The following is a 230,686-nucleotide window of genomic DNA, read 5'->3' as shown; positions in this document are numbered from 1 at the left end:
CTGAGCGTCTCGTCGGTGGCAACTCGTGAGAACGAGTACTAGTCCAGCATCCGAGCAGGGCTCGGCAATGGTAGATCTGATTGGCTTCGGTGTCTTACTGCAGATACCAATTTTGATGTTTGCAACTTTTGCTGTTTCACTTCAGCAGCAAAGCTTTGCTGTCGAGTCAATTGCAAGGCACGCATTGCGAGCTCACTCTCTCTGGCCCGTAAACCAGAGCACTCAAGAAGTTGTTGCCACTATCGCAAAAGATTTTGGTCTCTTAGCCGATCAAGTCAGTTGGAATATCTCATGCACTCCAAATCCCAATTGTTTGGAACCAAACACCACAGCTCAAATCGAGGTTAGGTATGGGCAGTTAGTTGCCTACGCAAGTTCGAGATTTTGATTCCAATGAGCGTGGATCACTCGCACCGTTAGGAATTGGGTTAGCTATGCTTTCGCTAACACTGATTCTAGGAATCCTCGCCGCGGCAAGTCTGTACCTAACGGAGCGAAGGCTAACTACAGTTGCCGAGTCAACAGCCATCGCGGTACTGATCGATGCCAAAGGAAATCTTGCTCAACCACTTACCCCAATAGCTTCAAGGTGGCTTGCAACACAGTCACTTCGAGGTCTTTTCCAAGTTGAGCTAGTGGAAGTCAGTTCTATAGACCAAAGAAGCGTTCGAGTTAGGTTGTGCAGCAGTTCAAGACCGATATTTGAAAACTACATGTTTTCTGAAATTGGCAGAGTCTGCTCTGAGGCTTTGGCCCGGCGCGGAAGATAGCGGTGGGCCATGGCGGCCCCAATGATCCCGGCACCAGTAAGTGTGAACATCGCAGTCGCCAATCCAAATACTGCAGTGACTAGCGAAATCACAAGTGGTGTGGCGGCAACTCCAGCATCAACTAGAAGACGATATGAGGCAAGGAATTCATTTCTTTCACCCTTAGGCGCTAGATCAGAGCCGATAACCAGAATGATTCCACTTCCAACACCATTGGCAAGTGACATAACAAGGGCGACCGCAAGGAAAGTGGTCGCGTCTGTTGCAAACGTTAGTAGTGAAAAGGTAAAGGAAAGTCCAAGCAAAGTTGGGAGAGCTGACCATCTCCTTCCGAAGCGATCCATGATTTGTCCCGAGGTGTATGAGAGCGCAAGATCGAGAGCTCCTGCAATACCCATGTACAGCGCGGTAGCTGCTGGCGATAATCCAATGTGCAAGGCCCAAAGCGGAAGCCCAACAATCCGTGCAGTTCTGAGACCGCCCATAATCGCAGACACAACACCTAATGTGGCTAATTTTTTGGATTCTCTTTTTGCAACCATCCAGGTTGCCCCTGGTTTAGTTCCGGGAGTGTTTGGCATTAGATCTGGCTTCACGAAAACTAGAACAAGGGCAGCCAGAGCACAGAAGATAACGGCATTCCAATACACGGCCCTTACATCAAAAAGAGTAATAAGAAGTGCGCCAATCATCGGCCCAAAAAAGTGCCCTGCCCGAAACACTCCTCCAAGAATCGAAAGCGATCGTGCTCGATGCGAATAGGGGACGGCTTCTGTGAGAAATGAATGTCTAGCTAAGGCAAATACTGAAACGCTGGCACCGAGAAGAAACATTCCTAAACCCAGCATCCACAAACTGGTTGAGAGCAAAGAGACAAATACACCAACGCTTCCAACTGCAGCGGCGGAGAGCATTGCCTTGCGCTCCCCGATTGCGTTGATTAGTTTGGCTGCGGGAATATCCGCTACCAGTGTGCCAACCATGACTAGTCCAGTGATGATTCCTGCGGTTGGAAGGCTCGCTCCAAGCGCCTGAGCACTGGCAGGAATGATTGGGAGCAGGCTACCTTCGGCAATACCAAACAACAGTGATGGGGTGAATACCGGAAAGCTCAAGCTCGATATCTTGAAGTCCTTGGTGTTTGCGGGCACCTGACAATTATGCTCCTGACTTAGACTTGTGAAATCATGTCGGAACTAGATCTAGCAACTGAAATAAAGACGCTTCGGCAACTGTTTGCAACCATCAAAGAAGTCATAAACCCCGTTGCATTGCAGTTGGAAGTGAACTCGCTGCGAGAGCAGGCTTCAACTGGCAACCTCTGGGATGACCCAGATCGCGCCTCAAAAATCACGTCTTCATTGTCCAGATCTCAGGACAAACTCGACATGATTGTTTCGGTTGAGGCGCGAGTGAATGACCTAGAGGTATTGATTGAGATGGCTAACGATGCCTCTGATACTGCGACCAAGACCGAAGCAAAAAAGGAATTGTCGGATCTTCAAAAGTTAGTTGGAGAACTGGAGATTCAAACCCTGCTCAGCGGGGAATACGACTCTCGCTCAGCTGTGGTGACCATTCGAAGCGGCGCCGGAGGAGATGACGCAACCGATTTTGCTGAAATGCTTATGCGGATGTACATCCGCTACTGCGAACAAAAAAAGTATCCGGTGCAAGTTCTGGATATCTCTCATGCTGAGGGTGCAGGAATCAAATCCGCGACCTTTGAGATTGATGCACCTTATGCCTATGGTTCGCTATCGGTCGAAGCAGGAACTCATCGCCTAGTTCGAATGAGTCCTTTCAATGCGGCTGGAAAGCGCCAAACTTCTTTCGCCGCGGTTGAAATTGTCCCGTTGGTTGAGCAGACCGAAGCAATCGAGATTCCAGATGCTGACATTCGAGTTGATGTCTTTCGCTCATCCGGACCTGGGGGCCAGTCGGTGAACACGACCGACTCCGCTGTGCGCATTACTCACTTGCCTACTGGAACTGTTGTTAGTTGCCAGAACGAGAAGAGCCAGATTCAGAACAAGCAGGCTGCCATGAGAGTTTTGCAATCACGTCTTTTGGAAGTGCGCAGGCGTGAAGAAGAAGCTACCAAAAAGCAGTTAGCTGGAGATGTCAAAGCGTCCTGGGGAGAACAGATGCGAAGCTACGTGCTTGCTCCTTACCAAATGGTGAAAGATCTAAGAACTGATTACGAAGAGAACAACCCACAGTCGGTATTTGATGGGGGACTCGACGGATTTATAGCCGCGGGAATCCGTTGGAGAATGCGGTCTCCCGCTTAGGCTGGAGACACAATGATTAGCGTTCAAAACGTCACCAAAAAATACAAGGGCACCCCAAGACCCGCGCTTGACCAGGTGAGCCTGGAAATTGAAAAAGGCGACTTCGTATTTCTAGTTGGTGCCTCTGGCTCTGGTAAATCCAGCCTCATGAGACTGATGCTTCGTGAAGACATTCCAAACTCCGGATCTGTGCATGTCCTTGGAGAAAACCTTGTTGGCCTTCCTGCAAGACGAGTTCCCCTCTTTCGCCGCAAGCTCGGAGTGGTGTTTCAGGATTTTAGACTTCTGCCAAACAAAACCGTTGCCCAGAATGTTGCCTTCAGCCTTGAGGTAATTGGAAAATCCCAAGGCTTTATCCAAGAAGCCGTCCCAGATGTTTTGAGATTGGTTGGATTAGCCGAGAAAGCAGACCGGCTTCCGAGCGAACTATCCGGTGGTGAGCAGCAGCGTGTTGCTCTGGCCAGAGCGATTGTGAACAAACCTGCAATCTTGCTAGCGGATGAGCCAACTGGAAACTTGGACCCGACAACAAGCGAGGAAATCATGGCATTGATTAACTCAATCAATTTAGCCGGGACAACCGTCGTGATGGCAACTCACGATCGATCGATCGTGGACAAGATGCAACGTCGAGTTGTTGAGCTAAGTCAAGGTCAAATCATTCGCGATCAGACAAGCGGCGGCTACGGAGTGCGGGCTTAGTTATGCGTTTTGGATTTATGTTCTCTGAGGTAAGTCAAGGCCTTCGCAGAAACATCGCCATGGTCATCAGCATTATCTTGGTGACTTTTATTTCCCTAACTTTTGTCGGAACCGCTTCACTGCTACAGCTCCAAATTGGCCAGATGAAAAACTACTGGTACGACAAAGCACAAGTTGCAATTTATCTCTGCACCGATGTTTCTCCGGAGGCAACTTGCCCAAGGGGAGAAGCCTCTGAAGATGTAAAGACAGAAGTCCAGGAAAGACTTGATTCACCGACGCTGACCCCATTTATTGAAGAGTATTACTTCGAAGATCACGATCAGGCTTATGCAAACTTTCAAGAGCAATTTTCTGGAAACGCTGTAGCCCAGTACGTTCGGGCTGAACAATTGAATGAGACCTATTGGGTGAATCTGTTTGACCCAAACCAATCACAAATCATCACTGAGAGTTTTACAGGTCTTGCTGGAGTTGAAGAGGTTAGAGATCAACGCAGTTATCTTGATCAAATCTTCAACATTCTGAACATAGCTTCGCTCGCTGCGATTTCAATTGCATCGCTAATGCTGGTTTCAAGCGTGCTATTGATCTCAACGACAATTCGGCTTTCGGCTTTTTCTAGAAGGAGAGAGCTCGGAATCATGCGCCTTGTGGGCGCTAGCAATTTCTCGATTCAGTTGCCTTTTATTCTCGAGGGTGTGGTTGCCGCACTGATAGGAAGCCTGCTGGCGGCTGGAGCAGTTTTGGGGCTCGTTGCGTTCTTTGTTCAGGGGTTCCTGGCCGAAAGACTTCCTTTTACTAGCTTTGTGAGTATCACCGATGGCATGCTTGTAGTTCCGCTATTAATCGCAGCCGGCGTTGTGTTGGCTGCGGTGGCTTCGGGTCTTGCGATCCGTCGCTACTTAAAAATCTAGGAGTCGATCGTGCCGAGAGAGCGTGGCCAGCAGGTTGTGGCCACCAATCGTAAAGCCCGTCACGACTATCACATCGAAGATGTCTACGAAGCAGGCATTGTTCTAACCGGAACAGAAGTGAAGTCGTTGCGGGCCGGTCGCGCATCCCTGGTGGATGGATATGCAACCGTCGAGCGGGGCGAAGCATGGCTCGAGAATGTTCACATCCCCGAGTACTCGCAAGGCAACTGGACCAATCACTCAACCAGGCGTCGAAGGAAACTTTTACTGAACCGAGTTGAGATTGATAAGTTGACCGGAAAAATTAAGGAGTCTGGATTTACGCTCGTTCCAATCTCGATTTACTTCAAAGATGGCAAAGCAAAAGTTGAAATAGCTCTGGCCAAGGGTAAGAAGGATTACGACAAGAGGCATGCCTTGAAGGAGCAACAGGATAAGCGCGAAGCCGCTAGGGCGGTGTCAACCAAGGGCAAGGAATGGTAGTTCTTCCCTTTGTCTTATCTTCGGGTTAGACTGAGAGGCTGTTGAAAGACAGTTTGATAACTAAACATGGGGATGATCGGTTTCGACGGTACTTGCCGAAACTGAATGAAGCGGGTCGAGAATGCAGAGTTATCTCGTTAACGTCCTCTGCAAACTATAGGTGCCAAATCAAACCGCACCGACTTCGCCCTAGCTGCATAAGCTAGCCTCGAGGTCCGTCAGCCTAAATCTGATTTCGTTTTAGGTCCTGGCGTCATTTAGAAATCTTGCTGGGTAGCTACGCCTTAGGGCTACTTGGGACTTTTACTCAGGCTGGGCTCGTCGGTTAGGTCGCTTCAAGCTTTGACCGGAGTCGAGTAAAACAGCATTGAAGATACACCCGTAGAAGAGTCAGAATCCAAATATCGGACGGGGGTTCAATTCCCCCCATCTCCACCATGTTCAATAAAGCCCAGGGATTTCCTTGGGCTTTATTGCATTGCTAAAGGCAATGAACCTCTCTTTTCAAGTAAATTAACACCCAGAGCTTCATTTATCGAACTGGAAGTAAGCAAGATCTGACCATGGAACAATTCACCAGCAATTGCCTGAACTTGGGTTTCAAGCTTCCGATCGGAGACTTGCATGTCTAAGCCAGTTATAGCCGTAGTCGTACCTTCTTATAAGGTGACATCTCACGTTGTGCAGACCCTGTCAGAGATTGGCAAGGAAGTTTCATACATCTTCGTCGTTGACGACGCTTGCCCAGACGGTTCAGGAAAGCTTGTTCAAGAAAAAGTCTCTGACTCACGTGTGAAAGTCATCTTCCACGAGGAAAACCTCGGAGTGGGCGGTGCCATGGTTACCGGCTATAAAGCTGCTCTTGAAACCGACGCTGACATCATCGTCAAACTAGATGGCGATGGCCAGATGGATCCGGCTCTGATTAGTGAGCTAATCGCACCGATAGTAAATGGGCGCGCCGATTACACCAAAGGCGATCGACTCGACAGTCTTACCGGATTGAGCCAAATGCCAAGCATCCGTCTGTTTGGAAACGCCGGACTTTCACTGCTTACAAAGATCTCCACTGGCTACTGGAACATAACTGATCCGACAAATGGGTACACCGCAATCCACAGAGACGTTCTAAAGGTGCTACCGCTTGGAATGCTCAGCAAGCGATTCTTCTTTGAGTCGGATATGTTGTTCAGACTCAGTATTTACCGTGCAGTTGTTTGGGACGTACCAATGCAAGCCCGTTACGGAACAGAGAAGAGCAACTTGACCATTATCAAGACGCTCTGGGAATTTCCTTGGAAACACTTCAAGAATTTTCACAAGAGGCTTTTTTACAACTACTACCTACGCGACGTATCCGCAGCATCGATTGAACTGCCACTTGGTTTTGTTCTTTGGTGGTTCGGATTGATTTTTGGTATCGCCTCGTACGGCCAGTCTATGGATACAGGGGTGGCTGCTACAACTGGAACGGTAATGATTTCGGTTGTGCCGTTGATTCTTGGGTTCCAGCTTCTATTGGCTTTTGTAAGTCACGACGTATCGGCAGTTCCCACCAGACCTCGCCATAAAGGAGACCTACCTTGGTAGCAAAGCTCAGGGCTGAGCACGCGCTGATCTTTGTTCCTGTTGTCCTTGCTCTTTGGTCAATCAGTCGCGTTTGGACAGTACTTCCATCGATCATGCAGGACGAGTACATCTACACCAGCCAGGCTAAAAACCTTCCCTTCGCGGAGCAGTTCTACTCGAACTATCTTTTCTCTCTGATTATGGGAATTACTAACTCGTGTGGTGACGAGTTCTATTCCTGTACCAAGACGATCAACTCATTTTTCTTTATGGGCACAGTCCTGCTCACTTTCTTGATCGCGATTAGGTTCCTAACTTTCCGCTGGTCAGTATTTGTCGCATCGGTTACTGCACTTAGCCCGATTGCAATTCCTGTTTCGTACTTCATGCCAGAGACCATGTACTTCTCTATGATGACTCTTACAATCTGGCTAACTCTCGTGGTTTCAAAGCGGGACAATTGGCTGCTCTGGGTAGTTTCAGGTCTGAGTCTTGGGGCAACTGCCCTGGTCAAGCCCCACGCGGTATTCATGGTGCCTGCCTTTGTGATCTTTGCTTTCATTTATGCTTACAAAAAATCTGCTTCCAACTGGCTAAAGGCAATCGCAGCTGGGGTAGCCGTAGCCGCGGGCTTTTTGGTCACAAAGTTTGGTTTGGGTTTTGCCTTTGCCGGCACAGCGGGTCTTAAGTTATTCGGTGGCTACGGAACTCCTGTTGGAGCGCTAACCGGTGCAGCAGCAGCTGAAGGTGTAGTGGTTGGAACAGATTCAGTAGCGCGCTCGGGTCTAGAAGTACTGGTAACAGTTGCCTCAACCCATTTCCTTGCTCATGCTTCAGCAATGCTGCTATTGGCTGGCATTCCTCTTTTCCTTGCTCTTCGGGTGAGCTATTCCGTAGTAAAAACAAAGCAACCAATTGGAGAAGTTAGCGCGCTGTTTGTTCTGGTAGCTCTAATTGCAGTTTCCATGGTTGGCGTTGTGGCTTTGTTCGAGGCTTACGTCACAGCCAGCGGTGACGACCACAGCACCCGGCTGATTCTTCGCTACTACGAGTTTTTGATTCCTCAGTTTGTAGTAATGGGACTGTTGCTCCCAAGATTCACAGACTCAAAGCGCCTATTCAGAATCATTCAGGGCTCAATTGTTGTTGCCGCCTCGATGTTCTTCACCCTTTATTACCCTCCAACTTTTGACAAGCAGTACGCAGACGCCTCAACCTTGCCGGGAATCGGCGATAGCCAAGGCTTCTTTATCTTTGTAGGTATTTTTGTCAGCTGTGCGGTAATTTTCTGGATCGTGAATCCGGAGCGAGGAAACCTAGTAATCGGACGCTTCATAATGCCAGCGGTGTTGATCCTCGCGCTAGTTATGTCCCAAAACAAATTGATAGAGATCAATGGAACACCTGCTTACTTTGACCAGGCCGGTTGGGGAACAAGGGAGTTCCTCGAGGATGTTCCTGGGGATCGAATTATGGTCGTCGGACAAACTCGCACAGAGGTATTCACAGTGAAGTTCTGGATTGACGAAGCAAACATAAAGGATCTCTTGGTTGTTGAGGGGAGTGTAATTGCTGCCGGCAACGTTTCCGAGTCTGACTATGTTGTGACCCTTGGAAACATCGGAGTTGATTTTGCACACGAGGTAGTCACTGAGGGTGAAGGCTACAAGCTCGTAAAGGTACTCCGCTAGCAATGCTGGACACCAGCTGGCTACTTCTTAACGGCACAATCCTGTTTGAAGTTATCGGGACGCTTGCCTTTGCCTTATCTGGGCTTATTGAGGCAGCTCGAAAGAAACTCGATCTAGTCGGCATGGCTATGGTTTCTGGTTTAGCTGCCTTTGGCGGTGGAACGCTAAGGGACATACTTTTGGACCGCAGACCATTTTTCTGGTTTGAGAATGAAATCTGGGTGTGGATTTTGATTCTGATTTGCATCGGAGCTCTGCTGTTTATGAGATCGCGACACCTAGAACCCACTGAACGAGCAATGCAGTGGCCTGATGCTATTGGCCTTGGGGCTTTTACTGCGGGTGGAACTCAGTTGGCGTTGAATGCTGGAGTACCGGCCGTGATTTCAGTAATCATGGGTGTTTTGACCGCTATCTTCGGCGGTGTGCTTCGAGACATAGTGGTGAATGAAATCCCAAAGGCCTTTAGTGATCACATTCCGTACGCAGTTATCGCATTTACTGGGGGATGGGTTGTAGTGGGCTTGAATCTGCTAAACGCAGATGCCTTCGTTGCTGTGGCTATCGGAGCTATCTTCACAATCGTTCTTAGAGTTCTAGCTCTGCTTTTTGGGTGGCGCTTGCCGATTTGGAAGATTTAGTCTCTGGGCAAAAGGGCCTAGTTGCCAGCTAGATAGTTGTCTTGAATGCTGCACTCTTTAGTCCCACCGGGAAGTCGATGTCTGTTTCTAGCAATCCATCGATAGACAAACTTGGCTAGCCAAGAGATCGGCGGAGTTTTCATCAAAAACCCTGCCATGCGATAGAGCAAGTTTGATTGCATCTGAAGTATGTCAGCTGCAGCTAAGTGCCCACCTAACCTGAGGGTTTGATCGGGGCCTTTATCCACTAGCCAGATTTCGGAGCGCACCTGTTCTTCGGTTAGGCCAAAGGCCGATGGTTCAATTTTTTGGAATGCCACGTAAGAGGGGAAGACTTTCATGTGGCGAATTCCAAATTCTAGGCTTAGTTGACAGAATTTACAGTCCCCGTCGTAGATTAGGACTGGTTTCGATGACATGAATCCATCTTAATCCCAATAAATCATTGGGCTTTGTCTACAAACCTAGTAATGGAGCTAAACTCTAGTTACGGCCTTTGGGCAAGCAAATCTTGTTTGGCTTGGGTAGGGCAAAATCAAATTCGGATTGAAGCATTTGCGCTTTGGTGCGCACATATAAAGGAAGTTTTTTATGACTCTGGCAATCAGAGAAGACCTTAGAAACGTTGCAATCGTGGCTCACGTTGACCACGGAAAGACAACGCTGGTTGACGCCATGCTTCGCCAGACCGGAGCCTTCGGAGAGCACAGCAACCTCGGCGAGCGTTTGATGGACTCTGGGGATCTGGAAAAGGAAAAGGGAATCACCATCCTTGCCAAGAACACTGCCATTAGCTATTCCGGTAAAGCAGCCGAGGGCAAGACAATCACCATTAACGTAATTGACACCCCGGGCCACGCCGACTTCGGTGGCGAAGTTGAGCGAGGTATCTCAATGGTTGACGGCGTCGTACTTTTGGTTGATGCCAGCGAGGGACCTCTTCCTCAGACTCGCTTCGTACTTCGCAAGGCAATGGAGTCCAACTTGCCCGTGATCTTGCTAGTGAACAAAACTGACCGACCAGACGCACGAATCGACGAAGTAGTTGAGGAAACTCACGACTTGCTTTTGGGTCTTGCTAGCGACCTATCTGACGATGTTCCAGAACTCGATGTCGACGCAATTTTGAACTTGCCTGTTATCTACGCATCCGGTCGTGCCGGAGCCGCATCTCTAAACAAGCCAGAAAACGGATCTTTACCTGACAACGCAGATCTAGAGCCATTGTTTGCTGCAATCTTGAAATACATCCCAGCTCCAAAGTATGACGCTGATGCGCCACTTCAGGCCCACGTGACAAACCTCGACGCTTCCCCTTTTCTGGGTCGTCTTGCACTACTTCGTATCTTCAACGGAACAATCAAAAAAGGTCAGCAGGTAGCTTGGGTAAGACAAAACGGTGAAACTCAAACCGTGAAGATAACCGAGCTACTAATTACTCGGGCACTTGAGCGATTCCCGACTGATCAGGCAGGCCCTGGCGACATCGTGGCAGTTGCCGGTATCGAAGAAATCACTATCGGTGAAACTCTTGCCGATCCAGATGATATTCGACCACTTCCACTAATCACCGTGGATGATCCTGCAATCTCGATGACTATCGGTATCAATACTTCTCCTATGGCAGGTCGTGTTAAGGGTGCCAAGGTAACCGCACGTTTGGTCAAAGATCGCCTCGACCGCGAACTTATTGGAAACGTTTCCATTCGAGTGCTTCCAACTGAGCGACCAGACGCCTGGGAAGTTCAAGGTCGTGGGGAGTTGGCTCTTGCCATTCTGGTTGAGCAAATGCGACGCGAAGGCTACGAGCTAACCGTAGGTAAGCCACAGGTAGTTACAAAGAAGGTCGATGGAAAACTCCACGAGCCAGTTGAAGATTTGACCATTGACGTGCCAGAGGAGTTCCTAGGCTCAATCACTCAGTTGCTTGCTTCTCGCAAGGGCCGAATGAAGAACATGATCAACCACGGCACCGGTTGGGTTCGCATGGAGTTCATGGTTCCTTCTCGCGGGCTAATTGGTTTCCGTACTGAGTTTCTAACCACCACGCGTGGAACTGGAATTGCCAACGCCATCTCAGCAGGCTATGAGCCATGGTTTGGTGAGATTGTTACCCGCACAAATGGATCGCTGATTTCTGACCGCGCAGGAGCCGTTACTCCCTTTGCACTAATTGGTTTGCAAGAGCGAGGAACGTTCTTCGTTGAGCCAACCGATGAGGTTTATGCCGGTCAGGTTGTTGGCGAGAACGCTCGTGCTGATGACATGGAAGTTAACATCACAAAGGAAAAGAAGCTAACCAACATGAGAGCTTCTTCCAGCGAAGAGTTTGAGAAGCTGACTCCGCCAAGAAAGCTGTCTTTGGAAGAGTGTCTTGAATTTGCCCGCGAGGACGAGTGTGTTGAAGTAACTCCAGAAGGCACCCGTATTCGCAAGCTAGAACTGGACCCAAACATCAGAGCTCGCGCTGCCTCTGCCAGAAAACGAGCTAGCGAGAGCTAAAACACTTAGAGTTGTGGTTATGGCAAAAGCTGGTTTCAACCCCAAAAAAGTGCTCCTGGTGCATGCGCATCCAGACGATGAGTCGCTTTTTACCGGCCACGTAATCGCAGAGCGCGCTACAGCAGGAGCTGAAGTGATGGTTCTGACTCTTACTCGTGGCGAGCGAGGAAGAGTAAAACTCGAGGACCTAAAGCCACTCGAAGGAAATCTTGCCTCAATGGGAGAGTTTCGCTCGAACGAGTTGCGAAATGCACTTTCTCAACTTGGCAACATCAAACATAAATTTGCTGGAACTCGCGCTTACCTGGATTCAGGTATGAGACTCAACGCCTTTGGTAAGCCAATCAAAACTCGCAGGACCGATGAGATGTCCTTGTCCTCTGTCTCGACAGCGGTAATCGCAGATGATATTTTTCAGGAGCTCAAAAACTTCAAGCCGGATGCGGTAATCACTTACAACCGAAACGGTGGTTTTGGGCATCCTGATCACAAAAAGGCCCATGAGGCAACCGCCATGGCTCTTCGCCGTTTTGCTCGGGACACTAAATCTAGGCCGCCGCAGTTCTGGGTAATTGCTGAACCCGGGGAGAGATTTGATGTTGAAATCGGTGGCCCAAAGACCGCTCCAAAGAAGAAGGCTGCTTTGGAGCAGCACGCAAGTCAAGTAGCGGTAGCTTCAGAGACCTATTCTTTGGTCCCGGGAAGAGACATCCGCTACGACAAACCAGAGCGACTTCGCAAAGCATCAACCAGACCATGGATTTGGCTCAAGCCGGTTTTTATCGCTCTTTGGGCACTTCCACTCGGAATACTTCTGGGTTTTGCTGGAACTTTGCTTCACTCAGTTACTGCTTCAGATGAGGCCAGAACACCAATCGGGCTAGTGGTTGCCTTGGTAATGACATTCGCCCTTGCAGTGGCTCTCCGACTTCTTAGAAACTCTCGAGGCGCTTTGAATTTGATGAGCCTTACTCTTGCGGGCACTGTATTTTGGCTTTCTCGACCGAGTGCTGCTGGGGATGCACTGATCATGGACAACCAGGCTGGGAACTTCTGGGTTTATGGTTCGCTGATCATTTGTGCCGTAGTGATTTTGTTCCCGAAACTAAGACCCGGCACCTGGGCTAAAAACGCATCCGGACATCGCTAGTAAAATAGCTAAAGGAAGGATTCCTTAAAAATGACTTACATTATCGCTCTGCCATGTGTGGACCTGAAAGACAAGGCCTGCATCGAAGAATGCCCGGTGGATTGCATTTATGAGGGCGACCGCATGCTTTATATCCACCCTGATGAGTGCGTGGACTGCGGAGCTTGCGAGCCAGTTTGCCCAGTAGAGGCAATCTATTACGAGGATGACGTCCCTGAGCAGTGGGCCGATTACTACAAAGCCAATGTGGAATTTTTCGAGACCATCGGCTCTCCAGGTGGAGCCGCAAAAGTTGGCGCTATTGCAGGAGATCACCCAATCGTCGCAGCGCTTCCACCACAACCCCAACAGGCCTAATTGTTTACCGCCCTGCCAGAGTATCCCTGGCAATCACTCAAGCCATTTAGTGCAAAAGCAGCCCTTCACAAAGACGGCGCAATCGATTTATCGATTGGCTCACCAATTGATGAAACCCCAAAGGTAGTTCAAGACGCACTAAGAAACTTCTCGAACGCACCCGGATACCCTTCTACTGCTGGCTCGAAGCAGTTTCGCGAAACAGTTGTGTCCTGGTTTGCAGCTAGGCGAGGGGTAGTTGGACTAGATCCCGACCAAGTGATGCCAACAATTGGCTCCAAAGAATTAATCAGTTGGTTGCCAGTGCTACTTGGAATCGGTAAGGGCGATGTTGTTATCCAGCCAAAGGTTGCCTATACGGCTTACGCAGTTGGCGCTGCCTTTGCAGGCGCAACTTTGATTTCTGAAGATGATCCAGACAAGTGGCCACAAAACACAAAGTTGATTTGGATTAACTCCCCAGGAAACCCCGATGGAAAAGTCTTATCTGCTGAAGATTTTGCCAAGGCCGTCAAGCGCGCTCGTGAGCTTGGGGCTTTGTTGGCGTCGGATGAGTGCTACGCCGAACTTGGCTGGAGTGAGCCTTGGGATAAAGAGTTGATCCCAAGTGTGTTGGACCCAAGAGTTTGCGGAGATAGCCACGAGGGAATCTTGTGTGTGTACTCGCTTTCTAAGCAGTCCAACATGGCTGGGTACCGAGCTGCTTTTGCTGTGGGCTCCAAGGATTTGATTCGTGACCTAGTGAACCTTCGAATGCACGCCGGAATGATGATGCCACTTCCAACTCAGGCAGCTGTAATCGCGGCCCTCGGTGACTACCACCACGTCAAGAATGAAAAGGATATCTACCGGAAGCGCCGCGAGGTGCTGCTTGCGGCAGTAAAGAAGTATGGCTTTGAGCTTTCCGATAGTGAAGCAGGCCTGTATCTCTGGGCCACACTTGGGGAAGACTGCTGGGTGACCGTTGAGAAGATGGCCAATCTAGGAATTGTCGTTGTGCCCGGTAGCTTCTATGGGCAATACGCCACCAAGCACGTCCGTTTTTCTCTGACTGCCACCGACAATGATATTTCCAGGGCTGCTTCCAGGCTCGAAAATGCTTTAGGCTAAACAAGGAATTTGTCGGAAAACAAGGAGTGCTTTGACTGACAACGAAAAAGTAGTTATCAGCTACAAAGACAAAACTGCAGAATTTCCAGTGGTTTCATCAAGCGTTGGCTCTGACGCAATGGACATTAGCAAGCTGCATTCGACCCTAGGTCTGCACACTTTTGACCAGGGATTTGTAAACACAGCCTCCACTAAGTCCGGAATAACATTTATCGATGGCGACGCTGGAATCCTGCGCTATCGCGGATACCCAATTGAGCAGCTAGCTGCTAAAAAATCTTTTCTTGATGTTAGCTACCTCCTAATTTATGGAGAGCTACCCGACAAAGTGCAGCTCGAAGCCTTTGACCAGAGCATTCGTCGACACACTCTAATTCACGAAGACCTGAAGAGATTCTTTGATGCCTTCCCTCAGAACGCTCATCCGATGTCGGTTCTAGCATCTGGAGTATCAGCTCTTTCTACTTTCTATCAGGACTCACTTGATCCACACGATCCAGAGCATGTTGAACTCTCAACCAGAAGACTGCTTGCCAAACTTCCAGTGCTTGCTGCCTACGCGCACAAAAAGAGCCTGGGTCAGGCTTTGTTGTATCCGGATAACTCTTTGTCAATGGTTGAGAATTTCCTTCGATTGAATTTTGGTACACAGGCAGAGGACTACATCCAAAACCCAATCGTCACCAAAGCGCTAGATACGCTTTTGATTTTGCACGCGGACCACGAGCAGAACTGCTCAACCTCAGCTGTTCGCCTTGTTGGCTCCGCGCAAGCAAACCTATTCGCATCGGTTTCTGCTGGAATCAACGCACTGTTTGGCCCACTTCACGGTGGGGCAAACGAGGCTGTGCTGGACATGCTCAACTCAATTCGCGAATCCGGTGCGTCGGTACAGAGATTTGTTGAGCGAGTCAAGAACAAGGAAGATGGCATCCGTCTGATGGGCTTTGGCCACAGAATTTACAAGAACTTTGATCCTCGCGCCACAATCGTTAAGGCAACCGCTGACCGAGTTCTAGCTGACCTGGGAATTTCTGACCCACTGCTAGATATTGCAAAGGAACTTGAGGCAACTGCGCTAGCTGATCCTTACTTTGCCGAGCGCAAGCTGTATCCGAACGTTGATTTCTACACCGGTGTTATCTACAAGGCAATGGGATTCCCGCCTCGTATGTTCACGCCATTGTTTGCAATGGGAAGATTACCGGGTTGGATTTCTCACTGGCGCGAGATGATGCAGGACCCAAACAACCGAATCGGCAGACCTCAGCAGGTCTATCTAGGTGAGGGCGAAAGAAAGGTCTAGTTTGGCTTAAGCCAGTAGACCGCAGTGTCACCAAAATTCTTGGTCTCTAAAAGTTCGTATCCGCTCGCAGAAATTGGCTCCGCACGGGTAGATCTTTCAACCAGAACTAGCGAATTTTTGGAAAGCGATCCAGTAAGTGACTCGAGGTTTTTGACTACTTCATCGTTTGCAATTTCATAGGGTGGATCGATAAAAACCAGGTCAAAAATCTGAGTGTTTGAGTCTAGAAACTTTTGAACCGGTTGGATTTGCACTTTTGCAGAAACTTCATGGTCTTCTTCGGCTAGAGCGTCTTGGATCAACCTGGCGTTCCTAATGCACACGGCGGCTGCCTGCTTATTGCTTTCAACAAGCACCGCTGCGATTGCACCTCTACTTAGTGCTTCAAGCCCCAGTGCTCCTGTGCCGGCATAAAGATCCAATACCGAACGCTTTTGAAGAGCATCCTTGGATTCCAGAGAGCTAAAGATGCTCTCTCGAATGCGGTCCGAAGTTGGACGGGTGCTTTTGGCCGGAGATGTTAGTTTTCTTGAGCCAACTAGGCCACCAATAATTCTTGTCATGTCTGGCAAAGCCTAACCGTATTTGTCGGTGCACTAATGGAAGATTGAATAATGCTGCTTCCAACAACCGCTCTTGACCGAGTCCTTGGGGATAAAACCGCCAAGAGCTTTGCCAAGAATCTTGGTCTTTTCTCCGTTGCAGATCTTCTTCAGCACTATCCAAGACGCTATTCAAACCGCGGGGAGCTTACTCCAATTGCAAATCTGCCGATCGGGGAGAGCCTGTCTATCGTTGCCGAAGTTGTTGATGCCAGAGAGCGTCGCATGAAGGGGCGAGTAAGCCACATCTTGGAAGTTCGAATCACGGACGGAAGCGGATTCTTATCGCTTACTTTCTTCAATCAGGCCTGGAGGCAAAAAGATCTTAAGCCTGGGGTCCGAGGTCTGTTTGCCGGAAAAATAGGCGAGTATCAAGGAAAGCTTCAGCTGGCCCATCCCGATTACGAGCTGTTCCCTGAGGAGGTTTCCGAATTCGAGGCTAAGGCTTGGGCGGATCAGCCAATCCCTATTTACCCAGCATCGGCTAACGTGACCACCTGGATGATTCAAAGAGCGCTTGGAATCATCCTTGACACTCTGGAAGAAATTCCAGATGAGGTATCTGCGGAGCTTCAAAAAAAGCACAAGCTACTTTCGATAAACGATGCACTCGAGAAAATACACCGACCCACTACAAAAAGTGAGATTGCCTCCGCCAAGAAGACACTTGTGTACCGAGAAGCGTTCTTACTTCAGGCAAACCTCATCCAACGTCGTTTAGATAATGAGCAGGCCCCGGCAACAGCGCGCACCAGTAAATCCGGCGGCTACTTAGAGCGCTTTGATTCTGCCCTGCCGTTTACTCTCACCGATGGGCAGATAGAAGTGGGAAGTGAGATCACTTCCGACATCGCCAAAACATTTCCGATGAACCGTTTGCTGCAAGGTGAAGTGGGTTCTGGAAAAACTCTTGTTGCACTGCGCGCCATGTTGGCGGTAGCCGACAGTGACGGCCAGTCTGCGCTTCTAGCTCCAACCGAAGTTTTAGCTTCGCAACACTTTCGCTCGATTGAAAAAAGTCTTGGCGAAGAGCTTTCGAAAGAAGTGGGGCTTACTCTGCTAACCGGACAGCTTCCAACCGAAGCACGCAAAAAGGCAATGCTCCAGGTGGTTTCTGGCAAAGCCCGAATCGTTATTGGAACGCACGCTCTATTTTCAGAAAAAGTTCAATTCTATGATTTGGGTCTTGTGGTGATTGATGAGCAGCACCGCTTCGGTGTTGAGCAAAGAGAGAAGCTTCGCCTAAAAGGAAAGCTGTCACCGCATGTTTTGACTATGACCGCTACCCCCATACCGAGGACATTGGCTGTCACGGTCTTTGGAGACATGTCAGTTTCATCACTCACAGAGCTGCCGGCTGGGCGAAAAGAAATTGACTCTCACGTGGTTCGCGCAGGGGATCCTGCCTTGGTATCTCGGGTTTGGTCTCGGGTGGCTGAGGAAATAGCCAAGGGTCACCAGGCCTTCGTGGTTTGCCCCAAGATCGACGAAACGGAAAAAGAGCTTTCCGGTGCATCTGTTGAAAAAACTGTTGCCCAGCTTCGCAAGAATGCTGCCTTGAGTGGAGTTCGAATTCAGGAGCTTCACGGTCGAATGGACGCGGACCAAAAGAGTCAAATCATGCAGGCATTTAGCGCCAAGGAGATTGAACTGTTAGTTTCTACGACCGTGATTGAAGTTGGCGTCGATGTCCCAAACGCAACAACGATGGTGATTCTTGATGCAGACAACTTCGGAATCTCTCAGCTGCACCAGCTGCGTGGAAGAGTTGGACGAGGAAGCGCAAAGGGCCTGTGTTTGTTATTGACCGCGGCCGAGGATGACTCAATCGCTTTGCAGCGCATAGAAGCCGTTGCGGCAGAAAGTGATGGCTTCAAGCTCAGCGAGATTGACCTAGAACTAAGGCGCGAGGGCGATGTTTTGGGAGCTAGCCAATCCGGAGGCAGATCTAGCCTGAGACTGCTGCGTGTGATTCAGGATTCTGAGCTAATCCAAAAAGTACGTATAGAGCTCGAGGAATTGTTTGAGGCAGACCCACTGCTAGCCAATCACCCAACACTGAGGCTTGCTATAGATCAAGCCAATGCTGCAGAAAATCTAGCCAAGGGCTAAGCCTTCATTTCTTGCTAACCTTGTAGCTATGGCAAAACTCGCCGTCTACCCGGGTTCTTTTGACCCGATTACCCTTGGCCACGTCGATATCATCGAACGGGCTGCTTTGCTGTTTGACGAGCTTGAAGTTCTGGTAGTTCATAATCCGGATAAGGCTCCACGCTTCACAAGTGCCGAGCGTGTGCAGCTAATCAAGGACTCACTGTCAGAGGCTGGAATTAAAGGTTCAAACATTAAAGTCACCGAGCTTTCCTCAGGGCTTTTGGTTGATTACCTGAGACAAGTCGATGCCAGGGTTTTGCTAAAGGGCTTTAGAAACAACGTCGATCTTGACTACGAGCTTCCAATGGCAAAGGTCAATCGGGATTTGAGCGGTATCGAAACTGTTTTCATCGCTGCAGATCCCGCCTACGGACTAGTTGCCTCGTCTTTGGTGCGCCAAGTAGCCGAGCTTGGAGGCCCAGTTGAAAAATATGTATCGAAGGCGGTTGCCAAAGCGCTGAGGGGTTCTAAGTGAGCACCTTCGAAGTTCCAGTAAATGATCTGACCCGTCGTCCTGGACAAATGAAGGAACTAGAGCTTGATATTGAGCTAGCTATTCCAATGGGTCAAGGAGCTGCAACGGTTCCGGCTGGAGAAACTATCGAGCTGAATCTTCGCCTCGAGTCAGTCCACGATGGGATTTTGGCAACCGGCGAAGTTGATTCAACTGCAATGGCCGACTGCTCAAGATGCCTAGAGCCCTTGAAACTAGCGGTCGAGGTGGATTTTCAGGAGCTTTTCGCCTATTCTTTAGAGCAGGAAGATGATTTCCTGGTTCAGGACGAGAAAATCGACCTTGAGCAGGCCATCACCGATGCGGTAGTTTTAAGCCTTCCGTTCAAACCAGTTTGCAGCGAAGACTGTTTAGGTCTGTGCTCTGAATGTGGTGTGAAGTTGGCCGAAGACCCGGAACACGTTCACCAGGCGCAGAATGATTCTCGCTGGAGTGAGTTAGAAAGCTTTAGGAAAGAGTAAGAAATGCCAGTACCTAAAAGACGCATGTCGCGTTCCAACACTCGCGCTCGTCGCTCACAGTGGAAGGCCGCTCCAATCACTTTGGTAAAGAGCATTGAAAACGGCAAGACTGTTTACTCACTTCCTCACCGTGCCAAGCTGGTCGAAGACTCCGCAGGCAACGCTTTATTCATGGAGTACAAGGGCCGCAAGGTCGCTGACGCCTAAGTCATGAACTTAGCTGCGCTGGGTAAATCCCTTGGCGTTGAAATCGAACCTCAACTACTAGAGCTTGCACTTACTCACCGTTCCTTCGCTTACGAAAACGGACGAGGACCAAACAATGAACGCCTTGAGTTTCTCGGCGATGCAATACTCGGTTTCTTAGTCACCGCCCACATTCACGATCACTTTGTTGACCTTGACGAGGGTGAACTTACAAAACTCAAAAACGCCGTTGTTAGTGCACCAGCACTAGCCGAGGCTGCTGTTGCCTTGGATTTGGGTTCGCATCTTTTGCTGGGCAAAGGTGAAATCCAAACCGGCGGTCGCGAAAAGCAAAACCTTCTAGCAGATTGCTTTGAGGCAGTGCTGGGAGCAGCCTATGTCTCGAAGGGCATGCCAGCCGCCTCCCAGATTGTTGAGAGCTTTATTCTTCCAATGCTTTCCAACCCAGGTCAGGTTCTTGATTCGGCAGATCCCAAGACCACTCTTTTGGAATTACTTCAAGCAAAGGGCAAATCCCAACCGGTTTATGAGATCACACACGAAGGACCAGATCACGATCGAACCTTCTTTGCAAGCCTTTCGGTGGATGGCAAAATCCTTGCTGAAGCGGACGGTCGGTCCAGAAAACTTGCTGAAACCAATGCCGCCATCAAGGCGCTAGCTACTTTGAAGTAAATGCCTGAGCTACCAGAGGTCGAGACCGTCAGAGCTGGTCTTGCCAAATCTATGACCGGTGCCACAATCACTGGAATCAAAATTCACGATGCCAGATCACTCAAGCGCCACCTCAGCGGGCCGTTAGATTTTAAGAACAAACTTGTTGGCACCAAGGTGCTAGATGTAGTTCGGCGCGGAAAATTTCTCTGGTTACCCCTAAGCACCGGGCAGAGTGCTTTAGTCGGGCACCTCGGAATGAGCGGGCAAATGTTGATCAGAACCGCTGATTACCCAGCAGATAACCTGAATCGAATCACAATTGAGTTTGAATCAAAGAGCGGCAAACCACTGGAGCTTAGATTCGTTGATCAGCGAATTTTTGGCTCCTTGGCCATCGACGACTTAGTTGCAACGAGGGATGGTGGTGCTGGGGGCTTTAGCGCTGGCAAGAATCGATCAAAGCCTTGGCAGGATTTGATTCCGGTTTCTGCAGCCCACATTGCCCGTGACCCGCTGGATGAAACATTTGATCTTGAAGCGGTAGTTGCCAAGATGCGAGCCAAGAAAAGCGGTATCAAGCGAGTGATTCTCGATCAGAACCTGGTTAGTGGAATTGGCAATATTTATGCAGATGAATCCCTCTGGTTGGCCAAGCTTCACTTTGACCGTTCGGCCGATGGCATCTCTAAGGCCAAATTGACTGAACTTATTCAGATATCCAAGCAGGTGCTGGAAGCGGCCGTAAAGCAGGGCGGGACCTCCTTTGACCAGCAATACAAGAACGTCAACGGGGAAGCAGGCTACTTTTCCCAGCAGCTTTATGCCTACGGACAGACTGATAAACCCTGCCAAAGGTGCCAGACGCCTATCAGGCGCCAGGCCTGGGCTAACCGGGGATCGCACTTTTGCCCCAAGTGCCAGCGCCCAAGCTAGCGGTCTTAGGTACCCCAAAAATGGGGTAATTTTAGATACTGCTCGGCCAGTAGGCCAGTTTTGATAATTCTTGGAGGGGTTGACCCAGCTTGCATCTCAAGAGCCTCACCCTAAAGGGATTTAAGTCTTTCGCCCAGCCAACCACGTTCCAATTCGAACGAGGCGTGACTTGTGTGGTGGGACCAAACGGTTCAGGAAAATCCAACGTAGTTGATGCACTCGCCTGGGTAATGGGTGAGCAGGGAGCTAAGACTCTTCGCGGTGGAAAAATGGAAGACGTTATCTTCGCCGGTACCGCAACCAAGGGTCCTCTCGGTCGCGCCGAAGTATTACTCACTATCGATAACAACGATGGTGCTTTACCTATTGATTACACCGAAGTCACAATCTCGAGAACACTGTTTAGAAGCGGTGGGTCAGAATACGCAATCAATGGAGATCCCTGTCGACTACTTGATGTTCAAGAACTGCTCAGTGACTCAGGACTTGGCCGCGAGATGCACGTCATCGTGGGTCAGGGTCAGCTAGATAACGTTTTGCGGGCCACGCCTGAAGAAAGACGCGGCTTCATTGAAGAAGCCGCAGGTATCTTGAAGCACCGCCGTCGCAAGGAAAAAACCGAGCGCAAGATCGAAGCTATGCAGGCTAACCTTTCGAGACTTAGCGATCTAGCCGGTGAAGTTCGTCGACAGCTAAAGCCTCTCGGTGCTCAGGCCGAGATTGCTAGGGAAGCTCAGAACATCGCCTCTCAAGCCCGTGACGCCAAATCTAGAATTCTTGCCAACGACATTGTTGTTATCCAGCGATCACTAGAAACTACATCAACAAGCGAATCAGCGCGCCGCAGCGAGCGGAACATCCTTCAGGGGATGCTCGCCGAGAACACCAAGCGCTTGACCCAGCTCGAATCTCCTGAGCTAAACCAAAAGCTCGATCGCGCTCGCCAGGTCTCTTTCGATTTTGATTCCTTGCAGGAGCGAATTCGTTCGATCTCCAACATAGCCAGCGCTCGAGTTGCACTTCTTGAATCCAATGGCCAGGAGCCAGGCAAATTCGATATCTCATCGATAACTGTAGATATCGAAAAAGCTAGAACTGAAATGGTTCGACTGCAGAAAGAGGTTGTGCGCCTCAACCAAGATCTAGGACTTGCTGAGCAGAGTCGAAACGTGGCAAGAGATGCTCTAGATCAGTTTGATGCAAAGGCTCAGGAACAAAACTCACTTATCTCAAAGTTTGATCTTGAACTAGCAGAATTTGCCAACAACGTGAAAGTTGCCGAAAGCAAGCTTGAAGCATTCCGCAACGAAAAAACTCGTCACCAAGAAATTCTCTCCGCGGCCAGATTGCGCCACGAAGAGCAGTCCAGGCAGTACCGAGACCTCGAGTCGCTTCTGTCACAAAACCAACCAAGCGCAAGCAACTTAGAGTCAAACTACGAAGCCGCTCAGAAGGCTGTCTCAGACGCAGCTTCAAGAATTGAATCGCTTCGCGATCAGCTTCACGAAGCCGAGCGTGAAAAAGATGCACTGGCTGGAAAGCGTTCTGCGCTAAATCTGACCCTGGAACAAAAAGACGGAGCGTCTTCTCTAACTCAAGCTCAGCTTCGAGGAATTCGCGGACTGGTTGCAAACCACATGCGCATTGAGCCTGGTTTTGAGCAGGCTATTGCTGCAGCACTTGGTTCACTTGCCGATGCACTCGTGGCAGAGGATATGGAATCGGGTCTTTCGGCACTAGAGCACCTAAAGCGCACTGACGGCGGTCGAGTTGAGATCATCATCGCTGATGTTGACATTCGCTCTGAGATTTCACTAGGCAACCAAATCGCAGGAGCTAAGTTAGCTTCTGAAGTTGTCAGTGCCCCGGATGGCATCCTAAAACTTCTTTCAACTGTTGTAATTGTTGACGATCTAGATGCGGCAAGAAACTACTTCCGCTCATCTGGCGAAGATCGCCAAGTGATTACCAAACAGGGTGACGTTCTTACTCGTGCAGTACTTCGAGGAGGTTCATCGAGCAAACCTTCCAAGGTCGAATTAGTTGCCGAGCGTGATGCTGCCGAAGCAGCTTTGTCCAGACTCAGCGCACGCATTGAAACTATTTCTTCTGAGCTTGCTCAGGCAAAATCCAACGAACTTGCCTCCAAGAACTCAGCCAAGCAGGCACTTGCCGAACTCAACGAGCAAGATGCCAAGCTTGCATCCCAGGCGGAGCAGCTGGGACGTATTCGCGTTCAGGTTGAAGCCCTTCAGAGCGAGCTTGACCGTCTAACTACCGTGGCCGATGCAAACGAGCAAGCCATCTCCCTGGCACTTCAGGAATTGGAAGATGCTAAGTCGAGACTGCGTGATTTTGAAAACCTAGGTCGCCCAGAGCAAGAGCTATCTGATCGTGATCGTTTGGTTGAAGCCCTCGAGAAAGAGCGCTCCAAGGAGCTAGAAATCCGTGTTGAGCTGGGCGCAGCCACTGAGCGTCTCCGGGTTGAAACCGAGAGATCCGAGAACCTAACTAATCAGTTGGATTCATCCAGAGCAGCTGTTGAACAGGCCATTGCCTCGGCTAAGTCAAGAACCTCGCAGCTGCGCTCTGCTAAAGAAGTATTGAAGCTGCTGCCTGTACTGATTGAGAACGTTTCGCAAAGCTCCAACAAGGCCAAGAGCGAATACACTCGCTTGGATCAAGAGCGCACCGATCAGTTCCAGGAGCTAACCAAGGTTCGTGGTGATATCGCCTCCATCCAGCAGAAGCTTTCCGATCTAACTCAATCTGTTCACGACATCGAGCTTCAAAACCACGAGAAGCGCTTAAACCTAGCAAACCTCGTGACCCGCGCTCAGGAAGAACTGGGTCTGGACGAACCAACTCTTTTGTCTGAGTACGGACCGGATCAGCTAATTCCAAGCTCCGACGAAGAAAAAGAACCAGAAGTTTTCAACCGCGAGACACAGATGCAAAGACTCAAGGATGCTGAGAAGCTCCTTGAAAAACTCGGTCGAGTAAACCCATTGGCACTAGAAGAGTTTGCAGCCCTTGAGCAAAGGCACAAATTCCTAACCGACCAACTTCAGGACCTAACCGAAACCCGCAAGGACCTAATCAAGATCATCGGTGATCTTGACGAGAAGATGCAGGTTATTTTCAACGATGCTTTCCAGGACACCAAGAAGGCTTTCGAAAAGGTGTTCCCAGTATTGTTCCCAGGTGGAACCGGTTCAATCTTCCTTACCGATCCAGACAACCTTATGACCACGGGCCTTGAGGTCAACGTGAAGCCGGCTGGAAAGAAGATCGAGAGATTGTCTTTGCTTTCGGGTGGAGAGCGCTCCCTTGCAGCGGTGGCGCTGATGGTATCGATATTTAAGGCGCGCCCTTCGCCGTTCTACGTAATGGACGAGGTTGAGGCCGCTCTGGATGATGCCAACCTAGGACGACTACTTTCCTTATTCGAGGATTTGAGAATCAACTCGCAGCTGATAATCATCACCCACCAGAAACGCACCATGGAAATAGCCGATGCTCTCTACGGAGTTTCGATGAAGGCCGACGGTATTTCAGCCGTTGTTGGTCAGCGCCTGCGTGAGAAGGCCGACGTCTAATGTCTTCAATTTTCTTTTGGCGCAAAAAGCGCGAAGAGGAAACCACAACCAAGCCAGAAGTTAACACTCAAAACTCGGATCGACCTGGCTCTGATGAAAACCTCACGCCAGCCACCTTGCCACCTCGCAGCTCAAAAAGAGGCATCCGATCACTATTTGCAACAGCAAAGTTTGACTCGAGTGATCTTGAGAGTCTGGAAGAGATTTTGCTGCAGGCAGATTTTGGCTTAACGGCCTCCGAGAAAATTGTTGCCGAGGTTAGAAAGCAAGCCAAGGTAGAAGGCGCATCGACAGATACCGAACTAAGACTTATTCTTGCGCGAGTAATTGAGACCCAGCTTGCAACAGCTAGCCGCGAACTAAACCTTTCGAGCGGGAAGCTGCCCTACGTTTTTCTAGTCGTTGGAGTCAACGGTGCTGGCAAGACAACCACAATTGGAAAGCTATCCAAGTGGCTCACTGAAGGTTCCTGGTCAGTTGTTCTTGGAGCCGCCGATACCTTTAGAGCAGCAGCGGTGAATCAACTTGCAACCTGGGCAGAGCGTTCAGGAGCAAAACTGATTGGTCCTAAATCCGATGGACAAGATCCAGCATCGGTGGCATTCGAAGCGGTTGAGTCGGCAATTGCAGATAATGCTGACATCGTGATTATCGATACCGCCGGAAGACTGCAAAACAAAACTGACCTGATGGATGAGCTATCCAAGATTCGTCGGGTAATTGAAAAGCGTGCAGAGATTTCAGAAGTGCTTTTGGTAATTGATGCCACCACTGGGCAAAATGGACTGGCTCAAGCCAAGGCCTTTGCCGAGGTTGCCCAGGTCACCGGAATAGTGCTCTCCAAGCTTGATGGAACAGCCAAAGGCGGCATCGCATTTGCTATCCAAAGTGAGCTTGGAATCCCGATCAAGTTGGTTGGGGTCGGCGAGGGTATCAACGACTTCGCTTTCTTTGACCCCAAAGAATTCGCCAGTGGGCTAGTGGCTTAGCCTATTTACAGGAGATAAGAAAAAGTGTTTGGAAATCTATCGGATCGTCTCGCGGAGACTTTCAGAAACCTGCGCGGAAAAGGTCGGCTCTCACCGGCGGACATCGACGGTACCTTGCGGGAGATTCGCAAAGCACTTCTAGAAGCCGACGTTGCCCTTGAGGTAGTGAAGAATTTCATCCAATCCGTTCGCGACCGAGCCCTTGGCGATGAAGTCTCCAGTGCACTAAATCCTGCGCAACAGGTCGTTCAAATCGTGAACGATGAACTGATCAAGATTCTCGGTGGCGAGCCAAGAAAACTCCGTTACGGAAAAACCGCACCGACGGTGATCATGCTGGCGGGACTTCAAGGTTCAGGAAAGACCACGCTGGCTGGAAAGCTTGCCAAGTGGTTAGTTTCCGAAGGGGAAACGCCACTTCTTGTTGCAGCTGACCTACAAAGACCAAACGCCGTTGAACAGCTTCGCGTCTTGGGTGAAAAGATATCGGTCGAGGTATTCGCGCCAGAAGCTGGCTCCGGTTCCGGCGATCCGGTCAAAGTAGCCAAGGACTCAATTTCTCACGCCAAGTCCAAAGGCTTGAGTTTTGTAATCGTTGACACCGCAGGTCGCTTGGGTGTGGATCAAGAAATGATGCAGCAGGCAGCCAAGATACGCGATGCCGTTAAACCTGATGAGACGTTGTTTGTCATTGACTCGATGCTTGGTCAAGATGCGGTGAACGTAGCCAAGGCATTTGAAGACGGTGTTGGAATTTCAGCCGTTGTGTTATCCAAGCTCGATGGTGACGCCAGGGGTGGAGCTGCGCTGTCGGTAGCTTCCGTGACTGGAAAACCAATCATCTTTAGTTCAACTGGCGAAAGCCTTGATGCCTTCGAGCCGTTCTACCCAGACCGCATGGCTTCTCGAATTCTGGATATGGGAGATGTTCTAACTCTCATCGAGCAAGCCCAGAAGGCATTCGATGACGACACCGCTCAGGAAATGGCTCTAAAGCTTGCCAAGGAGACATTTACCCTTGAAGACTTTTTGGAGCAGATGCAGCAGCTTCGCAAAATGGGATCGCTGAAATCCATGTTGGCGATGATGCCCGGAGCCGGTCAAATGCGTCAGCAGCTCGACAACATCGATGAGAAAGAAATCGACCGCACCGAAGCCATCATCAAGTCAATGACCCCGGTCGAGCGCAACAACCCCAAGGTGCTAAACGGATCCAGAAGAACCCGAATTGCTAGGGGATCTGGAATGACCGTCCAGGATGTGAACTCGCTAGTTAACCGATTCGAACAAGCTGCCAAAATGATGAAAACCGTTGCCAAGGGCGGAACCCCTCAGGTTCCGGGCATGCCGGCAGGCATCGGCGGGGTAGTACCTCGCAAAAAAGCCAAGGACAAGAAAAAGGGTGGCTCCAAATCGGGAAACCCTGCCAAGCGGGCTGCCGAGCTAAACGCCAAGGAATTGGGCATCAAACCTGCTGGCTCTGGCGCTGGATCTGCCTTTGGAATAGGCAACTAGCTATCCTTGGCCATTTCTGGCAGAATAAGGAAGTTGTCTAGGTACCTGACCCTCTAACCAGGGACCAACAAAGACAAAACCATAGAGCTTGACTACCGAGTGTGCCCCCACGCTCACGGTTGATTGTTCGCCCCAATTCAAATAACAGGAGCATTGTGGCTGTAAAAATCCGCCTAAAGCGTCTCGGAAAACTCCGTACGCCGCACTACCGAATCGTTGTCGCTGACTCTAGAACTCACCGCGACGGTCGCGTGATTGAAGAAATTGGTCGTTACATTCCGACCGAGAACCCATCTTTCATTGAAGTCAACTCAGAGCGAGCTTTGTACTGGCTCGGCGTTGGCGCTCAGCCAACCGAGCAGGTTGCCGTTCTACTAAAGCTCACCGGAGATTTCCAGAAGTCAAAGGGTGACAAGGACGCAAAGAACACTGTTCAGGTTAAGCCTGCAAAACCAGTTTTCGAAAAAGACACCAAGAAGAAGGCTGTTCTACTTCCTAAGGAAGAACTTGCTGCCAAGAAGGCAAAGACCGAAGCTCCAGCAGAAGCTCCAGCAGCTGAAGCAGCAGTTGAAGCTACCGAAGCTGCAGCCGAAGCAGTTGCAGAAGTTGTAGAGACTCCAGCAGAAGCTCCAGCAGCTGAGGCTCCAGCCGAAGAAGCAGCTCCTGCTGCTGAAGAGGCACCGGCAGCTGAAGCTGAAGAAGCAAAGCCAGAGGCTTAGTCAAAAAGATGTTGGTCGCTGCGCTCGAGCACCTAGTGAAGGGCATCGTCGATAATCCCGACGATGCTTCAGTCACCGAACGTTCAACTTCAAGAGGAGATCTTCTTGAGATTCACGTTCACCCAGATGATCTGGGTCGGGTAATCGGGCGAAGCGGCAGAACAGCAAAGGCTCTTCGCACACTCGTCAACGCTCTTGCCGATGGCAAGAAGATTCGCGTTGATGTGGTGGACAGCGATTTCTAGCAAAACCAAACTGCGGGTTGGCCGACTGGTCAAAGCCCACGGTTTGAAAGGCGCCATCAAGCTCGAGTTATACACCGACAGCCCTGATCAGCGCTTCAAGCCAGGACAGATACTCGAACTGCAAGTTCCAGAAACTTCTGAGTGGTTTGGCAAAACAATCAAGGTCCTAGAGCTCCGCTTCTACAACCAATCTCCGGTTTTGTTTCTTGAGGGAATAGAGGATCGATCTCAGGCCGAAACTCTTATCAAGGCAATTTTGCTCATTGAAACCGATATTGATGCTCTGCCTGAAGAGCCTGAGGCCTGGTACGACCACCAGCTGGTTGGCTTGAAAGCTTTGGTGGGCACAGAGGTAGTTGGAATTGTAGCTCGAGTCGATCACCTACCGGCCCAGGACATCTTGGCAATTGACACTGCCAATGGAGAAGTGCTGGTTCCTTTCGTGAAGCAGATTGTTCCCGAAGTAAGTGTTGAATTAGGCCAGGTAACACTGACCCCGCCCGAGGGGTTGTTTGAAGTGAATCTGGAAGGAAGTGCCAAAGATGAGAATTGATGCCATCAGCATTTTCCCGCAGTTTTTTGACGTGCTCGACATATCTCTTCTCGGTAAAGCCAAAGCCCAAGATCTACTGGAAGTAAAAATCCATGATCTGCGTGATTTCACCGATGACAAGCACCGCACTGTAGACGACACACCTTTCGGCGGTGGAGCCGGAATGCTTATGAAGGCCGAGCCTTGGGGACAGGCTTTGGACTCGGTTATGACAGCTGAAACCATCGTGATTTTTCCTTCTCCTGCCGGAGAGCTATTCAAGCAGGCAACCGCGCAAGAGCTTTCCAAAGCTAAGCACTTAGTTTTTGCCTGCGGCAGATACGAAGGCATTGATCAGCGAGTGGTTGACTACGCAACATCAAAGGCCAAAGTTCGCCTCGTTAGCTTGGGCGATTATGTCTTGAACGGCGGTGAGGTTGCAGCCGTTGCCATGATCGAGGCAATTGCAAGATTGATTCCTGGAGTTATCGGCAACGCCGATTCATTGACCGAAGAATCACACTCTGATGGACTGCTTGAGTACCCGAGTTACACCAAACCTTCCACTTGGAGAGGACTCGAGGTCCCCGAGGTTCTTCTTGGTGGCAATCACGCTGAGATAGCAAAGTGGCGCAAAGCCAAGGCTCTAGAGCGCACCCAGCAGGTAAGGCCAGAGCTACTGGACTAAGCGGTTGCCACGAGGCACCAAACTGTGGCAATATAGGTACTTCGCCTCCAGTAATGGACTCTGCCGCAGGGGAGACAAGGCGAAAAGGAAAAACACCAATTTATGAAAATTATGTTTTTGACCTGCGTGCGAAAAACAGGAAGCGACACAAAATGCACATTCTAGATTCAGTAGACAGGCCTTCACTAAAGACCGACATTGTCGAGTTTCGCGCCGGTGACACCGTTAAGGTTCACGTAAACATCGTTGAGGGAAACCGTTCCCGTATCCAGGTTTTCCAGGGCATCGTAACTCGTCGTTCCGGCGAGGGCATCCGCGAGACCTTTACTGTTAGAAAAGTGACCTTCCAGGTTGGTGTTGAAAGAACTTTCCCACTTCACTCTCCAGTTATCGACAAGATCGAGCTAGTCTCACGCGGCCAGGTCCGCCGTGCGAAGCTTTACTTCTTGCGCGATCTTCGAGGCAAGAAGGCAAAGATTCGCGAAAAGCGCGAAAACGTTTAGATCCCCTAGCAAAGCGCACTGACACGTGAGCGACCAGCAGGATCCTAGAGCGAATCTTCGACCAAGAAGAAAAAACAGCGACAGAAGACGTAAGTTTCGTCGCGCCCGCAAGAACTTCTTTGTTGCTTTTATTATTGATCTCGTTGTAGTTCTCGGCGCTTCCCTTGTTTTATCGCTACTGATAAAAACCTTCCTGATTCGATCATTTTTTATTCCCTCAGGATCGATGCTTGAAACCCTCCAGATCGATGACCGCATCATCGTCAATCAGCTAACCCCAGCGCTTTATCCAATTGAGCGTGGCGACGTCGTTGTGTTCAAAGATCCAGGCGGCTGGCTTGGTCCAAATGTTGAGGAACCAACAGACCCAGTGGTTATGGCCGTGGACTGGTTCCTGTCTGCATTTGGAATTACCGCTCCTGATAGCAAGCAGCACCTCGTCAAGCGAGTAATTGGCGTGGAAGGTGACAAAGTTATCTGCTGCGACGCAAATGGCTTGATAACTGTTAACGGTCTCCCAATCACCGAACCGTACATCGCCCCAGGTCAAACACCATCAAGCGTTGAGTTTGATGTCACCGTTCCAGAAAACTCGCTATGGGTGCTCGGGGATAACCGAGGCAACAGTGAAGATTCTCGCTTCCACGCAGATTTGCCAAGCAAGGGCTTTGTCTCGAACGACTGGGTTGTTGGAAGAGCATTCATTATTAGCTGGCCAGTTGATAACTGGAAGTGGCTAGATAACTACCCTGATGTCTACAAAGACATACCCAACCCTACAAACTGAGTCGAGGCTATTCGAGCGGGGCAACCGGTTCGTAATTGGCATTGACGAAGTTGGGCGAGGGGCTATCGCAGGCCCGGTTGCGGTTGGACTCTCGCTGATCGACAAACTGAATCCAGCAATTACCTCCTGGCCCGAGAAGCTTCAAGATTCAAAGTTGATGACACCCAAATCCAGAGCTGAAATCACCGACCCGCTGGAGAATTGGGTCGACGGATTTGCAATCGGTTACTCTTCGAACGAAGAAATTGATAAGTCAGGAATCAGCGAAGCACTTCGCTCCGCTGCCTCCAGAGCCCTCACAGAGTTACTGGCTTCCGGTTCCATGCGCTCCAAGTTAGCCTCGGAAGGCGCTGTGATTTTGCTAGACGGTTCACAAAACTGGCTTGGGAAACAAGCCGCCGGTTTAGAAGTTGATCTTCAGGTCAAAGCTGATACCACTTGCGTTTCGGTTGCGGCTGCAGCGGTCTTGGCAAAAGTGAAAAGAGATGCGCTCATGGAAGCTTTCGATGGCAAATATCCAGAATATGGCTTTGCTGGACACAAGGGATATGCCTCGGCAGCCCACATTCAAGCCCTTAGAACCCACGGCCCTTCAGCTATCCACCGATTGACTTGGCTGACTAGGATTCTTGCCTAGAGCGGGAATAGACTAGACAAAGTTATGGAAGAGAACGAGTTCGAGGACTACGACAGACAAGCCGAAGTCGCGCTTTATCGCGAGTATCGGGACGTCGTTGGCACCTTCAAATATGTCATCGAGACTGAGCGCAGGTTCTACCTCGCGAATGAGGTCGAGCTTAAGCGCATTGACACTTCCACTGATTTCTACTTCGAGCTGAACATGTCAGATGTTTGGGTTTGGGATATCTACCGCACGGATCGATTCGTGCAGTCGGTTCGAGTGCTCACCTTCAAGGACGTCAACGTCGAAGAACTCTCGGGCAAGGCTTACGAACTTCCAAAAGAACTAGCCGTAGGCGAATAGGTTTTACACACATTTAGATTTCTTGCTCCAACCAATTCACATTCTTGACAGAGTTTTGGCATGGCCAAACCCCAAATCCTTACCGACCAAGAACTTGATTTTCTTACTCACCCTTTCCAAAAGTCCGAATACTCCAAAGATCGCGCCCTTGAACTTGCTTCAGCTGGCTGCATCGCCATGATTACTGAACCAGGCGATCGAATGGCCGGAGCGCTGGCTAGGAGCCTTGGGAAGCTTGCTCTAGTTGAGCTATTGATTGATGGACTAGAAACTAGATCGGTAGTGCAAGCCCTGCAACAGCGGGGCCAGCTAGATTCCTGCCGGCAGAGCTTTGGGGATTTGGAGGGCACACTCGCTGACTCAAGGCAAAGGTGGCTACCGCGATTATCAAAGTCTCGGTTGGAACATTTGTTTTTTCAAAGCGCTGCGCTGAAGCTAAAACTGGTGACTGCCGAGGATGCAAACTGGCCGGCTGGTTTGGATGACCTGCAAGATTCAGCTCCTTCCATACTTTTCGTCGAGGGGGACCCAGAAACGCTGACGAAGCTTTCTCAAGCCGTCTCGATTGTTGGCTCGAGGCTGGCTTCTTCTTATGGTTTGCAGGTCACTTCTTTCTTGGTTAGAGAGCTTGCACAAGTTGCCCGTCCAACAGTTTCTGGAGGCGCATTAGGAATTGATGCACAGGTTCATCTTTCGAGTATCGAGCAGAAACTTCCTTCTGTGGCGGTGATGGCCGGAGGAATGGATAGAAAGTACCCCAGTGCCAATTTCAAACTTTTCAAGCAGGTCACAGACCATGGCTTATTGCTAAGTGAAATGCCACCGGGGGTGGCTCCAACTCGTTGGAGATTCTTGCAGCGCAATCGACTTATTGCTGCACTGACACCAACGACGGTTGTGATTGAGGCGGGAATCAGATCAGGATCAATTCGAACTGCGAACAACGCTCTTGAACTATCTCGTGAACTCTATGCGGTGCCGGGTTCAGTGCTTTCTGGAACATCTCTTGGAACCAATGCACTAATTGCGGATAGCAAAGCTCAAATTCTGTGTGATCTGAAGTACTTTGCCACCGGTTCACTAAGGATTCCAAACCAACAAATTGAAAGTGCACTTGCCAAAAGGGCACAAGATGCCATCCGAGAAAGTGGTTTTCCTTCGCTACCGGAGGTTGCAAAGCTAGCAGGGCTTACATTCTCTGAATCTGAATTGGCACTTCGCGAACTGACTGCGCAAGACAAAGTGATTGAGAATCGCAGTTCCAAAGGAGAGGTACATTACGCTTTGAAATATGCCTTCTGAGCTTACCTACCTACTCGAAGAGTTTGCTGCTGAGCTAACCGTTGGGAAGGGCTTTTCTTCAAACACCGTGAAGGCATACCTCTCTGACGTTTCAGATCTGCAGGGCTTTATGGAAAGTAAAGCTCAAACCGAAGTTAGCGATTTGGATTTAGAGCTACTTCGCGATTGGCTCTGGAGAGCAAGTGAAAAGGGTCTGACAAAAACTACCCTCGCTAGAAAATCTGCTGCGGTTAGAGCCTTCACAGCCTGGCTACACAAAAATGGAAAACTTGACTTAGATCCAGGGCTCAAGCTTCGCTCACCAAAAGCTTCACGAACCTTGCCTAAGGTTGTATCTAGAGAGGCGATGTCTGGAATTTTTGACAAGCTCGAACCTCTTGCAACAGTTGATAATCCAGCCGCCATGCAAGACCTGCTCATAGTCGAGCTCCTGTACGGAAGCGGTATTCGAGTTAGTGAACTTGTTGGTCTAAATCTTGAAGATATTGACTACGGCAGAAAGATTCTTCGGGTGACCGGAAAAGGAAACAAGCAGCGCATGGTTCCCTACAGTGATCCTGCAAGCGACGCCCTTGCGCACTGGATTAGAACTGGCCGCATGCAGTTTGAGAATGAGGTAAGCCAAAGCGCACTACTTATCTCCTCGCGTGGCAAGAGAATCGGTGTTCGACAGGTATACGCGCTGGTTGCATCCTTGCTTAGTGAAACTGCGGTTGGTCAAGCAGGCCCTCATGCACTTAGGCACTCAGCAGCTACCCACTTACTTGATGGGGGAGCTGACCTAAGGGCAGTGCAAGAACTTCTTGGACATTCATCTTTGGCTACCACTCAGATTTACACCCACGTTTCTGTTGATCGCCTAAAGCAGGGTTATCTCAAAGCTCATCCGAGGGCGTAGTTGGTTCAATCCAAGGCAGAAGCCTGGAAGGGGTCAGCTCACCGGTAAACCAGAGCGGCGATAAGTATTCGCCGTTTTTTCTTACAGAAAAATGCAGGCAAATACTTGGCTGACAGTGCGGGTCGTAGGTTGCTTGCCCTTCACACACTTCTCCAATTAGCTGTCCCGAAACCACGGAATCCCCTTCGGTAAGTTGTGAGCAAACTGGTTCGAATGCGCTGAGAATTTCTTGGCCATGATCTAGTGAAATCAACTGTCGGTTTACAACTTCTCCAACGAAGTGAACTTTTCCATCCGCCGGGGCAAACACTGCCTGGCCCAAAGTTGCCTCGTAGTCGATTCCGCGATGACCAGCGGAGTAGGGAGTTTCCGATTGGCGGTATTCGCGAACTACAGTCGAGCCCACCAGTGGGCTATCCATGGTTTTTTCGGCACCAAGGCTTGGAGCTGGAAGTTCCCAGGAAAGGGCCACCGCTAAAAAACTAGCCAGTTGCAGAAGGCTTATTCGATCCGGTTCAATCACCTTTCAAATCTGCCCCGAATAGGCACTGTCTGGGCAATTCCGCATTAGGTTGTGGAAAATTCGGGGCTTTTGGGCACAGCTTGCTGCTGGTATGCTTTGTGTTAGCGGCATTCTCGCTAAAAATCATTGATTTTGAAAATGTCGACTTCGCGTGCCGACCAAGATGGTTTCCACTCAGTGGCCCTAACGGGCTTGTGGAAAAAATCCGGCACCAGGGGTTATTGGCAACCGCCAACAACCATTAACTGAGTGGGCGCACTTGTTGCGCCGAAAGGAAGTTCGACTCTATGTCAGTCGTAACCACCAGACAGCTGCTAGATAGCGGCGTTCACTTCGGACACCAGACCAGACGCTGGAACCCGAAGATGAAAAGATACATCCTTACCGACCGTTCTGGTATCTACATCATCGATCTGCAGCAATCACTTGCGATGATCGACAACGCCTACCAGTTCGTAAAGGACACCGTCGCAGCCGGCGGTTCAGTTCTTTTCGTTGGTACCAAGAAGCAGGCTCAGGAAGCAATCGCAACTGAAGCTCTTCGCGTTGGCCAGTCCTACATCAACCAGAGATGGCTTGGCGGACTACTAACTAACTTCCAGACTGTGAGCAAGCGTCTTGCCCGTCTCAAGGAACTTGAGACCATGGACTTCGCTGACTCAGCAAAGTCAGGCTTAACTAAGAAGGAACTTCTTATCCTTCGTCGCGAGAGAGACAAGCTAGAAAAGTCCCTCGGTGGAATCAGAAACGTCACCAAGACCCCTTCGATCATCTGGGTTGTTGACACCAACAAGGAGCACCTTGCAATCACAGAGGCAAGAAAGCTTGGAATCCCAGTAATTGGAATCTTGGACACCAACTGTGATCCAGACGACGTTCAGTTTGGTATCCCTGGAAACGACGACGCAATTCGTTCAATCCAGCTACTAACTCGCATCATTGCTGACGCGGTTGCAGAAGGTTTGATTGCTCGTCACTCAAAGCCAGAAGCTCAAGCAGAGCCACTTGCTGAATGGGAGCGCGAGCTTCTAGAGCAGGGCAAGGAAGCTACCGAAGAGAAGCAGGCGTAATTCATGGCTAACTACACAGCAGCAGACGTAAAGGCGCTTCGCGAGAAATCCGGCGCTGGAATGATGGACTGCAAGTCAGCACTGGATGAAGCCGATGGCAACGTCGAAAAGGCATTTGAGGTTTTGCGTCTCAAGGGCCTAAAAGGTGTTTCCAAGCGCGAGGGTCGCTCAACAAGCAACGGTCTAATCGTTGCTCGAGTATCCGGTGGAACCGGCTACCTGATCGAGCTTGCTTGCGAGACTGACTTTGTTGCAAAGGCCGAAAGATTCGTCGCTCTCGGCGAAGAAATTGCTGACGCAATTGTTGCCGCCGGTGCCAAGGATCTAGGCTCAGCTCTTGCTGCTCCACTAAAGGGCAAGACCGTTTCGGATGCAATCAACGACGAGGCAGCAGTGCTCGGCGAGAAGGCAGAACTTCGTCGCGTAGGAGTTATCTCCGATGTAGCAGTTGATGCTTACCTTCACCGCACCTCGAAGGATCTCCCTCCTCAGGTTGGAGTTTTGGTGGCATTCGATGGAAACGCTGAAACAGCTCACGATGTTGCAGTTCACATCGCAGCTTTTAGCCCATCAGTTCTAAGCCGCGACGAGATCTCAGCTGAGACAGTTGAGACCGAGCGTCGCATCGCTGAAGAAACCGCCAAGAACGAAGGCAAACCAGAAGCCGCACTTCCAAAGATTGTGGAAGGTCGCGTCAACGGCTACTTCAAGGAGAACGTTTTGCTCGAGCAGGACTTCGCCAAGGACAACAAGCTAAGCGTCCAGAAAGTCCTAGACCAAGCAAGCACCAAGGTTTCGGCCTTCGTGCGCTTCCGCGTTGGAGCTTAGAAAACTTGAAAGACAAAAAGACTCGGCCCTTTGGGGCCGGGTCTTTTTCTTTGCCCGCCTAGACTAGAGCTAAACCATTTGGAGGAAGTCCCGTGCCGCAAAAACGACGCAGAGTTTTGTTGAAACTATCGGGAGAAGCCTTTGGTGGTGGAACCGTTGGGGTAAATCCAGATGTGGTTGCCGAACTAGCAAAAGAAATTGCTGAAGGATCCAAATCAGCCGAAGTCGCAATCGTTGTTGGTGGAGGAAACTTCTTCCGCGGAGCGGAATTGTCCCAGCGCGGTATGGAGCGCAGTCGTGCCGACTACATGGGAATGCTCGGAACCGTTATGAATGCTCTAGCGCTTCAGGACTTTCTTGAACAAGCCGGAGTTAGTGTTCGAGTTCAGTCAGCAATCACCATGGCGCAAGTCACTGAGCCCTACATTCCTCTTCGTGCAATTCGCCACCTTGAAAAAGGAAGAGTTGTAATCTTCGGTGCTGGTGCTGGGCTACCTTATTTCTCAACTGACACCGTCGCCGCCCAGCGTGCACTCGAGATCAAGGCTGACGAAGTTCTGGTAGCTAAGAACGGTGTTGACGGTGTTTATTCCTCGGATCCAAAGAAGAACTCCGATGCCAAAAAGCTTGAAAAGCTCACCTACCAGGAAGCACTGGTCCAGGGTCTAAAGGTCGTGGACGCAACCGCTTTCTCGTTGTGCATGGACAACAAGATGCCGATGCGCGTATTCGGAATGCAGGGTAAAGGCAACGTAACCGACGCCATCAAGGGCAAGAAGATCGGCACCACGGTCACCGCCTAAAGTTTTTGATTGAAAGGAAAGTGAGCACCAAATGATTGACGAAATCCTAAAGACAGCAGCAGAAAAGATGGGCAAAGCCGTCGAATCTGCCAAGGAAGACTTCGCCACCGTTCGCACCGGACGCGCCAACCCGCAGATGTTTCAGAAGATCATGGTCGACTACTACGGCACGGGAACTCCACTCGCGCAGCTAGCATCACTTCAAAACCCAGAGGCCCGAACAATTGTCATTACTCCTTACGACAAAGGGGCCTTGGCAGCAATCGAAAAGGCCGTGAAGGATGTTCCAAACCTGGGTGCGACTCCAAATAACGATGGAACAATCATCCGCGTCACCCTTCCGGATCTGACTGAAGAGCGTCGCAAAGAGTACGTGAAGCTTGTTAAGACTAAAGCTGAGGACCACCGCGTTTCACTGCGCAACATCAGGCGCAAAGGAAACGAAGAGCTTGACGCACTGAAAAAAGACGGCCACGTCGGCGACGATGAGCTTGCCCGCGCAGAAAAAGACTTAGACACTTTGACCAAGAATCATGTAGATGCCATCGACGACGCCCTAAAGCGCAAAGAAGCCGAACTTCTAGAGGTGTAAGGCTAAATTGTCTGAGGTAAAAGCCCCTGGGGGCAGGTCGCTCTCGAAATCAATAGTTGTCGGTTTGTTGTTGGCCGCAATCTTTTTAGCTTCCCTCTTGGTTTACAAAGAGTTCTTCATTCTCTTCCTCGTAACCGCTACCGCAATTGGAGCATGGGAGCTTTCGACCGCGCTTCGAATTAAGGGCTGGTACGTTCCTCGAGTTCCGGCAGTGGTTGGATCCGCAATCATCATGCCTGCCACCTATTACGGTGGTCCAGTTGTGCAATGGCTAGTAAGCCTGGGTATCGTAGCGGCGCTAATTGTCTGGCGAACAGTTCACCTACTTTGGGAACGTCGAAAGGCAAACTTCCAGACCTTCCTTCGGACGATTAGAGATTTCGGAGCAGCTGCATTCCTGGTGATCTACCTACCTCTTTCTTTGAGTTTTTCGATGCTGCTTCTAAGGCGCCCCGATGATGGCGCATATTGGGTTCTAACCTTCGTGGCCACTGTCGCACTAATTGACTCTGCTGGATATCTGTTTGGTCGGGTATTTGGTAAACATAAATTAGCTCCAGGAGTTAGCCCCAAAAAAACATGGGAGGGATTGCTTGCCTCAATTGTTCTTGGTTCAGCCACAGCCATTACCTTGACGATGTTTTTGCTAAATGGTCCCTGGTGGGTTGGGCTTATCCTTGCTGCCGCAATCATTCTGGCAGCGGTATTTGGAGATCTTGCCGAGTCGCTTATAAAGCGCGATCTTGGAGTCAAAGACATGTCAAAACTTCTGCCTGGACACGGAGGAATGATGGATCGCCTAGATTCCATGCTCCCGGCTTCTTTGATGAGCTATTTGGTAATGGTGGTCTTCTTTGGTTGAGACCCCGGGATTTACAAAAGCAGCCGGTATGGGATACAACCCTGAGCAAGTTGACGCACTGCTAGAGCTGGCGAAGGCTCAGTACGAATCGCCAGATCAGATCCTGCTTCGCGCCTCCGACCTTCGCGGCCTTCGGTTGGATTTAGTTAGCGGAGGGTATTCGATTTCGCAGGTGGATGCAGCGCTGGATAACCTCGAGGATCACTTCATTAGGGCCGAAGTTAGTGCCTTTAGCGAGCGTTTTGGCGAAGCGGAACTTGCGAAACGATTTGAGGAGTTGCAGCAAGCAGTTCTTCCAAGGCTTCGTCGAGACAAGGGCAAGCGCTTCACAAAGGTATCTTGGTTAGCCCGCGGGTATGACAAGAAAAAAGTGGACGAGCTTTGTGACCAGCTGGTTTCCCATTTCAACGGTGGAACCAAAGTCCGAGTCGCTCAAGTAAGGCGAGCACAATTCACCGCCACTCGATCTGGATACTCCATGCCCCAGGTTGATAGCTTTCTAGATAAGGTCATTGAGGCGCTGCAACTTGAAATCTCAGACTAGCTACGGCTGTCTTGGCGTTGTCGCCATATTCTTTCTTATCTATGTCGCACTCTTTGGATCCGGTGGAGACTCATCTCCTACACCGTCACCAACGCCGAGTATCACTGAATCCATAGCTCCAACTCCTGAACCAACCGAGAGCACTGAAGCAATTCCAAAAATCAAGAGGGGCGAAGCTCTAAGGGCTCTTGCCAAGATGCCTATCAAGGGCCGCGCTCCGCAAACGGGATACTCGCGGGAAATGTTCTCTGACGACTGGGATTACTACAACGGTTGCGATGTTAGAAACAGAATTCTTGCTCGAGATCTAGTTCAGTACAACTACAGATACGATTCCTACTGCATTATCGAGAATGGAATTCTAGAGGATCCTTTCACTGGCCAGGTAATCGCTTTTCAGCGGGGAGTTAGAACCTCGCTAGATGTTCAAATTGACCACGTTGTTTCACTAAGTGACGCCTGGCAAAAAGGCGCTCAGCAACTTTCTGGCTATCAACGCTTCGCCCTTTACAACGATCCGCTGAACTTGTTAGCGGTCTGGGGTCCGGCCAACAGTTCAAAAAGTGACTCTGATGCAGCCAGTTGGCTGCCTTCAAATAAGAGCTTCAGATGCTCGTTTGTGGCAAGGCAGATTGCAGTCAAGGCAAAGTATCAGCTCTGGGTGACCCAGGCCGAGCACGATGCCATGGCTCGAGTACTGGCCACCTGCCCCAAGAAGGGCCTTCCTAACTAGCCTTACCTAGCCCTTGCGCAACACTCAAGGTAGAGTTGAAGGTCGCAGGTCATTTATTTGGGAAGGATTTTGTTATGGGCAAGTACGAAGCCATCAAACCAACCCTTGCCAAGCGTATTGTCTTCTCCTTTGATGAAGCCCTAGCCAAGCGCGGACTAGCCAGACCCCATCTTCCAAGAGTGACCAAGGCCAAATCACTTCCAGTTTTGGGCTTCATTTTTGTTGTCAGCTTGACCCTGGTTTACGTTGTGGATCCTTATTCGGGAAATCTTGCAAGTGCTTCCACAATTCAGGTTTATGACCCAGACGATGAAAAGAATCAGAGTTTTGTTTTTGCTGAGGAATACACCGTTAGCTTTGAGCGCGGTGGATACCGGATGATTTCTGGATCTGCTGCCAAGAGTTATTTCATTTTGGCCGCTCCTATGCCAGCACCAGGATCTTCTCAGGCGTACGCCCTTGAATACATCGCTAAGCGTGACTGGGGTATGGATCAGTTCTCATGTCTTGTAAATCTATGGAACAGAGAATCAAACTGGCGACACCTCGCAAAGAACTCTTCGAGTGGTGCCTATGGAATTCCTCAGTCCTTGCCTGGATCAAAGATGGCAACTGAAGGTGCGGACTGGATGACAAATCCCCAGACTCAGATTCGCTGGGGTGTGAAATACATCGCGGCTCGATACAAAAACCCTTGTGGCGCTTGGGCGCATTCTGAAGAGCACAACTGGTACTAATGAAATCTCGTCGCAACCGCGGTTCCAAGTGGGGCGCCGAATTTCAGCCCCTTGATTTAGAAAGAGTGCGCATTGGAGTCAAGCGCACCGAGCTAAAGCGCGGCGTTGAGTACTCTGTGCAAACCACAACCGGTGCTAAAGCAGAAGATGACAAGAGTTGGGTTTGCCCAAACTGCCATCTGGGTATTTCCAAGGGGCAAAGCCATACGGTTGCCTGGGACTCGGTTCGAGGCGTTGATACCAGAAGGCACTTTCATAACGCTTGTTGGAAGAGTTTTCAGGGCCCGCTGCTTTGATTGAAATCACTTCGTCCACCGAACTTCCCTCGAATCGGGAACCGCTTACCCTAATTACCTCTGACAATCTAAAACTGGTTGCCGAACTTGCTACCCCAGTTCAAAACAAGGCCAAAGCGGTGCTGTTGACTTTGCATCCGCTGCCAACCGGTGGCGGGTTTATGGACTCTCACATTCTGCGTAAGGCCGCCAATCGACTGCCGGCGCTTGCTGATCTGGCAGTGCTGAGATTCAACACTCGAGGAACCACCAGCCCGCAGGGCACCAGTGAGGGCAGTTTCGGCGAAGGTATCGATGAAAAGCGCGATCTCGAAGCCGCCCTGGAATTTCTCAAATCACGGGGCCTTGGACCAATTTGGCTAGTTGGCTGGTCATTTGGTACTGAACTGGCAATCAAGTATGGATTTGATAAGCAGATTGAAGGCGCCATTTTACTCTCGCCTCCGCTTCGAAGGGCTGGTGAGCAGGATTTAGTGAAGTGGGTAGGTAGCGGCAAGAAGTTGGTCGCTTTAGTTCCCGAGCACGATGAATACTTGGCTCCTGCTGCAGCCCTCGAACGATTTGCTGTTTTGCCCGAAGCTGAAGTGATTCCAATCGATGGCGCTAAACACCTATGGGTGGGCGAGCCTGCAACCAAAAGAGTTTTGAACGAGATTGTGCGAGCGGTAAATCCGGCAAAGTATCCGCTCCCGGATACTTTCTAGCGCTTGTTTTGACGAGGGACAAAAATCTCTCGCACGATGAAGATTATGGAAGCAGCTAGCGGAATCGCTACTAGCGCCCCAAGAACTCCAAGCAACGCTCCACCCGACAAGGCGGCAATAACCATTATCGGTGCAGGAACCGATACTGCAACCTTCATAACCCTTGGGCTAATTACATACGCCTCCAGCTGCAGGTAGATCAGGTAGTAGACCGCAAGAATTATTGCTGATGTTGGATCCACAGCTAGAGCAACTATTACCACCAATGCTGCACCTGTTACTGAACCAACCAGCGGAATGATTGCAAGAACGAAAACCACAAATGCCAGCACCAGAGCAAACTGCAAACCAAGGATTGTCATGACGATGAATCCAAAGAAGGCATTTAGTCCAGCAACCGAGACTTGACCGATCACATAACGGCCGACCGAGTTGGCAACCTGGTCTGAAATCAGTTTGTAGCGAGCTCGCTTGCTTTTTGGAAAAAGCTTGGATAAAGAATCCCTCAATCTATCAAGTGAAGCCAGAAAGAATACGGTCAACACAACAACGATGATGAATCCAAAAACTCCGTTGAACAAGTTGATTCCCACCTGAACAACACCTCCGACCATGGTCGGCCAGTTCGCAGAGTCGGCCAGGAAAGCGCCGGCATTCAAAAGAGCCGATCCGATTGCTCCTCCTAGCTGGTCATCCAGTCTTATGACTAATGGCAGCTGGGTGATGTCCTGCAAAAGCTCAGGGGCAGTCTCGAGGAATCGAGTGCTCTGGGTTATCAAGCTTGGAACCAGCGTCCAGATCAAAACCCCCAGCAGCCCCAAAAGTCCAACCAATACAGTTAGTACGGCTAGAGGTCTAGGGAAATTCAATCTCCCCAGAGCTGATACCAACGGGTCCAGACCAAGGGCTAAGAAGATGGCAGCAAAAATGTAAGTGATGACGTTAGCCAGTGTGGCTACGGCGCCTCCCAAAAGCAGTGCGGTTAGCACGCCGAGGCCACCAAATAATCCAATTAGGAATGGATTGGAAACCTTGAGGTCTTGAGCTGGCATTTAGAAACCGGCCTTTTCTATTCCAGTGATTTTCTTGATGCCTCAACAACTTTTTCTAAGTGCTCAAGGTATGAACCAACGGTGCGTCGTTCGATCTCTAACTTGGCAAGCTTTGAGTTAGCATCATCAAGCTCTCTGGCTGCGCGGTTTTTGGCATCCGCAACAATTTGACGCGACTCAGCTTCGGCCATAGCAATCATTTGTTCGGCTTGGTCTCTGGCGGCATCGGTGGTTGCTTTGTTTATTGAGCGCGCAGCCGACTCAATAGTCTCGGCTTCGAGTTGCGCAGCATTTGTTCTTGTGATGGCTGCCTGTAGTTGAGTTTTAGCATCATCAAGGTACTTCTGAGTCTGGTGAACGGCTTCCTGGTGTTTACGCAGATAGTCCGCTTCAGCTTCAGATCTTCGAGCGGTAAGTTCCAGCTCTAGATCGATTCGAGCTTGGTCACCGATGATCAAGGCAGCTTTTTCAGTATCAATTTCTCGAATCATTTCCTTTTGAAGCATTAGCTTCTTTTCTGCCAAGTTGCGCTCAACCATTGCCTTCAGGTTTTCGGTTTGGCGCTTGGTGTCTGCTCGAAGCTTTGCCACCTCGGTGGCAATTGCGCCTCGAATCGAGCCAGATTCTCTGGTCGCCTCTTCAATAAGACGCTTGCCTTCGCTTTGGGCTTTATCAAGAATTTCATTAGCCTCGCCCTTGGCGGAGTTGATTAGGCGCTCAACTCTTCGATCAGCCTCAGCAACCAGGGATTCATAGTAATCCTTTGCCTCGTTCTTTTTGGATTCAACTTCCTCGTTGATGCTTCCAAGAACCCGGCTTTTTTCACTTTCCGCATGAGCCAGCAATCTTGTTGCCTGATCTTCGGCAGAGGCGAGAATAATGGCAGCTTGATTTCCAAGTCCGGCGTAGGTAGGTGACTGGACCTCTTCTAACTTTGCGCTCAGTTCCTCGATTTGGGCTTTGGCTTGCCTGAGCTCATCGGCTAGTTGGGCATTCTGGGTCGATAGACGCAGTACGTCGCGATTGAGGTCCAAAAATGCGTCGTCGACGGCTGATTTTGAGTAGCCGCGCATCGCAGTTGGGAACGAGGTCGCATCGCCTGACAAATCGGGCCTCCAGCACGGTTTCGGTAGAATGGGCTTTGGCCCTTAGGCCAGATACCCAAGTTTAGCTGGAATGGATAATCATGCGCTTTTTGCTTGCCGCACTGCTGTTTATCCTCGCTATTTCGCTACTTTTGCTCGGTTTGGCCCAACGGACAATCTGGGCGCCACCGGATAACTTCTCGGTAAACCTCTCGGTTTCAGGCAATGAGCCCTACCTGGTGATTCCAGCTGAGGAGCTAGCTCTAATGCCCGGCGATCCAGTTGTTGGCGGCATCGGCGACGGCGAGGTCTTGGTTGCCTACGGTCGAGAAGCTGATGTGCTGGCCTGGGTTGGACAATCTCTGCACTCCGAAGCCGTCACCTCCGACGATGGAACAGCCATAGGAGTTCGCGACGTGGCAGGCACCACAGAGCTAGCAACCCCCAGTGGTTCTGACCTTTGGATTAACCAGAGCCTCGGAGAAGGATTTGCTGAACTGGCAATTCCAGCTGGTGGCAACAACGCAGTCATAGTTGCAAGTGATGGCTTTGAGCCGGCCCCAACTAGAGTCCGGGTGGCCTGGCCGATTGAAAACTCGACAGTTGTCTCGGATGTTTTCCTCGGTGTTGGTTTTGGCTTCTTGATAGCAGCAATTTTGTTGAACCTGTTGGCACTTCGAAAGATGCTGATCAATAGAGGTCCAAGACGAAAGCTACCAAAGGCTCCTCAGGGACCTAAGTACCGACCAAGGAAGTCAAACTTCGAAGTGCCTAAACGCGGAAGAAGAGCCGCTCGGTCAAAGATCGCACTAGTGCCAATTGGTATTGCTTTGACATTCGCTCTGTCTGGGTGTTCTGTAGCCACGGCTCCAGTTGCAACCCCAACTCCTAGCGCATCTGAAACCGAGGCAGCTGTTGAAACAATTCCTCCGGTTGTAAATATCACGCAGGTTAGGAATATTCTTCGTCAGCTCCAAGAGGTAGTGGCTGTAGCAGATGAGTCGGGAGATTCGAGCTTGCTCGAACCAAGAGTTGCAGGACCTGCTCTACTTTTTAGACAAGCGCACTACCTGCTGATGACCAAATCTCGCGAGATCCAGCCGCTGCCTCCAATTTCAGGATCGGCAATTTCGATTACCTTACCCGCCAGTACAAACAGCTGGCCAAGATCGTTCATGATCGTCACCGAGGGTGATGGCTCCGGAGAGCTTCCTCAGCTGCTGGTTTTGCAGCAGGCATCACCGCGTGAGAGCTACAAGCTCTGGTACAACATTCCGCTGCTACCGGGATCTGAAATTCCAGCGGTTGCAGCACCTGAGATTGGAGCCATTCCGGTAGCTACAGACTCTCTGTTCTTGAAAATCTCGCCTAATCAGCTACCAACTGCATTCGGTGATGTTATCGATAATGGCCCAACTAGCCTGTTTTATACCCTTTTCGATCTAGCCGAGGACGAGTACTACAACCAGATCTCAACCAGCCAGAAGGAGCAGATCGAAAAGCTGCGCAGAGCTGAGATCACCTTCACGCACGAACTCGGAAACGAGAACATCATTTCGCTTTCGACATCTGACTCGGGCGCATTGGTTGCTGTAATGATGACCGACAATTACCTAATTCGCCCTACCCGTGACAACGCTGCAGTAACTGTTTCAGGAAATGAAAAGCTGCTTCTTGGAGCCGAAGGAAGTGCCAAGGGAGTTAGGACTCAGTACGCAGGCATGCTGCTGTTCTACGTTCCTGCTGCTACTGCAGAGGGCAAGATTACTTTGCTGGGTGCCACTCAGTCACTGCTGAGTATTCGAGGTCTATAGATGACCATCGAATTTGGCAGCCCAAAAGCAAATTCTGAAGCAATAAACGTTCCAGCTTTAGTAATGCGCGTGGACGCAGCATCGATCAGGGATTACTTACCCCTGTCGGAGAAGATTCCAATTTTGATGCTTTTTGTTCAAGCCTCCGATCCAGCCTCAGAAGCGCTAGAAAAATCCGTGACCGCGTTGGTTCAAAAAACAGCCGGTGCCATGATTGCCTTGGTTGTCGATGCGGCCGCTTCTCCTGAGTTAGTGCAGGCATTTGAGCTCAACCAGATCCCGAGCGCTTACGGCTTGTTGAAGGGTCAGCCGGCACCGTTGTTTGTCGGCAATCAGCCCATGGAGCAAATCCAGTTGGTAATTACAAAAGTTCTTGCTGTGGCCAAAGAAAACGGACTCACCGGAAAAGCCGTTGTCAAAGAGATTGAAAAAGAACCAGAACTTAGCCCAACTCTTAGCGCAGCCTACGCGGCGATCGATTCTGGAGACTACAAAGGCGCGCTAGCTCTCTACGAGAAGGCACTTTTAGAAAATCCGAACGATGCCCTAGCCGATGCTGGACTTGCCCAGGTGAAATTACTACTTCGCCTCGAAGGTAAAGATCTCTCAGTGATTATCGATTCTGATGCAACAACTGATGAGTCAATTCTTGAAAAAGCCGATGCTCTGATAGCAACTGGCAATTCGGCTGAGGGATTTAGTCTTTTGTTGGCTCTATTTGAAAAAACGGCTAAGGACGCGCGCGAGCCAATCAGGCTTCGCTTAGTTGAGATGTTCATGGTTGCCGGAAACGACAACCCTGATGTGGTGGCTGCTCGAAAAGCCCTAAGTTTGCTGCTTTTCTAGCAACGAGCCAGAAGTAGTTGACCTGGCCGGAGTAGAGGCCAAAATTGCCCATGTATGGCCCGAGTAAAGCAGTTTTTGGTGTGGGTAGAGCAAACTAGGCTTAACTACATGCTTGTTTACTTGGATCACGCCGCTACTTCGCCGATTCGGCCAAGTGTCTTGGCTCACTACTCCAAGGCCCTAGAGCAGGTTGGAAACCCAGCCTCGGTGCATTCTTTCGGTCAAAGCTCAAGGCAAATGTTGGAAGAAGCTAGGGAGACAATCGCCGCAAGTATCGGTTGTGATCGCAATGAGGTCATCTTTACTTCCGGTGGAACTGAATCAGACAACCTTGCCGTTAAGGGTCTTTATTGGCAACGTCATGCGCAAGATCGCAATCGAACCCTAATTGTAACTTCCAGTGCGGAGCATGCTGCCGTGCTTGACTCCGTGAATTGGCTAGTTGCCGAGCAGGGCGCTGAGGCACATTTTGTTTCAATGAACGATGACGGCGTTCTTGATCTAGCAGAGCTTGCTGATGTGTTGGAAAAGCGATCTGATCAGATCGCCCTTGTCTCATTAATGTGGGCCAACAACGAAATTGGTGTAGTTCACCCAATTCAAAAAATCACTGCGCTAGCACGGAAATATGCAATACCGGTGCACTCCGACGCTATCGCAGCTCTTGGTCACATTCCAGTGAACTTTGCAGCTTCTGGTTTGTCGGCCATGACTATCACTGGCCATAAAGTGGGTTCCCCAGTTGGAGTCGGAGCACTTATTCTTGCTAGGTCCGAAAAGATAACTCCCGTGTCTCACGGCGGCGGCCAGGAAAGAAACTTGAGATCTGGAACACCGGATGCAGCTGCCGCATCAGCCATGGCCCTTGCAGTCAAAGAAGCCGTAGCTGAACAGGCTCAGGTAGAACTCCTGCACGCGAAGCTTTCGGCAAGATTAGTTGCTGGAGTTCGGGAAGTGGCACCGGATGTAAAGGTATCTTCCGAGCACGCTCCAAGACTTACAAACAACGTTCACTTTAGATTCCCCGGGTGTCTGGGGGATAGCTTGCTTTTTCTATTAGATGTAAATGGAGTTTCTGTTTCAACGGGCTCGGCTTGCGCAGCAGGTGTGAGTAGCCCCTCGCACGTTGTGCTTTCCCTTGGAGCCGGTTCAGATGAGGCGATGGGCACAATGAGAATCACCTTTGGCCACAACTCGTCTGATGCTGACGTTGACGCATTCCTTGATGCTTTTCCAAAAGCTTACGAAGGAGCCAAGAAGGCAGGGTTGACTAGGCGATGAAGATTCTGGCGGCAATGAGTGGTGGGGTTGATTCAGCGGTAGCTGCTGCTCGCGCTGTTGAGGCCGGCCACGAAGTGGTTGGAGTCCACCTTGCCCTGTCACGAATGCCCGGAACTTTGCGAACTGGTTCCAGGGGCTGCTGCACGGTTGAGGATTCTATGGACGCTCAGCGGGCTGCCAACAAAATTGGAATTCCCTTTTACGTGTGGGACTTCTCGGAGCGCTTCAAGCAAGACGTGGTGGATGATTTCATCGCGGAATATTCAGCTGGAAGAACTCCAAATCCCTGCATGAGATGCAACGAGCGCATCAAATTCGCAGCCCTTCTCGAAAAAGCCGTTGCTCTAGGTTTTGATGCACTTTGCACCGGGCATTACGCCAGCGTCGAAAAAGACGCTGAGGGAAACTTGGAACTTCATCGGTCGCTTGCCATGGCCAAGGATCAGTCCTATGTGTTGGGGGTTTTGACTGAAGATCAACTCAAGCATTCATACTTTCCAATTGGCAAAGCTGCCAACAAGGAAGACATCCGCAAAGAAGCTAAGGATCGAGAGCTTGCAGTTGCAAACAAACCCGACAGCTACGACATCTGCTTTATCCCAGAAGGGGACACCAGAGATTGGCTGTCGGACAAGATCGAGCTAACACCCGGATCAATTGTTGATAGCAGTGGAGCAGAACTTGGCAAGCACGATGGAGCCCTCGGATATACGGTGGGACAGCGTAAGGGTCTCAAGATTGGCCGTCCTGCCAAAGATCGCCAGCCCAGGTATGTGCTTGAGATTAGGCCAAAAGAAAATGTCGTGGTCGTTGGTCCAGAAGATGCACTGACAATCTCTGAGCTCTCGGGTGAAAAATTCTCTTGGTGTGGCAAGGCGCCAGATAATTCAAGTGATTGGTTTGAAGCCGAAGTTCAAGTACGCGCTCACGGCGAATCGCACCCTTGCAAACTTCGAGTGATAGCTGGCCAAATGGTGATTCGGCCAAACGTTCCCATTCGCGGAATCTCTCCTGGCCAAACAGCAGTTATTTACTTGGGCTCTAGAGTGCTTGGCCAAACCACAATCGACAAAACAGTCTCCGCAGTTTTAGAGCAGGTGTGAGCTTGGACAAGAAGATAGTTGAACGAGTTGCCGAACTGGTAGATACGATCAACAAACACCGCGCTGCCTATTACCAATCAAACACCTCTTTGATTTCGGACGCCGATTACGACAAGTTGATGCGCGAGCTCGAAGCGCTCGAATCAAAGTATCCAGAGCTAATAACGGGTGATTCACCTACGCAAACTGTCGGGGGAGAAGCCAGCCAAACCTTTTCTCCGGTTGAGCACCTTGAGCGCATGATGAGCTTAGACAATGTGTTCTCGAGCGAGGAGTTAGATAGCTGGCTTGAGAAAACTGGTGGCGGTCCTTTCTTGTGTGAGCTAAAAATTGACGGTCTGGCAATCAACTTGCGGTACGAAAAAGGTAAACTCGAATCTGCAGCAACCAGGGGCGACGGCTCCGTTGGCGAGGATGTCACACGAAATGTGATGACCGTGAAGGGAATCCCTCACACTCTCTCAGGGAAAAACCACCCGGATGTAGTCGAGATCCGTGGCGAGGTCTTTTACTCTCTAGCTGATTTTGCCAAGCTCAATCAGTCACTCATTGACGCAGGCAAAGCCCCCTTTGCTAACCCCAGGAATTCTGCCTCTGGTTCACTACGCCAGAAAGATTCCAGCGTCACAGCTTCAAGACCTCTGCAGATGATCGTTCACGGTATCGGCGCTTGGATCGATAAGAGAGTTGTAAGTCAATCTGAGCTCTATGCACATCTAAAGGATTGGGGACTTCCCACCTCCAGCAGGTATCAGGTGTTGGATAACGCTGCCCAAGTAAAGAAGTACATTGCTGACTTTGAGGCCAAACGCCACACCCTCGAGCATGAAATAGATGGTGTTGTTGTCAAAGTTGACGAATTATCTAGACAGCAAGTACTCGGGTTCACTTCTCGTGCACCGAGGTGGGCAATTGCCTACAAGTATCCGCCAGAACAGGTCAACACGAAGCTACTTGACATCAAAGTTTCTATCGGTAGAACTGGCCGAGCAACCCCGTATGCGGTTTTAGAGCCGATTCGTGTGGCCGGAAGTGAAGTTGAATTCGCCACCCTGCACAATCAAGAGGTCGTTGCCGTCAAGGGAATTCTCATCGGAGACACCGTGGTGCTTAGAAAAGCCGGGGATGTAATCCCTGAGATTTTGGGCCCGGTGGTAGCTCTTCGGGATGGCTCTGAGAAAAAGTTCGCCATGCCAAAAAACTGCCCAGACTGTGGCTCAAAACTGGCTCCAGCCCAAGATGGTGATGTTGACCTTCGATGCCTAAATGCCAAATCTTGCCCGGCGCAACTACGCGAGCGAATTGCCTACATCGGGTCTCGTTCTGCGCTGGATATCGAAGCATTGGGATTTGTCACGGCAGTCGCACTAACTCAGCCTCTCGAGCCGAAGGTTCCTCCGGTCAAATCTGAAGCGGACCTTTTCACTCTCAAGCTTGAGGACTTACTCCTAATCAAGTCGCAGGTAGTTGATGCCGATACTGGCGCAGTCAAGCTAGATTCCGATGGCAAGCAAAAGGTAGTTGAATACTTCAGGAAAAAAGATGGCTCACCGGCAACAGTTGCAACCAAACTTCTAGAGGAACTAGAAAAAGCCAAATCTCAACCTGCATGGCGGGTGCTAGTTTCGTTATCCATTCGACACGTGGGTCCAGTAGCAGCAAGATCGCTCATGAATTCCTTTGGGTCAATTGAGAAAATCTTCGCGGCCTCCGAGCAGGAGCTTGCGAGAGTGGATGGAGTCGGTGCGGTAGTTGCAGCAACCATCAAAGAGTGGATTTCACTGGATTGGCACAAAGACATTGTCCAAGCCTGGAAAAAAGCTGGGGTCAACTTCATTCAGGACATTTCCGCTTCCGGAACAGGTGCGTTCCAAGGAATGAGCATTGTCGTGACCGGAACTCTTGTAGACCTTACTCGCGAGCAGGCGGAAGAAGCCATAATTTCTCGCGGCGGCAAAGCAGCTTCTTCGGTTTCTAAAAACACCGCTTTTGTTGTTGCGGGCGCGGCTGCCGGGTCCAAATTAGTCAAGGCAGAAGCGCTTGGCGTAGAAGTGATTGATGAAGCTGAGTTTGCTAAGAGGCTAGCGAACTAGTATTTCTTGTCCTCGTAGGACTCAACTTCGATTGCATCGTAGGACTCAGCGCGAGGCTCAGAGTAGTCAACATTGGTCTCGAAGCCATCGGTGATTGAAGGCGAAGATCCCTCGAGCTGGGTCTGAGCTAGAGTTTCGTCGGCTGCCACCATGGACTCAGTAGACATCAAGGACTTCAAGGTGTTTAGGAAATCTTCAATTTCGTTGGCCTCTGACTCCCAGCGATTTAGTCGATCTTGTCCATCCACGATTACCGCGTTTGCAAATGCTTCTGCCTTGCGAGCAAGAAGTTCGGCACGACGACGTGACTGGTTGATCAAGTTTCCAGCGTTTCGCTGAGCGTCCTCGGTCAAATTCGCTGCGGTGACCTTGGCATCGCGAAGATTTCTTTCGGCTTCCGAGTTAAGTTCGGCAGCAAGTCTTGATGCTTCCGCAACTGCCTTGTTGGCATCTTCAGTTGCCTGCTGAGCCTGCTTGACGGCAGATTCGTATATTCTTAGAGCTTCCTGCTCACCCTCGTCGCGCTTAGCCTTAAGCTCTGCTTCGAGTTCGACGCGGGACTGTGCTGTGCGCTGAGAAAGTTCGGTAGCTAGAGCACGCGCTTCTTCAGTCTCGCGGTGAACAGAGGCACGAAGCTCTGCAGCGTATCTTTCACCCTCTGAGCGAATAGCTGATGCTTCGCGCTGAGCGTGAACAATCTTTTCGGTAGCTTCTGCTTCCTGAGTCTTGGCCTGCGCCAAGATCTCTGCTCTGGTTCGCTCTGCATCAAGACGAATCTCTTTAGCTTTTGATTCCGCATCTGAAAGAAGTTTCTGAACGGCAGCTTCGGCTTTACGAGTCAGTTGCTCAGCTTCGGCCTTTGCAGTCTCGCGAACGCGAAGTGCGTCTTGACCGGCGTCGGTCATAAGTTTTCTAGCCTGCTCTTCAGCAACGCGCAGGGTCTGCTCGAACTGAGCACCAAGTTCTGCGTAGCCAGTACCGGCATCACGCTTTAGTCGCTGCTTTAGGCTTGCGATCTCAGATTTGAGAAACTCAACCTCGCTGGCGGCTTTGTAGTTGTAGTCGCGAACGTGATCGAGCTCTTCTCGCATTGCGGAGATAGCTGCGTCTACCTCGCCTTTGTCGTAGCCTCTAAAGACGAGCTGAAATTCTGAATTATCCACGGGTATTGACCTTTTTATAGGGGGATAGGGGTTTACTACCTAGATACCTACTTTAGTAGGGTTTTTTGCCCCAGAATCAAGCAATTTCTTTGTTGCTAGAATGGGCCAGCTGGGGCCAAAACCCCTCCAATCCACAGTTTCTCTAAACCGAAGGTTTCCATGTCTGAGATCACCCCTGAGCTAGTTAGGCACCTAGCCGGCCTTGCCCGCATTGAGGTAAGCGAGGCTGAGGTGGCCCAATTTGCCAGTCAGCTGGCTTTGATCGTGGAATCGGTTGCCACTGTCAAGGCTGCCGTGAGTGATGAAATTGTCGCCACCAGCCACCCCATTCCTATGGCCAATGTTTTCCGTGAAGATGTTGTGAAGCCATCGCTCACTCAAGCCCAGGCTCTTTCCGGAGCCGCTGACAGCGAATCTGGTCGCTTCAAGGTCTCAGCCATTCTGGATGAGGACTAGATACAATAATGTCCCTTCTAAACAAGTCCGCCCATGAACTAGCTTCGATGCTGGCCTCCAAGGAAATCTCCTCGGTCGAGCTAACCAAAGCCCAGCTAGATAACATCGACAAGCTAAACCCCAAGCTCAACAGCTACCTAATCGTCACTCACGAACTGGCCCTGGCTCAAGCTCGCGAGGTTGACGAGCTTCGTGCCAAGGGTGAGAAGCTTTCGGCGCTCGCGGGTGTGCCAATTGCAGTCAAAGACAACCTCACCACAATCGGAATTGAAACTACCGCCGGATCAAAAATCTTGAAGGGCTGGGTACCTCCTTATAACGCCACAGTGGTCGAAAAGGTTCTTACCCACCGCATGCCAATTCTCGGAAAGACCAACCTGGATGAATTTGCTATGGGTTCTTCCACTGAGAACTCCGCCTACGGTCCATCGCTAAACCCATGGGACCTTGCTCGAACTCCTGGAGGTTCAGGAGGAGGATCTTCCTCAGCCGTTGCCTCCATGCAGGCACCACTTGCCTTGGGTTCTGACACCGGAGGATCCATTCGTTTTCCTGCGGCGGTCACTGGAACTGTTGGGGTAAAGCCAACCTACGGAGCGGTTTCTAGATACGGACTTATCGCACTGGGCTCTTCATTGGATCAAGTTGGTCCCGTCACAAGAAACGTGATGGATGCGGCCATGTTGCACGATGCCATCGCGGGCCACGATCAGATGGATGCGACCTCGCTGCCAGAATCCCTTGGTTCAATGACCGAAGCTGCCAAGAACGATTCGGTCAAGGGACTAAAAATTGGAATCATCAAGGAACTTACCGGTGAAGGTTTCCAGGCCGGGGTATCCGAGCGGTTCCAGGAAGCTCTTGATCTGCTGGTTGCCGCAGGGGCTGAAATCGTTGAAGTTTCCTGCCCAAGTTTTCAATACGCCATCGCTGCCTACTACTTAATTCAGCCAGCTGAGGCATCTTCAAACCTGGCTCGCTTCGACTCGGTTCGATTTGGATTACGTGTCATGCCAGAAGGTGCAGCAACCGTTGAAAAGGTAATGGCAGCAACCCGCGAAGAAGGTTTTGGTGCAGAAGTTAAGCGAAGAATCATCCTTGGTACCTATGCACTTTCTTCTGGCTACTACGACGCCTATTACGGAAGCGCTCAAAAGGTAAGAACTCTAATTCAGGCAGATCTTGCCAAGGCCTTTGAAAAAGCCGATGTGTTAGTTTCGCCAACTGCGCCAACCACAGCTTTTCTGCTTGGAGAAAAACAAGAAGATCCGCTGGCTATGTATCTAAACGACATCGCAACAATTCCGGCCAACCTTGCTGGCATTCCAGGAATGAGTCTTCCGGTAGGTCTTGCAAGCGAAGACAACCTTCCAGTTGGAGCTCAGTTCTTAGCCCCAGCAAGGCAAGACGCAAGACTCTACAAGGTCGGCGCGGTTTTAGAAAAACTACTTGAAAACAAGTGGTCAAAATCCATGCTGGATTTTGCACCGAAGCTTGAGGTGAACTAATGGCCAAAGATCAGCTAATGGATTACCAGAAGGCACTAGAAGCTTATGAAGTTGTTATTGGTTTAGAGGTACACGTCGAACTAAACACAAACACCAAGATGTTCTGTGGTTGCGCAAACGTGTTCGGTGATGAGCCAAACACCAATGTGTGCCCAAACTGTTTAGGATTTCCTGGAGCAATGCCTGCTGTAAACGGCAAGGCTATTGAGAATTCAATCAAGATTGGGCTAGCCCTCGACTGCGAAATAGCCGCAACCGGTCGCTTCGCAAGGAAGAACTACTTCTATCCGGATCTGGCCAAAAACTTCCAGACCTCCCAGTACGACGAGCCAATTGCCTTTGAGGGAACCATCGACATCGAGGTTCCATCGGGCAAGGTCTTTACTGTTGCAATTGAGCGAGCACACATGGAAGAAGACGCTGGAAAGCTAACCCACGTTGGAGGCTCAACTGGCCGGATCCAAGGAGCGGAATTTTCACTGGTTGATTTCAACCGCGCCGGTGTCCCACTGGTGGAAATTGTGACCAAGCCGATCTATGGCGCAGGCGATGAAGCACCTGAACTAGCTGCTGCCTATGTCCGCTCGATTCGCGAGATTGTTAAAAACCTTGGTGTGTCTGATGCTCGCATGGAGCGAGGAAACGTGCGCTGTGACGCCAACGTTTCTATTCGCCCTAAGGGTCAAGAAAAACTTGGCACTCGAACCGAGACCAAGAACGTGAACTCACTGCGCAGCATCGAGCGCGCGGTCAAATACGAAATTCAGCGCCAGGCCCATTTGCTATCTCAGGGCACTGCAATCATCCAAGAAACTCGTCACTGGCACGAAGACCGTGGGGCAACTTCTTCCGGACGACCAAAATCCGATGCAGATGACTACCGCTACTTCCCTGAGCCAGACCTTGTCCCAATCCAGCCTTCGAAGGAGTGGATTGAGCAGCTACGCGCAACACTTCCTGAGAAGCCTGCGATTAGACGCAAGCGACTTCAAGAGCTTTGGGGCTTTAGCGATCTAGAGTTCCGCGATGTTGTGAATTCAGATTTGCTAGATGAAATCGACGACACCGTTAAAGCTGGAGCCAAGCCACAAGCTGCCAGAAAGTGGTGGACCGGTGAGCTTGCTCGAATCGCTAACAGCGAAGATAAAGACATCGCAGAACTTGCGATAACCCCAACACAGGTCGCACAGATTGCAGCACTAGTTGAGAGTGGAAAACTCACCGACCGCCTAGCTCGTGAAGTTCTAACTGGAGTATTGGCAGGCGAGGGAGATCCTGAAGAAATTGTTGCCAAGCGTGGACTCGAAGTTGTTTCCGATGACGGTGCACTTCTTGCCGCTATCGACAAAGTACTTTCCGAACAGCCTGATGTGCTTGAAAAGATCCGTGAAGGAAAGCTTCAGGCTGCCGGAGCTGTTATTGGTGCGGTTATGAAGGCTATGGCCGGCTCGGCTGATGCTGCCAGGGTGAGGGAACTTGTTATTCAGAGGGCTACTGAAAAGTAACTAGTTCTTTAGAGGAACAATGTGCCTAGCAATGATTCCGGCAGCTTGTTCGATGCTGTATCGATCGGTGGCCAATCCCAGGACTAAATCGAATCCCTGGTCATCGTCCATGGTGTGGCCAACGCCGTTGATGTAGAGGAAGTAATAAAATAGCGACCAAGCTGTGCGCTTATTCCCGTCGACCAATGAGTGATTCTTGATCACCGAGTGCATCATGGCAGCTGCCTTTAGTTCAAATGCCGGGTAGGCATCTTCTCCAAACAAGCTGGTACGAGGACGCGCAATGGCAGAGCCCAGCAAGCCAGCGTCTTTGATGTAGAAGCCGTGGTACTGAACTATTTGCTGTGCAGCCTCGAAGCTGACAAACTTGGTCAAGCGTCAGCCAGCCGCTCCATCAGCTTCTTGTCCTGAACCATGAGGGCGTCCATGGCATCTAGTACCTGCTGGCGCTCGGCCATGGCGTCGATGTACATCTCGACTGCCCTGGTGACTGCCTGCTGCTTTGAAATACCCAAGCGCTCCGAAGTAGCCTCGAGCGTTTGATCTAGTTCTTGTGTCAATCTAAGTGTCATAGCCATACCATAATGCTACCAAAGTGATACCACAATACAAGTGTATAACTCTGTGGATAACTTGAAGTTTTCCTTGAAGGTTAGTGCTTTTGGCTGGGGAAAACTCTCAACCTACACTCCAGAGTTGAAGGAAGGCCTAGCTCCTACCAGCGAAACCGCCTTAGAACCGGCCTCTACGCCCGATTTCAGGGCCTTTTGGACTATTTCAGGCCTAAGGTCCTGGAAGCGCTCATTAGCGACCAAGGAAGCCAAGAACCCAGCGCAGAAGGCATCGCCGGCTCCAGTTGGGTCAATCGACTCGGTGGCCAGACCAGCAATTTCAATGCTTTGGCCGCTGGCCCAGTGAGCTTCAGCCCCGTTTTGACCCTTGGTCACAACACTTAGAGCCACAGCCCCTGATAGTCCAAGGAGTTGATCTTCTTCGAGGTTTGGAAAAATCAGATCGGCCTCGGAGATTAGATCTTTGAATTCCTCCAACCCGTGGTCCTTGATGTATCCATAGGAGCCTGGATCAATCGCCAAAAGGGCGCCTGCTTGTTTGACCCTTGCAGCAAAGTCCTTGATCTCCCCAAGAGCTCGACCAAAAAGTGAATACCCCGAGAGATAAACTGCTGCAAATCCTGTTGGATCAATCGATCGAAGATTTAGACCTAGGTTTGCACCACGGTCAGTGAGCATCGAACGCGAAGCTCCTTGAACCAGAACAACTAGTGAACCGGTTGGTTTGGCACTTGACTGAAGAGCGGCCTCTATTCCGATTTGGTCAAGCTCAGCTTCCAGTTTTCTAACATCGGTTAAACCCACGCAACCGACGAATCTCGTTTGAATTCCAAAAAAGGCAAGCCACGATGCAACGTTGGCAGCTTGGCCACCCATGGACTTGTGGATTGCTGAGTTGGTGTCTGTGTTGGGGCGTATCTCAGATTCTGGAATAACGATGACATCTTCGATGACATCTCCAATTACCAGAATCTTGCTCACTTGAGCTCCGCCCAAGCTTTCGCAATATCCGCAGCAACCGCAACGTTGTTGCGAGCTAGATCAAGGTTTACCTCCAGCGATTTACCCTTTGACTCTTCGACGATAAATCCAAGCAGGAATGGGGTGACAGCCTTGCCGGTGACGCCGGCTTTCTTAGCCGCTTCAAAAGCAATTGCGAGCACGCGATCGTGCTCAATCGGATCCCACTGCTTCTCGATTGGAATTGGGTTTGCAACAACCATTCCTTGACCATGGCCAAGATCATCCTGCGCCTTCATGGCGAGAGCAACCTGCTGCGCAGAATCCAAAGACCAGTCCAGGGTGTAGCCAGAGCGGGTTAGCCAAAACGCTGGAAACTCTTTGGTTTTGAAGCCAATCACTGGAACACTTAAGGTCTCAAGTCGCTCAAGAGTTGCTGGAATATCTAGAACCGATTTCACTCCGGCAGAAACCACCGTTATTGGAGTCACCGAAAGAGTTGAGAGGTCAGCGGATTCGTCAAATGTTTCAATTGCGCCTCTGTGAACTCCGCCCAGTCCGCCTGTTGCAAAGACTCTAATTCCGGCTAGCGAGGCTAGGTGGGCGGTTGCAGCAACGGTGGTTGCCCCCGACTCTTTTCTGGCGGCAAGAATAGGGATGTCTCGAACGCTGGCTTTAGCAAGGTCCTCGTTAGCGATGCGATTTATGCCAACTTCATCCAGACCAATTCTTGGCACGCCATCGAGAATTGCGATTGTTGCTGGGACAACCCCCTTGGAGCGAAGTATTTCCTCAAACTCTTTGGCAGCCTCTAGATTTCTTGGTCTTGGTAAACCATGCGAAATTATTGTGCTCTCGAGGGCAACAATGGGCTTGCCGGTTGCAAGAGCGTCGGCGACCTCGGGGGAGGCGATAAAGGAAGTCATTAGATAAGGGTAGCTAGTTTAGGAAGGGTGTTTGAGTCTCAACTTGGGGTGAGTAACGGGACTTGAACCCGCGACTTCCTGGACCACAACCAGGCGCTCTACCAGCTGAGCTATACCCACCATGTCTTGAAGCCTTTTGGCTTCAAAGCCTTTTTATTCTATTGCGTTTGATCGGCGCTTGTCTTGGCCTCAACGCTTGTTGGACCAGGGGCTTCCACCAGCACGGTCTTACGGTAGTAGACCAGCTCGGCGATTGATTCCCTGATGTCGGCAAGGGCGCGATGTCCGCCCGATTTTTTAGGCAGCTGGAAATAAACCTTTGGGTACCACCTGCGGACAAGTTCCTTGATTGATGAAACATCAACATTTCTGTAGTGCAGGTGAGCATCGAGAATTGGCATGTAGCGATTGATAAACATCCGATCGGTGCCGATGGAGTTTCCAGCTAACGGGGCAGTTCTTGCCTCCGGGGCAAATTTCTTGACGTACTCAAGAATCTGTGCCTCCGCTTCTTCAAGATTCAAGCCTTCTGGCAATAGTTCTAGCAGGCCCGATTCTTTGTGCATGTTGGTGACAAATTCACCCATTCCAGCAAGTGAGTCTTCCCGAGGCTTGATAACAACGCTTAGTCCATCATCCAGAATGTTTAGCTCGGAGTCGGTGATTAAAACTGCAATCTCGACCAAACAGTCTTTCTCGACATCGAGACCGGTCATCTCGCAGTCGATCCAGACTAGGTTCTCAGAGGACTTCATAACTAAGCAAGCTTAGCGGGCGGCTTCGGCCAGTCTTTTTGCCTTACCCCTTGGCTTCTTTGGTCCCTTGAGAGCTTTGCGCTCCTTGCGTCCTTCGATCAACCAGTAAAGAACCGGAACAATCACCAGAGTCAAGAGGGTCGAGGAAACTAGTCCACCGATAACAACAATCGCAAGCGGTTGGCTAATGAATCCACCACCGGTAATTCCAAACGCCAACGGCGACAGGGCGAAGATAGTTGCCAAAGCGGTCATCAAAATTGGACGAAGGCGCTGACGGGAACCATCCATGATTGATTGCTGAATTGTTCTACCTTGCTTGCGGTATTGGTTTATAAGGTCGATCAAAACGATTGCATTCGTCACCACAACACCAACCAGCAGCAGCATTCCAATAAGTGCTGGAACACCAAGGGGTGTGTCAGTAATCAATAGAAGACCAAGTGCACCGGTAGCGGCAAACGGAATTGAGATCAGCAAGATTAGCGGCTGAACCAGGCTCGAGAAGGTCGCAACCATAACAAGGTAAACGATCGCTACGGCAGCCAGCAGGGCTAGGCCCAGCTGCTGGAAGCTCTCGGTCTGCTCAGCTGAAACTCCACCGATGGTCGCGGTCGCGCCGACTGGAAGCTCAATCTCTGCAAGCTTGGCTGTGACGTCTCTTGTGACAGCGCCCAAGTCATCAGTGTCTGGGGTAAGGGCAACTGTTGCCACTCGCTCGCCCTTTTCGCTGGTGATGGAAACAGGTGCCTGAACCTCGCTTATGTCAGCAATCTTATTTAGCTCAATCACTCCGCGACGAGTTGGAATCTGAATTTCTTCGATCTCTTCCAAGGTCGCAGGAGTATCTTCCTGAACTAGGAAGATCGGAGTTGATTCGTTCTCAATGTTTACATCACCAATGGATGATGGGCGAAGAGTTGTTGAAACAAGTCCAGACACCTGGATTTCAGTCAGCCCATACTCGGCTGCCTTGACTCGGTCAACAGTGATTTTCAGTGTTCTTTGCTGTTCTGAAAGTGAAGAGGTTATCTCGGAAAGGTTTTCAACTTCGAGCATGCCGCTTCGAACCTTCTCAACGGCTGCAAAAAGTGCCTCGTCGTTGGTTCCTGAAATCTTTATGTCGATTGTTCCAGAACCGCCAACACCTGGACCTCCGCCGGCTGAGATCGAAGTCTCTCCGATGTCAGAGCGTGCGTCGATGCCTTTTTGAATGGCATCCTTGATGGCATCGCCATCTGCATCCTTAGCAAGTGAGACCTGAATGGTTGTGGCATTAGCGTTGCCACCAAAGTTGACTCGGCCATCAGCTCGGCCACCGAAGGTTGCCAAAACTGTTTCAACACCGTCTTGTTCGAGGATTAGTGATTCAACAACATTCGATGCTTCATCGCGCTGCTCAAAAGTGCTTCCAGCTGGAAGTTCTTGGCGAACCGAGAAAGTGTCTCCTCCGAAATCACCGATGAAGTCGGTCTTTAGTTGAGGAACTAGCGAGAAGGTAAAGCCCAACACGGCAGCCGATGCAATCAAGGTGATAACCGGGTGAGCCTGAGTGGTTTTCAAAACTGGGATGTAGCCTCGCTGCAGCCAGCTCTTTTTCTCTTTTTGCTCTTCTACTTCGCGAGCCTGCTCCATCTGTGAAGCAAGCTGGCTTTCGGACATCTGCTCCAGGGAGACTACATTTTTTGGCGTCTTCAGGAACCAGTAGGCCAGCACCGGAACAATTGTTAGAGAAACAATCAATGAGGCTAGAAGTGCGATTGTGAAGCTGAGGCTAAATGGCCTAAACAGCTCTCCGACCACTCCGCCAACTAGGGCTACTGGCAGGAATACGGCCACGGTTGTGATGGTGGCCGAGGTAATCGCTCCTGCCACTTCTTTCACGGCTTGTATAATTGCGCTCTTCTTTTCTTCTCCATATGAGAGGTGTCTATTGATGTTCTCAATAACAACAATCGAGTCATCCACCACTCGACCAACTGCAATAGTTAGCGCACTCAGGGTGAATAGGTTCAGGCTGTAATCAGAAACCAGCAAGCCAGCAAAGGTGACCAGCAGGGAAGTAGGAATCGAGATAGCAGTGACCAGAGTGGATCTGATCGAACCTAGGAACACCAAGATAATCAGGATCGCAAAGGTCAGCCCCAGAGATCCTTCAATGGTTAGGTTCTCAAGCTGCTTCTCAACGAAAGGTCCCTGGTCAAATACGGTGCTGATTTCGACGTTGCCACCAAGCTTGTCGGTGAGTTCTTCAATCTTGGCTTCCACGCCGTTGGAGATAGCAACAGTGTTTCCATCTTGAGTCTTGGTGACCTGAATACCGAGGGAGTCCAAACCGTTTGTGCGAGAAATGGAAGTTACCGGCTCGTAGTCGTATGTGACAACGGCAACCTCTTCGATAGTCAAAATCTCTGGCTCAGCAGGTGCAGCTGGAACACTCGGCGCAGCTGGAATACCTGGAGCACCCTGTCCTGCAGCGGCAGCCGCAGCAGCGGCTTGTGCTGCAGCCGCTTGGGCGGCAGCTGCTTGAGCAGCAGCCTGAGCGTTTTGGGTGTTCGATGAAATCAGCGGAAGCTTCTTGAAATCTTCTAGAGAGTTTACGTTTGTTCCAACTTCAATCTGTAGCTCACCTTGGGTATCGGTGATTGATCCGGCGGGAATGATGAAGCCATTGGCGCGAAGCGCCTCAACGATGGATTGCTGAGATAGTCCGTTATCGCGCAATACTTTGGCCTTGAGATCCAAGGTGATTTCTTTTTTCTTGCCTCCGGCAACGGTGATCTCCTGGATACCTGGGACCTGAGAAAGAATCGGGGTTGCAACATCTGCCAAGATTTCGGCGAGCTCGTTGTTATCTCCTGTGGTGGAGGCAACTGACAAAACAATAATTGGGACGCTATCAAACGAGCCCGAGATTACCCTGGGGCTCACATCGGAGGGGAGTGAGTCCTTTAGGTTTGCAATTACTCGGTTTAGCTCTTCTTCAACGGTGGCAGTAGTGGTTCCAAAATCAAACTCGACCCTTACAACCGAAAGGTTTGCACTGGATGTGGAGCGAACCGTTACGAGGTTGTTTAGGGTTCGAACCTCATCTTCGATAAGGGAAGAAATCTGGGCATCGACAATTTCAGGGGATGCGCCAGGATACGGCGTGACTATGGACGCCTGTGGCACTTCGAACGAGGGCAGCAGCTCCTGCTTCAAAGAGGTCAGGGACAGTAGTCCCGAGGCCACAATCAGTACGGTCAATAGACCGACAACGGAGCGGTTGGCAAGTGAGGCAGTGGCTAATCTGAACAAGGATGTCCCCTAAATAATGAAGTGCGGATTTTTAGTGCAACATCTAATCCAACCACCTAGAGCCTTCTCGCATAAGGCTAAACATTGAATCTCTCAGCTAGTTCCCAGACCTATTGGGGCAAGCGCGCCTTTAGGGTCAGCCCTTTAGGCTAGAGGAATGAAGATTTCAAGAATCCTTGCAGTAATTGGTGCGGTTGTGCTGGCGCTGATCCTGGTTGTTCCCTTTCTGATACCGGTTCAGACCTCAGGCACTGCCACCTATAAAGAGGTAGCGGGCGAGGGGGCAACCTTCGCAAGTGCCCAAGGAATCGATATCTACTACGAAAAAACAGATTTTGCTTGCCAGGAGGGCAAGGATTGCTCCAATCCTCCAGTCATTTTCCTTATGCACGGCTTCGGTGCCAACACCTTCTCATTCAGAGAAGTGACCGAACCTTTGAGCCAATTAGGCGATGTCATCGCCTATGACAGACCAGGTTTCGGACTTTCTGAAAGACCCACCAGCTGGGAAGGGGAGAACCCTTACGGATCGATAGGTCAGGATCTGATTCTTGATCAGCTCATCACTGAGTTTGCCAGCGGGCGCGATGTGATCTTGGTCGGGCATTCCGCAGGTGGAACACTTGCTGCTCAGTACGTGGTGGATAACAAAGACGCCATCCAAGGATTGATTCTGATATCACCAGCTATTTTGTCAACTGGTGGGTCACCTAGTTGGTTGAACTGGGTGTTTAGCATCCCGCAACTAGATCACCTAGGCCCGCTACTGGTTTCATCAATTGCCTCCAGCGGCATGGATCTACTAAACGAATCTTGGTACAACAAAGACTTGATCACTGAGGAAGTTAAAGCCGGCTACCGCGAACCACTTAGTGTCATCGGCTGGGAAGAGGGATTCTGGGAATTCAACCGTGCCCCCAGAGCCTTTGATGTCAAAGACCGTCTAGATGAGATCACTGTGCCAACGCTTTTGATAACAGGAGATGCCGACACCGTGGTTGCAACCGCTGATACTGAAGCGCTCGCAAACATGATCAAGGATTCGGTCCTGTTCGTGATTCCTCAGTCCGGACACTTAGCTCAGGAAGAAACCCCAGCAGACACCATGAAGGCAATCCAAGTGGTTTGGAGCATTCTCACAAGGTAGTTCGGGAACAAACTCGACAGCTTTAGAGTTGGCTTTAGTTATTCAATGGCAAGAAAGCTCTAGGAAAGTGAAGCAAATGGAGATCAAATTTGGTCTAGACACCTTTGGGGATATGACCCTAAAGGACGACGGCACGCCAGAAACTGCCGGCCAGGTGCTTCGAAACGTAGTTGCCGAGGCCGTTCACGCTGAGGCCGTTGGCCTAGATAGCTTTGATATTGGCGAGCACCACAGAGATGACTTTGCGGTTACTTCCCCTGACACCGTTCTTGCTGGAATCGCAACCCAGACCAAGCGCATCAAACTTGGCTCCGGAGTCACAGTTTTATCCTCAGAAGACCCAGTTAGGGTTTACCAAGCTTTCGCAACGGTAGATGCTTTATCCAATGGGCGAGCAGAAATCACTGCAGGTCGCGGATCATTCATTGAATCTTTCCCACTGTTTGGATATGAACTCGCAGACTACGGAGATCTATTCGAGCAGAAACTTGAACTGTTGGTCGAGCTGCTAAAGGAAAAGCCAGTGACTTGGTCGGGAAGCGTTCGCGCACCACTTGTCAACCAAGAGGTTTACCCAAAAACTGAATCTGGACGCATTCCTCTTCGCGTGGGGGTGGGAGGTTCCCCTGACTCTGTGATTCGTGCTGCCAGGTTAGATGCTGCACTTGCGCTTGCAATCATCGGAGGCGACCCGGCACGCTTTGCACCATTTGCAAAGTTGTATCGCGATTCGATGGAAAAATTCGGTCACGCACTAAGGCCAATCTCTATTCACTCACCAGGTCACATCGCAGAAACTGACGAGCAGGCCATCGAAGAACTTTGGCCAAGCTACCAGGCAAGTTTTGGTCGCATCGGTCAAGAGCGCGGCTGGGGTCCAATGACAAAAGGCCACTATCTGGATGAAGTTCATAACGGCAGTTTGTATGTCGGTTCTCCCGAGACCGTGGCACAGAAGATGGCCTACGCAATCAAGGCTGTTGGCGCCCAAAGATTTGACCTGAAATACTCAACAGGACCAATGCCTCACTCCAAGCTAATGAAGTCCATTGAGCTACTGGGAACCAAGGTTGCTCCAAGGGTCAAAGAGCTTTTGGCCGAGCAACTAGTTGGCTAGCTCTGGCTTTTTCGCTTTAGGTCATATTCTTCGGAAGTTCACTTAGTTTCTGGTCCAATCAACTAACCCCCAAACCTTAACGCTCCTAGACTGAAAAGCAATCAGCTGGCGTAAAGGAGCAACCAACGTGAACTACCGCGCACTGCTTAGTGAATACCTTGGAACCACCGTTCTGGTGGCAACTGTTGTTGGCTCTGGAATCATGGGCACCAACCTCTCCGATGACACTCTCGTTGCCCTTTTGGTCAACGGACTCTCAACGATCTTTGTCTTAGGGATCCTGATCCTCACTTTGGGTCCGGTTTCCGGAGCACACTTCAACCCACTGGTCACAATCGCTTTGGCGATTACCAAGCAGTTCCCAACCAAGCAGATTCTTCCCTACGTGTTGTCTCAAGTGCTCGGTGGCATCTACGGCGCCATTATTGCCAACGCCATGTTTGGTCAGGCCATCTTTCAGATCTCGACCACTGCGAGATTCAACGCCGGAACGGCAATCGGTGAGGTCATGGCCACAACCTTGTTGCTGTTTGTGATCTTGTCGCTGCTTAGAACCGACCGAGCCAACCTGATTGCCCTGGCAGTGCCCGGCGTGATTGGTGCTGCGTACTTCTTTACTTCATCAACTTCGTTTGCTAATCCTGCGGTCACCATCGGAAGAATCTTTAGCGACACTTTTGCAGGCATCGCTCCTGAAAGCGTGCTGGGGTTTATTGCATTCCAGATAGTTGGCGCAGCGATAGCTCTTGGTTTAGTAAATCTGATGTTTGCGAAGAAGCGCTAAAAAAGATTTAAGCGAAAGCCTCAATTGGCGGGCACGAGCAAACCAGATTTCGATCGCCGTGCACTGAATCCACGCGTCTAACCTTCGGCCAGAACTTGCCTTGGTGTTGAGAAGGTACCGGGTAAACGGCAAGCTTTCTCGAGTACGGGTGGTCCCAATCTTCGGCCAGCATTCTCGCGGTGTGTGGAGCTTGCCTCAACGGGTTATCGTCGGCACTCCATTCACCGTTTCCGAGCTGGTTGATTTCGCCCTTGATGGAAATCATCGCCGAAATGAAACGGTCAATTTCAACCTTTGGTTCAGATTCGGTTGGTTCAATCATTAGCGTTCCGGAGACCGGGAAGCTCATGGTTGGGGCGTGGAAACCGTAGTCAATCAATCTCTTAGCAATGTCATCTACCGATACTCCGGTGTCCTTGGTCATGCCCCGGATATCGATAATGCATTCGTGGGCAATTAGTCCTTCGTTGCCGGTATAAAGAAGCGGGAAGTGATCCTTTAGTTTCATGGCGATGTAGTTTGCTGACAACACTGCAACCGAAGTGGCATCGCGCAGACTTTGGTTTCCCATCATGCGAATGTAGGCCCAAGAAATTGGCAAAATCGAGGCCGAACCAAACGGAGCTCCTGAGATAGGTCCAAAGTTTGGAAGCTCAATTTGAGCTAGCGAGTGGCCAGGAAGGAATGGAGCAAGGTGAGATCTTGCTGCAACTGGACCAACACCAGGACCGCCACCACCGTGAGGGATGCAGAAAGTCTTGTGTAGGTTCAAGTGAGATACGTCTCCACCCAAAAGCCCAAACTTTGCATATCCAACAACTGCGTTGGTGTTGGCACCGTCGATGTAAACCTGACCACCGGCCTGGTGAACCATTTCACATATGTCGGCGATGGCTTCTTCGTAAACTCCGTGAGTCGAAGGGTAGGTGACCATTAGAGCAGAGAGCTTGTCACCGGCTTCACTAATTTTGGTCTTGATGTCCTCAAGATCTACGTTGCCAAGCTCGTCGCAGGCGACAACAACAACCTTCATACCGGCAAGAACTGCAGATGCTGCGTTGGTTCCGTGGGCGGACGATGGAATTAGGCAAATCTCTCGCTGAGAATCTCCGCGCGATAGGTGATAGCCGCGAATGGCCATAAGGCCCGCTAGCTCGCCTTGGCTTCCGGCATTTGGCTGAAGAGAAATCGCGTCATAACCGGTCACATCGCAGAGCCAGCCTTCAAGTTCAGAAATCAACGATAGGTAGCCCTGGATGTCTTCCTTAGGCGAGAACGGGTGCAGGTTGGAAAACTCAGGCCAGGTGACAGCTTCCATTTCGGTGGTGGAGTTGAGCTTCATGGTGCACGAGCCCAGTGGAATCATTCCGCGATCGAGAGCGTAATCAAAATCTGATAGGCGCTTTAGGTAGCGAAGCATCGCAGTTTCGGAATGGTGAGAGTTAAAGACCTTATGGGTCAAATACTCTGACTTTCGGTCGAGTCCTGCCACTCTGAGCAGGCCAGATGGGCGGTACCCGTAGGAAACTTTCTTGGCACCAAAGACCTCAGAAATTTGGCTGAGGGTTTCTGGACTAATCGTTTCATCAATCGAAATTCCGATTGTTGAGTCGTTGACAACTCGCATTGTCAGATTCTGCTGTCTACCCTTTTCAAAAATAGCTTTTGCGTCGACCCCGGTGACCTGGAAAGTATCAAAGAAGTCAGTTTCGGAAATCGTAAGTCCAGCTGCCCGAAGAGCGTCAGCCAGTGCGTGAGCTTTCTGGTGGACTTCTAGAGCAATTGAGCGCAAACCCTTTGGTCCGTGGTAGACCGCAAACATTCCAGCCATCACGGCAAGAAGTACCTGTGCGGTACAAATGTTGGACGTTGCTCGCTCGCGTCTAATGTGTTGCTCTCTGGTTTGAAGAGTTAATCGGTAAGCAGGCGCGCCATCGGCATCCAAAGAAACACCAACTAACCTTCCAGGCATAGATCTTTCTAGATCTTCGCGAACTGCTAGGTAACCGGCGTGAGGACCACCGAATCCCATCGGAACGCCAAAGCGCTGGGTAGTTCCAACCACGATGTCGGCACCGGCTTCTCCTGGAGGAGCGATCAAGCAAAGTGCTAGCAGATCAGCTACGGCAACGGCCATTGCGTTCACAGCGTGCGCTGCGTCGAAGATTGGCTTTAGTTGTGTCAATCTTCCAGAGGATCCTGGATACTGCACCATCACACCAAAGTATTCGCCTGCTAATTCGGCTGCACCCTTTGCTGCGTCGAAGTAGGCAATTGTGATTCCAACCGGCTGCGCTCTGTGCTCAATCAATGATTTGGTCTGCGGCATGGTGTCGGAGTCAACGTAAAAAACATTGCTCTCGTTTGTTGAAGACCTGCGTGAGAGCAACATGGCTTCGGCAGCCGCTGTTGACTCATCAAGCATCGACGCGTTGGCTGTTTTCATTCTGGTTAGGTCGTTGACCATTGTTTGGAAGTTGATAATTGCCTCGAGGCGACCCTGGGAGATCTCAGGCTGGTAAGGCGTATAAGCGGTGTACCAAGAAGGATTCTCTAGAACGTTTCGCTTAATGACTCCTGGTGTAAAGGTTCCGTAGTAGCCCTGGCCGATAAGTGATGTCGTAATTCTGTTGTTGTTAGCGTGCTCTCGAAGCGCATTCAAAGTTTCTTGTTCGGTAAGTGGGTCTGGAAGCTTTCCTTCACCCTCGAACTGGATTGCCTTGGGAAGAGCTGTGGCCATTAGTTGATCTAGGGAAGAGTAGCCAAGTTCTTTGAGCATGGCTGATTGCTCTTGCGCGGTTGGGCCAATGTGACGGTATTTGAAGTCTTTGTGCTCAGGAAGCAATTTTTGACTTAGCCCTCTCCGGTTAGCGCAGCGTATTCCTCATGGGTAAGCAGGGTAGGTAATTCAGTAAATCTGATCTTGATTAGCCAGCCAGCACCGAATGGGTCATGGTTTACAAGCTCTGGGTTTCCAGAGACGACATCGTTGACCTCAACGATTTCGCCATCAACTGGTGCGTAGAGCTCGCCGACGCTCTTGGTGGATTCAATCTCACCGCAGATCTTCATATAAGTAGTAGAGGAACCAACCTTTGGTAGGTCAACAAAAACAATGTCACCTAGCTTCTCGGCTGCGTACTCCGTGATACCAACGGTGGCAACATCGCCCTCGATTGATAGCCACTCGTGCTCTTTGGTGTATTTCAGACCTTCGCGGTTGATCATCCTGAATTGTTCCTTTAGGGGGTAGTTAGTTCTTAGCTCTTTTATAGAAGGGCAGTTTCACAACTGTAAACGGTGTCACAGCTCCTCTGATGTCTACGCTAATAGGCGTGTCGATTTGAGCAAAATCGGCACCAACGTAGGCCATCGCCACTGGAAAACCAAGGGTTGGCGACAGTGCCCCAGAGGTCACCGCCCCAATCGGTGCAGTGGAACCTTCAACAAAAACTTCATAGTCTGCGCGCGCTGCGCGCTTACCTTCGCCTGCGATTCCAACAAGCATCTTTGTTGGTGGGGTTTCAGACAATTTCGTTAGAGCGGCTTTGCCAACGAAATCCCCAGGCTTATCTAGCCTGACAACTTTGCCAAATCCTGCCTGGTAGGGATTGATATCCAGATTCATCTCGTGACCGTAGAGCGGCATTCCAGCTTCCAACCTCAAAGTATCCCGGCAAGCAAGCCCGGTAGGAAGCATGCCCTGGGTAGATCCCGCAGAGACTAGCTCGTCAAATACTTGACTAGCGGATTCCACGGGAATGTAGATCTCAAAGCCATCTTCTCCGGTGTATCCGGTGCGAGCCAGAAGGCACTTGACTCCAGCAATTTCGGATTCAGAGATTGCGTAGTACTTCAGATCATCTAGTGCGTCAGAAGTAAGTGTTGAAAGAATCGAAACCGAGTTTGGTCCTTGAATTGCCAAAAGTACCCAAGCATCGCTTTCGTCTTTGACTATTGCATCAAAGCCGGAACTACGCTGCTGCATAGCAACTACAACCGCCTCGCGGTTGGAGGCATTTGCAACAACTAGGTAAGCGTTTTGACCAAGTCGGTAAACAATCAAATCATCAATGATTCCGCCAGCTTCGTTGCAGATAAGCGAATACTTAGCGCGGCCAATTGCAATCTCCGAAGCAGCACCGACAAGTGCGAAATCTAGAAGTTCAGAAGCTTGCTTACCTTCAACGAAGATCTCACCCATGTGAGAAATATCGAAAAGGCCTGCGGCGTTTCGAACAGCGTGGTGTTCAGCTAGGTCTGAGCTGTAGCGAACCGGCATCTCCCAGCCGCCAAAGTCGGTAAAGCTCGCTCCAAGTGCCTCGTGTCTGCTCTTGAGTGGAATTGATTTCATGACACCTAATCTAGAGGTGAAACCAGACGTCGAAAAACACTGGCGATAGCCCCCTGCGGGCCAAAACTGTTCGCTCAGTTAGCCTTGAGACAGACTCGATAGAAAGAGGAGACACCATGGCCCGTTGGAACGAACACCCAGCAACTACAAAATTTGGGAAAGAGCAACTCAGTTTCGGTCAGCGAGCTGCGGATGTGCTCAGAAATGCCATGGGGTCCTGGCCGTTTGTCTTTGGCGCTTTAGCATTTCTTGCGGTTTGGATGTATTTCAACTCCGATGGCAAATTCGATCCGTTTCCATTTATCCTGCTGAACCTGATTCTTTCCTGCGTCGCTGCCCTTCAGGGAGCAATCCTTTTGATTGCTGCCAAGCGCGAAGACCAAATCAATTCGGAACTTGCAATCCACACCTACCAAATTGACCTGGAGAACCTGGCTTTGACTAAGCAGGTGCACGAGCTCAGCCTCAAAATAGAGGCGCTAACTGCCGAAATCCACAAGGCGGTCACCAAAGACCAGCAATAGATGTCAGAGGTTCCAATTAGCTTGGGGCCCATGAAGACAATCGAAGTAATGCTTTTTTGGCTCAACAAAATCTGGCCCTGGATTGTGATTCCGACTTTTATTGTCGGGGCCATGTTTGTGGCACTTATTTGGGGCGAGGCAAAAAAGGGATTCAGGAGCTAAACGTGGGATTCCTAAATTGGCTCAACCGAGTTCTCAGCTATGACCCATCGGTCTATAGGCCGCCAGAGGCTAAGAAAAAACCTGAGTCCATGAACCAGGGAGATATGCATTCGGGTCCTGTTGGCTATTCACCAAACACTGCGTATCCAGATACTTTCTATGGATCTGGTGAATCAGATGATCAAGGTCAAAACGAGGGCGATCTCAACAGGTAGCGCCGCATCAGGCTTCGGGTCTTAAGGACCGCGGTCGCAATAAGATTCGAGTATGGACGCAAAACCTAAAGACATATTTGGCAGCTTCGCTCGAATTGAAATGCTTACTTGGGCACTATTGATTGCCGCAATAGTGGCACGCGAAACTATTGGGTTATCACCGAACATATTCACAATCGCTGGTGCAACTCACGGTTTTGCTTTCATCGGGTATTCAGTTGCCGCAGTTTTGGTTGGGGTTAATCAGCGTTGGCCGGTTGCTCAAACCGCATTGGCAGTTGTGCTGGCTATTGTTCCTTTCGCTACCTATCCTTTTGATCGCTACCTCGACAAGCGCTCCGCCCTCGAGGGTGAGTGGCGCATTGAGGGCACTAAGGACCCGAGAGACAACACATGGTTTGACAAGCTCTTTCGCTGGTTTATCTTTCGCCCGGTCTTGCTAGTTCTGTCCCTGGCGGTTTTTGTGGTGTCACTCTTTGGTTTCTTGCTGTGGCTGGGCCCTCCCAACGAGTGGGGAAACTAAGTAGCTTCCAAGTAATTCATGGCGCACCCCTGCAGCTCTAGAAGAAAACCTTAATTAAACCGCAACTTTTTTGAGGCCCAGATTTGCCGAGTCTTTTTTAGCTCCGCGGGTAGGCTAGGGGATGTTCGGAAGCAGTGGGGATGCTTCAAGGGACAAAGCAGTCCAAACTGACTAGGTGATATTTTGAACAATAGCTATGCCCATAGTGCTCAAAGCTCGTCTCCAAAATCAGCGACTTCTGCTGTTAGCTTGAAAAATCTCAACAAGAGCTTTGGCGATGTCACTGCCGTTTCAAATCTTGACCTAGAGATTCCTCACGGCGAATTTTTCTCCATGCTGGGCCCCTCGGGCTCGGGCAAGACAACTGTTCTTCGCATTATCGCTGGCTTCGAAACAGCAAGTAGCGGCAAGGTTTTCCTAGAAGGGTCTGACGTCACGGAGCTGGCACCTTTTGACCGAGATGTAAACACCGTTTTCCAGGACTACGCACTCTTTCCTCACATGTCGATTCAGCTAAACGTTGAATACGGTCTTCGCGCTAGAAAGATGCCAAAGGCCGAACGTTCCAAGCTAGCTTCAGAGGCAATTGAATCCGTAAAGCTCACTCACTTGGCGGATCGCCTTCCTCACCAGCTTTCGGGTGGTCAAAGACAACGTATTGCTTTGGCACGTGCTCTAGTACTTCGCCCTAAAGTGCTGTTGTTGGATGAGCCACTCGGTGCACTAGATAAGCAGCTTCGCGAGGAGATGCAGGTTGAGCTCAAGCGAATCCAGCGTGAAGCTGGCATCACCTTTATCTTTGTCACTCACGACCAAGAAGAAGCCATGCGCATGAGCGACCGGATTGCAGTATTCAACCATGGAAAGATTGAGCAAATTGGAACCCCTCGTGAGGTTTACGAGAACCCGTCCTCAGCCTTCGTAGCTAGTTTCCTAGGTGTTTCGAATTTGATTTCGGGTTCGTCGGCAAAGGAACTGTTCGGTTCTGAGCAGATGGTCAATGTACGTCCCGAGCGGATCAAGCTTCAAAAAGATGGCTCGAAAAGCGCGTCGGACGAAATTGGTATCAAGGCAACAATTGTTGATGTTGCTTACACCGGAGCCAACACTTTGTATGTGTTGGAATCCGAAGCTGGTTTGCGCCTAGTGGCGACCAGACTAAATGAAGAGTTACCGGGGCAAGAACTAAGTCTTGAAGCGGGTGACAGGGTATTGGCCACATTCCGAAAGGAGCACGTCGCCAAGATTCCAAACAATAAATGAGAGGAAACAAATGAGAAGAAGCAAACTAGCTCTTCCTGCACTACTTGCAGCTAGCGCCCTGGTGCTATCTGGTTGTGCAACAACAAGTGGCGAACTGACCCTTACGGTTCCAGAAGTACCAATGAAGGCCGAACTCGGTGCCTTCGAAGGTGAACTGAACATCGTTAACTGGTCTGGTTTCGTTGATCCAAAGTGGGTTGACCCATTCACAGCTGAAACTGGTTGTGTTGTTAACTCCCGCGTAGCTGGTACCAGCGATGAGATGGTTACCTTGATGCGCACAGGCGAGTACGACATCGTTTCAGCATCTGGTGACGCAGCACTTCGCCTAATCGTTGGTGGAGACGTACAGCCTCTAAACATGGAGCTAATCCCTAACTTCAGCGATGAAATTGCTGAAGGTATGAAGGGTCAGATCTATGACGTGGTAAACGGTAAGCCATACGGTGTTCCAATCGGCCGTGGTGCAAACCTTCTTCAGTACAACGAGACCGTAACTGGTGGAGCACCAGAGAGCTGGGACGTTGTTTGGGAAGCTGACAGCCCATACGCCGGCAAGATCACCGCTTATGACGCACCAATTTACATCGCTGACGCAGCTGTGTACTTGATGTCAACCAAGCCAGAGCTTGGCATCACCAACCCTTACGCACTGGACGAGACTCAGCTTGCTGCTGCTGTTGAACTGCTAAAGCAGCAGAACGGCATCATCGGCGAGTACTGGTCCGACCCAGTGGCTCAGATCACTTCCTTCGTTGGTGGCAACACCGTAGTTGGAACTAGCTGGGAAATCTTGAAGAAGTTTGCGGCTCAGGACAACCTGAAGACCACACTTCCGAAGGAAGGTTCAACTGGATGGTATGACACTTGGTTGGTTTCAACTACCACACCAAACTCGAACTGTGCTTACGCATGGATCGACTACACCAGCCAGGCAAGCGTTAACGGAGCAATCGCCATGAACTTTGGTATGGCTCCTGCAAACATTGCCTTCTGTGCAACCAATGCCGAGACTCAGGCTCACTGTGACCAGTTCGCAGCTGAAGACGAGGCGTTCTGGGATCAGGTATGGCCTTGGACCACTCCAATTGAGGAGTGTGTTGATGGACGCACTGACGTTAAGTGCACCAGCTTCCAAGACTGGACCAATGCTTGGGTGACCGTAAAGGGTTAATTCCAAAGCTTTGCCGGGTGGGGTAAAACCCCACCCGGCAATACCAATCTTCAAGACAAATTCTTCAACTAAGTAGGTGAGAAATTGAGCGCAATTCAAAAGGTTCCTAACCGCCCGCTTTCTACTTACCTACACAAAAGACCTACCACCAGGCTTGTGGCCCTTCTGGCTTTGCCGATGACTTGGCTGGTCGGCGTTTACATAATCTCGCTTGCACTTTTGCTGGTGACGGCTTTTTGGTTTATTGATCCATTTACATCCAAGGTGATTCCTGGATTCACACTGCAGAACTTCGTAGACATCTTCTCGGTTCCTGCTTATCTTTCAACTTCTTTTAGGACACTGGCTATCGCACTTGCTGTCACCGTTGTCTGCATTGCATTTGCGATTCCTCTAGGGATCTTTATGGCAAAGATTGCTAGGCCATGGGTTAGAAACTTGCTTGCAGTCGCTATCACCTTGCCGCTCTGGGCTGGTTACCTAGTAAAACTACTGGCAATGAGACTTACCTTTACTGAGCAAGGATTGTTTAACTGGCTCATGGAACCATTCGGAATAAATGGACCTGGATTTGGAATTCCAGTCACAATTTTGACTTTGGCCTACCTTTGGTTTCCTTACATGGCTCTGCCGGTGTTTACAGCAATTAGGCAACTACCTATGAACCTTTTCGACGCCTCGGCGGATCTAGGTGCCAAGGGTTGGCCAACAGTGTTTCGAATGGTTCTACCTTTGATCACGCCGGCGATTATTGCTGGGAGCGTGTTCACTTTTTCCTTGAGCCTCGGGGACTACCTAGCTGCCAAGTTCGTGGGCGGTTCAACTCAAATGATTGGTTCAATCATTGCCTCAAACATTAACCTGAACCCTCCGGTTGCTGCAGCGTTTTCCATGGTGCCAATTGCCTTCGTCGTCATGTATTTGATGGTTGCAAGGCGCACCGGTTCACTGGAGAGGATGTAGCACAAGATGCTTAGATTCTCTCGCGCTTCCAGATGGTCACTCATGGCCATCGTCGGAGTGGTTTTGATTTTCATGTACGCACCGCTAACTGTCCTGATTCTGAACGCCTTTAACGAGCGTCAGATTTCTGCTTGGCCGATTCCAGAGTGGTCATTCAAGTGGTGGGTCGTGGCATTCGAATCTCAGGAGATTCGCTCTGCTTTATTGAACTCCGCCATTGTGGCATTCGGTGCGATGTGCATCGCTATGGTCCTGGGGTCATTGGTGGCATTTGCTTTGAGCCGGTATGAGTTTTTTGGTAAAGGCACAGTAAACCTTCTGGTTGTTTTGCCAATCGCGTTGCCAGGCGTTGTGACAGGTGTTGCATTTAGCAACACCTACAGCAACTTCTTGACCCCTGCTGGTTTCCAGATTGGATACTTCGGCATGATTGTGGCTCACGCGACATTTTGTATTGTCATGGTCTTCAATAACGTATTCGCAAGATTGAAACGCATGAACCCATCCTTACAGGAAGCCTCGATGGATCTAGGAGAGGGGCTCTGGGGAACTTTCAGGCTTGTGACCTTCCCTCAATTCAGAACTGCTTTTGCAGCGGGTGCCCTTCTTGCCTTTGCCCTTAGCTTTGACGAGGTTGTTGTGACGATCTTTACTGCTCCTCCGGGTGTTGACACCCTGCCGCTTTGGATTTTGAAAGAAATGGCAAGACCTAATCAAGCATCGGTTGTGAACGTGGTGGCAACTGTGGTAATCGCTCTTTCTCTAATCCCGGTTTACGTGTCTCAAAGGCTCTCAAGAACCGAGAACGAGAAGTAGGCCTAGGCCAAGTTTCATATCGCCGTACCCTCGAAGCTAGTTTGATAGAACTAGAGCCTGCTGGCTCCTTGGCATGCCAGATAAGAGGCCTATTCTGTCGGTGCTGCCAAAGCTGTGGTCCTGAATTCACGCAATAACCAGGCCAGGTGGATTTCTACTTTAGGTACAGAAGTTGGGTTAACCCCACAATATTCTCTTGAGAAGCGCTCTTAAACCCCCGAGGAACTTAGATTTTAGTCATTGCTTGTCAATTTCTTGAAGGGGCAAAAATGAGGAATAGCGCTAAAGTCGCAGCCGGAGTTGCCCTAATCTCGCTAGGGCTCCCCACCCTTGTCCTGGCCTTGAGTGCCGGCCCCGCATACGCTTCTGATGTAACTGCGACTGTCGAAACCGTCGGTACATGCAGCTGGGAACTTTCTGCTCCAGGGGAATTCTCTCTAGTTCCAGTTGACAACAACGCTCAAGCTCTTCCCGAAGGCGACGATAAGTATTTCGGTGAACAAATGTTACTGGGTGGAATTGAACCCCTCACCTTGGCCATGACGGGCAAGTACTTGGTCGATGGAGTTTTAGCTGAGAGTTCTGACTGCAGCGCCTACAACAACGTTAGGTTTCCAGTAGTTACAGCTACCCTTGATCCTGATGAGCCCGAAACTTTTACAGCAACCTACGTGGATTCAATTGGGGCGACTCAGACTGACCCTTCGCTCTCAGTTCAGCTTATGCCAGGTAACCCCCTCACTGCTTCCCTGTATAGCCCTGGTCTTGTCGGGCTTACCCAGGGGGACCCTAGCGGCCTTACAGCAGATGACAGGCAGTGCCTCAATTCGCACATGGGGTCTGCCAAGTCCATCATGAGAGGCCACGACCCTCTCGCTATGCACGCAAACACCAACAAAATGATTATGTGGGCAACCGATGTAAACGGAACATATGATTCAGTGGCGGAGTCAAGATGCGAAATAAGCACTTTGGTCATGTTCTTTATTCCTGAAGCCACAGGGACGCCGGACGCCGCTGGAAGAGTGTTTACTCTCTCAGGACCTGAACTAATCTACACTCTCTCCACAGCAGATGATGCACCAGCTACTCCGCGCGACACATCCGACGCGGAATACCAAGCGTTCACGGCGGCTCAACTTCTTCTTTTTCTTCCATAACTATGGAAAAAATTGATTTTCAGACACGCCACATTGAGAGCTATTAGCCTGTAGTGAGGCAAAAGCAAAACCCCCGGCCATTGTGCAGGGGGTTTTGCTTTATCCTGCATAGCAATTGACCTTTGGAGACAAGCCAAGTAGATGCCCAGGTCACAATCGCAAGGATTCAGGCAAAATTGAAAGCTGACATTTTTCAGGCCATAGAGCTAGGGCTAACCCCTTATTTTGACTGAAACTTCAGCCCCCACTGCCTGGAAAACACTGTAATTAGAACAAGTTTCATCAAGCCAAGGAGATTCAATGAACCGCAAGAAAATCGGAGCTGCACTAATCGCTCTATCGTTCCCTGTGATTGCTCTTTCAATGTCTGTTGGAAGCGCAAACGCAGCCTCGGTTGAGTCAACAGTAACTGCAATGGATGCATGCCAGTGGAAAGTGGCGGGAGTTCCCACCACAATCTCACTAAGTTCAGCATCGAAATATGTAGGTGAGGCTCTTGTTGTTTCTTCAGCAGCTACGGACACAGTCCAAGTACGCCTGAGCGGTTCGGTAGACCCCTGGGCAACACCAGATGCCGCTAGCACAGAATGCACCTTTTACAACAATCAGGCATCTGCTGCACTTAATGTAGCGATGAGCTCAACATCCGTGAGAGCCACTTACCCCGGAGTAGGCGGAGCAGCAACTGAAGATCCCTTGCTTTCGTTCACAGTGGGGGCACTGAAGCCATTCAAAATAAACACGACAAGCAATTGTGAAGCGTCATTTACCGTGTCCCCGTCAACGATTGATCTAATTGGTGGCCCGGCAACTACCATGGTTTCCAGAGCCCACGGTACCTTGACTAATGACTATGTAGCAGGAGCTGCGCCAAAGTGCTCAATCTCAACGGGTTATTCTCTAACAATTCCAGCAATATCTGGAGTGCCTGCTTCTCCTGGAGCGCTTTACTCGTTCTCGGGTGGATCAGTGGCATTTGTTTTTAGCTCAACTCCCAAGAATGGCTAACTAGAACATTTCAGACGGTCAAACAACTGTTGCAACAACCCAGGGGCCTAGCTCTTGGGTTGTTGCAATTTTCACTAGGTGTTCTCGAAATGGAGGGGCTTCTTGAAAAGGCATGCAAGAAATCTCGTCAGGGCTTTGCGGGACATGCCTTGAGAATGCAACTATCGGGTTCTATCAACTGGATTGTTAATGCGAATTTACACAAATAGAAAAAGCAAGTCTGTATTTGCTATCTTGCTTTCTATTGTTCTCGGTGCAGGGTTGCCTGCCATGGCTGCTCCCGGCTTGGGGATCAGCGTCTCCTTTGACAAGGCTGAACAAACTGATGCCGAGGTGACTGGCAGCATTTGGGCTGGAGGAGACCAAGGCTCGAAGCTTACGCGTACTATTTTGGTACGGAGCCTAAGCGACGACGTAACTCAGGCAATATCCTTCAACATTTATGATCAAATCCTGGTCAACGATCAAATAACAACGGATACCACCGTTCCATCGAGAATTTCTGACTGGGTAACTTTCTCACCGACACAGCCGATCGTGCGCCCGGGCGGTGAAGTCAGAATCACAATGACCATCGACATTCCGAACGACGCGCCTGACGAAGCGTTTGATGCGACCCTTCGCGTGATGGCAGGATCCGTAGAGAACATTGAGGAAATTGAAAATGATTCAACCGGAGTCAAGGCGGTTGTGGGCACGAGCCTGGCAATTGACTCCGGTATGTGGCTTGGTGTTGGAGACGCTTTAGAGCTAATGCCAAATTTTGAGATCATCGGTGTCGACGGAGTGCTCCTTGAAGGAACGAAGTATGTGCGCGTGTTCTTTGAAAACACTGGCCTAGTTCCGCTTCGCCTTAGCGGAAGACTGCAGCTCGCGGACGCAGCATTTGCTGAGCTCGTATACGATCCCGTAGATTTTCTTGTTCCCCAGATTCGCACAAATCAACAAGGTTACGTAGATGTTCCGGTTCAGCCAGGAATTGAAGATGGAAACTATCGCTCCTTTGTCATAGCCCAGCATGGGGGAGTCCGGAAGACGGAAATTTTTGAAGGGCAAATAGTCTTTGATGACCCCAATGCCCTCACTCTCCCTGATGCCCTCCTTCGTGGGGCGCTGTTTTTGGTCGCGCTTGGGGCCCTAGTTTTTGGCTACAGAATGATTCGCAGCTCCACTAAAGGTAGTAAAAAGTCATCATCGGCCAACCGCAAAAAGACCTCAACAGCCAACGGCAAAAAGACCTCAACAGCCAACGGCAAAAAGACCTCGAAGGCCAACAATAAAAAGACCTCGAAGGCCAACAATAAAAAGACCTCAAAGGCCACCAGTAAAAATGCCTCAAAGGCCACCAGTAAAAATGCCTCAAAGGCCACCAGTAAAAATGCCTCAAAGGCCAGTGGCAAATAGAAGCCAATTCCCCTGCTAGTTTCTCCAGGTGAGGTTGCCCTTGGCAGAGCCTTCATTAATAGTCAGAAGTAGGTGGACACCCTCGAGACGTGACAGCCCTCATCCCAGCCTTTTGTATCCCTATTAGTGCCGCGCAAAAAACTTAGATGGTCCTTGAGGATCAAAATCAGCTCAACTACCCTAAGGTCCTAACTAATCGGCAGAACTATCCTCAACTTAGAGCCTGATCCCGTTTCCTTAAGAACCCAGTCATTTGAAATTGCACTGAAAAAGGCAGAACCAATTCCGGGAGGGCCCTGTCTTGGGCCAGTACCGTCATCTCGAATTGAAACTATCAATTCGGAATCGGTGTAAACGACAGAAATCTTCACACTTGAAGCAAAACCATGTCTGACCGCATTCGCAATACCTTCTTCGACTACACCTGAAACCAGGGACCAGGAATCTTGTGTGAGCATCAATTCCTTGGGCAGAAATTCGAGATTGAGATCGACTAGTCCGCTCCATTGGGTCAGAATCGAATCTTCGAGTTCTTTTGCTGAGGTTATAGGGACATCGTATGGTTCAAGTGCGGACTGAAGAACAAGGTCAATGCTAGAAAGCAAATCTTCCTTATGTGCCTTTTCGCGAGGTTCTTCCACTCCGATTAAGGCGAGAAGTCGATTGTGTACTTGACCGTGAAGGTGCCGAGCCAATTTCCGACTTCGGAGCATTTCTGCGCCTGCAGCAGGTGAATGCTGCAAACCCCCTTCCCTGTCCACTTGATCAAGTTGTGCCTTAACATTGGCTCCTGATTCAAAAAGCGCCCAAGACATTCCCACCATAATTATGAGTTCAGTTATCCAAAGTAGGGCTGCAAGTATATTGCGAAGTTCAATAGTTTGGTCTTCAAAATCCAGTAAAGATCTCCCGACAACAATTTGCAAAAAGTCAAAGACAAAAACTGTTATGACAAGCTTGGCAATCTGCAGCGATGGAGAACTTGTCTTTATCTGACTCGCAACCAAAAGCACTCCAAGCAGCAATGCTGCTCGAATTAGCCCCATCTCTAGGCCAGTGGCTAGACCAAAATCACTCACGTATAGTGGCAAAGTTGTGAGAAACCAAATTGGAACTACTAGGTGAGGTCTATAAAAATGGTCGTTGCTGGCACGGAGAAAAATTGATTTAAGGCTAAAACTCTGAAGCTTCTTGTCTTCAAGTTCCCAAAGCTTGTGACTCATGGGACGCAGATCATTTGAGATTATCTGGTGGATGATCTTCTTAATGTCAGCCCAATTTGTTTCTTTAGGGAGTTGGGAGATTGTTGTTCGAGTTGCATCGACAAACTGCCGAACTTCATCCGGGATCACGCCCAGGTCTGATTTCTGAATCACATTGATTGCGAGGAGATTTTCTCTAGTTTGAGTAAATTTCTGTCTGGCTGTTCCCAAAATTGTAATTAGAAAAATGAGAATGGCGCACGAAATGATGCCACTTACTAATCTATCTGGGGAGAAAAACTGTAGGTTGGGCGAAATCCCTGTTGCTTGAGAGGTGACCCATCCCGCCGCTGCTCTCTCTACCCCTAAGAACAACCCAATAACAATTACCCAATAAAACTTGATTCTCCCGCTTGCAAGCCCTGGCTTTAGCAACTTTCCAAACAGTAAAAAAGTCAATAAAACCGCAGTGTGACTCACGAAAAAGACCGCGTACAACTTATAAGTGGTTTCGATGTCGGTAAATTCGGGTCCTAGTAGAATTTGGGCAATTGCGCTGGCAAAAATTATGGGTAGGGCTATCGCTGGATCAAAGGCACCAGGCCCAAAATACTTAGAGATGCGAGACCCCGAACTGCCTTTAGGCATCGGTTTTTGCTCCTATGGATCGAAAATAGACTCGTGCAATGTGGACTCGCTGGTTAGATTTCGAATCCGGAGTTATTCCTAGTGCTTTGGCGACTCGAGCTATAGTTTGCTCGATAGATTTTTGGCTGACAGACCTTTGTATTGCGATTTCAGAGTTTGATAGCCCTTCAGCAACTAACTTCAGAGTTTCAACCTGAACATTTGTGAGTGATCCAAAGGCTGGGTTTAGTGGAATTCTTGCCAGGTTCGAGTCAAAAACAAGAGATTCTGAGATTGCTGATTTTGGCTGGCTCATCTTTGTCACGCTTTGCTTTGTGATATAGACCGTTCCTCTTGGAACCGCTGGCAGACCAGAAGACAGAAGTCTGGGGTCCTCAAAGGACGTCAAAAGCACAATCCCAATTCGAGGGTTCATTCTTCTAAGTGCTTGAGCCACGTCAAGCCCAGTTGGACCAGCGCCTAGATGCAGATCCAACACTGCAACATCTGGTCGAGCTGTTTTCGCCCTCAGTAGGGCTTGTGACGCGGAAGCCTCTTCGACAACTACTTGGTACCCGTATTGCTGGAGAGCAGCGACCACGCTGATTCTCGAAAAGGGGTCGTCTTCTACAACCAGGGCTCTAATTGGCATAATATGGGAAGTTTATGTCGTTTAACGAAGGGTTATCCCAGCTTAGGTGGGGTTAACCCCACCTTCTCAATAAATTCATCTTCGAGAATCCAACTGATTTGCGTCCCCTGCGAACCTTCATTTTGCCCCTGGGGAGTGTCTTAGATGAGGAATTGCTATGCACTTACCAGCATTTTTAGTCACTTGGCATGTACCGGGATCAGCAGCCGATGCTCGCGGGGAAGTTCTGGGACCGAGAATGATTCTGCGAGCCAAGTACCTTTGGCCTTAATTCATCCCGAAAATTTTCTCGTTGACAATTTCCGAGCGGCAAAATGATCCCAAAAGTATTCTGCAGTTCCGCTATTCACTCACTGATATTCCAGTACTAATTGCGTGAAAATCAGCTCGGACTGGGCCAGTTAGGACCTCTGGGACCCCTCGCTAATGATCACTAGAGGAAGCGTTGGTCGCCTTGTGTAGAATGGAGAAGCCTACAATTCGGGCACGTTTGCCTTCGTAGCTCAGTGGATAGAGCAAGAGCCTTCTAATCTCTTGGTCGCAGGTTCGATTCCTGCCGAGGGCACCATCCTAGTTTCAAGGAAAGGCAAAGCATGAGAAATCAGATTCTCCCAGAAAATCCTAGAGTGTACCGAGGTTTTGGAGTTGTTCGGCTAATAACCCTTGCGTTCCTTTTGTTAGTCGTTGTTCGGAGCTTGATTCACTTGTTCACACCAGATGGTGGAGCAGAGTCTATCGCCGGCATTGACACGAGCGTCTCGGGCGGAAACAACATTATTGCCTTGTTCCACCAGTGGGGAGCCATCCAGCTGCTTCTTGTTGGTCTCATGCTCACATTGTTTTTCGCCTACAAGGGCTTCACACCACTGATTATTCTCTTTCTTGCACTAGACGCACCCATGAGAGCCTTGGCTGGCATGATGGGCCAAATCGAAAGCGCACACACTCCACCTGGCGAAGCCCTAAACTGGCCCGCGTTTTTCCTTCTGGCGACCCTGTTTATCTGTTCGCTTCTGCAAAATAATTCGAAGCCCAAGGTCTAAATCCTTCTAATCTCTTGGTCGCAGGTTCCTGCCGAGGGCACCAAACGACTAAACACAACCCTTAGACTCAACCGGTGATTGCTTTCTTGCCAGGGCTGCTTACAGGCCTTTCCTTGATCATTGCAATAGGTGCGCAGAACGCCTTCGTAATACGGCAAGGCCTAACAAAAAAACACGTTCTACTTGTGGTTGCAATCTGCGCATTCTCTGACGCGCTTTTGATCCTGTTAGGTGTGGCGGGCCTAGGGGCACTCATCTCTGGGTTGCCTTGGCTACTGGAGATAATCCGCTGGTTCGGGGTCGCCTATCTGACTTGGTTTGGAATCAGGTCTATTCGCTCGGCTTTCAAGACTCAAGCCCTCGATGCATCCGGGGTTCAAAGTGCCAGCGCTAAGACAGTGGTGCTTTCGGTGCTTGGCTTTACCTTTCTAAACCCACACGTCTACCTAGACACTGTTATTTTGCTTGGATCAATTGGCAATCAATTTGGTCCAGACAAATGGTGGTTTGCACTGGGCGGTGCGGTGGCTAGCATTTTATGGTTTAGCTCAATTGGCTTCGGGGCTAGGGCAGCCTCGAGGTTCATGGCCAAGCCAGTGTTCTGGAAAGTATTGGACTTGGTGATTGCTGCAGTGATGTTTGGAATCGCCATCCTGCTGGCTTTATACACCTTCTAATACCCACGGGCCTGCTAGTAGCATTGGGCCATGCGTAAATTACTAGGACTTACCCGCTACGCGGTTTTCGTTCCAGCTGTAGCTTCAGTTATTGGAGCCCTGCTTTTGATGGCGCAAGGGTCTATCTCAATTCTGATGATCGTGTGGGACGCAGTTTTGAACGACGCCTACTTGAAAGACACAATCGTCGAAGTGTTGACAGCCGTCGACGCAATTCTGCTTGGAACAGTACTTCTTGTAATTGGATATGGTCTATACGAACTCTTTGTTGACACCAAACTAGAGGTTCCCGAATGGCTTGAGGTTCGTGACTTAGATGATCTAAAGTCCAAGTTGATAGGTGTTGTCGTTGCCATCATCGCCGTAGTCTTCGTGGGTGTCTTTGTCGATGTGAACCGCGCTGCTGATGTTGTTGCATACGGTGTAGGGGCTGGAGCATTAGTTGCAGGACTCGCCCTATTTGCCCTTGCCACTCGCAAGGATGAGACTAAAGCTAAGGCAGCATTTGCCAAAGCAAAGTCATCAAAATAGCCTTGAGTTAAGCTCGAATTGACCTCCAGCAGCGCCAAACAAACCCCTATTCAAGGCAAAGTCACGCTTGTTGGTGGAAAAAAGAATAGATATAGTCGCACACCGACAATTTTTCTGCGATTATTGTCTTTCAACGTTCGCATAGCCATTGGGGTGAGTTAAACAGGTCTTTGGAAATAATCCTGCTGTTTTCTCTAATTCTCGTAAATGGTGTTCTTGCCATGTCGGAGGTTGCACTTTTAACCTCTAAGCGAGCCAAGCTCTCCGCCATGTCCGCCAAGGGCAAAAAATCTGCTGAAGCGGCCTTGCGTATCAGTGCCGATCCAACCCAGTTTCTCTCGGCTATCCAAATAGGTATCACCTCTATAGGTTTGCTCAGTGGAATTGTCGGAGAATCAATCTTTGCTAAACCTCTAGCTATCTGGTTGCAGAGCGTTGGAGTGCCGGATGGAATTGCTGACATCACTGCCACAGTTTCTGTGGTTCTTATCGTGACTTTCGTTGCCATCACTGTGGGCGAACTAGTGCCAAAGCGCATCGGACAATCAAACCCTGAGGCCATTGCCGCCGTTATGGCTCGGCCGATGCTAATTCTCTCGATTGCGACCAGGCCTTTTGTACTTATTCTCAGCATTACAACCAATGCACTCTTGAGGCTTTTCGGGGTCGGTAAACACAAGGAAGCCACCGTCACCGAGGATGAGATTGAAGCAATTCTCGACGAGGGTTCGGTAGCTGGATTGATTGAAGATCAGGAACGCGAGCTCGTCAAGAACGTCTTCCGTTTGGATGATCGAAAGCTTGGATCACTTATGGTCCCTCGCTCTGAAATCATCTTCGTTGACATCAACGCCCCAGAAGCTGAAAGCTTTGATCAGATTGCCCAGTCAGTTAGATCACGTATCCCTGTTTGCGACGGTGACCTGGATTCAATCATTGGAGTACTTAGCGCAAAGACCGCGCTATCAACTGTTGCTAGGGGAGAAAAGCTCAGCCTTCAGGACAATCTTGAAGATCCGCTTTACGTGCCAGAAACGCTCACCGGTATGGACCTACTGGAGCAGTTCAAGCAGTCTCGAACTCACATTGCCTTTGTAGTTGACGAGTATGGAAGCCTTGAGGGTCTTGTGACCATCCAGGATATTTTTGACACTCTAATCGGTGAAATTGTGACCGAAGGTGAAGAAGCTACCGATCCGGTTCAACGCGACGATGGTTCTTGGTTATTCGAAGGTGACACCTCGATTCACGAACTAAAGGACTGCCTAGTCATTGAAGATGTTCCAGAGCAAGACAAGGGTCGCTATCACACCGTCAGTGGACTTATATTGTTGTTGCTCGGCAAGATGCCAGTCTCCGGTGACAGTGTTGTAATTGAAGACTGGAAACTAGAAGTAGTTGACATGGATGGTCGTCGAATCGACAAGATCCTCGCCACTCGTATTCTTTAGCAGCGAGATTAGGCGTGCCTCTAAGAAGTAGCTAACTTCTTGCTTTGCTGGGTGGATTTTGACCAAGCAGCTGTAGCCCATAGCGCCCAAATGATCAGCAAAGGCTGAAACAGCAACCTGATTGCCCTTGCCTCATCGGTATTGAGACCAAATGCATCTGTTTGAGTTAGGTACTGAGATATGTTTCCCGGAAACACTGCAAGGAAAAACGCTGCCGTTAGCCAGCCAATTTGCTTCCGGTAACGGGCAACAAAGATAAGTCCTAGACCAAGGGCAATTTCCACAGCGCCCGAGGCCAACACGACAAAGTCCGGTTCTAGTGGCAACCACGGAGGAACCTGGGCTTGGAAGGCAAGTCTTGAAAAGGTGAAGTGGCCAACTCCTGCATAGATTAGAGCCGCTCCCAATAGGTAGCGAGCAATATGCCTAACTGCGCTTATGTACTTCACTATTTTGTCAACGACTTATCGAAGAAGTCAGCCAGCAGCGCTGCGTAGCGATTGGTCTCAGAGAGCATACCTTCGGTGTGGTCTGATCCTTCGAAAGTTTCTAGGGTGATGTTAGCTCCGACGCTCTTTGCGTAGTTATAGAAATCAACTGAAGACTGGTAGTCCAGCCGCTGATCAATATCCCCGTGGAGAATCAGCATTGGCCTTGCTTCAGCAGCCTCGATACCTTGTACCACTGAAGTCTCAGTTAAGTTCACTCCGTGGAATAGCTGAGCTGAGATCAAAGCCAGCTGCCACAAGAACCCGGGAAAGCCCTGAAACTCAACTTCACGGGTTGCCGCAGCATTGAAGTCAAAGATTGTTCCCTCCATGGCAAAAGCAGAAACGTTCTGCGTCTTGGCCGGTAGTAGTGAAGTAGCAACAGCCCCACCGGAAACTCCAAACATTCCAAGCGATTCAGGTTTGACGTCCTTGTTGGAAACTAGCCAATCTGCAACAGCTGCGAAGTCAGTTGATTCCTCTTGGCCGGCTGAGTGCCGTCCGTCGGTACAAGTGGACTCACCGGTATCGCGCGAGTCGACCAATAGAACATGGAAGCCATTTTTGACCAACATTGATGTGGGTAAAAGTGTGTTGAAATCGCGCCTGGAGGTTCCGATGCCGTGAGTGACAATCACATTCTTTCCGTTTGATTTAGTTGGAGTAATCCACCAGGCAGATAAAGTCACTTCATCGCTGACGGGGATTTCAACAGCTTGGTAGCTCGCGTCAGTCATCCACCAGGCACTCAGGTCATAACCTGCCCACTTGTCCCAGCCTTCGCCGGGGAAGGGGCCATTGCCTTTGGCGGGTGTGAAAAAAGATTCGGGTTTGTTAGCTAGATCGTCTTCATTAATTGCACAGGGAACAACAGTTCCTGATGTGTAGACGTAGTTGCCAGCTGCCAAGGCTCCGCCAGAAACGGTCAGAACCAAAACTCCAGCTGTGATTGCTATCCACTTTGATGCGCGCATCCCAATACAGTAGCACCGCAGGTGCGCTTGCGGACCAGCTCGTCTCTAGCGCAGCACAAGCCTTCTAAGCACTTGCTTGAGCCCAAGTACCGCTAGGCCAAGCACTAGAAAGAACCCTGTAATTGCCGCAATGTAGGTGAGCATCCCACCAAGGCCCGCTTCACCGTTTGGATTGATGAACCAGTAGGGCCACCAGTTAGTTGCGCTTCCGCGAACAATCGAAAACACCAGCCAGATCAGCGGGAAAATCGCAACCCAAACAAATGCTCGAAGTCTGATTCGAAAAGCCTTGACGGAAATCAGGTACTCGATCGCCGCAAGTATTGGGGCGTAGGTATGAATAATCTCGTTTGGAAGAACCGGCCAGGCGTAGTCGCCGTCACGAACATCATTGGCAGCATCTGCCAAAAGTGCGTGGTACACCACACCAACAACAATTAGGGCCACGGCCATGCTGAGCCTTGCAATCTCGACCCACTTAGTGTCTTCAATTTTTAGCATCAGACCAAAACTTGTAGTTATCAGGAATAAGCCTGCAACGATTGCGGTGACGATGGAGAAGTAGGCAAAGTACTCAAAGGGTCTAAAGAGATCATTTGCAATTCGATCAGTGACCTGCCAGATGACGCTGCAAATCAGCCCTACTCCGATCAGAAGTCGAAGAGTTGCAAGTGAGAAGTTATACATAAGTAGCTACCCTAGCAATTCAGCCAGGCAGTACTTTGATGGTGGCCAGAGTTGGGTCTGCTACGAAGGCAATTCTTACCCCAGACTCCTTGGCTCCCATAAGGGCATCAAATGCCTCTTGGGTAATTCGCTCTCCCGGCGACAACACTGGAACTCCTGGAGGGTAAGGGCAAATTAGCTCAGCACAAACCCGGCCAACTGAATCCTTGGCAGCTACCACTTCATAACTGCTGAAAAAGGCGTCCCTTGGGGAAACAACAACTTCCGGAATTACAGAAAATGCAGCTGCCGTGACAATTGCTCTTGGCGCACCACGGTTAGCATCAACCAACTTGATGATTCTTCTTATTAGGTCATCAATGCGCTCTGGAGTATCAGCCAGAGTGATCATCGGAATAATCACGTCCCTATTGGCCATCTCGAGGTCGATGTTGGCATTTAGCAGTTCCTGCTCGATGATGTTTCCATCGGCTCCGGTTTCAGGAAGCAAGATAACCATCTTGAGCGGATCGATGTATTCACCATCAATGACACCAATTCCCGCATCCCTAAGCGCTTTGCGACCGCGAGCGGTTGCTTCGATTACTGGGCTCAAAAGTTCTCTTCCGTGGCGGGCCATAAGCGCACGAGCTGCATCGATGGATGCAAGTATTCGCCCGGACATGGAAGTGGTTTGTGTGGAGTCAAAAGCTTTGTTGAAACGCGCCAGATCCACATATCCCTTGTTCACCAACACAAACGATGCCTGCGAGTAGCTCGGAAGGGTCTTGTGAGCTGAGGTGACGACAATGTCGGCACCTTCGAGAATTGGATTCAGGGGAAGTTCCTCATGGAAACCAAAGTGGGCAGCCCAGGCTGCATCAACTACCAGCGGAATTCCATACTCGTGTGAAACAGCAGCGAGCTTAGGAATGTTGCTCATTGTGCCTACATACGAAGGCTCTCCGATAAGAACCGCTTTAGCGTCGGGGTGTGCTTCAAGTGTTTCGCGAAGCACAGTCGAGCGAAGATACTCCGGCAATCCAGTTGCTGGATTAATCTCAGGCCGAACCCAAATAGGAATTACTCCCGAGTAGACCATGCCTATCAGAACTGATTTGTGCAGAGTTCTAGAGACGATTACTTTGTCACCTGGGCCAGCTACCGCCATAACGGCTGCGTGATTGGAACCTGATGAGCCATTGACCCCAAAGCGGCAGAGATCTGCCTTCCATAGTTCTGCAGCAACTGCCTCCGCTTCGACAATCAAGGAAGGGGAGATGCGAAGCGGGTGATTACCAGGAAGTACCGGAATATCTCCATCCACGATGGAACCGGTGAGGTCATTGCGGCCTTTGTGGCCTGGGATCTGAAACGGTGAACGTTCGGTGGTGATGTCCCTAATCCAAGCATCCAGTAACGGAGCATCGGATCTAAGGCCCATCGGGTCTTTCACATCAAGGAGTGTTGCAGCACCAAACGCGTGTTCGGACAATCCCACCTGCTTTCAGGAATCTTCAAAATTCGGACCTCGAAAAGTCTAATACCAAGAACTAGCCGAGTAGTCCTGTAGCTTGCCGAGTGCCAAAGAGGAAGCCTAAGTAAGCCCCGAAAATCCTCAGGCAGGTTGCTGCTGGGTAATGCAGTGAATACCGCCACCACGGGCGAATATCTGCGTTGCATCAACAAGAACTATCTCTCGACCGGGGTAAACCTTTTCGAGTATTGCCTTGGCAACTTTGTCGTTTGGATCGTTGAATGAGCACAAAATCACGGCACCGTTCACGATGTAGTGATTGATATAGCTGTAGTCGACGAAGTCTTCGTCATCTCGCAAAATAGTTGGAGCTGGAACACCAATAACCTCAAAATTTCCAGCTGCCTCAAGGGTTGCCTTGACTTCCCTCGATACTTCAAAGTCGGGGTGTGAGGGGTCTTGCTGGTCGTGATACAAGATCACGTTTTCGCTCGCAAAGCAAGCAACTATGTCAATGTGACCACGTGTTCCGAAGCCATCGTAGTCACGAGTGAGTCCACGCTTGATCCAAATGGCTTGGTTGGTGCCAAGCTTTTCGTGGATCTCGGCTTCTGCTTCTTGTTTGCTCCAGGAGGAGTTTCGACCTTCACCCAGCTGCACGGTTTCGGTAAGTAGCACAGCGCCCGCACCGTTCACGTGGATGCCACCGCCTTCATTGATCAGCGGTGAGTCAACAACAGCTTTTCCGGCAAGCTTCCCAATAAATCCTGCAACCAGCTTGTCTTTATCCCAGCTGGCCCAGCTTTGCGCTCCCCAGCCGTTGAAGATCCAATTCACGCCCACCAGATTCCCAGTTTCGTCTCTCACGAAAGTAGGGCCGGTGTCTCTCATCCAAGCATCATCAAGTTCGGCTTCAATCAATTCAATACTTGGGTGCAAATATGCCCTAGCTATTTCCAACTGATCGCTTGGAGCAAGCACTGATACTGGTTCGAAGCGCACGATGGCATTGGCAACATTGGCCCAGGAACTTCTGGCAGCTTCAGCTTCCGCATCGCTTTGTCCAAGTAGGTAGTTAGCCGGTGGCCACGCCATCCAGGTTCGCTCGTGAGCTTCCCACTCGGCGGGCATGGTTAGTTTCATTTCTGGCTCACTCCAGCGATGCCGCCTTGCTCGCTCTCACCTGAGTCAAGACGTTTGTTTTGAACAGGTGCAGTTAGTTTGTCGTAGGTGTCAGGTCTGCGGGTAGCAAGAAATGGAAACAGATCCAACCAGTCGCGTCTTTGGTCAAGATCTAGATCGGCAACCAGTACCTCATCGGCATCTCTTGATGCACGGGCTAAAACTCTGCCAAACGGATCGCTGATGAAACTGCTTCCATAGAAGTTCAGTGTTCCTTCGTTTCCGTATCGGTTCGGAACAACCATGAAAGTCCCATTTGCAATTCCGTGACCGACGATAACCTGACGCCATAGTGGCTCAGTGTCAAAATTAGGGTGATCTGGTTCAGAACCAATTGCTGTTGGGTAAGCCAGAATTTCTGCTCCGCGTATCGAATAGTTTCTTGCTACCTCCGGAAACCACTCATCCCAACAAGTTGGAAGACCAAAGCTGGCAGAAACCCCACCAAGCTCAAGAGTGTAAACCGGATACGGGTCATTCTCGGCAGGCCCTGGCTGGAAGTACTTGTCTTCGTAGTAGCCGGCAGTGACTGGAATGTGAAGCTTGGGGGTCCGAGCAATGATCTCACCTGCGGTGTTTACCAATATGGCGGTGTTTAGTCCTCGTCCATCGGGAAGATCAGCTTGCTCGTATAAAGAGGCGTGGATAACCACACCATATTCTTTTGCAGCTTTGGCTGCAAACAAATGAGTCTTGCCGCCCTCTAACTGCTCCGCAATCTTTGAAGGGATACCTTCAGGTTTTGCATCGGCCGGGTACCTCGAAAGAGTTAACTCCTGCAAAAACACAATCTTGGCTCCGGCTGTTGCGGCCTTAGAAATTCCATCCAGTAGAACTTTTTCGTGCTCCGCTGCATCTTGGTGCCACTTGGTTTGTACTAGAGCAACTCGTAAAGCAGGTCTTGTCGACTCTTTTACTCTAGATAAAGAAGCTGGAGCCTCGGCAATGGTTAGTTTCATCTGGATGCTCCTTACTTCATGCTCTCAAGGATCTGGGTTAGTAGCTTCACACTGGTTAGGGGATTGACAATAGCAAAACGGGTGTTGGGCTTGCCCTTGTGGCTTGAGGGAACCACAAAACCAATTTCATCTTTCAATAACTTGTCAGACCAAGTGTTGTACTGGTCAAGGCCCCAACCCTTGCGCTCAAATACCACAACCGACAGCTCTGGATCCCGAACTAGTTCAACGTGGTCCATGGACCTTATGACTTCTGCAATCTCGTGGGCAACATCGATGTTGTATTCAATTGCCTCGCGATACTTTGCCACTCCGTGAGTTGCTAATGAGAACCACAGCGGTAGTCCTCGAGTTCTCCTGGTTAGGCCAAATGAATAATCAGATGGGTTCCAGAGTCCAGACTCGGTTAGGGTTTCTAGATATTCACCGTGTTGAGTGTGAGTGGCTCGTGCGATTTCTGGATTCCGATATACCAAGGCACAAGCATCGTATGGAGCAAAGAGCCACTTGTGTGGGTCAACAATAAATGAATCTGCAAGCTCCGAACCATCAAACAGGTGTCGGTATTTGGGGCTCAGGATTCCAGCCAAACCATAGGCGCCATCGATGTGGAACCAAATATCATTCTTGTTTGCAAACTCACCAATTCCGCGCAGGTCATCAACAATTCCAAAGTTTGTTGTACCGCCGGTTGCAACGATTGCGAAAACGGAATTTACAGTCTGGCCTGCTAAAGCGTCGCTCACGGCTTTTGCGCTCAGATGACCATCAACTGAAGGTTCTGCCAGCACAATTTCGACATCCATAACCTTGGCAGCAGCCTTCAAAGAGGAGTGGGCCTCTTTGGAGGCAACAAAAGACAGTCTGCCTGGGATTTGAACGCCAGCAGCTTTGAGTTTTTCTCTGTGCGACTGCCTAGAGGTGACAAGGGCAGAAAGGTTTCCTATGGTTCCGCCTTGAACGAATGCGCCACCTGAACTTTTTGGCAATCCCACTTCGGAGGCGAACCAAGTCAATACTTGGTTTTCAGCAAAGATTGCCCCAGCACCTTCAAGCCAGGAACCGCCATAGATGGAGCTTGCCGAAACGACCAGGTCAAATATGCTGGCAGCTTCGGTTGGTGCATTAGGTATAAAGGAGACAAATCCTGGGTGATCGGTGGAGATGGTTGCCGGAGCAAGCACTTCCTCAAAAAGCTTCAGTGCGCGGTCCCCACCCAAACCTTTTTCAGTGAGGGTCAATCCAGCTTCGTCGAAGAGTTCTTGTTCCGTTTTTGGGTGGTCCAGCGGGATTGGGTCGTAGTCCATGCGAGTGCGAACATACTCAAAGATTTTTTCCCGAAGGGCCCTTGTTTCATCGCTATTTTGATGCATGGCTAGCGCCTCTTTTTGCGGGTGATAGAAACCAATAGACCGCCAACAAAAATGGCACCGAGAATCCAAGCTGCCCAGACTCGCTGATCTGCAATTTCTTGGCAGGAAATAAAGTTGTCGGCGTCTGGAACCACGCAAGTTCCGGTGTCAAAAAAACTCAGCAACAACGCCGCTAGCCCAACCAGGGCAACGGTTGCGAGCATGGCCGCTGAGTTGTTCTTCAATGTTCGCCTTCGAAAGGTTAGTTGTGACAGACGGGTTTGTTATTTAGCTTGTTGATTCTGTTTGGCAACTTCTGATCGAACTTCATCCATGTTTAGGGCCGCAACTGCACTAATTATTTCATCCAGGGCCTCGGCGGCTAATGCGCCTGGGTTGCTGTATAGAAGTATGCCGTCTCGAAACACCATAAGAGTGGGTATAGAGCTGATGCCGGCCTCGTCGGCAAGCTGTTGCTGTGCTTCGGTATCTACCTTGCCAAAGGTAATTTCTGGATACTTTTCGCTGGCAGCTTCGAAGATGGGCCCAAACATGCGGCAAGGTCCGCACCATTCAGCCCAGAAATCCACCAACGTGATACCGGTTTTATCAATCTGAGCGCCAAATGTTGAGTGTGTAAGTTCAACGCTAGCCATTTCCTGGTTCCTTATCTTTTTGCTTCACTCTCGAAGTTTGCGCCAGCACAATTCCAGCAATTACTAGCACTCCACCCAGTGCCTGTATGCCATCTATCATCTCATTGAGCCAAGCCCAAGCAAAAATAAATGCCATAACTGTTTCACCGGTGGAGATAACCCCGACCGAGGTAGCGCTCAGGTGAGCTAATGCCAGGAAGGAAAACAGCATCGGAAGGAACGAGCCGAACAATCCAATCCAGGCAAGTGTTGCCCAAAGCGGCAGCTGAACTTGCTCTAGGTTGCCTGTTAGCGAGATTTGCTCAAACAGAATTGATGTCTGGAAGTTCCACCACGGAGTCGCAATGAGCCAGAACACCCCAGATATAGTCATCGCGTAAAACAGGGTAGAAAGAGTGTCACGCTTTTTGAGCAGGTGTTCGCCCATAAGAAAGTAGAAGCTCAAAAACAGTGAAGCCATGACCGCGAACATCACACCAACTGGGTTTAGTCCACCGTCCCAAATCCTTGAGACCACAACTAGGCCACCGAGCACCATGACAATTGACAACCAAAGCCTTGGAAGGACCTTGGCCTTGAAAAGCCATAGAGATACCAGCGGGACAATCACGATAGCGGTGTACTCAATCAATAGGGCTATGCCGATTGGTAGGTTTTTCACCGCATTCGAGTAAGACCACTGCATTAGAGCCACTCCGAAGATGCCAAAAATAATTAGGCCGCGCCACTCGTGCTTTTGAACTCTAAACGCCTGACGGTTGGTAAGTACCAGTGCGATTCCCGCACCCAAGGCGGTGGCAAAAGAGCGGAAGATAACTATTTGCTCAGGAGTGATTCCAGAGGCCATTACAACTTTTGAAGTTGATGCGTTTAACCCAAACAGCACAACACTCGAAAGGGCAAAGATAACTCCAAGAAAGGGATTTCTAGTTCGCAATCGAGTTAGACCAGACCGTTTCTGGCCTGGAGATCAATTTCGGCTAGTTCCTCAAGAGATAGTGGGTTTCCTGAGATGGCGGCGTGGTTTTGTTCGAGCTGCTTGACACTCGATGCCCCAATCAGAGCACTGGTGATAGTAGGTTGTCTAAGAACCCAAGCGATGGCTAGCTGTGCTAAAGACTGTCCGCGATTTGCAGCAATTTCATTCAGGTGCTTTGCCGCAGTTAGATACTCGTCGCTCACTTTCTGCTTTGTGAGGGCCTTACCTTTGGCAGCTCTGGAACCACGAGGCACCTTGCCATCAAGATAACGATCGGTGAGAAGACCCTGTGCCAGGGGAGAGAAAACAATGGAACCAACACCTAGTCGACCGAGAGTATCGAGCAATGAAGTTTCTGGGGTTCGAACAAACATCGAGTACTTGGGCTGATGAATAAGTAGCGGCACACCCATCCGATCTAGGATTTGCTTGGCTTGCTCGGTTTGCTGAGCGTCGTAGTTAGAGATTCCAACGTAAAGCGCTTTGCCGGATCGAACTGCCGAAGCCAGAGCCCCCATAGTTTCTTCCAATGGAGTTTCGGGATCAAACCGGTGAGAGTAAAAGATGTCAACGTATTCCAAGCCCATGCGATCAAGAGATTGATCAAGTGAGGCAAGCAGGTACTTTCTAGAACCCCAATTGCCGTAGGGGCCATCCCACATGTCGTACCCGGCTTTGGTCGAGATAATCATTTCGTCGCGATAGGGACGAAAGTCCTTATGCAGGTGATCTCCGAAGTTTTCTTCGGCTTCGCCGTAGGGAGGCCCGTAGTTATTTGCTAAATCGAAGTGAGTAATTCCAAGATCAAAGGCGCGGCGCAGCACTTTCCTTTGGTTTGCAAAGCTGTGGTCTGCGCCGAAGTTGTGCCAGAGCCCAAGCGACAATTCGGGAAGTAGCAGGCCTGATTTTCCGGTGCGTCGATACTTCATTTGTGCGTAGCGGTCATTGCTGGCTCGGAAATTCATAAACACAAGCCTAAGCTAGGGTCATGATCTCTTTTGTTCTCGGCGGTGGCTGCTTCTGGTGCCTAGATTCAAGCTTTATGCAGTTTCGAGGCATCCAGGACGTTGAAGTTGGCTATTCCGGAGGCCACACCGGAAACCCTGACTATGAAACCGTTTGCTCAGAGGCTACCGGTCATGCTGAAGTAGCGAGGGTGATCTTTGATGAGGATCAAATCCCAGCCGAGACTGTGTTGGATATTTTCTTTACTCTGCACGACCCAACTCAACTAAACCGCCAGGGAAACGATGTGGGCTCCAGCTACCGCAGCTGCATGTTTTTCGAAGACGACAATCAGAAACACCTCTTTGTTGAGGCAATTGAGCGAGCCAAGAAGGTTTGGGGGGATGGGATTGTTACAACAATTCAGCCGCTAGATAAGTTTTGGATGGGTGAAGAATATCATCAGGACTTCTTTGCCAAAAACCCAAATCAGGGTTACTGCAACTTTGTGGTCAAGCCCAAGATGGACAAGACCGCCAAGGCCTTCACTTCTTACCTGAAATGACTTTTCCACAGATTTCATTTGAACCAACACAGCCATTTTGTTGACTGAGATTCTTTTTACCTGATTAGACCAATCAGGTTGAAAGAAGGTAAGTAATGTCAGAAAGCTTCACGGTATCGGGCCTAGTGGCAACCACACCCCGGCACCTAGTCACTCAAGAGGGTTTGCCAATCACCTCATTTCGATTAGCTTCCTCTAAGCGTCGCTTCGATAGAACAAAGAAGATCTGGGTAGACGGGGAAACCAACTGGTTCACCATTAACTCATTCAGGCAGCTAGCAATAAACAGCGCATCCTCCATCTCCAAGGGAGATCGAATTGTGGTTTCTGGACGACTAAAGGTCCGCGATTGGGATAACGGAGAGCGAAGCGGCACTTCTGTTGAGATCGAAGCCGATTGCCTGGGCCACGATCTTGTTTGGGGTACTTCAGAGTTTTCTCGAACTGTCTTAGTCCGCGAAGACCCGGAGGATGACGAGCCTGAGGAAAACGAGCTGGATTCTGAAAGCGCACTTGTTGGAGCAAAAAGTCGATAACTAAGACTCGGCTGGGCATCTTCCCCCTAAGCGCCTAGTCGTAAGAGACCCTCTCTGCTCAATGTGTATATGAGACGAGGCCTTCTAAGAAGGACCAATCATTGTCGGATAAACTTATCCACAGCACGCTTGAGCAGAGAGGGTGTCATTTTTTTGACACCGACGAATGAGGAAATCTAATGGCCGAGTTTATTTACCAAATGATTAAAGCCCGCAAGGCACATGGCGACAAGCTCATCCTCGACGACGTGACACTGGCGTTTCTTCCTGGAGCAAAAATTGGTGTAGTTGGCCCAAACGGTTCTGGTAAATCCTCAGTGCTCAAGATTATGGCCGGGCTTGATTCTCCATCTAACGGCGAGGCTCGATTGAGCGAGGGGTTCACAGTTGGCATCTTGATGCAGGAGCCAAAACTAAATGAGGAAAAAACTGTTCTTGGAAACGTTGAAGAAGCAGTCCATCAAACCAAGGCCAAGCTTGATCGATTCAATGAAATCTCCGCGGAGCTTGCCAACCCGGATGCTGACTACGACACTCTTTTAGAAGAGATGGGTGTTCTTCAGGAACAAATTGATCACCTTGATGCGTGGGATTTAGATTCGCAGCTCGAACAAGCCATGGATGCATTGCGTTGTCCTCCAGGTGATACGCCGGTAGCTAATCTTTCCGGTGGAGAAAAGCGCCGCGTTGCACTTTGTAAATTACTTCTTGAAAAACCTGACCTTCTTCTACTTGACGAGCCAACTAACCATTTGGACGCAGAGAGCGTGCTTTGGCTTGAGCAGCACTTGGCTAAGTATCCAGGTGCGGTGCTAGCCGTAACACACGATAGGTACTTCCTAGACAACGTGGCGCAGTGGATCCTCGAGCTCGATCGAGGCAGGGCTTACCCATACGAGGGTAACTACTCGACTTATCTTGAGAAAAAACAAGAACGTTTAGAAGTGGCTGGCAAAAAAGATGCCAAGTTGGCCAAGCGCCTCTCCGATGAACTCGAATGGGTCAGATCTTCCTCAAAGGCAAGACAGACCAAATCGAAGGCTCGTCTTGCAAGGTATGAAGAGATGGCATCGGAAGCTGACAAGACCAGAAAGCTAGATTTTGAAGAGATTCAAATTCCACCTGGCCCAAGACTTGGAAGCATTGTCTTGGAAGCTAAATCTCTTGTCAAGAAATTTGGTGACCGCACGCTAATTTCTGATCTTTCCTTCACGCTTCCTAGAAATGGAATTGTTGGAGTTATCGGACCCAACGGTGTCGGTAAGTCAACTTTGTTCAAGATGATCATGGATGAAGAAAAGCTTGACGGTGGCGAACTGAAAATTGGTGAGACCGTGAAGATCTCATACGTCGATCAGTCCCGCTCCGGAATTGATCCTGACAAGAGTCTTTGGGAAGTAGTTTCTGGAGGACTTGATTACATCCAGGTTGGTCAAGTAGAAATGCCATCTCGGGCGTATGTTGCAGCCTTTGGTTTCAAGGGACCAGATCAGCAAAAACCTGCTGGAGTGCTTTCCGGTGGTGAAAGAAACCGCTTGAATCTTGCTTTGACATTGAAGCAGGGTGGAAACCTTCTTCTACTGGATGAGCCAACTAACGATCTAGATGTTGAAACTCTTGGTTCTTTAGAGAATGCTCTGTTGGAATTTCCAGGCTGCGCCGTGGTGATCACACACGATCGTTGGTTCTTGGACCGAGTTGCAACTCACATCTTGGCTTACGAAGGCACCGATGCTGATCCAGATAATTGGTACTGGTTCGAAGGAAACTTCGATTCTTATGAGGCAAACAAGATTGAGCGTCTAGGCCCTGAGGCTGCCAAGCCTCATCGTTCTACCTACCGAAGACTGACAAGAGACTAGAAATCGGTCCATCAGGAACTCGGACCATACCTTCCTGAGCAACCGTTGCCAGTAGGACTCCGTCTCTGCTGAAAATCTTTCCAATTGCTAAGCCGCGGCTGTTTTGAGCGGCCGGGGATTCTTGAACGTAGAGCATCCAGTCATCTACTTTTGCTGGAGCATGAAACCACATCGCGTGATCTAGGCTTGCGGTTTTCAGTCCCGGTTTGGCCCAAGAGATTTTGTGCCGGCGGTAAATGCTTTCTAGAAGTGTGAAATCTGATGCGTAGGCAAGTGCTGCTTGGTGCAGGGTCTGAGACGCTGGCAAGGTTCCAATGGCCTTTAGCCAAACAGCTTGGTGGGCTACCGCTTCACCCTTTACTTCGAAGTAGATCGGCGATTGAACATGTCGTAAATCGAACGGTCTAGCTTTAGCCCAGTACTGTGCAACTGGATGTGGGATTGCTCCAAGAACTTCTGCAGCCGAGGGAAGATCTTCTGGCTGAGTCATTCCTGCCGGCATTTGTTCGTGGTGGGTGAGACCTGGGTTCTCAGACTGAAAAGAGGCAATCATTGAAAAGATCGGCTCACCTTTTTGGTAAGCCTGAACTCTTCTTGTTGAGAAAGATCTTCCGTCCCTTAGCCGATCCACTGAAAAGGTAATTGGAAGATCGATATCACCTGGTCGCAAGAAGTATCCGTGTAGTGAGTGAAGTACTCGCTCTGGGTCGACGGTTCTGGTTGCAGCCACGTGGCATTGCGCCAGCACTTGACCGCCGAAGACTCGTCCGTGTGGCATCCACTGTGATGGACCAATAAAGATATCCTCTTTAGTTCTTGCTCCGCCGGCATCTTTGATATCCAGCGCGAATATCAAATCGGCTAGTGGATCTTCGGGTGGCTGCACCTTGCTCACTGAAATCGGTGTCCTAACTTGAGGGGATAGCTTTCAGGGGTAAGTTTAGTTCTCTAATGAAAAACACCTTCCAGCTTCTTGATGAGCAAACTGCTCTGGACCTAAAGTCCTACCTAACCAGGGCTAAGAAGATGGACCAGAAGGGCACAGTTCGCCTGAGAGCATTTGGAACTTTGCTGACCGCCTACGTTGCGCCGCTGTTTCCAGCTGCAATTTTGGATGATGGACCCACAGTCTTAGGGCTTCGCACAATGGAGCTCAAGTCGGAAGCAGAGATCAACATCCTGGTTCCTATCCAGGCTGTTTTGGATCGAATCGCCTTTGAACTCGAGAAGCCAGTCAGTGACGAGCGCTTTGTTTTTGACATGGCTTCAACCGAGCGAGTTCCCTGGGCTGGAGTATCACCACCGAGAACCGGTTGGGTTGAAGCTGGAGTGCTTCGCGAAGAGCTTCTAACCAACACCGCCAAAAAGGGAATCACTGAAGTTGCCGAAACAATCCCGGAGTCAGTAGGGGGACCGATTGCCGCTCGAATTCGCGCAGAGGTTTGGGGCAGGGCTATCGATGTTGAATCCAAGGTTCCTGCAGGAGCGGCGTTTGCTGCGGCAGGACTTGGGTTTTTAGTCAAAGACCAAGACGTGCCAATTTTTCATTCCCAGGGTTGGGTCAGGCTTTCAACCGAGTTTGGTCATGTGCTTTCTAAGGAAGCAAAACACTTCTAATCTTCGAAGCTGTTTAGCATCGCGGTAGCAGCACGATCTAAGTATCCCCAGAGCTCAGCTTGGTGCATGGGGGCAAGCGCAAGAGAGTCAACCGCGGCCTTCATGTGAAAAAGCCAACGCTCCCTGGCCAAAGGATTGATTTTGATTGGGGAGTGCCTCATACGGAGTCTTGGGTGGCCACGAGTTTCTTGGTAGGTGGTTGGACCACCCCAATACTGCTCAAGAAACATCCTTAGTCTCTCGGCAGCCGGACCCAAGTCATCTTCTGGATACATCGGTCGCAAAACATCATCGGTTGCTACACCTTCATAGAACTTGTCAGTTAGTTTCTTGAAAGTAGCGCTACCGCCGATTAGTTCAAAGAAGTTTCCACCAACTCGTTCACCGGAAAGACCCTTAATGCGTACGGTCTCTACCCGTGCTGCGTCTTCAAACTCTTCAGTCATTTGCTTATTTGGCTAGCTTTTCTTGTCAGTGCTTTGGGCACTCAATGCTCGCTGCACGTTCGCGAGGTTTTCTACAATTATTCGCTTCAGCGCCGGCTTGGAAGCAAGCTCAGGATTTTTCAAGAACTGCTCGGTTTGATTGGCCAGGGCCTGGTTAACAATGGCAAGGGGGTAGAGATTTACCAGCAAGTACTCAGCCATGTGATAGCTCTTGTTTTCCCAGATTGAAAGCACCTTTGAGAAGTACTGATCCACAAATGGCTCGAGCACGGCAGTATCCAAAACTCGACCAAATGCCAAACTGGCGGAATTCACAAGTGCGTTGCTCATCTGATCGGTGTCAACAAGTTTGTGGAAGATATCTTGCTTGGATTTTAGATCCGGCATTGCAGCCACAGCTGCGGCGTGAGCTTTTTGGCCGTTGGCAGTATTGTCAGCTTCTAGCTCAACGTCGATGCGTTCCTTAGTGACCTTTCCTCCAACTGAAAGGGCGGTCAATAGCTCCCAGCGAAGATCGGTATCGATTTCCAGGCCATCCATTTGAGTTTTGCCACTTAGTAGATCGGCAACTGTTGTTAGCTGCTTATCACTTCTTGCAAACTGGGCAAAGAACTTCACAAACTGAAGCTGAGCATCGGATCCGGCCTGGGCGTTCTGAGCGAGCTTCCATAACCCGTCTGCAACTTTCAGCTGGGATTCCAGTCTGTACTCTGGTGCAACATACAAATTCGCAACCGTTAGCAGCTGCCTAAGGCACGTCATCATCGTGGTGGATTCGGTCTCATTTGCGATGTGCGCTAGAACTAAATCAATAAATGCGCGTCCTGATTTCTCGCCATCCCTAGTTGCATCCCAGGCTGATCCCCAAACCAGGGCCCGTGCTAGCGGATCTTCAATGGAGGATAGCTTCGCCAAAGCAGTTGCCCAGGAAGTTTCGTCAAGTCTGATTTTCGCGTAGGTCAGATCATCATCATTGAGCAAGATCAGGTCGGGGCGCTTTTTGCCCGCTAGTTCAGGAACTACGGTCTTTGCGCCTTGAACGTCTAGTTCCACTCTTTCAGTGCGGACTAGCTTGCCACCGACTTCGTTGTAAAATCCAACTGCGAGACGATGCGGTCTTAGGTACGGGTAGTCGGCAATGGCGGACTGCTGAATTGAGAAGGAAGAAATTGTTCCATCTTTTTCTTCAATTTCGGCCCGAAGCAGATTTACTCCTGCAGTTTCCAACCACAGCTTGGACCACTCGGATAGTTCTCTTCCGCTTTCGGCCTCGAGTTCTTTGAGCAGATCTGAAAGCTCAGTGTTTTGATACGCGTGCTTTTTGAAGTAAGCAGAGACACCTCGCATGAAAGGCTCTTGTCCTACCCAAGCAACGAGCTGCTTTAGGACAGATGCTCCCTTTGCATATGTGATTCCATCGAAATTCACTTGGACATCTTCTAGGTCATTAATCTCTGCAACGATTGGGTGAGTCGATGGAAGTTGGTCCTGGCGGTAAGCCCAAGCCTTTTCTAAAGATGCGAAGGTAGCCCAGGCTCCGTGCCACTCGGTGGCTTCCTGGGTTGCCAGTGTTGAAGCGTATTCGGCAAAGGATTCATTTAGCCAAAGATCGTTCCACCAGCGCATTGTCACTAGATCGCCAAACCACATGTGTGCTAGTTCGTGCAAGATAGTCACCACTCGACGCTCACGGGTGGCATCTGTGACCTTGGATCTAAAGACGTAGGTTTCGGTGAAAGTCACCGCACCAGCGTTTTCCATCGCGCCGGCGTTGAACTCAGGGACAAAGAGCTGGTCGTACTTCTCGAATGGGTAGGCAACCCCAAACTGAGACTCAAAGAAAACGAATCCCTGCTTGGTCTTGTCAAAAATGTATTCGGCATCCAAGTGCTCAAACAGTGATTTTCGGCAAAACACTCCAAGTGGAACCACTTTGCCAGAGCTTGAAACAAGCTCGTCGTTGACCTCAACGTAAGGTCCTGCCACAAGTGCGGTGATGTAGCTAGAAATGCGTGGCGTCGGTTCGAAGTTCCAAACCGAGACTCCCTCGCGAAGCTCATGTGGTTCTGGGGTGGGGGAGTTAGAAATAACCTTCCAGTAGCTAGGGGCAGTGATATTGAAAGAAAAGGTAGCTTTTAGATCTGGCTGCTCGAAGACCGCAAACATTCTTCTCGAGTCAGGCACCTCAAACTGGGTATAAAGGTAAATTTCTTGATCGACAGGATCTACAAAGCGGTGCAGACCTTCACCGGTATTGGTGTATTTACCCTGGGCAACAATAACTAGTTCGTTCTCTTTTTCCAAAGTTGGAAGCTGAATGCGGATACCATCTGAAACTTCGGCTGGCTGAAGTACCTTGCCATTTAGTACCACCGAGTGAACTGCACCGGTTATGGCATCAATGAATGTTGATGAGCCCTCTTTGGCACTGAAGCGCACCCTAGTGGTTGAGCCAAAAAGCTCAGCTCCTTGAGTTAGATCAATCTCTACTGAATAGCTTTGAACGCTAACGATGCTTGCACGCTCGATAGCTTCTTTTCTTGTGAGGTTTTCTCCGGGCACGAGGGGGTGACCTTTCTGGCTGGTATTGCTTCAAAGCCTAACTGGGAGCCAGAGTGTGTGAAACAATGACCTTGTGATTGAACCAGTAATGGCCTTGGGGGCTTCCGCCGAAACGGCGTCGACGCTAACTGAGATTGGTGCGCTGTTGCTGGGGCTTGGAATCATCGCTTTCGTAGCAGCCAAGATTCGCTTTTCCGTTGTACCTATCTATCTACTCGTTGGTTTAGTTGTTGGCCAGGGGGGCTTTGGACTTATCAGCTTGAGTCAAGACTTTCTCGATATTGGTGCACAAATTGGCGCAATTTTGTTGCTACTGCTACTTGGGCTCGAGCACTCCGCACCTGATCTAGCCAAAGCCTTCAAGGAAAGAAAATCAGCTGGCTTTTTTGACGTGGCAGTGAACTTTATTCCCGGCGCCGCTCTGGCGCTTTTGTTTGGCTGGGGACCGCTTGCCGCACTTGCTCTTGGCGGAATCAGTTACGTCTCATCTTCTGGAATCGCATCAGAACTGATACGTGAATCCGGCTGGAGGCGCTCTGAGCTTTCAAAACGTATCGTGACAATTTTGGTATTTGAAGACTTAGCTCTTGCTCCGTACTTGCCACTTCTTACCTCGCTAGTGCTTGGTCTATCGGCACTGACAGGTTTGATCTCGGTATCGTTTGCTTTGATTATCACCGGAATCATTTTGATCATTTCCTACCGAGGCACTGCTCAGTGGTCGAGAATCCTCAACCCCGACGTTCCAAGCGCTCTTCTGCTTACTGTTTTTGGCTCCGCGCTGCTAGCAGCTGGTGTTGCAGGCTTGGCAGGTTTTTCTGGAGCTGTAGCAGCATTTCTGGTTGGACTACTTCTAACTGGCGAGGTTGCCAACACCGTTCGAGGTCGGCTGGGATCTCTTAGGGATCTGTTTGCTGCAATCTTCTTTTTATTCTTCGGTCTTTCAACAGATTTTGTAGACCTGATTGAAGTGTTCCCTGCTGTTGCCGTTCTGGTTTTGGTTGGAGTCGCAGGCAAGTTTGCCGTTGGCTGGTGGATTGCTAAAGACATGAACGATAAGTCCATGTGGATTAGGGCCGGAGCTTTTTTGACCCCTCGCGGGGAGTTTTCGATGGTCATTGCGGCTATCGCTGGACCGGTGGTTCTGTCAGTTAGTCTTCAGGCAATAACGTTGAGCTACGTATTTCTAACGGCGATTATTGGCTCTTTGGTCATACGTTTTATTAGAAGCGGATTCGACAGGGAGAGCAAATGAGAATTCACATCGCAACCGATCACGCGGGGCTTGAAACCAGCCACTTTCTGATTGATTCGCTAACCGCAGCAGGTCATGACGTTTTTGATCACGGACCAAAATCTTTTGATCCACTCGATGACTACCCGGGCTTTTGTATAAATGCAGCGCTTGCGGTGATTGCCGATCAGCAAGCCGGTGTTCAGGCTCTGGGTGTTGTGCTCGGCGGTTCGGGAAACGGCGAGCAGATGGCTGCCAATAAAGTTGCCGGAATCCGTGCGGCCCTGGTTTGGAACCAGGACACTGCAAAGCTAGCCCGATCACACAATGACGCCAACGTCATTGCGGTTGGAGCAAGGCAGCACTCCAAAGAAGAAGTGCTCGAGCTCATTCAACTTTTTATCCAAGAGCCCTTTAGTGGCGATGAACGTCACTCCAGACGCATCGGCAAAATTGCAACTTACGAACAAACCGGAGAAGTGCAGCTTTAGATGCTATTGAGCTTTTCGAGAATAAACAGGGTTTTTCTAATACCGGCATCTGCAGCACTGTTTCTGGGATGGGTTTCTTTCCTGATTGCCTCGGGTGCGCTTCCTGACCCAGTTGCAATTCATTGGGGAATTACTGGCCAAGCCGACGGATTTATCTCTCGTGATTCCTACATGTTGGTTGTAGCGCCAGCAATATTGATTCCTTTAGCTCTACAGATTTTGTTTCATTGGCTACAGAGAAAATCGCCTTTGATTCGGAAGTTCGTGAATGCCGTTTTTTCAATCATCTATTGGATGCTATTTGTGATTATGTTCTCTGCAACTGCTACTCAAGTTGGCACGTTAGATTCAGCCCAATCGAGCTTTCCAGTTTCTATGATCGTCTTGTTACTGGTCCTAATTCCGTTGAGCCTTTGGTTCTCCCTGGCATTTCCTTCAATTGAAATTGGAAATGAGTTGGTGGTTAGGCTTCGAGGAATAAAGGTCTTAAGCATTCCCATGAAGGATGTTAAATCTGTCGAGACAGCTTCGATGAACGCCTGGAATTTTGGAGGGCTTGGCATCCGGGTGTCGGGTAGAACCCTTGCTTTTATTCCAAGCAAGGGCGAAGGTGTTGTGTTCAGTTTGCACACCGGCGAGAAGATAGCAATCAGAAGCAAACAAGCATCCGAGGTTTCAAAACTTGCGTTAGCAAAGCTTGGTGGCTAAAAAGTGCCCGAGGGCCATTCCATTCACCGCGTTGCTAATACCTTTAGAAACGAATACTTAGGCTCCAAGGTCAAGATACTTTCACCCCAGGGACGCTTTGAATCTGACGCAAAGCTGGTGTCGGGACGAAAGCTCATGGAATCTACAGCTGTTGGTAAGCAATTGTTTCTGGGGTTTGATAACGACCTCACGATTCGTATCCATCTCGGGATTTATGGAAAGTGGAACTTCTATCAAGTTCCAATTGCCAAGGCGCCAGATATCTGGGGCCAGGTTCGGGCTCGCTTTGGAGTAAGCACAGCCTCGGCAGATCTTCGAGGCCCAACCGTATGTGAAGTCATTGATCAAGATGGCGTGAATCTGGTTCTAAAAAGGCTTGGCCCAGACCCATTGAATCCTGACCCAAAGGGTTTGGAGATTCTGAGGTTTGTTTCAAAGGTGAAAAACTCTAAAGTCCCAATTGGCGCAGCGCTTATGAATCAGGCAGTTATCAGCGGCATCGGAAACGTTTATCGCGCTGAGTTGTTGTTTCGAGCTGGTCTGAACCCAACAACACCTGGGGAGAAGATCAAAGAGAGCGCACTTATTGAAATCTGGGATGACGCGGTGAAGCTGATGAGGATCGGAGTCAAAACCGGCATGATGCTCACCCGCGATGATCACCAAAGTGGCCGGGTGTTGGTGAAAGATCGATACTTTGTATATAAGCGCGAAGGTCTGGAATGCAGGGTGTGCAATAAGAAGGTAGCGATGGAGGAGTTTTTGGCTAGAAAGCTCTATTGGTGCCCTAAGTGCCAGAGGTGATTGGAGCGGGTGACGGGAATCGAACCCGCGCCATCAGTTTGGAAAACTGAGGCTCTACCATTGAGCTACACCCGCGAACGCTGTTCGCAGCGCCTCTATTCTATGGGATAGACTAACCGAGGTTGTTGAAGGTGTAAAAGCCATCAATCCACCGGGGTGTAGCGTAGTGGCTAGCGCGCCTGCTTTGGGAGCAGGATATCGCAGGTTCGAGTCCTGTCACCCCGACCACAAAAACATAAACGCTCTGCCCATTATGCAAGGGCTTACACCCAGGAGATTAGTTTGAAGACCAAAGTCGATCGCATTAATCCAACTCGCGTAAAGCTCAACATCGAAGTCACTCCAGAAGAGTTCAAGCCTTCTCTTGATCATGCCTACGAGCACATCGCTGAGCAGGTCAATGTCCCAGGATTTAGAAAAGGCAAAATCCCAGCCGCGATTTTGGATCAGCGAGTTGGTCGCCCAGCTATTTTGGCCCACGCCATCAACGACGGTCTCGACAGTATCTACAAAAAGGCCCTAGAAGAAGCCAAACTGCGCCCTCTTGGCCAGCCACAAGCCGACGTGAAGTCCTCACCGGACGAGAAGACATTCCAGGGAAACCTAGTTGTTGAAATTGAGGTCGAGGTAAGACCAGAGATCAAGTTGCCTAGCTACAAAGGTATAAAGGTAGAAGTTGACACCATTAAAGTTGCGGGCAAAGAAGTTGAGGAAGAACTAGATGCTCTTCGCGCTCGCTTTGGAACTCTAAAGACAGTTGAGCGCGCAGCCAAGAAGGGTGATTTTGTAGCAATCGACCTGAGCGCAGCCATCGAAGGCAAAGAAATTGACTCAGCGGAGAACATCTCCTACGAAGTTGGTTCCGGGAATCTACTTGACGGTATCGATGAGGCAATTGATACTTTGACCGCCGGTGAGACCACAATTTTCCGCTCCAAGCTAGTTGGCGGTGACATGGCCGGAGTTGAGGCTGAAGTCACGGTCAAGGTGATCGCCGTAAAAGAGCGCGAGCTTCCAGCAGCCGATGATGCTTTTGCAAAAATGGCAAGCCAGTTCGATACCTTGAAAGAGCTCAAGGACGACATTGAGACTCAGATTGCCAAAGCCAAGACTTTCTCTCAAGGTGCGCAGGCAAGAAATGTTTTGACAGACAACCTTCTAAAGCTTGTCGATGTTCAAGTTTCTAAGGCAACTATTGAATCTGATGTTCACCGCCACTTAGAAGGCGAAGGCAGATTGCAAGATGACAAGCACCGTGCCGAGGTCACTGAGGAATCTGAGAAGTCTTTCAAGGTTCAGATGTTGCTTGATGAAATTGCCGAAGCTGAGAAGGTAAAAGTCAACGAGCAGGAGCTAATGCAGTACCTGGTTATGAGTAGCCAGAACTACGGCATGGACCCGAACGAATTCATCGAGACCATAAGTAAAAACGGTCAGGTGCCGGCATTCGTTGGAGAGGTCTCAAGACGCAAGGCCCTGCACGCGGTTTTGTCTGAGGCGGTAGTCACCGATAAGGCAGGAGCTATCGTGGATCTAACTGAGTTTCTAAAGGGCACAGCTACTCCAGAGCAGTCCCACGCTGGCCACGACCACGACTAAGACACACGCTTTATTGCCCTCGGCGAACAAGGCCGATTCTTGGCATTTTTGGAAGTATCTTTGTTCCAGATAGGCCCCACCAAAACTAGGAGCAAGCTACAAATGGCAGAAAAAGCTATGGACAAGTTCTCAACCGTTGAGCGGTTGCTTAAGGACAGAATCATCTGGCTTGGAAGCGAAGTAAGAGATGACAACGCAAATGATATTTGTGCAAAGATCCTCTTCCTAGCAGCGGAAGATTCCACCAAGGACATTTATCTGTACATCAACTCACCTGGTGGATCAATCACTGCCGGTATGGCCATTTATGACACCATGCAGTACGTACCTAACGACATTGTGACCGTTGGAATTGGTATGGCAGCTTCCATGGGACAGTTCCTGCTATCTTCCGGAACAAAGGGCAAGCGCTACGCAACCCCAAACACTCGGGTACTTCTTCACCAGCCACTAGGTGGCTTCGGTGGAACTGCATCCGACATTCAGACTCAAGCCGAACTGATTATGTCCATGAAACGTCAGCTAGCTCAGATCACCGCTGACCAGACTGGAAAGACTCTCGAGCAGATCATGGCTGATGGCGACCGCGACCGTTGGTTCACCGCTGCCGAAGCACTCGAGTACGGATTCATTGACCACATTCAGGCATCTGCTGGCGTCGCCACCGGTGTTGGAAACAAGTAGGAAGTAGCTCCCAATTGTCTATTGATCTTTCAAAGTTGAGTCCAGAAGCTCGCTACATTCTTCCAAGCTTCGAAGAGCGCACCTCTTATGGTTTCAAGCGCCAGGACCCTTACAACAAGCTGTTTGAAGACAGAATTGTTTTCCTAGGTGTTCAAGTTGATGACGCATCAGCCGATGACGTAATGGCGCAGCTACTGGTGCTAGAAAGCCAGGATCCAGATCGCGATATCACCATGTACATCAACTCACCTGGTGGCTCCTTTACTGCGATGACTGCAATCTACGACACCATGCAGTACATCCGTCCGCACATTCAAACCGTTTGCCTAGGTCAAGCTGCATCAGCCGCAGCAGTTCTTCTCGCCGCTGGTTCTCCTGGTAAACGTCTTGCTCTTCCTAATGCTCGAATTTTGATTCACCAGCCAGCTACCGGAGACTCAGGTCGGGGACAAGCTTCGGATATTGAGATTCAGGCCAAAGAGATTATGCGCTTGCGCGAATGGCTTGAGGCAACTTTGTCCAAGCACTCGAACCGCAGCATTCCAGAAGTGAACAAGGACATCGATCGCGACAAGATTTTGACCGCCGATGAGGCTCTTGAGTACGGACTTATTGACCAGGTCCTCACTTCTCGCAAGAATCCGCTACCTGCCAAGTAAATACTGGGGGCAACCTAACCTTGATTGTCGGGGCTTGGTAATAGGGTTTTATCTATGACAAAACTCAGTGAGTCTGGCGACCTACTTAAGTGTTCTTTCTGCGGAAAGAGCCAGAAGCAGGTTCGCAAGCTAATTGCCGGTCCAGGTGTTTACATCTGCGACGAGTGCATCGAGCTTTGCAACGAAATCATTGAGGAAGAACTCGGCGCAGCTGCCACTAAAGAGTTTGAAGACATCGAACTTCCAAAGCCAAAAGAAATCTATGGCTATTTGGATGAGTACGTTATCGGTCAAGACAAAGCCAAGAAAGTTCTCTCGGTTGCCGTTTATAACCACTACAAACGAATTCGCTCGGTAGGCACATTAACTGCTGCCGGTAAAGAGCACGATGCAATTGAGATTGCCAAGTCTAATATTTTAATGATTGGTCCAACCGGTTGCGGTAAGACCTACCTGGCTCAGACTTTGGCTAAGCGCCTAAATGTTCCATTTGCAGTAGCTGACGCAACAGCGCTCACAGAAGCTGGCTACGTTGGAGAAGACGTAGAGAACATTTTGCTGAAGTTATTGCAGGCAGCTGACTTTGACGTCAAGCGCGCTGAGCAGGGCATTATCTACATCGACGAAATTGACAAGATCTCTCGCAAAGCCGAGAATCCTTCCATTACCCGAGATGTTTCTGGTGAAGGTGTCCAGCAAGCACTGTTGAAAATTCTTGAGGGTACCATTGCTTCGGTTCCACCGCAGGGCGGAAGAAAGCACCCTCAACAGGAATTCATCCAGATTGACACCACAAATGTGCTGTTTATCGTTGCAGGTGCCTTTGCAGGTCTAGAGGAGATCATTTCTAACCGGTCTGGAAAGCGCGGAATTGGATTTGGAAATGAAGTCCGTGCTCACGGCATCGACCCAGACATCTTCAATGATGTGCAGTCAGAAGACCTACGTAAATTTGGCTTAATTCCTGAATTCATCGGAAGATTGCCGGTTATTGCAACCGTTGAGCCACTTGACCGTGCAGCTTTAATGGATATCTTGACAGTTCCAAAAAACGCTTTGACCAAGCAGTACCAGAGAATGTTTGAGCTGGATGGTTTCGAGTTGGAGTTTGACAAACCGGCTCTTGAGCTGATGGCGGATCTAGCCATCGAGAGAGAAACCGGAGCTCGAGGACTGCGAGCAATCCTGGAAAACATTTTGGGTCCAATCATGTTCGAGATTCCAACTATGGAAACTCAAGGAATTGTAAAGATCACCAAGGATGTAGTACTTGGCAACAAGGAAGCTCAAATTGTCGCCTTCAAGAAGTCAGCCCAAGAAAAGTCCGCTTAGTAAATGAGCTCTGCGGCAACGCGCAAGCCTGAACTAAAAGCCCCAATAATCGCAGGATTTGTTGCATCCGTTTCAGGATCCGCAGCCACTTTCGGAATCGCAATCGCCGGGCTCTTGGCGATGGGTGCAACCAGAGAACAAACCTCCACTGCGATTTTTGTTTTGCTGTTTGGTTATGGACTTCTATCGACTGTGCTGAGCTACCGATACAAAATGCCAATCTCAATTGTTTGGTCAACACCCGGAGCTGCATTTCTCGCAGCCTCGGCTGGCCTGGGACTGGAATTCGAACAAGCAATTGGCGGATTCTTTCTCTCAGGAGTACTTCTGACCATCACAGGTTTTTGGCCGGCTCTTGCAAGGCTGGTTCAGCGAATTCCGGCTGCGATTGCATCAGCCATGCTGGCTGGAATCTTGTTCACCTTCGTCATAAGTACCGTTCGAGCTTCTGTTGATTATCCGCTTTTGGTCCTGCCATTTGTTTTGGTTTGGTTTTTGCTCAACCGTATTTCGCCAGTTTGGGCAACGCCGATTACTATTGTGTTGGCTTTCGGGCTCATCAACGCTCAGGTTGGAACCAGCTGGCTCGAGGGGGCGAGCTTGTTCCCGAGCTTTGATGTTGTTATACCTGCCTTCGAATTAGTTCCGATGTTCTCGATTGGAATTCCGCTGTATCTGATAACCATGGCATCTCAGAATCTGCCTGGCACAGCCATAATGAAGGGCTTCGGATACATCCTTCCAGTTCGCGCCGTTCTTGGATCAACCGGCATTGCAACTGTGGTTGCTTCATTCTTTGGAGGATTCGGAATGAACCTGGCAGCCATCACCGCAGCCATTAACGCGAACGAGCAAGCAGCGAAAGATCCCGCTCGAAGATGGGTAGCATCTTTCGTCGGTGGACTCGTCTATTGGCTATTTGCCATTGGAGCAGGTTTTTTTGCGGCCTTCGTGTTGGCAGTTCCAACAGAACTATTGCTAGCGGTTGTGGGAATCGCGTTGCTCCCAAGCTTTGTCTCTGCCATTGGAGTTTCCCTAGAAGACAAAGAACTTCGTTTGCCAGCAGCGATTACGTTCGTGGTTGGCGCTACAGGAATAAGTGTGTTTGGAATAGGCGGTGCATTCTGGGCGCTGGTTGCCGGAATGCTGGTTCTGGCTTGGCAGCGCTTACCGCTGCCCAAGTTAGGTCGCGGCTGAAACTAGTAGTAGCTAGTTTTCTGGCTTGAATGAAACGTTCGAGATAGCCAGTACGTCCCCAGCTACAAAGGAAATCTTCTCAATCTTTCCGACCGAACGCAGGTCTGATTCCAGCTGTTTGAGCTCCTGGAGCCTCTCTTCTGGTGCGCTGATTGTTAGAGAAGTTATCTCAGCTTTCATCGAAAGCTGCTGGTCAGATTTCGCCTTGCGAACACCCATCAGAGCATCTGAAGCAGTTTTGAGCATGGAAGCTGATTGACCCTGAGTGAAGCCTTCTAGCTCGGAGGCTAGCGGCCAGGTGGTGCGGTGAATACTTCCTTCTTGCCACCAGCTCCAAGCCTCTTCAGTTGCGAAAGGGATGAACGGCGCCAGCAAACGCAGTTGAGTGTGAAGGGAAATACGAAGAGCTAGCACTGCCGAGGCCTGAGCCTCTGGCGATGTGTCTTGACCGTAGGCGCGTTCTTTTACTAGCTCTAGGTAGTCATCAGTGAAGTTCCAGAAGAAAGTCTCGGTCAGCTCCAGAGCCTTGGTGTGGTCGTATGATTCGAATGCTTTTCCAGCCTGGATAACAACTTCTGACAAAGCGCTCAGCATTGCGCGGTCAATTGGCTCGGTAACTTCTTTTGAGTCAGAGGTGGCTTCAAATGAAAGAACAAACTTTGCAGCGTTTAGAACCTTGATTGCAAGGCGCCTACCGACTTTCATTTGCCCTACGTCAAAGGCGGCGTCGGTACCAAGTCTTGCCGAGGAAGCCCAGTAGCGAACCGCGTCGGAGCCGTGCTCATCTAGCAGATCGTTTGGAACTACGACGTTGCCTTTGGATTTAGACATCTTCTTGCGATCTGGATCGAGAATCCAACCCGAAAGAGCAGCGTCTGACCAGGGCAGCACGCCTTCTTCTTGGAATGAGCGCAGCACGGTTGAGAATAACCAGGTACGAATGATGTCTTGACCTTGAGGTCTCAGATCAAACGGGAAGACCTTGGCGTACTTTTCAGGATCAGAAATCCAGCCACCAGCTAGTTGAGGAGTCAAAGAAGAAGTCGCCCAGGTGTCCATGATGTCGACTTCGCCGATAAAGCCATTTGGCTTCCCGCGCTGATCTTCTGTGAAGCCAGAAGGGCATTGGCTGGAGGGGTCTACAGGCAAGCTTTGGACATCAGGCGTAATAACTTTTTCGAAGTCTGGGTTTCCGTCGGCATCAAGCTGATACCAAACTGGAATTGGAACACCAAAGAATCGCTGCCTTGAAATCAACCAGTCACCGGTTAGACCGTTGACCCAGTTCTCAAAACGAACCCGCATGAAATCAGGGTGGAACTTGAGGGTCTTTCCAAGCTCAATTAGCTTTTGCCGCAGTACTTGGTCGCGACCACCGTTTCGGATGTACCACTGGCGAGTCGATACAATCTCCAGCGGCTTGTCGCCTTTTTCAAAAAACTTTACCGGGTGAGTGATTGGCTTTGGTTCGCCAACCATGTCACCGGAGGCCTGCAGTAGCTCGACGATTGTCTGCTTTGCCGAGAAGACAGTCTTTCCAGCTAGCTGAGCAAAAATGTCTTTACCTTTGGCATCGCTGATCACTTCCGGTGCCTCGGAAACAATTCGGCCATCCCAGCCCAGGATTGCACGGTTAGGAAGATCAAGTTCGCGCCACCAGATTACGTCGGTCACGTCACCGAAGGTACAGATCATTGCGATTCCAGAACCCTTGTCTTTCTGAGCAAGGTGGTGAGCCAGCACTGGAACCTCAACGCCAAACAGTGGAGTTTTTACGGTCTTGCCAAACATCGGCTGGTAGCGCTCATCGTCGGGGTGTGCAACAAGTGCTACACAGGCAGGGATTAGTTCAGGTCTAGTAGTTTCAATAAAGATTTTTCCATCCGGACCGTCAAAACCAATGCGGTGGTAAGCACCTGGCTGATCACGATCTTCTAACTCCGCTTGAGCTACTGCAGTTCTAAAGGTCACGTCCCAGAGAGTCGGCGCCATAGCCTGGTAGGCCTCGCCACGTGAGAGGTTGTTTAGAAAGGCTTTTTGCGAAACCGCCTGAGCATCCGGGGAAATAGTTTGGTAGGTCTGAGACCAGTCGATGGACAAACCAAGCTGACGCCATAGAGCTTCAAAGTGCTTCTCATCTTCGAGGGTCAGCTTTTCGCAAAGCTCAATGAAGTTTCTTCTCGAAATTGGAATCTGATCGGCTGCCTTGGAAGATTTTCCGTCGCCGCCTTCAAAAGGAGGAACGAAGTCTTTTTGGTAGGCAAGTGTTGGATCGCAGCGGACTCCGTAGAAGTTTTGAACGCGACGCTCGGTAGGTAAACCGTTGTCGTCCCAACCCATCGGGTAGTACACCTCTTTACCTAGCATGCGCTGGTATCTGGCAATCAAATCGGTGTGGGTATAGCTAAAGACGTGACCTACGTGCAGAGAGCCCGAAACCGTAGGAGGAGGAGTGTCAATTGAATAGATATTTGCCTTGGCTGCAGATTTATCAAAGCTATAAGTGGCTGAAGCATCCCAGCTTGGACCCCACTTAGCTTCGAGACCCTCTACCCCTACCTTGTCAGGGGTGGTTGCGGCTCGGACAAAGCTCACACCGGGCAGTTGCTGATTATTCAAAGGTCAAAGTCTCCATAAATGGGGGTCGTTACAGGTTAACATTGTCAGAGATTCCCTAACGCATAAGCCCAGAAAGCTAAAAATGTATCCCCTGAACTCGGCCGGTAAGGCAGTTGGCGTGAACCCGAGTCCTAGCTTTCCTGATATTGAGAAGGAAATCCTCGAATACTGGGACAAAGAGGGCACTTTTCAGGAGTCCATTGATCAACGAAAAGCTCAAGGCGCTGAGGAATTCGTCTTCTATGACGGCCCACCTTTTGCCAACGGCCTGCCTCACTACGGACACCTTCTTACCGGTTACACCAAGGACTTAGTTCCAAGGTTCAAAACCATGCAGGGCTATCGCGTTGAGCGCCGCTTTGGCTGGGACACCCATGGTCTTCCTGCCGAAGTTGAGGCCGAGCGCCAGCTGGGTATTTCCGGCAGACCAGAGATTGAAAAGTACGGGGTTGATAAGTTCAACGCTTACTGCAAGACCTCGGTTCTGAAATACACCGAGGACTGGAGAGCGTATGTCACAAGGCAAGCTCGCTGGGTTGATTTTGAAAACGACTACAAGACCCTTGATACCAATTACACCGAGAGCGTTATCTGGGCATTCAAGGAGCTTTACAAAAAGGGCCTGATTTACGAAGGCTTCAAAGTCCTGGCGTACTGCTGGAGATGTGAAACCCCACTTTCCAACCACGAGCTTCGGATGGACGACGAGGTTTACAAAACTCGCCAGGACCAATCCGTCACCGTCACCTTTCCAATCATCGACGGCGATCTGGCTGGAGTTCGCATGTTGGCTTGGACAACTACTCCATGGACTCTTCCAACTAACTTCGCGCTCGCGGTAGGACCCGAGATTTCCTACGGAGTTGTTGCAGCTGGACCTAACGGCGCAGCCGACGGCGGGGATTCCAAAACCAAGTATCTAATTGCAGCATCGCTGCTTGGCGCCTACGCCAAAGACTTGGGCTACGAAGATGCCGAGTCTGCTATTGCTGCAACCGAGAAAACAATTTTAGGTAAGGACCTGGGCGGAATTCGCTACACCCGAATCTTTGATTACTACGCCGACGAAACAAAATTCGATACCAAAAATGCCTGGCAGGTTCTGGTTGGCGACTACGTCGCAGACAACGAAGGAACTGGAATTGTTCACCAAGCCCCGGCCTACGGTGAAGATGACCAGAGGCTTTGTGAGGAAGCCGGCATACCTGTTTATGTCTCTGTCAATGAGCGCGGTCAGTTCAACTCCGTGGTTTCAGACTTTGAAGGCCAGCATGTTTTTGATGCCAACAAGCCAATAACTCAGAAGCTAAAAGCAGAGGGCAGGTTGCTGCGTCAGGCTAGCTACGAGCATCCATACCCACACTGCTACCGCTGCAAGAACCCCCTGATTTACAAGGCAGTTTCGTCTTGGTTTGTGGAAACTACAAAAGTCAAAGACCGCATGCTTGAGCTAAACCAGCAGATCGAATGGACTCCTTCGCACACTAGAGACGGGTCATTTGGAAAGTGGCTCGAAAATGTGCGCGATTGGGCCATTAGCCGAAACCGATTCTGGGGTGCGCCGATTCCGGTCTGGAAATCTGATGACCCTAATTACCCACGCATTGATGTTTACGGATCGCTTGAAGAGCTAGAGAAAGATTTTGGAAAGGCTCCGGAGGATTTCCACCGGCCATTTATCGACCAACTAACCAGACCAAACCCTGATGACCCAACCGGTAAATCAACTATGCGACGTGTTCCAGAAGTTTTGGATTGCTGGTTTGAGTCGGGTTCTATGCCGTTTGCGCAGGTGCACTACCCATTCGAAAATCGTGATTGGTTTGAAACGCACAACCCAGGCGATTTCATCGTTGAGTACGTAGGGCAGACCAGGGGATGGTTCTACACTCTTCACGTTCTAGCTACAGCGCTGTTTGATCGCCCAGCTTTCAAGTCAGCGATTTCTCACGGAATCGTTCTTGGAAACGACGGCCAGAAGATGTCAAAGTCGCTGCGCAACTACCCAGATGTATACGAAGTGTTCGATCGTGACGGTTCCGACGCTATGCGATGGTTCTTGATGTCTAGCCCAATTCTTCGCGGCGGAAACTTGATTGTCACCGAACAGGGTATTCGTGAAGGGGTAAGGCAAGTTCTGCTGCCGCTTTGGAACACCTGGTACTTCTTCTCCCTCTATGCCAACGCTTCGAACTACAAGGCCAAATACTCGGTATCAAGCACGGACGTGCTTGATAGGTACTTACTCGCCAAAACGCGCGATCTAATCACGCAAGTTGAAGCTGATCTTAATCAGTATGATTCCTACGCTGCATCGGCGAGACTTCGTGATTTCAGCGATGTTCTCACCAACTGGTATGTCCGTCGTTCAAGGGATCGTTTCTGGGCCGGCAACGAAGAGGCTTTCGACACTCTTTATACAGTTCTAGAACAAGTAACCCGAGTTGTTGCCCCGCTACTTCCAATGGTCGCAGATGAAATTTGGCGTGGCCTTACTGGTGGCAAGAGCGTTCACCTGGAATCCTGGCCGGATGCCAGCAAGCTGTCTTACGACCAGGACCTTGTCACTGCAATGGATCAAGTTCGAACCGTCAGCTCAGTATCTCTTGGACTCAGAAAGACCAATGGCTTGCGCGTTCGTCTGCCGCTTTCAAAGCTAACCGTTGTCACTACTGGTGCAGCAAAACTTCTCGACTTTGCAGGAATCATCGCTGAAGAGCTAAACGTGAAAGATGTTGAGCTTGTTGAATTGGCTGTTGAATCAACTAAGGAATTTGGTGTTGAGAAGCAGCTCACCGTAAATTCAAGAGCTCTGGGTCCAAGACTTGGAAAGCAAGTTCAGGAAATCATCCAAGCGGCCAAAGCTGGAAACTGGGAGCAAAGCGGCGAGAGCGTTTCCGTGAACGGCGTAGCTCTTGAACAAGGCGAATACGAAATCAGCCTGGTTGCCAAGGACGAGTCAAGTGAAGAGAAGCTAATTGGAATTTTGCCTGGCGGAGGATTTGTGATTTTGAATCGCGTTGTCACCCCAGAGCTAGCTGCCGAAGGTTTGGCTAGAGATGTTATTCGTGCAATTCAGCAAGCCCGAAAGGATGCTGACTTTGACGTCTCTGATCGAATCAAGACAGTTTTGTCTGGCGACGCTTTCGTGGTGGCTGCAATTTCGGCTCACGAGGAACTTGTAAAAAGCGAAACCTTGACTCTTGAGCTTTCCTTGCTGGAGTCAGCTTCCTTGTCAAATCCAGTACCAGTTGGTGAGTCACAGCAGGTTCAAATTGCGGTGACCAAGCTTTGAGTCAAGAAGCCAGAGACGAAAAATACTGGGCATCACAGTCAGACATAGTTTTAGAAAAACTACTGCTTCGCATTCCTGAAAACAAAATTCGTCCAAGGCTTGAGCCAACCAGACGCGCAGTTGAACTTCTTGGAGACCCCCAGCGCTCGTACCGAGTGATTCACGTCACCGGTACCAACGGCAAGACTTCGACCACCAGATTTATTGAGCGCATCCTGCGCGAACACGGCCTTAGAACCGGACGCTTCACCTCTCCTCATCTGGTCCGACTTAATGAGCGCATGGCCCTTGATGGGGAGCCTGTAAGCGACGAGCAGCTGATCAGCGTCTACTCCGACATCGAGCCAATCCTTGAATTTGTTGATCAAGAATTAGCTGATTCAGGGGAGAACCCCCTCACGTTCTTTGAGGCGTTAGCAGTCCTTGGATTTGCTGTCTTTGCCGATGCTCCGGTTGATGTTCTGGTTCTAGAAGTTGGAATGGGTGGCGCCTGGGACTCAACGAATGTTGCAGATGGAGACGTTGCCGTTTTTACTCCAATCGGACTTGATCACATGGATCGATTGGGCAACACCCTGGAAGAAATTGCTGACACCAAATCAGGCATCATCAAGCCAGGCAGTGTCGTTGTTAGCTCAGTTCAAGAACGCGGTGTGCTTGCAGTTCTAGAAAATGCTGCCAAACAAAAAGCTGAGGCTTTCAAGTTAGAGGGCCGCGATTTTGAAGTAAGTGAGTTTCTACCTAGTTCAACCGGCCAATCAATTTCGATCTCTGGATTGGCGGGTTCTTACGGCCCTTATCAGGCTCCCGTTTTTGGTTCTCATCAGGGTCAGAATTTAGCTATTGCAGTTGCTGCCGTCGAAGCTTTCCTGGGTGGGGGACAACTTCAGATTGCTGACGACATTTTGCGCTCGGCAATATCTGATGTGTCATCTCCTGGGCGGCTCCAGTTGATTAGAACTGAGCCAAATCTTTTGCTCGATGGAGCCCACAACCCAGCCGGTGCATTGATTCTTGCGCAAGCTTTGCGCGCTGAATTTTCAGAAAAGCCACTAGTTGGAGTAATTGCAGTTTTAGCCGACAAGGATGCCTCAGGCCTGTTTTCAAATCTGGCTGGAGTATTCGAAAGCGTGATAATAACTCAGTCTTCGTCACCTAGATCCATGCCGGCAGCAGAGCTGGAATCCCTAGCTAAAGATGGCTTGGGTCAAGAAGTTGAGAGTATTTCGGATTTCAAATTAGCTCTTGAGCGCGCAAAGCAAAGGGCTTTAGAAATTGATGGCATGGTTGTGGTCACAGGGTCGATTACCTTAGTAGGAGACGTCATCAAACTAATCCAGGAGGATTCCGATGAGGAATAGAACCACAAAGGCAACTCTTGGTTCGCTCGTAATGGTTTTCCAATCCGTCGTAGTCTTCTTTGCAACCCTGGTTGGCTTTGGACTTCAGGTTTATCCCGAACCAGCTGTGATCTGGGGCGTTGGTTTAGGCCTTGCTGTAATCCTGATGATTTTTCCTGCATTTTTGGGAAAGCCAGGGACTTACACTCTTGGCTGGATTCTTCAAGGAGTAGTAGTTTCATTGGGTATCTGGGTGCCACTGATGTTTGGGCTCGGAGCAGTTTTTCTAGCAATGTGGGCCTGGGGAATGATTGCCGGTGGCACAATTGATAAAGCTCGAGCAGCAAAAAGTAAACTTGATTCAGAAAGCGGCACAAAATGAAAGAGCAGACACTCGTTCTAGTAAAGCCCGATGGCGTTGCCAGATCCCTGACCGGAGAGATCATTCGTCGGATTGAGCAAAAGGGCTATCAAGTGACCGGCCTGAAGATGCTCACTCCAACCCCGGCTCAACTAGCCGCTCATTACGCTGAGCACGAAGGTAAGCCTTTTTACGCGCCGCTAATTGAGTTCATGTCTTCTGGTCCAATAGTTGCTTTGCGCGTTGAAGGCGAGCGAGTTATCGAGGGTTTTAGATCATTGGCCGGAACAACCGACCCAACCACTGCCGCACCTGGAACCATCAGGGGAGATCTTGGACGTGACTGGGGTCAGAAGGTTCAGAAGAACTTAGTTCACGGTTCTGACTCGGTCGAGTCGGCACAGCGCGAGCTTGGAATCTGGTTTAGCTAAAGCAGGCTTGGCCACAAATCCCAAAAGCGCCAAATGGTGGCAGTAAACATCGCGCCAAAGGTTGTAAAAGAAAATAACCAGTGCCAGTCATAGGCGGCGACAAAAAAGCCAACGGTCTTTAGCGGAACAGGGACAATACCCTCTCTTGCCGAGAACAAGAACTGCTTCCAGAACATTGGGATCATTCCGGTCCAGGCAACCATGCAATATGGGCACAAGGCTCCTATTACAAACAAACTTTGACTAAATAGCCAGGCCACAAACAAGAAGCCGCCAACCATTCCAAGGGTGAAAAGTAGCCAGAACCATTTAGCAAATTTGGCACCGGCAAGGATTGCAAAACCAATCAGGATAGGTACCACAAAGACGGCTAACCCAATTAAGGAGTTTGGAAAACCCAGAAGTGAAGCTTGCTCGGTGAGCATCACGGACTTGCAAGAAATGAATGGGCTAATGTCACAGCTCAATACCGCGTCCGGGTTAGCGGCAACATTAAGCCGCTCAATTGTTAGAGCTAGGGCTCCGATCCAACCGATTGCACCGCCGGTGATTAGCATCCAGGCCAGCGATATGCTTCCACCGATTAGGGGTTTTTGACTGGTTTCAACACTCATAATTCAAGTATTCCACGGCGATTCAGCCCGATTTGCCCATTTGGTGTAATACTTAAGGGTAAGCAAATGGGAGCCACATCCTCCCGCTTAAAAGGTTTATCGAGCATTTGGCTCCAAGGCATAAGACCCATCGGGCAGCTGGCAGGGCGACGTGACAGCAATGACTCGCAACTAAAAGGTTTAGTCGGTGGCAAAAGTCGCTGATAAGAATTTAGAGCCGGAATTTCGGCCAAGTGTGTGGGCTTTGGCCAACCGGCGGCTTGGAGTGCACCTTAAATGGTGAAGGAAAAAGACGAATCAGCAAAGGCTGATAAGGCAAGTAAAAAGATAGTCAAAGATACTCGCGCCAAGGACGTAAAGCCTGCGCAGGAAAAGACTTCAAAGAAAGTTGCTGACAAAAAAGAATCTACAAAAAAGCCTGAGGGCAAATCAGATTCTCAGGACGCAAGTAAGACCAAAGCTGCAAAAGCGTCTCCAGCGCTTAGCGCAACATCACTGATTTTTAAGGCGCCAGATCTTCCACCGGTAGAACCACGCAAAAAAGGCGCTGCCAAGAAAACCAACGAAGTGGAATCCGAATCCCACCTTCGGCGCCGCTCACGCCGCCGTGCCGGTGAGCCAATCGATGTGAATCCTGATTCTCCAAATGTTGTTGTAAAGGTAAGAACCCCTCGCGCTCCAAAGGAGCCAAGCAACGAACCTCAGCGAGTAAAGGGCTCCACAAGACTAGAGGCGAAAAAACAGCGCCGTCGTGATGGCAGAGATTCTGGAAGACGCCGCACCACAATTACCGAAACCGAATTCCTAGCTCGCCGTGAATCGGTCGATCGCATGATGCTGGTTAGATCCAAGGATGACAAGATTCAGCTTTGTGTACTTGAGGACAAAGTACTTGTTGAGCACTACGTTGCTCAAACTCATGACGGGTCTCTAATAGGGAATGTTTACCTAGGTAAAGTCCAGAACGTTCTTCCTTCGATGGAAGCAGCCTTCGTTGACATCGGTCGTGGGCGAAACGCTGTATTGTATTCCGGTGAAGTCAACTGGGAAGCTGACGGACTAGATGGCCAGCCTCGAAAGATTGAACTTGCCTTGAAATCCGGAGACACCTTGTTGGTCCAGGTAACCAAGGATTCGGTTGGCCAAAAAGGTGCCAGATTGACCTCTCAGGTTTCACTTCCTGGTCGATATGTTGTTTACGTCCCGAATGGCAACATGAATGGAATCTCAAGAAAGCTTCCAGAATCTGAGCGCGTTCGACTAAAGAAGATCCTGAAGGACATCGTTCCTGAGGAAGCCAGCGTGATTGTTCGTACCGCCGCCGAGGGAGCAACCGAAGAGCAGCTCACCTTGGATGTTGCCAGATTGCAGGCGCAGTGGGATGGAATTCAGAAGAAGATCAAGAAGGCTACGCCTCCAACCCTTCTTCACTCCGAGCCAGACCTTCTTGTCAAGATTGTTCGAGATGTTTTCAATGAAGACTTCCAAAAGATGGTCATCTCAGGCGCTGACGCCCAGGCCGTAATCACCGAATACCTTGAATCTGTCGCCCCAGATCTTTTGGAGCGTGTCGAGATTTACGACGGCAAGGAAGATCTGTTTGAACGCCATCGCGTAGGGGAGCAGATTGGAAAAGCTCTAGAGCGCAAGGTTTATTTGCCATCCGGTGGTTCTCTCGTAATTGACCGCACTGAAGCCATGACCGTGGTGGACGTAAACACCGGAAAGTTTGTTGGCTCTGGTGGAAACCTTGAGGAAACTGTCACAAAGAACAACCTTGAAGCTGCCGAGGAGATTGTTCGTCAGCTAAGGCTTCGCGACATCGGTGGAATCATCGTTGTTGACTTTATCGATATGGTCCTGGAATCTAACCGTGACCTGGTCTCTAGAAGACTGATCGAATGCCTTGGAAGAGACCGAACCAAGCACCAGGTTGCTGAAGTGACTTCGCTTGGTCTAGTTCAAATGACTCGCAAGAAGCTCGGTTTGGGGCTTTTGGAATCCTTCAGTGAGCCATGTGAAGTCTGCAGTGCCAGAGGAGCCATCGTTCACCATGAGCCGATCATGAGAGTTAGAAACTCCAATGATTCAAAGCCAGAGAAAAAGCGCAAAGGACACATGGAGGTAGCAAACGTCGTTACCCCCGAGCGCGCCTCTGAGATCAACTCGGTGGTTGCCAAGATTGCCGCCTCGACTATGGGCACAGGAAAGATTGAGTCCAAAAAGCCTGGCGACCAGGGCAAACAAGACCCGACGCTAGAGCGAATCCTGGACGCTTTGCCCGAAGCCAAGGCCGAAGTGAAGGTAGATTCCAAGGCCGATGCCAAGCGCAAGCCTAGGCGGGCTACTAGTCCGGCCAAGGTTGACCCAGGAGCCTAGGCCCCATTAGACTAGGGAGCTGTTGCCCAGGTGGTGACTTCCCAAACTTAGAAAAAGGTAAATCAAGTGGTTTTCGCAGTAGTTCGCGCAGGCGGCCGTCAAGAGAAGGTGTCAGTTGGCACCATTGTTACACTTGACCGCATCAAGGCCGATGCCAATGGCAAGATTCAGCTTCCTGCTCTATTGCTAGTAGACGGCGACAAGGTCACTACCGACGCAAGCGCCCTAGCTGCCGTAAAGGTCACTGCAGAGGTTCTAAATGACCTTCGCGGACCAAAGATCATCATTCAGAAGTACAAGAACAAGACCGGATACAAGAAGCGTCAGGGTCACCGTTCAGAACTTACTCGCGTCAAAGTACTAGAGATCAAGTAAAGGATTAGAACAAATGGCATCCAAAAAGGGCGTTAGCTCCACCAGGAACGGTCGCGATTCCAATGCTCAGCGCCTTGGCGTTAAGCGTTACGCAGGCCAGGAAGTTAACGCAGGAGAAATCATTGTTCGCCAGCGCGGAACTCACTTTCACCCGGGAAAGAACGTTGGCAAGGGCAAGGATGACACTCTGTTTGCTCTCGCTGCCGGTGCCGTTGAATTCGGTACCAAGGGTGGCCGCCGAGTAGTAAACATCGTCGAGGCTGCATAAGTCTAGATCGGCAAAAGTTTCTACTAAAGGCGAGCCAACGGCTCGCCTTTAGTTATTTGTGAAGGAGGAAGATCATGGTCTCATTCGTTGACCAAGTGACCCTTCACCTGCGCGCTGGAAATGGCGGCAAAGGCTGCGTATCCGTAAAGCGCGAAAAGTTTAAACCACTGGGCGGTCCTGACGGTGCCGACGGTGGAGGCGGGGGAAGCATTGCTCTGTTCGCTGACCCAAACACCACCACACTTTTGGATTACCACTTTCACCCACACCGCGCCGCAGGCGATGGTGCCGCTGGAGCTGGAGATTTTAGAAACGGAGCTCACGGCGAAGATCTGAAGCTACCTGTCCCAATTGGAACAATTGTCAAAAAATCTAATGGTGAAGTAATTGCCGATCTAGATGAAGCTGGCATGGAGTTGGTGGTTGCCGAGGGTGGAATAGGTGGATTAGGAAACGCTGCACTATCCAGCACCAAACGTAAAGCACCTGGTTTTGCACTTCTTGGAGTTCCTGGTTGGTCCGGCGACGTCATTCTTGAACTCAAGACCGTGGCCGACATCGCACTGGTTGGATACCCTTCCGCAGGCAAATCATCTTTGATTGCTGCAGTGTCCGCAGCGAGGCCAAAGATTGCCGACTATCCCTTCACCACATTGCATCCAAACCTTGGAGTAGTTCAGGCTGGAGAAACCAGATTCACGATTGCCGATGTTCCAGGTCTTATCGAGGGCGCTAGCGAAGGCAAGGGCCTTGGACTTGAGTTTCTTCGACACGTCGAGCGCTGCTCGGCTCTCATGCACGTAATTGATTGCGCAACACTTGAGCCAAATCGTGATCCAGTATCTGACCTAGACAAAGTTCTGAAAGAACTAGATGCTTACCAGGTGCCTGAAGGTCAGACCCCTTTGACGAAGCGCCCAGCTTTGATTGCACTGAACAAGATTGATATTCCAGACGGTAAAGAACTGGCTGAGTTCATTCGTCCTGAGCTTGAGGCCCGCGGATACCAAGTCTTTGATGTCTCGGCTGCGTCACATACTGGACTCAAGGAATTGAAGTTTGCGATGGCAAAACTTGTTGAGGCGGATCGTTTCGAAAAAGCCAAGATTCCAGCTCGCCCAAGAATTCATCTAATGCAGACCAAGAAAGAAGACAACAGCTTCAAGATTGTTCGTGAGTTCAGTGGAGTCGAGGAGTTCTTTAGAATTTTGGGAGCCAAGCCCGAGCGTTGGGTTGCTCAAACCGATTTTGGAAATGAAGAAGCCGTTGGTTACCTGGCAGATCGCTTAGCCAAAGTTGGTATTGAAGCCGCTTTATTCAAAGCCGGAGCATCCAATGGTTCGACTGTGGTGATTGGCCCTGGCGATGGTGTCATCTTTGACTGGGAGCCAACAATCTCCTCAACGGCTGAGCTATTGGTTAGCCCTCGCGGAACTGACCCAAGATTTGGTCCATTGAACGAACGCCGCACCAACGTTGAGCGACGCAAACGCTACCTAGAAATGATGGATGCTAGATCAGCATTTCGCGAGAAGATGGAAGCCGAGAGAAAATCTGGTGCCTGGTCAACCCCTGATGACCTAGAGGAGAGCAAGTAAGTGTCGAATCACGGTCAGTGGCTAGTTTCTGCCAATCGCATTGTCGTCAAGATCGGCTCGAACTCCGTCACCGGAGAAAACGAAGGCAAAATTGACCAGCTAGTTGATGCTTTGGCGACTGTCATGAACCGTGGAGCAGAAGTTGTTCTCGTTTCATCCGGAGCTATCGCTACGGGAATGCCGCTGTTTGACTTTGATGAAAAACCAACAGACCTAGAGACTTTTCAAGCGCTTGCTGCTGTCGGCCAGTTTCGATTGCTCACCAGGTACCAAAAGAGTCTGGAGCGCCATGGCATCATCGCCGGACAAGTGCTGCTGACTCTTACCGATATTGAAAAAGCGGAAAGCCGAGACAACGCCAAAAAGGCTCTGGAGAGACTTTTCCAACTCCGTGCTCTGCCGATTGTGAACGAAAATGACACTGTCGCTACGACGGAAATCCGTTTTGGTGACAACGACAGACTTGCAGCAATGGTTGCCCTTCTAATTCAGGCTGATGCCTTGGTGCTACTAAGCGATGTGGATGGCTTGTACGACATGCCACCAACTAACCCTCAAGCCAAGCTAATTCCAACAGTTCCTTATGGAACTGACCTTGGAAATCTAGAGATCGCAGGCACAAACACGGGAGTCGGTACTGGCGGTGCCATCACCAAAGTTGCGGCGGCAGTCAGTTGCACCGAAGCAGGCATTGGAGTTTTTATCACCAACGCCGACAACGTGGCAAGGACCCTCAACGGTGAGTCGCTCGGGACCTTTTTCGAACCTAATCCTGCCGTCACGATTGCTCGTAAGTAGGCTTTGATTATGTCTGCCCTCGAGAAGATCAAGCTGGCGAAAAAGGCCAGTGGCTCATTAGCTATTGCATCGACTAATCAAAAGAATGACGCTCTCGAACAAATCGCCAAACTCCTGGTGGCTTCGGAGAAAGATATCGTTGCCGCGAACCTGAAAGATTTAGAACGAGCTAAGGCCGACGGGCTATCGACTGGTTTGCAAGACCGCCTAATGCTGAACACGGACAGAATTGCCGGGCTTGCCAATTCCATGCGTGAAATCATCGCACTGCCAGATCCGATTGGAGAAGCCGTTAGGGGGATGACTCTTCCTAATGGACTCAAGCTTTCTGAGACCCGCGTTCCGTTTGGAGTTGTTGGCGCAATTTATGAAGCACGGCCAAATGTAACCGTGGACATCTCAGCTCTTGCCCTTAAGGCGGGAAATGCTGTTGTACTTCGCGGGGGAACCGCCGCTGAGAACACCAACATCGCACTAGTCAAGATTCTTCAGCAAGGTCTAGTAAAGGCAGGGCTTAGCAGCGACTTGGTACAGACGGTTGATGATTTTGGTCGTGAAGGCGCCAGCGCCATGATGGCTGCTCGAGGTTTGATTGACGTTTTGATTCCCCGCGGCAGCGCAGGTTTGATCAAAGCCGTAGTTGAGGATTCCAAAGTTCCAGTTATCGAAACTGGCGATGGTGTAACCCATCTGTTTATCGATGACTCTGCTAACCCTGATTGGTCAGTAGAAATTGTTCATAACTCCAAGGTGCAAAGACCTTCTACCTGTAATGCACTAGAAACACTTTTGGTTCATGAAGCAGTATCGACCACTATTCTTCCGAAGGTATTAAAACGACTTGCAGACTCCGGAGTCACAATCCATGGCGATAAGGAAACTTGCGCAGTGTTCCCTCAAGCTCTTGCCGCAACCGAAGAAGACTGGAGTGCCGAGTACTACAGCCTGGATTTAGCAGTCAAGGTGGTTTCGGGATTAGATCAGGCTCTTGAGCACATCGCAAAGTATTCCACTCACCACACCGAGGTAATCATCACCGATAGCTCTGCACATGCTGAGCGATTCCTTGCCGAGGTGGACTCGGCCGTGGTCATGGTCAATGCCGCAACCCGCTTTACCGATGGAGGTCAATTCGGATTCGGGGCAGAGGTCGGTATTTCCACTCAAAAGCTCCACGCGAGGGGCCCTATGGGCCTTAGCGAACTAACTTCAACGAAATGGCTAGTTCGCGGCTCGGGTCAAACCCGCATCTAGGTTATTCTGGAAACACGAGATCCAAAGGAGAACAAATTGTTTGCATTGCTCACTGAAGGTACTGAAGGACCGTTCATCCAGCACAGCGAGTTACCCATTCCCGCTTTGATGTTCGGAGTAATTGCAATGTCAATCTTTATCCTTTTGGCATTCATCACTTTTTCTTACCGCGATGTAGCCAACCGCCACGATCACAAGAACTCCAGCTCTCAAGGTCACTAGGCCTCTAAAGCTTCTAGCATGGCAAAATTCCGACTGGGCGTGATGGGTGGAACTTTCGACCCTATTCACAATGGACACTTAGTTGCCGCCAGTGAAGTCGCAGCCGCACTCAATCTCGATCAGGTAGTTTTCGTTCCAACCGGGGCTCCTTCACAAAAAGAAGAAGTCACCGGAGGAGAACACCGGTATCTCATGACCGTGATTGCAACTGCGGCAAATCCAAGATTTATGGTTTCTAGAGTCGACATCGACAGAGACAAGCCAACCTACACAGTCGACACACTTAGGGATCTAAAGTCTCAGTACCCTGACGCTGAGTTGTTTTTCATAACCGGAAGCGATGCCATCGCCCAAATCCTTTCTTGGCATGAAGCAGCCAAGCTATGGGATTTGGCTCACTTCGTTGCAGTGAGTAGACCTGGCCACACTATGGAAATACCTGAGGTTCCAGCGGGAACTGTGACTTTCGTTGAAGTGCCTGCACTTTCGATCAGCTCAACCGATTGCCGCAACCGCGTTGCCAACGGAGATCCAATTTGGTATTTGGTTCCCGATGGTGTTGTTCAATACATCGGAAAGCACGGTTTGTATCGGGGGATTGCTTGAGCGACTCAACGATGTACCAGTCCAGAAGAGAACGAAGAGAAGCTGAAAAGAAAGGCTCTTCACCGGTTTCGAATCCGGTGAGTTTCGCAGAACCAACAATGACTGCCCCAACACCAACAATCAAAGAACCTGACATTTTTCTAGAGCCGGTCAAAAGCGCTGACTTTGGTTCAACAAGCAACTTGGGCGCTGAGCCAGTGACCGCTTCGATCATTATCAACACCGTTCCGGATTTAGAAAACAGCCCAATTGTCCTTAGTGGCTCAGGCGTTGTGATGACCACAGGTTCGATTGAAGTGCCTCAGATTGATCCAACCACCGGCAGCATCGCTGTCATTACTGAAAGTCAGCAAGCTGACGAAGCAGTTGTTGAAGACAGCCTGAACTCATTTGTGTCCTCGGTGGCACCAATTAGAGCTGCAGGAATTGCAAAGACTCGAGCCCGAACAGTTGAGCTAACCCTAGTAACCCGCAAGGGCCAAGGTCAGGTTTATGCAGTCATGTCTACAGCCGTATTGATGATTACGATTGGGGCATTGATTGTCGCAGCCTTTATGCTTGGAATCTTCCAATAGTTAGGTATTTGTGACCGCCAGTAAAGAAGCACTAAGAATTGTTCAAATAGCAGCTCAGGCTGCGTCCGACAAAGTAGCCGAAAACCTAGTTGCACTAGATGTCACAAACCCGATGCCCTTAACTGATATTTTCCTCATTGCATCTGGACGCAATGAGCGACAGGTCATGGCGATCTCGGATGGTATCGAGGAAAAGCTTCTGGAAAATGGCGTCAAGCTGTTGCGTCGAGAAGGCAAGACCTCGGGTCGTTGGATTCTCTTGGATTTCGGTCATGTAATTTGTCACGTTATGCACGAAGAGGAGCGGATGTATTACTCCCTTGAGCGCATTTGGAGTGATTGCCCGGTTGTACCTCTCGAAGTTGTTTCGGCCGAGAGCAGTTTGAGCTAAACTAACCAAGTTCTAAAAAAGATGGGCCTGTGGCGCAGCTGGTAGCGCACCTGCATGGCATGCAGGGGGTCAGGGGTTCAAATCCCCTCAGGTCCACAAAAGACTAATAGCCCTTCGGGGCTATTTTTCTTTTAAGCTCCGAGCAGTTTTATTGAAATCTAGACTGGAAGTTATTGGAGAAATACTTTGGATAAACAGAAACTCTCTCGGCCACATGTTTGGCTTCCCCAGCCAGGCGCATCCAGGACCTTACTCTTGCTTCATGGCTCTGGAGCAGATGAGCACGATCTTCTCTCGCTTGGGCGAGAGCTAGATCCGCGAGCAAACATTCTTTCTCCCCGGGGAGCCGTAACTCAGCAGGGAATGACCAGGTTTTTTGAATATGAGCCAGATTTCTCACCATCGCGGGAATCTCTCCTAAGGGAGGTTGGAAAACTTGCTGATTTTTTGGAACTGGCAAGTGCGCGCTATGACTTCCCTCTGGAGTCGGTAGTCACAGTTGGCTTTTCTAACGGTTCTCACGCAGGCGGAGCACTGCTGCTAGTGAGGCCAGATCTAATGCAAACCCTGGTAGCTTTTGGCACCACTCAAGTTTTGAGCGAATTGGACCAAGAACCAGATCTTCGCGGCAAGCAGGTTTTTATCGCCAACGGGAAGCAAGATCACTACTCGCCTGAGGCAAAAACGGTTGCAATGATTGCTCAGCTTGAGGGTTTCGGTGCCGAGGTGACTTTGCTTATGCACCCTGGAGGCCACCAAATCAGCGGGGAACACGTTAGTTTCATCGCTTCTGAACTTCGAAGCTAACATTCAGCATTCTCAAAGAAATCCAGCCTAGAATTTGACTAGTTGACCCCCACGAAAGAAGGAGATTAGCGTGTCCCACAACCCAGTATTCAATCGCTCAATGCAGACCGGCCTACAGGCTGCTCGTGAGGTTCCTCAGGAACTAGTTGACGCAGAATTCGCAAAGATTGCTGCTAAGTCTGAGCCAATGACCGTTGAGGGAACTTCTGGCAAGGTCATCGCCATCTTCACTGTGCTGCTTGCAACCGCAGCAGCCACCTGGTTCTTTACTCCACTGCAGTCACTAGTATTCCCAGCCATGCTGGTTGGACTAGGTCTTGCTTTTTGGATCACTTTTTCAAAGAAGGTAATGCCTGCAGTAATCGTGGCTTACGCCGCGGTTGAGGGAGTATTCCTTGGTGGAATCTCCGCAATGTTTGAGGCAAGGTACCCAGGTATTGTTCAGTCGGCTGTTTTGGCTACCCTTACCACCGCAGGTGCGATGTTCGCTGCCTACCGCTTTGGCTGGATCAAGGTCGATGCAAGATTTACCAGAATCATGACTTTCGCAATTGTTGGATACATGATTTTTGCTGTGATCAACATTGGTTTTGTTCTAATCACTGGCGGAGCTGGTGTCTACGGTTCAGCATTCGGTTGGCTTGCAGGACTAGTTGGTGCTGGCCTTGCTGCCTTCACTCTGAACTTGGATTTCGAAACCATCATGGTTGGTTCTCGTGACAAGTGGCCAGTTGAAATGGAGTGGCGTGCAGCCTTTGGTCTTGCAGTGACTCTTATCTGGCTATACGTCGAGATTCTTCGACTGCTGTCAATTTTCAACCGCAACTAGTTGGTTCTTCTGGCGATACTGTTGCCAGAGCTGATTTAGGTCCCAGGCGTTTTCGGCCATTATCGAAACACCTTTTACTCCGGTACGCCTTGTCTTTCCCGAGATCAAAATCAGTTTGGTATTGAATAGCACTTCACTGGATCTGGCCTGGGCTTCATCGAAAAAAGTAGCGTCGCTGCAGCCGGTGCCATCATCGAGAGTGATAAATACCACTCGCTTGCCAGATCGCATCGGAGGGCTTTGGGTCGCAACCCTAACTCCCGCTATCAACACGTCAGTTTTTGATCTCAACCCAACTAGTTCATTTGCTCTAACAACACCCATCTGATCTAGCATGGGCTGATACTTAGCCAGTTGATGATCGGTTATATCCATTCCCAGTAAATCTAGCTCTGCTTGAATTTGCCCAGCCGCCGAGATTTCGGCAAAACCGGAGGGCATTTGCTCCTTTGCTTCAAAATCCAACATCGGCTGATTTTGATCTAGCTTTGGTTTGGCCTTCAGGGCTGTTAGCTGACGCACCCGCTCTAGAACGTCTCCTCTGGTGTGATCGTTCGAGCCACCAGCTAGTTCATCAAGTGCCCCTACCAGGGCTAATCGCTTTATGGTTGCCCGAGAGGGTGATGCACGCAGGTAGAAATCAGCTAAATCAACAAAAGGTGCCTGTTTGATAATTCTTGTTATCTCGGAGTTTGATATTCCATGCAGATCGGTTAGGGCCATTCGGATACCGGTGCCATCTATAGTTTTTTCAACTAAGTACTCATCCTTGGACTTATTGACATCAAGCGGCAGTATCTTGACCCCCAGTCTTCGAGCTTCAGATAACAGCAGTCGCTTCGGATACATCCCTGGATCATGCGTGAATAGACCTGCTAGAAACTCGGTGGGGTAGTGGGTTTTGAGCCAGGCGCTTTGGTAGGTGGGAAGAGCAAATGCGGCACCGTGTGCCTTACAGAACCCAAAGCTTCCAAAGCCTTCTAGCACGCTCCAGATTCGATCAACAACTGCTTTTGAATAGCCGCGCTTGGTGGCGTTTTGCCTAAAGAACTTCTCAACAAAGCCACGGTCTTTTTCTAGGGTTCTTCGAAGCTCATCTGCTTTGGCAAGCGAGCAGCCGGTCATCACGTTCAATATCTTCAGCACCTGCTCGTGGAATATCACAACACCCTGAGTTGATTTCAGAATTGGAGCAAGATCTGGATGAATCAGGTCGGGCTTTACAAACCCATGTCGGCCATCTAGGTACGGCGCAATCATGTTGCCCTTCATCGGACCTGGCCTAAACAGTGAAATCTGGATTGTTAGGTCATTGAATTCAGTTGGTTGGTGCTTGCCAGTTAGCTCTCGCTGTCCTGGGCTCTCGATTTGAAAGACACCGAGGGTGTTGGTGGTCCTGATTTGCCTGAAGGTCTCCTTGTCATCGCGAGCGATTGAGTCAAGATCAATAACTTCTCCAGACACTCGCTCTATTTCTCTAATTGCGTAGGCCATGCTGGATTGCATTCGGACTCCAAGGATGTCTAGTTTGAGCATTCCCATCGGATCCATATCGTCCTTATCGAACTGACTCATCGGAAGCCCTAAACCGCTTGGCTCAACTGGAGTTAGGGAGAGAAGATCCTGGTTTCCTAGAATCACACCGCAGGGGTGCATCGAGATGTGCCTAGGCAATCTATCGAGGCGCTCAGTAACGTCGACAAGCAGGTTTAGTCTTCGATCGTGTTCAACCTGCTGGGCTAGTTTTTGAAGTTCGGGCTTTTGCCCCAGCATTCCTCGAAAGTTTCTAGCACTAAAGCGCCAGATGCTTTTGGCAATCTCATCGATCTGATCTTCTTCAAAGCCAAGTGCCAAGCCGCCATCTCTAACCGCACCTCGGCCGCGGTAGGTGGACTGCATCGAAAGCAGCGTTACGCGATTGCCGCCGTAGCGCTTAAATATCGCTCGATAAATATCATGCCTTCTGGCCGATTCCACATCGATATCGATATCGGGAAGACTGGAACGCTCGGTGCTCAGGAATCTCTCAAACAGCAGATCGTGCTCAATCGGATCAACGCCGCTAATGCCAAGTAGGTAATTGGTCAGTGACCCAGCGCCTGAACCTCGAGCAGCTGTTCGAATTCGCATATCCCGAATCATCTGGGCAACATCGGCCACGGTTAGAAAGTAGGTGGCAAAGCCAAGTTTGTTGATTGTTATTAGCTCTTGATGTAGTCGATGCCTAACCGGAAGCAGCTTGTTGTCTGAAAGATTTGGGTAGCGCCAGCTGATACCAGCGTGAGCTTTTTGCCAGAGCACCTCAAAGGGGTTTCCTTCGATGCCGAGAGCCGATTTCTCTGGGGTTTTCGGTCTTGACCAGTCGCAGTCACTAACCGGGTCAAGCCGAAGGCTATTGGCTAATTCCTCGGTATTTTTCATAAGGGTTGCTGCTAGCTCTTGGCTTTGTGTTATCTCAAGCGCCAGCTTCTTCATAAGCGATTCGGGCTTGAGCCATGCCTGAGCATTGGGTTGAGGGGTAAAGATGCCAAGTGGTTCTAGGTGCCTTGCGGCATCTAGAACATCGCCGGTTAGCGCATCATCTGGCTCCAGATAGCGAACCGCGTTTGTTATCACAGCTCTCACTCCCAAGGTAATTGCCAGTTGCAGCATTCGTTTAGCCTGCAGGGTCGAGTAGTTTGTACCGGGCTCAGTTAGGTGAGAAACAATTTCTACACTCAAGCATTCGCTAACCGGAATTAGCTCTTGCCAAGCCAAGAGCTTCTTTGCAGAAGCGGTCGCGTTGGAATCAATAACGGCTCTACCAAAATCAGAGTCAGGCCCCAGCAAGATAGTGCAGTTGGGTTTTCCATCGGTGGCTATAAGTTCCGATAGATCTTTTTCAGTGATGGCTATTTCTTTTTTTGATTTGCTTTGGGCCTTTGAAACTATTTTGCAAAGAGCTGCCCAGCCGGATCCTTTGTTGTGTCCTCTGGCCAGAATTGTCACAACGCCCCGGTTTTGAACTTCCAGTCGAACACCAACTATCGGGCTGATGTTTTTATCCAGACACGACCCGATATGTTTTACCGCTCCGTAAAGACCGTTCATATCGGTTATGGCCAGCGCATCCTGACCAAAGCTTGCAGCAGCCTGGGTTAGCTGCTCAGGCTTAGCTGTTCCAAAATGAAACGAGTAGGCCGACGAGACGTTCAGATGAGTAAAGGACATATTTAGCCAAAGATTCGAACCAATTGCCAGCGATCATTGCTGTGAAGCAGCTCAAACTGACTGGGGGAGTTGATTCCTTTAGCGGCAGTTATTCGCCACATCTCAACTTCTAAAACCTCTGATCCAATGCCGCGCTGGGCGCGGCTGGCTTCTAGCCACCAGGGCTTTCTAGAAAACCAACGCTCAGGGCGGGAGGTGACCTGGTAGCTGCCATTTCGCCAGCTGAAGCGAACTGGCTCGCCTTGTTGGTTAGTCAGAACCTTGACGTTTTCGTCGACTGCAATCATGAATCTTCCCCATAAACGGCTGATTATTCGAACAAGTGTTCGAATAATCATTAGCTTATGGCTATCGACCGACAAAGGAAAATCGAGCCCAGAGGGCAGTTATTTATTGGTTTTTTGGATCTCTTCGTCGATCATCTGGTCAGCAACCTTGGAGATCTTGGTCTTGGCGAAGTGAATAACTAGGACAAAAATGGCCACGATGCCAACAAAGACCAGGGCACCGAATTTGAAGTTTGAGGCAACTTCTTGGTAGCTGGCTTTAGCGATGTATCCGATTCCGACGTAGGTGCTGGCCCAGACCAGACAAGCCCCAAAGGTCCATGCGATGAAGGTTTTGTAGCGCATTGTCGTGGCTCCAGCCACCACCGGAACTAGCGAGTGAAGAACGGGCAGGAATCTGGAGATTGCAACCGCTGGTCCACCGCGCTTTTCGACGAATATGTCAGCCCGCTTCCAGTTCTCTTCACCAAAGCGCTGCCCCAACTTGGAGGATCTAATTTTCTTGCCGAAGAGCCTTCCAACAGAAAAACCAATGGTTTCACCAATCATTGAGCCCACTAGAACAGCCCCCACCAACCAGAAGAAGTCAGGAAGGTTAACTACTCCAGTCGAAGCAACCAGTACCACGGTGTCACCCGGAACTATAAGCCCGACAAATAATGAGGTTTCGAGCATTATGGCGAGCCCGGCAAAAAAGTTACGCCAGAACGGGTCTATGCCAGATACCCCAGCAAGCAACCAATCCAAAATCTCATTCACATGAAAATCATCCCATGAATTGGGTGAGAAAACCCTGATGGTTGGCTTTAGTCCAGCTGTGTGCCTAGAAGCTTCATGCGCTTCAAAAACGGGTCCAGATTGACCGATTCAGGAAGCTGATCCGAAATTCCAACCCAGGAGCGAACCGGCATGATGCCATTTAGTGAGCTAAGGGCCCAAATAGGCAACTTAGCCAACTGCTCAGGCTTGACGTTTTCCACCCGAACTTCAAAGCCCATTTGAGTTGCTATTGAAACGACCTCGTCACGGGTTATCGAGGGAAGCCAATTGGTTTGGTCATCAGAAGAACAAAGCACATCCCCGCGCCACCAAACCAGGGCACTTAGAGCTCCTTCTGCAACAAAGCCCTTGGAGTTAGTGATTACTGCCTCGTCAGCGCCGTTCATGTTCGCGTGACGCCTAAGTTGCTGGCACAGCGATAGATCCGGTCCCTTGACCATTGGCTTCATGCGCGGATCAGGCTCCGGGTAGCTCCAGAGTGAAACAGAATCAATTTTTGTAGGTGCCTCCCGGAGCCGAAGATAAAGCCTGAGATTCGAAGGTTGCTCACCGTGGTACTCCATTCTGGGAAACCAGCGGCCTTGCCTTGGAAGCAACCGCCTAATCTCGGCAAAGAACCCATCCAGGTACTGCCTCTGTTCCGGGTCTTCTTGGATGACCCAATTAGCAAAGCGTTCGAAGTGTGCGGTGAGAGATCTAACTCGACCGTCTTCTACGAGCCAGGAGTCGGCAACCTTTAGTTGAACGTCCGTTGAGGACTCGAGTACGGGTTTGAGCTCGCCTGCTTCTAGGCGGTAGAAATCTCCTAGAACGCTCATCAAATTCCTCTTGGTAGGCCTTGCTCTAATCTATAGATTACGAGCAATTCCAAGACCGTTTTCCCCAACCCCTGATTAGGTGAACTTCCATTGCGTCTAGAGATAGAAAAGCTTCGAGGCTGGGTAAACCCGGCCGATGCATTTTTGCCCATGCATTCAAAAGACACCAATACTTTCTGGCTGGATAGGTCAACCAACCAAGACGAGCCCGTTTCAGTCATCGGATCCGCCGGATCAATAATCGAAGCCGGTGATGAGGCCTTCGCGCTCGCAAGCGAGCACCTAAAGGCGATCAATGCTTCGATTGAGTCTTTCCCTGAAATCGAGATTCCATTTAGCTTTAGACCAGGACTGGTTGGATATTTTGGCTATGAATTAGGAAGTGCGAAAGAATCAGGAACCCACCCCAAAGCCCAGTTCATGATTGTTGATCGAGCCATGGTCTTTGATCACAAGCACAAGACGATGTATTTCATAGGTCTTTTTGAAACACGCGAAGAATTTGACAACTGGCATAGGGCTGCTTTGTTGAGGCTCACCCTAGTTGGAGGAGAGTCAGGATCCTTCATGCAAAAAACCAAGGCACCAACCTTGGTTTCTACCAAACTTCGTCACTCCAAGGAAAACTACCTTGAGCTAATCCAAAAAGCCAAGGAACATATCAAAACTGGAGACGTATTTCAGCTGTGCCTCACGAACCAGATTCACATAGAGCACGAAGCCGATGCACTCAGAACATTCATCACTCTCTGTGAATCAAACCCAGCACCTTACGGTGGCTATCTAAAGCTTGGGGAAGTAGAAATTGTTAGCTCATCTCCCGAGCAGTTCCTAAAAGTTTCAGCTAGCGGAAAAGCATCTTCAAAACCAATCAAGGGAACTAGGCCTAGATCTAAAGACCCGGAAGAGGATGCCAAGATCGCCAACGAATTAGCTAACAACGAAAAAGAGCGCGCCGAGAACTTGATGATTGTGGATCTGATGAGAAACGATCTTGGTCGAGTCTGCCAAATAGATTCGGTGACCGTTGAAAAACTCTTTGAGATTGAAAGCTACGCAACTGTTCATCAACTAGTCAGCACTGTCACGGGAGAGCTCAAGCCTGGCGAAAGCGCAACCAGTGCTCTGGCGGCTTGTTTTCCTGGAGGATCAATGACGGGTGCGCCAAAGATTAAAGCCGTGGAGATTTTGCAATCGCTTGAGAGTGGGCCAAGAAATATCTACTCGGGAGCTTTTGGATACCTCGGATTTGATGGCTCGGCGGATTTTGGAATGACCATCAGAACATTGGTTTTTGAGGGAACTTCGGCAACCTTAGGAGTTGGCGGTGGAATCACAATTGATTCTGACCCTGAGAGCGAGTTTGAAGAAACTATGCTCAAATCAAAGGCGCTACTTAGGGCGCTAGGAGGTTAGAGAAAATAGAAAGTTTAGCACTTCTTGTAACAGGAATACTTTTTGGCCTGATCTTTATCGGTGCAGCTTCGGTTGTGCTTGCCGTCCTTGCTCGTAAAAACAAGATCTCTCGCTACTGGCCCTTAGGTGCCGCAATCGCACTAAGTGTGCTGGCCATTGTGGCTTGGCAGGGTTCTGACCGTTTGGGCATGATTCCCCTTGCTTGGGCGATATTGACGGCCGTAATCACGTTATGGCCTGCTTCGAAGAAGTAAGCCCGAAGCCCTAGCCTTGGTAACCTTGCCAAAGGAAAGCCTGCAATCTTTAGGAGTTTTACTTTGTCTACCGAGCCAGCTCAGTTTGACGCCAAGGCGTTAGCGGATAAGTGGCTTCCGGTTTGGGATGAAATAAAGCCATTTGACTCTGGCAAGCCAGGGGATAACAGACCTACGAAGTACGTGTTGGATATGTTCCCTTATCCATCAGGCGATCTGCACATGGGCCACGCCGAAGCTTATGCACTGGGCGATGTAATCGCCAGGTACTGGATTCAAAAGGGCTTCAACGTAATGCACCCAATCGGTTGGGACTCTTTCGGTTTACCTGCGGAGAACGCTGCAATCAAGCGCGGGCTTGACCCAAGAGGCTGGACCTACGACAACATCGCTCAGCAAAAAGCTTCAATGAGGCGCTACGCCTGCAGCTTTGACTGGGACCGAGTGCTTATCACTTCTGACCCTGAGTATTACAAATGGAACCAGTGGTTATTCCTTGAGTTTTACAACAAAGGTTTGGCCTACCGCAAAAACTCGAACGTAAACTGGTGCCCTTCTTGCCAAACTGTGCTCGCCAACGAGCAGGTCGTTCAGGGGCTTTGTGAAAGATGCGACACAGCCGTCACTAAAAAGGCCCTGACTCAGTGGTATTTCAAGGTCACCGATTATGCCGACAGATTGCTAGATGACCTGGACACTCTTGAGGGAGCATGGCCTGCAAAAGTGCTATCCATGCAGCGCAATTGGATTGGAAGATCCTACGGTGCAGAGGTCAAGTTTGAGATACAGGGAAGAAAAAACCCAATCGAGGTTTACACCACACGCCCCGACACTTTGTATGGAGCAACATTCATGGTGGTTGCAGCAGATTCCGATTTAGCTGCCGAGCTTGCCTCCGAGGCTTCGCCTGAAGTTCGCATAAAGTTCCAAGACTTTTTGGAAGAGACCAAAAAGACAAATGACATCGAGCGACTTGCAACCGATAGACCTAAGCGCGGTATCGATCTTGGCAGATTTGCAATCAACCCTGTCAACGGAGAGAAGCTGCCGATATGGGCTGCTGATTATGTGCTTGCTGATTACGGAACCGGTGCCATCATGGCCGTTCCAGCTCACGACCAGCGCGATTTAGATTTTGCAAGACAGAACAACTTGCCAGTGCAGGTGGTTGTCGACACCGGCGAAGATGATCCGACTAAATCAGGCATTGCAACAACCGGCGATGGCGTTATGGTCAATTCAGCTGAGCTGAATGGACTCAAAAAAGCTGAAGCCATTACCAAGATCACCGAGGTGCTTTCATCCAAAGGTTTGGGCAAAAAAGCCAAAAACTTTAGGCTTCGTGATTGGCTAATTTCTCGCCAGCGCTACTGGGGCACTCCGATTCCTATCGTGCACTGCGAATCCTGTGGCGAGGTTCCGGTTCCAGCCCAAGACCTACCAATCAAGCTTCCTGATGCCAAGGGACTTGATCTATCCCCGAAGGGAACTTCTCCTCTTGGGGGAGCAAGCGAATGGGTGAATGTTTCCTGTCCAAAGTGTGGCAAGCCAGCCAAGCGCGATACCGACACCATGGACACTTTTGTGGACTCCTCTTGGTATTTCTTGAGATTCCTTTCTCCAAACTCAGACACCGAAGCATTCCCTAAGGATGAGGCGAAGAAGTGGGCACCGGTTGATCAGTATGTCGGTGGAGTCACGCACGCAATCTTGCACCTTCTTTATGCCCGCTTTTTCACCAAGGTGCTACATGATCTGGGCTACGTTGATTTCGAAGAGCCCTTCACCAGATTATTGAACCAAGGCATGGTTTTGATGAATGGTTCCGCGATGAGTAAATCGCGCGGAAACCTAGTTCGACTTTCAGAGCAGTTGGATGAGCACGGCGTGGATGCGGTTCGTCTAACCATGGCCTTTGCTGGTCCCCCGGAAGACGACATTGACTGGGCTGATGTTTCACCTGCTGCCAGCGCCAAATTTCTAGCTCGTGCCTGGAGATGTGCTCAAGATGTGAGCAGTGAACCGGGTATTGATTTTGCAACTGGAGATGCAGATCTTCGACGAGCAACTCATCTGTTCCTGAAAGAGTTCCCAGAGCAGATCGAGTCCTTCAAATTCAACGTTGGCGTTGCAAAGATAATGGAACTAGTAAATGCCCTGAGAAAGACCATCGATGGACCAGCCGGAGGCAAAGACCCTGCTGTACGTGAAGCAACCGAAGCCGTAGCCAAAGCGCTGAGCTTGTTTGCCCCATACACAGCTGAAGACATGTGGCAACTACTTGGTCATAAGCCAGCAGTTGCCTTGGCTGGCTTTGCCGAGCCCATCGCCGAGCTTTTGGTCAGAGACACTTTGACTGCCGTGGTTCAGGTGGATGGCAAATTGCGTGACAAGTTTGAAGTCTCCTCCTCTATTACCGAAGCTGAGCTTGAGGCATTGGCCATGGCATCGGTGAATGTCCAGAACGCCCTAGCGGGCAAGCAAATCAAGAACGTAATTGTTCGCGCTCCTAAGCTTGTCAACATCGCAACGGTCTAAAGGTTCACAGTGCAAACGAAAAACTCTGTGGATAACTAGAGCAGAACTTCAGCTTGCAGCCTATCCTTACCGCATGTGCTGTTTTACTTGCGAGCTATCTAACGGGCTATCAACGTACATGCTCTCAGAAGTTTGGGTGTGGATTTGCCGAATGTGCCGGGAGGACCTTTGTCTTTCGGAAGCTTTGTGAATTGCCATTCTCCTCTTGCAGTCAAGCGTGAAGGTTACTTCATTTTTAAGCAGTCAAACCGGAGAAGGGTTATCTAAATCGATACTCGGAGTTTGTTTACGAGCTGCCTCAGGTCTTCTGCGGTTTTTTCCCCATCCGAAAATGTCTCGGTAGCACCTTTTTGGGGCATATCTTCACGTCCGAGCCATTGGGGAAGGCCCCACTCTTCTCGGACAAACGTCAGAACGTTCTTCTCTAGAGAATATGCTTCGACGGGAGTGACTAAGTCCCAAACGTCAACGACTGCCCACCCTTGCCACCTGTGGTCATCAAGTCTCCTTTGCCCACCAACGCCCACTTTGAAAGCCCGCAATTCTGAGTTGTGGATCAAGTAAAAATAAGTCCCCAATATTCTCTCGCTGCAATGGACGCAACCCATCGAACCCTTGTGGTTCAGGGAGTAAAGGCGTTTGAAACTCACCTCGCCACAATTAAGGCACTTGCACTTCCACGGCTCACTTGCCTTGGGGTAAGGCTCCAATGGTTCCCAGCCTCGCCGCAGCATTTCCGCGGTTGATTCCAATTCCGAATTCTTGTTATTTTCGTAAGCGCAGTCTCGGCAACCGTGACCGGTTTGAATATTTGCCAAACTTCTTTTGGCTTCAGATCCACAGTTTTCACAACGCGTAAGCCATGGCTCTCCAGCTCCCGGGTAATCCTGCAAAGCCTGAAACTGGTATAGAGACAATAGTTCCACTGCTTGCTTGTGTGTAAATGTCCGCTTGAGGGCTGATTGAGATCGTCCACAGTGAATACATGGTCCTTGTCCAGAATTTACTGAATGAACAGTGGGAGTAATGGTGCTGTCGCATAATAGGCACCTACACAACCAAGGGTCATCAACTTTTTTGCTTCCCCAGGGCTCCAAAGGCTCTGCACCAGCCTCGACCATACGCCTAGTAGCCTCCTCCTCGGTAAGCTTTTGCTTCTCCGAAGAGACCCTTGCCCCACATGGCGGACAAGGTCCCTGACCGCGCTTGAGATCATCCAGCCTCGGGGCGACATCGCCACCACAACCCAAACACCTCCCCGGCCACTTCTGATTTGTTCTCACAAATTCAGAAACAGGCTTTGCACCGCTTCCAAGGTAAATAGAAATCGCCTTCTCTTTAGTAATTGCTTTGCCACTGCAGTACTTGCAGGCCGAATGCCCCTGTCGAACATTGGCGTACGAGGGGGAAATGCGTTCCCCGCATTTTAGGCATTGACTCATCCATGGAGTCTTGCTGTCCTTATAGGGCTCTATTGGACTTGCGCCTGCTTCGACCATGAGAAGAAAGGCATCTTCCGACGAAACCTTTCGACGTTTTGCACCCGCCTGGGCCGCACAAAACCTACAGCCCCTGTGACCAGACTTGATCATGGAAATCCTAGGAGTGACTGTCCTGCCGCACTCTAAGCATTGGCATTCCAGAGGTGATCCAGCGCCCTTGTAGTCACCAATTCGGCGAAGCGATTGGGCCGCAAGCAAGCCGTTGACTTCTTGATCAGTAAGCCTTCCTGACCCCATGCTATTCAACCCCAGTCCACACAAAAGTAGAGTACCGCAACGTCAGGTATTGGTCTGGGGTGTTCCGAATTTGCAAGTCGATTGTGAGCTTTCGGGCCGGTCAAATCTAAGCCAACTGAAACTTTTCTAGTTTGGCGACGTTCAGACGGGATTTTGATCTTTCATACTCGTACATAATTTGCTTGGTCAAAACATCGTTCGTGACACCCTCTGAAGAAAATGTTTCGGTTGAACCGCCCATCCCGCGCATTTGTGATTTCTCCAAAAACTCTGGCAATTTATGTTCATCCCGAACTTTACGAAGAAGAATTTGTTCAGTTCGTCTGATCAGGAAGCCGTCTTCGTTATCAAGCCTCAGAATCAAGGTCCATCCTGCTTTCAGGAACTTTTCAATACGCTTAGTTTTGGCATTCTTGTTGGTGATACCGATCTTCCTTGCTGATAAAGCGCTGTTCTCGATGAAATACAGCACTCCAGGTGAATTTGCATCATAAGAGCTCGGCGAACAAGTTGGACACCCAGTTCCTCCAAACCACCTATTGGCGACTGTTGCTGGATACGAATGTTTCTTTGGGAATTTCGGGCAAATCCAGTAGAACGAGTCGTTAGAGGCGTAGGAAACCTCCGATGCTGCTCTGTTGTTCTTCACCTCGTCCCATTCTTTGATCAGTTCCTTCTTACCTGCTTGTAGTGCTTTTGTTCTTAGGTCATTTCGCCCAGTTTGAAAATGAGAACATTTCATACAGCCACTTTTTTGGCGTGTAGCTGGAGAAGCAGGCCACTTATGACTTGAATCAAATGCACAAATCCAGGCGTATCTGTCGTTGCTTCCCGCATGCACCATTTCCGGGCGCTGCGGGAAGTTGGCATCGTAGTCCCACTCCGCTGCTTGTTCCGGGAAAAGGGTTAGAAAATCGTTGTCTCCAGTTAGAACTCGCTTGCCCGCGCAGTAAGAGCACCCTGAGCCTGCATTGATTCGGTCAACTGGAGTCATGGGATAAATGTGTCGGTCGTTCTTGGAGCAACGCCACAGGAGTCTCTCATTTGAACCGGGTCGGAGTTTCCTAGCTTTTGCTAGTTCCACTTTCGTTGCCAACTCTTTACAAAGTTCAGGGAATAGAGTGGCTAAATCTGATTCACCCTCGTAGGCATCCATGCCTAGGCAATAGCGACATGAAGTACCTGCTACTCGGTTTGCTGGCGTGGCATCGTATTCATGCTTATTTGGACAAATCCACCACACGTTAGTTCTCATACCTGTGCCGATGTACTCAGGTGTGAGAAGTCCATTCGCAGTTGGATGTAGCTCTTGGGCAAGTTCTGGGTTTGACTCTTGTAAGGCCTTGCGGGGCAGTTTTTTACAGGTGCAAGTCCTGCTGTGGCTTGTAAAATCTGTGTAGCTTGCGGAGAACTCCGTTCCACATCTATCACACCTAAACCGCGCTCTCGCCTTGGCCGACTTATAGGCACCGAGTAGTGTTAGTTGATTCTCTCTAAGAAAAACAAGCGCGTTCTCATAGTTTCTCTTTCTCAGTACCACTTGAGTCTGAATTTTGGCACACGGATTACATCCGCCGCTGCCTGGGTTCTGCTTTATAGAGCTGTGTTGTGGCCACACAATTTGGCCACACTTTAGGCATTTGCATTTCCATTTTCTGGCAGATCCTGGGTAGTCCTCGAGCGGTAAAACGCCAGCCTTAATCATGATTTCAGTTGCGTGTTTGGAGTCAAGTTTCTTCACAAAAACTCCAATCTTGTATAGGTTGCAAAATGAATATCAATTAGTCCCAAGATTAGAACACCCCTTTTGTAAAAGTGCTCAAGATAGGCATTAGCCATAAGCCCCACATTCTTTGCGCCAAGGAAGCACGCTGAATCCCAGAGATAAGTAGGCTAGGCACGTGGGAAAAGCAAAACAGGTTAGTTGGCGCGAGGCTAAACCGGCGCCGATTGTTTTTGTATCTGGCCCGGAGGATTACACCGCCGATCGCGCCATTCGTTCCATTCGAGATTCCCTGAGAAAATCAGAGGCAGGTCTTGAGGTTCACGAGCTTCTAGCAAGTGATTACACCTCAGGGCAACTAACTGCTCTTGCAAGTCCCTCGTTATTTATGGAGCCAAGACTTGTTTTGATTGAGGGCTTTGAGAAGTGCTCGGATGCATTGATTGAAGATGGGCTTAGTTATCTAATCGACCCAAGCTCGGATACCACAATTGTGCTTCGCCACAACGCCTCGAGTGTTCGAGGCAAGAAGCTCATTGATGCAATTAGGGCTTCAGATATTGCAGTTGAGATAGCTTGCGCTGAGATCAAAAAGGATTCCGAAAAGGCCGCTTTCATTCAGTCTGAGTTTGCAGCTGCCGGTAGGAAGATTACTCCTGGCGCCCTAAGAGCTTTGGCTGACGCATTTGCCGATGACTTATCGGAGCTTGCTGCAGCCTGCTCCCAACTGTTGGTTGATCAATCGGAATCAATCGACGAAGCAACAGTAGATAAGTACTACGGCGGAAGAGTTGAGACAAATGCCTTCAAGGTCGCTGACGCAGCACTTGCTGGGCAAAGCGCTGAAGCCTTAGCGCTACTTCGCCACGCTTTGACTACCGGAGCGGATCCAGTGCCTGTGGTTGCCGCCTTTGCAATGAAGGTGCGGCTTATGGCCAAGGTCTATGGAAACAAATATGCAACCGCTGCAACTGTTGGCGCGCAGCCTTGGCAGATTGATCGCGCACGTAAGGACCTGGCCGGTTGGAGCGAAGAAGGATTAGCAAACGCCGTTTTGGCTTTAGCCTCCGCTGACGCTGCGGTAAAAGGAGCCGAAAGAGATCCGGTTTTTGCACTTGAGAAACTGGTTCTTCTGCTTTCCAACAGAGGACAAAAAAACACCGAGACCTAAATGGCCTCGGTGTTTTTTCGTAAACAAATCTTTACTTCAGGACTGATGCCTTCTTGGCAAGTGCTGACTTGCGGTTAGCAGCCTGGTTCTTGTGAATGACACCCTTTGACACAGCCTTGTCTAGCTTGCGGTTAGCTGCGGACACTGCAGCAGCAGCTGCGGTCTTGTCGCCACCGGTGGTTGCCTCGCGGGCAACGCGGATTGCAGTCTTGAGCTCGCTCTTGACAGCGCGGTTGCGGTCAGTTGCCTTCTTGTTGGTCAAGATTCTCTTGACCTGGGACTTGATATTTGCCATTTTTTTCTTTCGTTTTGGGGATACCCAACCGCTCTAGCTTACCTGCTGGCAGGGCTTAGAGGCAACCGTTTATTGACGCTGGGGGCTTGGGCTTCAGGCATTATGCGAGAATGGGACCGAAAGCCCAACGCCCCCACCATAAGGATCAGCCCTTGTCGCCACGCGCAACATCCAAGCTGGAGCCGTCCAAGACGCCTCCCGGGCAGCTGCGCAACTTCTGCATCATCGCCCACATTGACCACGGCAAATCGACCTTAGCTGACCGCATGCTCCAGCTAACCGGTGTGGTGGATGAGCGGTCGATGAGGGCCCAGTATTTGGACCGAATGGACATTGAGCGCGAACGCGGCATCACCATTAAATCTCAAGCAGTTCGCATGCCCTGGGCCGTCGATGGTGAAGTGTTTGCACTGAACATGATTGACACACCAGGTCACGTGGATTTCACCTATGAGGTTTCAAGATCGCTGGCAGCCTGTGAAGGTGCGGTTCTGCTGGTTGATGCAGCTCAAGGTATTGAGGCCCAGACGCTTGCCAATTTGTATCTCGCAATGGAAAACGAACTGACGATTATTCCAGTGCTAAACAAGATTGACCTTCCGGCAGCTCAGCCCGAAAAGTATGCAGAAGAACTAGCCAATCTAATTGGGGGAGATCCTGCAGATTGCCTTCGCGTTTCTGGAAAGACCGGCATCGGCGTGGGGGAACTACTAGACAAGATCGTAGCTACAGTCCCAGCTCCAAAGGGAGACCCTAACGCGCCAGCCCGCGCGATGATTTTTGACTCGGTCTATGACAGCTACCGGGGGGTAGTCACTTACGTGCGAATGATTGACGGAAGCCTCTCGCCTCGCGAAAAGATTCAGATGATGTCCACTCGCGCAATTCATGAACTTCTAGAAATTGGCGTTAGCTCACCTGAACCAGAACCCACCCAGGGGCTTGGTGTTGGCGAAGTGGGCTACTTGATTACTGGAGTAAAGGATGTCCGACAGTCAAAAGTTGGCGACACTGTCACAACAGTCAACAAACCCGCAACCAAGGCTCTAGTTGGCTATTCAGAACCTTTGCCAATGGTTTTCTCTGGTGTCTACCCAATCGATGGCTCTGACTATCCAGATCTTCGCGAAGCACTCGACAAGCTAAAGCTTTCAGACGCCGCTTTGGTTTACGAACCAGAGACTTCGGTAGCTCTAGGGTTTGGTTTCCGTTGTGGCTTCCTAGGCTTGCTCCACTTAGAAATTGTGACAGAGCGTCTGGAGCGAGAGTTTGGTCTCGAGCTAATCGCAACCGCTCCTTCGGTGGTTTATCAAGTCACGCTGGACGACGGTAAAGAAGTCACTGTGACCAACCCGAGCGAGTTCCCAGGCGGAAAAATTAAGAAAGTGCTCGAGCCTATGGTTCGCTCGACAATTCTGGCTCCGAAGGATTATGTCGGAACAATCATGGATCTGTGTCAGACCAGGCGCGGCGTAATGATTGACATGCAGTACCTGGGTGAGGATCGCGTGCAGCTGCGCTACACACTTCCCCTTGCCGAAATAGTCTTTGACTTCTTTGATCAGCTAAAAAGCAAAACCCAGGGCTACGCTTCGTTGGATTACGAAGAAGCTGGTCTTGCCGAGGGAGACCTTGTGAAGGTGGATCTTTTGTTGCAGGGCGAGCAGGTGGATGCCTTTAGTGCCATTGTTCACAAAGACAAGGCCTATGCCTACGGCGTAATGATTACCGGTAAGTTGCGAGAGCTAATTCCAAGACAACAGTTTGAAGTTCCAATTCAGGCCGCAATCGGTGCTCGCATTATTGCCAGAGAATCAATTCGTGCCGTTCGAAAAGATGTTTTGGCCAAATGCTACGGAGGAGACATCTCTCGCAAGCGCAAGCTCCTCGAGAAGCAAAAAGAGGGTAAGAAGCGCATGAAGATGGTTGGACGAGTTGAGGTTCCTCAAGAAGCTTTCATTGCAGCACTTTCCTCAGACGGTGAAAAAAAGGGCGAAAAGAAGGGCAAGTAATTGGCCGGCCCGTTACCAGATGGTGATCAAGCTCCAGCAGATGGACTTTTATCTCTCGAAGAAATCAAAGGCAGTGAAGCGAGAACCTTTCATGCTTACGTCCACATTCCATTTTGCAAAGATATTTGTGGCTACTGCGATTTCAATACCTACACCGCAACCCAGCTTGGATCACTGAAGCAAAGTGATTACGCCGCTTCACTGATTTCAGAAATACGTTTTTCAGCCCAGATATTAGAGCAATCCAAGGTATCCCCAAGAAAGTTCAGCACCGTCTTTTTTGGTGGCGGAACCCCTTCGTTGCTGCCAGCTGCTGACTTGATAGAAATACTTGTTTCCCTAGAGAAAACATTTGGCTTTGCAGAAAATGCCGAAATTACCACAGAGGCTAATCCCGATACTGTCACCTTAGAAAAGTTTGCAGCCCTTAGAGAAGCTGGCTTCAATCGGGTTTCTATCGGAATGCAGTCAGGAGTTCAAAGTGTTCTAGATACTTTAGAGCGCAGTCACAACCCCGAGAACGTTTCGAAGGCATTTGAAATAGTCAAAAGCCTCGGCTTTGGTACATCGCTAGATCTAATCTTTGGAGCTCCAGGGGAAACTCTTTATCAGTGGCGCGAAAGCCTAGAGGCAGCAATAGCACTTGAGCCAGATCACCTCTCGGCCTACTCATTGATTGTTGAGCCCGGCACAAAGTTGGCAAGGCAAATCAAATCAGGAGAGCTAGCCGAGCCAGATGAAGATCTCCAGGCTGAAAAGTATGAACTAACAGAAAAACTGCTTTCAGCAGCGGGCTACGGCTGGTACGAAATTAGCAACTGGTCCAAATCGGAGAACTTGCAGTCCGATCACAATCTTGCCTACTGGTTGGGTCAGGACTGGTGGGGTTATGGACCTGGTGCTCACTCGCACCTTGGCTCAGTTAGATGGTGGAACCAAAAGCACCCGCTAACTTATTCAAAGAAACTAGAGGAGAAAGTTTCGCCAGCAGTTGGACGTGAAGTGCTTTCAGCACAGACTGCAAAGCTTGAAAGAGTGATGCTCGAGTCAAGAACTTCCAAGGGCATGAGCATTTCCGACCTCGAAGCACTAGAAGCTGGAACGAAATCGCGTGTCCCACATCTAATTGCCGATGGGCTCATCGATGGCCAACTAGCTATCAAGGGGCGCTTGGTATTGACGCTCAAGGGGCGCCTACTTGCCGATGCTGTGGTTCGAGAACTAACTGACTAAGTAATCTCATCCAGTTGCGGGTAATATTGGCACTCAGATCCATTGAGTGCTAACAGGCAGGTGAACAACGCGTGATTCCAGATAGACCACTTGAGGTCCTAAAGGCAATCGTTCGCGACTACATCGCATCCAAAGAGCCGGTGGGTTCAAAATCTCTTGTTGAGCGACATTCCTTTGGCGTATCAGCTGCAACTATCCGAAACGACATGGCAATTCTTGAAGAAGAAGAACTGATTGTTGCACCTCACACCTCAAGCGGAAGAGTTCCCACCGACAAGGGCTATCGCATGTTTGTCGATCAACTAAGTGAAATTAAGCCTCTCTCTGCCGCCGAGAAAGTTGCCATCGAAGGCTTCTTGTCTAAAAGCTCCGACTTGGATGAAACTCTCGGTCAGACCGTAAGGCTCTTGTCTCAACTAACTAACCAGGTTGCTCTGGTTCAGTACCCGAGTTTGGGACGAGCATCGGTTCGCCACATCGAGATCATCTCCATCGACGAAAAGCGCCTGCTTCTAATGCTGATCACTGATTCCGGACGGATCCAGCAGCACGTTCTAGAAATTCCCGGTGGCTACGAATCCGGAGATGTTGAAAAGCTTCGCAACATGCTAAACGAATCCCTAACCGGTAAAGGCCTTGCCGAATTTTCAGCAATTGCCAAGACAATTGCCCAGAAGGCAACCGGAAAAATCAAACCCTTGGCTGAGCGAGTCACCCCTGAACTACTAGCTCTTGTAGATGCCAACAGCCAGGAGAAAATTCTGCTTGCTGGAACATCAAATCTTGCAAGGCGTGAGGATGATTTCCCTGGCAGTATCTCACCGGTTCTGGAAGCAATTGAAAAGCAGGTTGTGCTATTGAAACTGATTTCAGAGATGCAAGCCGATCAGCACGGTGTCTCACTACTTATTGGTAGAGAAAACAGCGTCGATGCACTTTCTTCCACATCGGTTGTGGTCTCGGGTTACGAAAACCAGGGAAGTGAAATTGCCAAGGTCGGAGTGATCGGACCTACCCGCATGGATTATTCCTCGAACATCGGCGCAGTTAGAGCGGTCGCTAGGTATCTAACCAAATCGCTCGGAGGTCCGCAGTAATTGGCAGATCACTACGAAACCCTCGGGGTGCAACGAAACGCTTCCTCCGATGAAATCAAGAAGGCTTACAGGAAGCTCGCTCGGGAGCTTCACCCCGATGTGAACCCGTCTGAACAAGCCCAAGAGAAATTCAAGTCTGTGACTCATGCCTATGAAGTGCTCGGGGATGAGCAGTCACGAAGAAGTTATGACTCAGGGGGATCAGAAGCTGGTTTTGGTTTTGGCGACATCTTTGAAACTTTCTTTGGTGGTGGCGGCTCAAGGGGTCCACGCTCCCGCGCTGAAAGAGGTCAAGATGCACTGCTTCGCGTAGAGCTAACGTTCGAAGAAGCAGTTTTTGGAGTTGAGAAATCGATTCCGGTTGATACTGCTGTGCTTTGTGAAACTTGCAACGGTAGCTGTGCAAAGCCAGGAACCAGTGCGAAGGTATGTGACATTTGTCGCGGTGCTGGCCAGGTTCAAACTCAAGTTCGTTCCCTGCTTGGATCTGTAATTACATCAAGCCCGTGTGGCTCCTGCCGCGGCTACGGGCACATCATTCCAGAACCATGCCTTACTTGCCGCGGCCAGGGAAGAGTTCGCGCAAGGCGGGACATCGAACTAAAAATTCCTGCCGGAGTTGAGGATGGATTGCGCTTGCAGCTCGCCGGTTCCGGAGAGGTCGGATTTGGCGGAGGCCCGAGCGGGGATTTGTATGTGGATATCTCTCTTGCACCTCACCAGTACTTTTCTAGAAATGGTGACGAGTTGATCTGTGAGCTAGAAGTTCCTCTGCACGATGCAGTGTTGGGAACCATGGTCAAGATTGATTCTTTCGACGGTGAGGTCGAACTTCAAGTGCCAGCGGGAAGTCAAACCGGTGATGTAATTCCAGTCAAGGGCAAAGGTTTTGGTAGATTGCGTCAATCTGGTCGAGGTGATCTACTTGTCACCATCCAAGTCAAAATTCCTAGCAAGTTAGATTCCAAGCAGAAAGAACTGTTTAGAGCACTCGCTGGTTTTAGAAAATCCGATACAGCTGGCCTCGTTGCTCGGAAGTCTGGTTCATTCCAGGGCAGACGCCGTGGTTGAGCCCATGTTTTTTGCAGCAATCGGCAAAGACACTCTTGCGGGTTCGTCATTTGTCCTAAGTGGCCCAGAAGCTAAGCACGCAGTGAGTGTTCGGCGAATGACTCCAGGCGAGGCAATCGCCGTTAGCGACGGAGCTGGAGTCAAAATTCGCGGCAAGGTTTCTAAAGTTGGTAAGGACTCTATGGAAATCAGCGTGGAAAGTGTGGAGTCAGTTTCTGCCCCTTCAGTCCAGCTGCATTTAGTGCAGGCTCTGGCCAAAGGTGATCGTGACGAACTGGCAATTCAGGGGTGCACTGAGCTTGGCGCGCACGGAGTTATTCCTTGGCAATCTGATCGCTCAATTTCTATCTGGAAAGACGAAAAGAAAGCCAAAGGTCAAACCCGCTGGCAGACGATTGTGACTGAAGCCGCTAAGCAATCACTGCGCGCTTTTGTCCCGATTGTTGAACCGGTCCACAGCTCCCAAGAATTAATCACCCGGCTCTCAAGCTTTGATTTGGTGCTGGTTCTGGACCCCGAGGCAAAAGAGTCAATTGCTCAAGTGAAATTGCCAGCTGCGGGCTCGGTTGCTTTAGTAGTTGGGCCCGAAGGTGGCATGTCCGAATCAGAGCTGGAAGCGTTTGCAACCGCCGGAATTAGCTCGGTTCGTCTGGGGTCAGGCGTACTCAGAACTTCAACTGCTGGTATGGCGGCGGTTTCATTTCTGCAGGCAAAATTGGGGGAGTGGAATTAGCCGCGCTGGCTAAAACTAGACTTATGAGCATGACTGAAGCTAGCTGTATCTTCTGCAAAATCGTTTCTCGAGAGATAAACACTGAATTCATTGCAGAAACTACTAACACCCTGGCATTTAGGGACATTGCCCCTCTGGCAAAAGTGCACCTGCTAGTTATTCCTAAAGAGCACCACCGCGATGTTGTTGAGCTAGCAAACAATGCACCAGAGATTCTCTCCGAGGTACTAAGTACAGCAACAGATCTGGCAAAGAAGTTCACGGCTGGGTCATTTAAACTTCAGTTCAACACTGGAGCAGAAGCAGGGCAGACTGTGTTTCACGCGCACGCCCATGTGTTATCCGATTCGGCAAAGGACGGCTCTTGACCGCTTCTGAATCCCAAGATTCAACAACTGTCTCTGTTGAGATTTCCGGCGTGGACCCAGTATTTGTGTTCGGACCTGAAGATCGTTTACTAAAGGCCATAGAAGAAGGTTTTCCAGAGGTTCGTTTTACCGCTCGTGGAAACCAAGTGGAGATTACCGGCCCTAGTGTTCAGGTTGCCCTTGCCAAAGCGCGCGTTCAGCAGATTATTGCGGCGGTGACTACCGGAAGGGATATTTCTCCAGCTGATCTTCGCCGCAGTGAACCTGATCTTTTATCGCAGAGCATTTTGAGCTCACGAGGTAAGTCGATCCGCCCAAAAACCTCTGGTCAAAAAACCTATGTCGAAGCTATCGATAGAAACACGATTGTCTTTGGTATTGGCCCTGCCGGAACCGGTAAGACATATCTTGCAATGGCCAAAGCCGTTCAGGCCCTTCAGCGCAAAGAAGTTTCGCGCATCATCCTGACCCGTCCTGCCGTTGAGGCGGGTGAGCGCCTTGGCTTTTTGCCTGGAACCCTTTCTGAAAAAATCGATCCTTACCTTAGACCTTTGTTTGATGCCCTTCATGAAATGCTGGACCCAGACTCGGTTCCAAAGCTGATTGCCACCGGCACCATTGAAGTTGCTCCTTTGGCTTACATGCGCGGTCGGACACTAAATGACTCCTTCATCATCCTTGACGAGGCTCAGAACACTACAGGTGAGCAGATGAAAATGTTTTTGACCCGCCTAGGGTTTAACTCAAAGATGGTTATCACAGGAGACATCACGCAGATTGACCTTCCTGGCGGAGCTTCGGGCCTAACAATTGCGACCAAGGTGCTCGATGGAGTGGACGATGTTCACTTTGCCAAACTCAGCTCTAAGGATGTTATTCGGCATCCTCTCGTTGGAAAAATTGTTGATGCCTACGATGAGGCAGCTGCCCAGAAAGCCCAGAGGGATTCTCAGAAGTGAGTATTGAGATCAGCAATGAAACCGAACACTCGGTGGATGAAGTTAGGGTTTTGAAGCTTGCCGGATTCGCTTTAGATCGAATGAAGATTCATCCTGGAGCAGAACTTGCCATCATGTTCGTTGACGAACCAGCCATGGAGGCACTTCACATCCAGTGGATGGATGAGCCTGGTCCAACTGATGTCTTGAGCTTTCCGATGGATGAGCTTCGACCAGGAACCGAACACGAACCAACACCCGTAGGACTGCTGGGAGATATTGTGATTTGCCCCGCCGTTGCCATGCGGCAAGCGGAAGCTGCCGGGCACGAAATGATTCACGAGGTTTTGCTTCTTACCGCCCACGGAATCTTGCATCTGCTTGGATTTGACCATACAGAACCTGAAGAGGAAAAGGAAATGTTTGGCATTCAAAAATCGGTTCTTGAGTCTTTCTATGAGAGCGAGAAGGTTTAGATGAATATCTCCGAGCGACTATTGGCACTTACCAAGCGTTTTAGCAAAAAAGCCAACGACTCGACCGAGGCTGAGGAGTACGAGCAAGACCTAATCGAATCCGTTGAAGAGTTCTCGGAGACCATCACTCGAGAAGTAATGGTTCCAAGAATTGACATCGCTACTGTGGCAGCAGATTTAGATCTTGATAAAGCCATGGCGATCTTTTTATCCAGTGGATACTCGAGGCTTCCAGTGACGGGCAAGACCACCGACGACATCCTTGGAATTTTGTATTTGAAGGATGTTGCAAAGGTGCTTCACGAAACTCCAAAGCTGATGTTTGAGAAAACTACCGAGCAGCTGGCTCGCAAGGCAGTGTTTGTGCCGGAGTCAAAGGCCCTAAAGGACCTACTGCAGGACATGCAGAGAAGCTCTACCCACGTGGCAGTGGTTATCGATGAGTACGGCGGAGTTGCTGGCCTTGTGACAATGGAAGACGTAATCGAGGAACTGGTCGGAGACATCGTTGACGAATATGACCGTGAGATTCCAGGTGTTGAAGTTATTGAAGAAGGTGTCTACAGGGTCAACGCCAGTTTTTCGCTTTTTGAACTTGGGGAACAGCTAGAAATCGAATTAGAAGATCAAGATGTTGACTCAGTCGGCGGATTACTAACCAAGGAGCTGGGACGTCTACCGAAGGTGGGAGACACTGTTCAACTTCGGTCAATTGAGCTAACTGCCGATAGGGTTGAGGGCCGGGGCAAGCGATTACTTACTGTAGTTGTGCGATTGCGCGTAGAACCGGTGGTCGAGGAATCAGAAAAAGATGACTAACGAATTCCGCGCGGGCTTTGTCTCTTTTGTAGGGCGGCCTAACGTCGGAAAGTCGACTCTTACAAACGCTCTAGTGGGCGAGAAGATCGCAATCACCAGCGATAAGCCCCAGACCACCAGAAGAGCTATCCGAGGAATTGTTCACCTTCCCGAAGGTCAGCTAATCATGGTTGACACCCCAGGACTTCATCGCCCACGAACACTGCTTGGTCAGCGCCTCAATGACCTAGTGGCTTCAACTCTTTCTGAAGTAGATGTAATCGGTATGTGCTTTCCCGCCGGCGACAAGATTGGCCCGGGAGATCGTTTCATAAACGAACAGCTCGGCGACTACAGACGAGCCAAACTCGTTGCAATTGTCACCAAAAGCGAAACAGTTTCGAGGGAAGCCTTGGCTAATCAGCTAATGGAAGTTTCCAAACTGCGCGACTGGGCCGAGATCATTCCAGTTTCCGCAATTGCCGGTGAGCAGTTAGGGGAGCTAACTCAGGTTCTTCTGAATCTGATGCCGGTTTCAGCCGAGTTGTATCCAAAGGATATGAACACAGATGAATCAATCGAGTCGAGAATTTGTGAGCTGATTAGAGAAGCAGCACTCGAGGGTGTCCGCCACGAACTTCCTCATTCGCTAGCGGTCACCATGGATGAGATGCAAAAGCGCGAGAATTCCGACTTGATTGATATCCACGCCAACATATTTGTTGAGCGTGATAGCCAAAAGGGAATTGTCTTAGGCAAGGGAGGGGAGCGTCTCAAGGATGTTGGAACCCGCTCCCGCAAAGAGATCGAAGCCCTGCTGGGCTCGAAGGTTTTTCTGAGCCTGCGCGTCAAGATTGCCCACGAATGGCAACGAGACCCAAAGCAGCTGGGAAAGCTCGGCTTTTAAGTGCTACCGTTAAGGCGTGTTCTTCGAGCTACTACTTAGTGGCCGCGACGAGGCCTAAATAGGCCCTCCTCGTCGCGGTGAATTCCGCTACGGCTAGCTCACTTCCATACTTCAAGGAGAACACAGATGAAGAACAATCAAAAACCTTCTGCGATGCCAATTCATCGCTATAAACCTTTTCACGAGCAGATCACTGTAGATCTTCCAGATCGCACCTGGCCAACCAAGCGAATCACCAAAGCCCCAAGATGGTGTGCTGTTGACCTCCGTGATGGCAACCAGGCACTAATTGACCCTATGTCTCCAGAGCGAAAGCTCAAGATGTTCCAGCTGCTTGTTCGAATGGGCTACAAGGAAATAGAAGTTGGTTTTCCTTCCGCCAGTCAGACAGATTTTGATTTTGTTCGTGTGCTTATCGAAGAAAACCACATTCCCGAAGATGTGACTATTCAGGTGCTTACTCAGGCTAGAGATCATTTGATTGAGCGCACCTACGAGTCACTAAAGGGCGCAAAGAGCGTAATTGTGCACTTCTATAACTCAACTTCCGTCTTGCAGCGCAAGGTTGTATTCAACCAGGACAAAGACGGAATCAAGAAGATTGCCCTGGATGCTGCGAAAAAGTGTAAGTCACTTGAGCACCTACTTCCTGGGACCAAGATTTACTATGAATACTCACCCGAGAGCTATACCGGAACCGAACTTGAGTACGCAGTTGAAGTTTGCAACGCTGTAATCGAGGAAATCGGCCCAACACCTGAGCGCCAGATGGTGATCAATCTGCCGGCAACCGTTGAGATGATCACTCCGAACATTTACGCCGACTCAATCGAATGGATGAGCAGGCACTTGGCTCGACGCGAGTCAATCCTTTTGTCTCTTCACCCGCACAATGACCGTGGCACTGCAATCGCGGCCGCCGAGCAGGGGTACATGGCTGGAGCAGACCGCATCGAAGGCTGCTTGTTCGGAAACGGTGAGCGCACCGGAAACGTGGATCTTGTGACTCTTGGTTTGAACTTGTTCAGTCAGGGCATTGATCCGGAAATTGATTTTTCTGATATCGATGAAATCAAGAGAACCGTTGAGTACTGCAACCAACTTCCTGTTCCAGAAAGATCGCCTTACGGTGGCGACTTGGTCTACACCGCATTTTCTGGTTCACACCAAGATGCAATCAAGAAGGGCTTTGAGGCAATGCAGAAAACTGCAGAGGCGCAAGGCAAGAGTCTTGGCGATCTGGAGTGGGCAGTTCCTTACCTTCCTATTGATCCACTGGATGTTGGCAGAAGCTACGAAGCAGTGATTCGAGTGAACTCTCAATCCGGTAAGGGTGGAGTGGCATACCTATTGAAGTCAGATCACTCGCTTGATCTTCCAAGAAAGCTTCAGATTGAGTTTTCAAGGGTTGTTCAAGGACTTACTGATTCCGAAGGTGGCGAAGTCAGCAGTGAAAAACTCTGGGAGATTTTCCAGGACGAGTATCTGCCAGCTCCAAACAGCAAGCCCGAACTAAAGTGGGGACGCTTTGAGCTCAAGCGAATGAAGACCGAGAGCGAGATGGATGGCGAAGTTAAGCTAGATATAGTTCTTCGCGATGGCGCTAATGAGATCGCCGTTTCTGGAACTGGAAACGGTCCAATCTCTGCTTTCCTTTCTATCCTCAAAGCCCAAGGGGTTGACACCAGGCTGCTGGATTACGTCGAGCACACCATGAGTGCCGGTGGAGATGCACAAGCGGCCTCCTACATTGAGCTTGATGTGGCAGGAAAGACGCTTTGGGGAGTTGGTATTGATTCGGATATCGCCACCTCGTCTCTCAAAGCCGTAATTTCTGGCGTGAACCGCGCTATCCGCTAGAGCTTTTCTTTGCTTAAGCCAGTGGATACTGGTTAGGTGCCGTTATACCGAGATGAAGCCGTAGTTTTGCGCACCCAGAAGCTGGGTGAAGCAGATCGAATTGTGACGCTGCTTTCGCGCTACCGAGGTCAAATTCGCGCGGTTGCTAAGGGTGTTCGTAGAACCGCATCGAAATTTGGATCTCGGCTGGAACCATTCATGGTTGTCGATGCTCAGTTCTACGAAGGTAAATCTCTCGACATAGTGAACCAAGTGGAAACAATCGGGTCCTATGGCGGTCAAATAATTGACGACTATGCTGCTTTCACTTCAGCAAATGCCATGGTGGAGGCAGCAGAGCGACTAACTTCTGAAGAATCTTCGCCGCAGCAATACCTACTGCTTGTTGGTGCACTTCGATCTCTTGCCAGCAAAGAGCATGACTCGTCTTTGATTTTGGATTCATATTTGCTTAGAGCCCTAGCAATTGCAGGATGGGCACCAAGTTTTGATAACTGCGCCAGGTGCGAGGCCCCAGGACCTCACAGCGCATTCGTAATGCAGGTCGGATCAGTTGTCTGCCAAGACTGCAAACCAATAGGTGCGGTCTCTATTTCAACTCAGACCAGCGACCTCCTTGGAGCATTACTTTCGGGGGATTGGGATCAAGCTGAAAAAGCATCAGATTCTGCTCGCTCTAGCGCTTCGGGTATTGTTGCTGCGTACAGTCAGTGGCACATCGAGCGGGGGCTAAAGTCCATGCCGCATGTAGAAAGAGCATGATGGATTTTCTTGAAGTTTCAAAAAAAGGAATCAAAGCACCCAAGTTTGAAAAAGTCCCAAAGCATGTTGCTATTGTCATGGACGGTAACGGTCGATGGGCAAACAAGCGAGGCTTGACTCGCATCGAAGGGCATAAAGCCGGCGAAGCCGCTTTGCTCGATGTTGTCGCAGGGGCTATTGAAGCTGGGGTTAGCGAGCTTACTGTTTTTGCTTTCTCAACCGAGAACTGGAAACGCTCTCCCGAAGAAGTCCGTTTTCTAATGGGCTTCAATAAAGATGTCTTGCGTGCACGTCGTGATCAACTTAATCACTGGGGTGTGAAAGTTCGTTGGGTCGGTCGAAGACCAAAACTTTGGGCGAGCGTAATTGACGAACTGGAAACTGCTCAGGAGCTCACTACACGCAACAAGGTTCTTACTCTAACGATGTGCGTCAACTACGGCTCTCGAATTGAAATTGTTGATGCAGTCAATGAGATTGCTTTACTTGCTTCGAAAAAGAAGATCAAGCCAGGTTCAGTCACAGAGAAAAGTTTCGGAAAGATGCTTTCGACCAACCCACTTGGGGATGTTGACCTATTCATTCGATCATCTGGGGAGAAGCGAATTTCCAACTTCTTGCTTTGGCAAAGCGCCTACGCCGAGCTGGTCTTCAGCGAGGTGCTCTGGCCCGATTTTGACCGCAAAGCGCTCTGGGAGTCAATCGCTGAGTATTCAACCAGGCAGCGCCGTTTCGGCGGTGCAATCGACAGCCCCAAGCCAAAGCCAGTCAAGTAAACTGGGCGTCGGTTCGGTTTCGGGCCTTTTTCTAGTCCCAATTTGGAGTTCATCGTGGCAATAACCAATCGCCTAGATTCAGCTATCGCGCTTGCCAAGCGCAGGGGCTTTGTTTTTCCTGCTGGAGAAATCTACGGTGGAACCCGCTCGGCTTGGGACTACGGACCATTGGGTGTGGAGCTAAAAGAAAACATCAAGCGCCAGTGGTGGCGCTCGGTTGTAAACAGCCGTGAGGATGTTGTCGGTCTTGATTCTTCTGTAATTCTTCCAAGAAGAGTTTGGGAAGCCTCCGGACACGTTAAAGAGTTCGTTGACCCACTTATTGAGTGCACCAGCTGCCACAAGAGATTTAGGGCGGATCACCTCGAGGAAGCCTTCGAAGAGAAAAAGGGTCGCGCTCCAGAATCGATGAAGGACATCGCTTGCCCCAACTGTGGTACTCGAGATGCCTGGACAGAGCCAAAGCTTTTCAACGGTCTTCTAAAGACTTACCTAGGTCCTGTTGAAGACGAATCGGGAATGCATTACCTGCGTCCTGAAACCGCTCAGGGAATTTTCGTTAACTTCGCAAACGTACTAAACGCGGCTCGAATGAAGCCCCCGTTTGGTATTGGTCAAATTGGTAAGAGCTTCAGAAACGAGATCACTCCTGGAAACTTTGTGTTTAGAACACGCGAGTTTGAGCAGATGGAGATGGAGTTCTTCGTTGAGCCAGGAACCGATGAAACTTGGCACGAGTACTGGATTCAGGAGCGTTACAACTGGTACACCGACCTTGGTATCAACCCCGAGAATCTTCGCCTGTTTGAGCACCCGAAGGAAAAGCTTTCACACTACTCAAAGCGCACCGTAGACATCGAATACCGATTTGGTTTCCCGGGCAGTGAGTTCGGTGAGCTTGAAGGTGTTGCCAACCGCACTGATTTTGATCTAGCAACCCATGCTCGTGAATCCGGCGTTGACCTAAGCTACTTCGACCAGAACAAGGGCGAGAGATGGACTCCGTTTGTCATCGAACCAGCTGCTGGTTTGACAAGATCGCTGATGGCGTTTCTGGTTGATTCCTACGCTGAAGACGAGGCCCCAAACACCAAGGGCGGCGTAGATATTAGAACAGTGCTTCGCCTTGACTATCGACTAGCTCCAGTCAAAGCTGCAGTTCTTCCTCTTTCTCGAAACGAAGATCTGTCTCCGGTGGCGCGGAACCTGGCACAGGATCTTCGTGGTTCTTGGAATATTGACTTTGATGATTCTGGAGCAATTGGACGTCGCTACCGCAGACAAGATGAGATTGGAACCCCGTTCTGTATCACTGTGGACTTTGAATCTCTTGAGGACCAAGCCGTCACAGTCCGTGAGCGCGACAGCATGGCGCAGTCACGCGTTTCGCTAGACAAGCTCAAGGGCTATCTAGCCGAGAAGTTGGTCTAACTTTTCTCTCATGCAGGCAACACAGAAACCCGCACTAACTTATGGCAACATCGCCATTGATGTGCCTGTTGTGCTTGCACCAATGGCTGGAATCACAAACACCGCCTACCGCAGGCTCTGCCAAGAGTTTGGTGGCGGACTATACGTTTCTGAAATGGTCACTTCCCGCGCGCTTGTTGAGCGCACCGAAGAATCCATGCGACTTATCGGTCACCACCAATCTGAGAAGGTGCGCTCGGTTCAGCTTTATGGAGTTGACCCAAAGACGATTGCTGACGCAGTTACCATGCTGGTTGCTGAAGATCGTGCCGATCACATCGATCTAAACTTTGGCTGCCCAGTTCCAAAAGTCACTCGCAAGGGCGGGGGAGCAGCTCTACCTTGGAAGAAAGACCTTTTCGAAGCAATTGTTCAATCGGCTGTGAAGGCTGCAGGAAGTATTCCTGTCACTGTGAAGATGCGAAAGGGCATTGATTCCGATCATCTAACTTTTCTTGATGCAGGAAAAGCCGCTCGTGACGCCGGGGTTGCAGCCGTCGCACTTCACGGAAGAACTGCTGCCGATTACTACTCAGGCACAGCTGACTGGGATGCCATCGCTCAGCTTCGCTCGGCTCTGCCAGATGTTCAGGTACTTGGTAATGGCGATATCTGGAGCGCTCAGGACGCGGTAAACATGATGAAGCAAACTGGCGTTGACGGAGTAGTTGTTGGACGTGGCTGCCTAGGACGCCCATGGCTTTTTGCGGACTTGGAAAAGGCTTTTCGTTCCTATATGGCAAATCCCAATGCCGAGATTGACTATTCGCAGATCCAGCCAAATTTGGGCGAAGTCGCTGACGCATTCAAGAAGCACGCAGTTTTGTTAGTCGAGTTTTTTGAAGACGAACTTCGTGCCTGCAGAGATATTCGAAAGCACGTGGCCTGGTACTTCAAGGGCTACCCGGTAGGTGGAGAATTCAGGGCGGCACTGGCAAGCGTTGAGAATCTTGATCACATGGATCAGCTTCTTGGGACACTCGATCGCTCCATGCCATACCCTGGCGAAGAAGCTGAAGGACCTCGCGGTCGCGCCGGTTCGGTAAAGACCTGTGCCTTACCTGAGCACTGGTTGGACTCGAGAGAACTTGGCGAATCCGCCAAAGCAACCCTTCTCGAAGCCGAGCTAAATGTATCGGGGGGCTAAGTGAATACCCCCGGATACTCTTCAGCTGACACCGAGAGATTTGTTCCTGAGGATAGAACTAATTCAGCTAAGCGCGGTGAATTTGCCAGAGACCGCGCACGCGTGCTTCACTCATCTGCACTTCGTCGCCTGGGAGCAAAGACTCAAGTTCTTTCGCCAACCAATGGGGATTTTGCAAGAACTAGGCTTACTCACTCTCTAGAGGTAGCTCAAGTTGGCCGCGAAATGGCTCAGGCCATTGGAGTCGATCCAGATGTTGTCGACACCGCTTGCTTGGCGCATGATCTAGGGCACCCGCCATTTGGACACAACGGAGAAAAAGCACTTAGCGTCTGGGCAGAGGACTTTGGTGGCTTCGAAGGTAACGCCCAAACACTCAGGCTGCTGTCTCGAATTGAGCCCAAGGTCATCGATTCAAATGGTCAAACTCGTGGTCTGAATCTAACTAGAGCGAGCCTTGATGCCACGTGCAAGTACCCTTGGGCTCGCTCCGAAGGTGTTGCTGAAGCCGGCGGTAATCAGTCTGTGAAGTTTGGTTACTACGAAGACGATGCAGAGGTGTTTGAGTTTTTGCGTAAAGGCTCTACCTCAAATCGAAAGTGCATCGAAGCAGAGGTAATGGACTTTGCCGACGACGTTGCTTACTCCGTGCACGACTTTGAAGACGCCGTTGTTTCCGGATACGTTGATCTTGCAGAGCTTGCATCAGCATCAAACCACAAAGATCTATTTTCAAAGATTCAAAGCTGGGCGGCACCAGAACTATCGATCGATGAAATTCAGGCTGCCTTTGAAAGGCTTAGCGAGAATCTTTACTGGCTAAACAGCTACTCATCTTCTATGGCCGACCAAGCAACCTTGAAGAACTTAACGAGCTACCTAATTGGCTCTTTCGTTGGCAGATCGACAAAGAGCACTCTTGAGTCGAATGCCTCAGCCCACCTAGTTCGCTATAACGGCTCGCTTGTCGTGCCGAGCGATGTCAGGGGCGAAATTGCAGTTCTCAAGGGAATTGTGTCGGTATTTTTGATGACGGACGAAAAGCGTCAGCCTTACTACACCTGGCAACGCGAAGTTCTTACCGAGTTGACTGAGGCGTTACTGGCATCAAATGGAAAGCACTTGGATCACTATTGCCAGAGCGTCTGGACTGAAGCTAAGACGGAGAGCCAGAAGTACCGAGTGGTAGTTGACCAGGTCGCTTCACTAACTGACGTTTCAGCTTTGAACCTGCACGCTGAACTCAAGGGTAAATAGGATTAGCTGATGGCGGGAAAGATTAGCCCTAGGGACATCGAGGAAGTCAAAGCTCGAGTAAACATCGCTGATGTTGTCGGCTCCTACGTTGCCTTAAAGCCTGCAAGTGCTGGAAGCCTTAAGGGTCTTTGCCCTTTTCACCAAGAAAAATCGCCATCGTTCAACGTAAGACCGCTGCAGGGTTTTTACCACTGCTTTGGCTGCGGAGCAGGAGGGGATGTCTATAAGTTTCTGCAGGAAATGGAATCGCTTAGTTTCTATGAAGCGGTTGAAAACTTAGCAGGCAAGGTCGGCTACACCCTCACTTATGAAGCTGGCGCAAAGGGTCCAGATCAAGGCCAGAAGGCACGAATCTACGAAGCCAATGCGGCAGCGGCTAAGTATTTCCAAGATCAACTGATGACTGACCCGGCAATTCCAGGGCGAGACTTCTTGAAATCTCGCGGCTTTGACAAAGCAGCTGCAGAAATGTTTGGGGTTGGCTTTGCTCCAAAGGGTTGGAACAACCTGACGGATCACCTAAAGGCCATTGGCTTTACAGAAGAAGAGCTAATCGCCGCATCCCTTTCTTCCAAGGGCGAGCGTGGGCTCTATGACAAGTTTCGCGGCAGACTGATCTGGCCGATTCGAGATACCTCTAATCAGGTGATTGGATTTGGAGCTAGAAAACTCTTTGATGACGATCAGGGCCCGAAGTATCTGAACACTTCTGAGACACCGGTATATCACAAGTCAGCTGTGCTCTATGGAATCGATTTAGCCAAGAAGGAAATCTCTAAGTCACAAAAAGTTGTTGTCGTTGAGGGGTATACAGATGTCATGGCTTGCCATTTGGCGGGAATTACTACTGCGGTTGCTACCTGCGGCACTGCGTTTGGCGATGAGCATATACGTATCCTGAATCGGATGCTTTCAGCAAACGTTGATAATCCAGCCGAGGTCATATTCACATTCGATCCCGACGAAGCCGGCCAGAAGGCAGCTATGCGAGCCTTTGCCGACGCCGACAAGTTCCACGCCAATAGTTTTATAGCAGTCGGTCCCGACGGGCTTGACCCATCAGATCTTCGAGTCCAAAAAGGCGACGAAGCAGTTGCTCTGATGATTGAGAACAAGAAGCCAATCTATGAGTTCGCAATCAAACAGAAAATGAAGAACTTCAACCTAGATTCTGTTGAGGGTCGAGTCGGTGCCGCAAGAGCATCTGCCTCCGTCATAGCAACAATTCGAGATTCTGCTTTGCGATCGGTTTACATCCGAGAACTAGCTAACTGGGTGAACCTTGACTTATCTGAAGTAAGCGCCCTGGTTGATAGAGCCATCAAAGAAAAGGTTGTCTCAGCGGTTGCACCGCTTCGCCAAGATTCGGTTCCAGAAGCTCCTGTCGAAATTGCTTTTCAAGCACCTGACCTAAAGGATCCAGCTGTGCGTTTTGAACGTCAATTACTTGAAGTTCTTGTTCAGCAACCCGCGATGGTCGCAGCCGAAGATCTAAAGCAGCTTTCGTCGGGGGATTTCCTTGCTGGAGCACACGGCGCAATTGCAAAGGCTATTTACTCAGCTCTGGAGCATCGAAGTGACAATAACTGGCTGCCAATGATTTCTGAAGCACTTGAACCAACTCTTCACTCGGCCCTTCGCTCTTTGGCTGCAACTGAACTGCCTGCCAGAAACGACCAGGAGCTGGAAAAGTATGTCTCCGGTGTTGTAAACGCTGGCTTCATCGCCTTGCTTACTAGGCAGAAGCTATCGATGCAGGCAGTGCTTAGGCAACTAGATCCTGCCGAGACGGCCAAGATCGAACAAATTCAGCGTGAACTAGTTTCCATTGAAGAGCGCAGAAGGAAGCTTCAAGGTGGCTAACAATCTAATTGCCATTGAGCCTAAAAGTTTTGCTTCTTATGAAGATGCTGTGGTTTCAGGCGGGGGACAGGTAGCACCGCTTTCAAAAGAAGTGAAAGCGCTGATTTGGACCGATTACTCAGCACCAGAATTACTCTCAACTACTTTGGCGGAGAATCCGCAAATCGAATGGGTGCAGCTTCCTTTTGCGGGCGTAGACGCCTTTGCCAAAATTCTCTCTGCTCCAGTTAGGTTCACTAGTGCAAAGGGTTCATACAAAGAACCAGTTGCCGAGCACGCACTTGCTTTGGCTTTAGCACTGGGAAGAAAACTTCCTGTTCGAGTAAAGGCAACCAGCTGGGGCAAGCGCGAGGCGGTTAGCTTCTACGATGCAAACGTTTTGCTGATTGGCGCAGGTGGAATCACAGATGAACTAATTGGGATGCTAAAGCCTTTTAGGGCAAAGGTTTCGGTTTGTAGAAATCAAGAAGAGGTCAAAGTACCTGGAGCAGACGAAGTGTTTGGACTTGCCAATTTAGGTCAAAAGATTTCTGATGCAGACCTAGTAGTTGTTGCGTGTGCTTTGACTGAGAAGACCCGAGGGCTATTTGACTTGGAGCTTTTCTCCAAGATGAAATCAACTGCATTTTTGGTGAACGTAGCAAGAGGCCCAATCGTAAACACAGCCGATCTGCTCACTGCTTTGGATCAAGGACTGCTAGCTGGGGCTGCTGTGGATGTTACAGACCCTGAACCACTTCCTGATGGAGATCCGATGTTTGGCAGAGATGACCTGATTGTCACTCCTCATACTGCTGACACCAAGGAAATAGTCGAAAGACACTTTGCCATCAGGGTTCAGCACAACGTGAAAGCCTTTTTGGGTCAGGGCCCCTGGATTGGCCAAGTAGACCCAGAGCAGGGCTACTGAAGGCTCTGGAAGCCCTAAATTTTGGTAGTGTTGGTTTCTGCGAAAGCATTCCTCGGTAGCTCAATTGGCAGAGCAATCGGCTGTTAACCGATAGGTTCTTGGTTCGAGTCCAAGCCGGGGAGCTTCTGATTTTTAGCGACAAAATGGCCACTTTCAGGAGGTGCCGGTGATTCGGTGGATCCAAAACAGAAACTGGCTTCCAGAAATAGCTCTCGCGGCATTCGTCTTTCTCACCCTCGGTGGGCTTGATCTTGCCACCCAAGGCATCATGGCGATGCTTGGCTCACTTGCGATAGCGGCAAGTTTTCTATTTGTTCGAAAGCTCAGTTATCTAGCCTCCGCACTCGTTCTTATAGCGAGCCTTATTCAGGTCAGCTTTTCCTTGCTTCCAATTTTTGGCTCAATTGGTATTGCGCTTTTGGCTTTTGTAGTTGGAGCATTCAGTCCCAAGCCCTGGCGCGAAATCAACTTCGTGGTTGCCATTTTTGGAGGGTTGGTTTTTGCAGCCAACGTTGGGTTTAACCCGACGATTAACTTGGAAGTATTTGGTGGAGCAATCCAACTCGATGAAATCGGTCGAGTCGTGATCTTCCTAACGCTGGCCTTGCTGGCGCTTAGCTTGGTATCGCTTTCTTGGATTCTGGGCCAGCTTCTTATGACACGCATGGTTCATGTTGGTACAGAAATCGATCGACTTGTCTACGAAGAAAAGCAGCTAAAACTTTCAATTGAACTAGCCGAACAGGCCAAGAGATTTGAAATTGCAAGAGATATCAATGAGACGGTAGTTCAGAAGCTGTCCTCAGTGATCACCAATGCCGAGGGAGGCATTTACTCGGCCAAGGCAAATCCAGAAGCTGGACTTAGAGCTTTAGAGAAGGTGCTGGATAGCGCCCGAGGCGCCCATACCGAGCTGCGAAGACTTTTCGACATGATCAACCGCGGCACAGCAGTTTCAACCAAGCCTCCAACGCTTGAAGACCTTGAATCCCTGGCCATAAGAATGAGGGAAACCGGACTTGATGTTTCCATCTCGCACTTCGGACAGCGGTTTGCACTAGATCAGTCGGCTGAGCTAGCTATTTACAGAATAATCTTCGAAGCTCTAAAAAATGCTAGACAGCACAACCCAAAAGGCACCAGGGCTGCAGTTGAGATTTCCTGGCTTGAAAATGGTTTGCAAGTAATCGTGAAGGACAATGGTGTTGAAATAGTCAGACGTGCGACCTTGGGACCTAATGGATTGCCAGTTCCTTACGAGGCGCAGGACGACCTAGACACACTTCTAGAAAAAGTCACAGGGCCTGGACTCACAGCTATGCGTGAACGAGCTGAGAGCTTTGGCGGATCGCTAGAGGTGCAGCGTGTGGTTGGAATTGGATTCACGGTCTCTGCAATGTTTCCTGCAACCGGAATTGGCGTCAATTTGGACTCTGCATCCTAAATGCCTTCCACTATTCGCATTGGCTTGCTTGACACGGACTCTGATGTTCGCTTTGGCCGAAAGTTGGTCCTATCCTCAGAACCTAAGTTTGAAGTTGTGTTTGATTCCGATGGATCACAAGATGACCTTGAGGCAATCGAGCAATCTCTAATTGACGTTTTAGTGTTAGATCAAAGGCTCTTTTCTGGTGCAGGGGTAAGTTTCTACTCGAGTCTTAGAAATTTGGGTGGCCCAAAGCAGGCCCCACCGGCGGTTTTGACTGCCTCATTTACGCAACCAGATTTGCTGCTTGATGCTCTGCAGGAGGGAATCTTTGATGTTGTTTCAGTCGACCAAGGCGCCCAGGGTTTAGTGACCGCTGTATCCAAAGCCACTACTGGAGTAACTGCTTATTCGCTTAGTGCTATTTGGGACCTTGTTTCTTCGCAGCCTACTTATCGAGCGGTCGATTTGAACTTTGTGAGATTAGTGGACGAATTGCCCCAGAAGCTATCCAGTAGCGTAAAAAAGCTAAAGACTGTTTGGCAGTCATCGGATTTAGCAAAGATCAAAAAGTTCGATATAGATTCTTTGAATGCACTAGTTCCACGCTTACCGGTATCTAGTTCGGTTGAGTTAGTAGTGGCTATGAATCGATCGGGGTTACTAGATGTCGAGTAAGCAGCAGTCGATCACTGCAGTGTCCCTTGGGGTGGGTTTCGCAACCGGCGTCTATGCAATATCTTTCGGAGCGCTCTCGGTTGCTGCCGGGCTAGATCTTTGGCAAACCATGGCACTTAGTCTTTTGATGTTTAGCGGGGGTAGTCAGTTCGCGTTCATTGGTGTTATAGCCACGGGAGCGGGGGTTGTTCCTGCAATTTTGTCTGCTTGGCTACTGGGTGTTAGGAACGGTTTCTATGCGATCCGGATGAATCCAGTTTTGTCTGTGCGCGGTTTGATGATGCCGGTGGCAGCCCAGTTAACTATCGACGAGTCGAATGCCGTTTCCTTGCTTGGAGAACCAGATCGCAAGCAGGAGCGTTTGGGTTTTTGGCTCACCGGTATCGCTGTTTTTGTGTTCTGGAACTTCTTTACTTTTCTTGGAGCAGTGCTTGGTTCCCAGATTGGTAATCCAACCGACTGGGGTCTTGACGCAGCTGCCGGTGCAGCTTTTCTAGGACTGATTTGGCCACGCCTAAGCCAGTCCAAGTTCTTGACTTTAGCCATAGCTTCAGCGTTTGTTGCAATTTCGCTTTCCTCAGTTCTGCCAGCAGGGGTACCGGTACTGCTTACAGCACTCTTGGCCGTTGGTTTTTGGCTGTATGGCATGCGGGGTGGCAAAAAGTGACTCTTTGGTCAGCAGTTTTGTTATCCAGCGCGTTGGTTTACTCCTGGAAGTTGTTTGGCTATTTGGTTCCGGAAAGATTTGTCTCCAACCCAAGAATCAAAGAGCTGGCGGCACTACTGACGGTTGCGTTACTGGCTGGTTTGGTTGGTATTCAGACCTTTGTCTCTGCTTCAGGAATTTCAATTGATGCGAGAGTTCCTGCTTTGGCACTTGCGGGATTGCTTTTTTACCTACGGGTCCCTTTTGTCGTGGTTGTGGTTGTTGCGGCCGCTATTGCAGCGTTACTTAGACTTTTGTTCTAGTCTTCTAGATTGTCAGTGCCGGGCAACCAGGAAACCCCAGGTTTGTTCCAGCCCAGTTGCTCCATAACTTCAAAAGCTTCTTTTCTGGATTCGAACTCCAGCTTGTCTACGTAGATGATTCCATTGAGGTGATCAAACTCATGCTGGAACACTCTGGCAAACCAACCCTCTGCTTCAATACGTACTGGTTTGTTTTCTAGATCGACTCCCTCAACGATTACGTTTTCGCCTCGTTTGAGGGCGAATCTTTCACCTGGGAAAGAAAGGCAGCCTTCGCTCTCAAGTTCATCATCCGCTGGACCGGCTTCGATAGATGTGTGGGTGAGAGTGGGGTTTATAACAACACCACGCCTAGGGTTATCGTCATCGTCGGGATAGCTGTATACGAACACGCGCAAGTTAACACCGATCTGCGGTGCCGCCAACCCTACTCCAGGGGCCTTGTCCATAGTGTCAAACAGGTCCTGGACCAACTGCTCGAGCTGCTGATCAAAAACGGTCACTTCAGAAGCCAATTGGTGCAATGCGGGGTCTCCGTAGATGAGAACTGGCCTAATCACCCCATAAATCTAGCTGTTTAGCTCAGAACTTCGGGCAGAAACGGGGTTAGGCTCGAATTTGTTGATTGAGGTATTGATTTGGGACCAGAACTAAGAGAACTCGCAATCGTGCTCGCAATACTCGCTGCAGTAGCACTGGCCTTTGGCGCACAGTTTCAAAATCAAGCAGTTGGCAAATCTACCGAGAAGACTCCTAGGCGTCGAGGTTCACTTTCACTAAAGGAGCTAGGGCGACTGTTTGTCCGTCCGCGTTGGATGACAGGTCTTGGCCTGATGGGTGTGGGAATGGTTTTGCAGGTCGCAGCTCTAACGCTGGCTCCACTTATCGTGGTGCAACCAATCGGAGCCATCGCTTTAGTTATTACCTCGCTACTAAATGCCAGATCAACCAAAACCAAACTCAACCGCGGAACTATTTTGGCCATTGGGCTTTCAACCTTCGGGGTGGGCGGGTTCGTGATCACCGCATCTCAGGTGGCCTCCCAGGTGGAGCTAACCGATGCAAACTTGCTTCGGGTGTTGGGTCTGCTAGTGATTATTCTGATTGCTTTCGCAGTGCTTTTTTTCACTTTCGGCAAAAAGGCCAAAGCTCTCACTTACATCCTGGGCGCTGGTGTGCTCTACGGATTTGTTGCAACTTTGGCCAAGGTTGTTATTCAAAGGCTGTATCAGATGGACTACGACGCCCTCACAGCTCTTGCACTAGTGAGCATGGTCGGAGCAGTGTTTTTGGGTGGCTGGTTTGTTCAAAATGCATACTCTTCAGGTCCACCGGATCTAGTGATCGCGGGCCTTACAGTTATCGATCCGCTAGTTGCGGTTGGAATAGCCATCGGAGTGCTGGGAGAGGCTCAGCAGGCAAGTGGGTTCTCTATTGCGGCCTTTATCCTCAGCGGGCTCGTAGCGGTTTCTGGTGTTTACCTGCTATCTAGGGTGCATCCTGAGCTGCGTCCTAGGAAAAAGGCGAGTCAAGTAAACTTGAGCTAAGCAAACTTTCTACCTGCTTCGCAAGGCAAACAATTGACTGAGATTTTGAGTACTTCAACGCCACTTCGAGTGGTGATTGCTTGCGATACCTTTCCGCCGGACATTAATGGAGCCTCACGCTTCGCGGAACGGCTAGCTTCTGGGCTGGTCAGGGATGGCCACGAGGTGCACGTGATTGCCCCAGCCCACAACAAGACCTTTGGCTCTTTCACCGAGGTTCACGATGGAAGCTCGATGACTGTTCACCGCATCAAAAGTTACCGAGTGATTCAACACAAGACCCTTAGGTATGTCTGGCCCTTCACTTTAAAGAAAAAAGCTGACCGGCTACTTCGCGCCATCAAGCCTCAAGCTGTCCACATTAACTCCCACATGATTGTTGGAAGATTTGTGCTCAAATCAGCCCAGGAGCTTGGCATTCGCGTTATTGCCACCAACCACATCATGCCTGAGAACCTAATCAAGTATTCACTTGTGATTCCACGCTGGGCGGAGAAGTGGGTTATGGATCTGGCTTGGAAGGATGCTGGACGAGTCCTTAAAAAAGCAGACGTTGTCACAACCCCCACCAGACGCGCAGCGACTCTTTTGGAAGAAGCTTCAGGACTAACCGGTGTGCTGGCCATCTCCTGCGGAATTGAGGCATCCAAGTTTGCAAACCGTACGCCTACATCCAACAAGGAGCCAAGGATTCTGTTTTTAGGCAGACTGGACTATGAAAAGCACATCCATAACCTCCTAAAGGCAGTCGCCTTGCTGCCAAAGAGTCTGAATGCGAAAGTTGAGATCGTCGGCGACGGGGGTGAGCGCGAGTACCTCGAGAAGTTAGCTAAAGATCTTGCCATTGATCACAACGTTGAGTTCCGTGGCCACATCACAGACCAGGAACTGCCTCAGGCCTATGAGAGAGCAACATTGTTTGCGATGCCCTCTGTTGCCGAGCTTCAGTCCATCGCCACCATGGAAGCCATGGCCTCTGGGCGCCCGGTAGTGGCGGCTGACGCTATGGCGCTTCCTCATCTGGTGCACGATGGCGATAACGGCTACTTGTTCCCACCGGATGACGTTGCAGCATTTGCTGACCGGCTGCTGAAGGTTCTTACTGCCGGCCAAGAAGAGCTGGATCGTCTTTCAGAGAACTCACTTCACTTGATTCAGTCGCACGATATAGAAACCACCATCAAGATTTTTGAAGGTCTTTACCGCGGAGATGTTGCAGAACCTGAGGAGTCAGCTGACAACCTCGCTACCTACAGCCTTCCAATTGGACGGCTGAGCAAGCGTTTGAGTAGATCAATCATGCTCGCCCGAAAGCGTTCTGCTGAGCTTCGAGCCCGCGCCGAAGAAGCCGGTGCTGAGCTACGCGAAAGAGCCGGGGAAGCTCGTGAGGACGTCATCGAGAAATTCGAAGAAGTGCGAGACGATGTTGTGTTCGCAGCAAGACGAATAGAGATCCGGGTTCGAAAAAGCGTTAAGAAAGCCGCCGAGAGGCTCCGACGCGAGGAGCAGTAGGCTTGGAATTGGCCAGAGGGGAGTTAGCTCAGCTGGTTAGAGCAGCGGACTCATAATCCGTCGGTCACGGGTTCAAGTCCCGTACTCCCCACAAATGCCCCAAGAACCGGGAGACCAATTGGCAGAAAGACTTAGATCAAGTCTCGTATCGAGCTGCCATTGATTTCTAAACTCTTTGCTCGCGCGATAGGACTACTAAAGTCCACACACCCAATTCCATCATTTGCTGTCACCGGCTTTACTGTTTTGTTGGCTATTGGGTATGGCATGCCACTTGAGAAATTTGTTCTTGTTGGCTTAGGCATACTCTTTCAGCAGTTCTCTGTTGGTTTGTCCAATGACTGGCTTGATTATGAGCGAGACAAGACTGTTGGTCGAAACGACAAGCCAACCGTACGATTCGAAGTATCCGCCAAGCTGGTTCGAAATGCCTCTCTCGTGTCGGCGGTTATTGCTCTGGCTGTAGCAACAAGCCTTGGTTGGGAGGTTTTACTGACCATGGTTGCAATGCTGGTAGTTGGCTGGTCATACAATCTAGGGCTCAAGTCAAACGCCTTATCCGCGTTGCCATACGCGGTAGGTTTTGGGATAGTCCCAGTATTTGTGACTTTGTCGCTTTCGAACCCGCAGCTTCCGATGTGGTGGGTCATGCTTGCAGCGGGTTTGTTGGGCGTTGCTGCCCACTTTGCCAATGCCTTACCTGATCTAATGGATGACCGAGAAACCAGAGTGCGAGCCTTGCCGCATATGCTTGGCCAAAGAGTTTCTGCTCTAGCAATTTCGGGAGCTGCTGCTTTAGCATCGCTTCTGGTTGTGACCCAATCAACCAGTTTGAATCTGGTTGTTGCTTGGATGGGCTTTGGTTTGACTATGGGGCTGGTTATAACCGCTAGCGTCTTAGCACTTAGGCCTAAACCACCTAGAGTGATTTTTCATCTACTAATTGCAGCTGCGTTTGTAAACGTGGCTTTGCTAGTGCTTGGCTAGATCTTTACCAGCCTTGAAAGTGGCTAAGACTTTTATCTCTCGCAGTGCACTTGAGACAATCTCTAACGGGTTTTTGTCAAGGACTATAAAATCGCATGGCTGACCCACACTAAGTGGAACTGACTTGTTCCCAGTGATCTGATATGACACCGCTGAGCTGTAGCTGGCGAATGCTTCATCGGATGTAATGGCTTGCTCAATTGTCCATCCACCTTCGGGCTTAGCATCAGCAGTTTGCCTTGTGACAGCTGTGGCAATTCCCAGAATTGGATTTGAACTTGATACTGGCCAGTCAGAACCAAAAGCTATGGTGGCACCGCTATCGATTAGATCCCGCATCCGATACATCTGGTCGAGGCGTTCGATTCCAAGCCTTGGCACACAACTCATCAGCATTCCATCGGCCTGAGCCCAAAGCGGCTGCATGTTGGCAATCACATTGAGCCTTGCGAATCGAGCAATGTCGGAATCAGAGACCAGCTCAGCGTGGGCGATCACATTTGGTAGTTGTGCCATTCCGAGGCGCTCTTGCACAAACTCAATAGCATCTAGTGCTTGTCTAACCCCGGCATCTCCGATGGCATGAATGTGCAATTGAAAGCCAACTTTCGCAGCCTCTAGGCAGGCATCCTCGAGCTCGCTCTTGCTCCAAAGTGGTTCACCGTGATTGTGAACATCATCGAGGTAAGGCTCAAGCACTGACGCTGTTCCACTTCCAAATACTCCGTCGGCGAAGAACTTGCATGTTTTGGCGCTTAGCTGTGAGCTGCCAAGGGCAATAACTTTGTCGCGATCGGCTTTTGCAAACTCGAGTGACTTGACCCACTCGTGTGGCTCTATCTTGAAGGCCAAGTTGTAATCCAATTGCAGCGCGCCTGTGGAAATGGCAGCCAAATAGATTTCAGTCATGCCGGGTGTTATCCAAGCGTCCTGGGCCTCAACGATTCCCTGTTTGGCTAGAACTTGATCGGCCCAGGCCAATACCGTCACTTCTTGTTCGATTGTTCTTGCTGGTGCCTTATCCAGCACAAGCGCCATGGCTTGTGGCTCTCGGAGCACACCCGTTGGGACACCGTTTGCATCATCGTCGATTGATCCAGAAATTAGTTGAGGAAGTGGTGAGGGGATTAGACCAAGTGCTTTGCTATTTACCCAAATTGTGTGGTGATCGCTTGCATGGAGTACCACCGGAACATCCGATACAGCTTCATCAAGCCAAGTCGCTTGGAATATTCCACCCTCAACGATAGAGCGGTCGTAGGCTCCGCCTTCAATCCAGGTTTGTTCGGGATTGGCTTTGCGGTAGCTAGAAAGAATCGCTTGAATTTCAACTATAGAGGTAGCTTTTGAAACTACCGGACCTGAGGCCTCTCGTCCCGCAAACACCGGATGAGCGTGGCCGTCACGGAAGGCTGGAAACACAAAACCTGGGGCAAGCGCTATTTCTTGGTCAAATGAGCCAGGAGAGATGACGAAGCCATCTTCGGCAAATAGTTCATTATCAAAAGTCTTGGCGGCTGGGTTATAAAAGCTCGCACCGGTGAACTTGAGTTTCAAGCCTTCGACGCCGACTTTTCGCGGTAATAGCAAGAAGGGCAAAGCGATTCGTAGGTGACTTGATCGCCATCTATGGCTACCTGTGCGCCATCAAAGACAAATTCGTTGTTTACCTTTCGGCCGTTAAACATGGCCTTTTTGCCACAGCGACAAATGGTCTTTAGCTCTTCTAGGCTGTGAGCAATCTCCAGAAGGCGAAGTGAGCCAGGAAAACCATTAGTCAGAAAATCGGTTCGAATACCGAAGGCAAGAACTGGCACGTCATCCAGCACTGCAATTTCCAGTGCTTGATCAACTTGGTCCCGAGTTAGGAACTGGGCTTCATCTAGCAGAAGGCAAGCCACGCGCTTTCCAGTTGACTCGCGCTGCAAACTAGATCTTTTCTGAAACTCGGTACGCAGGTTTATCTCTGGCGTCACTAGGAAATCAACGTGGCGATCAACGCCGAGCCTCGACAAGATGGCGGTGTCGCCCTTGGTATCAACGGCGGGTTTGGCCAGTAGAACTGCTTGGCCGCGCTCTTCATAGTTGTGGGCGGCTTGAAGTAGGGCGGTAGATTTACCGCTGTTCATGGCTCCGTGACGGAAATATAGTTTGCTCATAGCCCCTATATGCTAGTTGGGTTTTTTGACATCGAGCCCCATCTGCTCTAGCCTTAGAGCACCACCAAATACAGGTCGTAGGGGAAGACGTACCTAGGTTTGGAGGTGATTGTATGTCTGAAGGCCTGGTGTTAATACACCGCGCGCCAAGTGCTTTGCTTACCCATGTCGAATGGACCATTTCGGGTATCACTGGCAACCCCACCAAAATCAGCTGGAGCAAAGAAGACTCTTCAGATTCTATTTTTCGCGGGTCGGTAGCCATTGACTGCAGCCTAAATGACTGTGCCACGCTGGCATCGGCATTTATGAATCTAAAACAGTTGAGCTTTGAAGTAATTCATCAATCAGCACTTTCTGGTGCCAGATGGTCCTTCACACCGAGTCTTGGAATGTTCCATTGCGCAACCGATGAAGCCGGAAATCTTGTTGTGGGTGAGAATCAGCTTCGAGCCTCTATTGAAAAAGCTGGCTCCAACATTCTTAAACTTCAGGCTGAGCTCAGAAGACTTTTGGGTCAGGGGTGGGACGACGAGCTAGAGCCTTACCGAGAACTAATTGGTGGATCGGAAAGCAACCACGGCGTTGTGTCCGCCGAAGCCGAACGAGTTAGTTATGGCCAGAATATTCGACCCCTCTAGTTTTCGAGGACTTGTGACAACATCCAGATCGATTGCTGGATCTGGGTTGTCCAGGTTGATAGTTGGGGGAGCAGTTCGCTCGTGAAGAGCAAGAACTGTAAAAATCGCCTCGATAGCTCCCGCGCCGCCGAGCAAATGGCCAGTTGAGCTCTTTGTAGCTGAGACAGCAATCTTGGGCAGGTGATCGCCAAAGACTCTCTTGAGCGCGTTGTATTCGGCGATATCGCCAACCGGGGTGCTGGTTGCGTGGGCGTTGATGTGTACAACATCGGAGATAGTCGATCCGCTTTGTTCTATTGCACCAATCATTGCTCTGGCTGCAGCGGATCCTTCAGGGTCTGGAGCTGTGATGTGATACGCGTCAGAAGTTACAGATGCGCCAACAACCTCGGCATAAATCTTGGCTCCTCGAGCTAATGCGTGCTCTTCGCTTTCGAGAACTAGTGCGCCACCGCCTTCGCCCATGACAAATCCGTCACGATCTATGTCGTAAGGTCTTGATGCCTTTTCTGGTGCGTCATTGCGCTTGGAAAGAGCCTGCATCGCAGCAAAGGCAGCAATCGGCAGTGGGTGAATAGCAGCTTCTGACCCACCGGCCACAACTACGTCAACTTCACCATTTCGGATGCGATTAAATGCATTGGCGATGGCTTCAGTTCCCGAAGCACATGCCGACACCGCTGTTCGAACTCCGGCACGGGCTGAAATGTCCATACCGATGGCTGCAGCTGGACCGTTGGGCATCAGCATAGGGACGGTCATCGGTAGCACTCGTCTTGGGCCGCGCTCTTTCAAAGTGTCATAGGCATCCAAAAGCGTCCAAACCCCACCGATGCCGGTTGCGTAATCTACGGCTAGTCGCTCCGGGTTTACTTCAGGAGATCCGGCATCAGCCCATGCTTCGCGCGCGGCTATAAGAGCAAACTGGCTGGAAGGATCTAGACGCTTGGCTTCCTGGAGAGTTAGAACCTCAGTGGCAGGGGTTTTGGCCTGGCCGGCGAAGGTCACTGGTAGCTCGTGTTTAGCAACCCATTCTTGGGTCAGTGTTGAAATACCCGATTTGCCGGCTAAAAGGTTTTGCCAAGTTGCTTTGCTGTCGCCACCCAGTGGCGTGGTTGCGCCAATTCCGGTGACAACAACTTTTTTGAACAAGGTTTTTAGCCTTGGGCCTTAGTGATGTAGTTCACGGCGTCTCCAACAGTAAGAAGGTTCTTCACTTCTTCGTCTGGAATCTTCACATTGAATTTGTCTTCGGCGTTTACCACAATGGTCATCATCGAAATTGAGTCAATGTCTAGGTCGTCGGTGAAGGACTTATCTAGTGCAATGACGTCGGTTGCGATGCCGGTCTCGTCGGTTACGATCTCCGCTAGTCCTGCAAGTACTTCTGCTGCTGATAGTGCCATTCTGATTTCTCCTTATGAACTCTTTATTTGAACCAGCCCCAAGTTTAGGGCACAACCACTACCTGGGCACCGAAGGCCAAACCAGCCCCGAAGCCTATCTGTAGAGCCAAATCGCCCGACTTTATTTGCCCTTGCTCCAAAAGGGCGTGCATAGCTAATGGGATGCTAGCTGCCGACGTGTTGCCGGTTGTCTTGATGTCCTTGGCCACCACCACGTGCTCCGGAAGCGCTAGTTGTTTCGCCATTTCGTCGATGATTCTCTCGTTAGCTTGATGCATAACAATTGCGTTTAGATCTTCGGCTTTCACTCCTGCTACCTCGAGAGCTTCTTTGGCAACTTTCACCATCTCCCAAACTGCCCAGCGGAAAACTGTTTGACCTTCTTGAACCAGTGTTGGCCACGCACCGGTGCCATCGCGGAAATCAAGCAGCGAACCAGTCATTCCAACTGCTTCCCACTTACTTCCATCGCTTCCCCAAACGCTCTTTGATATTCCAGGAGTGTCGGATGGTCCAACAATCGCAGCTCCTGCACCATCGCCCAACAAAAATGAAATTGAACGATCAGTTGGGTCAATAAAGTCGGTTAGCTTTTCTCCTCCAACAACCAAAACATACTTTGCTGTTCCGGATCGAACCAACGAATCTGCCTGGGCTATGCCGTAGCAGTAGCCGGCGCAGGCAGCAGAAATATCAAAAGCCGGGGCTGGATTAGCACCAACCAGTTCGGCAAGCAGAGCTGCTGCAGATGGCGTCTGGTAGGGGTGGGTGATGGTGGAGAAAATTACTGCTTCAATCTCAGAAGGATTAATGCCGGCTTTATTGATGGCTTCGTTGCTGGCCTCAACGGCCATGTCCATCAGCGATCGGTCTTTACTGGCTCGCTTGCGGGTGATGATGCCTGTTCGCTGGGTAATCCACTCGTCAGAGGAATTAATAGGACCTGCAATGTCGTCATTGGTGACGGTTATGTCGCCGCGCGCTGCGCCAATGGAGTAAATCTTTGAAAACGCAACCGCAGTTGATTGATTCAGCTTTGCCATGGGGTGGGCTCTACTTTCCTATCGCTTCGGCAACTTTATCCAAGTCAGCAGGAGTTTTTAGTGCGATAGCCACAGTGTTTGGCATCGCTCTTTTGGCGATTCCCGACAGTGCCCCTGCAGGAAGTAGCTCAACCATCACTGAAATATTTGCGCCCTCCATTGATTCCATGGTCTTATCCCAACGAACCGGATTTGAAACCTGGTTCACCATCAAATCTAAGTACTTTTGGCCTGACTGAACTAGCGAGCCATCGTTGTTGGTCCAGAGAGAGATTTGAGGGTCCTGGACGCTAAATTCTTTGGCGAATGTTGCCAGCGGCAATCTAGCTGGTTCCATGTACGACGTGTGGAATGCTCCAGCAACCTGCAGAGCAATAACTCGACTTCCAACTGGGGGAGAAGCTACCAGAGCGTCAATAAGGTCCTTTGATCCAGCTGCAACAACTTGGCCAGCTCCGTTGTAGTTTGCTGCAAACAGTCCAACTGATTCCAAGTGCGCAAGTACTGCATCAATTTCGCCTCCAACAACTGCCGCCATCGAGCTTTGCTCGAGCGCTGCTGCATCCGCCATTTCGTTTCCACGCCGCTGAACAAACCTCAGAGCGTTTTCTGCATCAAAGATCCCCGACACGTATGCCGCAGTGATCTCCCCAACTGAGTGTCCGGCGGTAGCGGAAACAACCAACCTCTGACCGAGTGAATCTTTGAGTGTTAGGTAGCTTGCGATTCCTGCCGCAACAATTAGAGGTTGCGCGATTTTGGTATCCCTGATTGCATCGGCGTCAGCAACTGTGCCGTAGTGGACAAGATCGATTCCAAGCACAGCCGACGCTTTTTCAATTTGCTCTTTGAATACTGGAATCTCAAGCCAGGGATTTAGAAATCCCGGTGCTTGCGAGCCTTGGCCAGGGCACGCGATGCAGATCATTTCCACCTCTTACTTGTGCCTTGTTCATGTTCTGTCATAGCTCCTAGAACTGTTGCTACTTGAAGCACGAACGACTCTCTAGAGCCGGTGGCATCCCAGCCAATAAGTTCTGCAATTCTCTTTAGGCGATACCTAACGGTGTTGCTGTGTACGAATAGCTCCCTGGCCGTGACCTCAAGTGAGCGACCTGATTCAAGGTACGAAACCAGCGTCTCCAAAAGATCAGGCGAGTTTTTTGCAAGCGGACGGTAGATCTTGTTAAGCAGAGTGTTCTTTGCGAGCATGTCTCCGGCAAGGGCTCGCTCTGCAAGTAAATCATCAGCAGAAATCGGTCTTGGCGCCTTCGCCCATGCGCCAACTACTGCGATACCAGCAAGAGCTGATTTGGCAGAGCGGTTTGCTTCGCTGATAGATGGCACTTCCGTCCCCACCACAATTGGACCTGGACCAAAACTGTCGAGGAACACTGAACAAAGCTCAAACAGTGAAGCAGCTGCAGGGGCGGTTTCATTCTCGTTTGGAATAGTTCCAACCACCACGATTAGTCGATCACCGTGAATTCCAACTAGAACATCCGCAGAGTGTCTGCGGGCATTGCGCCTGAGACCATCAATGTCTGTTGCATCATCGAAGCCACCGATCATTACTGTTACCGCTCCGCGAGCTTTCCAGCCGAGGGCTGAAATGCGAGAAGATAACTCTTCTTCGCTTTCCCCACTCAAGATGGTGTCAACTACCAGAGCTTCTAGTCGGGCGTCCCAGAGTCCGCGTGCCTCGGCAGCCTTTGCATAAACATCAGCTGCACTAAAGGCAATTTCACGTGAGTACAAAAGCACGGCTTCACGCAATTCGCTGTGCTCTTCAATGACGCGGTCTTCAACTACCTGCACTACAACACGAATAAGCTGCAGAGTTTCTTGCAGAGAAATCGAGCGAAGCAGTTCACGGGGAGCGGTTGAGAACACATCGGCAGCCACCCAGGGTTGTGATTTGGGGTTTTCGTACCAGGACAAAAACGAGGTAATACCGGCTTGAGCAACCAGTCCAACCGCTGATCGCCTGGAAGCGGGCATTTGCCGATACCAGGGCAGAGTTTGGTCAAGGCGAGCCAGCGTGGTGGTTGCTAGTTCTCCGGCGATGGAGTGCAACCACTCGAGAGTTTCATCCTTAGGCTTCGCCACCAGCAGTTCCGCTTGTTCCGGCACGAACGTCGTGCAACTGATAACGATCAATTGCCATCTGAAGTACTGAGTGATCTAGTTCGCCTCGTTCAACCAACTGCTGCAGTGCGCGAACTGCGATTGACGGTCCGTCAATCTTGAACTCGCGGCGTGCGGCAGGCCTGGTGTCTGAGAATCCAAAGCCATCGGCACCCAAAGTCGCGTAGTCGCCTGGAACCCAAGCCCTGATCTGGTCAGGAACAGCGTGCATGTAGTCGCTGACGCCAAGGAATGGTCCTGACAATCCGGAGAGCTTCTTGGTTAGGTAGCTAGCCTCAACGGGTGAGTTAGGGTTCAGGAACTTCTCGCGGTCTTTAGCTAATCCGTCGCGGCGAAGCTCGGTCCAGCTAGTGACTGACCAAATGTCAGCTGAAACACCCCAGTCATTTTGCAAAAGTCCCTGAGCTTCAAATGCCCAAGGCAGAGCAACACCTGATGCAAGAAGCTGCACTTTTCGTCCGCCTGAGAAGTTTTCACTGACTCGGTGAATACCTTTGAGCAAACCTTCGACGTCAACGTTCTCAGGTTCGGCCGGCTGAATGTAAGGCTCGTTGTAAACAGTGATGTAGTAAATCACGTTTGGATCTTTGTGATTACCGCCATACATTCTTTCGAGTCCGGCGCGCATGATGTGACCTATTTCGTAGCCGTATGCCGGGTCGTAGCTGATTACTCCAGTGTTGGTGGATGCAAGTAGTGGGGAGTGGCCATCGGCGTGCTGCAGTCCTTCGCCAGTTAGGGTAGTGCGACCAGCGGTTGCTCCAATCATGAACCCACGAGTCATCTGGTCGGTTGCGGCCCAAATTGCATCGGCAGTTCTCTGGAATCCAAACATGGAGTAGAAAACGTAGATTGGGATAAGCGGCTGACCTTGAGTCGAGTAGCTAGTTCCAACTGCTGTAAACGCAGCTAGAGATCCGGCTTCGTTGATTCCGGTGTGTAGAATCTGACCGGTCTCTGACTCTTTGTAGTTCAGAAGTAGGTCTCGATCTACCGAAAGGTAGTGCTGACCGTTCGGGTTGTAGATCTTTGCGGTTGGGAAAAAAGCGTCCATACCGAACGTTCTTGCCTCGTCAGGAATGATTGGAACCAGTCTTGGTCCAAGTTCACTTGAGCGAAGTAAGTCCTTCAAGAGGCGAACAAAAGCCATAGTGGTGGCTACTTCTTGATTTCCTGATCCGCCTTTGGAAATGTCGTAGGTGGAAGTTTCTGGAAGGTTGAAGTTCACGTACTTGCTTCGACGCTCTGGCAGGTATCCGCCAAGTTCTTTTCTTCGAGCGTGCATGTACTGAATCTCCGGAGCTGATTCTCCAGGGTGGTAGTAAGGAGGCTGGTACGGATCGCGCTCTAGCTCGGCATCGCTAATCGGCACCCGCATTTCATCGCGGAACTGCTTTAGATCAGCGAGGGTCAGCTTTTTCATCTGGTGAGTTGCGTTTCGACCTTCGAAAGTCTTGCCTAGGTTGTAGCCCTTGATGGTCTTGGCGATGATGACCGTTGGCTTACCTTTTTGCTCGGTAGCGGCCTTGTAGGCGGCGTACACCTTCTTATAGTCATGTCCACCACGTCTTAGACCCCAAATCTGCTCGTCGGTCATTCCCGACACAAGCTCAAGGGTTCTTGGATCGCGACCGAAGAAGTTCTCGCGCACGAATGCACCGGACTCGGTTTTGTAGGTTTGGTAGTCACCATCGGGGGTTCTGTTCATCAAATCTACAAGTGCACCATCGTGATCCTTGGAAAGAAGCTGATCCCACTCACGTCCCCAGATAACTTTGATGACGTTCCAACCGGCTCCTCTAAAGAAGGACTCAAGTTCCTGGATGATCTTGCCGTTACCTCTTACTGGGCCATCAAGGCGCTGCAGGTTGGCGTTCACAACAAAGGTCAAATTATCTAGGCCATCATTGGCAGCCAGCTGGAGTGCTCCACGGCTTTCGACTTCGTCTAGCTCACCATCACCCAAAAATGCCCAAACGTGCTGTTCTGAAGTGTCGCGGAAGCCGCGGTTGTGAACATAACGGTTTAGCTGTGCTTGGTAAATGGCGTTGATTGGACCAAGACCCATGGAAACAGTAGGGAACTGCCAAAACTCTGGCATCAATCTTGGGTGTGGGTAAGAAGATAGTCCGCCACCAGCGTGAGATTTTTCTTGACGGAATCCGTTTAGCTGATCTTCGGTCAGACGTCCTTCCAGGAATGCTCGAGCGTAAGGACCGGGGGAGGCGTGACCCTGAATGAAAATCTGGTCACCACCGGAAGGGTGGTCTTGACCCTTGAAGAAGTGATTGAAGCCAACTTCATACAAAGACGCCGATGAGGCAAAAGTTGAGATGTGTCCACCGACGGCAATTCCAGGACGCTGTGCTCGGTGAACCAGCATTGCTGCGTTCCAACGCATCCACGCGCGATAGGTGCGCTCGATTTGCTCGTTACCTGGGAAAGTTGGTTCGTCTTCAGGAGAAATTGTGTTTATGTAGTCGGTTGTCGGAACAAGAGGAACGTTTAGCTGAAGCTCGTGAGATCTTCTTAGAAGATTGAGCATGATTTCGCGTGCCCGACCGCGGCCATGAGTTTTAGCAGCTTGGTCTAGCGACTCCATCCACTCGGAAGTTTCCTGTGGGTCGATATCTGGGTTTGAGACTGCGTAGGCGTCATTGTTGTTAATGGACAACGCGGGTCCTCTCTTCTAAAGCAGGCGGCAAGTCTCGATTTTGTGAGCTAGCCAGGGAGGCCTATTTGTTTAGGCTTCTAGCAGTTTAGCTACGTTTGGTCAGAGGCTCCATTTGGGGTTTTGGACGCTGGGAAAGTACTCTAGAAACCACAAACCACAAGGAGAGTCATGGCACTAGAAATTGGCGACAAGGCCCCAGATTTTGAACTCACCAACCAGCACGGGGAAGCCATAAAGCTTTCTTCGTTTGCGGGCAAGAAGCCTGTAGTGCTGGTTTTCTACCCGCTCTCGTTCTCCGGCACCTGCACAGGCGAACTTTGTGAGCTACGCGATAACTTTGCTGCCTTTGAGTCCAAGGACGTGGAATTAATGGCCATCTCCGTTGACTCCAAGTACACCCAGAAGCAGTTTGCTGAAAAAGAAGGCTATGAATTCCAGGTGCTGGCAGATTTCTGGCCGCACGGTGGTGTGGCACAGAAATATGGCGTCTTCAAGGAAGATCTAGGCTTTGCGATTCGTGGAACCTTTTTGATTGATACCGACGGCATTATTCGAGCCAAGTTTGTCAACGGTCCAGGCGAAGCTCGTGACCTTGCTAGCTACCACCAGGCTCTAGCGGCTTTGTAGTAGAGTTTTGTAGTTGCCTTATGGCGCATGTTTGAGGGCCTTTAGCTCAGTTGGTAGAGCGCCACGTTTACACCGTGGATGTCATCGGTTCGAGCCCGGTAGGGCCCACAGATAGCGACCATTTGAATTAGCGGGGATAGGATTTGGCTATGTTTCAACAAAACCCCCCGGTTCCCAAGGCCATGCCAGATGCTGAGCTGAATGCAAAAATTGCCGAGCTACAGCTTCAGCCCAATGGCCTGATGGCGGCAATGACACTAATCGAAGAACAGTCGAAGCTTCGTCAAGAAGACGCTCTGGAGCTTTCGAAGTGGAAACTTGAAGCTCAGATGCATGCTGCAACTGAACCAGCTCCTGTTGATTCATTCTCATTCCAAGATCCAGCAACACCGATAACTCCTGCCGAGCCGGTTGCACAAACGCCATCGGTAGACATATTTGCGTCTGTTGCGCCCCTTACTCCAGAGCCAACTATTAGTGAGCCTGTCGCGGTTGCACCCGCTGTTTCTTCAGAGCCGGTTTCTTCGCCAGAACGAATCGAAGACATTGTGGCTGCGTTAAATGCCAGCTACGCAGAAGTTGCGACGGAACCTGAAATCGAACAAACCCCAATTGCCAAGGTTGACTCTACTTCTGAACTTTCCTCGAATAGATCCAGCAGTGCTGAACCAGCACCAGTTTCTGCTCCTGTTGAAGAAGATTTCATAGAGCAGAGCGAAAATGACCTTGACGGCGATAACGAAGACCACACCGGCCCAACTCGAACTGCTTTAGCGCTTAGCTGGTCCTGGCTTGCGATTGCTGCATCACCGCTGGCACTGGTTGTTGCAGCTGTGATTAAAGACGCTGGAGCATCGCTGGCTCAGTCAGTTGTATTGCTAGCTGCTGTCCTGGTTATCACTTCATTTATGGCAGCGGTTGGTTCCATGGCTGCGGTTCGCGCATCTAGTTCACTAACGATTGTTTCAAGAGCCGCCTTTGGAGTCTGGGGTAATTCGTTGCCTGCAACACTTATGCTTTTTGCAAAACTGTTCTGGGCCGCTGCTTTTGTGTACTTTGCTGCACGAATTGTCTCACCGCTGATTTTCAACCAACCGTGGTTTTCCGGTGTTGCCGAGCAGTTAATCTTCCCGGGTGAATTCACCGCTTCTTTGTTCGTTCTAATCCCAATGATTGTTATCGCGGCAATAGTTTCCGCATTTGGAGGCCAGGGTCTTTTGCGCCTTCAGCAGGTCACTGCAGCTGTAGGCGTTATTGGAATCGGAACATTTGTCTACTTTGTAGCCAGCACCTATTCACTGCAGGACCTTGCAACTCTCGATCCCATTTCAACTCCTGGACTAATTGACCTTGGTCTTTTTGCAATTGCCCTTCTCGGGTTTGCGGTGCTGTCTCTCTCTGGAGATTTTGCTAGGAAGCTGCCGGCGCAAACCCCAGGGTCCAAGGTCTTTTTCTTAAGCTTTGTTTCAACCTTTTTTCTTCCACTGATTACAGGTGCTCTTGGTTTGCTTTGGCTATTCATGACCGAAGAAAGCATTAGCTCTTCATTCAGCGCTGAGGTGTTGGCAACTGTCGCAGTCTCTGCCCCAGTTTGGGTCTTTGTGATCTTTGTAGTGGCAGTTGGGCTATCGATTCTTCACCTGATTACCGCCTCGCTTTACTCGCTATCGGGGAACCTAATCGGAATCGTGAAGATTCCAGGTTGGGTGGCAGCTCTTCTAGTTTCAGTGCTGGTAATCGCTTCCGTGCTGGTTCCTAGTTATTTCGTGGCAGCATCGACTCTGCATGAGTCAGTGATTGAACTGGTGCTTCTTACCGGGGTAGTAGCTGCAGCTTGGGCTGGAATTTTTGTCTCTGATGCACTTGCTCGAACTCGCGGATATCACGAAGTTTCACTGACACGCGAATATGGTTTCTACGGAAAATTCAACTTCGTAAATGCCCTTGGATTCTTACTTGCAGTCGCACTTGGTTTTGGTTACCTAAACGGTGGTCCGCAGCTTTCTAGCTGGACTGGATACCTAGGAGATTTCACTCCTGAAATCTTTGATCTTGCCGGATCAAGCATTGGTATCGCGATGGCCTTTGGCTTAGCTGCGCTGCTACCGATAGTTATGGGAATCCCAAGAATTAAGAAGCAAGAGCGAAACCTCGCCGAGCTAGATCAGAGACGCCAGGAGCTCAAGGAATTCCTTGACGCTACGGCGTAAACCGATGCCGCTACCGCTATCGAACCTGCTTGGAACCTTTGAGACGCTCTGGCCGCTTGCTGGAGCCGAAGAGTGGGACCGCCCGGGCCTTACAACGGGAAACTCAAACCAGACCATCACAAAGGCTTTACTCTGCGTTGATGTGTCCCTTGAGGTTCTTTCAGAAGCAAAACAACTCGCCTGCGAACTTGTTATTTCTCACCACCCGCTATTACTAAAAGGCGTGAACTTCCTAAGCGAAGATCAGCTAAAGGGAGAACTCGTTTCTTTCGCCGTCAAAAACTCGATTGCCGTTTATTCGGCCCACACTAACGCTGATATCGTCATCGATGGAGTCTCTGACGTCTTGGCTCAACAGCTAGGGCTAGCTAACACCAAGCCACTGATTGCTACCGGGGATGGAATTGGCCATGGCCGCATCGGAAAACTCAAGAGCCCTCAGTCACTTTCTGAATATGCGAGATTTGTTGCCTCTTGCCTTCCCGCCACACATGCTCCTGTTCGGGTAGCTGGGGATCTAAACAAGACCATTCAAACTGTTGCCGTTGTTGGAGGAGCCGGAGATAGTTTTATCCCTGCTGCCGCGCAATCCGGAGCCGATCTATTTATCACAAGTGATCTAAGGCATCACGTTGTTTTGGATGCAGTCTCGGACCCAGCCAATCCGCTGGCACTAATTGACATCTCACATTTCGCGGCAGAAAGTCTTTGGCTACAGCCAACCCGGATAACTCTTTCCAAACTGATTCCAGAGGTCAGCTTTGTTGTCAGTCAAATTTCAACAGACCCGTGGTCCATGAGTGTTCAGGGAAGAAGAAGCAGTGAAGGCTAACCTTCAGGATCAAAAGCGGCTATTGGAGCTTGTTGAGATTGATCTGACTCTGGTACGAAACGCAGGCGATAAAGCCAAGCTACTTTCTGCAGCAGCTATCTCGGAGGCAAGCGAAAAAGCTCTGGCGCTATCAGATCATCTAATTGACGCTCGAAACAGAGTCGGTGACCTTGAGCTAGAGCTAAAGCGCTCAGAGAACGACCTTGAACTTGTTGAAAACAGGATTGCTAAAGATAACCAACGACTTTCCTCCACTTCTTCAGCAAAAGACGCCCAAGGAATCGAGCATGAACTAACCACATTGTCTAAGCGAAAAAGTGAACTGGAAGATACCGAGCTTGGAATCATGGAAGATCTTGAAACAGTTCGTGCCGAACTATCTGCAGCCGAGAAAGCCAAGGCGTCAGCTGAAAACGAACTGACTCAACTTAGATCAGCTCTTGCCACTAATACGGCGGAACTAGATTCTGCGCGGGCGGAGCTATCCTCCAAGCGCAGTGCCCTGGTTGGCCTAATCGAACCAGAGCTAGCTTCGGCTTACCAAAGAAAAGCTGATCGCAACGTCGCCGCAGGCAGGCTCGTTGGGCGCGAATGCGGAGCATGCCGTCTATCGATAACTGCAACAAACCTCGAAGAGATTCTCGCTTTACCAGCGGACGAGATTGCAGAGTGCCCCAACTGTCAGGCCTATTTGGTGCGATCATGAAACTGATTATCGAGGCAGATGGCGGTTCTCGTGGAAATCCAGGAATTTCTGGAGCGGGTGCAGTTGTTATCGATGCCGATACCGGAAAAATCCTCCAAGAAATTTCCGAATCGGTAGGAATAGCAACCAACAATGTCGCGGAGTACACCGCGCTTGTTCTGGCTCTCGAGGCGGCCTTCGGGATTGACCCAGCGGCAAGCATCCTGGTGCGGATGGATTCAAAGCTGGTAGTCGAGCAGATGTCTGGACGCTGGAAGATAAAGCACCCAGACATGATGGCCCTGGGTTCAAAAGTCCAGAAATTGATTTCATCCAAAGACGTTGAGTTTGTTTGGATTCCGCGTGAGCAAAACGGGCTAGCCGACGCACTTGCCAACAAAGCAATGGATTACTCCGGTGACCCTATCGCTTCCGCTGTTGAGTTCAATCTGGCAGAACCCTCCTCTATACGCGCTCCACGTCCGAGTACTGATTCCACGACCACACTGATTCTTGTCAGGCATGGTCGGACAGAACTTACCGAGTCCAGAAAAATCTCTGGCGGTGATGGCGAGAATCCTGATCTTTCTGCACTTGGTAGACAAGACGCCAGGGAAGTTGCTGAAGAGCTTGCCAAGTTTGGGCACTCTGGAAATTTTGCCTATTTGAGTGCGCCGGTTGCGGTTGTGCATTCGCCAATTGCCAGGGCCCAGCAGACCGCTCAGGCAATCGCTAATCGCGTTTCGCTACCCATCGTTTCAAACGGGGATCTTTCCGAAATCGGTTTTGGCGAATGGGACGGGCTGACCAATGAAGAGGTCTTTACTGCTTACGAAGAGCACTACAGCGCCTGGCGAGGATCCTTTGATGTAGCCCCTCCGGGAGGGGAGTCGCTAAAGGACTTTGACGCTCGAGTAAGAAGAGCTTTTGATTCAATTCTTGCCAACTACTCTGGCCAAACAGTAGTTGTGGTCGCTCACGTGATGCCAATTCGAGCACTACTTCGCCTTGCTAATGATGCTTCCGTAGCTGGGTTTTGGCGAACCACCATTGGACCGGCATCTATTTCTATCGCCCGCTACTGGGGCCTTGAAGCAGCAGAGGTCATCTGCACTAACTCCACAGCCCATTTATCTTCTTAGAGCCCGCAGCTAGACTTGAGCCTGGATGGGTCGGCAAGGCGGTCGCGGCAGTTTACTGACGAGGAACGTCCGGGCTCCAAAGAGCAAAATGGTGGGTAACACCCACCCGGGGTAACCCGAGAGATAGTGCAACAGAAAGTAAACCGCCGAGCAATCGGTAAGGGTGAAACGGTGGTGTAAGAGACCACCAGCGAACTGAGTGATCAGATCGGCTATGTAAACCTCATTTGGAGCAAGACCAAACAGTGAGCGCTTGAGGGCTGCTCGTTCAAGCTCACGGGTAGGTCGCTCGAGGCACTGGGCAACCAGTGTCCTAGATAGATGACCGTCACTTCGAAAGAAGGACAAAACCCGGCGTAATAGCCGGCCCATCCACTTATTCCGGCTTTAGCCGCCTGCGAGCAATAAATGCAGCGCCAATGATGCCCGCATTATTCTTCGACTCTGCTGGAACTATCTTGATTTTGGTTTCAATCAGCGGCAAAAACTCTTCGTGCTGCTTCGAAACACCGCCGCCGATAATTATCAAATCAGGGCTAAGCAGGCGATCAACCATGTTGAAGTACTTGGTGAGTCGCTTGGCCCAATCCGCAAAGCTCAAGCCCTCGCGCTCTTTGGCAGAAAAAGACCCCATGCTTTCGTAGTCGACCCCATCTATCTCCAAGTGACCAAGCTCACTGTTTGGAATTAGTTTGCCGTTCATAAAAAGGGCCGTTCCAATTCCGGTTCCAAGTGTGACCATTAGAACCAGCCCTTTTCGTTCCTGGCCGGCGCCATACTTGATCTCGGCTACGCCAGCGGCGTCGGCGTCGTTAAGCAAAACAACTTTGCGATTTAGCGCCTTGGAAAAAAGCTTCTCGGCTTTGAGACCCACCCACTCTTTTGAGACATTGGCTGCTGAGAGTGTCACGCCATCTTTGATGATTGCTGGAAAACAGATGCCAATGGGGGTGTCTTTGTCACTATCGAGCTGATCTACTATTTCGGAGACTCTAGAGATCACCTCTTCCGGGGAAGCACCTTCCGGGGTATCGAAACGAATTCGCTCGCCTACTAATTCGCCTCTTTTGGTGTTTACCAGTGCGCCTTTGATGCCGGTTCCACCGATGTCGATTCCAATTGCTTTGCTCATAGAAATTTCAGTCTAGGGCAGGGTTAGTACCCTGGCCCCAGACTCGGTCACCACCAGAGTGTGTTCAAATTGCGCAGTGATTGATTTGTCCTTAGTTGTAACGGTCCAGTTATCACTCCAGATATCCCACTCGTGGGTACCGAGGGTAAGCATCGGTTCAATTGTGAAAACCATTCCGACCTCCATGGTGTTGGAATAGTTTGGAGCCGCATCGAAATGGGGAATCACTAGACCAGAATGAAAAGCTTCACCAATACCGTGGCCTGTGAAGTCCCTCACTACTCCGTAGTTGAACCTCTTGGCATAAGACTCGATAGTTCGACCAATTACGTTGATTGGCCGCCCTGGCATCACAACAGCAATTGCTCGATCAAGAGCTTCCTTGGTTCTTTCAACTAGATCAGCGACATCCTTAGAAACATCGCCGATCAAGAAAGTTGCGTTGCTGTCGCCGTGAAAGCCATCTTTGAATGCCGTGATATCAACATTCATGATGTCACCGTCTTGCAAAACAGTGTCATCGGGAATTCCGTGGCAGATAACTTCATTGATCGAAGTGCAGCAGGATTTAGGAAAACCTCTATAACCCAGCGTCGAAGGGTAAGCACCCTGAGAAACCATGTATTCGTGGGCTAACTTATCTAGCTCATCGGTAGTCACACCTGCTTTAGCATTGGCTCCCACCAGAGCGATTGCCTCGGCTGCGATTTTTCCAGCCGCCCTGATTTTTTCTACCTGGTCCGCACTCTTGATATGGCTCCCGGTCCATTCGGCCGGGGAGGGCTTGCCAACGTATTCTGGTCGCGCAATGGCACTTGGAACAGAAAGCGGTTTAGAGATTACTCCAGGCGTTAGAAATCCTGTTTGGCTATCTCTGGGCATTGCTCCAGTCTATTTTGAGATCGGCGTTAGGCTCTTGCTATAGGTCGGAGGTAAATAAGTGTCAGATGCACCCAAGTACTGGTTCAACATAAGAACAAAGCAGGTTGAACACGGGCTAAAAAGTTCATCGGAAGATCGCATTGGACCCTTTGAGTCAGCTGCAGAAGCCGAAAATGCTGAGGCTATTGTGAAAGCTCGTTCCCAAGCCTGGGCAGAGCAAGAAAGGGAAGAAGACTAGTCCTCGAAGGACTGTTCTTTACTCGGAAAACTAGCTGATTGAACATCTGCTCGATAGGCCTTTGCCGCCGCGGTTAGTTCCGTTCTTAGCGATGCGTACTGCTTCACGAATTTTCTTGAACCAGTGGAAAGACCTGCAAAGTCCTGCCAAACCAGAATCTGACCATCAGTTTGGTTGCCGGCTCCGATACCGATTGTTGGAATACTCAGTTGCTTTGTGATGGTGGCTGCAACTGATGCTGGAACCATCTCAAGCACAATCGCAAAGACTCCGGCTTTCTGGAGCTTTGTTGCTTCCTCAATCAAATCTGCGGCGGAATCGCCGCGACCTTGAACTTTGAATCCGCCGATTGCGTGGACTGACTGCGGAGTGAACCCTAAGTGACCCATCACTGGAATACCCGCTGCGACTATCGCTTCAATTTGGGCAATGCGGGAACTGCCGCCTTCGAGCTTGACGGCGGAAGATCCGGTTTGCTTCATCAGTTTTATTGCGCTCTCAACTGCTTGCTGCGCATTTATCTCGTACGAGCCAAAAGGCATATCCACAACAACTAATGAATGCTTGGCGTCGGTAGCAACCGCTTTACCGAAACTCACCATTTCATCCAGCGTTATTTCCAGGGTGTTCTCATGACCAAGAACGGTGTTACCGGCTGAGTCACCAACGAGAATCACTTCAATGCCCGCCTCATCGAAAATCTCTGCAGTCAAAGCGTCATAGCTGGTAAGGCAGGCAAATTTCTCGCCGGCCTGCTTCATGGCAGTTAGCGTGCTGGTTCGAATCTTCTTTTGCGAGGTGCTCATCTTTTCTTAGCTCCACCCATTTGAAATTGGCATTCGGCGCTCACGGCCAAAGGCCAGCTTAGTAATCCTTGGGCCAATTGCGCCCTGACGTCTTTTCCACTCAGAATTCTTGACAAGTTTTAGAACAGAATCAACTAGTGCACCATCAAAGCCTTTTGCCGTTATCTCGGATGCCGAAAGTCGCTGCTCGATGTGAAGCTCGAGAATCTGATCAAGAACCGCATAATCAGGAAGCGAATCTTGATCTGTTTGCCCTGGACGAAGCTCAGCCGAAGGCGCTTTGGTGATGGAAGACTCGGGAATTGGGGGAGTCAATCCAGCCTTGCTGGCAATTTCATTACGGTGCTTGGCTAGTTCCCAAACCAAACTTTTTTCGACGTCTTTGATTGGTGCGAATCCGCCGACCGAGTCGCCGTAGATTGTCGAGTAGCCAACCGCTAACTCAGATTTGTTTCCGGTTGTGAGCACCAGGTGACCATTTTGATTGGATAGCCCCATCAGGATAACTGCTCGGACTCGCGCTTGAAGATTTTCTGCAGCAAGGCCATCAAGATTTAGTTGACTCATTGCGGTATCAACCATTGCTTCAATTGGCTGCTCTGAATAAACAAGACCGGTGTTCTGCGCGAGTGCTCGCGCGTCAACTAATGAATGCTCAGAAGAGTATTTGCTTGGCATGCCAACACCAAAGACATTCTTTGCACCTAGTGCGTCAACGGCGATGCTAGCGCAAACCGCGGAGTCGATTCCACCGGATAGACCAAGAACAACTGACTTGAATCCATTTTTGGCAACATAATCCCTGAGCCCAAGAACAAGAGCTTCCCAAATTTGCTGGTGCTTCGTCAGCGGCTCAGCAGTTTCAGATACCGGAGCAATCTTGGATTTTGAGTCAACATCAAAAACACAGAGGTCTTCGCTAAATTGGCTGGCCCGCACAATCTCTGCGCCAGAGCTATCTACTACAAAGCTGTTTCCGTCAAAGACCAAATCATCTTGCCCACCGACGAGATTCACATAGGCAACGGCTGTGTTTTGGGCTTTTGCCAAAGACCTCACAAGTTCAAGACGTGAGTCCGTCTTGCTAGTTTCAAATGGTGAGCCGTTTAGAACGAGGGTTAGATCAACATTCGATGCGCTGATCTGTCCAACTGGTCCACCAGATTGCCAAATGTCTTCGCAGATAACTGTGGCAAACTTCATCCCGTTAGTTTCAAAGGTGAGTAAGTCTTGGCCTGGTACAAAAACGCGATACTCGTCGAACACCGAATAGTTTGGCAAGTGGTGCTTTGCGTAGTTGCCAGAAATCTTGCCACTAGAAATAAGCGCAGCCTTATTGGCCCCGATTGCCCAGCTCGATGGGTTTTCGGCAAAACCTGGATAACCAACCACCAGAGTCATCTGGCCAAGGCCAGCCTTATCACTTGCTTTTGCCAAGTCCTTGAGGGCTTGCTCGCTGGCATTGAGAAAATCGCGGCTTAGGGCAAGGTCTTCGATGGGGTATCCGGTTAGGGCAAGCTCTGGGAAAAGCACAATCTGGGCACCGGCTTGTTGAGCGCGTTTAGCGATCTCGAGGATTTTTGCGCTGTTGCCCGAAAGATCCCCAACTGTAGGGTTTATCTGGGCCATGGCTACGCGAACGGCGGGCATAAGTATTAGCCTAGTAGCAGGCAAGGAAGAGGATTTTCATGGATAAGCAGCGCGATTTTGTGCTTAGAACCATCGAAGAGCGCGGCGTTAAGTTCGTGCGACTTTGGTTCACTGACGTGGCTGGCACCTTAAAGTCGGTTGCGATTGCGCCGGCTGAAGTCGAGGGTGCCTTCGCTGAAGGCTTGGGTTTCGACGGCTCCGCCATCGAGGGCCTTTCAAGAAGCTATGAAGCGGATATGCTCGCTCAGCCAGATCCTTCAACTTTCCAGATACTCCCTTGGCGCGGAGAGATTAACCCAACCGCCAGGATGTTCTGCGACATCACGACCCCCGATGGTCAACCGGCAGCAGCTGACCCTAGAAACGTTCTTCGTCGCGCACTGGCCAAAGCGAGTGATCTTGGATTCTCCTTCTACATTCACCCCGAGATTGAGTTCTATCTTTTGAAATCTTCCGAACTTGGTCCAGAGGGGCCAATTCCGGTTGATAAGGCAGGTTACTTCGACAATGTTCCAGGTGGAACTGCTAACGACTTTAGGCGTCGGGCTGTATTCATGCTCGAGCAGCTCGGTATTTCTGTTGAGTACAGTCACCATGAAGGCGGTCCCGGTCAAAACGAGATTGACCTTCGTTACGCTGACGCTTTGACCATGGCCGATAACATCATGACTTTTAGAACCGTAATCAAGGAAGTTGCAATCGAGCAGGGCGTTTACGCGACCTTTATGCCAAAACCTTTCACCGAGCACCCTGGTTCTGGCATGCACACTCACATGTCGCTTTTCGAGGGTGACACGAATGCGTTCTACGACTCAAGCGGTCAATACCACCTCTCTAAGGTCGGAAGACAGTTCATTGCAGGTCTGTTGCGTCACGCTCCTGAAATCACCGCGGTCACAAACCAGTACGTGAACTCCTACAAACGACTTTGGGGTGGCGGTGAGGCACCAAGCTTTGTTTGCTGGGGTCACAACAACCGTTCTGCGTTGATTCGTGTTCCGCTATACAAGCCAGACAAGGGACAGTCCTCAAGAATCGAGTACCGCGCAATCGACTCCGCTGCTAACCCTTACTTGGCTTACTCTCTTTTGCTTGCAGCAGGTCTCAAGGGAATCGAGAACGAGTACGAGCTTCCAGCTGAAACTGAAGATAACGTTTGGGATCTAACTGACTCCGAGCGCCGTGCGATGGGAATTCAGCCTCTGCCACAGTCTCTAGATCACGCAATCAGAAAGCTTGAAGAGTCAGAACTTGCAGCCGAGACTCTTGGTGAGCAAGTCTTTAGCTACGTTCTTGCAAACAAGCAGGCCGAGTGGTCCGCTTTCCGATCCCAGGTGACTCCTTTCGAGCTCAAGCAGAACTTCGAGACCCTCTAGAAACTCATGGCTCTCGAGCGCACCACCTCGCTCTCTGAGCTTGCAGGCTACGGTTTCATAAATCTAGAACCGGCCCTGAAAAACCTCGAAGAACTTGTTGCGCTAATCGGAGATCGTGCTAGACCGGCACTGGCTTTTGTTGCCAAGGCGCAAAACCCAGATCAATCACTTGAGTTGTTGCTTCGACTCTCCAGAAACCACACCAGCCAACTCAAATCCTTCGGAGCAAAGGCTAGCCACCTCGAAAGCCTCTGTTTGATTCTCGGTGCATCAAGTGCGCTATTTGAATTCTTAGATCGCCACATCGAGAACTTAAGTTTACTTGAAGGCAAACCAAGCCTTCCGACTCTAGAGGATCACTCCAGAGAACTTATGGCTCAGGCTGGTTCGGTTGCCCAGATCCGCATTGGATATCGCAAACAGCTAACAAAAATTGCGAGCTTTGATATTGAGCAGCTTGATCCCGTTGCAGGGGTAGGCCAAGTTGCTGCAAGCTTGGCTGATCTTGCCGGGGCAACACTCGATGCTGGACTTGTGCTGGCTCGTCAAGAAATCTCCAATCCAGAAAACTCGGTTAGTTTCCCGGAATCAGAAGTTTCAGCGACAAGGGTAGCCGTTATTGGCATGGGAAAGTGTGGAGCGCGCGAGCTGAACTATATCTCTGACGTGGATGTGATATTTGTTGCCGAACCCTCCGGAGATATCGAATCCTCCAGAGCCATGGAGATTGCAACAAAACTTGTCACGCGAATGATGAGAATCATGGACGAGGTTGCTACCGAACCTCCGCTTTGGCAAGTGGATGCAAATCTGCGTCCGGAGGGAAAATCTGGGGCACTGGTTAGATCTTTAGATTCACATCAGAGCTACTACGAACGTTGGGCTGAGAGCTGGGAATTCCAAGCGCTACTAAAGGCCAGGCCAATTGCTGGCGATCAGACCCTTGGCGCTGATTACATAGCTCGAATCTGGCCGAAGGTTTGGGAAAGCACGGTTCGGGAGAACTTCGTCGAGTCTGTGCAAAAGATGCGACAGCGAGTAACCGATAACATTCCGACAAGCGAAGTCGATGCACAAATCAAGCTTGGCCCTGGGGGACTTAGGGACATTGAGTTCACAGTTCAGCTGCTGCAGTTGGTGCATGGTCGAAGTGATCAGTCGATCAGAGTCAGGGACACCCTCGGTGCCCTGGAGGCACTATCAAACGGAAGCTACATCGGTCGCGACGATGCCGAGCGCTTTAGTTCTCACTACCGCTTCCTAAGACTCCTGGAGCATCGCATTCAGCTCTCGGCAATGCGTCGAACCCACCTGATGCCAACTGACGAGCGCGCTAGGCGCAGCATCGCACGAGCGGTATCTGTCGAGCTAACTGCCGAGCAATTGATCAGCCGCTGGGAGAAAGTCAAACTTGAAGTTAGAGATCTTCATCAGCAACTGTTCTATAGACCACTTCTAAGCGCAGTTTCAGGACTTAGCCAAGAAGATCTTGAGCTCACTAGTGCACAGGCTCAGGACCGCCTGGCTGCAATTGGATTCGGCGATACCAAAGGGGCACTGTCTCACATCAGTGCACTAACAACTGGTTTATCAAGAAGAGCGGCAATCCAAAGACAACTTTTGCCAGTCCTACTTCAGTGGTTTGCAGAGGGTACCGATCCAGACGCAGCGCTGTTGGCATTTAGAAGACTCAGCGAAGACCTAGGGGATTCGCACTGGTACCTTCGTATGCTTCGAGATTCTTCCGGAGCAGCCAAGCGAATGACTCAGGTTTTCTCAACTAGTCGTTTAGCCACAAGTCTTTTTGAAAAGATGCCGGAGGCGGCAGCCTGGTTCGATCGGGAAGACGAACTTGAACCAGACACCCTTGAATCCCTCAATGCACAGTTCGAAGCAATTGTTTCCAGACACGAGGATGCTGAACTAGCAGCAGCCAGCATTCGAGCCATCAGACGCAAGGAAACTCTGAGAGTGGCTATGGGTGCAGCTCTTGGAATCATTGACCTTGAGCGCACCTCACAGGGCCTGACCGATCTAACCGAAAGCTACCTGATCGCAATTCAGGAAATTGCAACCAAGTTCCTGATTGAAAAACAGGGCCCCCTGTGTCACGAACTGGCAATAGTTGCCATGGGGCGCTTCGGGGGAGCCGAACTTGGTTTTGGCTCTGACGCCGATGTGATGTTCGTGTATCGAGTTCTTGAGGAAGATGTCAACAAAGCTCAAGCTGAAGCCGAGATTCTTGTTTCGGAAATTAGAAGACTCTCGGCAGATCAAAGCTTGGAGTTCGAGCTTGATTTGGATCTTCGACCAGAAGGCAAGAATGGCCCGATCGTGCGCTCGATTGATTCCTACGCGGCCTACTACCAGCGTTGGGCAGGTACCTGGGAGTCCCAAGCACTTCTTCGAGCAAGACTGATTTCTGGTGAGCAGGCAATTGCGTCGGCGTTCGTAGAGTTGATTGACCAGTATCGCTACCCGGAAGTAATTGAGCAGGCCGCCGTTGTTGAAATTCGCCGAATCAAAGCGCGAGTTGAAGTTGAAAGACTTCCGCAGGGAGCTGACCCCAAGCGGCACCTGAAACTTGGTAGAGGCTCGATTAGTGATGTCGAATGGCTTGTGCAGCTGTTTCAATTGAAGTACGCCAGCGCAAACCCACAAATCCAAACCCCTCACACCCTTCCGGCACTTGAGCAAATGGAAGCTTGTGGCTTGATCAATAATTCCGATGCCAGAGTATTGAAAGAGGCTTGGGTGCTATCTTCTTCAATTCGCTCAAATGCGATGTTGTACCTGAACAAAAGAACAGATGTTCTTCCATTGGATAGGCAGCAGCTTGAGGGAATTGCTAGGTTAAATGGCTATCCGCGAGGGGGAGCTAGCAGTCTTGAGCAAGACTATCTAGCTGCCACCCGTCGCGGACGCGCTGTTTTTGAGAAGCTGTTTTTCGACTAAACGCCGTAGTAAAGCTCGAACTCGTAAGGGTGAGGTCTCATTGCAAGAGGCGCAATTTCCTTCTCACGCTTGTAGTCGATCCAGGTTTCGATTAGGTCCTTGGTGAACACATCTCCTGCAAGCAGGTAGTCGTGGTCCTTCTCGAGAGCCTGAAGTACTTCTTCTAGAGTTCCTGGAACCTGAGGGATTAGCTTGGCTTCCTCTGGTGGCAGTTCGTAGAGGTCCTTGTCCACTGGCTCGTGTGGCTCGATGCGGTTCTTGATTCCATCAAGTCCTGCCATCAGCATTGCTGCGAATGCCAGGTATGGGTTTGAAGATGCATCTGGAGCACGGAACTCAATTCGCTTTGCCTTCGGGTTAGTTCCGGTCATCGGAATTCGAATTGCAGCGGAGCGGTTTCCAGCCGAGTAAACCAGGTTCACTGGTGCTTCGAAGCCAGGCACTAGACGGTGGTATGAGTTCACGCTTGGGTTAGTGAAAGCTAGCAAGCTTGGAGCGTGCTTAAGAATTCCACCGATGTACCAGCGTGCCATGTCGCTTAGGCCGCCGTAACCAGACTCGTCATAGAACAGAGGCTTTCCGTCTTTCCAAAGTGACTGGTGAACGTGCATTCCAGAACCGTTGTCGCCAAATAGTGGCTTAGGCATGAATGTTGCGGTCTTGCCAAATGAGTGAGCAACGTTTTTCACGATGTACTTAAACTTCAGAATGTCATCGCCTGCATTTAGCAAAGTGTCGAAGCGGTAGTTGATTTCTCCTTGACCTGCAGTTCCAACTTCGTGATGGCTGCGCTCAACTGAAAGACCGGCTGCTTCAAGCTCTAGAACGATCTGGTCTCTCATGTCTACATGTTGGTCAACTGGGGAAACAGGAAAGTAACCACCTTTGTAAGGGGTCTTGTTGGCGAGGTTTCCGCCTTCTTCCTGGCGGCCGGAGTTCCAAGCAGCTTCTGAGCTGTCGATGAAATGGTAGGCGGTGTTCTGCTTGTTCTCGTAGCGAACATCATCGAAGATGAAAAACTCTGCTTCAGGAGCAAAATAAGCAGTGTCTGCTAGACCTGTCGTGTTCAAGTAGGCCTGCGCCTTCTTAGCAACCTGTCGTGGGTCGCGACCGTAGATCTCACCGTTTCTTGGGTTGTAAATGTCGAAAACCATAATCAGGGTTTTCTCAACGCGGAACGCGTCGAGGTAAGCAGTTGTGACATCAGGAATAAGCTGCATGTCTGATTCATGAATCGAAGCGAAACCGCGGATTGAAGATCCGTCGAACAGCTGACCATCGATAAAGAACTGCTCATCGATCATTGCGGCAGGCAGGTTGAAGTGCTGCTGAACTCCAGGCAGGTCGGTGAATCGAACATCTAGGAATTTGACGTCGTTATCCTTGATGAACTTCACGACTTCTGAGGCGGTCTTGAACATGATTGGTTCCCTTCGGTTATGTCTTGGCGGTTGCTGAAAGCTCCGATTAGCCCTAACTCTAGCTAGAAGGATGTTTCAGAAAGTTCTTGAAATGTTTCAGGAATGTAAAACTTACATCCGGCGGCCAGGGCGCATCCGGTTTGGATCAATGCCCTTAGGGATAGGTATGTTCAGGCCAAGACCCGCCAAACGCTTGTTCACAATCGAAATCTCGCTGCGATTCAGGGCCTTTTTGAGCTTGTAAATGGTCTTAGTTAGAGCGTGAAGCGGGGTCGAAGAAGGATCTTGATTGACCCAGACCACTGGAATTGTCACTCCTGGAATCGCCCTTGAGACCTTGCGTTTTTCATCCTCGATGAGCTGTCTAACCCGAGCTGAGTTGCCCTCGCCAATCAGGACCACTCCTGCCTTGCCAACGGCCCTATAGACGGCGTCTCTGGATTTTGGATCAACCGCTACTGGCATGTCACTGGTTGAATATCCACGCTTGAGAGTTGAGCTGATAACGGCTGCGACTGCTCCTGGCTGGCCTGCTATGCGCATGAAGGCAGCTTTCTCAGCTCGGCGTGACAAAACAGTTAGGGCACTTAGGAAGCTAAACAAAAGTGTGGTTATTGACCAGAGAAAAACAGTCAGGGCAGAATCTCTGAAGAACAAGACGATAGCCAGAACACCAATTGCTAGTGGAGCAATAAAACCAAGGGTGCCGGCCAGTACAAAGTTCTTGTCGGATTTAGCGGTGAGCTTATAGACCTGCCATAGCTGCTTAATTCTGCCCGGCTCTTTTTGAACCTTCGGTGCTTTTTCTGCCATGATTTCCTTATTTTATTTAAGCGACGGCCTGCGCGAAGCCATCTTTGGCTGCTGCGTCGGCCAGATGCTGGAGGTTTGCGGGAACGGGAAGACTTTTTTTGTTCATGGACTGAGCCCATAGTCGGCCGGCTCTATAAGAAGAGCGAACCAGGGGACCGCTTAGTACCCCTAGGTAGCCAAGTGCTTCGGCTTCTTCCTTCAGCTCAACAAACTCTTGTGGCTTTACCCAGCGGTTAACTGGGTGGTGCTTTGGTGTTGGCCTTAGGTACTGAGTAATAGTCAAGATGTCAGTGCCGGCGTTAAACACATCAATCATGGCCTGCGAGATCTCTTCGCGAGTCTCGCCCATTCCAAGGATCAGGTTCGACTTTGTGACCATCCCTGCGTTGCGGGCCTGAGTCAATACATCTAGGGAGCGCTCGTAACTAAATGCTGGTCTGATCTCCTTGAATATCCTTGGAACTGTTTCAACGTTGTGTGCAAAAACTTCTGGCTTAGCATCGAAGATCTTCTGGAGGAGTTCCGGCTTTCCGGAAAAGTCTGGAACCAAGATCTCAACTCCGGTCCCGGGGGACTTTTTGTGAATTTGCTTGATGGTTTGGGCATACAGCCAAGCGCCTTCGTCTGGAAGATCATCCCTTGCAACGCCGGTGACGGTTGCGTAGCGAAGCTCCATTTGACGAACAGACACCGCGACTCTTCTTGGCTCGTCTGGATCGAAAGCCACTGGCTTGCCGGTATCAATCTGGCAGAAGTCGCACCGTCTGGTGCACTGAGATCCGCCAATCAAAAATGTGGCTTCGCGATCTTCCCAGCACTCATAGATGTTTGGGCAACCCGCCTCTTGGCAGACGGTGTGTAAGTTCTCTGATTTGACCAGTTTGTGCATGGCCTGGTACTCCGGGCCCATTTTCGCGACTGTCTTGATCCACTCTGGTTTGCGTTCGATCGGAACGGCAGAGTTTCTTGCCTCGATGCGAAGCATCTTCTTAGCAGGCTTAGTTCCAGGATCGGTCTGGGTCATATCTCAACTTTAGCAATGTCTTGAAGACGCACCTTTACCCGCTCGGCTGCCATAGCTGGGGTGACTAGCTTGCCGGTTAGGGCAGAAATTGTGCTGGTACCAGCATCTTTGATCCCGCAGGCAATGATGGTCTCGTAGGGATCGAGTGAGTTTGAACAATTCAGAGCAAAGCCGTGCATTGTGGTGTGATCGGCAACCCTTATGCCAATTGCGGCAATCTTTAGGTGCGTTCCGCCAACCGGCGCCCAAACTCCTGATCGACCCTCAACTCTTTCGGTTTCAAGACCGAAGTCAGCACAAACATCGATAAGTATTTGCTCGAGCCAGCGAACGTATCCGACCACATCGATTGGGTTAGGAAGTCTCATGATCGGGTAGCCAACCAGCTGACCTGGACCGTGCCAAGTAATCTTTCCGCCGCGGTCAACGTCAATAACCTCGGTGCCGTCGTCTGGTCGTTCGGAATCCTCAGTGCGCTTGCCGGCGGTGTAAACACCCTCATGCTCAAGCAAAATGCAGGTATCTGGCCTAGTGCCTTGGACTACTTCTTTATGAATGGTTCGCTGCAGAGCTAGACCATCAAGGTATGGCACGAAATCGGGATCAAGTCCTGCGGTTAGAAATTCCGGCACTTCTCAAGTCTAAGAGTTATCCCAAGAAGCAAATCCCACCTACTAGAGGTTGGGGTGCCTTGGGATGCTTAAAGCTATGAGGCAGATACATGCTCGTTTACTGGTTGCCCGAGGGTACTACCTGGGAAAACCCATTTCCGCTCCCAGTATCCGCAGCTACCAAGCTCACGACCAACTCGGCACTGAATATCTACTCACGCGTGGAAAAACACTTGGCCCCAGTTGGCCAACTATTGCCAAAGTGTTTGACGAAGCACAAATTGAATATTCACTTATTGAAGTTGGAAGTATCTGGCTAGTTGCGCCTGATAGTCAAAGGACTCGAAAGATTCTTTCGGGCCTCAACAAACTAGCCAAACAGAGCGCTAGCGAAGAGGTACATCTACCTGAGGTTGGCTTTGTGTCTGCGGGAATCAAAAAGCGGTTCGAACTTCGCACCTTGGTAGGGCCGGTGTTGATAGCACTGCTGAGCATGGGGCTGTTTTTAGTACCGAATCTGGTTCCAGAGCAAGAAATCTTGGATCATGCAAAGCAACCAGAGGTTTCCTGTGCATTGGATCTTTCCGCTGGTGAACTTAGAGATTGGGTAGCAGCAAGTCTCGAAGGACGTGGACCAACTAGCTCAGCGGAAGTGCTGGTGCAATCAGAACTTGGAACACTCACCCTTGAGATCCAACAAACACTTGGATCGACTCAAAGTGTAACGGGCCAAATCCACTGCGAGGATGGCCGTTCAAAAAGGTTGCACTATCGCCTTGACGCTTCCGCGAACGGAAACCTAGTCGAGATTGGGCAGGAACTAAATCCCTAGGTTGTTTTGGAAGTTCGCTTCTTCAAGACGAGCTTTTACGTCAACTAGATATCTAGAAGCGTCAGCACCGTCAACTAGTCGGTGGTCGTAGCTCAATGCCAGGTAAACCATCGAACGAATAGCAATTGACTCTTGACCGTCGCTGCTGGTGATAACTACCGGGCGCTTTTGGACGACACCAGTTCCCAAGATGGCTACCTGAGGCAAGAACACAACTGGGGTGTCAAACAAAGCTCCGCGGGATCCAGTGTTGGTAAGGGTAAAGGTTCCACCCATCATCTCGTCTGGCTTTAGCTTGTTCTCACGAGTGCGTGAAGCTAGGTCTGCAATCTGCTGCGCAATCTGAGCCAAGCTGAGGGATGCAGCATCACGGATAACCGGAGTTAGCAAACCACGCTCGGTGTCAACAGCAAAGCTGATGTTCTCGCTCGGGTGGTAGTTGATGGTTTCGCCTTCGATTGAAGCGTTTAGCTTTGGGTGAGAGCGCAGAGCCTCGGCACTAGCCAGGAAGAAAAAGGGCATGAAATTCAACTTGGTACCGGTAGCTGCAGTGAAGCGAGCTTGGATACTCTTTCGCATCTCAGCGATTCGAGTCACGTCTACTTCCACCACGGTTGTTAGCTGAGCTGATGAAACCATTGATGCAACCGCACGCTCGGCAAGTACCTTGCGCAGTCTAGACATCGGTTCGCTAGTTCCGCGCAGTGCGCTTATAGGCGCTGGTACGTGTGCTGCGGCTGGCGCAGCAGAAGATCCAACTGGAGCAGAAGTTGCCGCCATCACATCTTCTTTACGGATACGACCGCCAACTCCAGTTCCAGAAACTCGAGAAAGATCTACACCTGAATCTTGAGCAAACTTTCTAACCAGTGGTGTGACGTATCCGGCATCAGTTGATGAAGCGGCAGGAACAGAAATTACCGGCGCTGCAACTACTGGAGGTGCAACGGGAGGTGCAACAACTGGAGCAGCTACAACAACTGGTGGCGTTGCGATAACCGGAGGAGCAACAGGTGCTGCAACAACCGGAGGTGCTACTGGTGCTGGGGGAGCCTGCACTACTGGTGGGGCAACAGGCGCTGCGGCGGCTGGCGCGGCTGGTGCAGCTGAACCCGAACCTGAACCGATGATGACCAAAACCGCTCCAACTTGAACGGTCTCGTCTTCTTGAACAAGAATCTGCTCAATAACCCCAGCTACTGGTGATGGGATCTCGGTGTCTACTTTGTCTGTCGATACTTCTACAAGGGGCTCATCAACGTTGACGCTGTCGCCAACTTTCTTTAGCCAGCGGGTGACCGTTCCTTCGGTGACTGATTCACCTAGGGCTGGTAGCACTACGGATTCGCTCATTGTTTCTAACTCCTTGTTTATCTATCTAAAGTCTAGGCGTGGGCGTGTAAAGGCTTGCCGGCGAGGGCTAAGTGCGCCTCACCCATGGCTTCGTTCATGGTTGGATGAGCGTGAATCAAGGTCGCAACATCCTCCGGATAGGCTTCCCAGTTCACAATCAACTGAGCTTCACCGATTTGCTCGCCAACGCGAGAGCCGATCATGTGGACTCCAAGAACTGGACCATTGTTCCTGCGAACCAGTTTGATAAATCCTGCTGTGCCAAGAATCTGGGATTTTCCGTTGCCAGCTAGGTTGTACTCGTACGTTGAAACGTTCTCAGCACCAAACTTCTGAATAGCCTTGGCCTCAGAAAGACCAACTGATGCAATTTCAGGTTCGCAGTAGGTGACCTTTGGAATTCCGTCTTCGTCGATAGCTACCGGGTTTAGTCCCGCGATGTCTTCAGCGATAAAGATTCCCTGCTGGAAGCCGCGGTGGGCTAGTTGAACTCCTGGAACTATGTCGCCCGCGGCATAGACGCCGGGAAGGTTGGTGTTTAGGCGGTCGTTGGTGATTACCCATCCACGATCCATAGTCAGGCCTTGTTCCTCGTAGCCAAAGCCAGCGGTGTTTGGACCCCGTCCAACGGCAACCAGCATTAGCTCTGCTTCCACACGCGTCCCATCTTCTAGGACGGCAGTCACTGAAGAAGCAGTCTGTTCTACTCCACTGAAGCGAACTCCAAGCTTGAAATCGATTCCGCGCTTACGGTAAGCACGCTCAAGTGCCTTGGAGATTACTTCGTCCTCATTTGGAACTAGGTGAGGCAAGCCTTCGATGATGGTCACTTCAGATCCGAAAGAGCGCCAGATAGAAGCAAACTCAACACCGATGACTCCACCACCAAGAACTATCACGCTCTTTGGAACAAAATCCAATTTGAGGGCGTGGTCTGAGGTGATTACCCGTCCACCAATTTCAAGACCAGGAAGAGACTTTGAGTAAGAGCCAGTTGCCAAAACAACATTGGTTCCGGTGTAGTTATCGCCATTTACGGTCACGGTCTTAGGCCCGGTTAGGCGACCTTCTCCTGCAACAACGGTGATGTTTTTGGAATTGACCAGACCGGTTAGGCCTTTGAAAAGTTTGTCGATAATGCCATCGCGGTAGCTGTTGACTTTTGGCATGTCGATTGAGTTAAGGGTGGCATTGATTCCAAAGTTTTCTGCTTCGCGTGTGTTGTCCGCGATTTCAGCTGAGTGCAACAGGGCCTTGGTTGGGATACAACCGCGGTGCAAACAGGTTCCTCCGAGTTTGTCCTTTTCAACCAGCGCAACGCTTTTGCCAAGTTGGGCTGAGCGAAGTGCAGCTGCGTAGCCACCGCTTCCTCCACCGAGGATTACAACATCAAATGAGTGATCGGCCACGCGAATTTCTCCTTAGAGCAGGGATTTTTGGATGCGGGCTAAGTTTACTACCGTTATCAAGCTAGGTCGCGGGCTAGCTGAACCAGGGTGCGAACCGTGACTCCAGTGGCCCCCTTGGGTGTGTGTCCATAGGCAGCGCCGTCATTGTTTGCAGGTCCTGCAATATCCAAATGGGCCCACGAAGGAGCCTTCTTGCCCTCAGTTCCAATGAACTCCTTTAGGAACAAACCAGCAATCAGCATTCCACCGGCGCGATTTCCAATCTTCACGTTGGCGATGTCGGCGATATCTGAGTTCAGAAGCGGTCGAAGCTCATCAGGCAGTGGCATGTGCCAAACCAGCTCACCGCTGGTAGCTGCAGCATCCTGCACCTTTTTTATTGCCTTTTCATCTCCCATGAGTCCCGCATACCTATTACCCAAGGCAACGGTGGCAGCTCCGGTAAGAGTTGCAACATCAACTATGTAATCTGGGGATTCTTCCGAAGCCATCGATAGACCATCGGCCAGAACTAGTCGACCTTCAGCGTCGGTGTTTAGAACCTCGACGGTCTTTCCATTTCGAATCTTGATGACATCGTTTGGTCTGGTGGCACCGCCCGAGGGCATGTTCTCAGCTAGACACAGCCACGCGGTCGCCTTGATTGGAAGCCCCAGCTCCGCAATAGCAATCAATGCCTGAAGACAAGAAGCTGCGCCAGTCATGTCGTATTTCATACCGACCATTGATTCGGCAGGCTTTAGGGACAGCCCTCCGGTGTCGAAGGTGATGCCCTTGCCAACTAGCGCGATTGAGGTTTTGGCACCGGTTGGCTTGTATTCAAGTTTTACTAATCGAGGTGGGCGGTTAGAGCCTTTTCCAACTGCGTGAATTCCTCCAAGCCCATCGGCCAGTAGGTCCTTTTCTTCCCAAACCTTGATCTTTACCGGTAAACCCTTTACCAACTTCTTTGCAGCTGCCACCATCACCTCTGGGTATAGATCATTTGCTGGTGCGTTGACCATGTCTCTAGTTCGGTGAACCGCAGCGGCCACGACTTCTAGCTGCGCAAGCTCGCTGGCGGTTGGCTTTAGAGAGGTAAGAAGTGTGAGCTTACTCAATACCTTCTTGGTCGCTTTTGGTTTGTATGTCAGATACTCGTAGTTTCCTAACTGGAACCCTTCAATTGCAGCCAGGACCTGCTCTTTAGTTGTTATTGGAATGTCAATAACAACGTGTTCGAAGTTGCCAAGCTCTCTGGCTGCAGCCCCCATTGCCTGTCGAATCGAATCAATCTCAAGCGTTATTCCAAGTCCAACCACAGCGATAACCGAAGAACTAGGGCCGGAAAGTTTCTTGATGGATCCGACCTCGGAGGAAACTCCGAGGGATTCAAGGTTGATTGCCGCCGTTAGCTTCGAATCGAGATTGTTCTTCGATAGCTTCAAGTCCTTAGCGCTGGATTGGACGCCAATAACCGTAGCGGTTAGGCGCGAGGTGGCAGGCGAGGTTTGGGTCAGGGTTATCTTCAGCTTTGTCATAGCGTCCATGCTATTCCAGCTTGTGCTTAGACTTGGAGCATGTCCAATGAGCCGCTATACGAGTTCGAGTTTGATCAGGTCGAGGTCCCCGCAGGTCTTCACCTGATTGCGGGCCTGACTGGCTTTACTGATGCCGGGGGAGTGCTTAACCAGTTCTCTGAGAACATCTTTGCGAATCTTTCGACATCGCAGATTCTGACCTTTAATAACGACGAGTTACTCGATTACCGCTCCAGACGTCCTGTGATGTATTTCGAAAAAGACCACATCGAGGATTACGAACCAGCAAGCCTTGGACTATACCTAGTGCATGACGAAGCGAATCAACCATTTTTATTCCTTCACGGATATGAGCCGGATTTCAGGTGGGAAGCATTCACAAATGCAATCCTTCGCCTAATCAAAAGACTGCAAGTAAAAGACGTCACCTGGCTTCACGCCATTCCTTTTCCTATTCCACACACTCGAGACATCGGTGTCACTGTCTCGGGGAACAGAAAAGACATTGTCAATGAGCTTTCGGAATGGAAACCACAAACCCAGGTTCCTGGAAATGTGCTGCACCTTCTTGAGTTCAAGGTTGCGCAGACCAGCATGCCGATCGTTGGTTATGTTTTGCTTTGCCCTCACTATCTAGCCGACAACGATTTCCCTCAAGCAGCGGTTGCCGCTTTTGAGTTGGTGTCCTCTTCAACCGGGTTGGTGTTCCCGACAGATGATCTTCGTGAGGATGGTGTGCAGTTCCTTGCAAAGCTTTCTGAACAAATCACAGAGAACCCAGAGCTTCAAAAGATGATCTCAACTCTTGAACAGGGATACCAAAACGAAGTGACCGGTCCTTCTCGCGCACCAATCAGGAAGCCTTTTGTGAAACTTCCAAACGCTGATGAAATAGCTGCTGAACTTGAAAGCTATCTAGCCTCTAGGCAGCGAAACAATCCTGACGAGTCACAGAGCTAAAGTTTCACCCGACAGGGTCTCTAGTATTTCCCAATTCTTTATCAGTGATTCACGGTTAGTGATCTTTGGAACAATTCCTTCACTGGGCTCACCCCAGAGCTCGAGTATTTTCGGAACTCGATAGCTACCACCTGGCAATGAGCTATCTGTTGCCGCCTCGATAATTGGAAGAGCACCTTTGGCCGCTGACTGAGCCATAAACGATTCAAAAAATCGTGTGCTCTTTGGTCCATATGGTTCCGCCCTTGCAAAACCAGGGTGAGCAGCTAAAGAACTAAATGACTCTGACCCGAATCTGTTTTGTAGCTCGATTGCGAATAAGTAGTTAGAAAGTTTGCTTGCGGAGTAGCTTGCTCCTGCGAAATAGGACTTGGGTGATCCTGCAGGACCAAGCGCACTTGGTGCGAACCTTGCAACTATTGACGAGACGGAAACCACTCTTGCAACTGCAGCACGAAGCGCAAGTAAGTCAGCAACTAGTGCAAAGTGTCCAACCGCGTTTACCCCGAAGTGATACTCGATTCCAGAATCTGTTTCCTGATAGCTGGATAGGACTTTGGCTCCCGCATTTAGAACCAGCACGTCCCACTTCTTGTGTGCCTGGGCAAACCTTGGCGCGAATGCTTTTACGCTCGATTGATTAGATAGGTCCAAAGCCAGAGCCGAGATCTGACCATTTGGGTACTCGGACTTTAATCGAGCCACTGCCTTTTCACCCCGCTCAAGGTCACGGCTCGTGATAACAACCTCAAAGCCAACTTGAAGCAATCCGCGGGCCGTTTCGAAGCCCAGGCCAGTGTTGGCTCCCGTGATAATCGCTAGCGGCATGGCTCAAGGCTAGGTCAGGAATAGCAAAAGCCGAATCGTTGTTTACCTAGAGGCACGGTGTTTGGGGTCAAAAGAGCTCGGGATACCGTGGCATAATAAGAGAAGACCCAGTCAGACGGATTTATCCGACTTGACATGGGTCTTAGTAATGCCTGGAAAAGCCTTCCGGTGAGAGGACCAATTGGCAAAAGCTCCTGCAGCTCCAAAAAAAGAAGCCCGCACAGCGGGTTCTAAGAGCGCGCTCAAGACCAAAAAGGCAACCACTACCTCGAAAACTTCTAAACCAGTTTCAAAAACTTCCAAACCAGCAAAAGCTGCCGCCAAGCCTTCAGCCAAGGCTAAGGCAACTGCTAAATCAGTCAAGCCTGCAGCCAAGACGTCTGCAAAAACTTCTAAAGCTACTCCTGCATCAAAGTCCGCTAAAGGCAGCGCTGTTTCGAAAAACACCAAGGCAGTTAAGGGATCTACTGGTCCGGCATCTAAAGCTTCCAAAAAAGAATTAAAGGGCAAGGCAGGAAAACTTAGCTCTAAGGGTAAAGCTCTTCTCGATGACGAACTTGAAGACGACGAAGAAATTGAACTTGAATCTGTCGAAGACATCGTCGCAGACGTCGCCGAAGCTGTAGACATCACCGCTGTCGAGCCAGAGCTTCCTGCAGCTGATGAGGTGGAAGAAGTCGTTGTTCCCGGTGGTGGATTTGTTCTTTCACACACCGAAGAAGATGATATTCCAACTCAGAGCACCACAATCACTGGTGCAACTGCTGATCCGGTTAAGGATTACCTAAAGCAGATTGGTAAAGTCGCCCTCCTTAATGCAGAGCTTGAAGTAGAGCTTGCAAAGAGAATCGAAGCTGGTTTGTTTGCCGAAGAAAAACTCGCGGGTAAGCGCAAGCTCGCAAGAGACATGGAACGCGATTTGAAGTGGGTTGTGAAAGATGGCCAAAAGGCAAAATCCCACCTACTTGAGGCAAACCTTCGTTTGGTTGTTTCGCTTGCAAAGCGATACACCGGAAGAGGAATGCAGTTTCTTGACCTAATTCAAGAAGGAAACCTAGGCCTTATTCGTGCAGTAGAGAAGTTTGACTACACCAAGGGTTACAAGTTCTCAACATATGCAACCTGGTGGATTAGACAGGCCATCACACGTGCTATGGCGGACCAGGCTCGAACCATTCGTATTCCAGTTCACATGGTTGAAGTAATCAACAAACTAGCTCGCGTGCAGCGCCAGCTACTTCAGGATCTCGGCCGTGAACCAACCCCTGAAGAACTCGCAAGAGAGCTCGATATGACGCCTGAAAAGGTCGTAGAGGTCCAGAAGTATGGACGCGAGCCAATTTCACTTTCTACTCCACTTGGAGAAGACGGTGACAGCGAATTCGGTGACCTTATCGAAGACACCGAGGCCGTCGTCCCAGCGGATGCCGTTGGTTTCACCATGCTGCAACGTGAGCTGGAAAGAATCCTCCAGTCACTTCACCCGAGAGAAGCCGGAGTCATCAAATCACGCTTCGGACTTGGAGATGGAGTTCAGAAAACTCTTGACCAGATCGGCGAAGAATTCGGTGTCACACGAGAGCGAATCCGACAGATAGAGTCCAAGACCATGTCGAAGCTAAGGCACCCCTCACGCTCCCAAATGCTGCGTGACTACTTAGACAACTAGATAACCTTGAGGCTCTCTCTTGCAGTTTTAGTCGGCAAACTAATTCGTATTGTCGCCAAACTGCGAGGCGGGGGATCGGCAATTCCCGGTCGCATCGCAATGCTGATCGAACCAAAACTTCTCAGCAAAACTCTTGGTGCCCTAAAGTACGGAGTTATCTTCGTTTCTGGCTCAAACGGTAAGAGCACCACCACCTCTTTGGTCGCCGGAACCCTCGCCTCTCAAGGACTCAAGGTTTTTAGCAATCCATCCGGTGGAAACATGCCACAGGGCATCGGCTCAGCCGTGATCGGCCAAGCATCCCTTTCTGGGTCACTCGATGCAGACGTAGCTGTACTTGAAGTTGATGAAGCTTACGGTGAAGTTTTGGCTCCATTTATTGCACCCAGCTGGGTTGTGCTCACCAACGTTCAAATTGACCAGCTCAACAGATTCTTTGAACCAGATCGCGTGGTTGGAATGCTGCTGGCTGCAGCAAGCAGTGCAACAAAAGGTGTTGTGATCAACGGCTCAGATGCCAATCTTGTTGACATCGGAGCAATGCTTGCCGATGTATCGGTAACTCAGGTTCAGGTGTCAGAAAAAGCTCTTTCGAAATGGCCCGCTGGAGCATTAGCCGCTCCAAGGTTTGGCAAGGGGAACGTTGTAAATGACATCCCAGTTTCAGTTTCAGTTGTTGACGAAGTAGATGGTGTTGCAACGCTTTCGCTGGGGGGAGTAATGACATCCGTGCAGCTTCCAGGCAAAGGTTTGCACTTTGCCATCGATACGGCTTTAGCTTTTTCGGTGGCAGAGCGAATTCTTGGCAGCTCCTTTGATATGCAGGCTGCTTCAGCAGCTATTTCAAGTCAACAGACTGTTTACGGGCGTGGCGAAATAACCAGCTATCAGGGTGTTGAGATTCAGATTCTTATGATGAAAAACCCATCAAGCATGAGAGCCACATTGGTTGCGATGGAGGATCCAGAAACAGCGATTTGGATTGCGATGGACGAGGGAACCCCTGACCCATCGTGGATTTTCGATATTGACCTGGCTCGAATTGGTGAGGTCAGAATGATTTCTGGCTCGCGCGCCTGGCACTGGGCAACACGCCTTAGCTACCTAGGCAAATCCATTGAAAAAGTTCAGCCCGATAGCAAGCAGGCGCTTGCTGAGTATGTTTCATTTCTGAAAACCAGTGGCAAACGCGGGACTCTATTGACTAACTACGAGCAAATGATGGCTATCCGCAAACTAATGGGCTTTTTGGATCTGGAGAGTGGAAAATGACAGTCAAATTCCTGCACCTATTTCCTTCCCAGCTTGGCCTAAATGGCGAAAGAGGAAATCTCGACGCTTTGGTTGCAAGGCTCAAATGGTCGGGTATCGATTCGACTGTTCAAGAATTTGACGGTTCGGAATCAATTGCATCAAACATCGACGCAGTGTTCATCGGTTCCGGCACACTGGCCGGAGCACTTGAAGCACTCGAACTAGTTCAGGGGCAAGCCGCGAAGCTAAGGGAACTTGCCGCTGATGGAGTTCCTTTTTTGGCTCTAGGCTTGGGCTGGGAAATATTGGGCGAGAGTATCGAGCTATTAGATGGCAGAACTGTTGCAGGAGCTGGGATATTTCCTTCCCGAAGCCAGCGAGTGGCTAATCGCGCTTCTAGTGAAAGCTACGGTTTTGACCAGGCTGGAAATCTAACAACCGGGTACTCCAACCATTCCTCAGAAATCGAACTGTTGGGTACAGCTCAGCCGCTTGTCTTACTGAAGACAGGGTTTGGAAACAGCTCGAGTAAGTCTGCTAAAAAAGTACCAGGCGAGGGCCTCGTGGATGGCAATTTGATGGCTGCAAGATTGAATGGCCCGCTGCTACCAATGAACCCAAACCTCGCGGATCAGTTTTTAGCGATTGTGGCGAAAAAATCTGGCTTCAATTATGAACAGTTGAGTGCAGAGGCAAAAATTGCCGATGACTACGCCGGTATGGCCAGGTCTGAACTAAAGCAGCGACTAACGCGCTAGAAGTTTGTCGGTTTCGTCAAGCCAACCTTTTGCGATTGGCTCAAGTTTTTCCTTGTTGGCCTTGCCGTGGTGGGCACAAAACAACAGTTCTCCAGTTGCAAGAGAGACCCTTATGTAGGCCTGAGCACCGCAAACGTCGCAGCGATCCGCTGCGTTGAGGGTGGAGCCTGGGTTCGTTGCTGTTGCTTCAACTGGTTGCATGTGTGTATCCCTTCTGAGCTAATCTCAACACACACATCGGACTTTTTAGTCCATTTAGAGCCTCTTTTCGCTAAAAGCGAAGTATTTTCCTTCTCATGGGTGTTGGTTTCAAGGCCCACCCGCCCACAAGCTTAAGATTCTCAAGTGGCAAGCGAAGACTACTCAGCAAGGCACCTCTCGGTCCTAGAAGGCCTAGAGGCGGTTCGCAAACGCCCAGGAATGTATATCGGCTCCACCGATGGGCGCGGTCTGATGCATTGCCTATGGGAGATCATCGACAACAGCGTCGATGAGGCTCTGGCTGGACACGGCAAGAAAGTACTTATTGAGCTGCAAAAAGACGGCAGCGTAACTGTTGAAGATAACGGCCGAGGAGTCCCGGTGGACATCGAGCCCAAAACTGGACTTTCTGGTGTTGAGGTGGTTTTCACCAAACTTCACGCAGGTGGAAAATTCGGATCGGGTTCCTACGCAGCATCCGGTGGACTCCACGGAGTAGGCGCATCTGTAGTCAATGCTCTTTCAGAGCGTTTAGATGTTGAAGTAGATAGAAACGGGCAAACCTATTCGATGTCTTTCAGGCGCGGGGAGCCTGGGGTATTTGATGACAAAAAGGGCATTTCTCCAACCAACCCTTTCAAGCCTTTCGTCAAAAAAAGCGAGCTTCAGATTTCTGGCAAGGTCGCAAAGACAAAAACTGGAACTCGGGTTCGCTACTGGCCAGATCCGCAAATTTTCGTTAAGGAAACTGCCTTTGATTTAAAGGAAGTTGAAGACAGGGCACGCCAAACCGCCTTTCTAGTGCCTGGACTCGTAATCAGTTTGAGCGATAAGCGCACAGCTAAGGGAATCAAACAAGAGTTCAAATTCGAGGGTGGTATCTCAGAGTTCGTCAACTTCCTCGCCCCGGATACAGCACTAACCTCGGTGTGGCGTCTGCGCGGAGACGCGGAGTTCACCGAGACCGTTCCAGTCCTAGATAAAAAGGGCAACATGGTCTCAACCGAGGTCACACGCAACTGTGAAGTGGACATCGCCCTCCGGTGGGGAACTGGATACGAGACAAACTTCCGTTCCTTTGTGAACGTGATTGCAACCCCCAAAGGCGGAACTCATGTTGCCGGATTTGAACAGGGTGCAGTAAAGGCAATTCGTGCCGAGATTGATGCAAATTCGAGAAAGCTCAAACTTGGAAGCGACAAGGTCGAAAAAGAGGACATTCTTGCAGGCCTTACTGCAGTAGTTGCTGTCCGGTTAGCCGAGCCGCAGTTTGAAGGTCAGACTAAGGAGATCCTTGGAACTCCAGCGGTCAAGAACATAGTTTCTGCAATTGTTGCAAAACGATTGAACGAACGATTGAAATCCACCAAACGCGATGACAAGACTCAATCTGCTCTAGTTCTCGAAAAAATCGTGGCCGAGACAAAGGCTCGAGTATCGGCCCGAACTCACAAAGAAACACAGCGTCGTAAGAACGCTCTCGAGAGCTCTTCGTTGCCAAGCAAGCTAGTTGATTGCAGGACATCAGAAACTGAAGTTTCGGAGTTGTTCATCGTTGAGGGTGACTCGGCTCTTGGAACAGCAAAGCTGGCTCGAAACAGTGAGTACCAGGCGCTTTTGCCAATCCGCGGAAAGATTCTGAACGTTCAGAAAGCTTCAGTTGCAGACATGCTTTCCAACACCGAATGCGCTTCGATCATTCAGGTTCTTGGTGCAGGCTCTGGCCGCAGTTTTGAGTTAGATGCTGCAAGGTACGGAAAAGTAATCCTAATGAGCGATGCGGATGTTGATGGCGCTCACATCCGTACTTTGCTTTTGACACTGTTTTTCCGCTACATGCGCCCATTGGTTGAAGCAGGACGAGTCTTTGCAGCGGTGCCACCGCTACACCGTGTGACTGTTGTTAACGCCGGATCAAAATCCAATGAGCACATCTACACCTACTCGCAAGCTGAGCTAGAAAAGCTTTTAGCAAAACTCAAAACTGCCAAGAAGAGCTACCAAGAGCCAATCCAGCGCTACAAGGGTCTTGGAGAAATGGATGCCGAGCAGCTCGCGGAAACTACTATGGACCGCTCCAAGAGAGCGCTTAGGCGAGTCACAGTAAAAGACGCAGAAGCTGCCGAGAAGATGTTTGAACTTCTAATGGGAAATGAAGTTGGTCCTCGAAGAGATTTCATTATTGACTCAGCGGATTCGCTGGAGCGGGAAAGAATCGACGCTTAGGTTCTTCCAACAAAGCTGATCGCTGGAGCAGGATCTCCCGAAGCGTCACGTTTTTGAAGCTCGTATTCAACACCAATTGCTTTACCCTTGCCGTCAATTAGCTGGAAGCCTTCAGGACCGACGTATCCAAAAACGATTTGATTCTGCCCGCGGATGAACTTCTGGCAGCGCACGCCTCCAGTTGCCCGACCCTTCTTAGGGAACTCGTCGATCTTTGAAACCTTCATTCCACCACCGTCGGTTCCTGGAAGTGAAGCATTGCTATTTGCAACTGTCAGCACGACGTTTTTCTCCTTAGGTTTTAGAACGCCGAAATAGACAACTTCTGAGTCTGTCTTGATGCCAGCCATGCCTGCGCCATTGATGCTTTGAGGTTTGACTGCCTTTGCATCAAAGCGCAGTAGCTGAGCGTCCTGAGTAATGAACACCACTTCGTCAGTTTCAAGCGAGGCGGCTGCACCGACTACTTTGTCGGATCCCTTGAGGTTTATGCAGGAAAAATCCGACTTGGCTGGGAAATCTGGGGTGATCCGCTTGACTATTCCATTTTTGGTTCCGAGAGCAATGATGGTCTTCTCATCGACTGGGAATAGAGCTAAGACCTTCTCTTTTTTACCAAGGCCAAGAAACTCTGCAGTCGGGGTTCCTGAGTTATGGGTTGCGCTGTCGCCAATTGGGATGTCTCCAACGTGGGTGCGAAGCATACGTCCGGCATCTGTGACAAAGACCACATCACTTCTGGTTGTGGAAGCAAACCAGTTTCGGTAGCCGTTTTTTCTCACTGTGGGCTCTTTGGCATCCTCTGATCTAAATACCCGCCCAGCAGCGGTGAGGGTGATAGCCGAGGGGGAGTCTGTCAGCTCAGCGTTGACAAGTTTCTTGGTAGCTGCAGATTCAGTGACTACCTCGCCTTCTGCTTGCAACGAGGTTCTACGATCGTCGCCGTAATTTTTGGCTACTTCTTCCATTTCTGAGGCGACCAGATCCTTTAGGGCTTTATCGCTTTTGAGGATCTTCTCTAACTCAGCGATTTCAAGGAGCAGCTGCTTTTTCTCAGTTTCGAGCTCAAGCTTTGAAAACTTTGTGAGGCGGCGAAGCCTCAGTTCGAGAATGTACTCAGCTTGAATGTCGCTGAGCTTGAACTTCTTCATCAGCTTGGTCTTAGCTTCCTGGACTTCCTCTGACCCTCTGATGATCTTGATTACTTCATCTATGCCAACGATGGCAAGCAGCATTCCCTCGACCAGATGCAATCTAGCCTGGCGTTTTCCAAGTCGGTTTTCGCTTCTTCTTCTGATGACGATGATGCGGTGAGCAAGGTATACGCCCAGCAAATCACGCAGTCCAAGAGTCTGGGGTTGGCCTTCGACCAAAGCTACGTTGTTGATTCCGAAGCTGTCTTCCATCGGTGTGTAGCGGTAGAGCAGGTCAAGAACAACTTGTGGATCAAAGCCGGTTTTGAGTTCGATGATCAGCTTTAGGCGATTGGTTCTGTCGGTTAGGTCAATCACATCTGAAATGCCCTGGAGCTTCTTGGCATTTACTCCCTCTTTGATCTTTTCAATGACCTTTTCGGGACCCACGAGGTATGGAAGCTCAGTGACAACTAGCCCCATCTTTCTCGGCGCTACCGACTCAACGCTCACTCGTGCCCTTGTTTTGAAGCTGCCGCGACCGGTTTCGTAGGCTTCCTTGATTCCTTCCCCGACCATGATGATTCCACCGTTGGGAAAATCAGGTGCCGGAACAATAGCCATTAGGTCATCGAGAGATGCCTTCGGATTCCTTAGAAGATAAATTGCCGCCTTCACAACTTCGCGCATGTTGTGCGGGGGCATGTTTGTTGCCATACCCACGGCAATACCCGAAGCACCGTTAACCAACAGGTTTGGAAATGCCGCTGGCAACACTTCTGGCTCGGAAAGTTGTGCGTCGTAGTTGGGCTTGAAATCAACGACGTTCTCGCTGAGCCCTTCGTTCATCACCAAAGCTGCTGACGAAAGGCGAACCTCCGTATACCTAGCTGCCGCTGGACCATCATCTAGGGAACCGAAGTTTCCATGACCGTCGATAAGTGGAACACGCAAGGAAAACGGTTGAGCCATTCGAACTAGAGCGTCATAGATGGCGCTGTCACCGTGAGGGTGAAGCTTTCCCATTACCTCACCGGTCACTCGAGCTGATTTCACATGACCGCGGTCTGGGCGAAGTCCCATCTCGCCCATTTGATAAACAATTCGACGGTGGACTGGCTTCAGGCCATCTCTGGCATCTGGAAGGGCACGGGAGTAGATAACTGAGTACGAGTACTCCAGGAACGAGTCCTGCATCTCCTTGGATAGGTCGATGTCAAAGATTCGTTCCGGAACTTTATCGATTTGTTCTTTGGCCATGATCTTCCTGCTGCTGTGGCAAACTTAGCTTCGATGCTACCTTCTGTACCAAATTCATTTGGGAGGCTTTCCGAGGCTTATCTCAGTGCATTCCTTGCGCTCGACGGCAAACCAAACCCACTCTCACTTCCAGCCAAGCAAAGCTATCTGGTTATCCTCGTCGATGGACTAGGGGTTGCAAACATCAAAGCAGCCGGAGGTCACGCCGGATTTCTTAATCAGAAGCTAAGTACTTCTAAGTCTCTTTATTCGGGCTTTCCCACAACAACCGCCACAAGCCTGGCAAGTTTTGCAACTGGTAAGCAAAGCGGTGAACACGCATTTATTGGCTACCGCGTATTTGACCGAGAAATATCCAAGCCAATCAATTTACTCAATGACTTAGGCACTGAGTTCCCGCCTCAGAAGTATCAAGATTTGCAGACCATCAGTGAGCAGGCGGTACAGGCTGGCAAGAATGTCGTTACGGTTGGACCGGGGGAGTATGAGGGAAGTGGTTTTACCCAAGCCACGATGCCGGCTTCAAAATACTTGGCCGCAAAGACATTGCAGGAACGTTTTGACATTGCAAGAGGCGAGATTACAAAGCCAGGCACGCTGGTTTATCTCTACATACCCGAACTTGACCAACTCGCACATCGATTCGGGTCTCAATCTCAAAACTGGCTAAACACCGTAGAAGATCTTGATTCGGTTCTTGCTATCTTCATGAAATCTCTCCCAAAAACAGCAGGCGCAATTCTGACAGCAGATCACGGTGTGATTGATGTTCCTCAAACATCACACGTCTATCTTGAGCACTACGAGTCAATGAAGGACCTTGCCATGATTGGGGGAGATCCCAGAGTTGGATTCTTGTACTTTGAAACTGGAATCGATCTAGTCGCAAAGCGCGAAGCACTCCAGGCTGATTTAGGCGCACAAGCTGAAGTTGCGACAATGCAAGAACTGGTTGATGCTGGTTGGTACCGGCCACTAAGTGAATCGGCTAAGAAAGTTGCCCCTGATTTGGTGGTTTTACCTAAGGGCGATCGAGTTGTTTACCATCGAGAATTTGCAAAAGTGAAATCGATGTCGATGATTGGCCAACACGGTGGAATGAGCAAAGCCGAGTGGGAAGTTCCGCTACTGGTTTTCTAAGAAGCCTTAGTCTTCAGTCTTTGTTCCAAAAACAATTTGATCCCAGCTTGGGATAGATGCACGCCCACGCTTGGGTGAATTTGATGAGTCAGGATTTACTGGAGCAGGCGTAGGCTCTGGCTCTTCCTCGAGAATAACTGGCTCTGGCACATACTCAACAATCCTCAAGCCTTCAGTGGAAGGGTGTGGATCTAGCTGCTCAACGCTTTCGCGTTCACTTCTTTTCTTTCGCAGAGCGTCTAGCAGATCTGCAGTTTCAGAAATTGCTGTTTCATCTGGTTCGGAAGCAGTTGTATTCAGCGGTGCTGCGGAGGTAGGGATTGACCTCACAAGATCAACAGTTTCACCCAGGCTCTCGGTAATCGAAGTTGGCTCTGTTGCAACCGGTCGAAGTCTTGGTGCTTGGCTTGCAAGTCTGTCCTGAGACGAGAGGTTGATTGCCACATCGTTTTCCGGAGACAGGGCAAGACGTTTCGGGTTATAACTCCAGGTAGCTTTTTTTGTTTCGCCGTTGAGCTCGAATTCACAGAAGATAAAAAAGCCTTGATCAGGAGCCTTGAGAGCAGACCAGAGCTCTATGCCTGCGCCGCTGGCAGCCAATCTTGATTTGATGATGTCGCCAAACTCTCGAGCGGTTGGTTCATTGAATCGATCACCCGCGATTTCCAGCCTCACGGTTAGGGCGTTTAGAACTGCATGATTTAGTTCATCCAGAACCGGTTGGGCAAACTTGCGAATGTACTCTTCCGGAGCTCCGCTGGCGGCGATGATGTCTTCGATACTTCTGCCAACTCGGATCTCTTCTTGAATCTCCCTAGGACTTAGGGTTGGAGCGTCGAGCTGCGACTGCGTTTCGCCTCGGCTGGCGCGCCTGACAGTTTCGTCAACTAAGAGTCGGTAACGCACCCCTTCGGCGGTTTCGAGCAATAGAAAGTCACCATCTGCGCCCAGGAACTTTATGTCTTTCATGGCTTGTCTTCTCCTAACAAGAAGTGTGCCAGCAAGGGCCCCGTGGGCCTAGCCAAAACACGGGAGTTTCCAAGGAAATTGTCGCTGTGTCGGTTTGCTATTGGGTGGTTTTTGTTGGACACTACTAGCGCTTACCGAAGAACTGAAGGGTCCCACAATGGCAACCGATTACGACGCCCCTAGAAAAGCTGACGATGACACCGAGTCCATCGAGGCTATAAAAGAGCGCGTTCCTGCTACCACAGGAGCTTCGGATACTGAAGTTGATGACTCCGGCGACTCGTTTTCAATCCCGGACGTTGTCTCAGAAGATCTAGATGTTGTGGTTTTGCCTCCACAAGATGACGAATTCACCTGTTCAAATTGCTTTATTGTGAAGCACCGCTCACTGGTTGCAAGAAAGACCAAGAACGGCCCAATCTGTTCAGAGTGTGACGCTTAGTTTTTTGCCCTGAGCACTTCGGCTAGTTGTGCTGGCTTTCGAGTTGAGATGATCCAGTAGGGGGTCGGATCATTTGGATCATTCAAAGAGATCTTTATGGCGGTTTTTACAGTTCCCTGGAAAACTTTGTAGGCGGCCGGGTCTAGTTTCGGTCCGCGTTCAGAAAAAATCTGATCTTTAGCGATCTCTTCGATTTTCCCAATTAAATTCCTCGGAATCCTTGCACGGGCTACTGTTAGATGAGAACTTCCCACCTGAATAACTGGGGCCAAGAAAAATAGCGCTGCCCAAATTGATATCACCAGAATTAGCCCAACAGCTATTCCAATTCGATAATCAAACGGCTCAGAAACCAGTGTCACAGCCGGCAACAGCGTTGCCACCGCTATAAAGGTTCCTAAATTTGGGCGAACTCGCTCCCTATAGACAATTGGCTCTGTCGGTTCTGGGTTGGGCACAGTTTCTAGATTACGCTGTCATCTGATGAGTGAAGTTCGAGTATTGATAAGCGCCCCAGAGGGTTTTGCACCGGTCTACGCCAAACCAGGAGATGCGGGTGCTGACTTGCGCTCTTTTGTTGCAACCACTGTTCCGGCCCGGTCTCGAGTATTGGTGCCTACCGGTGTTTCGATTGCACTCCCTAATGGGTATGTAGGGTTAGTTCACCCAAGATCAGGTTTGGCGGCAAAGCACGGCATCACAGTCTTGAATACACCTGGAACCATCGATGCTGGTTACCGCGGTGAGATTATGGTGATTTTGTATAACAGTTCTGATACTGATTTTGAAATTGCCGCAGGGGATCGAATTGCTCAGCTTCTTATCCAGTCTGTCGAGAAGGCTGTTTTTACCGCAGTTGACAAACTTCCTGATAGTGAACGCGGCGAAACTGGTTTCGGTTCGAGTGGTCGAGCCTAGATGCTCGCATACGGAAATTCAAAGTCAGCACCCATCGACCGGGTTTCCGCTGGCCCATTTGACTCCAGCGAAGTAATTGAAATTAAGCCATTAGTTGACTTTGGTGCGGTTCAGATCCCAATTCGTGAAGATGTCACGCTGAAACTTGAGGTCGAAGAGGCATCTAGTCGGATAGTTGCTCTAACTGTTGATCACCAGGGATCGTCTTTGCAACTGCAGGCTTTTAGTGCCCCTGGCAGCGAAGGTATCTGGCACGAAATTCGAGCAGCGCTCGAACAATCAATTCAGTCCCAAAACGGCAAAACTGAAACGGTCATTGGTCCATTGGGTCCGGAGCTCAACGCTCAATTACCAACCCGTGACGGAGGTTTCAGACTTGCAAAGTTCATTGGTGTTGATGGACCGAAGTGGTTTCTTCGCGGTGTTATTTCAGGTTTAGCTCTGGCTGACACTCTTGCCATGACTTACATGATTGATATCTTTCGCTCCGTGGTGGTTATGAGAGGTACTAGCCCGATGCCTCCAAAGGAACTGCTTCCACTCGTTGCTCCCGCTGCAGCTAAAAAGGCTCTTTCCTGATGTCCAATGATGAACTGCGCGATTCTGCCGCAAAGCGACTCGGTGTTAGTGCTGAAAATGGAAATCTTCAGTTTGACAAAAAGTCTTTACTTGCAGGAATGGGTGGCTGGCTCGGCGTAGTTGAGACCATCCTGCCGAGCGTTTTGTTTGGAACTAGCTTTGCCATAACCGGCGAGGCACTGATTTCGGTATCGCTGGCTGGCGGCACCTCAGCCTTGTTCATTCTTTATCGGTTGATTACGCGCAAGTCAGCTTCCAGTGCTTTGATTGGAGCTTTGGCTGTTGGATTTGCAGCTTGGTTAGCTCTGCGTGAAGGCGGTCAAGCAGTTGACTACTTTATACCTGGATTTATCACTAACGCCGTCTACGGATCTGTTCTGTTGCTATCAATTCTGGTGAGATGGCCAATAATCGGTGTGCTGGTAGAAATCCTTCGAGGCCACGATACGAGCTGGCGGAAGAATAAGAAGGTGTTGGCCATTTACTCAGGGGTGACTGCCTTTTGGGTTGGGTTCTTTAGTCTGCGACTGGCTATTCAGCTTCCCCTCTACTTTGCTGGCAATACAGAGCTACTAGCAACGGCGCGAGTTGCAATGGGTCCACCGTTATACGCCCTAGTGATCGTGTGCACTTGGCTGATGCTTAGGGCCACCGTTTTAAAGCCCCGCTAGGGATGGTATTTTTAGAGCTAAGGGCCCAGCGGGTCCATGGGAAATAGGGAGTAAATAGTGTCCAAGGTAGATAGTTTCGGCGTCGCGCGCGAGCTAGAAGTTTCGGGTAAGAAGTATCGAATCTTTGACATGTCCAAATTAGATGCCAAGACTCTTCCTTACAGCCTCAAGATTTTGCTAGAGAACCTGCTTCGAACCGAAGATGGCGCCAACGTGACTTCTTCACACATCCAATCCATTATCGATTGGGATCCAAAGGCCGAGCCAGATACCGAAATTCAGTTCACTCCGGCTCGAGTGATCATGCAGGACTTTACTGGAGTGCCATGTGTAGTTGACCTTGCCACCATGCGCGAGGCGATGGTCGAGCTTGGGGGAGACCCAAAGAAAATCAACCCGCTTGCACCTGCAGAACTAGTCATCGACCACTCGGTTGTTATCGATGTGGCTGGATCAGCCGATGCCTTTGAGCGCAACGTTGAATATGAGTACCAGAGAAACGAAGAGCGCTACCAGTTCCTGCGTTGGGGACAGATGGCCTTTGATGATTTCAAGGTGGTTCCTCCGGGCACTGGAATTGTCCACCAGGTAAACATTGAATACCTAGCCCGCACAGTGATGACCCGCGAAGTTGATGGGGTTTTGCAGGCTTACCCTGATTCTTGCGTTGGAACCGATTCTCACACCACCATGGTCAACGGTCTTGGCGTGCTCGGTTGGGGAGTTGGAGGAATCGAAGCCGAGGCTGCGATGCTTGGCCAACCTGTTTCAATGCTTATTCCTAAAGTTGTTGGCTTCAAGCTCACCGGTCAGATTCCAATGGGGGCAACCGCTACCGACGTAGTTCTAACCATCACCGAACAGCTTCGTAAGCACGGTGTGGTTGGAAAATTCGTGGAGTTCTATGGAGCCGGTGTGGCATCTGTTCCACTAGCCAACCGCGCAACAATTGGAAACATGAGCCCGGAGTTTGGCTCCACCGTTGCAATTTTCCCAATCGACTCAGTGAATTTGGATTACCTTCGTTTCACTGGTCGTTCAGAACAAGAAATTGCTCTGGTTGAGGCTTACAGCAAGGCCCAAGGTCTATGGCACGATCCAGCTATTGAACCGCGATACAGCGAGTACCTAGAACTAGATCTGTCAACCGTTGTTCCTTCGATCGCCGGACCAAAGCGCCCACAGGACCGTATCGAACTTTCTGCATCCAAGCGCAAGTTCTCAGAGGACATCAAGGCGTACTCCGCCGTGGCCTCTAACCCATCGCAGGTAAAGGGTAAGGATTTTGCAATGGATCACGGTCACGTGAGCATTGCATCCATTACTTCTTGTACTAATACTTCAAACCCTTCGGTAATGCTGGCCGCGGGTCTATTGGCAAGAAAAGCAGTAGCCAAGGGGCTAACGGCTAAGCCATGGGTGAAGACCTCACTGGCACCGGGTTCAAAAGTTGTCACAGATTATTACGACAAGTCAGGTCTTACAAAGGATCTCGACGCTCTTGGTTTCCAGCTAGTTGGATATGGTTGCACCACTTGTATTGGAAACTCCGGCCCGTTGGATCAGGAAATCTCTGATGCCGTAAATGCAAATGACTTGGCAGTAACCGCTGTTCTTTCTGGAAACAGAAACTTTGAAGGTCGAATCAATCCAGACGTGAAGATGAACTACTTGGCTTCACCTCCTCTAGTTATTGCCTACGCGCTTGCTGGAACAATGGATTTTGACTTTGAAAAGGATTCTCTAGGCACTGGCTCAGATGGCTCTGAGGTCTACTTAAAGGACATCTGGCCAACTCCAACTGAAGTCCAGGACACCATCGATTCTTCAATTAACTCCGGAATGTTTACAAAGCAGTACGCCGGTGTATTCGAGGGAGACAAGCGCTGGCAGTCACTCAAGACTCCAACCGGAGACACTTTCGCATGGGATGCGAAGTCCACCTACGTAAGAAAGCCGCCTTACTTTGATGGCATGACAATGAACCCGGCACCTGTGACAAACATTTCAGGTGCCAGAGTTCTTGCAAAACTCGGCGATTCAGTCACTACCGATCACATCAGTCCGGCCGGTTCCATCAAGGCCGATTCTCCTGCTGGAAAATACCTAACCGACCACGGAGTATCAAGAGTCGATTTCAATAGCTATGGATCCCGCCGTGGAAACCACGAAGTCATGATTCGCGGAACCTTTGCAAACATTCGCCTTCGCAACCAGCTTTTGGACAACGTAGAAGGCGGATACACCAGAGATTTCACAAAGGCAGATGGTGCCCAGTCATTTATCTACGACGCGAGTGAGAACTACCAGGCTGAAGGAACGCCACTTGTAATTTTGGCTGGCAAAGAATACGGCTCTGGTTCATCCAGAGACTGGGCTGCCAAAGGAACTTCTTTGCTGGGGGTTAGAGCAGTAATCACCGAAAGCTTTGAGCGCATTCACAGAAGCAACTTGATTGGAATGGGTGTTTTGCCTCTTCAGTTCCCTGCCGGAAGTTCGGCAGAGAGTTTGGGACTAGATGGCACTGAAATCTTCGAAATCGAAGGCGTCGAACAGCTCAACAATGGAGTGACTCCCAAGACCCTGAAGGTCACAGCTAAGCCTTCCGCGCACTCGACACCAGGTAAGGCTGAGGTGCGTTTTGATGCGGTACTTCGCATTGATACCCCGGGAGAGGCCGATTACTTCAGGCATGGTGGTATTTTGCAATACGTACTGCGATCCTTAGTATCGGCTTAGGAATACAAGTACCGACAAAGAAGTTGGAATAAAGATGGCGATACTAGATTCAGTGAACGGTCCCGAGGACCTAAAGTCGCTTACCCACAAGCAGCTTCTTGAGCTAGCTCAAGAGATTCGTGATTTTCTAATTGCCAAGGTTGCAAAAACTGGAGGTCACCTCGGTCCAAACTTAGGTGTTGTTGAAACCACGATTGCTATTCACAAAGTTTTTGATTCTCCAAATGACAGCATTGTTTTCGATACTGGTCACCAGTCCTACGTGCACAAAATGCTAACTGGGCGAAAAGATTTTGACACCCTTCGCCAAAAAGACGGTCTTGCCGGATACCCGCAGCGATCCGAGTCCGTCCACGACATCGTTGAAAGCTCCCACGCCTCATCATCTCTTTCGTGGGCAGATGGAATTGCGAAAGCATACAAACTTACTGAGCAAAACGACCGCTACGTAATCGCGGTTGTTGGCGATGGTGCGCTCACGGGGGGAATGACCTGGGAAGCACTAAACAACATTTCAGATGACAATGACCGCAAGCTTGTGATTGTTGTAAACGACAACGGTCGCTCATACGCACCAACAATTGGTGGACTCGCAAGGTATCTCAATGGCATTAGAACCGAGAAGTTCTACCGTCGTTTGTATCGATTGAGCAAAAAAGTTTTCTTCAAGTTTGGAACTATTGGCCGAATGGCTTACTCAACTTTGCGAGGTGCAGGTAAAGGACTTCTTGGCTCTTTCGCACCTAAGGGAATGTTCCCAAACCTAGACCTGAAGTACATCGGTCCAGTTGATGGTCACGACCTACACGCGATGGAAGCTGCCCTAAAGCAAGCTAAGAAGTACGCCAACCCAGTTATTGTTCACGCCATTACTCAAAAGGGTAAAGGTTACGATCCAGCCGTCAGTGACGAAGCTGATCAGTTCCACGCAGTTGGACAGATTGACCCGGATACTGGTGTTTCGATCGAGTCCTCAGGGAAAAAGAGCTGGACTTCAGTATTTGCTGATGAGCTGGTCACTATTGCCGATAACAACAAGTCGGTAGTTGGCATCACTGCAGCGATGCTAATTCCTGTCGGTATGCACAAATTTGCAGCCAAATATCCAGACCGAGTGTTCGATGTTGGAATTGCTGAACAGCACGCCGTGACATCCTCCGCTGGAATGGCTTTCGGTGGCCTGCACCCTGTGGTTGCGGTTTATGCAACGTTTATGAATAGGGCATTTGACCAGGTCTTGATGGATGTAGCCCTTCACAAGGCGGGAGTCACCTTTGTGCTTGATCGCGCTGGAGTCACCGGTCCAGATGGCGCTAGCCATCACGGAATGTGGGATCTTGCGATGCTCCAGATTGTTCCAGGGATTCGCATTGCTTCCCCCCGCGACGAAACTCGCCTCAGAGAACAGTTGGCCGAAGCTGTTGCTATCAGCGATGCTCCAACAGTGATTCGCTTTTCGAAGGGCACTGTTGCCAACGAGTTGCCGGCAATTAGAAGACTCGAAGATGGGGTGGATGTTCTTCACGAATCTTCGGCAAAGGACGTTCTGATTCTTACTGTCGGTGCAATGGCCGAAACTGGAATTCAGGTTGCCAAGATGCTTTCAGACCAAGGAATTGGCTCAACCGTGGTTGATCCTCGCTGGGTAATCCCAGTTCCAAAATCGATTGTCAAGATGGCAGCTGATCATCGACTAGTTGTCACAATCGAAGATGGTATTCGTGTCGGCGGTATTGGAACCAGAGTTCGTCAAGATCTTCGAGCCGCGCAGATTGACACTGCTTTGAGTGAAATTGGTCTGCCAGATGAATTCTTGGAGCACGCTTCCCGAAATGAAATTTTGGAACGAGTGGGCCTAACTGCTCAGAGTATTTCCAGAGAAATCGTTGCCCAGGTTCTAGGCTCTAGAGTTCCTCATGCTCGTCCAATGCCGGGAGATCAGCCGCTGTCTGATCGACCGGAGCTGTCTTCGCAAGAGTAAACGCGTCAACAATCAACTGAGCAGTTAGCTCAACCTGCCAGGTTCTGGCGCCTAGTTCATCCAACTTCCCTGAAAGAGTTTCGTAACTTAAGTTTTCCGGGGGAGTGAAGCTAACCTGACGCAAAATCTCCGGCGTAAGTAAGTTCTCTAATGGAACTGATTTTTTCTCAGATAGTTCAATCAGGGAAGCTTTCGCGTATTTGAGTCGACGATCGGCTTCAGGAAACTTTGTAATCCAGTTGCGGTGATTTGGGATGACATCAGTTTTCTCTGGCTTCAGACTCGGTAGTTCAGTTGCTTTCAGCGCAGATTGGATAGCATCCCACCAGAGGTCTAGGTAAGAGCGGCTTGCTCTACCCGAAAATGATTTCATAGCCGCAAGCTCTGGTCGCGCCTTAGGCTTTTGGGTTGCGGCTGCCAAAATTGAGGAATCAGGAATCAACCTTCCCGGAGCAACATCCATCTTCTGAGCTAGTGATTCTCGAGCAGTCCAGAGCTGCCTAGCAATTTCGTGGGAAAGTCTGTCCTGGACCTTATGTAAGCCAGTGATGCCGCGCCATTTGTCAATTCTTTGAGGCTTTGGCTTAAAGCTCATTAGATACACAAATTCTTGAGTGGCCCAATCAAGCTTGCCTTGTTGGTTCAGCAGCTCCTGCACTGCACTTGCCAGTTCATGGAGAACATCGACGTCAAGGGCTGCGTAATTCAACCAGGACTCAGGTAGTGGTCTAGTACTCCAGTCCGCAGCGGAGTGCTCCTTTGCAAGTCGGAACTGCAATAGTGATTCGGTTAGTGAGCCAAGTCCAACACGTGGTGCTCCTGCAAGGCGCCCTGCAAGTTCAGTGTCAAAGATTGAACCCGGGTAGAGTCCTATTTCATTGAGGCAGGGAAGATCTTGAGTGGCGGCATGCAAAATCCACTCGCGATCTTTTAGCACGGCTGCTAACTGCTGAAACGCCTTTGAGGCTGCCATGTCTGGAGTAGCCACTGGATCAATCAGGAAAATCTCTGAATCTACTGCTCGAATTTGAATCAGGTAGGCCCGCTGAGAATATTTGAATCCTGAGGCGCGTTCAGCATCAATCGCTATTGGGCCAGTTGTGGCCTTCAGGACTGCAACAGCTTCTTGGAGTGCACTCTCATCGGTGATTAGCCTGGTTGCTGCGCGAGGGTGTTGAAGCATTGGAAGTTCTGGAAGCTCGGGTGCTTCAGGTGATTCAGACAATTAGATTCTGCTGATTCCAGATTCAGGTGGAAGGCCAGACATCATGCACAGCAGGTCTTGCCAGGCTTCAAGGTGAGCAGAGAAGTTGTTATCAGTAGGCGACCAGGAAGCACGTAACTCAAGCTCGGCATGGTCGCTGTGGCCAGAAATAGACCCGTACCCTTGCGAAATGATTCTGGTAATTGTTCCAGCCTCGGAAGCGTACCCGGCTGAACGACTGCGTAGCGCATCTTCAAGCCACGCCCAACAAACGTCTGTGATTAGTTCGTCTTGTCCGATGTCGGTTTCCAGGGGTGATTTTGCAAAACAGATAATTCGGTAGTTGCCACCCCAACCTTCTTGGGCTTCGTCGGAGTTTAGAAGAACAAAGCGGCCGGTTCCCTGATCGGATCTATTCTCGTGAGCATCAATTCCGATGTTGGCGGCCAAGGAAACCGAGTATTTTGCAATCTTGTCAGGAGATGGGATCTCTGTAATGTTGACGCCTTCGCGAATAGTCGCCTGGCGCAGGGACATCACCGCAAGCTGAAAGTCAGCAGTCGTGTCGGTTTTATCAGAAATCTCGAGCATTTGAATAACACTACGAGGCGCTCTTGGTCTTGGGCTTCTGCCACGCCGTTAGTGAGTCCAGAGCGAAAAGCTGTGATCCTCGGACTGTGCAAAAGATACGAGCATAGCTTCTCCATCAAATGGATTGCGCTGCTTCTCGGCAGTTTCGCTAGCGGCAATTGGCGTTCTAGTAATTGCCGATTGCCCAACTACGCCTGCCTCGAAGGCAAGGGTTGTCAGTGTCGGCCCAGCCTCAAGCAAGATAGAGCTAAACCCGTTCGAATTTGCCCAGTTTAGAAATCCATCAAAGGGCTTGCTACCAATTTGGACAGGCACATTCTTGGAACTTGTCTGCTCGGTTCTGACCGCAGCACTTGAAAAAAGAAAGACGGGATGCGATTGATCTTCAATTGCCGGGATACCGTCAAAATCTCCGGTTGAAGAAAAAATTGCCAGGTGCGCCCCAGAACGCGGGGTTCGATACTGCTCGAGCCTTGCCGTAGCGGCGTCGACAACAATCAGGTCAGTGCGTGAGCGAATCTCCAAGAGAAGTTCCCGATCTTCTTTACTCGAGATCGAGCGCGAGGATCCATCGCTTCCCGAAAACTTGCCGGACTCGGTGATTACGTGATTCGAGCGAATGCCAGACCAATTGCCATAGGCGGCTGCCAAGGATTTTGGTTCTGATGCACCTGAAGCTTTAGCAAGACCAAAAATTGGCTTGATCACTGTTGAGATTTTTCCCGAAGCTGGCGCTTGATGCGCGAAAGAATTCCGAGCATCCCTCTGAGTCGAAGAAGAGAGACAGCTGATGATAGCGAGAGCTTGAAGGGAAAGTCCTGGTCGAATTCCAAGGCTTCATTGACTGGTAAGCCATCGATAACACTGAATAACACACTGGCAAAGCCTCGAGTTGTTGGGGATTCGGCTGGTGCACTGAAAAACAACCGTGTTAGTCCTTGATCATCTATTTCAACAAATAGAAATATGGGGGATTGGCATTCTTCGACTCGTTCTAACAGCTCTGGATGATCTGCATATCTCTGGGGCAGCTCCGGAAGAGCATCTGAAAATTCCAGTAACAGATCAAGTCGCTCGGAATCCCTAAGAATCTCGAAATCTTTGATCAGCTGTTCAGCTGTCTCAAGTGTCGGCATTTAGACCAGCTGAGGAATGGGACCAGGTTCGCTACCAACGGTGATTGGAGCCTTCACTAGAGAGCCCCACTCGCTCCAGGAACCGTCGTAGTTTCTTACCTTTTCAATTCCGATTAGGTACTTCAAAACGAACCAGGTGTGTGATGAGCGCTCACCAATTCGGCAGTATGCAATCACATCGGAATGGCCAGCTAGAGATGCTCCCTTGAGGTAAATCTCTTCTAGTCCTGCGCGGTCTTTGAAGCTTTGGTCTTCGTTGCAGGCTTTTGACCAGGGCACCGAAGCCGCGGTTGGAATGTGACCTGCTCTGGTTGCACCCTCGTCTGCGTAGCCCGGAGCCGTTAGGCGTTCTCCCGAGTACTCCTCAGGCGAGCGAACATCAATCATTGGCTTGCCAAAGTGGGTAAAGACGTCATCTCTGAATGCACGCAGAGTCGAATCGTTTCGCTCCACCACCGGGTAGCTTGAAGGCTGGACTGCAGGAACGTCTTTAGTTAGCTCTCGGCCTTCGCTGGTCCATTTATCTCTGCCGCCATCTAGTAAGCGAACATCTTCGTGGCCGAAAAGCTTGAACACCCAGAGGGCATATGCAGCCCACCAGTTACTCTTGTCGCCGTACAGCACGATTGTGTCTTCACGCTTAATTCCCAGACGCGACATAACTGCTGCAAAGCCTTCACCGTCGATGTAGTCACGGGTGTCTTTGTCGTTCAAATCTGTGTGCCAGTCAATCTTGCGGGCGGTAGGAATGTGGCCGGTTTGGTAAAGCAGAACATCCTCGTCGGATTCCAAGACCACTAGACCTTCGGAACCCAAGTTCTGGGAAAGCCATTCGGTGCTAACCAGTGCACGCGGATTCGCGTACGCGGCAAACTTTGGACTGTTGTCTATGCTGATTGGCAACTTGTTCTCCTTGTAGACTGAGGGCTTGTTCGGGACCACACTAGGCGGTGTCATTGTCAACCACTTCAGGGGCTATTTGTTCCCTGGTTGAAATTCAACCCAATCCCAGTTTGTCAGAGGTACTCAGTCAACTGGTACCTCCTAGAGAGTTTACCAAAGCCCGCTTCGATAACTACCTGCCAGATTCATCCTTTCCCTCTCAAGCCGCAGCGGTTGCCTCTGCAAGAGAGTTTGTTAGACCATCTAGCCTCAAGGGATTTTTCTCTAGATCAAAAACGACGCAAAGCACAGGAATCTACCTCGACGGTGGCTTCGGCGTTGGCAAAACACATTTGCTTGCTTCGATTTGGCACGATTTCAAGGGGACCAAGGCATTCGGTAGTTTTCTTGCTTACACCAGCCTGATTGGGCTTCTTGGGTTCGCCGATGCCCTCAAGCAGCTTTCCAACTATGAACTTTTGTGTATCGATGAGTTTGAGCTGGACGATCCAGGGGACACCATGTTAATGTCTAGGCTACTTAGCGAACTCGGAGCTAAGGGCATCAGGTTTGCAGCTACTTCCAACACACCTCCAAACGCTCTAGGGCAGGGTCGATTCGCTGCCAAGGATTTTGCAAGAGAGATTGCGGCGATGTCGGATCGCTTCTTGATTGTCAGCGTTGATGGCGAAGACTACCGACATCGCCCCGTCGACGGACACACCCAGGCCCTTGGCGCCGGTGATTACATGAGTCAAGTTGAACATAAGGTTTCCGAGGGTCAGCTTGTTGCAGTTGATGAGTTCGATCAGTTGCTTGCTCACCTGGCGAAAGTTCACCCATCAAAGTTTCTAAAACTTATTGATGGGGTCGATTCTGTCGTTCTAACCAACGCTCACGTTCTGACCGATCAATCGGCAGCCCTGAGGTTCGTCTCGTTTGTCGACAGGCTCTACGAATCTCAAGTCAGCATTGGTTCAACAGGGGTCGGGCTAACAGAAGTATTCTCGCCAGAGTATTTGTCAGGCGGATACAAAAAGAAGTATCTAAGAGCTATTTCGCGGATCGGCTCTTTGACTTCGTCTTTTTAGTCTTGGGCTTGTTCTTTAGATGCCAGCGAGCACGCAGCCAGAGTAAAGCTCCGCCGGCACCCATTGCCACAAATGATCCCAGCAAGACTCCAAGAACGGCTTGTGCGTAAAGTTCTTGATTGCCTAAAAATGCCAGGTGAGCCATCAAAAGCGAGACGGTGAATCCAACCCCGGCTAACAAACCCAACGGAATCAAGTCAAATATTCCAAGCGGGAGTCGGTCCTTGGGTTTGAGAAGTTGGTTGGCAATCACAGCTGCGATCGAAATGCCAACAACTTTTCCAACCGCAAGCCCAAAGAAAATTCCTGTAAAGACGTTGTTTGAATCGCCGGTCATGGTAGGTATCACAACCGCAACAGCAGTGAAAGCAAATAGCGGAAGAATCACAAAGTTAGTTGCTGGTTGCACCTTAGCAATCACACCGTGAGCACGAGTTGCGGGGATCAGAATCCCCAGCAAGACTCCTGCGATGGTGGCGTGGACACCTGATTGGTAAACGGTGTACCAAAGAACGATTCCGAAACCTGCTCTGATAAGCCACTTATCTTTGGAGCGGGACATCTCAGCAAATCTAAAGGCAATAGCGACAGCAATGCAGGCCAGGAGCCAGGTCGGCTGGGCATCAGCAGTGTAGAAGATTGCGATGATGGCGATTGCGACCAGGTCATCAAAAATAGCCAGCGCCAAAAGGAAAATGCGAGCCTCTTTCGGCATTCCTCTTCCGAAGATTGCCAATAGTCCAAGTACAAAGGCGATGTCAGTAGCGGCAGGAATCGGCCAGCCCACAATTGCCCCTGTTCCCCAATTCAAGTAGGCATAAATCGATGAAGGAACCGCAACACCTGCGATCGCGGCAACCACAGGAACCAGCGCCCGCTTTGGACTAGAAAGAGTTCCAGTAGTCAGTTCATATTTGAGCTCAAGGCCCGCCACAAAGAAAAACACTGCTAGGAACAGATCCGAAACCACGTGGCCAAGGGTGATGTTTATGTTGATCAGATCAAGATTGAGCTTGAAATCGATGGCGTTTAGCACCGGCTGACCGAAAGGTGAATTTGCCAATAGCAGTCCAACCATCGCGGCAAACATCATCACTAAAGCGGCGTTTCTTTCTGATTTCATAGTCCCAAAATACCCTGAAACTGGAAACAAAGAATTCACCTCGAAGGCGATCTTGAAACAATTCGGAAACCTACAACACTCATTCCTGAAACACACCAGGGCCAGAATGGCCCCAAGCACCAAAGCGGTGTGGTTCAGAATTTGAAAGGAACTCGAATGGAACAGGGAAATACTGCGTTCGTGCTCTTCTCCGCCGCTCTGGTGCTTTTGATGACACCTGGCTTAGCCTTCTTCTATGGAGGCCTTGTAAAGGCTAAATCCGTAGTTAGCATGATGATGCTCTCCTTCGGCTCGCTAGCGCTGATTGCTGTGCTCTGGGTGCTTTACGGATACGCCATTACGTTCGCCGATGTAGGCGATGTTGGATGGATTGGTATCCCACACATTATTGGAATTGACACCACTGCCCTTGGACTAGCCGCTCAAGTTGCGGACGCCGCAGCTCCGGCAGGAAGCATTCCAGAACTAGCTTTCGTTGCCTTCCAGGCTACGTTCGCGATCATTACTGTCGCTTTGATCTCGGGAGCAATCGCAGACCGAGCTAAGTTTGGCGCTTGGATGGTGTTTGCTGGCTTGTGGGCAACATTGGTCTACTTCCCAGTTGCGGGATGGGTTTTCAACTTCACTCCAGAAGACGATGGCGGTTGGATCGTAGACAAGCTTGGCGCTATTGACTTCGCCGGTGGTACCGCTGTCCACATCAATGCTGGAGCTGCTGCACTAGCACTGGCAATTGTGTTGGGTAAGAGATTTGGATTCTCAAAGGGAATCATGCAGCCTCACAACGTCCCATTGACTCTTATTGGTGCTTCACTTCTTTGGTTCGGCTGGTTCGGCTTCAACGCCGGAAGCCAACTAGCAGCTGACGGTGTTGCCGCTTTGGCTGTT

Annotated in this window: 219 protein-coding genes, 8 tRNA genes, 2 other RNA genes and 3 pseudogenes (2 of these 232 only partly in view); 158 read left to right on the top strand and 74 right to left on the bottom strand. The window is 50.1% G+C overall.

What is annotated here, in order from left to right; genetic code table 11:
* Both AC8GDC_RS04870 and AC8GDC_RS04865 read left to right on the top strand, forming a co-directional pair.
* Positions 1–42: the 3' portion of a hypothetical protein gene (locus AC8GDC_RS04870; protein ID WP_506557542.1), read on the top strand. The gene continues 273 nt to the left of window position 1, outside the view; 42 of the gene's 315 nt are visible here — the last part of the coding sequence; its start codon lies beyond the left edge, outside the window; the stop codon is at positions 40–42.
* A 25-nt stretch (positions 43–67) separates the two neighbouring features.
* The gene (locus tag AC8GDC_RS04865; protein WP_506557541.1) at positions 68–388 is read left to right on the top strand and encodes a hypothetical protein; all 321 of its coding nucleotides are present in this window, start codon (positions 68–70) and stop codon (positions 386–388) included.
* 321 nt (positions 389–709) lie between these two features.
* On the opposite strand, the gene AC8GDC_RS04860 is transcribed toward AC8GDC_RS04865, so the two are convergent.
* Entirely contained in the window at positions 710–1,921 is a 1,212-nt protein-coding gene (locus AC8GDC_RS04860; RefSeq protein WP_506557540.1) for an MFS transporter, read from the bottom strand.
* A 36-nt stretch (positions 1,922–1,957) separates the two neighbouring features.
* On the opposite strand from AC8GDC_RS04860, the gene prfB reads away from it, so the two are divergent.
* From prfB to AC8GDC_RS04820, 8 genes are all read left to right on the top strand, one after another.
* Positions 1,958–3,064 (top strand): peptide chain release factor 2, encoded by a 1,107-nt coding sequence (gene prfB / locus AC8GDC_RS04855; RefSeq protein WP_506557539.1) that lies wholly within the window; start codon positions 1,958–1,960, stop codon positions 3,062–3,064.
* 12 nt (positions 3,065–3,076) lie between these two features.
* Positions 3,077–3,766 carry a cell division ATP-binding protein FtsE gene (ftsE, locus tag AC8GDC_RS04850; protein ID WP_506557538.1) on the top strand — a complete coding sequence of 230 codons (690 nt, stop codon included), beginning with the start codon at positions 3,077–3,079 and terminating at the stop codon, positions 3,764–3,766.
* 2 nt (positions 3,767–3,768) lie between these two features.
* Entirely contained in the window at positions 3,769–4,683 is a 915-nt protein-coding gene (ftsX, locus tag AC8GDC_RS04845; protein ID WP_506557537.1) for a permease-like cell division protein FtsX, read from the top strand.
* Positions 4,684–4,692: 9 nt separating this feature from the next.
* Positions 4,693–5,166 (top strand): SsrA-binding protein SmpB, encoded by a 474-nt coding sequence (gene smpB / locus AC8GDC_RS04840; protein ID WP_506557536.1) that lies wholly within the window; start codon positions 4,693–4,695, stop codon positions 5,164–5,166.
* Between the two features lie 68 nt (positions 5,167–5,234).
* Positions 5,235–5,604, top strand: a transfer-messenger RNA (tmRNA) gene (gene ssrA / locus AC8GDC_RS04835).
* Between the two features lie 186 nt (positions 5,605–5,790).
* Positions 5,791–6,756, top strand: a complete 966-nt coding sequence (locus AC8GDC_RS04830) for a glycosyltransferase family 2 protein (RefSeq protein ID WP_506557535.1) — start codon at positions 5,791–5,793, stop codon at positions 6,754–6,756.
* On the top strand, positions 6,750–8,426 hold the full coding sequence (locus AC8GDC_RS04825; protein WP_506557534.1) for an ArnT family glycosyltransferase: 1,677 nt from the start codon (positions 6,750–6,752) through the stop codon (positions 8,424–8,426). Before AC8GDC_RS04830 ends, AC8GDC_RS04825 begins: the two co-directional genes overlap by 7 nt.
* 2 nt (positions 8,427–8,428) lie before the next feature.
* Complete coding sequence (locus AC8GDC_RS04820) at positions 8,429–9,067, top strand: trimeric intracellular cation channel family protein (protein ID WP_506557533.1); 639 nt, start codon at positions 8,429–8,431, stop codon at positions 9,065–9,067.
* A gap of 17 nt (positions 9,068–9,084) precedes the next feature.
* On the opposite strand, the gene AC8GDC_RS04815 is transcribed toward AC8GDC_RS04820, so the two are convergent.
* Positions 9,085–9,408, bottom strand: a complete 324-nt coding sequence (locus AC8GDC_RS04815; RefSeq protein WP_506557532.1) for a thiol-disulfide oxidoreductase DCC family protein — start codon at positions 9,406–9,408, stop codon at positions 9,085–9,087.
* 250 nt (positions 9,409–9,658) lie between these two features.
* Here AC8GDC_RS04815 and typA point away from each other — a divergent pair, with 250 nt between their 5' ends.
* From typA to AC8GDC_RS04790, 5 genes are read left to right on the top strand one after another with little or no spacing between them, the layout of a single operon-like run.
* The gene (typA, locus tag AC8GDC_RS04810) at positions 9,659–11,569 is read left to right on the top strand and encodes a translational GTPase TypA (protein WP_506557531.1); all 1,911 of its coding nucleotides are present in this window, start codon (positions 9,659–9,661) and stop codon (positions 11,567–11,569) included.
* A gap of 19 nt (positions 11,570–11,588) precedes the next feature.
* Positions 11,589–12,719 carry a PIG-L deacetylase family protein gene (locus tag AC8GDC_RS04805; RefSeq protein WP_506557530.1) on the top strand — a complete coding sequence of 377 codons (1,131 nt, stop codon included), beginning with the start codon at positions 11,589–11,591 and terminating at the stop codon, positions 12,717–12,719.
* Between the two features lie 30 nt (positions 12,720–12,749).
* Positions 12,750–13,076 carry a ferredoxin gene (fdxA, locus tag AC8GDC_RS04800; protein ID WP_506557529.1) on the top strand — a complete coding sequence of 109 codons (327 nt, stop codon included), beginning with the start codon at positions 12,750–12,752 and terminating at the stop codon, positions 13,074–13,076.
* Complete coding sequence (gene dapC / locus AC8GDC_RS04795; RefSeq protein ID WP_506557528.1) at positions 13,077–14,186, top strand: succinyldiaminopimelate transaminase; 1,110 nt, start codon at positions 13,077–13,079, stop codon at positions 14,184–14,186. It abuts the gene before it with no gap.
* Between the two features lie 55 nt (positions 14,187–14,241).
* Entirely contained in the window at positions 14,242–15,492 is a 1,251-nt protein-coding gene (locus tag AC8GDC_RS04790) for a citrate synthase (RefSeq protein ID WP_506558469.1), read from the top strand.
* On the opposite strand, the gene rsmD is transcribed toward AC8GDC_RS04790, so the two are convergent.
* Positions 15,489–16,055 carry a 16S rRNA (guanine(966)-N(2))-methyltransferase RsmD gene (rsmD, locus tag AC8GDC_RS04785; RefSeq protein WP_506557527.1) on the bottom strand — a complete coding sequence of 189 codons (567 nt, stop codon included), beginning with the start codon at positions 16,053–16,055 and terminating at the stop codon, positions 15,489–15,491. The two genes, AC8GDC_RS04790 and rsmD, sit on opposite strands and share 4 nt — an antisense overlap.
* Positions 16,056–16,106: 51 nt before the next feature.
* Between rsmD and recG the strand changes: the two genes are divergently transcribed.
* From recG to AC8GDC_RS04690, 19 genes and pseudogenes are all read left to right on the top strand, one after another.
* A complete protein-coding gene (recG, locus tag AC8GDC_RS04780; RefSeq protein ID WP_506557526.1) occupies positions 16,107–18,206 on the top strand; it encodes an ATP-dependent DNA helicase RecG in 2,100 nt (699 codons plus the stop codon).
* A gap of 28 nt (positions 18,207–18,234) precedes the next feature.
* Positions 18,235–18,723: a pantetheine-phosphate adenylyltransferase gene (coaD, locus tag AC8GDC_RS04775; RefSeq protein WP_506557525.1), complete on the top strand. Its 489-nt coding sequence runs from the start codon at positions 18,235–18,237 to the stop codon at positions 18,721–18,723.
* The gene (locus AC8GDC_RS04770) at positions 18,720–19,223 is read left to right on the top strand and encodes a YceD family protein (protein ID WP_506557524.1); all 504 of its coding nucleotides are present in this window, start codon (positions 18,720–18,722) and stop codon (positions 19,221–19,223) included. The genes coaD and AC8GDC_RS04770 overlap by 4 nt, the downstream gene beginning before the upstream one ends.
* A 3-nt stretch (positions 19,224–19,226) precedes the next feature.
* The gene (rpmF, locus tag AC8GDC_RS04765) at positions 19,227–19,430 is read left to right on the top strand and encodes a 50S ribosomal protein L32 (protein ID WP_506557523.1); all 204 of its coding nucleotides are present in this window, start codon (positions 19,227–19,229) and stop codon (positions 19,428–19,430) included.
* Positions 19,431–19,433: 3 nt separating this feature from the next.
* Positions 19,434–20,105, top strand: coding sequence for a ribonuclease III (gene rnc, locus AC8GDC_RS04760; RefSeq protein WP_506557522.1), 672 nt, complete (start codon positions 19,434–19,436; stop codon positions 20,103–20,105).
* Positions 20,106–21,020, top strand: coding sequence for a bifunctional DNA-formamidopyrimidine glycosylase/DNA-(apurinic or apyrimidinic site) lyase (gene mutM / locus AC8GDC_RS04755; RefSeq protein WP_506557521.1), 915 nt, complete (start codon positions 20,106–20,108; stop codon positions 21,018–21,020).
* Positions 21,021–21,109: 89 nt separating this feature from the next.
* Positions 21,110–24,619 carry a chromosome segregation protein SMC gene (smc, locus tag AC8GDC_RS04750; RefSeq protein WP_506557520.1) on the top strand — a complete coding sequence of 1,170 codons (3,510 nt, stop codon included), beginning with the start codon at positions 21,110–21,112 and terminating at the stop codon, positions 24,617–24,619.
* On the top strand, positions 24,619–25,608 hold the full coding sequence (ftsY, locus tag AC8GDC_RS04745) for a signal recognition particle-docking protein FtsY (RefSeq protein WP_506557519.1): 990 nt from the start codon (positions 24,619–24,621) through the stop codon (positions 25,606–25,608). The genes smc and ftsY overlap by 1 nt, the downstream gene beginning before the upstream one ends.
* Positions 25,609–25,632: 24 nt before the next feature.
* Positions 25,633–27,123 (top strand): signal recognition particle protein, encoded by a 1,491-nt coding sequence (ffh, locus tag AC8GDC_RS04740; protein WP_506557518.1) that lies wholly within the window; start codon positions 25,633–25,635, stop codon positions 27,121–27,123.
* Between the two features lie 155 nt (positions 27,124–27,278).
* Positions 27,279–27,689: pseudogene (gene rpsP / locus AC8GDC_RS04735) on the top strand (30S ribosomal protein S16); the annotation flags it as partial.
* A 161-nt stretch (positions 27,690–27,850) separates the two neighbouring features.
* Entirely contained in the window at positions 27,851–28,087 is a 237-nt protein-coding gene (locus tag AC8GDC_RS04730) for an RNA-binding protein (protein WP_506557517.1), read from the top strand.
* Positions 28,044–28,640: a ribosome maturation factor RimM gene (gene rimM / locus AC8GDC_RS04725; protein ID WP_506557516.1), complete on the top strand. Its 597-nt coding sequence runs from the start codon at positions 28,044–28,046 to the stop codon at positions 28,638–28,640. Before AC8GDC_RS04730 ends, rimM begins: the two co-directional genes overlap by 44 nt.
* A complete protein-coding gene (gene trmD / locus AC8GDC_RS04720; protein ID WP_506557515.1) occupies positions 28,630–29,307 on the top strand; it encodes a tRNA (guanosine(37)-N1)-methyltransferase TrmD in 678 nt (225 codons plus the stop codon). Before rimM ends, trmD begins: the two co-directional genes overlap by 11 nt.
* A 152-nt stretch (positions 29,308–29,459) precedes the next feature.
* Positions 29,460–29,810 carry a 50S ribosomal protein L19 gene (gene rplS / locus AC8GDC_RS04715; RefSeq protein ID WP_506557514.1) on the top strand — a complete coding sequence of 117 codons (351 nt, stop codon included), beginning with the start codon at positions 29,460–29,462 and terminating at the stop codon, positions 29,808–29,810.
* A 25-nt stretch (positions 29,811–29,835) separates the two neighbouring features.
* Complete coding sequence (lepB, locus tag AC8GDC_RS04710) at positions 29,836–30,597, top strand: signal peptidase I (protein WP_506557513.1); 762 nt, start codon at positions 29,836–29,838, stop codon at positions 30,595–30,597.
* Positions 30,563–31,234, top strand: a complete 672-nt coding sequence (gene rnhB, locus AC8GDC_RS04705; protein WP_506557512.1) for a ribonuclease HII — start codon at positions 30,563–30,565, stop codon at positions 31,232–31,234. The genes lepB and rnhB overlap by 35 nt, the downstream gene beginning before the upstream one ends.
* Positions 31,235–31,258: 24 nt before the next feature.
* Positions 31,259–31,582, top strand: a complete 324-nt coding sequence (locus tag AC8GDC_RS04700) for a DUF2469 family protein (protein WP_506557511.1) — start codon at positions 31,259–31,261, stop codon at positions 31,580–31,582.
* A gap of 60 nt (positions 31,583–31,642) precedes the next feature.
* Positions 31,643–32,884, top strand: a complete 1,242-nt coding sequence (locus AC8GDC_RS04695) for a DNA-processing protein DprA (RefSeq protein ID WP_506557510.1) — start codon at positions 31,643–31,645, stop codon at positions 32,882–32,884.
* Complete coding sequence (locus tag AC8GDC_RS04690; RefSeq protein ID WP_506557509.1) at positions 32,874–33,782, top strand: tyrosine recombinase XerC; 909 nt, start codon at positions 32,874–32,876, stop codon at positions 33,780–33,782. The genes AC8GDC_RS04695 and AC8GDC_RS04690 overlap by 11 nt, the downstream gene beginning before the upstream one ends.
* Here AC8GDC_RS04690 and AC8GDC_RS04685 read toward each other — a convergent pair.
* A complete protein-coding gene (locus AC8GDC_RS04685) occupies positions 33,760–34,305 on the bottom strand; it encodes a M23 family metallopeptidase (protein WP_506557508.1) in 546 nt (181 codons plus the stop codon). The genes AC8GDC_RS04690 and AC8GDC_RS04685 overlap by 23 nt on opposite strands.
* A 287-nt stretch (positions 34,306–34,592) precedes the next feature.
* On the opposite strand from AC8GDC_RS04685, the pseudogene rpsB reads away from it, so the two are divergent.
* The 10 genes and pseudogenes from rpsB to AC8GDC_RS04635 all read left to right on the top strand — a co-directional run.
* Positions 34,593–35,363, top strand: a pseudogene (rpsB, locus tag AC8GDC_RS04680) (30S ribosomal protein S2); the annotation flags it as partial.
* A 15-nt stretch (positions 35,364–35,378) separates the two neighbouring features.
* Positions 35,379–36,203, top strand: a complete 825-nt coding sequence (gene tsf / locus AC8GDC_RS04675; RefSeq protein ID WP_506557507.1) for a translation elongation factor Ts — start codon at positions 35,379–35,381, stop codon at positions 36,201–36,203.
* A gap of 92 nt (positions 36,204–36,295) precedes the next feature.
* Positions 36,296–37,006, top strand: coding sequence for a UMP kinase (gene pyrH / locus AC8GDC_RS04670; RefSeq protein WP_506557506.1), 711 nt, complete (start codon positions 36,296–36,298; stop codon positions 37,004–37,006).
* 31 nt (positions 37,007–37,037) lie between these two features.
* Positions 37,038–37,598 (top strand): ribosome recycling factor, encoded by a 561-nt coding sequence (gene frr, locus AC8GDC_RS04665; RefSeq protein WP_506557505.1) that lies wholly within the window; start codon positions 37,038–37,040, stop codon positions 37,596–37,598.
* Between the two features lie 7 nt (positions 37,599–37,605).
* Positions 37,606–38,460 (top strand): phosphatidate cytidylyltransferase, encoded by an 855-nt coding sequence (locus tag AC8GDC_RS04660; RefSeq protein ID WP_506557504.1) that lies wholly within the window; start codon positions 37,606–37,608, stop codon positions 38,458–38,460.
* Complete coding sequence (locus tag AC8GDC_RS04655; RefSeq protein ID WP_506557503.1) at positions 38,453–39,004, top strand: DivIVA domain-containing protein; 552 nt, start codon at positions 38,453–38,455, stop codon at positions 39,002–39,004. Before AC8GDC_RS04660 ends, AC8GDC_RS04655 begins: the two co-directional genes overlap by 8 nt.
* On the top strand, positions 38,988–39,737 hold the full coding sequence (locus AC8GDC_RS04650; protein WP_506557502.1) for an HNH endonuclease family protein: 750 nt from the start codon (positions 38,988–38,990) through the stop codon (positions 39,735–39,737). The genes AC8GDC_RS04655 and AC8GDC_RS04650 overlap by 17 nt, the downstream gene beginning before the upstream one ends.
* 74 nt (positions 39,738–39,811) lie before the next feature.
* Complete coding sequence (locus AC8GDC_RS04645; protein WP_506557501.1) at positions 39,812–40,474, top strand: aggregation-promoting factor C-terminal-like domain-containing protein; 663 nt, start codon at positions 39,812–39,814, stop codon at positions 40,472–40,474.
* Positions 40,474–40,770 (top strand): Rv1322 family protein, encoded by a 297-nt coding sequence (locus tag AC8GDC_RS04640; RefSeq protein ID WP_506557500.1) that lies wholly within the window; start codon positions 40,474–40,476, stop codon positions 40,768–40,770. The genes AC8GDC_RS04645 and AC8GDC_RS04640 overlap by 1 nt, the downstream gene beginning before the upstream one ends.
* Positions 40,737–41,474: an alpha/beta hydrolase gene (locus AC8GDC_RS04635; RefSeq protein ID WP_506557499.1), complete on the top strand. Its 738-nt coding sequence runs from the start codon at positions 40,737–40,739 to the stop codon at positions 41,472–41,474. The genes AC8GDC_RS04640 and AC8GDC_RS04635 overlap by 34 nt, the downstream gene beginning before the upstream one ends.
* On the opposite strand, the gene AC8GDC_RS04630 is transcribed toward AC8GDC_RS04635, so the two are convergent.
* Positions 41,471–42,526 carry an AI-2E family transporter gene (locus tag AC8GDC_RS04630; protein ID WP_506557498.1) on the bottom strand — a complete coding sequence of 352 codons (1,056 nt, stop codon included), beginning with the start codon at positions 42,524–42,526 and terminating at the stop codon, positions 41,471–41,473. The two genes, AC8GDC_RS04635 and AC8GDC_RS04630, sit on opposite strands and share 4 nt — an antisense overlap.
* Positions 42,527–42,543: 17 nt before the next feature.
* On the bottom strand, positions 42,544–43,632 hold the full coding sequence (locus tag AC8GDC_RS04625; RefSeq protein WP_506557497.1) for a DivIVA domain-containing protein: 1,089 nt from the start codon (positions 43,630–43,632) through the stop codon (positions 42,544–42,546).
* A gap of 80 nt (positions 43,633–43,712) precedes the next feature.
* Between AC8GDC_RS04625 and AC8GDC_RS04620 the strand changes: the two genes are divergently transcribed.
* The 5 genes from AC8GDC_RS04620 (at position 43,713) to ligA (ending at position 50,748) form a co-directional block, all read left to right on the top strand.
* Positions 43,713–45,425: a DUF8094 domain-containing protein gene (locus AC8GDC_RS04620; protein WP_506557496.1), complete on the top strand. Its 1,713-nt coding sequence runs from the start codon at positions 43,713–43,715 to the stop codon at positions 45,423–45,425.
* On the top strand, positions 45,426–46,271 hold the full coding sequence (locus tag AC8GDC_RS04615) for a tetratricopeptide repeat protein (protein WP_506557495.1): 846 nt from the start codon (positions 45,426–45,428) through the stop codon (positions 46,269–46,271).
* A 108-nt stretch (positions 46,272–46,379) separates the two neighbouring features.
* Positions 46,380–47,552: a cysteine desulfurase family protein gene (locus AC8GDC_RS04610; protein WP_506557494.1), complete on the top strand. Its 1,173-nt coding sequence runs from the start codon at positions 46,380–46,382 to the stop codon at positions 47,550–47,552.
* Entirely contained in the window at positions 47,549–48,655 is a 1,107-nt protein-coding gene (gene mnmA / locus AC8GDC_RS04605) for a tRNA 2-thiouridine(34) synthase MnmA (RefSeq protein WP_506557493.1), read from the top strand. Before AC8GDC_RS04610 ends, mnmA begins: the two co-directional genes overlap by 4 nt.
* Positions 48,652–50,748, top strand: coding sequence for an NAD-dependent DNA ligase LigA (gene ligA / locus AC8GDC_RS04600; RefSeq protein ID WP_506557492.1), 2,097 nt, complete (start codon positions 48,652–48,654; stop codon positions 50,746–50,748). The genes mnmA and ligA overlap by 4 nt, the downstream gene beginning before the upstream one ends.
* On the opposite strand, the gene AC8GDC_RS04595 is transcribed toward ligA, so the two are convergent.
* Positions 50,745–51,911, bottom strand: coding sequence for a hypothetical protein (locus AC8GDC_RS04595; RefSeq protein ID WP_506557491.1), 1,167 nt, complete (start codon positions 51,909–51,911; stop codon positions 50,745–50,747). The genes ligA and AC8GDC_RS04595 overlap by 4 nt on opposite strands.
* Before the next feature lie 159 nt (positions 51,912–52,070).
* On the opposite strand from AC8GDC_RS04595, the gene gatC reads away from it, so the two are divergent.
* The 3 genes from gatC to gatB are packed head-to-tail and all read left to right on the top strand — an operon-like array spanning position 52,071 to position 55,380.
* The gene (gene gatC, locus AC8GDC_RS04590; RefSeq protein WP_506557490.1) at positions 52,071–52,367 is read left to right on the top strand and encodes an Asp-tRNA(Asn)/Glu-tRNA(Gln) amidotransferase subunit GatC; all 297 of its coding nucleotides are present in this window, start codon (positions 52,071–52,073) and stop codon (positions 52,365–52,367) included.
* 8 nt (positions 52,368–52,375) lie between these two features.
* Complete coding sequence (gatA, locus tag AC8GDC_RS04585; protein WP_506557489.1) at positions 52,376–53,875, top strand: Asp-tRNA(Asn)/Glu-tRNA(Gln) amidotransferase subunit GatA; 1,500 nt, start codon at positions 52,376–52,378, stop codon at positions 53,873–53,875.
* A complete protein-coding gene (gene gatB / locus AC8GDC_RS04580; RefSeq protein ID WP_506557488.1) occupies positions 53,875–55,380 on the top strand; it encodes an Asp-tRNA(Asn)/Glu-tRNA(Gln) amidotransferase subunit GatB in 1,506 nt (501 codons plus the stop codon). Before gatA ends, gatB begins: the two co-directional genes overlap by 1 nt.
* Here the strand turns inward: gatB and AC8GDC_RS04575 are convergent, their stop codons facing one another.
* From AC8GDC_RS04575 to AC8GDC_RS04545, 7 genes are all read right to left on the bottom strand, one after another.
* On the bottom strand, positions 55,381–55,755 hold the full coding sequence (locus tag AC8GDC_RS04575; protein WP_506557487.1) for a type II toxin-antitoxin system death-on-curing family toxin: 375 nt from the start codon (positions 55,753–55,755) through the stop codon (positions 55,381–55,383).
* Complete coding sequence (locus AC8GDC_RS04570) at positions 55,752–55,958, bottom strand: hypothetical protein (protein WP_506557486.1); 207 nt, start codon at positions 55,956–55,958, stop codon at positions 55,752–55,754. Before AC8GDC_RS04570 ends, AC8GDC_RS04575 begins: the two co-directional genes overlap by 4 nt.
* A 105-nt stretch (positions 55,959–56,063) precedes the next feature.
* Positions 56,064–56,933, bottom strand: coding sequence for a carbohydrate kinase family protein (locus tag AC8GDC_RS04565; RefSeq protein WP_506557485.1), 870 nt, complete (start codon positions 56,931–56,933; stop codon positions 56,064–56,066).
* Positions 56,930–57,838: a pseudouridine-5'-phosphate glycosidase gene (locus tag AC8GDC_RS04560; protein ID WP_506557484.1), complete on the bottom strand. Its 909-nt coding sequence runs from the start codon at positions 57,836–57,838 to the stop codon at positions 56,930–56,932. The genes AC8GDC_RS04565 and AC8GDC_RS04560 overlap by 4 nt, the downstream gene beginning before the upstream one ends.
* Positions 57,839–57,882: 44 nt before the next feature.
* Positions 57,883–57,958: transfer RNA gene (locus AC8GDC_RS04555), tRNA-His, on the bottom strand.
* A gap of 38 nt (positions 57,959–57,996) precedes the next feature.
* Positions 57,997–58,593 carry an oligoribonuclease gene (orn, locus tag AC8GDC_RS04550; protein WP_506557483.1) on the bottom strand — a complete coding sequence of 199 codons (597 nt, stop codon included), beginning with the start codon at positions 58,591–58,593 and terminating at the stop codon, positions 57,997–57,999.
* Between the two features lie 12 nt (positions 58,594–58,605).
* Positions 58,606–61,893 (bottom strand): efflux RND transporter permease subunit, encoded by a 3,288-nt coding sequence (locus AC8GDC_RS04545; protein WP_506557482.1) that lies wholly within the window; start codon positions 61,891–61,893, stop codon positions 58,606–58,608.
* A 157-nt stretch (positions 61,894–62,050) separates the two neighbouring features.
* On the opposite strand from AC8GDC_RS04545, the gene AC8GDC_RS04540 reads away from it, so the two are divergent.
* From AC8GDC_RS04540 to AC8GDC_RS04530, 3 genes are all read left to right on the top strand, one after another.
* Positions 62,051–63,040, top strand: a complete 990-nt coding sequence (locus AC8GDC_RS04540; protein WP_506557481.1) for an alpha/beta fold hydrolase — start codon at positions 62,051–62,053, stop codon at positions 63,038–63,040.
* A gap of 76 nt (positions 63,041–63,116) precedes the next feature.
* Positions 63,117–64,157, top strand: a complete 1,041-nt coding sequence (locus AC8GDC_RS04535; protein ID WP_506557480.1) for an Atu2307/SP_0267 family LLM class monooxygenase — start codon at positions 63,117–63,119, stop codon at positions 64,155–64,157.
* Between the two features lie 127 nt (positions 64,158–64,284).
* The gene (locus tag AC8GDC_RS04530; RefSeq protein ID WP_506557479.1) at positions 64,285–64,941 is read left to right on the top strand and encodes an aquaporin; all 657 of its coding nucleotides are present in this window, start codon (positions 64,285–64,287) and stop codon (positions 64,939–64,941) included.
* Positions 64,942–64,948: 7 nt separating this feature from the next.
* On the opposite strand, the gene gcvP is transcribed toward AC8GDC_RS04530, so the two are convergent.
* The 3 genes from gcvP to gcvT form a co-directional block, all read right to left on the bottom strand.
* Positions 64,949–67,720, bottom strand: coding sequence for an aminomethyl-transferring glycine dehydrogenase (gene gcvP / locus AC8GDC_RS04525; RefSeq protein WP_506558468.1), 2,772 nt, complete (start codon positions 67,718–67,720; stop codon positions 64,949–64,951).
* Positions 67,721–67,794: 74 nt separating this feature from the next.
* The gene (gcvH, locus tag AC8GDC_RS04520) at positions 67,795–68,169 is read right to left on the bottom strand and encodes a glycine cleavage system protein GcvH (RefSeq protein ID WP_506557478.1); all 375 of its coding nucleotides are present in this window, start codon (positions 68,167–68,169) and stop codon (positions 67,795–67,797) included.
* 25 nt (positions 68,170–68,194) lie between these two features.
* Positions 68,195–69,295, bottom strand: coding sequence for a glycine cleavage system aminomethyltransferase GcvT (gene gcvT, locus AC8GDC_RS04515; protein ID WP_506557477.1), 1,101 nt, complete (start codon positions 69,293–69,295; stop codon positions 68,195–68,197).
* A 116-nt stretch (positions 69,296–69,411) separates the two neighbouring features.
* On the opposite strand from gcvT, the gene AC8GDC_RS04510 reads away from it, so the two are divergent.
* The 10 genes from AC8GDC_RS04510 (at position 69,412) to AC8GDC_RS04465 (ending at position 78,507) form a co-directional block, all read left to right on the top strand.
* Positions 69,412–69,819, top strand: coding sequence for a DUF1003 domain-containing protein (locus AC8GDC_RS04510; protein ID WP_506557476.1), 408 nt, complete (start codon positions 69,412–69,414; stop codon positions 69,817–69,819).
* A gap of 164 nt (positions 69,820–69,983) precedes the next feature.
* On the top strand, positions 69,984–70,196 hold the full coding sequence (locus tag AC8GDC_RS04505; RefSeq protein ID WP_506557475.1) for a hypothetical protein: 213 nt from the start codon (positions 69,984–69,986) through the stop codon (positions 70,194–70,196).
* A gap of 52 nt (positions 70,197–70,248) precedes the next feature.
* Positions 70,249–70,719, top strand: coding sequence for a DUF3817 domain-containing protein (locus AC8GDC_RS04500; RefSeq protein WP_506557474.1), 471 nt, complete (start codon positions 70,249–70,251; stop codon positions 70,717–70,719).
* A gap of 183 nt (positions 70,720–70,902) precedes the next feature.
* Positions 70,903–71,982, top strand: a complete 1,080-nt coding sequence (locus AC8GDC_RS04495; RefSeq protein ID WP_506557473.1) for an ABC transporter ATP-binding protein — start codon at positions 70,903–70,905, stop codon at positions 71,980–71,982.
* A gap of 10 nt (positions 71,983–71,992) precedes the next feature.
* Complete coding sequence (locus AC8GDC_RS04490) at positions 71,993–73,156, top strand: extracellular solute-binding protein (protein WP_506557472.1); 1,164 nt, start codon at positions 71,993–71,995, stop codon at positions 73,154–73,156.
* Positions 73,157–73,240: 84 nt separating this feature from the next.
* On the top strand, positions 73,241–74,119 hold the full coding sequence (locus tag AC8GDC_RS04485; RefSeq protein WP_506557471.1) for an ABC transporter permease: 879 nt from the start codon (positions 73,241–73,243) through the stop codon (positions 74,117–74,119).
* Positions 74,120–74,125: 6 nt separating this feature from the next.
* Entirely contained in the window at positions 74,126–74,935 is an 810-nt protein-coding gene (locus tag AC8GDC_RS04480; RefSeq protein ID WP_506557470.1) for an ABC transporter permease, read from the top strand.
* A gap of 269 nt (positions 74,936–75,204) precedes the next feature.
* Positions 75,205–76,095 carry a hypothetical protein gene (locus AC8GDC_RS04475; protein WP_506557469.1) on the top strand — a complete coding sequence of 297 codons (891 nt, stop codon included), beginning with the start codon at positions 75,205–75,207 and terminating at the stop codon, positions 76,093–76,095.
* A gap of 300 nt (positions 76,096–76,395) precedes the next feature.
* Positions 76,396–77,103, top strand: coding sequence for a hypothetical protein (locus AC8GDC_RS04470; RefSeq protein WP_506557468.1), 708 nt, complete (start codon positions 76,396–76,398; stop codon positions 77,101–77,103).
* 189 nt (positions 77,104–77,292) lie between these two features.
* Entirely contained in the window at positions 77,293–78,507 is a 1,215-nt protein-coding gene (locus AC8GDC_RS04465) for a hypothetical protein (protein ID WP_506557467.1), read from the top strand.
* A gap of 188 nt (positions 78,508–78,695) precedes the next feature.
* On the opposite strand, the gene AC8GDC_RS04460 is transcribed toward AC8GDC_RS04465, so the two are convergent.
* Both AC8GDC_RS04460 and AC8GDC_RS04455 read right to left on the bottom strand, forming a co-directional pair.
* Complete coding sequence (locus tag AC8GDC_RS04460; RefSeq protein WP_506557466.1) at positions 78,696–80,357, bottom strand: sensor histidine kinase; 1,662 nt, start codon at positions 80,355–80,357, stop codon at positions 78,696–78,698.
* Positions 80,350–80,988 (bottom strand): response regulator, encoded by a 639-nt coding sequence (locus AC8GDC_RS04455; RefSeq protein WP_506557465.1) that lies wholly within the window; start codon positions 80,986–80,988, stop codon positions 80,350–80,352. Before AC8GDC_RS04455 ends, AC8GDC_RS04460 begins: the two co-directional genes overlap by 8 nt.
* 492 nt (positions 80,989–81,480) lie before the next feature.
* On the opposite strand from AC8GDC_RS04455, the gene AC8GDC_RS04450 reads away from it, so the two are divergent.
* From AC8GDC_RS04450 to AC8GDC_RS04430, 5 genes are all read left to right on the top strand, one after another.
* Positions 81,481–81,556: transfer RNA gene (locus AC8GDC_RS04450), tRNA-Arg, on the top strand.
* A 25-nt stretch (positions 81,557–81,581) separates the two neighbouring features.
* Positions 81,582–82,031 carry a hypothetical protein gene (locus AC8GDC_RS04445; RefSeq protein ID WP_506557464.1) on the top strand — a complete coding sequence of 150 codons (450 nt, stop codon included), beginning with the start codon at positions 81,582–81,584 and terminating at the stop codon, positions 82,029–82,031.
* 74 nt (positions 82,032–82,105) lie between these two features.
* Positions 82,106–82,708, top strand: coding sequence for a LysE/ArgO family amino acid transporter (locus AC8GDC_RS04440; RefSeq protein WP_506557463.1), 603 nt, complete (start codon positions 82,106–82,108; stop codon positions 82,706–82,708).
* A 30-nt stretch (positions 82,709–82,738) separates the two neighbouring features.
* Complete coding sequence (locus AC8GDC_RS04435; protein WP_506557462.1) at positions 82,739–83,239, top strand: YqhA family protein; 501 nt, start codon at positions 82,739–82,741, stop codon at positions 83,237–83,239.
* Between the two features lie 170 nt (positions 83,240–83,409).
* Positions 83,410–84,690, top strand: coding sequence for a hemolysin family protein (locus AC8GDC_RS04430; protein WP_506557461.1), 1,281 nt, complete (start codon positions 83,410–83,412; stop codon positions 84,688–84,690).
* A gap of 20 nt (positions 84,691–84,710) precedes the next feature.
* Here AC8GDC_RS04430 and AC8GDC_RS04425 read toward each other — a convergent pair whose 3' ends face one another.
* The 11 genes from AC8GDC_RS04425 to AC8GDC_RS04375 form a co-directional block, all read right to left on the bottom strand.
* Positions 84,711–85,139, bottom strand: a complete 429-nt coding sequence (locus tag AC8GDC_RS04425) for a DoxX family protein (RefSeq protein ID WP_506557460.1) — start codon at positions 85,137–85,139, stop codon at positions 84,711–84,713.
* Positions 85,139–86,152, bottom strand: a complete 1,014-nt coding sequence (locus AC8GDC_RS04420) for an alpha/beta hydrolase (RefSeq protein WP_506557459.1) — start codon at positions 86,150–86,152, stop codon at positions 85,139–85,141. Before AC8GDC_RS04420 ends, AC8GDC_RS04425 begins: the two co-directional genes overlap by 1 nt.
* A 45-nt stretch (positions 86,153–86,197) precedes the next feature.
* Positions 86,198–86,839, bottom strand: coding sequence for a Pr6Pr family membrane protein (locus AC8GDC_RS04415; protein WP_506557458.1), 642 nt, complete (start codon positions 86,837–86,839; stop codon positions 86,198–86,200).
* 19 nt (positions 86,840–86,858) lie between these two features.
* A complete protein-coding gene (locus AC8GDC_RS04410) occupies positions 86,859–88,313 on the bottom strand; it encodes an aminotransferase class I/II-fold pyridoxal phosphate-dependent enzyme (protein ID WP_506557457.1) in 1,455 nt (484 codons plus the stop codon).
* A 123-nt stretch (positions 88,314–88,436) separates the two neighbouring features.
* Positions 88,437–89,438 carry an agmatine deiminase family protein gene (locus AC8GDC_RS04405; RefSeq protein WP_506557456.1) on the bottom strand — a complete coding sequence of 334 codons (1,002 nt, stop codon included), beginning with the start codon at positions 89,436–89,438 and terminating at the stop codon, positions 88,437–88,439.
* Complete coding sequence (locus tag AC8GDC_RS04400; RefSeq protein WP_506557455.1) at positions 89,435–90,436, bottom strand: nitrilase-related carbon-nitrogen hydrolase; 1,002 nt, start codon at positions 90,434–90,436, stop codon at positions 89,435–89,437. Before AC8GDC_RS04400 ends, AC8GDC_RS04405 begins: the two co-directional genes overlap by 4 nt.
* Before the next feature lie 11 nt (positions 90,437–90,447).
* On the bottom strand, positions 90,448–91,809 hold the full coding sequence (locus AC8GDC_RS04395) for a pyridoxal phosphate-dependent decarboxylase family protein (RefSeq protein WP_506557454.1): 1,362 nt from the start codon (positions 91,807–91,809) through the stop codon (positions 90,448–90,450).
* Between the two features lie 2 nt (positions 91,810–91,811).
* Positions 91,812–92,033 (bottom strand): hypothetical protein, encoded by a 222-nt coding sequence (locus AC8GDC_RS04390; RefSeq protein ID WP_506557453.1) that lies wholly within the window; start codon positions 92,031–92,033, stop codon positions 91,812–91,814.
* 39 nt (positions 92,034–92,072) lie between these two features.
* Complete coding sequence (trxA, locus tag AC8GDC_RS04385) at positions 92,073–92,444, bottom strand: thioredoxin (RefSeq protein WP_506557452.1); 372 nt, start codon at positions 92,442–92,444, stop codon at positions 92,073–92,075.
* Positions 92,437–93,381 carry an EamA family transporter gene (locus AC8GDC_RS04380; protein ID WP_506557451.1) on the bottom strand — a complete coding sequence of 315 codons (945 nt, stop codon included), beginning with the start codon at positions 93,379–93,381 and terminating at the stop codon, positions 92,437–92,439. The genes trxA and AC8GDC_RS04380 overlap by 8 nt, the downstream gene beginning before the upstream one ends.
* A gap of 5 nt (positions 93,382–93,386) precedes the next feature.
* A complete protein-coding gene (locus tag AC8GDC_RS04375) occupies positions 93,387–94,388 on the bottom strand; it encodes an aldo/keto reductase (protein WP_506557450.1) in 1,002 nt (333 codons plus the stop codon).
* A 23-nt stretch (positions 94,389–94,411) separates the two neighbouring features.
* Here AC8GDC_RS04375 and msrA point away from each other — a divergent pair, with 23 nt between their 5' ends.
* The 3 genes from msrA to ettA all read left to right on the top strand — a co-directional run bounded on the left by msrA (position 94,412) and on the right by ettA (position 97,331).
* Positions 94,412–94,933, top strand: coding sequence for a peptide-methionine (S)-S-oxide reductase MsrA (gene msrA, locus AC8GDC_RS04370; RefSeq protein WP_506557449.1), 522 nt, complete (start codon positions 94,412–94,414; stop codon positions 94,931–94,933).
* 95 nt (positions 94,934–95,028) lie between these two features.
* A complete protein-coding gene (locus AC8GDC_RS04365; protein WP_506557448.1) occupies positions 95,029–95,469 on the top strand; it encodes a single-stranded DNA-binding protein in 441 nt (146 codons plus the stop codon).
* A 179-nt stretch (positions 95,470–95,648) separates the two neighbouring features.
* Entirely contained in the window at positions 95,649–97,331 is a 1,683-nt protein-coding gene (gene ettA, locus AC8GDC_RS04360; protein ID WP_506557447.1) for an energy-dependent translational throttle protein EttA, read from the top strand.
* On the opposite strand, the gene AC8GDC_RS04355 is transcribed toward ettA, so the two are convergent.
* Positions 97,303–98,226, bottom strand: a complete 924-nt coding sequence (locus AC8GDC_RS04355) for an acyl-CoA thioesterase (protein ID WP_506557446.1) — start codon at positions 98,224–98,226, stop codon at positions 97,303–97,305. The two genes, ettA and AC8GDC_RS04355, sit on opposite strands and share 29 nt — an antisense overlap.
* A 56-nt stretch (positions 98,227–98,282) precedes the next feature.
* On the opposite strand from AC8GDC_RS04355, the gene AC8GDC_RS04350 reads away from it, so the two are divergent.
* On the top strand, positions 98,283–98,948 hold the full coding sequence (locus tag AC8GDC_RS04350) for a DUF8185 domain-containing protein (protein WP_506557445.1): 666 nt from the start codon (positions 98,283–98,285) through the stop codon (positions 98,946–98,948).
* On the opposite strand, the gene AC8GDC_RS04345 is transcribed toward AC8GDC_RS04350, so the two are convergent.
* Entirely contained in the window at positions 98,945–99,394 is a 450-nt protein-coding gene (locus AC8GDC_RS04345; RefSeq protein WP_506557444.1) for a globin, read from the bottom strand. The two genes, AC8GDC_RS04350 and AC8GDC_RS04345, sit on opposite strands and share 4 nt — an antisense overlap.
* A 12-nt stretch (positions 99,395–99,406) precedes the next feature.
* The gene (gene pepN / locus AC8GDC_RS04340; protein WP_506557443.1) at positions 99,407–101,956 is read right to left on the bottom strand and encodes an aminopeptidase N; all 2,550 of its coding nucleotides are present in this window, start codon (positions 101,954–101,956) and stop codon (positions 99,407–99,409) included.
* Between the two features lie 73 nt (positions 101,957–102,029).
* On the opposite strand from pepN, the gene AC8GDC_RS04335 reads away from it, so the two are divergent.
* The 4 genes from AC8GDC_RS04335 to AC8GDC_RS04320 are packed head-to-tail and all read left to right on the top strand — an operon-like array spanning position 102,030 to position 105,193.
* Entirely contained in the window at positions 102,030–103,211 is a 1,182-nt protein-coding gene (locus tag AC8GDC_RS04335; protein ID WP_506557442.1) for a cation:proton antiporter, read from the top strand.
* Positions 103,208–103,681 (top strand): ribose-5-phosphate isomerase, encoded by a 474-nt coding sequence (locus AC8GDC_RS04330; RefSeq protein WP_506557441.1) that lies wholly within the window; start codon positions 103,208–103,210, stop codon positions 103,679–103,681. The genes AC8GDC_RS04335 and AC8GDC_RS04330 overlap by 4 nt, the downstream gene beginning before the upstream one ends.
* 6 nt (positions 103,682–103,687) lie before the next feature.
* Entirely contained in the window at positions 103,688–104,389 is a 702-nt protein-coding gene (locus AC8GDC_RS04325; RefSeq protein ID WP_506557440.1) for a DUF1648 domain-containing protein, read from the top strand.
* Positions 104,390–104,392: 3 nt separating this feature from the next.
* Positions 104,393–105,193 (top strand): Fpg/Nei family DNA glycosylase, encoded by an 801-nt coding sequence (locus AC8GDC_RS04320; protein WP_506557439.1) that lies wholly within the window; start codon positions 104,393–104,395, stop codon positions 105,191–105,193.
* Between the two features lies 1 nt (position 105,194).
* On the opposite strand, the gene AC8GDC_RS04315 is transcribed toward AC8GDC_RS04320, so the two are convergent.
* A tRNA-Gly gene (locus AC8GDC_RS04315) sits at positions 105,195–105,268 on the bottom strand.
* A 77-nt stretch (positions 105,269–105,345) separates the two neighbouring features.
* Here AC8GDC_RS04315 and AC8GDC_RS04310 point away from each other — a divergent pair.
* From AC8GDC_RS04310 to AC8GDC_RS04285, 6 genes are all read left to right on the top strand, one after another.
* A tRNA-Pro gene (locus tag AC8GDC_RS04310) sits at positions 105,346–105,421 on the top strand.
* A gap of 54 nt (positions 105,422–105,475) precedes the next feature.
* Positions 105,476–106,792: a trigger factor gene (gene tig / locus AC8GDC_RS04305; protein WP_506557438.1), complete on the top strand. Its 1,317-nt coding sequence runs from the start codon at positions 105,476–105,478 to the stop codon at positions 106,790–106,792.
* 102 nt (positions 106,793–106,894) lie between these two features.
* Complete coding sequence (locus tag AC8GDC_RS04300; protein ID WP_506557437.1) at positions 106,895–107,476, top strand: ATP-dependent Clp protease proteolytic subunit; 582 nt, start codon at positions 106,895–106,897, stop codon at positions 107,474–107,476.
* 14 nt (positions 107,477–107,490) lie between these two features.
* Positions 107,491–108,135 (top strand): ATP-dependent Clp protease proteolytic subunit, encoded by a 645-nt coding sequence (locus AC8GDC_RS04295; protein WP_506557436.1) that lies wholly within the window; start codon positions 107,491–107,493, stop codon positions 108,133–108,135.
* A gap of 54 nt (positions 108,136–108,189) precedes the next feature.
* On the top strand, positions 108,190–109,467 hold the full coding sequence (clpX, locus tag AC8GDC_RS04290) for an ATP-dependent Clp protease ATP-binding subunit ClpX (RefSeq protein ID WP_506557435.1): 1,278 nt from the start codon (positions 108,190–108,192) through the stop codon (positions 109,465–109,467).
* 3 nt (positions 109,468–109,470) lie between these two features.
* Positions 109,471–110,664: a benzoate/H(+) symporter BenE family transporter gene (locus AC8GDC_RS04285; RefSeq protein ID WP_506557434.1), complete on the top strand. Its 1,194-nt coding sequence runs from the start codon at positions 109,471–109,473 to the stop codon at positions 110,662–110,664.
* Positions 110,665–110,676: 12 nt separating this feature from the next.
* Here AC8GDC_RS04285 and valS read toward each other — a convergent pair whose 3' ends face one another.
* Positions 110,677–113,283 (bottom strand): valine--tRNA ligase, encoded by a 2,607-nt coding sequence (gene valS / locus AC8GDC_RS04280; RefSeq protein WP_506557433.1) that lies wholly within the window; start codon positions 113,281–113,283, stop codon positions 110,677–110,679.
* An 82-nt stretch (positions 113,284–113,365) separates the two neighbouring features.
* Between valS and ileS the strand changes: the two genes are divergently transcribed.
* Genes ileS through ndk form a run of 4 tightly spaced genes read left to right on the top strand, consistent with a single transcriptional unit; the run spans position 113,366 to position 118,710 of the window.
* Positions 113,366–116,578, top strand: coding sequence for an isoleucine--tRNA ligase (gene ileS / locus AC8GDC_RS04275; RefSeq protein ID WP_506557432.1), 3,213 nt, complete (start codon positions 113,366–113,368; stop codon positions 116,576–116,578).
* Positions 116,575–117,939 (top strand): bifunctional folylpolyglutamate synthase/dihydrofolate synthase, encoded by a 1,365-nt coding sequence (locus AC8GDC_RS04270; RefSeq protein ID WP_506557431.1) that lies wholly within the window; start codon positions 116,575–116,577, stop codon positions 117,937–117,939. The genes ileS and AC8GDC_RS04270 overlap by 4 nt, the downstream gene beginning before the upstream one ends.
* Positions 117,929–118,300 (top strand): DUF4233 domain-containing protein, encoded by a 372-nt coding sequence (locus AC8GDC_RS04265; RefSeq protein WP_506557430.1) that lies wholly within the window; start codon positions 117,929–117,931, stop codon positions 118,298–118,300. The genes AC8GDC_RS04270 and AC8GDC_RS04265 overlap by 11 nt, the downstream gene beginning before the upstream one ends.
* Complete coding sequence (gene ndk / locus AC8GDC_RS04260) at positions 118,297–118,710, top strand: nucleoside-diphosphate kinase (protein ID WP_506557429.1); 414 nt, start codon at positions 118,297–118,299, stop codon at positions 118,708–118,710. The genes AC8GDC_RS04265 and ndk overlap by 4 nt, the downstream gene beginning before the upstream one ends.
* Here ndk and AC8GDC_RS04255 read toward each other — a convergent pair.
* A complete protein-coding gene (locus tag AC8GDC_RS04255) occupies positions 118,707–119,324 on the bottom strand; it encodes a vitamin K epoxide reductase family protein (RefSeq protein ID WP_506557428.1) in 618 nt (205 codons plus the stop codon). The two genes, ndk and AC8GDC_RS04255, sit on opposite strands and share 4 nt — an antisense overlap.
* A gap of 276 nt (positions 119,325–119,600) precedes the next feature.
* Here AC8GDC_RS04255 and AC8GDC_RS04250 point away from each other — a divergent pair, with 276 nt between their 5' ends.
* From AC8GDC_RS04250 to AC8GDC_RS04190, 13 genes are all read left to right on the top strand, one after another.
* Complete coding sequence (locus AC8GDC_RS04250) at positions 119,601–121,703, top strand: Rne/Rng family ribonuclease (RefSeq protein WP_506557427.1); 2,103 nt, start codon at positions 119,601–119,603, stop codon at positions 121,701–121,703.
* Between the two features lie 66 nt (positions 121,704–121,769).
* Positions 121,770–122,078: a 50S ribosomal protein L21 gene (gene rplU / locus AC8GDC_RS04245; RefSeq protein ID WP_506557426.1), complete on the top strand. Its 309-nt coding sequence runs from the start codon at positions 121,770–121,772 to the stop codon at positions 122,076–122,078.
* A 13-nt stretch (positions 122,079–122,091) separates the two neighbouring features.
* Positions 122,092–122,346 carry a 50S ribosomal protein L27 gene (gene rpmA / locus AC8GDC_RS04240; RefSeq protein ID WP_213342230.1) on the top strand — a complete coding sequence of 85 codons (255 nt, stop codon included), beginning with the start codon at positions 122,092–122,094 and terminating at the stop codon, positions 122,344–122,346.
* A 74-nt stretch (positions 122,347–122,420) separates the two neighbouring features.
* The gene (gene obgE / locus AC8GDC_RS04235; RefSeq protein ID WP_506557425.1) at positions 122,421–123,944 is read left to right on the top strand and encodes a GTPase ObgE; all 1,524 of its coding nucleotides are present in this window, start codon (positions 122,421–122,423) and stop codon (positions 123,942–123,944) included.
* A complete protein-coding gene (gene proB, locus AC8GDC_RS04230) occupies positions 123,945–124,742 on the top strand; it encodes a glutamate 5-kinase (protein ID WP_506557424.1) in 798 nt (265 codons plus the stop codon).
* A 9-nt stretch (positions 124,743–124,751) separates the two neighbouring features.
* Positions 124,752–125,996: a glutamate-5-semialdehyde dehydrogenase gene (locus tag AC8GDC_RS04225; protein WP_506557423.1), complete on the top strand. Its 1,245-nt coding sequence runs from the start codon at positions 124,752–124,754 to the stop codon at positions 125,994–125,996.
* Between the two features lie 36 nt (positions 125,997–126,032).
* Positions 126,033–126,218: a hypothetical protein gene (locus tag AC8GDC_RS04220; protein WP_506557422.1), complete on the top strand. Its 186-nt coding sequence runs from the start codon at positions 126,033–126,035 to the stop codon at positions 126,216–126,218.
* A gap of 18 nt (positions 126,219–126,236) precedes the next feature.
* Positions 126,237–126,824 carry a nicotinate-nucleotide adenylyltransferase gene (gene nadD / locus AC8GDC_RS04215; protein ID WP_506557421.1) on the top strand — a complete coding sequence of 196 codons (588 nt, stop codon included), beginning with the start codon at positions 126,237–126,239 and terminating at the stop codon, positions 126,822–126,824.
* Positions 126,821–127,399 (top strand): hypothetical protein, encoded by a 579-nt coding sequence (locus tag AC8GDC_RS04210; RefSeq protein ID WP_506557420.1) that lies wholly within the window; start codon positions 126,821–126,823, stop codon positions 127,397–127,399. Before nadD ends, AC8GDC_RS04210 begins: the two co-directional genes overlap by 4 nt.
* 10 nt (positions 127,400–127,409) lie before the next feature.
* A complete protein-coding gene (rsfS, locus tag AC8GDC_RS04205; RefSeq protein WP_506557419.1) occupies positions 127,410–127,790 on the top strand; it encodes a ribosome silencing factor in 381 nt (126 codons plus the stop codon).
* Positions 127,791–127,813: 23 nt separating this feature from the next.
* Positions 127,814–127,886 (top strand) — tRNA-Ala (locus AC8GDC_RS04200).
* Between the two features lie 90 nt (positions 127,887–127,976).
* Positions 127,977–128,597 (top strand): alpha/beta hydrolase, encoded by a 621-nt coding sequence (locus AC8GDC_RS04195; protein WP_506557418.1) that lies wholly within the window; start codon positions 127,977–127,979, stop codon positions 128,595–128,597.
* A 70-nt stretch (positions 128,598–128,667) separates the two neighbouring features.
* Positions 128,668–129,426: a Bax inhibitor-1/YccA family protein gene (locus tag AC8GDC_RS04190; RefSeq protein ID WP_506557417.1), complete on the top strand. Its 759-nt coding sequence runs from the start codon at positions 128,668–128,670 to the stop codon at positions 129,424–129,426.
* On the opposite strand, the gene AC8GDC_RS04185 is transcribed toward AC8GDC_RS04190, so the two are convergent.
* From AC8GDC_RS04185 to AC8GDC_RS04170, 4 genes are read right to left on the bottom strand one after another with little or no spacing between them, the layout of a single operon-like run.
* Positions 129,406–132,636, bottom strand: coding sequence for a DNA polymerase III subunit alpha (locus AC8GDC_RS04185; protein WP_506557416.1), 3,231 nt, complete (start codon positions 132,634–132,636; stop codon positions 129,406–129,408). The two genes, AC8GDC_RS04190 and AC8GDC_RS04185, sit on opposite strands and share 21 nt — an antisense overlap.
* A gap of 2 nt (positions 132,637–132,638) precedes the next feature.
* Complete coding sequence (locus tag AC8GDC_RS04180; RefSeq protein WP_506557415.1) at positions 132,639–132,974, bottom strand: DUF6504 family protein; 336 nt, start codon at positions 132,972–132,974, stop codon at positions 132,639–132,641.
* Positions 132,975–133,022: 48 nt separating this feature from the next.
* Entirely contained in the window at positions 133,023–133,682 is a 660-nt protein-coding gene (locus tag AC8GDC_RS04175) for a DedA family protein (RefSeq protein WP_506557414.1), read from the bottom strand.
* Positions 133,683–133,729: 47 nt separating this feature from the next.
* The gene (locus tag AC8GDC_RS04170) at positions 133,730–134,521 is read right to left on the bottom strand and encodes an aminotransferase class IV (protein ID WP_506557413.1); all 792 of its coding nucleotides are present in this window, start codon (positions 134,519–134,521) and stop codon (positions 133,730–133,732) included.
* A 90-nt stretch (positions 134,522–134,611) separates the two neighbouring features.
* Between AC8GDC_RS04170 and pabB the strand changes: the two genes are divergently transcribed.
* The 3 genes from pabB to leuS all read left to right on the top strand — a co-directional run bounded on the left by pabB (position 134,612) and on the right by leuS (position 138,729).
* The gene (pabB, locus tag AC8GDC_RS04165) at positions 134,612–135,937 is read left to right on the top strand and encodes an aminodeoxychorismate synthase component I (RefSeq protein ID WP_506557412.1); all 1,326 of its coding nucleotides are present in this window, start codon (positions 134,612–134,614) and stop codon (positions 135,935–135,937) included.
* A gap of 74 nt (positions 135,938–136,011) precedes the next feature.
* Positions 136,012–136,191 (top strand): hypothetical protein, encoded by a 180-nt coding sequence (locus tag AC8GDC_RS04160; protein WP_506557411.1) that lies wholly within the window; start codon positions 136,012–136,014, stop codon positions 136,189–136,191.
* 45 nt (positions 136,192–136,236) lie between these two features.
* Positions 136,237–138,729, top strand: coding sequence for a leucine--tRNA ligase (leuS, locus tag AC8GDC_RS04155; RefSeq protein ID WP_506558467.1), 2,493 nt, complete (start codon positions 136,237–136,239; stop codon positions 138,727–138,729).
* A 1,845-nt stretch (positions 138,730–140,574) separates the two neighbouring features.
* On the opposite strand, the gene AC8GDC_RS04150 is transcribed toward leuS, so the two are convergent.
* Positions 140,575–141,462, bottom strand: a complete 888-nt coding sequence (locus AC8GDC_RS04150; protein WP_506558466.1) for a zinc-ribbon domain-containing protein — start codon at positions 141,460–141,462, stop codon at positions 140,575–140,577.
* 3 nt (positions 141,463–141,465) lie between these two features.
* Positions 141,466–142,173: pseudogene (locus tag AC8GDC_RS04145) on the bottom strand (zinc-ribbon domain-containing protein); the annotation flags it as partial.
* Between the two features lie 196 nt (positions 142,174–142,369).
* On the opposite strand from AC8GDC_RS04145, the gene holA reads away from it, so the two are divergent.
* Positions 142,370–143,362 (top strand): DNA polymerase III subunit delta, encoded by a 993-nt coding sequence (gene holA, locus AC8GDC_RS04140; protein ID WP_506557410.1) that lies wholly within the window; start codon positions 142,370–142,372, stop codon positions 143,360–143,362.
* 31 nt (positions 143,363–143,393) lie between these two features.
* Here holA and rpsT read toward each other — a convergent pair whose 3' ends face one another.
* Positions 143,394–143,657: a 30S ribosomal protein S20 gene (gene rpsT, locus AC8GDC_RS04135; protein ID WP_506557409.1), complete on the bottom strand. Its 264-nt coding sequence runs from the start codon at positions 143,655–143,657 to the stop codon at positions 143,394–143,396.
* Between the two features lie 152 nt (positions 143,658–143,809).
* Here rpsT and lepA point away from each other — a divergent pair, with 152 nt between their 5' ends.
* From lepA to AC8GDC_RS04020, 23 genes are all read left to right on the top strand, one after another.
* Positions 143,810–145,669: a translation elongation factor 4 gene (gene lepA, locus AC8GDC_RS04130; RefSeq protein ID WP_506557408.1), complete on the top strand. Its 1,860-nt coding sequence runs from the start codon at positions 143,810–143,812 to the stop codon at positions 145,667–145,669.
* On the top strand, positions 145,670–146,902 hold the full coding sequence (gene hemW / locus AC8GDC_RS04125) for a radical SAM family heme chaperone HemW (protein WP_506557407.1): 1,233 nt from the start codon (positions 145,670–145,672) through the stop codon (positions 146,900–146,902). It abuts the gene before it with no gap.
* A 71-nt stretch (positions 146,903–146,973) separates the two neighbouring features.
* Entirely contained in the window at positions 146,974–147,999 is a 1,026-nt protein-coding gene (gene hrcA / locus AC8GDC_RS04120) for a heat-inducible transcriptional repressor HrcA (protein ID WP_506557406.1), read from the top strand.
* Positions 148,000–149,070: a molecular chaperone DnaJ gene (gene dnaJ / locus AC8GDC_RS04115; protein WP_506557405.1), complete on the top strand. Its 1,071-nt coding sequence runs from the start codon at positions 148,000–148,002 to the stop codon at positions 149,068–149,070.
* Between the two features lie 4 nt (positions 149,071–149,074).
* On the top strand, positions 149,075–149,803 hold the full coding sequence (locus AC8GDC_RS04110) for a 16S rRNA (uracil(1498)-N(3))-methyltransferase (protein WP_506557404.1): 729 nt from the start codon (positions 149,075–149,077) through the stop codon (positions 149,801–149,803).
* A gap of 23 nt (positions 149,804–149,826) precedes the next feature.
* A complete protein-coding gene (locus AC8GDC_RS04105) occupies positions 149,827–150,171 on the top strand; it encodes an HIT domain-containing protein (protein WP_506557403.1) in 345 nt (114 codons plus the stop codon).
* Complete coding sequence (locus tag AC8GDC_RS04100) at positions 150,168–151,130, top strand: PhoH family protein (protein WP_506557402.1); 963 nt, start codon at positions 150,168–150,170, stop codon at positions 151,128–151,130. The genes AC8GDC_RS04105 and AC8GDC_RS04100 overlap by 4 nt, the downstream gene beginning before the upstream one ends.
* Positions 151,127–151,585, top strand: coding sequence for an rRNA maturation RNase YbeY (ybeY, locus tag AC8GDC_RS04095; protein WP_506557401.1), 459 nt, complete (start codon positions 151,127–151,129; stop codon positions 151,583–151,585). The genes AC8GDC_RS04100 and ybeY overlap by 4 nt, the downstream gene beginning before the upstream one ends.
* Entirely contained in the window at positions 151,586–152,404 is an 819-nt protein-coding gene (locus AC8GDC_RS04090; protein ID WP_506557400.1) for a hemolysin family protein, read from the top strand.
* A complete protein-coding gene (era, locus tag AC8GDC_RS04085) occupies positions 152,397–153,290 on the top strand; it encodes a GTPase Era (protein ID WP_506557399.1) in 894 nt (297 codons plus the stop codon). Before AC8GDC_RS04090 ends, era begins: the two co-directional genes overlap by 8 nt.
* 126 nt (positions 153,291–153,416) lie before the next feature.
* Positions 153,417–155,150 carry a 2-isopropylmalate synthase gene (gene leuA / locus AC8GDC_RS04080; protein WP_506557398.1) on the top strand — a complete coding sequence of 578 codons (1,734 nt, stop codon included), beginning with the start codon at positions 153,417–153,419 and terminating at the stop codon, positions 155,148–155,150.
* Between the two features lie 36 nt (positions 155,151–155,186).
* Positions 155,187–155,912, top strand: coding sequence for a DNA repair protein RecO (gene recO, locus AC8GDC_RS04075; protein ID WP_506557397.1), 726 nt, complete (start codon positions 155,187–155,189; stop codon positions 155,910–155,912).
* The gene (locus AC8GDC_RS04070) at positions 155,909–156,688 is read left to right on the top strand and encodes an isoprenyl transferase (RefSeq protein WP_506557396.1); all 780 of its coding nucleotides are present in this window, start codon (positions 155,909–155,911) and stop codon (positions 156,686–156,688) included. Before recO ends, AC8GDC_RS04070 begins: the two co-directional genes overlap by 4 nt.
* A 54-nt stretch (positions 156,689–156,742) precedes the next feature.
* Entirely contained in the window at positions 156,743–158,119 is a 1,377-nt protein-coding gene (locus tag AC8GDC_RS04065; protein WP_506557395.1) for a glycine--tRNA ligase, read from the top strand.
* Positions 158,120–158,129: 10 nt separating this feature from the next.
* Positions 158,130–159,305: a tRNA dihydrouridine synthase DusB gene (gene dusB / locus AC8GDC_RS04060; protein ID WP_506557394.1), complete on the top strand. Its 1,176-nt coding sequence runs from the start codon at positions 158,130–158,132 to the stop codon at positions 159,303–159,305.
* Positions 159,306–160,562, top strand: a complete 1,257-nt coding sequence (locus tag AC8GDC_RS04055; RefSeq protein ID WP_506557393.1) for a deoxyguanosinetriphosphate triphosphohydrolase — start codon at positions 159,306–159,308, stop codon at positions 160,560–160,562.
* Positions 160,563–160,571: 9 nt separating this feature from the next.
* A complete protein-coding gene (gene dnaG, locus AC8GDC_RS04050) occupies positions 160,572–162,425 on the top strand; it encodes a DNA primase (RefSeq protein WP_506557392.1) in 1,854 nt (617 codons plus the stop codon).
* Positions 162,418–163,335: a D-isomer specific 2-hydroxyacid dehydrogenase family protein gene (locus AC8GDC_RS04045; protein ID WP_506557391.1), complete on the top strand. Its 918-nt coding sequence runs from the start codon at positions 162,418–162,420 to the stop codon at positions 163,333–163,335. The genes dnaG and AC8GDC_RS04045 overlap by 8 nt, the downstream gene beginning before the upstream one ends.
* Before the next feature lie 49 nt (positions 163,336–163,384).
* A tRNA-Asn gene (locus tag AC8GDC_RS04040) sits at positions 163,385–163,457 on the top strand.
* A gap of 44 nt (positions 163,458–163,501) precedes the next feature.
* Entirely contained in the window at positions 163,502–164,779 is a 1,278-nt protein-coding gene (locus AC8GDC_RS04035) for a sensor histidine kinase (protein WP_506557390.1), read from the top strand.
* A complete protein-coding gene (locus AC8GDC_RS04030) occupies positions 164,780–165,439 on the top strand; it encodes a hypothetical protein (protein ID WP_506557389.1) in 660 nt (219 codons plus the stop codon).
* The gene (locus AC8GDC_RS04025; protein ID WP_506557388.1) at positions 165,429–166,106 is read left to right on the top strand and encodes an AzlC family ABC transporter permease; all 678 of its coding nucleotides are present in this window, start codon (positions 165,429–165,431) and stop codon (positions 166,104–166,106) included. Before AC8GDC_RS04030 ends, AC8GDC_RS04025 begins: the two co-directional genes overlap by 11 nt.
* Positions 166,103–166,408 (top strand): AzlD domain-containing protein, encoded by a 306-nt coding sequence (locus AC8GDC_RS04020; protein WP_506557387.1) that lies wholly within the window; start codon positions 166,103–166,105, stop codon positions 166,406–166,408. The genes AC8GDC_RS04025 and AC8GDC_RS04020 overlap by 4 nt, the downstream gene beginning before the upstream one ends.
* Here AC8GDC_RS04020 and def read toward each other — a convergent pair.
* Positions 166,405–166,911 (bottom strand): peptide deformylase, encoded by a 507-nt coding sequence (def, locus tag AC8GDC_RS04015; protein WP_506557386.1) that lies wholly within the window; start codon positions 166,909–166,911, stop codon positions 166,405–166,407. The genes AC8GDC_RS04020 and def overlap by 4 nt on opposite strands.
* Positions 166,912–167,076: 165 nt before the next feature.
* Between def and AC8GDC_RS04010 the strand changes: the two genes are divergently transcribed.
* From AC8GDC_RS04010 to AC8GDC_RS03995, 4 genes are all read left to right on the top strand, one after another.
* Positions 167,077–167,955 carry a DMT family transporter gene (locus tag AC8GDC_RS04010; RefSeq protein ID WP_506557385.1) on the top strand — a complete coding sequence of 293 codons (879 nt, stop codon included), beginning with the start codon at positions 167,077–167,079 and terminating at the stop codon, positions 167,953–167,955.
* Between the two features lie 33 nt (positions 167,956–167,988).
* Positions 167,989–169,467: a glycosyltransferase gene (locus AC8GDC_RS04005; RefSeq protein ID WP_506557384.1), complete on the top strand. Its 1,479-nt coding sequence runs from the start codon at positions 167,989–167,991 to the stop codon at positions 169,465–169,467.
* 17 nt (positions 169,468–169,484) lie between these two features.
* Positions 169,485–169,558, top strand: a tRNA-Ile gene (locus AC8GDC_RS04000).
* A gap of 68 nt (positions 169,559–169,626) precedes the next feature.
* Positions 169,627–170,454: a UbiA family prenyltransferase gene (locus AC8GDC_RS03995; RefSeq protein ID WP_506557383.1), complete on the top strand. Its 828-nt coding sequence runs from the start codon at positions 169,627–169,629 to the stop codon at positions 170,452–170,454.
* Here AC8GDC_RS03995 and AC8GDC_RS03990 read toward each other — a convergent pair.
* Complete coding sequence (locus AC8GDC_RS03990; RefSeq protein ID WP_506557382.1) at positions 170,440–172,011, bottom strand: amidohydrolase; 1,572 nt, start codon at positions 172,009–172,011, stop codon at positions 170,440–170,442. The two genes, AC8GDC_RS03995 and AC8GDC_RS03990, sit on opposite strands and share 15 nt — an antisense overlap.
* A complete protein-coding gene (locus tag AC8GDC_RS03985; RefSeq protein WP_506557381.1) occupies positions 172,008–172,613 on the bottom strand; it encodes a thymidine kinase in 606 nt (201 codons plus the stop codon). The genes AC8GDC_RS03990 and AC8GDC_RS03985 overlap by 4 nt, the downstream gene beginning before the upstream one ends.
* Before the next feature lie 113 nt (positions 172,614–172,726).
* On the opposite strand from AC8GDC_RS03985, the gene AC8GDC_RS03980 reads away from it, so the two are divergent.
* Positions 172,727–173,254 carry a DUF3145 family protein gene (locus AC8GDC_RS03980; RefSeq protein WP_506557380.1) on the top strand — a complete coding sequence of 176 codons (528 nt, stop codon included), beginning with the start codon at positions 172,727–172,729 and terminating at the stop codon, positions 173,252–173,254.
* Here the strand turns inward: AC8GDC_RS03980 and fabF are convergent.
* The 6 genes from fabF to aceE are packed head-to-tail and all read right to left on the bottom strand — an operon-like array spanning position 173,168 to position 180,525.
* Complete coding sequence (fabF, locus tag AC8GDC_RS03975; protein ID WP_506557379.1) at positions 173,168–174,406, bottom strand: beta-ketoacyl-ACP synthase II; 1,239 nt, start codon at positions 174,404–174,406, stop codon at positions 173,168–173,170. The genes AC8GDC_RS03980 and fabF overlap by 87 nt on opposite strands.
* 5 nt (positions 174,407–174,411) lie before the next feature.
* Positions 174,412–174,660 carry an acyl carrier protein gene (locus AC8GDC_RS03970; protein ID WP_506557378.1) on the bottom strand — a complete coding sequence of 83 codons (249 nt, stop codon included), beginning with the start codon at positions 174,658–174,660 and terminating at the stop codon, positions 174,412–174,414.
* A 44-nt stretch (positions 174,661–174,704) separates the two neighbouring features.
* Positions 174,705–175,703, bottom strand: coding sequence for a beta-ketoacyl-ACP synthase III (locus AC8GDC_RS03965; RefSeq protein ID WP_506557377.1), 999 nt, complete (start codon positions 175,701–175,703; stop codon positions 174,705–174,707).
* Positions 175,704–175,713: 10 nt separating this feature from the next.
* On the bottom strand, positions 175,714–176,631 hold the full coding sequence (locus tag AC8GDC_RS03960) for an ACP S-malonyltransferase (protein WP_506557376.1): 918 nt from the start codon (positions 176,629–176,631) through the stop codon (positions 175,714–175,716).
* Positions 176,628–177,836: a PucR family transcriptional regulator gene (locus AC8GDC_RS03955; RefSeq protein ID WP_506557375.1), complete on the bottom strand. Its 1,209-nt coding sequence runs from the start codon at positions 177,834–177,836 to the stop codon at positions 176,628–176,630. Before AC8GDC_RS03955 ends, AC8GDC_RS03960 begins: the two co-directional genes overlap by 4 nt.
* Positions 177,799–180,525, bottom strand: coding sequence for a pyruvate dehydrogenase (acetyl-transferring), homodimeric type (gene aceE / locus AC8GDC_RS03950; RefSeq protein ID WP_506557374.1), 2,727 nt, complete (start codon positions 180,523–180,525; stop codon positions 177,799–177,801). The genes AC8GDC_RS03955 and aceE overlap by 38 nt, the downstream gene beginning before the upstream one ends.
* A gap of 168 nt (positions 180,526–180,693) precedes the next feature.
* On the opposite strand from aceE, the gene AC8GDC_RS03945 reads away from it, so the two are divergent.
* The 7 genes from AC8GDC_RS03945 to rnpB all read left to right on the top strand — a co-directional run bounded on the left by AC8GDC_RS03945 (position 180,694) and on the right by rnpB (position 186,396).
* On the top strand, positions 180,694–181,152 hold the full coding sequence (locus tag AC8GDC_RS03945) for a peroxiredoxin (protein WP_506557373.1): 459 nt from the start codon (positions 180,694–180,696) through the stop codon (positions 181,150–181,152).
* Positions 181,153–181,187: 35 nt separating this feature from the next.
* Positions 181,188–181,260, top strand: a tRNA-Val gene (locus AC8GDC_RS03940).
* Positions 181,261–181,301: 41 nt separating this feature from the next.
* On the top strand, positions 181,302–183,362 hold the full coding sequence (locus AC8GDC_RS03935) for a cytosine permease (RefSeq protein WP_506557372.1): 2,061 nt from the start codon (positions 181,302–181,304) through the stop codon (positions 183,360–183,362).
* Between the two features lie 4 nt (positions 183,363–183,366).
* Positions 183,367–184,194, top strand: a complete 828-nt coding sequence (locus AC8GDC_RS03930) for a Nif3-like dinuclear metal center hexameric protein (RefSeq protein ID WP_506557371.1) — start codon at positions 183,367–183,369, stop codon at positions 184,192–184,194.
* Positions 184,184–184,900 carry a zinc ribbon domain-containing protein gene (locus AC8GDC_RS03925; RefSeq protein WP_506557370.1) on the top strand — a complete coding sequence of 239 codons (717 nt, stop codon included), beginning with the start codon at positions 184,184–184,186 and terminating at the stop codon, positions 184,898–184,900. Before AC8GDC_RS03930 ends, AC8GDC_RS03925 begins: the two co-directional genes overlap by 11 nt.
* The gene (locus tag AC8GDC_RS03920) at positions 184,897–186,021 is read left to right on the top strand and encodes a bifunctional RNase H/acid phosphatase (RefSeq protein ID WP_506557369.1); all 1,125 of its coding nucleotides are present in this window, start codon (positions 184,897–184,899) and stop codon (positions 186,019–186,021) included. Before AC8GDC_RS03925 ends, AC8GDC_RS03920 begins: the two co-directional genes overlap by 4 nt.
* A gap of 26 nt (positions 186,022–186,047) precedes the next feature.
* Positions 186,048–186,396, top strand: an RNA gene (rnpB, locus tag AC8GDC_RS03915) — RNase P RNA component class A.
* Between the two features lies 1 nt (position 186,397).
* Here the strand turns inward: rnpB and ppgK are convergent.
* Positions 186,398–187,153: a polyphosphate--glucose phosphotransferase gene (gene ppgK, locus AC8GDC_RS03910; RefSeq protein ID WP_506557368.1), complete on the bottom strand. Its 756-nt coding sequence runs from the start codon at positions 187,151–187,153 to the stop codon at positions 186,398–186,400.
* 12 nt (positions 187,154–187,165) lie between these two features.
* A complete protein-coding gene (gene map / locus AC8GDC_RS03905) occupies positions 187,166–188,035 on the bottom strand; it encodes a type I methionyl aminopeptidase (RefSeq protein ID WP_506557367.1) in 870 nt (289 codons plus the stop codon).
* Positions 188,036–188,093: 58 nt separating this feature from the next.
* Between map and AC8GDC_RS03900 the strand changes: the two genes are divergently transcribed.
* Positions 188,094–188,273, top strand: a complete 180-nt coding sequence (locus AC8GDC_RS03900) for an SPOR domain-containing protein (RefSeq protein ID WP_506557366.1) — start codon at positions 188,094–188,096, stop codon at positions 188,271–188,273.
* Here AC8GDC_RS03900 and panB read toward each other — a convergent pair.
* Positions 188,270–189,079, bottom strand: a complete 810-nt coding sequence (gene panB / locus AC8GDC_RS03895) for a 3-methyl-2-oxobutanoate hydroxymethyltransferase (RefSeq protein ID WP_506557365.1) — start codon at positions 189,077–189,079, stop codon at positions 188,270–188,272. The two genes, AC8GDC_RS03900 and panB, sit on opposite strands and share 4 nt — an antisense overlap.
* Before the next feature lie 6 nt (positions 189,080–189,085).
* A complete protein-coding gene (locus AC8GDC_RS03890; RefSeq protein ID WP_506557364.1) occupies positions 189,086–190,729 on the bottom strand; it encodes an NAD+ synthase in 1,644 nt (547 codons plus the stop codon).
* Between the two features lie 38 nt (positions 190,730–190,767).
* Here AC8GDC_RS03890 and AC8GDC_RS03885 point away from each other — a divergent pair, with 38 nt between their 5' ends.
* Together AC8GDC_RS03885 and AC8GDC_RS03880 are read left to right on the top strand one after the other, a co-directional pair.
* Complete coding sequence (locus AC8GDC_RS03885; RefSeq protein ID WP_506557363.1) at positions 190,768–192,105, top strand: glutamine synthetase family protein; 1,338 nt, start codon at positions 190,768–190,770, stop codon at positions 192,103–192,105.
* 6 nt (positions 192,106–192,111) lie between these two features.
* Positions 192,112–195,060: a bifunctional [glutamine synthetase] adenylyltransferase/[glutamine synthetase]-adenylyl-L-tyrosine phosphorylase gene (locus AC8GDC_RS03880; protein WP_506557362.1), complete on the top strand. Its 2,949-nt coding sequence runs from the start codon at positions 192,112–192,114 to the stop codon at positions 195,058–195,060.
* On the opposite strand, the gene glnA is transcribed toward AC8GDC_RS03880, so the two are convergent.
* The 4 genes from glnA to lipB form a co-directional block, all read right to left on the bottom strand.
* A complete protein-coding gene (gene glnA / locus AC8GDC_RS03875) occupies positions 195,057–196,481 on the bottom strand; it encodes a type I glutamate--ammonia ligase (RefSeq protein ID WP_506557361.1) in 1,425 nt (474 codons plus the stop codon). The two genes, AC8GDC_RS03880 and glnA, sit on opposite strands and share 4 nt — an antisense overlap.
* A gap of 111 nt (positions 196,482–196,592) precedes the next feature.
* On the bottom strand, positions 196,593–197,294 hold the full coding sequence (locus AC8GDC_RS03870) for a DUF4191 domain-containing protein (RefSeq protein WP_506557360.1): 702 nt from the start codon (positions 197,292–197,294) through the stop codon (positions 196,593–196,595).
* Positions 197,295–197,310: 16 nt separating this feature from the next.
* The gene (lipA, locus tag AC8GDC_RS03865) at positions 197,311–198,318 is read right to left on the bottom strand and encodes a lipoyl synthase (RefSeq protein ID WP_506557359.1); all 1,008 of its coding nucleotides are present in this window, start codon (positions 198,316–198,318) and stop codon (positions 197,311–197,313) included.
* A complete protein-coding gene (lipB, locus tag AC8GDC_RS03860) occupies positions 198,315–198,950 on the bottom strand; it encodes a lipoyl(octanoyl) transferase LipB (RefSeq protein WP_506557358.1) in 636 nt (211 codons plus the stop codon). The genes lipA and lipB overlap by 4 nt, the downstream gene beginning before the upstream one ends.
* A gap of 76 nt (positions 198,951–199,026) precedes the next feature.
* Here lipB and AC8GDC_RS03855 point away from each other — a divergent pair, with 76 nt between their 5' ends.
* The gene (locus AC8GDC_RS03855) at positions 199,027–199,761 is read left to right on the top strand and encodes a hypothetical protein (RefSeq protein WP_506557357.1); all 735 of its coding nucleotides are present in this window, start codon (positions 199,027–199,029) and stop codon (positions 199,759–199,761) included.
* Here the strand turns inward: AC8GDC_RS03855 and sucB are convergent.
* From sucB to AC8GDC_RS03840, 3 genes are read right to left on the bottom strand one after another with little or no spacing between them, the layout of a single operon-like run.
* On the bottom strand, positions 199,750–201,114 hold the full coding sequence (gene sucB, locus AC8GDC_RS03850) for a 2-oxoglutarate dehydrogenase, E2 component, dihydrolipoamide succinyltransferase (protein WP_506557356.1): 1,365 nt from the start codon (positions 201,112–201,114) through the stop codon (positions 199,750–199,752). The two genes, AC8GDC_RS03855 and sucB, sit on opposite strands and share 12 nt — an antisense overlap.
* 32 nt (positions 201,115–201,146) lie before the next feature.
* Complete coding sequence (gene lpdA / locus AC8GDC_RS03845) at positions 201,147–202,523, bottom strand: dihydrolipoyl dehydrogenase (protein ID WP_506557355.1); 1,377 nt, start codon at positions 202,521–202,523, stop codon at positions 201,147–201,149.
* Between the two features lie 56 nt (positions 202,524–202,579).
* On the bottom strand, positions 202,580–204,043 hold the full coding sequence (locus AC8GDC_RS03840) for a leucyl aminopeptidase (RefSeq protein ID WP_506557354.1): 1,464 nt from the start codon (positions 204,041–204,043) through the stop codon (positions 202,580–202,582).
* A 39-nt stretch (positions 204,044–204,082) separates the two neighbouring features.
* Here AC8GDC_RS03840 and AC8GDC_RS03835 point away from each other — a divergent pair, with 39 nt between their 5' ends.
* Positions 204,083–205,003, top strand: coding sequence for a proteasome assembly chaperone family protein (locus AC8GDC_RS03835; RefSeq protein ID WP_506557353.1), 921 nt, complete (start codon positions 204,083–204,085; stop codon positions 205,001–205,003).
* On the opposite strand, the gene AC8GDC_RS03830 is transcribed toward AC8GDC_RS03835, so the two are convergent.
* Complete coding sequence (locus AC8GDC_RS03830; protein ID WP_506557352.1) at positions 204,992–205,831, bottom strand: SDR family NAD(P)-dependent oxidoreductase; 840 nt, start codon at positions 205,829–205,831, stop codon at positions 204,992–204,994. The genes AC8GDC_RS03835 and AC8GDC_RS03830 overlap by 12 nt on opposite strands.
* 181 nt (positions 205,832–206,012) lie before the next feature.
* On the opposite strand from AC8GDC_RS03830, the gene AC8GDC_RS03825 reads away from it, so the two are divergent.
* From AC8GDC_RS03825 to AC8GDC_RS03815, 3 genes are read left to right on the top strand one after another with little or no spacing between them, the layout of a single operon-like run.
* Positions 206,013–207,500 (top strand): RNA polymerase sigma factor, encoded by a 1,488-nt coding sequence (locus AC8GDC_RS03825; protein ID WP_506557351.1) that lies wholly within the window; start codon positions 206,013–206,015, stop codon positions 207,498–207,500.
* Between the two features lie 6 nt (positions 207,501–207,506).
* Complete coding sequence (locus AC8GDC_RS03820; RefSeq protein ID WP_506557350.1) at positions 207,507–208,772, top strand: MurT ligase domain-containing protein; 1,266 nt, start codon at positions 207,507–207,509, stop codon at positions 208,770–208,772.
* Entirely contained in the window at positions 208,769–209,512 is a 744-nt protein-coding gene (locus tag AC8GDC_RS03815) for a hypothetical protein (RefSeq protein WP_506557349.1), read from the top strand. Before AC8GDC_RS03820 ends, AC8GDC_RS03815 begins: the two co-directional genes overlap by 4 nt.
* On the opposite strand, the gene AC8GDC_RS03810 is transcribed toward AC8GDC_RS03815, so the two are convergent.
* Positions 209,501–209,713, bottom strand: a complete 213-nt coding sequence (locus tag AC8GDC_RS03810) for a DUF7455 domain-containing protein (RefSeq protein WP_506557348.1) — start codon at positions 209,711–209,713, stop codon at positions 209,501–209,503. The genes AC8GDC_RS03815 and AC8GDC_RS03810 overlap by 12 nt on opposite strands.
* Positions 209,714–209,857: 144 nt before the next feature.
* Here AC8GDC_RS03810 and AC8GDC_RS03805 point away from each other — a divergent pair, with 144 nt between their 5' ends.
* Entirely contained in the window at positions 209,858–211,939 is a 2,082-nt protein-coding gene (locus AC8GDC_RS03805; protein WP_506557347.1) for a DNA gyrase/topoisomerase IV subunit B, read from the top strand.
* Here the strand turns inward: AC8GDC_RS03805 and AC8GDC_RS03800 are convergent.
* Positions 211,936–214,332, bottom strand: coding sequence for a DNA gyrase/topoisomerase IV subunit A (locus tag AC8GDC_RS03800; protein WP_506557346.1), 2,397 nt, complete (start codon positions 214,330–214,332; stop codon positions 211,936–211,938). The genes AC8GDC_RS03805 and AC8GDC_RS03800 overlap by 4 nt on opposite strands.
* Between AC8GDC_RS03800 and AC8GDC_RS03795 the strand changes: the two genes are divergently transcribed.
* The gene (locus AC8GDC_RS03795; protein ID WP_506557345.1) at positions 214,318–215,472 is read left to right on the top strand and encodes an alkaline phosphatase family protein; all 1,155 of its coding nucleotides are present in this window, start codon (positions 214,318–214,320) and stop codon (positions 215,470–215,472) included. The two genes, AC8GDC_RS03800 and AC8GDC_RS03795, sit on opposite strands and share 15 nt — an antisense overlap.
* 6 nt (positions 215,473–215,478) lie before the next feature.
* On the opposite strand, the gene sepH is transcribed toward AC8GDC_RS03795, so the two are convergent.
* Positions 215,479–216,441: a septation protein SepH gene (gene sepH / locus AC8GDC_RS03790; protein ID WP_506557344.1), complete on the bottom strand. Its 963-nt coding sequence runs from the start codon at positions 216,439–216,441 to the stop codon at positions 215,479–215,481.
* Positions 216,442–216,598: 157 nt separating this feature from the next.
* Between sepH and AC8GDC_RS03785 the strand changes: the two genes are divergently transcribed.
* Positions 216,599–216,883, top strand: a complete 285-nt coding sequence (locus tag AC8GDC_RS03785; RefSeq protein ID WP_506557343.1) for a DUF4193 family protein — start codon at positions 216,599–216,601, stop codon at positions 216,881–216,883.
* On the opposite strand, the gene AC8GDC_RS03780 is transcribed toward AC8GDC_RS03785, so the two are convergent.
* Positions 216,880–217,341 carry a DUF3093 domain-containing protein gene (locus AC8GDC_RS03780; RefSeq protein WP_506557342.1) on the bottom strand — a complete coding sequence of 154 codons (462 nt, stop codon included), beginning with the start codon at positions 217,339–217,341 and terminating at the stop codon, positions 216,880–216,882. The genes AC8GDC_RS03785 and AC8GDC_RS03780 overlap by 4 nt on opposite strands.
* 25 nt (positions 217,342–217,366) lie before the next feature.
* Between AC8GDC_RS03780 and dut the strand changes: the two genes are divergently transcribed.
* From dut to dxs, 5 genes are read left to right on the top strand one after another with little or no spacing between them, the layout of a single operon-like run.
* Positions 217,367–217,801 (top strand): dUTP diphosphatase, encoded by a 435-nt coding sequence (gene dut / locus AC8GDC_RS03775; RefSeq protein ID WP_506557341.1) that lies wholly within the window; start codon positions 217,367–217,369, stop codon positions 217,799–217,801.
* Positions 217,802–218,380 carry a DUF3710 domain-containing protein gene (locus tag AC8GDC_RS03770; protein WP_506557340.1) on the top strand — a complete coding sequence of 193 codons (579 nt, stop codon included), beginning with the start codon at positions 217,802–217,804 and terminating at the stop codon, positions 218,378–218,380.
* A complete protein-coding gene (locus tag AC8GDC_RS03765; RefSeq protein ID WP_506557339.1) occupies positions 218,380–219,051 on the top strand; it encodes a DUF3159 domain-containing protein in 672 nt (223 codons plus the stop codon). The genes AC8GDC_RS03770 and AC8GDC_RS03765 overlap by 1 nt, the downstream gene beginning before the upstream one ends.
* Before the next feature lie 57 nt (positions 219,052–219,108).
* Positions 219,109–221,790: an aconitate hydratase AcnA gene (gene acnA, locus AC8GDC_RS03760; RefSeq protein ID WP_506557338.1), complete on the top strand. Its 2,682-nt coding sequence runs from the start codon at positions 219,109–219,111 to the stop codon at positions 221,788–221,790.
* A gap of 34 nt (positions 221,791–221,824) precedes the next feature.
* Positions 221,825–223,771 (top strand): 1-deoxy-D-xylulose-5-phosphate synthase, encoded by a 1,947-nt coding sequence (gene dxs, locus AC8GDC_RS03755; RefSeq protein WP_506557337.1) that lies wholly within the window; start codon positions 221,825–221,827, stop codon positions 223,769–223,771.
* Here dxs and AC8GDC_RS03750 read toward each other — a convergent pair.
* The 5 genes from AC8GDC_RS03750 to AC8GDC_RS03730 are packed head-to-tail and all read right to left on the bottom strand — an operon-like array spanning position 223,695 to position 227,605.
* The gene (locus AC8GDC_RS03750) at positions 223,695–224,996 is read right to left on the bottom strand and encodes an HRDC domain-containing protein (protein ID WP_506557336.1); all 1,302 of its coding nucleotides are present in this window, start codon (positions 224,994–224,996) and stop codon (positions 223,695–223,697) included. The two genes, dxs and AC8GDC_RS03750, sit on opposite strands and share 77 nt — an antisense overlap.
* Positions 224,997–225,566: a DUF3000 domain-containing protein gene (locus AC8GDC_RS03745; protein ID WP_506557335.1), complete on the bottom strand. Its 570-nt coding sequence runs from the start codon at positions 225,564–225,566 to the stop codon at positions 224,997–224,999. It lies immediately after the preceding gene.
* Between the two features lie 48 nt (positions 225,567–225,614).
* Positions 225,615–226,274: a dihydrofolate reductase family protein gene (locus tag AC8GDC_RS03740; protein WP_506557334.1), complete on the bottom strand. Its 660-nt coding sequence runs from the start codon at positions 226,272–226,274 to the stop codon at positions 225,615–225,617.
* Positions 226,271–226,702, bottom strand: coding sequence for a SufE family protein (locus AC8GDC_RS03735; RefSeq protein ID WP_506557333.1), 432 nt, complete (start codon positions 226,700–226,702; stop codon positions 226,271–226,273). Before AC8GDC_RS03735 ends, AC8GDC_RS03740 begins: the two co-directional genes overlap by 4 nt.
* Entirely contained in the window at positions 226,703–227,605 is a 903-nt protein-coding gene (locus AC8GDC_RS03730; RefSeq protein WP_506557332.1) for a sulfurtransferase, read from the bottom strand.
* Positions 227,606–227,652: 47 nt separating this feature from the next.
* Here AC8GDC_RS03730 and zapE point away from each other — a divergent pair, with 47 nt between their 5' ends.
* Positions 227,653–228,675, top strand: a complete 1,023-nt coding sequence (gene zapE / locus AC8GDC_RS03725) for a cell division protein ZapE (protein ID WP_506557331.1) — start codon at positions 227,653–227,655, stop codon at positions 228,673–228,675.
* On the opposite strand, the gene AC8GDC_RS03720 is transcribed toward zapE, so the two are convergent.
* Positions 228,638–229,798 carry a Na+/H+ antiporter NhaA gene (locus AC8GDC_RS03720; RefSeq protein ID WP_506557330.1) on the bottom strand — a complete coding sequence of 387 codons (1,161 nt, stop codon included), beginning with the start codon at positions 229,796–229,798 and terminating at the stop codon, positions 228,638–228,640. The genes zapE and AC8GDC_RS03720 overlap by 38 nt on opposite strands.
* Positions 229,799–229,954: 156 nt before the next feature.
* On the opposite strand from AC8GDC_RS03720, the gene AC8GDC_RS03715 reads away from it, so the two are divergent.
* A protein-coding gene (locus AC8GDC_RS03715; RefSeq protein ID WP_506557329.1) for an ammonium transporter crosses the window boundary here: on the top strand, positions 229,955–230,686 show its 5' portion. 525 nt of this gene lie beyond the right edge of the window; only the first 732 of its 1,257 coding nucleotides appear in the window; the start codon lies at positions 229,955–229,957; the stop codon falls past the right edge of the window.

The organism is Rhodoluna miladensis (SeqCode) (assembly GCF_965234705.1).
Classification (GTDB): domain Bacteria; phylum Actinomycetota; class Actinomycetes; order Actinomycetales; family Microbacteriaceae; genus Rhodoluna; species Rhodoluna miladensis.
The sequence above is the reverse complement of the archived record's forward strand: the minus strand, read 5'-3'. Positions and strand labels throughout refer to the sequence as shown.

Excerpts from the sequence above, each read along its gene's own strand:
- AC8GDC_RS04185 (WP_506557416.1), bottom strand. The coding sequence starts at position 132,636 with ATGTCCTTTACTCATCTGAACGTCTCGTCGGCCTACTCGTTTCATTTT.
- ileS (WP_506557432.1), top strand. The coding sequence starts at position 113,366 with ATGTATCCCCTGAACTCGGCCGGTAAGGCAGTTGGCGTGAACCCGAGT.
- trmD (WP_506557515.1), top strand. The coding sequence starts at position 28,630 with ATGAGAATTGATGCCATCAGCATTTTCCCGCAGTTTTTTGACGTGCTC.
- AC8GDC_RS04445 (WP_506557464.1), top strand. The coding sequence starts at position 81,582 with ATGAGAAATCAGATTCTCCCAGAAAATCCTAGAGTGTACCGAGGTTTT.
- clpX (WP_506557435.1), top strand. The coding sequence starts at position 108,190 with ATGACAAAACTCAGTGAGTCTGGCGACCTACTTAAGTGTTCTTTCTGC.
- gcvP (WP_506558468.1), bottom strand. The coding sequence starts at position 67,720 with ATGCTCAAAGAACTTGGCTACTCTTCCCTAGATCAACTAATGGCCACA.
- gatA (WP_506557489.1), top strand. The coding sequence starts at position 52,376 with ATGTCCCTTCTAAACAAGTCCGCCCATGAACTAGCTTCGATGCTGGCC.
- AC8GDC_RS04475 (WP_506557469.1), top strand. The coding sequence starts at position 75,205 with ATGAGGAATAGCGCTAAAGTCGCAGCCGGAGTTGCCCTAATCTCGCTA.
- gcvT (WP_506557477.1), bottom strand. The coding sequence starts at position 69,295 with ATGAAATCAATTCCACTCAAGAGCAGACACGAGGCACTTGGAGCGAGC.
- panB (WP_506557365.1), bottom strand. The coding sequence starts at position 189,079 with ATGAGCACCTCGCAAAAGAAGATTCGAACCAGCACGCTAACTGCCATG.
- AC8GDC_RS04560 (WP_506557484.1), bottom strand. The coding sequence starts at position 57,838 with ATGACTTCCTTTATCGCCTCCCCCGAGGTCGCCGACGCTCTTGCAACC.
- obgE (WP_506557425.1), top strand. The coding sequence starts at position 122,421 with ATGGTCTCATTCGTTGACCAAGTGACCCTTCACCTGCGCGCTGGAAAT.
- AC8GDC_RS04090 (WP_506557400.1), top strand. The coding sequence starts at position 151,586 with ATGAATATCTCCGAGCGACTATTGGCACTTACCAAGCGTTTTAGCAAA.
- rpmA (WP_213342230.1), top strand. The coding sequence starts at position 122,092 with ATGGCATCCAAAAAGGGCGTTAGCTCCACCAGGAACGGTCGCGATTCC.
- AC8GDC_RS04255 (WP_506557428.1), bottom strand. The coding sequence starts at position 119,324 with ATGAGTGTTGAAACCAGTCAAAAACCCCTAATCGGTGGAAGCATATCG.
- mutM (WP_506557521.1), top strand. The coding sequence starts at position 20,106 with ATGCCTGAGCTACCAGAGGTCGAGACCGTCAGAGCTGGTCTTGCCAAA.
- AC8GDC_RS03720 (WP_506557330.1), bottom strand. The coding sequence starts at position 229,798 with ATGAAATCAGAAAGAAACGCCGCTTTAGTGATGATGTTTGCCGCGATG.
- ettA (WP_506557447.1), top strand. The coding sequence starts at position 95,649 with ATGGCCGAGTTTATTTACCAAATGATTAAAGCCCGCAAGGCACATGGC.
- AC8GDC_RS04700 (WP_506557511.1), top strand. The coding sequence starts at position 31,259 with ATGGAAGAGAACGAGTTCGAGGACTACGACAGACAAGCCGAAGTCGCG.
- recG (WP_506557526.1), top strand. The coding sequence starts at position 16,107 with ATGCTGCTTCCAACAACCGCTCTTGACCGAGTCCTTGGGGATAAAACC.
- AC8GDC_RS04070 (WP_506557396.1), top strand. The coding sequence starts at position 155,909 with ATGATGGATTTTCTTGAAGTTTCAAAAAAAGGAATCAAAGCACCCAAG.
- gatC (WP_506557490.1), top strand. The coding sequence starts at position 52,071 with ATGTCTGAGATCACCCCTGAGCTAGTTAGGCACCTAGCCGGCCTTGCC.
- AC8GDC_RS04830 (WP_506557535.1), top strand. The coding sequence starts at position 5,791 with ATGTCTAAGCCAGTTATAGCCGTAGTCGTACCTTCTTATAAGGTGACA.
- AC8GDC_RS04645 (WP_506557501.1), top strand. The coding sequence starts at position 39,812 with ATGGGCAAGTACGAAGCCATCAAACCAACCCTTGCCAAGCGTATTGTC.
- orn (WP_506557483.1), bottom strand. The coding sequence starts at position 58,593 with ATGAAGTCCTCTGAGAACCTAGTCTGGATCGACTGCGAGATGACCGGT.
- AC8GDC_RS04570 (WP_506557486.1), bottom strand. The coding sequence starts at position 55,958 with ATGGCTATGACACTTAGATTGACACAAGAACTAGATCAAACGCTCGAG.
- AC8GDC_RS04470 (WP_506557468.1), top strand. The coding sequence starts at position 76,396 with ATGAACCGCAAGAAAATCGGAGCTGCACTAATCGCTCTATCGTTCCCT.
- AC8GDC_RS04250 (WP_506557427.1), top strand. The coding sequence starts at position 119,601 with ATGGTGAAGGAAAAAGACGAATCAGCAAAGGCTGATAAGGCAAGTAAA.
- leuA (WP_506557398.1), top strand. The coding sequence starts at position 153,417 with ATGAAGAACAATCAAAAACCTTCTGCGATGCCAATTCATCGCTATAAA.
- sepH (WP_506557344.1), bottom strand. The coding sequence starts at position 216,441 with ATGAAAGACATAAAGTTCCTGGGCGCAGATGGTGACTTTCTATTGCTC.
- dnaG (WP_506557392.1), top strand. The coding sequence starts at position 160,572 with ATGGCGGGAAAGATTAGCCCTAGGGACATCGAGGAAGTCAAAGCTCGA.
- dusB (WP_506557394.1), top strand. The coding sequence starts at position 158,130 with ATGCAGGCAACACAGAAACCCGCACTAACTTATGGCAACATCGCCATT.
- ftsX (WP_506557537.1), top strand. The coding sequence starts at position 3,769 with ATGCGTTTTGGATTTATGTTCTCTGAGGTAAGTCAAGGCCTTCGCAGA.
- AC8GDC_RS03835 (WP_506557353.1), top strand. The coding sequence starts at position 204,083 with ATGTCCAATGAGCCGCTATACGAGTTCGAGTTTGATCAGGTCGAGGTC.
- AC8GDC_RS04490 (WP_506557472.1), top strand. The coding sequence starts at position 71,993 with ATGAGAAGAAGCAAACTAGCTCTTCCTGCACTACTTGCAGCTAGCGCC.
- AC8GDC_RS04510 (WP_506557476.1), top strand. The coding sequence starts at position 69,412 with ATGGCCCGTTGGAACGAACACCCAGCAACTACAAAATTTGGGAAAGAG.
- AC8GDC_RS04480 (WP_506557470.1), top strand. The coding sequence starts at position 74,126 with ATGCTTAGATTCTCTCGCGCTTCCAGATGGTCACTCATGGCCATCGTC.
- map (WP_506557367.1), bottom strand. The coding sequence starts at position 188,035 with ATGCCCAGAGATAGCCAAACAGGATTTCTAACGCCTGGAGTAATCTCT.
- AC8GDC_RS04105 (WP_506557403.1), top strand. The coding sequence starts at position 149,827 with ATGAGCATGACTGAAGCTAGCTGTATCTTCTGCAAAATCGTTTCTCGA.
- trxA (WP_506557452.1), bottom strand. The coding sequence starts at position 92,444 with ATGGCTAGCGTTGAACTTACACACTCAACATTTGGCGCTCAGATTGAT.
- AC8GDC_RS03785 (WP_506557343.1), top strand. The coding sequence starts at position 216,599 with ATGGCAACCGATTACGACGCCCCTAGAAAAGCTGACGATGACACCGAG.
- ndk (WP_506557429.1), top strand. The coding sequence starts at position 118,297 with ATGAAAGAGCAGACACTCGTTCTAGTAAAGCCCGATGGCGTTGCCAGA.
- AC8GDC_RS04455 (WP_506557465.1), bottom strand. The coding sequence starts at position 80,988 with ATGCCAATTAGAGCCCTGGTTGTAGAAGACGACCCCTTTTCGAGAATC.
- AC8GDC_RS04540 (WP_506557481.1), top strand. The coding sequence starts at position 62,051 with ATGAAGATTTCAAGAATCCTTGCAGTAATTGGTGCGGTTGTGCTGGCG.
- AC8GDC_RS03920 (WP_506557369.1), top strand. The coding sequence starts at position 184,897 with ATGAAACTGATTATCGAGGCAGATGGCGGTTCTCGTGGAAATCCAGGA.
- AC8GDC_RS03935 (WP_506557372.1), top strand. The coding sequence starts at position 181,302 with ATGTTTCAACAAAACCCCCCGGTTCCCAAGGCCATGCCAGATGCTGAG.
- AC8GDC_RS04170 (WP_506557413.1), bottom strand. The coding sequence starts at position 134,521 with ATGAGCGTTCTAGGAGATTTCTACCGCCTAGAAGCAGGCGAGCTCAAA.
- msrA (WP_506557449.1), top strand. The coding sequence starts at position 94,412 with ATGATCTCTTTTGTTCTCGGCGGTGGCTGCTTCTGGTGCCTAGATTCA.
- era (WP_506557399.1), top strand. The coding sequence starts at position 152,397 with ATGACTAACGAATTCCGCGCGGGCTTTGTCTCTTTTGTAGGGCGGCCT.
- AC8GDC_RS03890 (WP_506557364.1), bottom strand. The coding sequence starts at position 190,729 with ATGCCCGCCGTTCGCGTAGCCATGGCCCAGATAAACCCTACAGTTGGG.
- dut (WP_506557341.1), top strand. The coding sequence starts at position 217,367 with ATGAGTGAAGTTCGAGTATTGATAAGCGCCCCAGAGGGTTTTGCACCG.
- AC8GDC_RS04640 (WP_506557500.1), top strand. The coding sequence starts at position 40,474 with ATGAAATCTCGTCGCAACCGCGGTTCCAAGTGGGGCGCCGAATTTCAG.
- AC8GDC_RS04350 (WP_506557445.1), top strand. The coding sequence starts at position 98,283 with ATGAAAAACACCTTCCAGCTTCTTGATGAGCAAACTGCTCTGGACCTA.
- AC8GDC_RS04265 (WP_506557430.1), top strand. The coding sequence starts at position 117,929 with ATGAGGAATAGAACCACAAAGGCAACTCTTGGTTCGCTCGTAATGGTT.
- gatB (WP_506557488.1), top strand. The coding sequence starts at position 53,875 with ATGGCCAAAGATCAGCTAATGGATTACCAGAAGGCACTAGAAGCTTAT.
- AC8GDC_RS03965 (WP_506557377.1), bottom strand. The coding sequence starts at position 175,703 with ATGGCAAAGCTGAATCAATCAACTGCGGTTGCGTTTTCAAAGATTTAC.
- lipA (WP_506557359.1), bottom strand. The coding sequence starts at position 198,318 with ATGACCCAGACCGATCCTGGAACTAAGCCTGCTAAGAAGATGCTTCGC.
- rsmD (WP_506557527.1), bottom strand. The coding sequence starts at position 16,055 with ATGACAAGAATTATTGGTGGCCTAGTTGGCTCAAGAAAACTAACATCT.
- sucB (WP_506557356.1), bottom strand. The coding sequence starts at position 201,114 with ATGAGCGAATCCGTAGTGCTACCAGCCCTAGGTGAATCAGTCACCGAA.
- AC8GDC_RS04815 (WP_506557532.1), bottom strand. The coding sequence starts at position 9,408 with ATGAAAGTCTTCCCCTCTTACGTGGCATTCCAAAAAATTGAACCATCG.
- AC8GDC_RS04865 (WP_506557541.1), top strand. The coding sequence starts at position 68 with ATGGTAGATCTGATTGGCTTCGGTGTCTTACTGCAGATACCAATTTTG.
- AC8GDC_RS04400 (WP_506557455.1), bottom strand. The coding sequence starts at position 90,436 with ATGAAACTAACCATTGCCGAGGCTCCAGCTTCTTTATCTAGAGTAAAA.
- ppgK (WP_506557368.1), bottom strand. The coding sequence starts at position 187,153 with ATGAGCAAAGCAATTGGAATCGACATCGGTGGAACCGGCATCAAAGGC.
- AC8GDC_RS03980 (WP_506557380.1), top strand. The coding sequence starts at position 172,727 with ATGTCTGAAGGCCTGGTGTTAATACACCGCGCGCCAAGTGCTTTGCTT.
- AC8GDC_RS04730 (WP_506557517.1), top strand. The coding sequence starts at position 27,851 with ATGTTGGTCGCTGCGCTCGAGCACCTAGTGAAGGGCATCGTCGATAAT.
- AC8GDC_RS04690 (WP_506557509.1), top strand. The coding sequence starts at position 32,874 with ATGCCTTCTGAGCTTACCTACCTACTCGAAGAGTTTGCTGCTGAGCTA.
- AC8GDC_RS04805 (WP_506557530.1), top strand. The coding sequence starts at position 11,589 with ATGGCAAAAGCTGGTTTCAACCCCAAAAAAGTGCTCCTGGTGCATGCG.
- AC8GDC_RS03830 (WP_506557352.1), bottom strand. The coding sequence starts at position 205,831 with ATGCCGCTAGCGATTATCACGGGAGCCAACACTGGCCTGGGCTTCGAA.
- AC8GDC_RS04025 (WP_506557388.1), top strand. The coding sequence starts at position 165,429 with ATGTCGAGTAAGCAGCAGTCGATCACTGCAGTGTCCCTTGGGGTGGGT.
- AC8GDC_RS04030 (WP_506557389.1), top strand. The coding sequence starts at position 164,780 with ATGCCTTCCACTATTCGCATTGGCTTGCTTGACACGGACTCTGATGTT.
- mnmA (WP_506557493.1), top strand. The coding sequence starts at position 47,549 with ATGAAGATTCTGGCGGCAATGAGTGGTGGGGTTGATTCAGCGGTAGCT.
- AC8GDC_RS04150 (WP_506558466.1), bottom strand. The coding sequence starts at position 141,462 with ATGACTCCAGTTGACCGAATCAATGCAGGCTCAGGGTGCTCTTACTGC.
- AC8GDC_RS04225 (WP_506557423.1), top strand. The coding sequence starts at position 124,752 with ATGTCTGCCCTCGAGAAGATCAAGCTGGCGAAAAAGGCCAGTGGCTCA.
- AC8GDC_RS04110 (WP_506557404.1), top strand. The coding sequence starts at position 149,075 with ATGTTTTTTGCAGCAATCGGCAAAGACACTCTTGCGGGTTCGTCATTT.
- AC8GDC_RS04180 (WP_506557415.1), bottom strand. The coding sequence starts at position 132,974 with ATGATTATTCGAACACTTGTTCGAATAATCAGCCGTTTATGGGGAAGA.
- AC8GDC_RS03945 (WP_506557373.1), top strand. The coding sequence starts at position 180,694 with ATGGCACTAGAAATTGGCGACAAGGCCCCAGATTTTGAACTCACCAAC.
- AC8GDC_RS03960 (WP_506557376.1), bottom strand. The coding sequence starts at position 176,631 with ATGATCTGCATCGCGTGCCCTGGCCAAGGCTCGCAAGCACCGGGATTT.
- prfB (WP_506557539.1), top strand. The coding sequence starts at position 1,958 with ATGTCGGAACTAGATCTAGCAACTGAAATAAAGACGCTTCGGCAACTG.
- AC8GDC_RS03880 (WP_506557362.1), top strand. The coding sequence starts at position 192,112 with ATGGCTCTCGAGCGCACCACCTCGCTCTCTGAGCTTGCAGGCTACGGT.
- AC8GDC_RS04405 (WP_506557456.1), bottom strand. The coding sequence starts at position 89,438 with ATGAAACTAACCATGCCCGCCGAGTGGGAAGCTCACGAGCGAACCTGG.
- tsf (WP_506557507.1), top strand. The coding sequence starts at position 35,379 with ATGGCTAACTACACAGCAGCAGACGTAAAGGCGCTTCGCGAGAAATCC.
- AC8GDC_RS03735 (WP_506557333.1), bottom strand. The coding sequence starts at position 226,702 with ATGCCGACACTTGAGACAGCTGAACAGCTGATCAAAGATTTCGAGATT.
- nadD (WP_506557421.1), top strand. The coding sequence starts at position 126,237 with ATGGCAAAATTCCGACTGGGCGTGATGGGTGGAACTTTCGACCCTATT.
- rnhB (WP_506557512.1), top strand. The coding sequence starts at position 30,563 with ATGTCTACAAAGACATACCCAACCCTACAAACTGAGTCGAGGCTATTC.
- AC8GDC_RS04415 (WP_506557458.1), bottom strand. The coding sequence starts at position 86,839 with ATGTATAACTTCTCACTTGCAACTCTTCGACTTCTGATCGGAGTAGGG.
- AC8GDC_RS03970 (WP_506557378.1), bottom strand. The coding sequence starts at position 174,660 with ATGGCACTATCAGCAGCAGAAGTACTTGCAGGACTAGCGGAGATCGTA.
- AC8GDC_RS04820 (WP_506557533.1), top strand. The coding sequence starts at position 8,429 with ATGCTGGACACCAGCTGGCTACTTCTTAACGGCACAATCCTGTTTGAA.
- typA (WP_506557531.1), top strand. The coding sequence starts at position 9,659 with ATGACTCTGGCAATCAGAGAAGACCTTAGAAACGTTGCAATCGTGGCT.
- AC8GDC_RS04300 (WP_506557437.1), top strand. The coding sequence starts at position 106,895 with ATGGCAGAAAAAGCTATGGACAAGTTCTCAACCGTTGAGCGGTTGCTT.
- rnc (WP_506557522.1), top strand. The coding sequence starts at position 19,434 with ATGAACTTAGCTGCGCTGGGTAAATCCCTTGGCGTTGAAATCGAACCT.
- AC8GDC_RS04535 (WP_506557480.1), top strand. The coding sequence starts at position 63,117 with ATGGAGATCAAATTTGGTCTAGACACCTTTGGGGATATGACCCTAAAG.
- AC8GDC_RS04285 (WP_506557434.1), top strand. The coding sequence starts at position 109,471 with ATGAGCTCTGCGGCAACGCGCAAGCCTGAACTAAAAGCCCCAATAATC.
- AC8GDC_RS04375 (WP_506557450.1), bottom strand. The coding sequence starts at position 94,388 with ATGAATTTCCGAGCCAGCAATGACCGCTACGCACAAATGAAGTATCGA.
- AC8GDC_RS03770 (WP_506557340.1), top strand. The coding sequence starts at position 217,802 with ATGCTCGCATACGGAAATTCAAAGTCAGCACCCATCGACCGGGTTTCC.
- AC8GDC_RS03840 (WP_506557354.1), bottom strand. The coding sequence starts at position 204,043 with ATGACAAAGCTGAAGATAACCCTGACCCAAACCTCGCCTGCCACCTCG.
- AC8GDC_RS03815 (WP_506557349.1), top strand. The coding sequence starts at position 208,769 with ATGACAGTCAAATTCCTGCACCTATTTCCTTCCCAGCTTGGCCTAAAT.
- AC8GDC_RS03885 (WP_506557363.1), top strand. The coding sequence starts at position 190,768 with ATGGATAAGCAGCGCGATTTTGTGCTTAGAACCATCGAAGAGCGCGGC.
- AC8GDC_RS04365 (WP_506557448.1), top strand. The coding sequence starts at position 95,029 with ATGTCAGAAAGCTTCACGGTATCGGGCCTAGTGGCAACCACACCCCGG.
- frr (WP_506557505.1), top strand. The coding sequence starts at position 37,038 with ATGATTGACGAAATCCTAAAGACAGCAGCAGAAAAGATGGGCAAAGCC.
- rimM (WP_506557516.1), top strand. The coding sequence starts at position 28,044 with ATGGCAAGAAGATTCGCGTTGATGTGGTGGACAGCGATTTCTAGCAAA.
- rpsT (WP_506557409.1), bottom strand. The coding sequence starts at position 143,657 with ATGGCAAATATCAAGTCCCAGGTCAAGAGAATCTTGACCAACAAGAAG.
- AC8GDC_RS03985 (WP_506557381.1), bottom strand. The coding sequence starts at position 172,613 with ATGAGCAAACTATATTTCCGTCACGGAGCCATGAACAGCGGTAAATCT.
- coaD (WP_506557525.1), top strand. The coding sequence starts at position 18,235 with ATGGCAAAACTCGCCGTCTACCCGGGTTCTTTTGACCCGATTACCCTT.
- AC8GDC_RS04630 (WP_506557498.1), bottom strand. The coding sequence starts at position 42,526 with ATGCCAGCTCAAGACCTCAAGGTTTCCAATCCATTCCTAATTGGATTA.
- AC8GDC_RS04460 (WP_506557466.1), bottom strand. The coding sequence starts at position 80,357 with ATGCCTAAAGGCAGTTCGGGGTCTCGCATCTCTAAGTATTTTGGGCCT.
- AC8GDC_RS03855 (WP_506557357.1), top strand. The coding sequence starts at position 199,027 with ATGAGGCAGATACATGCTCGTTTACTGGTTGCCCGAGGGTACTACCTG.
- rplS (WP_506557514.1), top strand. The coding sequence starts at position 29,460 with ATGCACATTCTAGATTCAGTAGACAGGCCTTCACTAAAGACCGACATT.
- glnA (WP_506557361.1), bottom strand. The coding sequence starts at position 196,481 with ATGTTCAAGACCGCCTCAGAAGTCGTGAAGTTCATCAAGGATAACGAC.
- AC8GDC_RS04330 (WP_506557441.1), top strand. The coding sequence starts at position 103,208 with ATGAGAATTCACATCGCAACCGATCACGCGGGGCTTGAAACCAGCCAC.
- AC8GDC_RS03800 (WP_506557346.1), bottom strand. The coding sequence starts at position 214,332 with ATGGCCAAAGAACAAATCGATAAAGTTCCGGAACGAATCTTTGACATC.
- AC8GDC_RS04610 (WP_506557494.1), top strand. The coding sequence starts at position 46,380 with ATGCTTGTTTACTTGGATCACGCCGCTACTTCGCCGATTCGGCCAAGT.
- AC8GDC_RS03765 (WP_506557339.1), top strand. The coding sequence starts at position 218,380 with ATGTCCAATGATGAACTGCGCGATTCTGCCGCAAAGCGACTCGGTGTT.
- fdxA (WP_506557529.1), top strand. The coding sequence starts at position 12,750 with ATGACTTACATTATCGCTCTGCCATGTGTGGACCTGAAAGACAAGGCC.
- AC8GDC_RS03930 (WP_506557371.1), top strand. The coding sequence starts at position 183,367 with ATGCCGCTACCGCTATCGAACCTGCTTGGAACCTTTGAGACGCTCTGG.
- AC8GDC_RS04620 (WP_506557496.1), top strand. The coding sequence starts at position 43,713 with ATGCGCTTTTTGCTTGCCGCACTGCTGTTTATCCTCGCTATTTCGCTA.
- AC8GDC_RS03870 (WP_506557360.1), bottom strand. The coding sequence starts at position 197,294 with ATGGCAGAAAAAGCACCGAAGGTTCAAAAAGAGCCGGGCAGAATTAAG.
- AC8GDC_RS04435 (WP_506557462.1), top strand. The coding sequence starts at position 82,739 with ATGCGTAAATTACTAGGACTTACCCGCTACGCGGTTTTCGTTCCAGCT.
- AC8GDC_RS04695 (WP_506557510.1), top strand. The coding sequence starts at position 31,643 with ATGGCCAAACCCCAAATCCTTACCGACCAAGAACTTGATTTTCTTACT.
- gcvH (WP_506557478.1), bottom strand. The coding sequence starts at position 68,169 with ATGATCAACCGCGAAGGTCTGAAATACACCAAAGAGCACGAGTGGCTA.
- ftsY (WP_506557519.1), top strand. The coding sequence starts at position 24,619 with ATGTCTTCAATTTTCTTTTGGCGCAAAAAGCGCGAAGAGGAAACCACA.
- AC8GDC_RS03745 (WP_506557335.1), bottom strand. The coding sequence starts at position 225,566 with ATGCTCGAGATTTCTGATAAAACCGACACGACTGCTGACTTTCAGCTT.
- AC8GDC_RS03810 (WP_506557348.1), bottom strand. The coding sequence starts at position 209,713 with ATGCAACCAGTTGAAGCAACAGCAACGAACCCAGGCTCCACCCTCAAC.
- dxs (WP_506557337.1), top strand. The coding sequence starts at position 221,825 with ATGGCGATACTAGATTCAGTGAACGGTCCCGAGGACCTAAAGTCGCTT.
- AC8GDC_RS04465 (WP_506557467.1), top strand. The coding sequence starts at position 77,293 with ATGCGAATTTACACAAATAGAAAAAGCAAGTCTGTATTTGCTATCTTG.
- AC8GDC_RS04500 (WP_506557474.1), top strand. The coding sequence starts at position 70,249 with ATGGACGCAAAACCTAAAGACATATTTGGCAGCTTCGCTCGAATTGAA.
- ftsE (WP_506557538.1), top strand. The coding sequence starts at position 3,077 with ATGATTAGCGTTCAAAACGTCACCAAAAAATACAAGGGCACCCCAAGA.
- AC8GDC_RS04615 (WP_506557495.1), top strand. The coding sequence starts at position 45,426 with ATGACCATCGAATTTGGCAGCCCAAAAGCAAATTCTGAAGCAATAAAC.
- AC8GDC_RS04345 (WP_506557444.1), bottom strand. The coding sequence starts at position 99,394 with ATGACTGAAGAGTTTGAAGACGCAGCACGGGTAGAGACCGTACGCATT.
- AC8GDC_RS04420 (WP_506557459.1), bottom strand. The coding sequence starts at position 86,152 with ATGCGCGCATCAAAGTGGATAGCAATCACAGCTGGAGTTTTGGTTCTG.
- AC8GDC_RS04395 (WP_506557454.1), bottom strand. The coding sequence starts at position 91,809 with ATGCATCAAAATAGCGATGAAACAAGGGCCCTTCGGGAAAAAATCTTT.
- rpmF (WP_506557523.1), top strand. The coding sequence starts at position 19,227 with ATGCCAGTACCTAAAAGACGCATGTCGCGTTCCAACACTCGCGCTCGT.